The organism is Frigoribacterium sp. ME-P-080 (genome assembly GCF_030209595.1).
Classification (GTDB): domain Bacteria; phylum Actinomycetota; class Actinomycetes; order Actinomycetales; family Microbacteriaceae; genus Frigoribacterium.
In genome coordinates, this window is record NZ_JARVRR010000004.1 from 1 (window position 1) to 229,605 (window position 229,605).

Here is a 229,605-nt window from a genome sequence, read left to right on the forward strand (position 1 = left end):
CTTGTGGGAGAGTAGGACACCGCCGGACTCCTTTTAGTGCGAACAGCACACGAAAGACCAGAAAAGCCGCCCCAGTTGGGGCGGCTTTTCTGCGTTACGGGACGATTCTCGCCCAGCCGAACCGCGCCTCCTGCAGTCGTGGTCGCTTTGGTAGAGTCGACCCTTCACAACTCGACAGCTGGCAGAGAACAACAGAGGAGCACTTCGGTGACTGATCGCGACGACGACGACCGCAAGGACGGCCCACGCCGTCCCTCCTCGGGCTCTGGCAGCGGGGGAGCGAACCGCGGTGGGGGCACAGGCCGGCCCTCGTTCGGTGACCGGAGTCGATCCTCGAGCGATCGCCCGGCTGGCGGGCGTCCCCCGCGCGGCGACCGTCCTTCGGAGGGGCGACCCACCAACGGACGTCCCAGCGGGGGACGACCCTCGAGCGGCGGCCCACAGCGCGGGGATCGTCCGTCCTACGGTGATCGGCCGCAGCGCGGGGATCGTCCCTCGCATGGTGACCGGCCTCAGCGGGGAGATCGTCCGTCGTCCGGCGACCGTCCGCAGCGCGGTGGTCGCCCGGGTGGCGACGATCGTCGCGGAGCAGGGCCTCGTGCCGGTTCGACGGGACGTGGCGATCGTCGAGAGGGCTGGACGCCCCGCGAGACCCCGGAAGACCGTGACCCGTTCGGCATCAAGTCGGTCCGTCCGGCGCAAGAGGTCGCGCACGTCCCGGATGACGTCGAGCCCCGTGATCTCGACAAGGTCGCCCGTGGTGAGCTCAAGACGCTCAGCAAGGAGAACGCGGACTGGGTGGCCAAGCACCTGGTCATGGCTGGTCGTTTGATCGACGAGGACCCGGAGGAGGCCCACAAGCACGCCCTGTCGGCAGGACGTCGGGCCGGGCGCATCTCCGTCGTCCGCGAGACGATCGCCATCACGGCCTACCAGGTGGGGGACTACGCCCTCACCCTCCGCGAACTACGCACCTACCGTCGCATCTCGGGCCGTGATGACCAGTTGCCTCTCATGGTCGACAGTGAACGGGGTCTGGGTCGTCCCGAGCGGGCGCTCGAGCTCGGGCGGTCCGTCGACGTGTCGACACTCGACGTCCAGGTGCGCGTCTCACTGGCCATCGCGATGTCGGGTGCACGTCTCGACCTCGGCCAACCCCAAGCTGCTCTGGGCGAGCTCGAGATCCCCCAACTCGACCGGACGAAGGCGTTCAGCTACAGCCCGGCCCTCTTCGCCGCCTACGGCACGGTCCTCGAGGATCTGGGTCGCCCCGACGAGGGCGAGAAGTGGCTCGAACTCGCCGACCGGGCCGAGGACGCTCTCGCGGCTCTCGAACACGGTGGCGCCGACGGCGAGACCGTGGAGATCGTCGAGGAGGACGTCGAATTCTCCGACGAACGACCCGTCGTCCTCGACGATCCCGCTGAGCTGACCACCGAAGAGTCCGATGAACCCACGTCTGACGAGTCCGGTGAGCCGGCACTCGGCGAGCCCGTCGAGGTGTCAGCGGAGCCTCAGGGCGGCACCGACGACCTGGATGGACCCGAGCAGCGTCCGGACGACCAGACGGACGAGCAGCACGATGAAGAGCAGGGCCAGCACGATGAGACTGCCGATCCCGAGACGGCCCCGCAGGGCACGGACCACGCCGACGACGACCGTGCCTGACGCGATCACGCCCCTCGACGGCGTCGACACCGTCCTCGCCGACCTCGACGGGGTCGTCTACCGGGGGCGGCACGCCATCGAGCACGCGGTCGAGAGCCTGACGGACCTGGCTCGCACCCGTCGGGTCGGGTACGTCACGAACAACGCGTCGCGGACCGCCGAGACGGTGGCCGGCCAACTGGCCGGCTACGGACTCGAGGTGGGCGCGGACGACGTGGTGACGTCCCCGCAGGCCGCGGTGCGCCTCCTCGTCGATGCCGTGCCGGCCGGCTCGACGGTGCTGGTGGTCGGCGGCGAGGGCCTGACGTCGGTGCTCGAGGCCGAGGGCTTCGTCGTCACCCGTTCGGCCGACGACGCGCCCGCGGCGGTCGTGCAGGGTTTCAGCCCCGACGTCGGATGGGCGCAGCTCGCCGAGGCGTCCTTCGCCTTGCACACGGGCATCCCGTGGATCGCGACGAACACGGACTGGACGATCCCGCAGGAGCGTGGTGTCGCGCCCGGCAACGGAACGCTGGTGTCCGCGGTCCACACGGCCGTCGGGCGCCTGCCCGTGACCGCCGGCAAGCCCGAGACCCCGATCTTCACCGCGGCCGTCGAGAGGTTCGGGGCGACGAAGGCCGCGTTCATCGGGGACCGGCTCGACACCGACATCGTCGGCGCGAACGCCGCGGGACTCGTCTCGATCCTGGTGCTGACCGGCATCGACGGCGCGAAGCAGGTGCTCGCCGCCGACGCGAAGTCCCGGCCGGACTTCATCGTCGGCGACCTCCGTGAGTTGGACCAGCCGTACCCCGACACCGTCGAACACGACGAAGAGGACGTGCACGTCGTCACGGTCCGCGGCGCGAGCGTCGCCGTCCGCGGTCACGTGGTGCGGGTGTTGTCCGACGGAGGCGACCCCGTCGACCTGCTGCGCGCGGGGGCCGCCGCGGTGTGGGGGACAGGCAAGGCCATCTACGGGCTCGACGTCGACCCGAAGCTGCACGCCGACGGCTGATCGCTCCCGACCCGACCGTCAGGGGCGGCGGCTAGTCTGGACGGCACCATGAGCGACCATCCCGACGCGACCGTCCGCGGCGACACCGACCTCGACGTCGTGGACGCCGCAGACCGTCAGGAGGCGCAGGTGGCGTCCGCCGAGCAGCTGTCGGGCATCGAGTCCCTTCCCTTGGCCTCGCGGGCCGAGGCCTTCGCCGCGATCCACGACGAGCTCCGCGCCGTGCTCGAGGGCACCACCGACGACATCGGTCAGGGCGGTCGATGACGGCCGCCGAAGCGCCGGGGGATCGACTCGACTCGGTCCTTGCCCGGCGTGGTCTCGCCCGGTCACGGACGCATGCCGCCCGCTTGTTGTCGGACGGATTGGTGACCGTCAACGGCGTGGGAGTGGTCAAGGCGTCCGCTCGGGTGGGCGAGTCGGACGACGTCGCCGTCGCCGGCCTCGACCACTACGTGAGTCGTGCGGCACACAAACTCCTGGGTGCGCTCGACGCGTTCCGGGTCGACCCCACGGGCCGGACGGCCCTCGACGTCGGAGCGTCCACGGGCGGGTTCACGCAGGTCCTCCTCGAGCGCGGGGCCGAGCACGTGGTCGCCCTCGACGTCGGCCACGGTCAGTTGGCCAACCCGGTTCGTTTCGACCCGCGGGTCACGATCGTCGAGGGCGAGAACGCGCGGTACCTGACGGCCGAGCGGTTCGCGGCGTTGACGACCCGTGCCTCCTCGGTGTCGCTCGTGGTGGCCGACGTGTCGTTCATCTCGCTGACGATGGTGCTCCCCGCACTCGTGGCGAGCGTGGGTGTGGACAACGACTTCGTCCTGCTGATCAAGCCGCAGTTCGAGGTCGGCCGACAGGGCGTCCGTGAAGGCCTCGTGCTCGACCCCGTGCTGCGGAACGAGGCCGTCACCACGGTGTTGTGGGCCGCCCACGACCTGGGGCTCGGCACGGCCGGGCTCATCTCGTCCCCGATCGTCGGCGGCTCGGGCAACCGCGAGTACTGTGTGCACTTCTCGGCCTCGGTCGGGACGAATCCGACAGAATGGCTCAGCACGGCCGACAGCTTGACGAGAGGGTGAACGACATCTCTTCGACCCGACACATCCTGGTCGTCTCGCACACGGGGCGTCCCGACTCCATCGACGCCGCCCTCGAGGTCTGCGGGCTGTTGGGCGACGCCGGTGTGGTTCCCGTCCTTCCCCGCGACGAGTGGGACGACATCCGTCGGGCACAGCCCACGGCCGCCATCGACGACGTCGAGATCCTGTTCGACGGCGTGGCCTGTGACGACCTCGAATGCGTCATCGTCCTGGGTGGCGACGGCACGATCCTCCGTGCCGCCGAGTTGATCCGCGGTACCCGCGCTCCCATCGTCGGCGTCAACCTCGGCCACGTCGGGTTCCTGGCCGAGAGCGAGCGCGACGAGATGGCCGACACCGTCGCCCGCGTCCTTGCGGCCGACTACGAGGTCGAAGAGCGGTTCGCGCTCGACGTCAAGGTCACCAACGGTGACGAGGTCGTCTACGAGACCTGGGCCATGAACGAGGCCACGGTCGAGAAGGCCTCACGCGAGCGCATGCTCGAGGTCGTCATCGAGGTCGACGGTCGTCCCCTGTCGTCGTTTGGCTGCGACGGCGTGGTCATGTCCACGCCGACCGGCTCGACGGCCTACTCGTTCTCGGCCGGCGGCCCGGTGGTGTGGCCTGCCGTGCAGGCCTTGCTGCTCGTGCCGCTCAGCGCCCACGCGCTCTTCGCCCGACCACTCGTCGTCGGGCCCGACTCGGTGCTCGCCGTCGAGGTGCTGAGCCGCACGGACGCTCGCGGCATCCTGTGGTGTGACGGTCGCCGCGAGCACGACCTGCCCCCGGGGGCCCGGGTCGAGTGCAGCCGCTCCGACCAGCCCGTGCGACTGGCCCGCCTGCGGACGGGCCCGTTCACCGATCGCCTCGTGGCCAAGTTCCAGCTCCCCGTCACGGGCTGGCGCGGACCGGCCACCGTCGAGGACGTCGCCGTCGGGGCCTCCATCACCCCGACCACGTCCGATCCGGCCCGCGAGGGCGACCGATGATCGAAGAGATCTCGATCCGCGACCTCGGCGTGATCGGTCGCGCGACCCTGCCGCTCGGCCCCGGATTCACGGCCGTCACCGGCGAGACGGGGGCGGGCAAGACCATGGTCGTCTCGGCGCTCGGCCTGCTGCTCGGTCAGCGTGCCGAGAGCGGCGTCGTCCGCTCGGGCAGCCCCCAGGCCGTCGTGGACGGCCGCTGGCTGGTCCCTGCCGAGGGGGCCATCGTCGAGCGCGTCCGGGACGCGGGCGGCGACGTCGACGACGGCGAGCTCTTCCTCAGTCGTGTGGTCTCGGCCGAGGGACGTAGCCGTGCGGTGGTCGGCGGACGCACGGCCCCGATCGGCGTGCTCGGCGACCTCGCCGACCACCTCGTGGTGGTCCACGGCCAGTCCGAGCAGATCCGACTGAAGTCCGCTGCCGCCCAACGCGCGGCCGTCGACGCGCACGGCGGGGCCGCCCTCGCCGAGGCCGCCGCACACTACCGTGGCGCGTACGACGCCTGGCTGGCCGCCCGAGCAGAACTCGACGAGATCACCCGCGACCGCGACGCCCGACGTGACGAGGCCGACACCCTGCGGGCCGCGATCGACGAGATCGAAGGCCTCGCCCCCGTGGCCGGCGAACTCGACGAGCTCGATGCCGCGGCCGAGCGACTCAGCAACGCCGAAGACCTCAGGCTGGCAGCCGGCCTCGCCCACGAGGTGCTCTCGACCGACGCGGTCGACGGGACCCGCGACGTCGTCTCCCTCGTGGAGGAGGCACGCCGTCAGATCGAACGCGTCGCCCCGCACGACCCGGCGCTCGAGCCCATCGCCGACCTGCTGGCCGAGGTCAGCGTGCAGGTCGGCGAATCCGCCTCCCGCCTGTCGAGCTACCTCGGCACCCTCGACGCCGACGTGGCCGTCGAACTCGAGTCGGTGCAGACCCGGCGCGCGGACCTCGCCGGGCTCGTCCGCAAGTACGGCCCCACCCTCGACGACGTCATCCGCCTCCTCGACGACGGCAGCCGACGCCTGGTCGAGCTCGACGGCGACGACGACCGCCTCGCGCACCTCGACGACGAGGTCGCCGAGCTGCGGGCCGAGGCCGAACGACGGGCGGGCGTCCTCGGGGACCTGCGCCGCGCCTCCGGGGCCGACCTCTCGACGCGGGTCAGCGCCGAGCTGAGCGCCCTCGCCATGACCGGTGCCGAGATCGTCGTCGAGGTCTCACCTCGGGACGAGCTCGGGACGAGCGGCGGCGACGTCGTGTCGCTCCTGCTGAGGCCGCACCCCGGCAGCGAACCCCGCCCCCTCGGCAAGGGCGCGTCCGGCGGCGAACTCTCGCGCGTCATGCTCGCGCTCGAGGTCGTCATGGCCGGGTCGAGCGACGTGCCCACCTTCGTCTTCGACGAGGTCGACGCCGGCGTCGGCGGTTCGGCCGCGATCGAGATCGGCCGACGCCTGGCGGCGCTCGCCGAACGGGCACAGGTCATCGTGGTGACGCACCTGGCCCAGGTCGCCGCGTTCGCCACCAACCACCTCCGCGTCGTGAAGGACGCCTCGGGCGAGGTGACGGCAAGCAGCGTGCACCAGCTCGAGGGCGACGAGCGCGTCGCCGAGATGGCCCGTCTGCTCTCAGGGCTGCCCGACAGCTCCAGCGGTCTCGAACACGCCCGTGAACTGCTCGAACTCGCCTCGTCGGCCCGACGACCGGCCACGGCCGACACACGTTCGTAACAGGCGTGGTCTGTCGGAACGGCTCGGTGTGACATAGGATGGAATCCCGTGGTGAACGTTGAGAACTCGGGTCCAGATGCCAGCACGACGAAGCACATCTTCGTCACCGGAGGCGTCGTCTCCTCCCTCGGAAAAGGCCTGACGGCCGCCAGCCTGGGCAATTTGCTCACGGCCCGTGGGTTGCGGGTCGTCATGCAGAAGCTCGATCCGTACCTGAACGTCGATCCGGGCACCATGAACCCGTTCCAGCACGGTGAGGTCTTCGTCACCGACGACGGCGCCGAGACCGACCTCGACATCGGCCACTACGAGCGGTTCCTCGACATCGACCTCGGCCAGTCGGCGAACGTCACGACGGGGCAGATCTACTCGACCGTCATCGCGAAGGAACGACGCGGCGAGTACCTCGGTGACACCGTGCAGGTCATCCCGCACATCACCGACGAGATCAAGCGGCGCATGCGCCAGCAGGCCGACGACGACCCCAAGCCCGACGTGATCATCACCGAGGTCGGCGGCACGGTCGGCGACATCGAGAGCCAGCCGTTCATCGAGGCCGCCCGTCAGGTGCGCCACGAGCTCGGTCGCAAGAACGTCTTCTTCGTGCACGTCTCCCTCGTGCCCTACATGGGCGCGTCGGGGGAGCAGAAGACCAAGCCGACCCAGCACAGCGTCGCGGCCCTGCGCTCGATCGGCATCCAGCCCGACGCCCTCGTGCTGCGCAGCGACCGTCCGGTCAGCGAGAGCAACAAGAAGAAGATCGCCCTGATGTGCGACGTCGACGAGGACGCCGTGGTCAACGCGAAGGACGTCGCGAGCATCTACGACATCCCGGCCATGCTCAACGACCAGGGGCTCGACGCGTACATCATCGACCACCTGGGCCTCGACGAGAAGGCCGGCGAGGTCGACTGGTCGGGCTGGCAGCCCGTCTTGACCGCCGTCCACGAGCCGAAGCACGAGGTCACGATCGGCCTGGTCGGCAAGTACATCGACCTGCCCGACGCCTACCTCTCGGTCACCGAGGCCCTCAAGGCCGGCGGGTTCGCACACCAGACCAAGGTGTCGCTGACCTGGATTCCCTCCGACGACTGCGAGACCGCCGAGGGCGCCGCGAAGGCCCTCAGCCAGGTGGACGGCATCTGCGTGCCCGGTGGCTTCGGCATCCGCGGCATCGAGGGCAAGCTCGGTGCGCTGCGCTTCGCCCGCGAGAACGGCCTGCCGGCACTCGGCCTGTGCCTCGGCCTGCAGTGCATGGTCATCGAGTACGCGCGCAACGAGGCCGGCCTGACCGGCGCCTCCTCGTCCGAGTTCGACCCCGACACCGAGTACGCGGTGGTCGCGACCATGGCCGAGCAGGTCGACATCATCGCCGACGGTGACCTGGGCGGCACCATGCGCCTCGGCCTCTACCCGGCCGCGTTGACGCCGGGTTCGCTCGCCGCCGACCTCTACGGGTCCGAGCTGGTGTCCGAGCGTCACCGCCACCGCTACGAGGTCTCGAACCAGTACCGTCAGCAGATCGCCGACGCGGGCCTGCGCTTCTCGGGCACCTCACCCGACGGCACGCTCGTCGAGTACGTCGAACTCGACCGCGACGTCCACCCGTTCTACATCGGGACGCAGGCCCACCCCGAACTGCGGTCCCGCCCCAACGACGCGCACCCGCTGTTCGCCGGGCTCGTGGCGGCGTCGCTCGAGCGCCACGATGCGAGCAAGCTGTTCGCCGACGAAGCCGACGCCGCCGAGGTCGTGGCGTGACCGACGTCACCGGCGAGCCGCTCGCCGACGAACCGGCGTCGCCGACGATTACGAAGTCCGAGGTCGTCTTCGAAGGCGCGGTCTGGAACGTCAAGCGCGACACCGTCGACTACAACGGCTCGCCTATGGTGCGCGAGTACGTCGCGCACACCGGTGCCGTGGCGGTGCTGGCCGTCGACGACCAGCAGCGCGTGCTCGTCATCAAGCAGTACCGGCACCCGATCCGCTCCCGCGACTGGGAACTGCCCGCCGGCCTGCTCGACGCCGAGGGTGAGAGCAAGCTCGACGCCGCAAAGCGCGAGCTCGCCGAAGAGGCCGACCTGCAGGCGACGAACTGGGACGAGCTCGTCTCGTTCCACACCACACCCGGCGGCAACGACGAGATGGTCACGGTCTTCCGGGCGACCGGCGTCGGCGCCACGGCGGACGCGTTCGAGCGGAGCGACGAAGAAGCCGACATCGAGAAGCGCTGGGTCTCGCTCGACGAGATCGTCGACGGAGTGCTGGCCGGCCGGCTGCACAACTCGATCCTCAGCATCGCGGCGCTCGCCGCGGTCGCGTCCCGCTGAGGCGTGCGTCGCCGAGGTGGCACGGCGGTCCCGGCCGTAGCCTGACCTCGTGACGATCGAGGAGGCGCTGGACAGGTACCTGAGACACGTCTCGGTCGAGCGTGGTCTCAGCCCGAACACGACCGCCGCGTACCGCCGCGACCTCGTCCTCTGGCGAGCGCACCTGGCGGAGGCCGGACGGCGCACCCTGGACGAGGTCGAGGCCGCGGACGTCGCGACGTTCCCCGCGGCTCTGGCGACCCGCGCCGAGAAGCCGCTCGGCGCCTCCTCGGTGGCCCGGGTGTTGTCGTCGGTGCGCGGTTTCCACCGCTTCGCGCTCGAGGAGGGGCTGGTCGCGGTGGACGTGGCAGCCACCACCCGGCCGCCCAAGTTGCCGAGTCGTCTGCCCAAGGCGATCTCGGTGGGTCAGGTCGAGGCGCTGCTCGCCGCGACGGACGGTGACGAACCGACCCGACTGCGCGACAAGGCCCTGCTCGAGCTGCTCTACGCGACGGGGGCACGCGTGAGCGAGGCCGTGTCGCTCAACGTCGACGACGTGATCGAGGGCGACGTCGTGCGCCTGTTCGGCAAGGGGAACAAGCAGCGCGTCGTCCCGCTCGGCAGCTACGCGCGCCGGGCTCTCGACGCCTACCTGGTGAGGGCCCGACCGGTGTTCTCGCCGCGGGGAGACCCGACGCCCGCGCTGTTCCTCGGCACGCGCGGGGCCCGGGTGTCCCGGCAGAACGCGTGGCTGATCATCCAGGCGGCGGCCGACCGGGCGCAGCTCGGCGTCGAGGTGTCGCCGCACACGTTGCGGCACTCGTTCGCGACGCATCTGCTCGAGGGCGGGGCCGACGTCCGGGTCGTGCAGGAGTTGCTCGGGCACTCGTCGGTCGCGACGACGCAGATCTACACGCTGGTGACGGCGGACGCGCTGCGGGACGTCTACTCGACGGCGCACCCGCGCGCCCGGTGGGCGTCGTCACCCGCGTGACGACCCGGCGACGACCCGACGACGACCCGGCGCCCACCAGGCGGGGACCCGAGGCCGACCCGGCCCCGACCAGGCGCTGACCAGGCAAAACCCTCAAGCAAGGCATGAGGCTTCCTGGTGACGGGCCGGGCGCGGCAGCCCGTCGGCATCGGGGGGCGCCGGTACTCTCGTACCCGTGAGCACCAAGCCGACCTCGAGCACCCCCGCCCTCTTCGAGAGCGCTCCGGCGACCGTCCCCGCGAACGGCCCCACCGGGCGCCCGCGCACCGAGTTCCCGACTCCCGCGCCCCTGTCGAGCCACGGCCCGGCCCGCATCATCACCCTCTGCAACCAGAAGGGCGGCGTCGGCAAGACCACCACGACGATTAACCTCGGTGCCGCGTTCGCCGAGTACGGCCGTCGCGTGCTGGCCATCGACTTCGACCCGCAGGGTGCGCTGACGGCCGGCCTCGGCGTGCAGTCGCACGACCAGGCCACGATCTACGACCTGATGATCGGTGCCGTGAAGGACGCGCACGACGTCATCGTGCCCACCCGCGTCGACAACCTCGACGTCATGCCGGCCAACATCGACCTCTCCGCCGCCGAGGTGCACCTCGTCAACGAGGTCGCCCGCGAGCAGATCCTCGCGCGCATCCTGCGCCAGGTCAGCGACGAGTACGACGTCGTCCTGATCGACTGCCAGCCCTCGCTCGGCCTGCTGACCGTCAACGCCCTCACCGCGGCGCACGGCGTGCTCATCCCGCTCGAGTGCGAGTTCTTCGCCCTCCGCGGCGTCGCCCTGCTCGTCGAGACCATCGAGAAGGTGCGCGACCGGCTCAACCCCGCGATCACCCTCGACGGCATCCTGCCGACCATGTTCGACTCGCGCACGCTGCACAGCCGCGAGGTGCTCGAACGCGTCGTCGAGGCGTTCGACGACCAGGTGCTCGAGACCGTCATCGGCCGCACCGTGAAGTTCCCCGACGCCTCGGTCGCCGGCACCCCGATCACCAAGTTCGCCCCCGAGCACCCGGCGGCGCAGGCCTACCGCCAGCTGGCCCGAGAGCTGATCGCGCGTGGTGCCGCGGCCTGAGTCGGCGACCGCCGAGGCCGGCACCGACGAGACCGCCCTCGCGGGCCCGGAGGTCTCGCCGGGCTTCGAGGTGCGGCTCGAGAACTTCAGCGGGCCGTTCGACCTGCTGCTCTCGCTGATCAGCAGGCGCGAGATGGACATCACCGAGGTCGCCCTCAGCGCCGTGACCGACGAGTTCCTGTCGTTCCTCCGTCGCATCGACACCGACGAGAACCTCGACCAGGCCAGCGAGTTCATCGTCGTCGCGGCGACGCTGCTCGACCTCAAGGTGGCGGGGCTGCTGCCCCAGGGCGAGCTCGTCGACGCCGAGGACGTCGCCCTGCTCGAGGCGCGCGACCTGCTCTTCGCCCGGCTGCTGCAGTACCGGGCCTTCAAGCAGGCCGCCGAGTGGTTCGCCCAGCACGGCGCTGCCGAGGCGGCGCGTCACGCCCGCTCGGTGCGGCTCGAACAGAAGTACCGCGTCACGACCCCGGAGCTCGTCTGGACGCTCTCGCCCGACGACTTCGCGGCGCTCGCCACCCTCGCGCTGGCGCCGCGCGAGACACCCACGGTCGGCCTGGACCACCTCCACGCCCCCCTGGTCAGCATCCGCGAGCAGGCGGCCGTCGTCGTGGCGCTGCTCCGTCGTGGGACGGTCCTCACCTTTCGCCAGCTCATCGCGGGAATCGACGAGAGGGGCGTCGTCGTCGCCCGGTTCCTCGCGCTGCTCGAGCTGTACCGCCACGCGTCCATCTCGTTCGAGCAGGTCGAGCCGCTCGGTGAACTCAGCGTGCGCTGGGTGGCCGAGACCTGGACCGAAGAGAACCTCGCGGCGCTGGGGGCCGACTATGAGGGCTGACGCGACCCGCGCCTCCTCGTCCGTGGGCACGGCCGACGACGACGTCGTCCAGGCCGTCGACGAATCGCCGTCGTCACCCGATGCCGTCGCACGTCGTCTCGAGGCGGTGTTGATGGTCGCCGACGAGCCGCAGTCGCTCGTCGACCTGGCGACCGCCGTCGGCGCCCCCGTCGCCGTGGTGCAGCAGGCGATCACGACGCTCGTGGCCGATTTCGACGGTGTCGACGGCACGATCCGACGGGGTTTCGAGCTGCGTGAGGTCGGTGGCGGCTGGCGATTCTACGTCCGTGACGAGCACGATCCGGTCGTGCGCGATTTCGTGCTGACGCAGAACCCGACGAAACTGTCCTCAGCGGCTCTCGAGACGCTGGCGGTCATCGCCTACAAGCAACCCATCACCCGCAGCAGCATCGCCCAGATCCGGGCGGTCAACGTCGACTCGGTCGTCCGTACGCTGCTGGGTCGCGGTCTGATCACGGAGTCGTCCACCGACCCCGAGACAGGCGCCATCAACTACGAAACGACAGGCCTCCTCTTGACCCATCTCGGCATCAACTCGCTCGATGAGCTGCCGCTCATCTCGCCCCTGCTCTCGGACGGCCAGGGGGGGTTCGACGATGTCGCGTAGTCAGTTCTCCTCCGACGACTCCGAGCTGGCCTCGGGCGAGCGCCTGCAGAAGGTCATGGCGGCCGCGGGCGTGGCCTCGCGCCGGGTCAGCGAAGACATGATCGCCGCCGGGCGGGTGACGGTGAACGGCAAGGTCGTCACCGAACCCGGCCGCCGCATCGACCCGACCAAAGACAAGATCGTCGTCGACGGCAGCGCCGTGCAGCTCGACGCCACGCGTCGTTACGTCATGCTCAACAAGCCGGTCGGCATCGTCAGCACCCTGAGCGACGAGAACGGCCGGCCCGACCTGCGTCAGTTCACCGAGCAGTACGAAGAGCGCCTCTTCAACGTCGGCCGCCTCGACGTCGAGACGAGCGGCCTCCTCGTGTTGACAAACGACGGCGAGCTCGCGCACGTTCTCGCGCACCCGTCGTTCGGCGTCACCAAGACGTACATCGCGAAGGTCAAGGGCGTCGTCACGCCCGCCGTGCTCAACGAGCTCATGACCGGCGTCGAACTCGACGATGGCCCGATCGCGGCGGACAAGGCGACGCTCGTCGCCGGTGGCGCGGGTCTCTCGCGTTCGTCCGACTCGTCGCTGATCGAGATCACCCTGCACTCCGGGCGCAACCGCATCGTCCGTCGCATGCTCGAGGCCGTCGGCCACCCGGTCATCGACCTCGTGCGCCGGTCGTTCGGCCCGCTGCACCTCGGCACGCTCAAGGTCGGCCACATGCGCTCGCTGACCAAGGTCGAGCTCGGGGCCATCCTCACCATCTCGCGCGACGCCACGGCCGACTCGACGGTCGACGCCGCCCCGATCACCGAGAGCCCCGACGCCCCCGTCGACGAGGCCGACGTCGTCGAGCTGGCCCTCGCCGACGACGAGGTCGAGAAGGACTACTACGACGAGGACGACGAAGAGTACGACCCCGCGACCGATGCCCGTGCCGAGCGTCGCCGTGCCGCGGCCCGCGACCAGGCCGAGTCGACCTCGCGCCGGGCGCAGGTCCGGCGAGAGCAGGAGGCGCGCCGCGGTCAACGCGACGAGAGCCCGACCCGAGGTGGGTACCAGGGCAACCGGCACGACGGACGCTCGGGCGACGAGCGTCCCGTGCGCGGCTACCAGGGCAACAACGACGACGGTCGCGGACGCGAGGGACGACCGGCTCGCACCGGTTACCACGGCAGTGACGAGCGTCCCGCTCGCGGCGGGTACCAGGGACGCGACGACCGCGGTGGATCTCGTGGTGGCTACCAGGGCCGCAACGATGACGGCCGCGGCGAGTCTCGTGGTGGCTACCAAGGTCGCAACGACGACGGTCGCGGACGCGACGAGCGTCCGGCCCGTGGCGGGTACCAGGGACGTGACGACCGCGGTGGAGCACGACCGGGGTACCAGGGGCGGAACGACGACGGCCGCGGTCGTGACGATCGCGGTGGGTTCGTGTCACGCGACGATCGCGGCTCGCGAGGCGGGTTCGTCTCGCGCGACGACCGTGCACCTCGAGGTGGCGGAGACCGTCCGCTGAGCCCTGGTGAAGAGCGCGCGGCGGGGTACCCGAACCGCGACGCCAACCGCGACCCGCGCACCGGACGCCCCTCGGGCATCCGTGCCGGCGGCAAGGCGACCAACCGCGGATGGGTCGACCGCGGCGCAGCGGAGCGAGGCGAAGACGACCGTGGCGCTCGTGACGACCGTCGTGCCGGTGCCGGTGCCGGTGGCTACACGGGTGGGCGCGATTCGCGCGACGACCGTGGGGGCTCGCGTGGCGGGTACCAGGGCCGCGACGACCGAGGCGGACGTGACGATCGTGCCGGTCGTGACGACCGTGGTGGTTCGCGCGGTGGGTACCAGGGTCGCGACGACCGTGGTGCGTCGCGTGGCGGCTACCAGGGACGAGAACAGCGTGACGACCGCGGAGACTCGCGCGGTGGCTTCCAGGGTCGTGACGACCGCGGTGGCTCGCGCGGTGCCGGCTACCAAGGTCGTGACGACCGCGGAGACTCGCGCGGTGGCTACCAGGGTCGCGACGACCGCGGAGGCCGCGACGGGGCGCGCAGCGGCGGCTACCAGGGCCGTGAGCAACGCGACGACCGCGGGGGTTCGCGTGGCGGACCCGCCCGTGGCCCGCGCGACGACCGCGGAGGCCGCGACGACCGTGGCGGTCGCGACGACCGTGGCGGCGACCGTCCGTACCGTGGCCGACCCGACGCCGGGGGACGTGGTCCCCGAGGGGGCGGACGGTCGTGACCGACGCGCACCGCGCCTCCTCGTCCGACGACGCCCTCGGGTCTGACGCGCTCCTCGCTCACGCGCCGTCGGCCGACCCTTCGACGGTCGGCGTGCTGACGGCGGGCAGCCGCCGGCTGGCAGGCCAGGTGCGCATCGTCGGTTCGGGTCTGCTCGGTGCCAGCATCGGTCTGCGTCTGCGTCAGCACGGCGTGGACGTGATCCTCGACGACGTGTCACCGGCGGCGCGCAGCCTCGCCGTCGACTACGGCGCCGGGCGGCCCCCGGCCGACGGCGACGCCCCCGGGCTCGTCGTCGTCGCCGTGCCGCCCGACGTCACCAGCGACATCGTCGCGCGCGAACTCGACGCCTGGCCCCAGGCGCTCGTGACCGACGTCGCATCGGTCAAGGTCGCCCCGCTCGCCGAGTTGCGTGCGCGCGGCGCCGACGTGTCGCGGTACATCGGCTCGCATCCCATGGCCGGCCGCGAACGCGGGGGAGCCGTCTCGGCTCGCGCCGACCTCTTCGTCGGCCGCCCCTGGGTCATCGCGGGGCACGACGACATCACGTACCGTCGGGCGGCCGCCGTCGAAGACCTGGCGCTCGACCTCGGAGCGACCCCGATCGAGATGACGCCGGAGGAACACGACGCCGGCGTCGCCCTCGTCAGCCACGCGCCGCAGGTCGTCGCCTCCCTCATGGCGACGCGTCTGCGCGACGCACCCGACGCCTCGCTCGGCCTCGCCGGTCAGGGCGTCCGGGACGTCACGCGGGTCGCGAGCAGCGACCCGGCGCTCTGGACGCAGATCCTGGGGGCGAACGCCTCCCGCGTGGCCGTCGTGTTGCGCGACCTGCGCGCCGACCTCGACCGCGTCGTCGAGGCCCTCGAGGCACCCGACGCGCCGGGCAGTCGCCGCGCCGTCGCCGAGAGCATCGGCGCCGGCAACGTCGGCGTCGCCCGTCTGCCCGGCAAGCACGGGCAACAGACCCAGTTCAGCTCGGTGATCGTCATGGTCGACGACACTCCCGGGCAACTGGCCCGCCTGCTCACCGAGATCGGTGAGATCGGCGTCAACCTGGAAGATCTGCGGCTCGAGCACTCGCCGGGCGCGCAGGTAGGACTCGCGGAGGTATCGATCGTGCCCGAACAAGAAGACCGACTCGTTACCGAACTCGAGACCCGGGGTTGGACCGTCGTGGGGGCGTTCGCGTGAGCGGCGACCAGGGCGGCACGAGCCCCGTCGGCTCGTCGGACGTCGACCCCGAGCGCTCGCCGGGTGAGCACGGCGTCGGAGGTCCCGCCGGCGAGGCCCACGTCGAAGAGTTGCGGGCCGAGACCGCCGAGGCCGTGCACCGCCACGTGGTCGTGGCCGTCGACGGGCCGGCCGGAAGCGGCAAGTCGAGCGTCAGCCGCGCCTCCGCAGCTTCCCTCGGCTTCGACTACCAGGACACCGGGGCGGCCTACCGGGCCTTCGCCCTGCACGCGCTCGACAGCGGCGTCGACCTCGACGACGCCGAGGCCGTCATCGCGACGCTGCCGACGTTCCACTACGCGATCGGGATCGACCCGGCCCGCGCCTCCTCGGTGACGATCGGTGGTCGCGACGTCACCGACGAGATCCGCACGCCACGCGTGACGACCGCCGTCAGCCACGTGGCCAAGCTGCCCGAGGTCCGCCGCTTCATGGTCGACCTGTTCCGCCGCATCATCGCGTCGACCGACAAGCCGGGCATCGTCACCGAGGGGCGCGACATCACGACCGTCGTCGCACCGGATGCCCAGGTCAGAATCCTGTTGACCGCGAGCGAAGCCGCTAGAATGGCCAGGCGTTCGGCCGAGGTGACCGGGCAGAGTGCCGAAGAGACAGCTCGGCAGCTCTCGACCCGCGACCGGCTCGACAGCAAGGTCGTCGACTTCATGACCGCCGCACCCGGCGTCTCCACCGTCGACTCCACCCAACTCGACTTCGACCAGACCGTGCAGGCCGTGGTCGAGCTCGTGCGAGCGAGCACCCCCATTTCTTAAGGAAGCCCCATGGCAGACGACGACAAGTACCCCGAGCTCGACGAGCAGATGGTTGACCGCATCCAGACGATGCCCGACGAGGACGCCGACCAGCGCGCCCGAGCCCTCCGCGCCGGCCTGACCGACTACGACCTCGACGAGGGCGACATCGACGTCCTCGAGGGGGCCGACTGGGACCCCGACGCACTCACCTACGCCCCGGCCCTGCCGGTGCTGGCGATCGTCGGCCGACCGAACGTCGGCAAGAGCGCCATGGTCAACCGCATCCTCGGGAGGCGCGAGGCCGTCGTCGAGGACAAGCCCGGCGTCACGCGCGACCGCGTCTCGTACAAGGCCGAATGGGGCGGACGCCGCTTCACGCTCGTCGACACCGGCGGATGGGAGCCCGACGCGATCGGCATCGACCGCTCGGTCGCGATGCAGGCCGAGATCGCGGTCGACCTGGCCGACGCCGTGCTGTTCGTCGTCGACGTCAACGTCGGGGCGACCGCCACCGACGAGGCCGTCGTGCGGATGCTCCGTGCCTCGCACAAGCCGGTCATCCTCGTCGCCAACAAGAGCGACGACGCCCGGAAGGACCTCGAAGCCGCGTCACTGTGGTCGCTGGGGCTGGGCGAGCCCTTCCCCGCGTCGGCGCTGCACGGTCGCAACGTCGCCGACCTGCTCGACCTGTGCATGACCAAGCTGCCCGCGGTCTCGACCGTGGCCAAGCAAGAGATCGGCGGCCCTCGTCGCGTCGCGATCCTCGGTCGACCGAACGTCGGCAAGAGCTCGCTGCTGAACAAGGCCGCGGGCGAAGAGCGCGTCGTCGTCAACGAGCTCGCCGGCACGACCCGTGACCCCGTCGACGAGCAGGTCGAGATCGCCGGTCGCGTGTGGACCTTCGTCGACACCGCCGGCATCCGCAAGCGCGTCCACCTGCAGCAGGGCGCCGACTTCTACGCGTCGCTGCGCACCTCGGCCGCGCTCGAGAAGGCCGAGGTCGCGGTCGTCGTGATCGACGTAACGGAGCAGATCTCGACGCAGGACCTGCGCATCATCGACCTCGTGCTCGAGTCGGGTCGCGCGCTCGTGCTCGCCTTCAACAAGTGGGACCTGCTGGACGACGACCGTCGCCGCTACCTCGAGCGCGAGATCGAGCAGGACCTCGACCACGTGTCGTGGGCCCCGCGCGTGAACATCTCGGCCCGCACGGGTCGTCACCTCGAGAAGCTCGTGCCCGCCCTCGAGCTCGCGCTCGAGTCGTGGGACACCCGCATCCCGACCGGCAAGTTCAACGCCCTGCTCGCCGAGCTCGTCGCCGAGCACCCGCACCCGCTGCGGTCCGGCAAGCAGCCGCGCATCCTGTTCGGGACCCAGGCCGCGAACCGCCCGCCGACCTTCGTGCTCTTCACGACCGGGTTCCTCGACCCGCAGTACCGTCGCTTCATCACGCGACGCCTGCGCGAGATCTTCGGCTTCGAGGGGACGCCCATCACAGTCAACATGCGCGTCCGCGAGAAGCGCAAGCGCCCGTAGTCCTTCTCCCGTGCCCGTCCCGTCGACGGAACGGCACCGCCCGCAGGCCCGCCTGTGGACTGAACGCCCGGTTGTGGATCGTTTCCACACCGGGCGTTCTGCATTGCTAGGGTGGCTCCCATCGGCAGCGATATGTGAATGTCGCATGATGGAGGGCGAGGGTGCATGGCAGACCTGGTGGTGGACGAGAAGACGCTGACGTCGGTTGCGTGGCGGGTGTCGACGGCGGCCGTCGACGCCGAGGTGTCGGCGACGCTGACGCTCGGGTCGGCGGCCGACGTCGGCTCACCGAGCGTGGCGGGGGTCCTCGACGAGGCGACGGGGCAGCTGGTGAGACGGGCGGGGTTGGCCGTCGAGGCGATCCAGGCGGTGGGCGACTTCACGACGACGTTCGTGCGCGAGTTCGAGCAGGTGGAGTCGCGGCTCGCCGCCGGCTTGTCGGTGGACGACCTGGCCGCTGACGTGCCGGTGGACGACCTGGCCGGGGTGGGGTCCAAATGAGTGCCGACGCCGGCCCGGGGGTCGGGTCGGTCGAGGGCATCCGGCAGCTCGCGACGACGAGGCGGACCGAGGTCGACGATCTCGAGGTGGCGGCCTACCGGTTGGCCGAGGCGGCGAGCTGGGGTGCCGAGTGCTGGCGGGGACGCTCGGGCGAGCAGTTCGTCGCGTCCATGACGGACGTGTCCGCCGAGGTGACTGCTGTGGCTCGGGGCCTCGAGCACCACGCGGCGGCGCTCGAGGCGTACGCGGTCGACGTGTCGTTGATCCAGGGGTCTCAGCAGACCCTGGAGGCGCGGCGCGCGATGGCCGAGCAGAACATCCTCTCGACGGGGGTCGCCTTGAAGACGATCATGCGTGAGGCGCAGGACGCGGCGCGGGACGACCTGATCGGCATCGTCGTGGAGTCCGAGTACCGCTCGGGTGAACGGTCGACCTTGCAGCGTCGCATCGACGACGAGCAACGCGAGCTCGAGGTCGTCGCGGGCTTGTGGGCCGACCTGGTCGAAGAGCGGGCTGCGGCCGATCGTCGGTGCATCGCCGCGCTGCAGAGCCCCGAGGCGATGGGGTCCCTGCCGCAGGTCACCGGGGAGGCCCTGGCCGCGGGGTCGTCCGAAGAATTGTTGGCGCTGCTGGCAGGGCTCTCGGCCACCGAGCTGACGATGTTGCTCGAGCAGCACCCCGAACTGGTCGACGAGGCGTTCCTGGCCGATCCCGAGCGGGTGCGGGCCTGGTGGGACGAGCTCGGCCAGCAGGGTGCGCGGAACGCTGATGGGCTGACCGCGGTGCAGGTGGCACTGGTGCGAGGGGCTCCGGCGATCATCGGGGCCCTCGACGGTCTGCCGCCGTCGGTACGGGTCGCGGCGAACGTGTTCAACGCGAAGCGGCGGATGGCCGAGATCGACGAGATGGTGGGGCCGATCGGGCGGCGGGGGCTGCAAGGCGACGATGAGCTGCTGGCCGCACTGGCGCGCGAGCGCGCGTACCTCGGGCGAGCGGTGGCGGAGCCTCCGACGGTTCAGCTGTACCTCTTCGATCCGTCGAAGAGTCGCATCATCGAGATGATCGGGGACTGGAACCAATCGACCAGGACGGTGCTGACCTACGTGCCGGGGACGCTGACGAACATGGACTCGTTCTACGGGAAGAACGGAAGTCTGCAGCAGATGGCGAAGTGGCTGGAGGCAAACGATCCGGATGGAACGTCTGTGGCGTTCGTCTTCAAGGACGGAGTCTTCCCGGGTGGCGCCGAAGGCAGCAAGAACCCGGCCGAATTCGTCGGGGCTTTCGCGCAGGCCAACGACCCCGAATTCGCGCGCGGGACGAGCAAGGCGCTGTACGACTTCCAGCGGGGGCTGGCCGTGGATCCGATCAGAACGGAACCCGGATACCGCGACGTGGCCATCGGGCACAGTTGGGGGTTGGCGAACATAACGTCCGCCGAGGTCCACGGGGCCACGTACAACAAGGTGATCTCCCTCGCGGGGGCCGGGATGCCCCCGGAGTGGGAGCCGCGAGCGGGCACGACCTACACCGACTACAGCTACTGGGACTTCCTGATGGAGGCCCAGTCAACCGGTGGTGTCTGGGGCGGGCGGAACCCGAACCGGTCCGACGACTTCGACTCGCGTGGGTACTACCAGAGTCCGCATGACGTGGAACTCGAGCAGACCGGGGCAAGCTACACCCCGGTCTGGAAACTGGACGACAACCATGCGCTCGTCGCTCGATCGAGTGACGACAATGCACCGGTGCGTGATGCGCTCACGGACGAGATCTATGAGGAACAGCATGACTAGGCGACGCGGAGTGTGTGTGGCAGCTGCCCTCGTCTTTGGATTGATCGGCCTATCGGGCTGCAACAGCGAAATGCATGACAACGCGAAAAGGACGCTCTACATGGACGAAGAGACCGATCGAGTCGACCTGCCGGCCCTGAGACGGGACATCATGGATGTCCAGCGACGTTTCGCGTCGATGGGTCCTGAGGATCAGATAGTCGGAATCCTCGAACCGCCGGACGGCGTCCTGATGTCGTGTTCGGACGGTCGATTCCAGTGGACGGGCTCGACCACTGTCGAGTACTCGACCGTTCCGGAGGAACAGGGCTACTTCGAGGGACTGGAGGCGGAGCTTGCTGACGACGAGGCGTTCAGTACCAATCGCCAACTTTCCCCCGATGGCGAGAGCGAGCGCCTCATTGTCATGAGCGAGGACGGCACTCGTTACTCGGTCAGGGTATGGACGGGCCGCTCGAAGGTCCAGGTGTCGTCGAGTTCGTGGTGCTTCACGCTGCAGCCCGGGCAGGCAGAGGGTGGTCAGTTCTGAGGGCGGAGTAGGGCACCATTGGTGTTCGTGAGACGAGCGGACGGGGTGCGAGGGTGACGGGCGCTGGGCTGTGGCACCGCGCCTCCTCGGGGGCGGGGTTGTCGGCCGCGGCCGACCGGGTGTGGCAGAGGCTGCAGCTCGACCGGCTGGCCGGGGGTCGACACTCGGGCTACGTCATCCACGAGGACATGCAGCGGCACCCGCGCACGGTCCGTAGCTTCGGCGGCATCCGGTGGCTCCTGTTCGGCGAGACCGTCGTCGGGCTCACCGCCATCTTCATCGCCGCCGTCCTCACCAGCCGAGGCGAACACGTCCCGTGGGCCGTGTGGTTCCGCTCCACGGTCGTCCTGTTCATCACCGCCTCGCTGTACGTCTTCGCCTGGCGCGCCCAGCTCGGCTACTACTGGGCCTACTCGCGCCTCCGCCTGTTCAGCCGCATCTTCCCGATCGTGACGCTGATCATCGCGACCATCCCCGGGCTCTACCCCGGGTGGATGGTCGTCGAACAGATCGTCTTCTCGCTGCTGATGATCGGCATCGGTGACCTCCTCACGAGCGACCACATGCGAGCGGCCTTCCCGCGACCGGCGAAGCCCGACGCGGTCGACAGCACGGGCTGAGAGTCCGGACTCCTGTCACCACGCCACGCCACGAGATAAACACCCCGCCATTCGATTCTGTGGCGGGGTGTTTAGTTCGTGGCGGGCAGGCGGGCTCGCAGGCGGGGCTGCGGGGTTGGCGGGTGGACCGACAGCCGGGCGAAGGCAGGCAGGTGGGCCGGCGGCAACGGCCGCAGACCCGAGGAGGCGGGGCCTAGTCGCTCGCGCTCAGCACCATCTCGACGTCGGCGGGTTCGACCTCGCGGCCGTCGCCCGTGACGAACGCGACCCGCACGGGCTCGCCCGAGCCGGCGACGCTGAACCGTCGTGCGGCGCCGTCGGGGTGCGGATCGTGCTCGTCGCCCCAGACGGCGAGGGCGGCCAGCACGGGGGAGAGGTCGCGGCCGGCGTCGGTCAGCAGGTACTCGACGCGCTCTCGGGCCCCGTCCTCCCGGTAGGTCGAGCGCTCGAGCACGCCGGCGGCGACGAGCGACTCGAGCCGGGCCGTCAGCACGTCGGGCGACAGGCCGAGCCGTGCCCGGAACTGCGAGAACCGGGTGTGCCCGAGCAGTGCCTCCCGCACCACGAGCAGGGCCCAGCGCTCGCCGAGCAGGTCGAGGCTGCGCGCGATGCCGCAGCGCGGGTCCAGGGGTCCACGAGAAGCCATGCCGACACCCTACCTCGATAGGCTTTTCGTATCCAGGGTGCTAGCGTCGCCGTCATGCCCCGTGACCTCGCTGCCTCCGTCCGTCCCGACGGGCCGGACCGGCTCGCGTTCTGGACCTGCGCCTCCGTCCTCGCCCTCGCCTTGTGGACGAGCGGCGCCGCGACGCCGGTCTACCCGCTCTACGCGACCGACTGGCAGCTGACGCCGTTCGTCACGACCGCGATCTTCGCCGTCTACCCGCTCGTCCTCGTCGTCGTGCTGCTCGTCTTCGGCAGCCTCAGCGACACGATCGGTCGGCGGGCGAGCATCCTGCTCGGCGTGAGTGCGTCGATCGTCGGCGTGCTGCTGTTCGCGCTGGCGCCGGACGTCGGTTGGGTGCTGGTCGGCCGCGCGTTCATGGGCCTCGGCGTCGGCCTGTCGCTCAGCCCCGCCACCGCCGCGATGATCGACATCGCCGGTCCCGTCAACTCGGCGCGCACCGGAGCCATCAGCACCGCCTCCACCGCCGTGGGCCTCGTCTTCGCGACGCTGCTCGGCGGAGCGCTCGTCCAGTACGCGCCCGAACCGCTGCACCTCACGTACTGGGTTCTCCTCGTCGTCGAGGTGGGCGTGCTCGTCCTCGTCTGGCGGCTGCCGCGGGACCGGGACGCGCTGGCCGGGCGCTGGAGGCCACGGTGGCCGAGCGTGCCGCGCGCCCTCCTCGGGGCGGTGGGCGCCGCGGCCGTCTGTGTCAGCGCCTCCTACGCTCTCGGGGCCGTGGTGCTCTCGCTCGGTGCCGAGATCGGCGTGACGCTGATCGGCAGTGACAACGCGTTCGTCACCGGCGCGGTGATCGCCCTGTCGATGGTGGTCATCGCGGTCGTGGCGCTGGCGTCACGACGCGTCCCGGTGGTCGTCGCCGTCGTCGTGGCCGCGGGGGCGACGGCGCTCAGCTTCACGGCACTGGTGCTGGCCGCGGCACAGCAGTCGTTGGGGCTGTTCCTGGCGTTCTGCGTGCTGTCGGGAGTCGGCTACAGCCTCTTCTTCGCGTCGGGGCTGGGGATCGTGTCGCGGTTCGCTCCGGAGCACCACCGGGCGGGGACGCTGTCGGCCGTGTACCTCGTCGCCTACCTGGTGCAGGGGGCGACTGCCCTGTGGCTCGGCGCGCAGGCGACCCGCGGAGGGCTCGAGAGCGCCGTCGACGTCGGGGCCCCGGCGATCGTGGGGCTGGCGCTCGCGGCGATGGTCGCGGTCGTGGTGGTGATGCGCGGGCGGGAGCGGCGGCGGCGGGTCGCGGCGTAGGGGCAACGTGCGGCCGGCAAGGGGCGGCGGGCGGCCGGCGGCACAGCTTGCAGCGGGCAGCACAGCCGCGGCTCGCGGCCCGCGGTCGGCGTTCAGCACAGCTTGCGGCTGTCGGCACAGCCTGCCCGCGTAGGTCCCGCTACAGGGCGGCAGGGAGCGGAGTGCAGGAGGCGCGGGCCGGGCAGGACGCGCGGCGTGCGGACGGTGCGAGTGCAGGAGGCGCGGGGCGGGCAGGATGCGCGGCGTGCGGACGGGGCGAACGTAGGAGGCGCGGGCAGGGCAGCGCGCGCGGCGTGCGGACGAGGGTGGTCGGCTTGCATCCCGCCACGAGGTAAACACGCCGCCACGCGATGTCGTGGCGGCGTGTGTACCTCGTGGCGGGGTGGGGTGGGCCACGACGCCAGGACGTGGTCACCGCGCCAGGCTTAGTCCTGGCGCAGTGACCACCGCTTGGCGTCATACGCGGACGGCGCGGCAGACCGCCCGCCGCCCGCGGCCTACCGCCAGCGCCGCAGCGCCACGCGCTGCACGACGTTCAGCACGGTGTCGCTCAGCGTCCCGAGCAGCGCCAGCAGGACGATTGCGAGGAAGATCCGGTCGACGCGTCCGTTCGACTGCGACTCGGTCAGCAGGAAGCCGAGGCCCATCGACGACGCGATCAGCTCGGCCGCGACCAAGAACAGCCACGCCTGCGCCAGCGCCAGCCGCAGCCCCGACACGAGCGACGGCAGCACGGCCGGCAGCTGCACCCGGGTGAAGAGCGACACCCGCCGCAGGCCGTAGGCGCGTCCCGCCTCGACGAGCTGCGGGTCGACGTGCCGCAGCGACCCCGCGACCGTGGTGAAGACGGGGAACGCCGCACCGATCGCGATCAACGTCACCTTGGAGTCCTCGCCGATGCCGAGGTACAGGATCAGCAACGGCACCCAGGCCAGCGACGGCACCGCCCGCACGGCCGCGATCGACGGTGCGAGCAACGCCTCGCCCACCCGTGACAACCCGACGACGGCGCCGACGACCAGCCCGATCACGGACCCGACCACGAACCCGATCAGCACCCGCTGCACCGAGATGGCGACGTAGAGGCCGAGCTGACCCGTGGCGGCGAGGTCGACTCCTGCCCGCGCCACGTCCGCAGGGGACGGCAGGCGGTACGAGGGCACTCCGCCGACGGTGGTGGCGAGCACCCAGGCGGCGAGCACGGCGGCCGGCACGAGCACCCCGAGCAGGGCCAGGCGGTGGGGAGGGGTCGCGCCCGGAGTGCCCGGGCGTCGCGGGGCGGGCGACCCGGACGAGGAGGCGCGGCGTCCGTCGTCGGCGACCCGCGCCTCCTCGGCTCGGGGGGTGACGGTCAGGGTGCTGCTCACGAGGTGGACGTGGCTTTCGCGTACGAGTCGTCGAAGAGCGAGTCGAGGGCGGCGTCGACGTCGTCCTGCGAGGGGACGTCGCCCGACTCGACCAGGATCGGGCCGACCTTCTCGAGGACGGCGCGCTGGTCGGCTCCGGGGGCGGGGTCGATGTCGAGGTGGGTGCGGTCGATCACCGTGGTGGCGACGGCGGGATCGATGGCGGCGGCCTTCGCCAGGATGGCGGCGGTCTCGTCCGGGTTGTCGAGTGCCCAGGCGCGGGCCTTCTCGTACGAGTCGACGACGACCTGCGCGACGTCCGGCGACGCCTCGAGGAACGACTCGGTGGCATTGAGGAACCCGTAGCTGAGGAAGTCCACGTTGCGGTAGAGCAGCTTCGTGCCCGACTCGGCCTCGCTCGCGGCCATGATCGGGTCGAGGCCGGACCAGGCGTCGACGCTGCCGTTCTCGAGGGCGGCACGTCCGTCGGCGTGCTGCAGGTTCTGGATCGTCACGTCGGAGGCGCTGAGCCCGGCCTGGTCGAGCGCCTGCAGCAGGAAGAAGTACGGGTCGGTGCCGGTGGTCGCGGCGATCGTCTTGCCGCGGAGGCCCTCGACGTCGGTGATGGTCGAGTCGCCCGGGACGACGAGCGCCGACCACTCGGGCTGCGAGTACACGTCGATGGTCTTGATGGGGGAGCCGTTCGAGCGGGCGAGCAGTGCAGCCGAGCCGGCGGTCGAGCCGACGTCGACCGCTCCGGCGCGCAGCAGCTCGTTGGCCTTGTTCGAGCCGGCCGACTGGGTCCAGTTGACGGTGACTCCGTCGCCGAGGGCGTCCTCGAGGTAGCCCTGGTCCTTCACGACGAGGCTGAGCGGGTTGTAGGTCGCGAAGTCGATGTCGAGGGTGTCGGTCGACCACTCGCCGTCGCTCGCCCCGGCGCCGCCTGCCGCGTCGGCCGCGCCGGTGCCGGCGTCCTCACCCGCGACGCAGCCGGTGAGGAGGAGGGCGCTCGCCGCGGCGAGGGCGAGACCGCCGGCCCAGGAGGCGCGGGTGCGGGTGGTGGGGAGGGTGCGGAAGGTCATCGGTTCGTGTCCGTGCTGTCGGGGGCGGTGCGGTGGTCTGTGGGTGCGGGTGCGGTCGGGATGCCGGTGAGGTCGCCGGCGGCGGTCGGGGTGCCGGTGTGGCCGCTCGGTGCGGTCGTGGTGGTCGCGGCGCTCGCGGTCAGCGTGCTGGTGGTCGTGTTGCCGGCGTGGACGCGGTGGACGCCGAGGTCAGCGAGCAGCTGGAGGCGCAGCTCGGCCAGCGCGGGGTCATCGCGGTCGCGGGGGCGGTCGCCGGGCACGGTGACGATGCGCTGGATGCTGGGGGCGCCTCCTGCGGTGGGGGCGTGCACCGCGCCTCCTGCGGTGGGGGCGCCCGTGCCCGTGTCGGCCGCGCCGCTGGCGCCGGCGGGCCGCTGCTGCGAGAGGTCGGCGAGGACGACGATGCGGTCGGCGAGGTAGAGGGCTTCGTCGACGTCGTGGGTGACGAGCAGGACGGTGGTGGGTTCGGCGCGGTGGATGTCGAGCAGCAGGTCGTGCATGCGGAGGCGGGTGAGGGCGTCGAGGGCTCCGAACGGTTCGTCGAGCAGCAGCACCTTGGGGGCACGGGCGAGGGCGCGGGCGAGGGAGGTGCGTTGGGCCATGCCTCCGGACACCTGGCGGGGGCGGAGGCCGGCCGAGCTGCCGAGTCCGACGAGGTCGAGCAGTTCGGTGATGCGGGCGCTGCCGGCGGCCTTGTCTGGGTGGCTGCCCGTGGTGCCCTTGCCGGCCTCGGCGCGCTCGCTGCGCTTGCGGGCCTTCGGCAGGCCGAGTTCGACGTTCTGGCGGAGGGTGCGCCAGGGCAGGAGGCGCGGCTCCTGGAACGCGATGGCGCAGCGTTGGTCGGTGGGCCGGGTGGGGGAGTCGTCGATGTCGACGGTGCCGGTGTCGGGCTGGTCGAGGCCGCCCACCTGGCGCAGCAGCGTGGACTTGCCGCAGCCGGAGGGGCCGACGATGGCGATGATCTCGCCGGCTGTCACGTCCAGGTCGAGGGCGTGGAGCACGGGGCGCTCGCCGAAGCGCCTCCCGACGCCGCGCAGGCGGATCGGCAGGGCCGAGGAGGCGCGGGTCGTCGAGGTGGGCATGTCACGAAGGTAGGTGGGTGGGGTGCCTGCCGTCCCGTGGGGTGTAACGGGGCGAAACACTCCGTTCGGTCCGCCCTGCCCTGGTTCGGTCTCAGGCACGCCCATTCATCGGCTATAGTTGTGGGGTTGCCTCGGTCGGGGCAACACCAAGACCTGGGTTGCAACTCGAACCCGGATCTCGGGCTGTGGCGCAGCTTGGTAGCGCACTTGACTGGGGGTCAAGGGGTCGCAGGTTCAAATCCTGTCAGCCCGACCACGGGTGCGAGATAGCAATCGGCCTGAGAACTGTTCACAACGAAGAAGCCCACCGAGAATATCGGTGGGCTTCTTCGTTCTGCTCGGGCTCGTTCCGGGGAGGCTCAATCGGTTGATTGCTAGCTCCAAGATTGTCCTTATCTCCGGCGCTGCAGGTACCGGCAACACTCGAAAGGTCGGGCACGTCGCGTCGTTCTCATTAGAAGCTCGCCAGTGTGTCCTCGTCAAGACCAATACCGCCGTCAAGAGCCTTTGGAGCTGAATCGCGACCAGCGATGCTTACTTCAGCACCGTCGTCAGCCACCTCAGTTCGAATGCCTCAGGCTCATCGCACTATGACCTACTCGCCATTGACGAGTGCAACACCGTCAGCAACTCGGAGCCGCTCAAGGTGCTCGATAAGACGACGCTCGACCTTCTCGTACTCGTCGGTGACGTTTACCAGATTGAATTCATCGAGTTCGGCGACTGGTTCCTAACCATCCGTTCCTACTTCACACCGGACCAAGTCTTCGAGCTCACCAAGCCGTATCGGACCAGGGGCCATATGCTCATGGTGCTCTTGAACCGGGTCCGCGCCCTCGACGACAGGATTGACGAGTCCATGTCCGGTCGCGAGTACGCCCGCCCGCTAGACGCATGCCTCTTCACCGGCACTGACCGGGACGACGTTGTGCTCTGCCTGAATTGCGACGGCCTCTACGGCATCATCAATATCGACGGCTTCTCGCAGACCAGCAACCCGGCAACCGCTGTGGTGCGGGGCAATTCAACCTTGAATGTCGGCGACCCCGTGCCGTCTAATTTTTAGCGAGATGGACCGCCTTCGCCCAGTAATTTCCACAACTTGAAATTCACGATCACCAAGCGCGACCACAAACCAATTCAAATCTCCCTCGATGTCTGGTTAAACCTCGGTGGCAGCGAGCGCATTGACCGCATTTATTTTTGGGGGGTGTTTAGCGGCACATAGGGTTGTTGTGCGCCCATAGGGTGTGGGGTGTGAGCGTATTCGACCGAGGCCCGCTAGAGTCCGAGACCATTGCATCGCTCGTGCGACCGGCGCTAAAGGCCGCGGGGTGGCGGGAAGACCAGATCTTGCCGGAATACGCCATTAAGGCGTCACGGCAGGTTGCGCTGGGCACCTCCGTCCGTGCATTACATCGGGAGTTCGCCGACTTCGTGCTCGAGGCGACCCCCGGCACGCCGGTTGCGGTCGTCGAAGCGAAGCGCGAGTATCGAACCGCAGATGATGCAATGCAGCAGGCCATTAAGTACGCCGTGAAGGTCGATGCTCTGCTTGCCTACGGCACAAACGGCACCGACATCATCCAACACAACCTCCGGACAGGGCAGGAGCGACGCGTCGACGGATATCTGCCGCCTGCGGCAACGTGGGCCGAGTACATCGCGGCCAACGAGCTTGATGACGCGGGTGCCGAACTCATTGCGATGCCCTTCAACCGTGGCCGAACGACTATCACCGGTGACATCGTCAGGCCGCGGCCATACCAGGTTCAGGCAATAAATCGCGTGCTCTCCGCGATCGCTCGCGGCGATGATCGGGCGCTGCTGCTCATGGCGACCGGTACCGGCAAGACATTCACGGCTATGCAGATCGTCGCGAAGCTGCGTGCGTACGCGGCGGTGGCAAAGGCTAACGCCAACTTCCGAGTGCTCTACCTTGCCGATCGGGACGCACTGCTGACGCAGCCGATGCGCAAGGACTTCCGGCCGGCGTTCGGCCCCGACCCTGTTCACCGGGTGCTTGGCGGTACCGACCTGTCCCGCGAGCTGTATTTCGCCTCTTACCAGTCTTTGACCGGGCAGAGCGAAGGTGCGGTGCTGCTCGGGTTCCCGCAGGATTTCTTCGATCTGGTCATAGTCGACGAGTGCCATCGCGGGAGCGCCGAGGAGAACTCGCGGTGGCGGGCCGTGCTTGACCGTTTCGCCGGCGCAGTGCAACTCGGCCTGACAGCGACACCGCGCGACGACCGGGTGCAGAGCTACGAATACTTCGGCAATCCCTTGTTTGAGTACTCGCTGCGCGACGGCATCGAGGACGGCTACCTGGCGCCCTACCGAGTGCGGCGGGTCGCCTTAACGCCGGACGCCGAGGGTTGGCAGCCTACGCCGGGCGAACGCGACCGCTTCGCCCGTGAGATCCCCGATGACATGTATGAGACGCGCGACTTCGAACGTCTCGTCTCCCTGCTGCCGCGGACAAGGCTGGCCGCGCGTCACCTGTCACGCCTGCTGCGGGCACACCCGTATCCACGGGCGATCGTGTTCTGCGTCGACACGGAGCACGCGTCTGAGATGCGTAGGGCCCTCATCGCAGCGAACGCCGATCGCATGACAGTCGACCCTGAGTGGGTGGTACGCATCGTTGGGAGTGAGGGCGAGAAGGCGCGGCTGCTTGACGACTTGTGCGACCCAACCCGCAGTAGTCCCGCGATCGCGACGACATCGCGGCTGCTGGCAACTGGAGTCGACGTCGAAGACCTCACTCATGTCGTACTGTTCCGCCCAGTCGGTTCGATGATCGAGTTCAAGCAGATCATCGGTCGAGGGACGCGGCTCTACCCCGAGAAGGGCAAGACCGAATTCGAGATTATCGACTACGTCGGCGCCTCGGTGAAGTTCAATGATTCGAAGTTCGACGGCTTCCCGGTGCACATCACGGTCGAGTACATCGATGACGAAGGGGAGGTCATCGATTCGACGGACGAGCCCGTTGGAGCTGAACAGATCGACGGTTGGAACGAGCTTCCGACCGGCGATCCGTACGTGCATGTACCCAGCCCTGGTTTCGACGTTGAGCCGGGGCCCGGTGTCGTCTCTCGGATGCGTGAAAAGTACTACGTCGACAATGCCGATTTCGACGTTGAATCCGAGACAGTCCTGGTCCCGGATGTGTCGTCCGGCGAGCTGCGGCTGACGGACTACGGCGCGTACGTGCGCGATCGAGTCCGCGCACTCGGCGATGCCGAGACCGTGCGAAGCGAATGGGCACACGCGGAATCGCGCGAGCGGCTGCGGGCTGGGCTAGTCGACAGCGGGGTCGATCTTGACGAAATCGTCGTGACGACCGGTGTGCCGGGCATCGACCCGCTCGATGCGCTGCACCATCTCGCGTGGAACCTGCCGACCCGAACGCGTTCGGAACGTGCGCGCAGAGTGCGGGAGGCGCATGACACTGAGTTGCGCGGGCTTGAAGCGACGGCGAGGGCTTTGCTCGAGGGGCTGTTGCAGCGCTATGAGGAGCACGGGATTGCCGACCTTGAGACGACGCAGGTGTTCAAGCTTGAGCCACTCAGCGCCTTCAGCGTCGGCGAGCTCGCGCAGGCAGTCGGGGGCGCGGCAGGACTCCGCGACCAGCTCCGCCTGGTTCAGGAGTGGTTGTACGCAGCATAAACTTGAGTTTGGTGGAGTGTCGGCGCGCGGAACTCAAGTTACTATTGAGTTGATCAGCCGCTAGACTAGGTTCATGATGCAGCGCAGAACGGATCAGCGCCGTCTCCTCGAGGCTTTGGCCTACCGGCAGGCGGGGTACTTTTCGGCTGCACAGGCAAAGGATGCCGGGTACAGCTATCAGGCGCAGAAACATCACGTCGACGTCGGCAACTGGGTGCGCGTCGATCGTGCCCTGTTCCGGCTGCAGTCGTGGCCATCTGGCTCCGAAGACCAGTACGTGCGCTGGTCTCTCTGGGGTGCAGGACGCGGAGTCGTCTCGCACGAGTCGGCACTGCAAGTACACAGGCTTTCCGACGTCGATCCGGCGAGGATTCACCTCACCGTGCCGCCGGGTTTCCGCGCAGAAGACCCGCTCGTAGTGCAGCATCGCGAGCCGCTGTCCGAAGCGGACATCGAGGAGCGCGAAGGCTGGCGGGTCACCACACCGATGCGCACCCTGGCCGACATCGCGAGCGGCGACGCCTCGCAGGAGATCGTCGACAGCGCAGTCGCGGACGCGATCGAGCACGGAATGCTGACACGCCGAACGCTCCGGCGATGCACCGCTGACCTGTCTGACAGGGCCGCGCTCCGCCTCGAACGTGCCCTTGCCGCGGTCGAGGCGGCAATGCGCTCGGTTGACGATGTCGGGCTCGGCGCGTGACGCGGGGCGATGCCGAGAGCCTCACCCAGCGCATCCGGAATGCCGCCGCCGAAGAGGGCATCGCCATTCCGCGTTTGCGGAGCCGCATCGCTTTCCAGCGCATGCTAGCCCGACTCGCCGCTGATGGCGGCTGGGTGCTCAAGGGCGGGTTTAGCCTCGAAACTCGGCTCGGGCTACGCGCGCGGGCGACCAAGGATCTGGACCTGCTGCTGCGCAGCCCGGGTCTCTCGAATCCGATCGACCTGCAGGATGCCCTTGACGAGGCGCTCGAGGCTGACCTCGGCGACGGGTTTACCTTTCGCGTTCGCCTGCCCAGGCAGATGCGCATGGAAGAAGCCGAACCGTCGACGTGGCGCGTTGTTGTCGAGGTGCGCTACGCGGACGCTGAGTTCGGCGTCGTAACGGTCGACGTCGTGACGGCGGCGGACGATCGCGCGGGCGTCGATGGCGCGGCGCCACTGCAAATTGAGCCCGTCGTGGTCGGTGAACCTTTCTGGGTCCCGGCGCTCGATCCGCACCGGCACGCGGCAGAGAAGTTCCATGCGTACGCCCGCCTTTACGCGTACGAGCGACCGTCGTCGCGGGTGAAGGACCTGATCGACCTTGCCCTTTTCGATGAAAGCGCCATGCTCGACGGCGAACGCCTCTACGCCGCCTTGGTCGAGGTCTTCGCCGAGCGCAACACAGAGTTGCCGTCTCGGCTCCCGGATCCGCCCAGCGAGTGGGCTGTACCGTTCGCGTCGCTTGCCGCCGAAACTGGCTTGAAAGTTGTAGCGCTCGACGCAGCACGCGACCTTGCCCACAACCTCTACGAACGCGTTCGCGCGCACCGCACCCCCACACCGGAAGGCACCATCCCATGAGCCCGATCGCCCATCCGGAGATCGCCCTGACCCAGTCGCGGTTGCAGGCCGTCATCAAAGAGGCGCGAAACATTATGCGCAAAGACGCGGGGCTTAACGGCGAGCTCGATCGCTTGCCGCAGCTCGCGTGGTTACTGTTTCTGAAGGCGTTTGACGACCTCGAAGACGAGCGGAAGATCCTCGACCCCGGGTACCGGCCCGCGCTGCCCACCGAGTACCGGTGGCTCACCTGGGCCGGCGAATCGAACCTCACCGGCGATCCGCTGTTGAATTTCGTCAATGAAAAGCTGCTCCCTCACATCCGAGGGCTCCAGGGCACAGGAGACGCGGGAGATCCGCGCGACACGCTCGCGCGGGTGTTCACGGATGTTTCTAATCGGATGCGCTCAGGTCACCTGTTGCGCGCCCTGATCGATCAGCTTGACTCCATACAGTTCTCGAAGTCCGATGAGATGCATGCGATGGCCGTGTTCTATGAGTCGATGCTGCGCGAGATGCGCGACGCTGCCGGCGACTCGGGTGAGTTCTACACGCCGCGCCCGCTCATCAAGTTCGTCGTTGACCAGGTGGACCCAAAGCCGGGCGAGGCGATCATGGATCCTGCCGTCGGCACGGCGGGCTTCCTCCTTGAGGCGTACCGGCACGCGACGAAAAATGCCTCGGCGGGGCAGGTTCAGCAGACGGCGGCGCAGTTGCGGGGCGTAGAGAAAAAGCCGATGCCGTTCCTGCTCGCAGAGATGAACCTGCTGCTGCACGGCGTCGATCGTCCGAACCTTCAGCTCGGCAATTCCCTCGCATTCGGGCTGAACGAAGTCGCGCGCGACGGCGTCGACGTCGTAGTCACAAATCCTCCGTTCGGCGGCGAAGAGGAAGCCCTAATTGCCACCAACTTTCCGACGCAGTACCGCACCCAGGAGACCGTCTGGTTGTTCCTGCAATCGATCATGGCGCGCATCAGCACGAGTCGGTCGGGTCGTGCCGGCGTCGTCGTGCCGAATTCGACGCTGTTCGACACGGGAGTTGGAGCCCGCATCAAGCGCGACCTCATGGAGCGATTTAACCTCCACACCGTCGTACGGCTGCCGAACGGCGTTTTCTCGCCGTACACGCTGATCCCGTCAAATGTGCTGTTTTTCGAGCGGGGCAAACAGGACACGGTTTGGTTCTACGAGATCGCGGCGCCCGATGGCCGCAAGAACTATACGAAGACGAAACCCATGCGAGTCGAGGAGTTTGCCGATTGCCAGGAGTGGTGGGGCGGGAACGATCGCGCCGGTCGTATCGAGACCGAGCATGCGTGGAAGGTGCCGCTGGAAGAGATCGTCGAGAGCGAGTACAACCTCGACCGGCACAGCCCGAACCGGGCAGCAAGCCTCGACCAGCGTTCTCCGAGAGAACTGGTCGCGGAGTTGCTCGATGCTGAGCGCGAACTGCTCGAAGTTTACGAGCAGTTGCTGCGGCAGATCGAGGGGTTCACGGCGTGAACGTTGAACGGAGGCAGATCGGTGAAATTTGTTCTCGCCGGCAGGTGCCCGTCGAGATTGACCCGGCCGCTCTGTACGTCAAGGCGGGAGTTCGGAGTTTCGGCAAGGGGGTGTTCAGTTATGAGGCTTCCCCGGGTGCCGAGATCGGCAAGCTAAAGTTCTTCGAACTTGAACCCGATCGGCTCGTGGTGAGCAATATCAAGGCCTGGGAGGGAGCTGTTGCTGTGACCCACCAGCCCGAGGCAGGCCGGGTCGTGTCGAATCGGTTTCTTACGTATTCGTCCGACTCGGTATCGCTGCAGTATTTGCGCCACTGGCTCCTTTCAGCAGTCGGCAACCATGCTTTGCAGGCCGCGTCACCCGGGTCAGCCGACCGAAATCGAACGCTCGCGGCAAGTCGCTTCGAGGCGATCTGGGTCCCGCTCCCACCTCGCCCGGAACAAGACCGTATCGCCGACCACCTTGACATCCTTTCCGCCCGGATCACGAAGGCCAAGTGGACTTCACCTTCAGATCCAGTGTTGGCGCGGTTGCCGCACCTTATCGGCGACCTACTCCGAAGTCTCGATCTTCCACTGGTGGCGGTGGGTGATCTCGCTGCAAACAAGCAGGAGATCATCCACCCGGGCGACGACTTGTTGGGCGCCGAAGCGTTCATCGGCCTCGAACACGTGGAGTCGCATACGGGTAGGGCTTCGCAGGGTCGCCCGATCGACAGTGAAAAAGGAAGGAAACTCCTGTTCCGATCAGGCCAAGTGACTTATGGATATCTCCGTCCGTATCTAAACAAGGCTTGGGTCGCCGAGTCAGTAGGGCTCTGCTCAGTTGAACAGTTTGTCTTGCAGCCGACGCACAACGTCGACCCACGGCTACTTTCCCTAGTGCTTCGCTCGGACTTCACGTGGAATGCAGCCAAGACAGCAACGAACGGCCTCCAGCTTCCTCGTCTTAGCCTCAAGAAGCTGCTCGCCTTCTCGGTACCTGACATCAGAGGAATTGCTGAGCCCGAGAGCGTCGTCGCTCTAGCGGAGCGCATGACCGATCTAGCGTCGCGTATCGATGCTAGGCGCTCGGATCGGCTCGCGCTCGCAGATGCGATTCTCCCTGCCGCCCGCAATGAGATCTTTAACTCGATGCTCTGATCTCGCGGTGGTGCGCCACTACCCACCCGCAACGAGGGCCTGACTTAGGGTGCTAAGTGGAGTTACCTGGTCGTGGCGGCGCTGGCCGCGATCATCGGCAACGTGTTGTACTTGGGCGCAATCGTTTGGCTCGGGTCGTGGATGCGGTCGGGGGTCGTGGAGCGGTGCCGCGAGGGCGGGGCACCGGCTGGCGGTTCAGGCACGGGCCCGGGCACGAGTTCGGCCTCTGTCCACGGGGGAGACGGGTGCCGTCGTACGGGCCTGCGGACTCGACATCGTCGCTGAACGCTGCTGATGATACGGAGATTCCGGCTGCGACCCGGGTTGTGACCGGCGACGAGGTGCGCGAGTCAAAGCCCGAGGAGGAGGGGCAGCAGCGCCTCAATCGCTAGCTGGTGAAGTTCGGCGTGCCGGACCAAGCCTGCTGGCACCCTAGGTGCTGCCGACAATGTTCACCGCAGCGACGCTCGTCAACACCGGGGTGTCGAAGAGCGGGGTGATGCTAGGGCAAGTCAGGGCGACCGTGCTGTAGACGGTGACGGCGGTGACGGCGGTGGCCAAGGGGAGTGAGGCGTCACATCGGCCTGACGAGGCATTAAGTCCAGCCCCTTGGGAGCGAGGCGCCTAAAGGTCGGCGCTTTCATCGACGACATAAACCTTCCGAAGGGGAATTCTTGCCCGCCACGTCGGCGAGAGCTCCTCGTAGTTAGAGATGACGAGTTCGACGAGTTCTTCTCCCCCGACAAGTCGAAGTCCCCGCCGCTGTCTCTCTATTGACAGCGCCTCGCGCGAGTATGTGCCCAAGGTTACGAATAGTCCTAGCTCGTCGCTAGTGAGGGTTCCGATGAGCTGACCGACCTCAGGTGCCCCAACGGTTGACGTCCGTTGCTTGCATTGGACTTTGATCAGAGGAGGCTCGACGCCAAGGGGGTCTCTATGAGCAATCACATCTATTCCGCCGTCGGCGGAGTACTGAGTGACGCGAGCCTGATAACCGAGTGTGCGAAGGACAGCCGCCGTGAATTCCTCGAACTCTCGGGGGGAAATGGAGCGAGTCAGCTGCTCGAGCACGAAGTCCTTCGTTTGCCGGTGTACGCGCTCTGCCCGCGGTTCATCGATGACATCGTCTTCAGGTGAAGAGACCGCGTCGACCGTCCTCGCTATGACCACAGGGTCTGCAGTTGACGATGTCAGGGCTGCAAGAAACTCGGAGTGGTGGCGCTTGACGCCAAAGACGGTCAGTACGGAACCGATTTCGTAGAGCGCGCTTTGCGAGAAAACAGTCCGAGACAGACCCACTTTTTTCCACTCAATTCGGCGCCGATGACGGTGTGTGTCTGCTTGCGACTCGAAGTAGTAATCGCTTGTGATGGTCCCGATATTGAGCGTGGAATCCGGCTTAAACGGCGCGACAACGATGTCGCCCGCCTGCATGCCGTCACGAAAGCGGAGAAGGGTACCTGCCCATACGGGGACCGCTCCCGGTTTGATGTCCGGATAAGCCGAGGACACGGACGCCTTAATGTCGTCGCGGCTGTTGCCTATGTTGCGCAGATCACCGATCTCGTCCCAGCCGATGCTGATGAATCCTTGATCGAGGAGTTCGTAGGTCATCGTGTCGTTATGAATCGCCCACATCTTCGTCACGGAGCTGACCTTAGCGGCACCAAAGCGTCTGCCAGCGCCCGAATCCTTGCCGACACGGTCGTGCTTGCTGGTGAAAACCGCCACGACGCATCCCATAAGGTCCATGTATGGGCACAAAGCGAGGGCTACTCGAGCAACACATAGCTGTCTTCGGCGAAAGCGGTAGCGGGAAGACCGTCTTGCTGTCGTCCTTTTACGGCGGCGCGCAAGAGCCCTCATTTCGGGAAGAAAGCCTTTTCGGCATCGTGGCCGACGACTCTGGGCAGGGCACGCGCTTGCATCAAAATTACCTTGGCATGAGAGACGCCGCACGAAGGCCTTCTACTACCCGATTTTCTTCGACGAGCTATGCGTTCTCTCTTCGTAGGCGCGATAAGCCTTCAGCAGTTGCCAAGAAAAGAAAGCCGTCAGGTGACCTGAGGCTCGTTTGGCATGACTATCCAGGTGATTGGTTCAGTGAGGAGCCCAGCAGCGCAGAAGAAGCCGAGCGTCGAGTCGAGACTTTTCGCTCACTCCTCACCTCGGACGTTGCCCTGATGCTCGTAGACGGTCAACGTCTCGCGGAGAACGTGGGCGAAGAAGAGCGGTACCTCAAGGCACTTTTTACAAACGTTCGTAATGGCATTAGTAAATTGGAAGATGATCTGCTCTCCGGCCGCAAGCCCTTCGCGCGATTCCCGCGAATATGGATCGTGGCCTTGTCGAAAGCTGATCTGCTGCCGGACCTCAATGTTGTGCAGTTCCGAGATCTTGTCATCGGCAAGGCTGGTGGCGAGCTAAGTGATCTCCGACTGGTTCTTCAGGGGCTAATTCAGATGCCTGAAGCTCTTTCTATTGGGGAAGATTTTGTTCTCCTGTCCTCTGCCAAATTCCAGCCGCAACGTATTCGGTTGGATGAACGTGTCGGACTTGACTTGGTGCTGCCCATAGCCGCGGTGCTGCCCTTCATGAGACACGAGCGCTGGGCCAGGGGCCTAGAAAAAGGCGGGGAGGTCGCGACCATTCTGTCGCGCCGAGCGAATGACTTCGCGGCCTTCATTGGCGGCCGATCGAACTTGCCAGGTCCCTTCGGCGCAGTCGTCAACATGTTGGCCCAACCTGCTGCTGAGATCGCCGCAAAACTCGCTGCTGAGACTGTTGACGAGTTGCATCGTTCAGCCGTTGCGAGACGTGATTTCATGACTGCAGTCCTGACGGGTCTCAAGATGGATCTCGATCGGGGTGAGCGAGAGCGAATTCTGATGCAGAGCCTCCGATGAGATTTATCTGGGCTTCGAGAGGCGAACAGTGGGGGTTTCGGTTTCTCATTGACGGTGGGATGTCAGACCCGCTGGCGGTGTACGAAGCAGCCTTTAGCGCAGTTGGTGACGACCATGAAGTCTTGAAAAGGTCCAAGGACTTCGTGGCATTGCGTTTTGATGACCCACTAAATAGACGTGACCATGCTGGCCGAGTCATTCCTCACGACTTCGTGCTTTTCATCAACCCGAAACTTGTCAGTTCAGTTGGGGAAGCACGTCAGATGGTTTGGCCTGAGGTATCCGAGCGTTTCGCCAGTATTTGGACGAGCCGAGAACCGCCACGCCCATAAGTCGTCGGGGGCCTGTCAATCGTGCATCACTGATGATGCGGACAGGGAATACGGCAAATGACACCTTCATGTTGCTCAGCCGCGTCCGCGCCTCCTCGTTTTCCCCCACCGAAGCTGAATACTGTCCTATGCCCGAGGCTCGTATGTCGTCGCGACGGCGCCGGAGGCGAGGTCGTGGCGGGCGGTCGGGGTGAGGTCGAGGGGGTGGGGGAGGCCGGCAAGCAGGTGCGGGCCATGGCCGGCGACCCAGGGGTAGACGGTGAACTCGTACTCGTCGACCAGGCCCCAACCGACGACGTCGGTGGCGAAGGTGGAACCTCCGAGACGGAGCGGGCCGCCGGGCCGGCTCTTCAGCTCGCGCACCGCCTCACGCACGTCACCGCCGAGCAGCTCGGCGTTCCAGTCGACGCTCTCGAGCGTCGTCGACGCCACGTACTTCGGGATGTCGTGGATGGTCCGGGCGAAGGGCTGCATCCAGTCGGGGAACCCGTCGGAGGCGGGCGGACGCCAGGACTGCTCCATCAGCTCGTAGGTGACCCTCCCCAGCAGCAGACCGTCGGCCTGCGCGAGAGCCTCCGTCGCGAGCTGGTGGACCTCGGCATCCGGCCGGCCCTCGCGGTGGTCGATGCAGCCGTCGAGCGTGACGTTGATGGAGTACGTGAGCGTCCTCATGCCGGGGAGGCTAGCCCCACGACGCAGACGCCACCAGAGGCGCGGGCCCTACCGCCCGACAGCCCAGTGCGTCGGCCGCGCGAAGCCCTCGGGCAGGCGCGTCGCCGCATCACCCCGGGAGCTGTTCACCTGCATCTGCGTGAGGTAGATCGCCCCCGACAGGTCTGCCCCGGCGAGCTCGGCGTCCCGCAGGTCGACACCGAGCAGGTCGCAGCGGTCCAGGTCGGCCCCCCGCAGGTGCGCCGCGATCGCGATGCTGCCGCGGAGCGTCCGACCCCGCAGATCCGCCCCGGCCATGGCCGCACCCATCAGGTCGCTCCCCGGCTCGAGCGTCGGTCCCTTGCCCCTCGACCGCCGAGGAGGCGCGGGTACGGACGCCCGGGCGACCTCGCTCGCCTGCACCAACAGCGGGCGCGCCACGTCGTACTCGGCGTCGACGTCGAGGGCGGCGAGCTCGTCGGGGGTGCCGTCGGTGAGGCTCCGGACGTGCTCGAAGGCGGCGAGCCACGGGGCCGGGTCGGGGGTGGTGGCGGTGCGGGCGCGGCCGTGCTTGGTCGCCTGGGCGCGCTCGCCTTCGCGTGCGCGCTCGCGCTCGACCAGCGTGATCGCCTCGTCGAGGTACCAGAGCAGCTCGTGCAGCCGCCTCACGAGCGGGAACGTCGAGAACATCGCCTCACGCGTCGCGGGATCGTCGCGCCACGACCGCCCGGCGAACGTCTGCTGGCTGACCTTCTGCCCCGCCCCGAAACAGTCGAACACCGTGCAGCCCTTGAACCCACTCTCACGCAACTGCGGGTGGATGCGGCAGCCGTCGTGCTCGTCGAGGTTCGTGCACGGGTCACCGGCCGGCTTGTCGAACGGGAAGTCCGCGCTCTTCGTGAACGCCAGCGCGACGCAGCAGAGGCCGAAGCAGTTGGCGCAGTCGGCTCCGAGGTCGGCGCGGCGGCCCAGCTCGATCCGGGTGCGGGTGCTCATCGCGTCAACGCTAACGGGTGCGACTGGCCGGGGCGATCGAACAGGAGCGGGTCACTTGTCCCACACCGTCACCGTAGGGAGCCCCCGAGCCACCCGCTCCTCGGTGACGAGTTCGGTGATGAGCGCGGTCTTGGCGGCTGTGTAAGCGCGTCCGTCGTCGAGGCCGGCCAGCGCCTCCTTCAGGGTCGCGTAGCGCTGTCGCGCGACCGGGTCGCGCAGCAGGCGGTCGCGGAACAGTCGCTGGTGGCAGGCGTCCCACTGGTCGGGGCGGAAGACGTGGAGGATGTGCGTCCGTCGCGCCCCGACCCGCCGGACGTAGACCGCATGGGTCTTCGGGCCCGCTGCGTGTCGTTCGTAGCCGAGGTCGACCAGGTCCGCACCCAGGGCGAACGGGGCGGTGCCGGGAGACGTGCGGGCGGCGACGTCGATGATCGGCTTCGCCAGGAGGCCGGGGACGGCCGTGCTTCCGATGTGCTCGAGAGTGTCGACCTGGGTGACGAGGGCGACCGCGAGACGCTCGGCCTCACGGCGGTAGTCGTCGGCCCAGGCGGGGGAGTGCGGCTGCAGATCGACCATCGGGGCGAGCGTACGGGCTGTCGCTCTCGGCGGGGTGGGGTCGAGTGGTCCCGGATCGTCGTTCGCGGGGAGGGGAAGGACGATTCGGGACCACTCGATGACCGGAGGGGCGGGCGTGGACCGACCCGCGCCTCCTAGGGGGTCGTCGGGCGGAGGTCGTCGAGGGGGCGCGACCAGGCGACCTCGCGGGCGAGCTGGCCGGAGGCGCGGAAGAGCTGTACCTGGTGCGTGTCGGGGAGGGCCGCGGCGAGGGCGTCGCGGTCGGCGGGGGTGAAGCCGAGCTTCTGCCAGAACGGTCCGGAGCGGCGGGAGAAGAGCCAGGCGTGGTGGGCTCCGTGAGTGGCGGCGTCGGCCAGGGCGTGGCGTGCGAGCCTGGAGCCCGCGCCGCGCGTGCGAGCGGCGGGGGCGACGGCGACGCTGCGGATGAGGGCGTGCTCGCCGTCGGCGCTCAGCTCGTAGCCGGTGCTGCCGACCACCGTGCCGGTGGCGTCACGGTCGACCCAGAGCCGGAGGCGCGGCGAGGGGGAGTCGAGACCGGCGAGTGTGAGGTCGGCGGCGGCGAGGAAGGCGCGGAGGTCGGCTCGGGCGTCGGCATCGGTCGGGGCGATGGGGACGAGGGACATGGGGCCATTCTTCCTGGGGCTCGTCGGGCTCGTCGGGCTCGTCGGGCTCGCCGGGCTCGCCCGGTTCGAGTGTGCCCGGTGGGCCCGGCAGGCTCGAGTGGGCAGAAAGTGTCCTTCGGGGGGCGGCGGAAGGACACTTTCTGCCCGCTCGTTCATGCCGGGGTGGGCCACGGCGGCTCAGAACGGGCCGCGCGGGGGAGTCGCGTCCGGAGGCGGCGACCTAGCCTGGCGGGATGCTCGTCGTCGTTCCGCTCATCGTGTTCGTCGGGTGCGCTGTCGTCTTCGGAACGACGCTCGCCGCCGCCCGGGGATGGCTCGGGGTCAACCACCTCGCCGGCATCCGGTTCCGGCACGTGGTGGCGTCGCCCGAGGCGTGGCGGGCCGGGCACCGGGCAGCACTCGTGCCGGTGACGGTGGGGTGCGCGCTCGCCGTGGGGTCGATCGTGGTGCCGCTCCTCATGGGCTCGTCGGAGGACGCGATGGCCATCTGGGCGATCGGGAGCATGGTCGCGCTGCTGTTCGGCACGCTCGTCGGGGCGTGGCGGGCGGATCAGGCGGCGACGGACGTGCTCGGTTCGCCGTAGGCGCCCGTGATCCGGTGCCGCTGCTGCTGATCGGGTCGTCGAGTGGTCAGAAAGTGTCCTTCCCACGCGGCGGAAGGACGTTTTCTGACCACTCGATCGGGCCCGCCGGCCCGGGCGCGGGCTGACCTCCCCAACGGGGGCTCGTCTGCGCATCACGTGTCGCCCTACCGTGTGGGCAAGGGGGAAACATGAGCGAGACCGTGGCGCGCGGAAGCGTGGCGATGACGTTGAAGGCCCGGCGGCCGGCCTACTCGGTGATGCAGGAGTGCCTGCGCGTCCAGGCCGAGGCGCCCGCACTGACCCGGCGGCAGCGCCTCTTCGGGCACACGCCCCTGAGCGCCGACGCCCGCAGCTGGTACCAGGGAGCCCTCGGCGAGATCGAGGTCGCTCGCGTGCTCGCCGAGCTCGGGCCCGAGTGGACCGTGCTGCACTCCGTCCCGGTCGGCTCGGGCGAGTCCGACATCGACCACGTCGTCATCGGGCCGACGGGCGTCTTCACCGTCAACACGAAGCACCACGCCGGCAAGAAGGTCTGGGTCGGCGGCGGCTTGGTGACGGTCGGCGGACACCGGACCGACCACTCTCGCAACTCCCTTCACGAGGCGGCCCGCGCCTCCCGGTTGATGTCGAGGGCGGCCGACTTCGAGGTCGTCGTCACGCCCGTCATCGTGCTCGTGGGCGAGGCCTCGCTGTCAGTCGGCAAGAAGGCGCCGACGGTCTCGGTGGTCGTGGCCGCCCGCCTGCGCAAGTGGCTGATGAACGGGCCGCGGGTGCACTCGCCCGAGGCGCTGGCCTACCTGGCCATGGTCGCCGAAGAACGCGGTACCTGGCACACGGAGGCGCTGGTGCTGACGGACACGCTCCGTCACGAACACCGCTTCGAGCGCCTGCGCCGCGACATCGACGACGCGGCTCGGCGGCGTCGGCGGTGGCGGGTGGGCACGGCGCTCGGCGTTCTCGGGACGAGCGGGGGAGTCGCGATCGCGGTGGTGGCGACGGTCACGAGCACGGTCGTCTCGACCTTCGGGTAGGTGCCCTGCGCCGTGGGCCCTGAGCCGCGGGCCCTGAGGCCTTGGCCCAGAGACGGCAAGGCCGCCCGTGGCGATCCGGTAAGTGCCGGATCACCGCACGAGCGATGACACCACGCGGGCGGCCGCCGCGGTCACGGCGGCAAGAGCTGCAGCGATCAGTGCGAACGCCGACCAGACGGCGAGGTCGGCGTGCTGCAGGTGCAGGCCGACGAGGAACGCGGCGAGCGCGACCACGGCGACGGCTGCCCAGCCCGCCAGAGCGCGGGCACTCCACCGGCGCGCCCGGGTCGTCGTTCCGCCCGATGCCGACCAGGCCACTGCGAGAGCGGCCACGGTGAACAATGCGGGGATGAGGGCGACGAGGTTGATCACGGGAATCCGATCAGGAGGGTCGAGGCGGTCAGTCGACGAACATCCACCGCACGAGAACGATGAGCCCGAGCACGAGCGCCGTCGGCAGGGCGATGACTGAGAGCCCCCACAGCAGACCGCCGACGGTCAGCATGATCGTGAACCAGTCGATCGCCGGGGCGGTGGAATAGCGGGCGGCACCGCTCATGCCGGGCGCCACCTCGTTGATGACCATCAACCCGACGGCGGCGGCGACGCCCACGATGCCGAAGACGAGGGCGAGACGGCCGAGGCGGCGACGACGCCTGGCGGGTGACGACGCATCCATCTGCTGAGGCTAGGTGCTCGGCCGTGTCACCACCAGACCGGACGATCAGGAGGCGCGACCACCGCGGCCGGGACGCTCGCGGACCAGCCGGTGCACGAGCATCACCACCAGCAGCGCGACCGCGAACCCGATCGAGAGGACCGCGATGAGCAGCAACGGGCCGCCGACCGTCTGCACCCCGTCGAACCCGTCGAAGCCGTCTGCCGACGAGACCGCGACGTACCTGACCGGCGCGGACGGACGGGTGAACGTCCACCACGTGAAGGCCGTGTCCGACAGGAAGGCGAACACCCCGAGAAGCCCGAAGGCGAGAGCGGGTCGACCCAGCGCGAGGCGGGGCGTGGTCGGGGTGGCCATCAGCCGAGACTAGGGCGCGGCCCGGCTCCGGACGGAGTCCCGCTTCGAGGGGCACGCCGGTCCTCCGGGGCCGATCGAGCCGGGCGAGTGGGCAGAAGATGCTGCCGGGCGGTCCTCGACGAGCAGGTTCTGCCCACTCGAGCCGCCGCGAGGGTGACGGGCGCGGGCGAGCCGACCCGCGCCTCCTGCTCGGACGTCGCCCCGGCGAGTCGATCGAGTGGTCCGACAACGTTCTTCGTCGGGCGGGGAGGGACGTTTGGGGACCACTCGACCGAGACGAGCGGGCGAGCTCGCGGAGGCGCGGGTCGCGTCGGCGAGGCGCGCTCGTGTAACGAGTGGGTGAAGACTGCAGCCCGTGCACGCTGCCGCACGGGCACGCCCGCATCCGCGACGGGGCGCGGAGAACGGGGGCTGCGGGGGAGCGCCGAGCCGCGCCTCCGGGGCTCCGGCGAGCTGGCCGCCGCCGCGAACCTCCCTTATCGTTCACCCGAACGATAAACGGAAGGCCATCCCCGCATGACACCGATCGTCCCCGAACACCGACACGCGCTCCGCCCGGCGCGAGGCGCCGACCGAAGCGCCGGAACGAGCAGCGCAGACCTCAGCGCCGACGGCAGCACGGGCCCGAGCCGCCGCACCGTCCTCGCCGGCGCCGCAGGGCTCGCCGGCCTCGGCCTGCTCACCCTCGCCGGCTGCACGCCCGCCCGCAGCACCCCGACCATCCCCGAGGCCGCCGCCACCGGCACCCCCGCCCGCGGCGGACGCCTGCGCATCGCGCGCCCGGCCGCCTCCGCCGCCGAGACCCTCGACTCCGCCAGCTCGCTCTCGGCCTACGAGTACCTCGGTGCCCTGTACAACCGGCTCGTCAAGCTCGACGACGCCGGCGTCACCGTGCCCGACCTCGCCGACGACTGGTCCGCGAACGCCGACGGCACGAGCTGGACCTTCCGCCTCCGCGAGGGCGTCCGCTTCCACGACGGCCGCCGCTTCACCGCCGCCGACGCGATCTACTCGATCCAGCACATCCTCGACCCCGACACCGCCTCACCCCAGGGCGAGGTGCTCGCCGCGATGATCGGCCCCGGCGGCCTGACCGCCGTCGACCCGCTCACCCTGCGCTTCGACCTGCTGACGCCGAACGCCGAGTTCCCCTCGCTGCTCACCGCGTACCAGTGCTACATCGTCCCCGAGGGCAGCGCCGACCCGAGCCAGGGCGGCGGCATCGGCCGCACCGGCATCGGCACCGGACCGTTCCGCCTGTCGAGCTTCGAGCCCGCGGGCACCGGCAGCGTCGAGGCCTTCGAGGACCACTTCGCCGGCCGCCCGGTGCTCGACGGCATCGACTTCTTCTCGATCCAGGACACCACCGCCCGCGTCAACGCCCTGCTCGCCGGCCAGATCGACCTCATCAGCCAGACCAACCTCGATTTCGCCACCGCCCAGGTCGTCAGCGCCTCGGCCGGCGCCACCGTCGCCCGCGCCCCCGACGCCCAGTGGTACACGATCCCGATGCTCGCCACGAGCGCCGAGTTCAGCGACCCGCTCGTACGCCAGGCCATGAAGCTCGCCTACGACCCGCAGGCGATCGTCGCCACCGCCCTGCAGGGCACCGGTTCGCCCGGCTGGGACAACCCCGTGCCTCCCTCGCAGGCCGTCTGGCTCGACGACCAACGCGCCTACGACCCCGACCAGGCCCGCGCCCTGCTCAAGCAGGCCGGCCGCGAGGGGCTGAAGACCGAGATCTACACCTCCAGCTACGAATCCGTCTTCACGCCCATGGCGGTCGCCTACCGCGACGCCGTCCGCGACGCGGGCATCGACCTGACCGTGCGCAACGCCTCGTCCGACTCGTACTACACGCAGATCTGGATGCAGAAGCCGCTCATGGTCAGCTACTGGTTCACCGGACGCCCGATCGACCAGCTGCTCAACCAGATCTTCCGCACCGGCTCGTCGTACAACGAGAGCGCCTGGTCGAACCCGACCTTCGACGGCCTGCTCGACGACGCCCGCGCCGAGATGGACGACACCCGCCGCATGACGCTCTACCAGGACGCCCAGCGCATCGTCGTCGAGGACTCCGCCGACATGACCCCCATGTTCGGCGACCGCCTCGTCGGCCTGTCCCGGAACGTCCTGAACTACCGCGAGTTCGGCTTCGAGTTCGACTACCTGCAGATCGGACTCCGCGCATGAGCCCCACACCGACCGCCAGCCGCCCGAGCGCCAGCGGCCCGGCCGCCGGCGGCAAGACCGCCAGCCGCCCGGGCGCCGGCGGCCCACACCCCACGTCCCCGCACCCCACGTCCCCGCTCGCCGCGACCCTGATCGTCGTCGCCCGCCGCGTCGGCACCGCCCTGCTCACCGTGCTGCTCGCCTCGTTCTTCGTGTTCTTCGCGGTGCAGGCCCTGCCCGGCGACGTCGCGCAGCAACTGCTCGGCCAGGACGCCACCCCCGACGCCGTCGCCGCCCTGCGCGAGACGCTCGGCCTCGACCAGAACGTCTGGGTCCGCTACGGCCAGTGGTTGCTCGGTGCGGCGCACGGCGACTTCGGCGTCTCGCTGGTCAGCGGCCTGCCGGTCGGTCCCGACCTGCTGATCGCGTTCCGCAACAGCATGCTGATCGCGCTGCCCGCCATGATCGTCGGCGTCACCCTGTCGCTGACCCTCGGCGTCATCGCCGGCGTCCGCCGCGGCCGTCCGAGCGACCACGCGATCTCGCTGATCAGCCTGGTCGTCATGAGCGTCCCCGAGTTCATGGTCGCCACGGTGCTCGTGCTGCTGTTCGCCATCGCGCTGCCGATCTTCCCGGCGGTCGTCCTGCGCGGTCAGGACGCCACCGTCGCCGAACTGCTGCCCAGCATCTGGCTGCCCGTCATCGTGCTGACCCTCGCCATGGCCGCGTACATCGTGCGCACCGCCCGCTCGTCGACGATCGACGTGATGGCGAGCGAGTTCGTCACGACGGCCGAGCTCAAGGGCCTGTCGACGCGCCAGGTCGTCTGGCGCCACGCCGTGCCGAGCGCCCTGCTGCCGACGCTCAACGTCGTCGCGCTGAACGTCGCCTGGCTGCTCGGCGGCGTCGTGGTCGTCGAGAACGTCTTCAACTACCCGGGCATGGGCAAGCTCATGCTCGAGTCCGTCTTCAACCGCGACCTGCCGACGATCCAGTCGATCGCGGTCGTCAGCGCCCTCGTCTACGTGGTGTGCAACCTCGCCGCCGACCTCATCGCGCTCGCCCTCGACCCGAGGCTGCGCACCCGACGGAAGGCCCGCTCATGAGCCCCGCACGCGACCGGACCCCGCCCGCCGACAGCGGCGAGGGCGGCACCGGACACCGCACCGCCGAGGAGGCGCGGGTCGCCACGAGCGCGGACCCCGCCACCCCGGGCGCGCAGGTCGGCGGCCCGGCATCGGCCGGACCGCAGGCCGCGGGCGGCTGGCCGAGGCGACTGCGCGGGAGCGCGACGTCCCTGACCAGCAGCCTCAGCGCCTCCTCGGCCCTGAGCATCGGGCTCGGCCTGATCGCGCTGCACGTCCTGCTGGCGCTGCTCGCCCCGGTGCTGACCGGCCACGACCCGGTCGCCACCGACTCGGGAGCCGCCCTGACCGGCACCAGCTGGGCCCACTGGCTCGGCACCGACCAGTACGGCCGCGACATCCTGTCGCGCACGCTGAACGGCGGCCGGTACGCGCTCGTCGTCACCTTCCTCGCCACGACGATCGCGGTCGGCATCGGCACCGTGCTCGGTTGCGTCACCGCCTACGCCGACAACTGGTTCGACGAGGTCGTCATGCGCGTCGTCGACGCGCTGCTCAGCGTGCCGTCGATCCTGGCGCTGCTCGTCGTCGTGACCGTGTTCGACTCGGGCCTCTGGGTGATCGTGCTCGCCGTCACCGTGATCTACGCGCCGGCCGTGACCCGCGTCGTCCGCGGTGCCGCCCGCACCGTGATCACGCAGGACTACGTGACCGCCGCCCGCGCCCGCGGCGAGAAGCCGCTGAGCATCGTGTTCCGCGAGATCGTGCCCAACGTCACCGACGTGGTGCTCGTCGAGTACGCGATGCGCGCCTCCTGGATCGTGCTGCTCATCTCGACCCTGTCGTTCCTCGGGTTCGGCGCCAACCCGCCGACGCCCGACTGGGGCCTCATGGTGCAGGAGAACCGCACCGCCCTCACCGTCGTCCCGTGGGGCACGCTCGCCCCCGTCGTCGCCCTCGCCACGCTCGTCATCGGGCTCAACCTCAGCGCGGACGGGCTCAGCAAGTCGCTGGGCGTCGACCGCGCACGGAAGGGGGCGGTCTCGTGAACGAGCCCCTCAGCACCACCACCGCTACCACCGCAGGAGGCGCGGGTCGCCTCGTCGACGTCGCCCCCGATCCCGTCGTCAGCGTCGACGACCTCTCCATCTCGTACGCCGCCGGTCGCCGCGAGGTGCCGGTCGTGCGGGGCGTGAGCTTCGACGTCGCCGCCGGACGCGCGCTCGGCCTGGTCGGCGAGAGCGGCAGCGGCAAGTCCACCGTCGCCCGCACCCTGCTCGCGCACCTGCGGCGCGGGTCGCGGGTCGTGTCGGGCAGCGTCCGCGTCGCCGGGGACGACGTCTTCGCCCTCGACGAGCGGGCGCGCCGGGCCCTGCGCGGTGGCACGGCGGCCCTGGTCGCCCAGAACGCCGGCCAGGCGCTCACCCCGTCGATGCGCGTCGGACGCCAGCTGCGCGAGGCGCTCGAGAGCCACGGCCTGCCCGGAGGCGACGACCGCGTGCTCGAACTCGTGCGCCACGTCCGCCTGCCCGACCCCGAGACGATCGTGCGGCGCTACCCGCACCAGCTGTCCGGCGGGCAGCAGCAGCGCGTCGCGATCGCCATGGCCATCGCCGCGCGGCCGAAGCTGCTGGTGCTCGACGAGCCGACCACCGCTCTCGACGTCGTGACGCAGTCGGCCGTCCTCGAGCTGATCCGAGACCTGGCCGTCGAACTCGGCATGGCCATCGTGCTGGTCAGCCACGACCTCGGCGTCGTGTCGACCATGGCCGACGAGATCGCCGTCATGCACGAGGGCCGGATCGTCGAGCACGCGCCGACCGCGTCGCTCTTCGCGGACCCGCAGCACGAGTACACCCGCGAGCTGCTCGCGAGCATCCCGCGCGTGCACGCCGACGCCAGCGCACCGCGTTCCGTGCACGGCACCGCGACCAGTCGGGGTGTGCAGCACGAAACGCGGCGCGACGGGCGTGCGGCACCGGCGGCACCCGACGCACCCAGCGCACCGCGTTCCGTGCACGGCACCGCGACTAGTCACGGTGTGCAGCACGAAACGCGGCGCGAAGCGGACGACGCACCCGCAGGAGGCGCGGCGCAGGACCCGAGGACGGCACCCGGCACCGCGCTCGGCGAGGTGGTGACCGACGTCACCGCACCGCGTTTCGTGCACGGCACCGCGACTAGTCGAGGTGTGCAGCACGAAACGCGGCGCGACGATTTCGCGGCACCCGCGGCATCCGCCACGGGGCCGGTCGTCACGGCGAGCGACCTCGTCGTCCGGTACGGGCGTGGCCTGCCCGCCGCGGTCGACGGCGTCTCGTTCTCCATCGGCCGCCGCGAGACCCTCGCCGTCGTGGGGGAGTCCGGCAGCGGCAAGTCCACGCTCGCCACGGCCCTCGCTGGGCTGATCCCCGCCGAGTCCGGTCGGTTCGCCTTCCACGGAGCCGGCGGGGTCGAGAGCGACCTCACCCGGCCCGTCGCCGGGCGCACGGCGACGCTGCGTCGGTCGATCCAGCTGATCTTCCAGAACGCCGACACCTCGCTCAACCCCCGCCGCACGGTCGGCGCCGCGATCGCCCGACCGTTGAAGCTCTTCACGGGCGAGTCGAGCCCCGAGCGCGTCGCCGAGCTGCTCGTCGAGGTCGGCCTGCCGCCTGAGTTCGCCTCGCGCCTGCCCGCCCAGCTCTCGGGCGGCCAGCGCCAGCGCGTCGGCATCGCCCGGGCGCTCGCCGCCGGCCCCGAGCTGATCATCGCCGACGAGATCACGACGGCGCTCGACGTCCGCGTGCAGGCCGGGGTGCTCGACCTGCTCGCGGGGCTCCGCGACGAGAAGGGGCTCAGCTGCCTCTTCATCAGCCACGACCTCGCGGTCGTCCGCGGCGTCGCCGACCGGGTCGCCGTCATGACCGGCGGCCGCATCGTCGAGGTCGGCCCGACCGAACGCGTCTTCCAGGGGCCGAACCACCCGTACACGCGCACCCTGCTCGACGCGACGCTCGACCCGGGCACGACCGAGCTGCCCGACGTCGGCGACGCACGGCCCCGCTGGCGGGACGCCGACGGCTGGGACGACCACGACGGCGGACACCACGTGAAGCGCTGGGAGGCGATGTGAGCACGAGTGGCCGACCCGACCCGGGCCCCCGAGGCGACGAGCGGGGGGACGGCGCACGCGACCCGCGCCTCCTGGGCGACCCGCGCCTCCTGCAGGAGCCCGCGTGGGCCGGGGGAGTCCGCACCCTCGGAGCCCCGCGCGCCGACCTCGCCGACGCCCCCGGGCGGCAGGATTCCGACCGCCCGCACGGCAGCGGCCCGCTCGAGGTCGAGGTGCGCGACGAATGGGTGCCGATGCCCGACGGGACGCGACTGCACGCCCGCATCTGGGCCCCCGTGGTCGACGAGCCCGTGCCGGTGCTGCTCGAGTACCTGCCCTACCGGCTCGACGACTGGACGGCTCCGCGCGACAGCGAGCGGCACCCCTGGTACGCCGCGCACGGCTACGCGTCGGTGCGGGTCGACATCCGCGGCACGGGGTCGAGCGACGGCCTCTTCGACGACGAGTACTCGGTGCAGGAGCTCGACGACGGCATCGCCCTGATCGAGTGGCTCGCCGCCCGGCCCTGGTCGACCGGCGCGGTCGGCGCGTTCGGCATCTCGTGGGGCGGGTTCAACGCGCTGCAGCTCGCCGGGCGGGCTCCGGCGGCGCTCAAGGCGATCGTCACCGTCTGCTCGACCGACGACCGCTACGACAACGACGTGCACTACATGGGCGGCGCCATGCTCGGCATCGACATGGCGTCGTGGGGCGGCACGATGTTCGCGTTCAACTCGCGCCCGCCGAGGCCCGAGGTCGTCGGCGCCGACTGGGTCGCCCGCTGGCGCGAGCGGCTCGAACACAACCGACCGATGACGACGACCTGGCTCTCGCACCAGGAACGCGACGACTACTGGCGGCACGGCAGCGTCTGCGAGGACTACTCGTCGATCACGGCCGCCGTCCTCGCCGTGGGCGGCTGGGCCGACCCGTACCGCAACGCCGTGCTGCGGCTGGTCGAGAACGTCGACGCCCCGGTCAAGGGCATCATCGGGCCGTGGTCGCACCAGTACCCGGATCGCGGCCTGGCGCCCGGCCCGGGCATCGGGTTCCTGCAGGAGACCCTGCTCTGGTGGGACCGCTGGCTGCTCGACTGCCCCAACGGCGTCGACGCGGAGCCCGCGCTGCGCGCCTGGATCAACGACTCCGAGCCGCCGGCGACGTACTACGCCGAGCGGACCGGGCGCTGGGTCGCGGCCTCGACCTGGCCCGCTCGCGAGACCGAGGACCGTGTCGTGCCGCTGGACTCGCTGCGTGGCGGGGCGGACGGCCCCGTCGTCGTGCGCTCGCCGCAGAGCACCGGCCTCGACGCCGGACGCTTCTTCCCGTTCGGCAACGCGACCGACCTGCCGCCCGACCAGCGTGCCGAGGACGGCCGCTCGGTCTGCTTCGAACTGCCGGTCGACTCCACGCTCGACGTGCTGGGCAGCGTCGTGGTCGAGCTCGCCCTGACGAGCGACGTGCCCGACGGTACCGTCGTCGTGCGCCTCTGCGACGTCGCCCCCGACGGTTCGTCGACCCTCGTCACCCGCGGCGTGCTCAACCTCAACAAGCGGAACGGACGCGAGCGCGCCGACGACCCGATGGAGGCGCGGGTCGAGCAGGTCGTGCGCGTCGCCCTGGTCTCGACCGGGCACTCCTTCCCGGCCGGCCACCGCCTCCGGATCGCCGTGTCGAGCGCCTACTGGCCGTGGGTCTGGCCGCACCCGGTCGAGGCGACCCTCACGCTCGACCCGACGCGCAGCAGCGTGACGCTGCCCCTGTGGACGCGCGGGCCCGGCGACGGGTCGGCGGAGCACCCGGTCGACGACGGCGTCGCGTTCGAGGCGCCCGAGCGGGCCGAGCCCCTGGCCATCCGCGCCCTGCCGCCGGCCACGGACCTGCCGCAGCGCAGCGTCTCGCACGACGTCGGGACGGGGGAGTGGGTGCTCGACGTCGACCCCGGCTACGGCGGCGGACGCGAGTACCCCGACGGCCTGGTCTTCACCGAGGACAGCCGCGAGACCTACCGCATCGTCGACGGCGACCCGCTGTCGGCGTCGGCCGAGTCGCGCTGGGCGATCGGACTCGAGAAGCCGACCTGGAAGGCGTGGCTCGAGACCACGTCGCGCGTCACGGCCTCGGCCGAGGCGTTCCGGGTCGAGAACACCGTTCGCGCCTGGGCCCGGGACGGCGGGCCCGGGGCCGAGACGGTGCTCGTCGCCGACCGGACCTTCGACGAGCTCGTGCCCCGGACGTCGGCGTGAGCGGCCCGAGCGGCGGCGGCGTGAGCGGCGTGGCCACCGGCGGCGCGGGCGTGCGGCGGAAGCCGGTCGTCCGGCGGGCGTCGATCGTCGAGGCCGCCCGTGAGGTGATCGTCCGCGAGGGCATGGGCGCGACCCGGCTGCGCGACATCGCCGCGGCGGCCGGGGTCTCGGTCGGCACCGTGACCTACCACTTCGACGGCGTCGCCGAGATCCTCAACGAGGTCGTCGTGCTCGAGACCGCCCGGTTCTACTCGTCGATCATCGAGGCGGTCGACGTCGAGCCCGACCCGGTCGTGGGGGTGCGGATGCTCGTCGAGCCCCTGTTCGCCGACACCGACGCGACCGACGAGCACTGGCGGCTCTGGTCCGACTACTGGACGGCCGTGGCGCGCAAGCCCGCGGTCGCCGCCGAGTACGTCGAGCGCATCCGCGTGTGGGAGGCCTGCCTGACCCGCACGCTCCGCCGCGGGGTCGAGCAGGGCCGGTTCGCGACGGCCGACCCGTCGGCGCTCGCCCTCAAGCTCGCGGCCTACAGCGACGGCCTCGCGACCCAGCTCGCCCAGAAGGCCCCGGGCCTCACGCCCGGCCTCGCGCTCGACTGGATGTGGACGCTGCTGGAGCACGAGACCGGGGCGTCGTTCCGGGGCTGACCCGCGCCTCCTCGGCCTCACTCGTAGCGCAGCGACTCCACCGGGTCGGCCTTCGCGGCGCGCGCGGCGGGCAGCGTGCCGGCCAGGAACGCGATCACCATCACCACGACGATGATCAGCGCGATCGACACGGGGTCGAACGCGATCAGCGTCAGCCCGGGCAGGTTCGACAGCAGCGACCCGGCCAGGGTGGCGCTGACGACGCTGCCCGCGATCATCGCGACGCCCACGCCGATCGCGCTGCCGAGGAACCCGATGAACGCGGCTTCGAGGCTGAACAGGCCGAACACCTTGCCGCTGCCCATGCCCATGGCCTTCATCAGGCCGATCTCGCGGGTGCGCTCCTGCACGCTCATCAGCAGCGTGTTGACGATGCCGAAGCTCGCCGCGAGCAGGGCGATGATCGCGAAGGCGTTGAGCACGAGCACGATGCCGTCGATCACCGTCGTGAAGGTGCCCAGCTGGTCGGCGACGGTGGTGCCGGTGTAGCCGGCGGAGGCGAGACGGTCCTCGAGGTCGCTCACCTGCCCGTCGGACGCGTCCGCGGCGAACCGCACCGTGGCCTGCGCGTAGCGGTCGACCTGGTCGGCGGGCAGCCCGACGTTCTGCGCGTCGAACAGGGCCGTGCCGAGGGCCGCGTTCGGGGTGACCGCCGCTCCAGCGGGCGAGGCGATGCTCTCCTCCGCGACGCCGACGACGGTCGCGGTGACCGTGTGCTGCGTGCGCGTGGCGTCGGTCACGGCGAGCGTGACGGACCGACCCACGGCCGCCTCGTCGTCCGCGAACCCCAGGGGACCGACGTACGACGTCGGGACGACCACCTGCAGGTCGGTCGCGTCGTCGTCGGGCTGGGCGCCCGCCGTCAGGGTGAGCTGCTGCCCGGGCACGAGGGCGCTCGCCGAGACGACGTACTTCGTGCCGCTCTCGCCCTCGACGTAGTCGGTCGCGAGCGACTCGGTCGGCTGCACGGCCAGCACGCCGTCGACGCCCTCGAGGGTCGTCACGTCGTCCGGGGTCAGGGCGACGACGGTCGCCCCGGGGGCGCCGAACCCGCCCGCGGCGACGGTGTCGGGGTCGTACTCGGTCGGGCCCGAGTTCGCCCCGCCGAGACCCTGCGCGTCGTCGGAGGCCTTCGTGACCGTCATCGTGTCGGACGAGCCCACGGCCGAGACCGTGTCGTCGATGTAGGCGTTGATGCCGGTGCCCAGCCCGCTCGTCAGCGTCAGCGTGAAGGCGCCGACGAAGATCGCCAGGACGGTCAGGATCGTCCGCGTCTTCGACCGGAACGTGTTCGAGACGGCGGTCAGCAGCAGGTCGAGGGTCGTCATGCGGCCACCTCGGCCTCGTCGTCGACGATCAACCCGTCGCGGATCACGATGCGCCGGTCGCAGCGCGCCGCGAGCTCCTCGTCGTGCGTCACCACGATCAGCGTGATGCCGTTCTCGCGGTTCAACGAGAACATGATGTCCTCGACGACCGCCCCGGTCGCCGTGTCGAGGTTGCCGGTGGGCTCGTCGGCGAAGATGATGCGCGGGTCGTTGACCAGCGCGCGCGCGATCACCGTGCGCTGCTTCTGACCACCCGACAGGTTCAGGGCCTTGTTCTTCGCCTTGTCGGCGAGCTCGAGCTGCTCGAGGGCCGCCAGGCCGCGACGACGGCGCTCGCCGCGGGGCACGCCCGCGATCTTCATGGGCAGCACGACGTTCTCGAGCACCGACGAGCTCGACGTCAGGAAGAACTGCTGGAACACGAAGCCGAACGTCTTGTTGCGCGTCCGGTTGAGGCGCCCTCCCTTGAGCGTGCTCGTGTCGACCCCCTCGAGCTCGACGGTGCCGGTCGTCGGGGCGTCGAGCAGGGCGAGCACGTGCATCAGGGTCGACTTGCCCGAGCCGCTCTTGCCGACGATCGCGACGCTCTCGCCCTCGGCGACGTCGAAGCTCACCCCCTTGAGGGCCTCGAACCGGTTCGGGCCGCGCCCGTACGAACGGTGGACGTCTCGGACCGAGATGATCGGCGCCATGGTGCTCCTGTCGCTGACGGCCCGGTGTCTCCGGGGCCGAGGTCCACCCTCGCGGGCCGCGCCGACCGGGTCGTCCCCCCACCGCGGACACCTGCCAGCCGTCGAGTACCGCACCCGCGGTACGCGACGTCGGGCCAGAGGGGGACTCGGCCGTGGGCGTTCCAGGGCACGATGGGGTCATGACGACGACGGACGGCAGGAGGCGCGAGCCGCCCTACCCGCGACCTCGCGTCCCCTGGTGGCTGGGCGACACGCTCGCCGCGGCGCTCGTCGTCGGTGCGGCCTTCGCCCCCTTCCCCGTCGCGGGGTTCCGGCCGACCGGCGTGCTGGCCGTCGCGGTCGTCCTCGCCCCCGTCGTGCTGCTGCCGTTCCGTCGTCGACGCCCCGTCCCGGTGCTCGCCGCGATCGTCGGCCTGTTCGGCATCGCCGCCCTGCTCGGCACGCTCGCACCGGGCGTCGTCCTCGCCACCGGCATCGCCGTCTTCGCCGTGGCCGCGCGGACCCCGCGCCGCCGCACCATCGTCGTGACGGTCGCCACGGTCCTGGCCGTCGCCCTGCTCGGCCTGCTGGGCGTGGGGGGACGCGTCGTCGACCTGCCCGTGGTCCAGTTCACGCTCCTGGTCGCCTTCGCCGCCGCGGCGGGCGACGCCAGCCGCTCCCGACGGGAGTACATCGAGGCCGTCACCGAACGCGCCGAACGAGCCGAACGCACCCGTGAGGCCGAGGCCTCGCGCCGGGTGGCCGAGGAGCGGTTGCGCATCGCCCGCGATCTGCACGACGCCGTCGCCCACCAGATCTCGGTGATCAGCCTCAATGCGGGCGTCGCGTCGTCGGCGATCGAGACGCGACCCGAGAAGGCGGTGACGGCCCTCGCGACCATCCGCCGCGCCTCCCGGACCGTCCTCGGCGAGATCGGCGACCTGCTCGAGGTGCTGCGCGCCGGGGACTCCGAGCGGGTCCTGTCGCCGCAACCGGGCCTCGCACGACTCGACGAGCTCGTGGCCGGGTTCGCCGACGCGGGCCTCGTCGTGAGCACGCGGGTCGAGGGCCCGCTCGCCGCGGTCACGGGCGCGGTCGACCTCGTCGCGTACCGGGTCGTGCAGGAGGGGCTGACGAACGCCGGCAAGCACGGTGCCGAACACCGTGCGCACGTGCTCGTCGCGGTCGACGAGCACGAGGTGTCGGTCGTGGTGACGAACCCCGTGCCGGCGTCGAAGGACGCGCCCGAAGCGGTGGACGTCCGTGGCGGGTACGGGCTGCTCGGTCTGCGCGAACGCGTCGCCTCGGTTCGGGGCGTCGTCGAGACCGGGCCGACGCCGGGCGGCTACCGGTTGGCGACCGTGCTGCCGGTGACGCGTGGGGTCGACGTGGCCGGTTCGTCGGGCTCGTCGGGCTCGGCCGGCTCGTCCGGCTCGTCCGGTGGGAGCGGGGGAGCCTCGTGACGACCGTGCTCGTCGTCGACGACCAGCCGCTGATCCGTCAGGCCGTGACCGACATCCTCGACGGTGAGGACGGGGTCGAGGTCGTGGGCGACGCCGTGAACGGCCGGGAGGCGGTGATGCGGGCGTCGGCCCTGCGTCCGGACGTGGTCGTGATGGACATCCGCATGCCCGAACTCGACGGCATCGGCGCGACGGCCGAGATCTGCGCCGACCCGCTGCTCGCCGGGACGAAGGTGCTGATCCTCACCACGTTCGAGGCGGACGAGTACCTCGTCGCGGCCCTGCGCGCCGGGGCGAGCGGGTTCATCGGCAAGGGCGCGGAGCCCGACGAGATCGTCCGGGCGGTGCGGGCCGTCCACGCGGGGGAGTCGCTGCTGTCGCCCGTCGCGACCCGCAGCCTCATCGAGAAGTACGTCCTGCCGGGTGGTGGCGGGGCGGGATCGGTCTCGGGGACGACGTCGTCAGGGGAGTCGTCGTCGGGGGAGTCGTCGCCGGCCGTGCCGGCCGGGCTCGCGCACCTCACCGACCGTGAGCGCGAGGTGTTGCTGCTCGTCGCCCGGGGTCGCGCCAACGCCGAGATCGCCACCGACCTGGTCATCTCGCCGCACACCGCGAAGACCCACGTCAACCGCATCATGACCAAGCTCGACGCCCACGATCGGGCGCAGCTGGTGATCCTGGCCTACGAGACGGGCTTCCTCGCGCCGGGCGCCGCGTAGCGGCCTTCCCTGCGTCCGAGTGGGCCGAACATGTCCTTCCCCGGTGTGCGGAGGACATCTTCTGCCCACTCGGACGGAGGGGGACGAGGAGGCGCGGGTCAGGCGAGCGCGGCGGGGTCGAGTCCGTGCTGCTCGACCTGGATCGCCTGCCGGATGGTCAGGGGGTAGATGCGCGACAGCTCGGGGTTCGACGGATCGCTCGAGATGTACGCCACGCTCTCGACGTGCTGCTCGAAGGCGTTGACCTTGTCGCGCGGCGCGCCCACCACGAGCTGGAAGCCCAGGGAGGTCAGTGCCGCCAGGGCCCGGCCGGTGTACTCGGCGTCGGCCTTGACGAAGCCCTCGTCGAGGACGATCGGCGCGTAGGTCGGCACCCGGTCGGTGCCGTCTCCCAGCCGGAACCGCAGGGCGGCCCCCAGCACGAACGCGATGAGCTCCTGCCCCTCGCCGCCGGACTTGCCGGCCACGCCCTCGTGCACGATCTGCGTTCCGTCGGCGCGGGTCTCGATCGCCCGGAACTGGTAGTGCTCCCGCGCGTCCAGCACCCGCCGGCGCCAGGCGTCACCGACCTTCGACTTCTCCTCGAGGTGGGCGAGGTCGCGGCGGAGCCTCAGGAACCGGCGCTCGACCTCGGACGCGTCCCGCGCCTCCGGGGCCCGTCCGTCCGAGGAGCGTCCCTCGGACGTGCCCCCGCTCCCGGCCCCGCCCGTGTGCTCGCGCAGCGTCCGCTTGAACTCGAGCAGGTCGCCGTTCGACACCGGCCGCGGCTCGATGTCGAGCGTCGAACCCTGCCGGAACTCGATCGACCGCAGGGCCTGCGAGATGGGGCGGACGCCGCGGCGGATGACGTGGCCGTCCTCCTCGATCTGGACGAGCAGCGCCCGCAGGCTGTCGCCCACGTCGCTGCCGGCCCTCTCGAGCCAGCGCTGTCTCGCGTGGGGCAGGTCGTCCTCGACGAGCTGCCGGTGGATCGCCCGGACCGCCGGCAGGCTCTCGATCGTGGCGTCGATGCCCGCGGTGCGGTCGAGTTCGAGGTACCGCTCGAAGACGACGACGAGCGTCGACTCGGCGTTCGCCCGGTCGCGGTCGTGCGCGTCGACCTGGGCCCGCAGCTGAGACGCCGCGTCCCGGTACAGCCGCACGACGTCGGTCGCCTCGCGCGGTGCCGCGAACGGCAGCGGGGCGAGGAGTGCCCGCTCGTCGTCGGTCAGGGGATCGGCGTCGGCAGCGTCCGCGAACTCGTCCTCGATGTCGACGAGCGTCGCGTGCTTCTCGTCGAGCTGCGCGAGCACCTGGTCGATCTCGGCCAGGCGGCGCGTCGCGGCCGAGCGGTCGTCGTCGTGCTGCGCGGCCTCGGCCTGCAACGTGGCCAGTTCGGGACGCTCGACGGCGATGCGGTCCAGCTGGGCGCGCAGGTCGTCGAGCCTCGCCTGCGCGGGGGCGGTGTCGAGCTCGTCCCAGGTGAACTCCTTCGCGCGGGCGACGGCGTCGGCGACGCGGCGGCGCTCGACCGCCTCGGCCTCGATCGCGTCGTACTCGCCGCGGACCCGGGCCAGCACGGCCTCGAGGTCGACGATCTCGTCGCCGAGCTCGGCGATCCGGGCCGCGTTGTCGAGCCCGATCCACGAACGCGTCGACCGGTCGTCCTTGATCACGCGGTCCCGCGAGCCGGTGCGGAGGCCCCGCCGGGTCACGGCACCGCGGGTGCCGGCCGGGCGGGGGCCGCCGAGGTCGTCGGGCCCCTCGACGCAGAGCACGCTGCGGTCGGCGACGAGCTCGTCGTGCAGCCAGCCACGGAACGGGCTCGCCGGGTCGAGCCGCACCATGGCGGGCACGGTGCGGTCGACCGGGGTGAGCGTCGGATCGGCCATGGTGGTCGCCGGCACGAGCGTGACGCGTCCCCGCACGTCGTTCTCGTCCACCCAGCGGCGCACGGCGTCGAAATGCGCGCGGTCCACGAGGAGGTGCGTGGCGAGGTCGCCGAGCACGCGCTCGATCGCGACGGCCCACCCGGCGTGCTCGGGCGCGACCTCGAACAGCTCGCCGGCGTAGGGCAGCTCCGACACCGGCACGCCCGCCCCCTCGGCGATGCGCCGACGTCGCTCGATCGCGTCGTCGGGCACGTTGCTGCGGCGCTGTTCGAACGACCGCTTCTGCTTCTCGAGGGCGGCCAGCGAGCGCTTCGTCTCGCCGATGCGGGCGGCGAGGTCGCTGCGGGCGTCGGCGGTCGCGGCCCGGGCGGCCGCGTCGTCGGCCGCGAGGCGGTCGGCACGCTGCCTGAGCGCGGCGAGTTGTTCGTCGTCGCGGGGGAGGGACGCGCCGGTCCCGTCGAGCGCGGTGGCGAGCCGGCCGCGGGTGCGCTCGACGGCGGCGAGCTCGGCCTCGGCGGCGGCCACGTGCTCGCGGAGCGACTGCGTGGGGTCGCCCCCGAGCTCGCTGATCCGCGCCAGGGCCTGTTCACGGGACCGGAACGCGAGCTGCTCGTCCGCCTGGGCGCGCCTCCGGCGTTCGCCCTGCTCGCGCTTCTCGGTCGTGACGCGGTCGACCTCGCCGCTGACCCAGCTGCCGACGCGTTCGGCCAACCAGACGCGGAGGCGGCTGGGCCCGTCGTCGTCGACCAGCAGGCGGCGCTTGGCCGAGCCGTCGCGTCCGGCGAGCTCGTACCGGTCGGCGAGCGTCGGCACGGCCTCGAGCACGTCGAGCTTCTTGCGGGTCGTCTCGAACACGTCGTAGAGCGCCGAGGCCTCGCGGTAGGTGGCGAGCGTGGTCTCCCAGCGGCTGAGCGCCTGCGGCTGCACGAGAACGAACTGCTTGAACAGGTCGTCGATCGAGAACACGCCCTTGGACGCCTGCGCCCGACGCAGCAGGGTCAGGGCCTTGAGCTGCGACTCGTCGCTGCCGCCGATGCCGAGCTGACCGCACAACCGCACCCGCAGCTCGGGCTGCGACGAGGTCGCGAGGTCGTGGGCGGGGTCGAGCAGGCGGGCGAGGGAGCCACGGGTCAGGGGGTTCTGGCTCGTGCCCTCGCGCGTCACCTCGGCCAGGCGGCTGAGGTCGAAGCGACCCTGCACGAGGAGGTAGACGCTCGCCTGGGTGACGTCGTCCTGGCTGGCGGTGTCCTCGCCGATCCAGGCGACGCGGACGGCCGTGACCGTCTGACCGAGCTCGGTCGACCAGGTGATGGCCGCACCGCTCGGGAACGCCTGGCCGAGCGGACGCAGGAACCGCGTCGTCGTGCGGTCGGAGGCGGCGTCGCGGACCTCGTCGGTCTTGCCGCGCGCGTAGCTGTAGACCGTGCGCTCGGACCGCTGCCGGCTGTCGTCGCGGGCGGCGCGGTTGAACTCCTGCGGGTTGGGCATGATGACCGCGGCCATCGCGTCGAGCACGGTCGACTTGCCGCGGCCGGTCGGGCCGAGGATGGCGATGCCGCCGCGACCCACGGGCATGCGGTGCAGGCCGGCGTAGCTGCCCCAGTTGAGCAGCTGCACCTGCTCGATGCGGTACTGGCCCGAGTGGAACATGCCGAGGTCGGGCGGGGTGTCGGCGATGCTCATGCCTGGGGTGCTTCCGGGTCGGTGTCGGTGCCGGCGTCGTGCGCGGCCTCGGGCTCGGGCTCGAGGTCGAGGTCGAGCGGGACGGCGGTCGGGTCGGGTTCGGCGTCGGGGGTGTCCTCCACCGTGTCGGCGGGGCCGTCGTCGGCGTGATCGGGTTCGACCTCGACCTCGACCTCGACCTCGGGCTCGTCGGCGTCGGCGTCGGCGTCGGCGTCGACCTCCGCTTCGGCCGTGTCCGCGTCGGCGGGGGTGCCGACCTCGTCCTCGTCGGTCGGGTCGCCCTCGACGCCTGCCGCCTCGAGGTACACCCGCTCGAGGTGCGCGAGTCGGTCGGCGGTCATCAGCGGCACGATCGCGGGCGAGACCACGAACAGTTCGGGGTCGTCGGGCTCGGCCGTCAGCAGGTCGCGGGCGACGAGCGCGGCGATCGCGGCGTCGACCCGGCGGCGGGCGCGCACCTCGTCGGAGCCCGAGTCGTCGTGGTACCGACCGAGGAACTCGGCCACGGCGTCCTTCGAGATCACGACCGCCTCGTCTTGCCCGTCCGTGAAGGCGTGCTCCCGGCGGGCGAAGACCATCAGCAGCGAGGCGTCCCGCGACAGCGGCTTCTCGCGGCGCAGCAGCACGGGCACGTCGTCCTCGCCGCCCTGTCGCTTGAAGGCGACCTCGTGGTCGTGGTCGACGACCAGCACCAGGAACAGCTCCTCGAGCCGCGCCCGGATCTCGGGTTCGTGCGCGAGTAGGCCCGCCCAGGCCTCCTGCTGCCGCGCGCGGGACACGAACCGGTGGGTCAGCAGCGTGACGAGCGCCTTGCGTCCGGCCAGCGGTAGCGCGTCCGGGACGCCACCGGCCGCCGCGTCGTCGGCGTCGCCGTCGTCGAAGGCATCGCGGGAGGCGCGCGCCGACTCGTCGGGGGAGGTGGCGGTCGCCTCGGCCGAGGAGGCGCGGGTCGCCTCGTCGACGCCGGTCTCGTCCGAGGGGGCTGCGGGGCTCATGCGAGGTCCTTCGTGCTGGTCGTGCCGGTCGTGAGGTCGGGGGCGTCGGGCTCGACGCCCGGCTCGGCCCCGGGCGGACCCGCGGGGTCGCGCCGGAACACGAGGCGGGGCAGCGTGACCTGCCGACCCGCGCCTCCTGACGTCGTGGGGTCGGCGGGATCGCCGACGAGCTCGACGGTCTCGGTGTCGTCGCCGACGACGCCGCGCTCGAGCGCGAGGTCGAGCATGCTGAGGACGAGCGCGAGGCGGCGGAACCCGGGCTCGGTCGCCTGGTAGACGTCGACGCTCGTGACCTCGTCGCGGTCGACGAGGAGCCGGTCGATCGTCGCCGACACGGCCGCGGTGCTCGTGCCCGAGGTGAGGCGGAGGGCGGCCCGGTCGGCCTCCGGCAGGGTCGCGTCGCCGATGGTCACCTGCACGTCGACCGTCGGCCGCGCGCGGTCGGTGTGCAGCTGCACCTGGCTGACGTCACGGACGTCGAGCGCCCCGAGGCCGAGCCCGTCGCCGTGCTCGACGGGCAGCATGGCGTGGCCCGGCCGGCGCTCGGCCCAGACCCCACCCGCGTGCAGCGCCCGGTCGGCGAGGGTGAGCAGGCGCTGCTGCTGGTCGGAGCCCGACCGGCTGAGGAAGCGCCGCAGCGAGGACGTCCACCGGCCGTACGTCTCTTGCACGCTCTGCTCTTCGGCGAGCAGCGACGAGATGAGCGACTCGAGCTGCGTGCGCTGGCGCTCGGTGAGCTGTGCGGCCGCGTCGGGCTGGGCGAGGACCTTCTCGATGTCAGCGCGCATGACGTCGATGCCGCGCGACGACAGCATCTGGGCGAAGCCGCGGTAGGCGCGTCCCTCGGGGGTCTGCTCGAGCAGGTCGTTGTCGCGCAGGTACTGGTCGACGAGCGCGCCTTTGCCGACGTGCTCGGACGAGGCCCGGCGCGCGACCTCGCGGTGCCGCTGCTCGACCATGGCGCCGAGCTGGCGGAAGTCCTCGGGCAGCGACGCGGTCAGACGCACCACTTCGCGGACCTGACGGCGCAGCACGTCGGGAGCGGTGGGTTCGGTGCCGTGCCGCTCGATCTCGGCCTTGCGGCGCTCGAGCTCGGCGATCTGCTCGTCGAGCCGGGTGAGCTGCGACTCGCGACTGGGGTCGGCGAGGCCCGCGAGCTGCCCGACGGCGTGGGCGATGCTGCCGAGGCGGGCCTCGCTGACGGCGTTGTCGCGCTCGACGAGGTCGCGCACGAGGCGCAGCGCCTTGAGCGCGTGCGGTGACAGGCGGTACTCGGCGCGGGCGTCCGGTCCGGAGGCGCGGGTGCGGACGAGCCAGCGGCTCTCGACCCAGCTGCGGCAGTACTCGGCCGGGGTGGTCTTCTGCTCGGTGGGGGCCGGCGTGGCGGCGGGCGTCGGGGACGCGGGCCGCGCCTCCTCGGAGTCCCGCTCGGTCGTCGCCCGCACGGACGTCGGGTGCTCGGGGGCGGCCTGCTCGGACGCCGCCTGCTCGAGTGCGGCCTGCTCGGACGCCGCCTGCTCGGCCGTGTTCTGCTCGAGGGCGTCGGCGACCTGCCGGTGGAACCAGTCGGCCGACACCGGACCCTCGGCGTGCTCGAGGTGGCGGGAGAAGAGCGGCAGCATCCAGCGGGCGTTGTAGCCGCGGAGCAGGGCCCAGGTGGGGTCGTCTTCGTACGCCGCGCGCACGTCGTCGCGGCTCAGGGCGTCGTCGTGCCCCGACGGGTGGTTCACCAAGCAAGACCTCCGGCAATCGTCGGACGACGATACCAACTGGTGACGCTCCGCTCGGCGACGGTGTCGCTCGTCGTCCGCAGCGGCCAGGATGGGGGGATGGGGATGGGGATGGGGATGGGAATGGGGATGGGCATCAGGTCGAGGCGGGGCGTCGTGGCGACCGTCGTCGTGGCCGTCCTCGCGCTCGCCGCCGGATGTGCCAGCTCGAGTGACCTGCTCCAACGATTCGAGTCGCTCATGGACGGTGTCGGCGGCGTGGTCGAGATCGAGACGGCCGGGACCGACTCTCCCCTCGGCGTCGCGGAGGCCCAGGCCACGGTCGTGGTCGAGGACGACCTCTCCGACGACGACCTCGAAGCCGTCGCCGAGCGCATCAGGCCGTTCGTGGCCCGCAACGTCGGTGACTCCTCCGACTGGCGGTTCGTCGACGTCCGGCGAGGCACCGTCTCGTTCGAGGTGCTCGCCGACGAGGGCGACACGGCGGCCCAGCTCGACCTCGCGCGTCGCGTCGCGGACGACGCGGTCTTCGCCGAGGTGTCCCTCGCCACGCACGCGTTCGGCGAGGACGGGGCGACCGGGGACGACTCGCCTCGGCGAGGGTTCGGGATCACGGTGGTCCCGTCGGAGTCGTCGGACGTCCTCTCGGCCTGGCAGCGGGCACGCTCCCTTCGGGACGCCGCGGCCCAGCTGACCGACGTCGACGTGACGGCGTGGAGTCCGGACACCCGCCGGTTCGTGACCGAGAACGTCTCCGGGTTCCCCTCGGTCCTCGACGATCCCGCGACGTCCGACGTCGTCCTCGACGCCGCCGACCAGGCCCGTCTGTTCGACGCCGTGGGGGCTGCGGATCTCGGGGCCGGGCGGGTCGAGGTCCTGCCGGAGGGCATCCGGGTCGACCTCGACACACCGAGCGTCACGGGTCACCACTCGCGCGACGAGGTGGCGGAGGCGTCCCCGCGAGCGGCACGGATCGCCGGCGTCCTCGTCGGGATGTCCGAGGTGCCCGGCACCTCGATCGGCTTCGTCTCGTCACCGGACGAACGGCGAGAGCTCGACGGCGACCTGTCCGCCGCCGAGTCGCTGGTGGACGTCGTCGCGTCCGACACGGTCACCTACTCGGCGATCAGCGCCCGGTCGGTCGAGGTATGGACGTCGGGGCTCGAGGGCGTCGTGCCCGCGATGCAGGCCATCGGTGGTTCCGCGGCCGTGTCCGGGATGGACGAGATCCGCGTCTCGTCCGGTGCAGCCGACCGCAGGGGTCTCTCGTTCTCGGGCCGGCCCGAGGCACTCGCCGTGCTCGCCACCGTCACGGGCGCCATCGTGGCCGCACCCCGGATCGAAGGCATGGCCGTGACCGCCACGGAAGGCCGCCTCAGCATCGAGCTCGACGACGACCACGACGCCGCCGCCACCGACGCCGCCCTGGCGGACGTCGTCGGCGCGGTTCGGACGGCACCGGCCGGGACCGTCGTGACGTTCCGGCGAGACGTGCGCGGGGCGGCCGACCTCGCCACCGAGACGGTCGGCCAGGCCGCGACGGGCGAGTGCTCGGCGCTCGCCGACGACGATGCAGCACTGTGCGCGATCGTCCGGTCCGCATGGGGCGCGTGATGGTCGGTGCTGGCACCCCGGGCCCGAAGGGTGCACGATCGAACGATGACCTCGCCGATCGACCACGCCGACCCGTCACCCGTCGTGCACGTGTTGCACGACAACGCCGAGTGGCTGCCGCCGCTCGTCGCCGCGCTCGACGCCGCGGGGGTGCCCCACCGCGAGCACCTGCTCGACGGGACGTCCTTCGACCTCGCGGCCGCGCCTCCTGAAGGGGTGTTCTGGTCGCGGCTGAGCGGCTCGGCCCACACGCGCGGCCGGGGGACGGCCAAGGAGGTCGCGCGAGCGACCCTGCGCTGGGCCGAACGGCACGGGCGCCGGACCATCAACGGCAGCGGTGTCGTCGAACTCGAGGTGAGCAAGGTGGCGCAGTACCTGGCGCTGGCGTCCGCCGGGTTCGACGTGCCCGCGACGACCGCCGTGTTCGGCACCGCCGACCTCAAGGCCCGGGCACGCGAGCAGAGACTGCCGTTCATCACGAAGCACAACCAGGGCGGCAAGGGCCTCGGTGTGCGGCGCTTCGACGATCTCGACTCGTTCGACGCGTACGTCGACGGCCCCGACTTCGAGGTGCCGGTCGACGGGATCACCTTGCTGCAGGAGTTCCTGCAGGCCGAGGAGCCCTTCAACACGCGCGTCGAGTTCGTCGGCGGGCGCTTCGTCTACGCGGTGCGCGTCGACACCTCGGCCGGCAGCTTCGAGTTGTGCCCCGCCGACGCGTGCGTCGTGCCCGACGGTGCCGACCCGGCCACGTTCGCGCCGTTCGCGGTGCGCCCGTCGGTCACCGCGGAGCACCCGCTCGTACGGCGACTCGAGGCTTTCGTCGCCGAGCACGGCATCGAGGTCGCCGGCATCGAGTTCATCGAGACCGTCGACGGCCGCTCCGTGCCCTACGACGTCAACACGAACACCAACTACAACCCGGACGTCGAGCGGTCGTCGTCGGTGTCGGCCGCCGCGACGCTCGCCGCGTGGCTGGGCGAGGTGTTGGCGGCGGAGTACGCCGCGACCCCGGCCTAGCGCCGGTCACGTCGACACCGCCGAGCTCCGTCGACGACGTCATCCAGCCACGGTACCGACCCGGGGCCGCGCGTCACCCCGGGCCGTGGGTGAGCCGTCCCTGGCGCCCGCCCGGGGTGAGCACCGAACGAGTGGGCAGAAAGGGTCCTTCGTCGGGCCGGGAAGGACCGTTTCTGCCCACTCGGCGAGCACGCACCCGCGCCGACGCGGAACGGGGTCAGCGGCGTTCAGGAGGCGCGGGCGGCGCCGGCGACGTCGCGAACGCGACGGCCGCGAGGCCGGTCAGCACGATCGCACCGATCGTCACGGGTGCGAGCGGCCCGGCGAACGCCGCCGCGCGGCCCTGCGTCGTGCCGAGGCCGACGACGAGCTGGCCGATCACCAGCAGCACGAGGCCGAACGCGGCACCCAGCAGGCTCACCCGGGCCAGGTCGTGCAGTCGGCGGGAGTCGTCGGCGAGGCGGCGCGTGCCCGGCGTTCCCGGCAGGCCGGCCGAGAGCCGACGTTTCATCCGGACGAAGAGCACGAGCGCGACGACCGACAGCACCAACGGGATGGCACTGCCGATCGTGAGGGCGGTCTGCACGACGCCGAACAGCGCGTCGGTGCCACCGGGGGAGGGCGGGGTGCTCATCGGACTCCGTTCAGCGGGGACGGTGGGTTCACGGGCGAGTTCGTGGTGGACGGGCGACTCAGGCGGACCGGGGACGACGAACTCGCCCGTGCGCGACCGCTGGTCGCCGACGAACCGCCAGGACACGACGACGCCGACCAGGCGGGAGCCGGGTCGGCGTCGTGGGCCGTGCGGCCGGGTGTCTAGTAGCGGGGCTTGCGGGCGGGCCGCTCTCCACCCTGCGACCGGTCGGGGCGGTCGTCGCGGCGGGGCGCGCCTCCTCGGCGGTCGGGCTTGATCTCGATGAGCTTGCCGCTGATGCGGGTGTCGCTCAGACGGTCGAGCATGTCGCTCGAGACGTCCGAGGCGAGCTCGACGACCGAGAAGTCGGGGCGGATCTGGATCGCCCCGAAGTCGTCGCGGCTGAGACCGCCCTCGTTCGCCAGGGCACCCACGATCTGACGCGGCTCGACACGGTGACGGCGACCGACCTCGATGCGGTAGGCGGTCATCGGCTTCGACGTCCGCGGGCCACGCTCACGGCGCTCACCCCGGTCGTCGTCGCGACCAGCGCGCGGGGCGCGGTCGTCGCGCTCGCGCAGCGGACGCTCGTCGCGCTGGGGACGCTCGTCCTTCGGATCGAGCAGCAGGGGCGTCTCGCCCTGGGCGACCACCGCGAGTGCGGCGGCGACGTCGGCCTCGGGCACGTCGTGGTGCTCGACGTAGTGGCTGATGATGTCGCGGAACGCCGAGATGCGGCTGTCCTGCGACAGGGCCTCGGTGATCGCGTCGTCGAAGCGGGTGAGGCGCGTGCTGTTGACGTCCTCGACGGTCGGCAGCTGCATCTGCGTGAGGGGCTGGCGGGTGGCCTTCTCGATCGCACCCAGCAGACGACGCTCGCGCGGCGTGACGAAGCTGATCGCGGCACCGCTCCGGCCGGCACGCCCGGTGCGGCCGATGCGGTGCACGTACGACTCGGTGTCGATCGGGATGTCGTAGTTGACGACGTGGCTGATGCGGTCGACGTCGAGGCCGCGGGCCGCGACGTCGGTCGCCACGAGGATGTCGAGCTTGCCGCTCTTCAGCTGGTTGACCGTGCGCTCGCGCTGGGCCTGGGCGACGTCACCGCTGATCGCCGCGGCCGAGTAGCCGCGGGCACGCAGCTTCTCGGCGAGGGTCTCGGTCTCGCTCTTCGTGCGGACGAAGATGATCATGCCCTCGAAGTTCTCGACCTCGAGGATGCGCGTCAGGGCGTCGACCTTCTGCGGGTACGACACCATCAGGTAGCGCTGGGTCGTGTTGACCGAGGTCGTGGTCTTGGCCTTGACCGTGATCTCTTCGGCGTCGTTCAGGTACTGCTTCGAGATGCGACGGATCTGCGGCGGCATGGTGGCCGAGAACAGGGCCACCTGCTTGTCGTCGGGGGTGTCGGCGAGGATCGTCTCGACGTCCTCCGCGAAGCCCATCTTCAGCATCTCGTCGGCCTCGTCGAGCACGAGGTACTTGAGTTCGCTGAGGTCGAGGGTGCCCTTGGCGAGGTGGTCCATGATGCGGCCGGGCGTGCCGACGACGACGTGGACGCCGCGGCGGAGCGCGCTCAGCTGGACGCCGTACGCCTGGCCGCCGTAGACGGGCAGGACGTGGACGCCGCGCATGCCGGAGGCGAACTGCTCGAACGCCTCGCAGACCTGCAACGCGAGTTCGCGCGTCGGCGACAGGACGAGGGCCTGCGGCTTCTTGGCCGACACGTCGAGGCGCGAGAGGATGGGCAGGGCGAAGGCCGCGGTCTTGCCGGTGCCGGTCTGCGCGAGCCCGACGACGTCGCGGCCGTCGAGCAGGGTGGGGATCGTGGCGGCCTGGATGGCCGAAGGGGTCTCGTAGCCGATCTCGCGGATGGCCTTCAGGACCTGGTCGCTCAAGCCCAGATCGGCGAACGTCGGCGTCGTGTCGGCTTGCTCTGTGGCGTCGCTCGGGGCTTGCTCGGTGGTGTCACTCATGGTGCAACGGTAGCTTGTCCGGGCGCTCTGCTGTTGCTCCCGCCCGCGAGGCGGGCCGAGTCAGGTCGGTGCGAGGGGCAGCACCGTCGCGACGAGCGTGGTCACGACGACCACCGTGGTCAGCGCGGAGGTCGCGACGGCGAGTAGGCGCAGGGCCCGGGACCGGCCCGGCCGTCGTCCGACCGTGGCCGACACGAGGGCCGTCACGGCGAAGGCCGCCGAGGTCAGGCCGACCACGGGCGTCGACGCCCGGCGACCTCGAGCGAGGCCGAACGGGAACCCGGTGGCTCCCTCGTCCAGCTCGCCCCAGCCCCACGCGACGTACCCGGCGGCGGCGACCGCCGACAGGGCCAGCGCGAGCGCGGGCTGGTGGGGGATCGGCTCGCGGTGGACGGAGACGCTCGGTGGGCCTCGTCGAGGGGGACGCCGGGGGCGGAGGATCGGGTCGCCGGGGTCGAGGGTGTCGTCGAGCAGGAGTCGGCCCCGACGGCGGAGCACGATCACCTCGTCGACCGGACGGGGTTGCCACGAGTCCGGCTTCTGCTCCTTCGCAGGGGGTGACACGGTCGTTAGCCTACCGGTCGTCAGCTGAACGGACGGGCCTCCGTGTCGGCGGCCCGAAGTAGTCTTCTCGACGACCGATCCCGCCCCGCGACACCCCGAAGGACGATGTGCAACCGACGTACCGCACCGCCAGCGGTCGACTCTTCCAGGCCGACTGCCTCGAGGTCCTCGCCGAGCTCGACGACGAGTCCGTCGACCTCGTGTTCGCCGATCCGCCGTTCAACCTGGGCAAGGTCTACGGCGCGGGCATCGACGACTCGCTCGACGAAGACGCCTACCTGGCCTGGTGCGGTCGGTGGATCGCCGAATGCGTCCGCGTGCTCCGGCCGGGCGGTTCCTTCTACCTGTTCAACCTCCCTCGCTGGAACATCGAGCTGGGCCACGTGCTGAACGGCGAGGGCATGACCTTCCGTCACTGGGTCGCGGTCGACATCAAGTACGGTCTGCCGATCCCCAACAAGCTCTACCCGTCGCACTACTCGCTGCTCTACTACAGCAAGGGCAAGCCGTCGCGCTTCGTCCGTCCCCGCCTGCCGATCCAGGTCTGCCGGCACTGCGGCCGGGACATCAAGGACTACGGCGGCCACCGCAGCAAGCTGCACCCGGACGGCATCAACCTGACCGACGTCTGGCTCGACATCCCGCCGGTGCGACACCGCGCGACGAAGACCCGCGGGGCGAACGAGCTCAGCGAGAAGCTGCTCGAGCGCGTGTTGACCATCAGTTCCGAGCCCGGCGACCTCGTCCTCGACCCCTTCGGCGGGTCGGGCACCACCTACGCCGTGGCCGAGAAGATGCACCGACACTGGATCGGCGCCGAGATCGGCGACGTCCAGCCGATCATCCGCCGCCTCGAGGGCGAGGACGCCCAGGTCGAGCTGCCGGGGCGCGGCGACACGGGGCGCGGCGACACGGGCCGCGGGGACGCCGGGCGCGGGGTCACTGCCGGGGCCGAGCGCTAGCCGTTCGAGGTCGCCGCGTCTGCCGGGGGCTCCGCGGATCGGACCGGAGTCGAGAGGGCGACCCCGGGCAGGCGGGGTGCCGTGGGGTCCGCGAGGCGCGGGCGTTCAGGGGTGGGGCTCGGCTTCGAGACCGTCTCGGTGGCCGACGGCACCACGGGGATCGGTGCGGTGGGCGTGGGCGCGGGCGACGCGACTCACGGCTCCGCGACGCGGGGCGACGCGACCGACGGCTCCGCGACGGGTGCCTCCGCGGCGACCGTCGGGACGATGATGCTGATCGGCGTCGTGTCCGTGTGGACCGACTGCACCCGCACGCGCTTGGCCCGGCGCAACCACCGGCGCGCGCCCGGGGTCGCGAGCAGGCTGCCGAGCACGAGTCCCGCGCCGATCGCGAGGGTCGTCAGCATCGAGAACACGAAGTCGACCTCGGCGCCGTCGTTGCCGGCCATGAAGTTGAGCAGCGACGACGCGACGGCCAGCGACGGCAGCAGCGACCCGCAGAAGGCCGGCACGGCGATGACCGTCGCCGCCGTCCGCAGACGAGCCGCGGCCACGGTCGAGAGCGCTCCGAGCAGGGTCGCCGCGACGAACGTGGCCCCCATGAGCGGCAGGCCGAGCTGGCGCAGGGTGAAGAGCGAGAGGTTGCCGACCAGGGCGACCCCGATCGTGATCGGGATCATGCGGGCGGTCGACCCCTGCGCGATCGAGTTGGCCGACGCGGCGGCGAAGCTCGAGATGAGCGAGAGCCAGAGCGGCAGGGCCTGCAGGGTGATGTTCGTCGGGTCGACCTCGATGTCCGCGAACCGTGCGGTCACGGCGAGTCCGGCCGGGATGCCGCACACGACCCCGGCGACGATCAGCCCGATCACCAGGGCGCGGCCGACCGCCATCGACCGGAAGCCCGAGATCGCGTCCTGGGCCCAGGTGACGATCGTGGGGTGCGGCAGGACGAGGACGACCACGGCCGCGACCAACGCCGCCGCGCCTCCCGGGGTCAGCAGCCCCGCCCAGATGCCGAGCGTGCCGAGTGCGGCGGTGGACGCGGCCTGCAGGCCGATGACGAAGAACTGGGGGATGCCGCGGGCGGTCAGCCCTCGGCCGGACGTCATGATGCCGATCATCACCACGAAGGCGCCGACGGCGGCCTGCCACGTGCCGCCGGCCTGCAGCGTCACGGAGACGCCCAGCAGGCCCATCGCCAGGTCGGTCATCCATGAGGGCCACCGGGGCGGGGACTTCAACACCTCGACGAGGCCGGCCACCGCCTCGGTCATGTCGCGGTCGTCGTGCAGCAGGTCGTCGACGATCTGGTAGACCCTCGACAGCCGGTGCAGGTTCGAGCCCTCGGCGTAGATGACCCGGGTCTTGACCAACGGGTTGACGCCGGCTGGGGCGTACTGGATGGTGATCGCCGTGCCCGTGATGTCGAGCTCGAGCGGGGCCAGGTTCCACTTGGTGCTCACGGCCACGATCGCGACCTCGGTGCTGCGGACGTCGGCACCCGACGACAGCATGACGTCGCCCAGGTCGAGGCAGAAGTCGACGATCTGACGGGGCGAGTAGAGGTCGCCGCCGATGCCGTGCTCGGGCGTCGTGCCCTCGTAGATGGTGCCGCGCAGTCGCGCCCGGACGTCGCGCAGTTCGTGCTGGTTGACCAGTCGTGACTGGGCGGGCCCCTTCGGCCTGCCCTTCGGGGCCTTGGGCACCCGCGGCGGTCGGGGCTTGACCGGGGTGGGCCGCTCAGGGCGCCTGGTGTCCGACACGCTGACCTCTTCCTCGCTCACGACCGTCGGGCCGGGGCACCGCCGAGGCGGTCCCCGCGGACCCGTCCGTCGAGTCTAGGAGGCGCGGTGCCGGACGTCCGATCCCGTCGCGTCGAGCAGGTCGTCGCCCCTAGGACGCGTGGTCGGCGTCGTCGTCGTCGCCGCGCTCGGCCCGCGCCTCGCCCGCGTCGCCCCGCTCGCGTCCGGCGTCGGCCATGTCGCGGCGACCGTGGTCCGCACGCGTGGGGGCGTCGTCGCCGTCCCGCTCGGCGGCGTGCGCCCGGGCGTCGCGTTCGGCCTGCGCGACGAGCTCGGGGTCGTCGTCCATGTCGTCCTGCCCGCCGGCGAACGGCGACTGCGTCTGGGCCACGATGGCCTGCGAGGTCGAGCCGAGGATCACTCCCGGGTCGACTCCCTTCTCGTGGGCGAGGGCGGCGGTGAGGCCGGCCGCGAGGCTGCCGCCGGCGGTGCCGAGGGTCGCCATGACGTCCTCCTGTCGAGGCGTCAGCGGTTCGTCGGTCAGCTCGGCGACGACCTCGCGGAGGTTCTCGTCGCTGGCCTCGACGGCCTCGGGGTCGCCCTGCGTGATGGCCGCGGCCTGGGACACGATGGCGAGCGCGAGGGCCGCCGCCTCGTCTTCGGGCGTGCGACCGGTGGGCTCGTTCGTGTCCTGATCCATGGGCCGACCGTACGCCCGGGCCTCGTGCGGCCTGTCAGGCGGGAGGGGCGGGGTACGTCGGTGTGGACGCGCCGGCCGGGAATGCCGGGAGGCGCGATCGGCTTGGACCACGGATGAGCACCACCGAGACCCCCCAGACCGACAGCACCCGGCCCGCCGCCCCGACGGTTCCGGGCACCGCCCTCGTGGTGGGCGCCAGCGGCATCACCGGCACCGCCCTCGTCGAGCAGTTGACGCGCGAGGGGTGGGACGTCCTGGCCCTCTCGCGCCGCGCCTCCTCGTCCGACGGGGTGACGGGCATCGCCGCCGACCTGACGAGTGCCGAGAGCCTGCGCACGGCGCTGGCGGACGCGAAGCCGACCCACGTGTTCTTCGCCGCCTGGCAGAAGCGCGACACCGAGGCGGAGAACATCGCGGTGAACGGCGCCATGGTCCGCGACCTGCTGGCCGCCCTCGACCACGCCCCCGTGCGACACGTGTCGCTCGTCACCGGGCTGAAGCACTACCTCGGCCCGTTCGAGGCCTACGGCACGGGCGACATGCCCGACACGCCCTTCCACGAGGACGAGGAGCGCCTGCCCTACCCGAACTTCTACTACGCGCAGGAGGACGAGCTCTTCGCCGCCGCCGAGCGCCAGGGGTTCACCTGGTCGGTGCACCGCTCGCACACCGTCATCGGGTTCGCCGTCGGCAACGCCATGAACATGGGGCTGACCATCGCCGTGCAGGCCGCGCTGAGCAAGCGCCTCGGCCGCCCGTTCACGTTCCCGGGCAGCGAGACGCAGTGGAACTCGCTCGTCGACGTCACCGACGCGGGCGTCCTCGCCGAGCAGATGATCTGGGCCGCGACCGACCCCGCCGGTGCCGACGAGCCGTTCAACATCGTCAACGGCGACGTGTTCCGCTGGCGCTGGCTGTGGCCCCGCCTGGCCGGCCACCTCGGCATCGACCCCGCGCTCGTCGAGGGCTTCGAGGGCGAGCCGCGTCCGCTCGAGCAGCAGATGGTCGGCCTCGAGCAGGAGTGGCGCGACCTCGTCGCCGAGCACGACCTCGCCGAGCCCGACCTGTCGCGCGTCGCCTCGTGGTGGCACACCGACGGCGACCTCGGTCGCGACATCGAGGTCGTCACCGACATGGGCAAGGCCCGCGACGCCGGGTTCACCCGGTACCGCCGCACCGAGCAGGCGTTCGTCGACCTGTTCGAGCGCTATCGCGCCGCCCGCCTGATCCCGTAGGCCCCGATCCGCCGAGGAGGCGCGGTGCCGGTGGCGAGACCGGCGCCGCGCCTCCTGCCGTCTATGCCCGGGGGTCGGCGCGCTCGGCGTCGGCGATCGCGTCGCTCGGCACGGGCTTCCCCCGCCGCGACACGAAGGTCGCGAGCCAGAGGACGACGCCGATCGCGAGCAGGCCGCCGGCGATCGTGTACTGCTCGGCGCCGCGACCGGAGGACACCGGCAGCACCAGCCAGAGGCAGGCCACGACGCCGACGATCGGCAGGACCGTCCCCGCGCGGAAGTGCCCGTGCGACACGGTGTCGCGACGCAACACGAGGACGACGACGTTGACCAGGGCGAACACCGTCAGCAGCAGCAGGGACGTCGTGCCTCCGAGCACGGCCACGATCGGGGACTCGGGCGAGAGCGAGACGTAGCCGATCAGCACCAGGCTGAGCGCCGTTGTGAAGACGATCGACGCCCAGGGGGTCTGCCGCTTCCGGTGCACCCTGCCGAGGAAGCCGGGCAGCACGCCCTGCTTGCTCATGCCGTAGAGCAACCGGCTCGCCATCATCATGTTGATCAGGGCGCTGTTGGCGACGGCGAACATCGAGATGTACGGCAGCAGCCCGCCGATCGGGAAGTCCGGGGCGGCGGTGTTCACCACGGTGACCAGGGGGGTCTCGTTGTCGGCCAGGTCGCCGATCGGCACGATCGCCACGGCGCAGATCGAGACGAGCACGTAGATCACGGCGGTGATGCCGAGGCCGGTCAGCATGACCTTGGGGAAGATGCGGCTCGGGTCCTTGGTCTCCTCCGCCATGTTGACCGAGTCCTCGAAGCCGACCATGGCGAAGAAGGCGAGCGACGTCGCGGTGCTGACGCTCAGCAGCAGCGACTTGTCGCCCGGCGTCTCGAAGAGCACCACCTGGCCCCAGTCCGCGTTGCCGCCGGCGATGAACCAGAACCCGATCAGGATCACCATGACGAGGCCCGACAGCTCGATCAGGGTGAGGACGACGTTCGCCTTGACGCTCTCGCTGACCCCGCGGAAGTTCACGGCCATCACGAGCAGCATGAAGGCCATCGCGATCAGCATCACCGCCGAGTTCGACAGCTCGACGCCGATGCCCGCCGCCAGGTTGGCCGCGAACGCCCGTGAGGCCGTCGACGCGCTCGTGATGCCCGAACACATCACCACGAAGCACACGATGAACGTCACGAAGTGGATGCCGAACGCCTTGTGCACGTAGAGGGCCGCGCCGGCGGTCTGCGGGTACTTCGTCACGAGCTCGAGGTACGAGAACGCCGTCACGAGGGCCACGGCGAAGGCGACCAGGAACGGCAACCACGCCGCACCGCCGACCTCGGCCGCCACCTGCCCGGTCAGGGCGTAGACGCCCGTGCCGAGGATGTCGCCGACGATGAACAGCAGCAGCAGCTTCGGACCGATCGCCCGCTTCAGCTCGGTGGGGCTCTCGCCCGTGTCGGTCGTGGGCGGCTGCGCCTGGTTCGCGGACCGGGGGTTCGGGGGCTGCTGGTTCGTCGTCGACATGCTGACCTCCGGGGCGCATCGGTGTGTCTCGGGCGTTCCGGTCATCCTGCTCCCGCCGGAGCGGCAGCGGAAGAGGCGGCCGGACATCGTCACACCCCCGACACAGAGGCGGCGTCCGCCCGACACCAGGAGGCGCGTCCCCGGTCCCCGGGACGCAGGCGGTTCCCGAGCCACGCGTCGTACCCTGAGCCCATGTCGGTCCGCCTGTCCCCACCCGAGTCGTCGACGTCCGGCCCCGCACTGACGCCCGGCCCCACCGACCCGATGACCCCCCGCGCCGCCGGGCTGTGGGCCGCCCTCGCCGGCATCGTGTCGATGGCCGCGTTCCTCGCCGCCGCCGAGGTCGTCGCCCTCGTCACGGGACCCACCGGCAGCCCGCTCTTCGCCGTCGGCTCGGCCGTCGTCGACCTCGCCCCCGCCGGCGTGAAGGACGCCATGGTGTCCCTGTTCGGCACCGGCGACAAGGCCGCCCTCTTCGTGCTGATGGGCGTGCTGCTCGTCGTCATCACCGGCGCGGCCGGCTACGGCGAGTACCGCCGCCAGCCGATCGGCAAGATCGCCTTCGTGGCGGGCGGGGCGCTCGCCGTGATCGCGGTCCTGACCCGCGCGGACGCCGGCCAGGTCGACGCCATCCCGAGCCTCGTCGGCACCTTCGCCGCCGTGCTGCTGGTCGACAAGCTGGCCTCGCGCCTCCGTCGGTGGGTCCGTTCGACGTCGGCCGGGTGGGCGGAGCAGACCCAGCCCGTCCCGCCGTTGCGCGGGCCCGGTCTCGAACGCCGGTCGTTCCTCACGTACACGGTCGTGACCGGCGTGGCCGCCGTCGTCGTCGGCACGGGGGCCCGCGTCGTGAACGCCGGCCGGGCGAACGCCGCGGCCCTGCGGCGCGCCCTGACGCTGCCCCGCGCGAGCGTGACCGAGGCCGCGGTCCCGGCCGGCGCCTCCTTGGACGTCGAGGGCATCACGCCCTACGTCACGCCCGCCGCTGACTTCTACCGCATCGACACGGCCCTGCAGGTGCCGTCGATCGACCCGGCCGACTGGAGTCTGCGCATCCACGGCCTGGTCGATCGCGAGGTGACGATCTCGTTCGACGAGCTGCTCGCCCTGCCGCTCGAGGAGCACATGGCGACCCTCAGCTGCGTCTCGAACGACGTCGGCGGCGACCTCATCGGCAACGCGCTCTGGCTCGGCTACCCGATCCGCTCGCTGCTCGAGCGCGCGGGCCCGAACGGCGGCGCCGACATGGTCCTGTCGCGCAGCATCGACGGCTTCTCGGCCGGTACGCCACTCGACGTGCTGCAGGACGACGGCACGGACGCGCTGCTCGCGGTCGGCATGAACGGCCAGCCGCTGCCGATCGAGCACGGCTTCCCGGTGCGGATGGTCGTGCCCGGCCTGTTCGGCTACGTGTCGGCGACCAAGTGGGTCGTCGAGATGGAGGTCACGCGGTTCTCCGACGCCCAGGGCTACTGGACGCCTCGCGGCTGGGACGCCCTGGGGCCGGTCAAGCTCGAGTCGCGCATCGACGTGCCCCGCGACGGGGCCTCCGTCGACGCCGGGACGGTCTCGATCGCGGGGGTGGCCTGGCAGCCGCACACGGGCGTCGAGGCGGTCCAGGTGCGGATCGACGGCGGCTCGTGGCTCGACGCGACCCTGGCCGACTCGGTCTCGGCCGACACGTGGCGCCAGTGGGTCCATCGCTGGGACGCCGGGGCCGCGGGCTCGGGGTCGCACACGATCGACGTGCGGGCGCAGGGTGCGGACGGCACCTGGCAGCGCGAGCAGTACGTCCAGCCGGCTCCGAACGGGGCCGAGGGCTGGCACCGCGTGACCGTCGAGGTCGCCTGATCCGGCGGACGAGGAGGCGCGGGTGCCAGGGTGGGAGGTCGCGGCCCGTCCGCCGCGCGGCCCGCTCCCGGGGCCGCCGCCCGATCGAAGGGACCACCATGTCCACCACCGTCCACCTCGAACTGCACGTCGACCCCGCCCGGCTCGACCTCGCCCACGAGATCGCCCGCGAGACCCTCGTCGCCACGCGCGCCTGGCCCGGCTGCGAGGGGCTCGAGGTGCTGATCGACGACGCCGACCCGTCGGTCATGATCGTCGTCGAGACGTGGGCCTCGTCGGCCGACCACGACGCCTACGTCGCGTGGCGCGCCACGCCCGAGGGGGCCAACCGTCTGCCCGAGGTCTTGCTCGCGCCGCCGACCACGCGGACCTTCGCCGAGACGGTGTCGCTGGCCTGACGCCGGCCTCGGCCCGGCCCGGCTCGGGTCAGGCGTCGAGCAGGCCGCGGATGTCGTCGGCGGTGAGCGCCGCGCTGAACACGGCGTCGTCGTCCATCACGGCGTCGAAGAGCTGCGACTTCTGGGCCTGGAGGGCGAGGACCTTCTCCTCGATGGTGTCGTTCGCGATCATCCGGTAGACCATCACGTTGTCGGTCTGCCCGATGCGGTGCGTACGGTCGACCGCCTGGGCCTCGGTGGCCGGGTTCCACCACGGGTCGAGGATGAACACGTAGTCCGCCTCGGTCAGGTTGAGCCCGAACCCGCCCGCCTTCAGGCTGATGAGGAACGCGGGTGCGTCGCCGGTCTTGAACCGGTCGATCACCTCGGCCCGACGTCGGGTCGACCCGTCGAGGTACTCGAACGCGACGCCACGCTGGTCGAGCCGGGCGGCGACCTTGTGCAAGAACGTCGTGAACTGGCTGAAGATCAAGGCGCGGTGCCCCTCGGCGACCACGTCCTCGAGTTCGTCGAGCAACTGGTCGAGCTTCGCCGAGGGGATGTCGGCGTAGGCCTCGTCCACGAGCGAGGCGTCGAGCGAGAGCAGGCGCAGCAGGGTGAGCGACCGGAAGACGATGAACCGGTTGCGGTCGAGGTCGTCCATCAGGCCGAGCAGCTTCTGTCGTTCACGCTGCAGGAAGGCGTCGTAGAGGTCGCGGTGCGCGGGGTCGAGGTCGACGCGGAGGACCTGCTCCTGCTTGGCGGGCAGATCGGACGCGACCTGTTCTTTCGTCCGGCGCATCATCAGCGGTCGGATGCGCCGGCGGAGCTTCTGGAGCAGGTCGGGCGCCTCGCCCGTGGCGATGGGCTTGACGTAGTCGTCGGCGAAGCGGACGCTGCTGCCGAGCAGTCCGGGCGCCACCACGTGCAGCAAGGACCACAGGTCGGTCAGGCTGTTCTCGAGCGGCGTGCCGGTGATGGCGAGCTTGAACGGCACGTCGAGGTCGACCGCGCACCGGTGGGCCTGCGAGGCACGGTTCTTGACGAACTGTGCCTCGTCGAGGATCAGCCCCGCCCACCCTTCGGCCTGGTAGGCGGCGAAGTCGAGGCGGAAGAGAGCGTACGAGGTGACGACGACGTCGGCACCCCGGGCGAGGTCGTGCACCGAACCGCGTCCGCCCTTCGCCTGCGTGGCGGTCACGGCGCGGACGGTCAGCCCTGGTGTGAAGCGGGCGGCCTCGGCCACCCAGTTCGACACGACCGACGTCGGGGCCACGACGAGGAAGGGCGCGGGAGGAGCGCCGGGACCGTCGGCCGCGGCCGGGGCCGCCTCGGCCGTGGCCTCTGCCGGGTCCGTGGCCGCTGCCGGGTCCGCGGCGGCTGCCGGGCCGCCTGCCCGCATCCGTTCGGTCTCGCGCACGTGTGCGACGAGGGCGAGCGTCTGCAGGGTCTTGCCGAGGCCCATGTCGTCGGCCAGCACCCCGCCGAGCCCCTGCTCGTGGAGGAAGGCGAGCCAGGCGAACCCCTCGTGCTGGTACGGGCGGAGGGTCGCGTCGACCGTGGCCGGCACGGGGGTCGCCGTGGAGGCCGCGAGGCCGCCGGCGTCGGCCAGGGCCAGCAGCCCGCCGACCGACCGCTGCCACTCGGCGGCGGGCACCGTCTCGTCGGCGAGTTCGTCGAGCTCGGACCAGAGGCTGGCCTGGTAGCGGTTGATGCGGGGCGCGACCTCCCATTCGTCGAGTGCCGACGCCTCGTCGATGAGCCTCTTGAGCTCGTCGAAGGCCGGGTGGTCGAGGGACAGGTACGAGTGGTCGACCAGCAGCAGCTTCTTGCGCCCCTTCGCGAGGGCGGTGATGAGCGGCGTGAAGGGCACGGTCCGTCCCTCGACGGTGACCAGCACGCCGAGGTCGAACCAGTCGCGCTTGTCGGTCGGCATCGTGGTGATGGTCAGTCGGGGCTCGTCGGTCAGCTCGTGGTAGTCGGGCCGCGTGCCGACGAGGTCGACCTGCACGTCGGGTCGCGCCTCGAGTGCCGGCAGCGTGCCGGTTGCGAACTCGGCTGCCGTCACCCCCTTCAGCACCTGGTCGCGGGGGACGACGTCGAGCTCGGCCAGGTCGGGGACGGGGGAGTGGGCCGTCAGCGGTCGGGGTACCCCGTCGATCGTCCACCGCCAGGTCAGGCGGATCGTCTGCCCCTTCTCGAACCCGACGGTGAGCGTCAGCACGGGCGGCACGATCGTCGGGAACTCGATCGACGCGTCCGAGCTGACGACGTCGACGCGCCGGCGGAGGGTGGGGTAGTAGTCGCGGAGGAATTCGTCGGAGTCGGCGGCCGGGACCACGACCTCGGGCGTGATGGTCAGGAACCGCCGTTGCTCGTCGTCGAGCGGCCCCGCGGTCGGCGCGAGCGTGAAGGTCGGGGCGGGTTCGTGGGCGACGCACCACACCCCGTGGTCGGCGATGACGCCGGTCGACTCCGCGCGACGGGCCACGCCGTCGACGGTGACCCCGGCGGTCAGCAGCATCGAGCCGTCGTCGCCCCGCACCGCGTCGACCGTGACGCGGGCCTCGTCGCCGACGACGACGTCGGTCGCGCGCTTGCCCGTCACGAGCGAGATGCCCAGGCGACCGGCCTCGGCCAGCAGCGGCCACAGCAACGGGCTGGCGAAGTCGTCGACGAACAACCAGTCGGCGTCGCCCGGCGTGTAGGTCGAGACCGCCGACCGGTGGAGCGCCGCGAACTGGCCGAACCAGGCGTGCTGATCGGGCTCGATGGCCAGCCGGTTGAGTTGGTACGGCAGCGACGTCCAGGTCAGGTTGCCGCGCACCCAGTTGCCCGCGCCGCTCAGGGTGACCGGCCGTACGCCGAGTCGCTGCACCGTCGGTCCGCCCTGCCGCCGGGCCGAGGGCGCGACCGCGCGCCCCCGGGTCGAGTGCGCCCGGTCGCGCAGTTCGAAGAGCAGACCCATGCGCGTCGTCCGGACCGAGGAGGCGCGGGTCGGCTGCCCGATCGCCCCCACCGTCGACCGCCAGTCGCTCGCTCCCGTGCCGGACCGGGCCGCCCCGAGCGCGGTCACACCCCCGGTCGTCAGTTCGTCGACGGTGGGGGCCGGGGCGCTGCGATCGGCCACGGCCCGGGAGTTGCTCTGCAACAGCGTCGCCGCGACGTGCTTGCAGTCGCTGCCGATCGGGCAGGTGCAGCGGCTGCGGACCGGGCGGCTGTACTCGCCGCGGGTCGCCCGCAGGTCGACGACGACCTGGTAGGGCGTCGACTCGGCCCCTCGGACGGTGCCCTCGAGGCGCTCGTCCGCGGGGTGCCAGGCGATGTCGAGCACGGCTCCGTCGCGGACGTCTTCTTTCGCCCGGTTGAAGGCACGCGGCCCGACGAGCCGGATGACGTCGACGGCGTCGACCATCGGCACGGCCGTCGAGTGGACGGGGCCGTCGGCGTCGCCGTCACCGGCCGGGAAGCCGTCGTGCACGTCGCCCAGGTCCATGCCGCCCATGATGTCAGCCGCCGCCGACACCTCCGGCTCCCTCCCCAGGTGTCGTGGTCCTCCCCGGGATCGTCCGCCGGCCCCCGTCGTCCCGCCCCCAGGGCGTGCGTCGTCCACACCCCCGGACGCGTGGCTAGGTGTCGGGGCGCAGCGGTGCCACACTTGACCCGTGGGGCCCACCCCGCACCACCCCGTCGGCACAGCAGCTGGCCCGCACCACCCGCTCGTCCCGTCGCCCCGCGTCATCGTCCTGCCCGAAACGTTCCCGCCTCACCGGCACCGAGCCGTCGTCGCCCCGGTGCCTCTCACCCTGCCCGCACGCTCGAAGGGATCGGCACCCCGTGTCCATCGCCACGCCCCGCGACGCCTCGCGCCTCTCGCACCTCCGCGCCCTGCTCTTCGACCTGGACGGCGTCCTGACGCCGACCGCCGAGGTCCACATGCGCGCGTGGGCCCGCCTCTTCGGCGACTACTTCGCCGCGCACGACCTCGCGCCCTACACCGAGGCCGACTACTTCGAGCACGTCGACGGTCGGCCCCGTTACGACGGCGTCCGGGCGATGCTCGCGGCCCGCGACGTCGTCCTGCCCGAGGGGTCACCCGACGACGACCCCGAGGCCGAGACGGTGTGCGGTCTCGGCAACCGCAAGAACGCGGCCTTCGCCGCCGAGCTCGCCGAGAACGGCGTCACGCCGTACCCGGGGTCGGTGGCCTTCCTCGACCGGGCCCTCGCCGAGGGCGTCCGGGTCGCCGTGGTCTCCAGCTCGCGCAACGCCGTGCGGGTGCTCGAGGCCGCGGGCCTCCGCGACCGCTTCGACGTGATCGTCGACGGCGTCGTGGCCGCGGCCGAGGGCATCGCCGGCAAGCCCGCCCCCGACACGTACCTCGAAGGCGCCCGCCGCCTCGGCTTCACCGCCGACGACTGCGTCGTCGTCGAGGACGCGCAGTCCGGCGTCGAGGCCGGTCGCCGCGGTTCCTTCGGCCTCGTGCTCGGGGTCGACCGCGGCACGGGCGCGCAGACCCTGCTCGACTTCGGGGCCGACCTGGTGGTCGACGACCTCGGCGAGCTGGTCGAGGCGCTCGACCGAACCCGCGCCTCCTCGGCTCCGAATCCCGACCAGGCGACACCGGGCACCCCCTCGACCAGCAGCAGCACCACCGGCACCACGGAGGCACAGTCGTGAACCACATCACGTCCGACCCGCTCGACCGCTCGCGGTTCCCCGTCGACGAGTGGGCATTCGTCGAGGACGAGTACATCCAGGGCGACGAGGGCCTCACCGAGACCGTCTTCGCGGTCGGCAACGGGTACCTCGGCCTCCGCGGCAACCCCGACGAGGGGCGCGGCGGTCACTCGTTCGGCACCTTCGTCAACGGGTTCCACGAGACCTGGCCCATCCGGCACGCCGAAGAGGCCTTCGGGTTCGCCCGGGTCGGCCAGACGATCGTCAACGTGCCCGACGCGAAGGTCATCCGCCTCTACGTCGACGACGAACCGTTCGTGCTCTTCGAGGCCGACATCCTCCGCCACACGCGACGCCTCGACTTCCGCGACGGCGTCCTCACCCGCGAGATCGACTGGCGCACGCCCTCTGGCAAGCGCGTCCTGGTGACCAGCCGCCGTCTGGTGAGCTTCGAGGACCGCCACCTGGTCGTCATCGAGTACGAGGTCACGATGCTCGACTCGTCGGCGTCGCTGCTGATCTCGAGCCAGATCCTCAACCGTCAGGACATGGGCGACCAGTACCACGCCGGCATGCGGGCCGCGGCCGAGGCGTTCGACCCGCGCAAGGCCGAGTCGTTCGACGACCGGGTGCTGCAGCCCGTGCTCAACCGCAACGGCGGCACGCGGGCCGTGCTCGGCTACCGCACGACGAACTCGGGCATGACGATCGCGGTCGGCGCCGAGCACCGCATCGAGACCGACGCCGAGTGGGACCAGTCCTCGCAGATCGACGACGACATCGCCAAGCACGTCTACCGCGTGAAGGCGCAGGCCGGCCAGAAGGTCCGCCTGACCAAGACGATCACCTACCACACGAGTCGCGGCGTGCCGCCTCGCGAACTGGCCGACCGGTGCGACCGCACCCTCGACCGGGCCGCCGAGACGCCCACGGCCGAGATCTTCGAGCACCAGCGCGCCTGGCTCGACGACTTCTGGCAGCGCAGCGACGTCCAGGTCGCCGGCCAACCCGAGATCCAGCAGGCCGTCCGCTGGAACCTCTTCCAGCTCGCGCAGGCGACGGCCCGGACCGACGGTCAGGGGGTCGCGGCCAAGGGCGTGACGGGGTCGGGCTACGGCGGACACTACTTCTGGGACACAGAGATCTACGTCCTGCCGTTCCTGACGTACACCTCGCCCAACGTGGCCCGCAACGCCCTGCGGTTCCGTCTCGGCATGCTCGACGCCGCCCGTGACCGGGCCGTCGAGTTGAACCAGCGCGGCGCGCTGTTCCCGTGGCGCACCATCAACGGGCTCGAGTCGAGCGCGTACTACGCCGCCGGCACGGCCCAGTACCACATCGACGCCGACATCAGCCACGCCCTCAGCCAGTACGTCCAGGCGACCGGCGACGAGGACTTCCTGCAGAGAGGTGCCGTCGACATCCTCGTCGAGACGGCGCGACTGTGGGCCGACCTCGGCTTCTGGCGCTCGAACGGCGACCAGCGGTTCCACATCGACGGCGTCACCGGGCCCGACGAGTACACGACCGTCGTCGACGACAACCTCTACACGAACGTCATGGCGCGCGCGAACCTGCGGGCGGCCGTCCGGGCGGTCACCCGCCTGAAGGACGACTCTCCCGTCGCGTTCGACCGGATGGTCGACCGCCTCGGCCTCGAGGAGCACGAGATCACGGGGTGGCAGCTCGCCGCCGAGGCGATGCACATCCCGTACGACGACCACCGGGGCATCCACCCGCAGGACGCCCAGTTCCTCGACAAGGAGCTCTGGGACCTCGAGGCCACCCCGGCGAACAAGCGACCGCTGCTGTTGCACTACCACCCGCTGGTCATCTACCGCTTCCAGGTACTCAAGCAGGCGGACGTCGTGCTCGCGCTCTACCTGCAGGGCGACGAGTTCACGCCCGAGCAGAAGCTGCGCAACTTCGAGTACTACGACGCGCTGACGACGGGCGACTCGACCCTGTCCGGCGTCGTGCAGTCGATCATCGCGGCCGAGGTGGGCCACCACCAGCTGTCGCAGCAGTACTTCCTGTCGTCCCTCTACGTCGACCTGGCCGACCTGCACAAGAACACGTCCGACGGCGTCCACGTGGCGTCGACCGGCGGCATCTGGAGCGCGCTGGTCAACGGGTACGGCGGCATGCGCGACTGGCTCGGCTCGATCACCTTCGACCCGCGCCTGCCGGCCGACTGGGACGAGCTCTCGTTCCGCGTCGCGATCAAGGGCAGCCGGGTGCGCGTCGACCTCGCCCAGCACGAGATCGTCTTCACCGTCGAGACGGGCGATGCCGTGACGTTGTCCGTCCGCGGCGACGAGTTCCGGGTCACCCCCGAGGCTCCGGTGCGGGTGGCCCTCGAGGGCCAGGGGCCGCGCATCACCACGCGCGTCCCCACGACGAGCGACCTCCGCGGGCTGATGCGCGCCGACGGATCGGTCATCACGGCGTCGATCCCGACGATCAGCGTCGACCGCTACGACGAGGACGAAGCCGCGTCCTGACCGCCGCGACGTCCGTCGCCCGGACGACCCGCGCCTCCCCGGCCCCGAGGGCTGAGGAGGCGCGGGTCGTCCGGGCGAGGGGGTCGCGTCAGTGCACCGGGACCGGTGCGTCCACGGCGGGCGAGGCCGACGCGTCCACCTCGTCCGACTGCGGGACGCGGCGACGGAACAGCAGGGCCGCGATGACCGCGCCGACCGCGAAGAACCCTGCTCCCCACCAGTACGCCGTGGCGTAGCCGGTCACGGCGGCCTCGGCCGCGACGGCCCCGGTGGCGGGCAGGTGGTCGGCCACGTAGTTCGCGGCCGCGGTCGCCGCCAGGGTGTTGAGCAGTGCCGTGCCGATCGACCCGCCGACCTGCTGGCTCGTGTTGACCATGGCCGAGGCGACGCCCGCGTGTCCGCGGTCGACGCCGAGCGTGGCGGTCTGGATCGACGCGGGCATGATCGAGCCCATGCCGAAGCCCAGCACCATCAGGGCCGGCAGCACGTTGGCGGCGTACATGCTCTCGAGGTCGAGCCGGGTGAGCAGCAGCATGCCGACCACGCCGAGGGTCATGCCGAACGGCACCATGATCTTGGGCCCGAAGCGCGGCACGAAGATGTTCGTCGACAGCTGGGCCGCGAGGACGAGCATCGCGATCATGGGCAGGAAGGCCAGGCCGGTCTTGGTCGGCGTGTACCCGAGCGAGGTCTGCAGGTAGTACGTCACGAACAGGAAGATGCCGAACATGCCCGCACCCGCGATGGTCACCGACGCGTAGGCCGCACCCCGGTTGCGGTCGAGCACGATCGACAGGGGGAGCAGGGGGTGCTCGGCCCGGCGCTGCCACGCGACGAACGAGGTGAGCAGCACGACGGCCGCCGCCAGGAAGCCCCAGGTCAGCGGCGAGTCCCAGCCCTGCGTCTCGGCGTTCGAGAAGCCGTAGACGAGCGAGAAGAGCGCGCCGGAGACGAGCAGCGTGCCGGGCACGTCGAGCTTGGGTCGCGGTCCGGTGCGGGTGACGTGCGACACGAAGATCGCGGCCCCGACGATCGCGACGGCGGCGATGACGACGTTGATGTAGAGGTTCCAGCGCCACGAGGCGTACTGGGTCAGGAACCCGCCGAGCAGCAGGCCGATGGCCCCGCCGGCACCGGCGATCGCCCCGAAGACGCCGAACGCGCGGGCGCGCTCCTTCGGGATCGTGAAGGTCGTGGTCAAGACGGCGAGGGCGGTCGGGGCGAGCAGGGCGCCGAACGCGCCCTGCAGGGCGCGGGCGAAGACGAGCAGCCCGAAGGTGCCGGCCGCACCGCCGAGGGCCGAGGCGAGGGCGAAGCCGATCAGGCCGATGATGAACGTGCGCTTGCGGCCGATCAGGTCGCTGACGCGGCCGCCGACGAGCAGCAGGCTGCCGAAGGCGAGCGAGTAGGCGGTGATGATCCACTGCCGGTCGCCGTCCGAGAAGCCGAGGTCGGTCTGGGCGGCGGGCAGCGCGATGTTCACGACGGTCGAGTCGAGGACGACCATCAGTTGGGCGAGGGCGACGGTGGTGAGGGTCCACCAGCGCCGGGACGGCGGCGGGGTGGCAGAGGACGAGGAGGCGCGGGTCGCGCCGTCAGGGGAGGTGGAGGCCTGAGACATGAGCGCGAGCATATACGAGTCTCGCCAGTTTCGGATACAGGCAGTTTCGTAAACATCCGAGGTAGAGTCGCCCCCATGACCGACAGGGAAGGCGTGGCGACGACGCCCGCCGAGACCGACCCCGCGACCCCCTCGCGACCGGGTCGCAAGCGCGACCACAGCCGCGACCCCGAGATCCTCCGGTGCACCATCGACGTGCTCGCCGAGACCGGTTTCGAGGGCATGACCATCGAGATGGTGGCCGCGCGCGCCAAGGCCGGCAAGGCCACGCTCTACCGCCGCTGGGCCTCGAAGGGCGAGCTCGTCGTCGACGCGGTGGCCTGCCTCAAGCAGGGTGCCGTCGACCTCGACGGCCTGCCCGACACCGGCACGCTGCGCGGAGACCTCCTGGCGATGATCAAGCCGCACAGCATCGACGACGCCGAGAAGAAGATGCGGGTCATGGCGGGCGTCGTGACGATGCTCTCGACCACGCCCGAGCTGGCCGAGGCCGTCGACGCCGCGATCGTCCAGCCCCGTGCCGAGGCCAACCGCCTGCTGCTGCGTCGCGCCCTCGAGCGAGGCGAGATCGCAGCCGACACCGACATCGAGGCACTCGCCCTCGTCACCCCGTCGATGGTGTCGTACCGGGTGCTCGTCCTCCGGAAGCCCGTCGACCGCGACTATCTCGTCGGGCTCATCGACGGCGTGCTGCTGCCCGCCGCGGGGGTGCGCCAGACCGCTCGGGTCTGACTCCGCGGCCGACGGGCGGCGCCTCCTCGTGACCCGTTCATGTGAAATCCTCATGAAGAGGCGGGCAGAACCGGGCCACGCCCGTACTGTGCAGGCATGAGCGCAGAGCTGACGCTGGGGGCGGAAGAAGAACTGCACCTGATCGACCTCGAGACGGGGCGTCTGTCGGCCAGGGCGCCGCACCTCCTCGCCAGGCTGCCTGCCGACCGCTACGGGGCCGAACTGCAGCGCACCACGATCGAGACCAACGTCCCGGTCGTGACCACGCTCGACGACCTGCGGCGTGAGATCCTGACCCTCCGTCGGGACCTCGTCGAGGTGACGACCGCCGAGGGGCTCGCCATCGGCGCCGTCGGCACGGCCCCGCGCAGCGAGGTCGCCGACTTCGAACTGACCACGACCGGGCGCTACGGGCGCATGCACGAGCAGTACCGCCTGCTCGTCGACGAGCAGCTGATCTGCGGCCTGCAGATCCACGTGGGCGTCGCCGACCGCGACCTCGCCGTGGACGTCGCCGGGCGGATCGCCCCGGTGCTGCCCGCCCTGCTCGCCCTGAGCGCCAGCTCGCCCTACCTCAACGGGCAGGACACCGGTTACGCGAGCATCCGCTCGCTCATCTGGCAACGGTGGCCGAGCGCCGGGGCGACCGGCCCGATGGCCGACGCCGCCGAGTACGACCAGCTGCTCGCCGACCTCATCGGGTCGGGCGTGATCGCCGACAGCGGCATGGCCTACTTCGACGTCCGGCCCTCGAGCCACGCGCCCACCCTCGAGCTGCGCACCTGCGACGCCTGCCCGCTGGTCGACGACGCGGTGCTGATCGCCGGCCTCTACCGCGCCGCGGTGCGCCGGGCCGAGACGGACGTCGAGGCCGGCCGCCCCGCCCGGCACCGGGCGGCGCCGCTGCACCGGGCCGCGATGTGGCAGGCGGCGCGCAGCGGGCTCGCCGGCGAGCTGCTGGACCTCGAGCAGCACCCCTCGCGGTTGCCCGCGGCCGAGGCCGTCCGGCAGCTCGTGACCCGGCTGCGACCACAACTCGAGGAGTTCGGCGACTGGCAGACCGTGTCCGACCTCGCCGAGGCCACGCTCGCCCGGGGCAACTCCGCCGACCGGCAGCGCGCCGCCTTCGCCGAGAGGGGACGGCTCGACGACGTGGTCGACCTGGTCGTCCGCGAGACGCACGGCCCCGCCGCCGGGCTCGACGACCCGGCGCCGACCCTCGTGGGGTACCGGTTCCGTGCCGGCGACGAGGCGATCGGCCCGGGACTCCACCCCCGCCCGGCCTACCGGGACGTCGCCGGCTTCTTCCAGCAGCTCGGCGCGACGGAGGCCCGCGCCCGCGCCGTCGCGCGGGACGCCTGGTGCGAGCGGGCCGGTCTCGGGTTCGGCGTCGGCGGCGACCACCGGGCGTTCCACTGCGACCTCGTGCCCCGCATCGTCACGCGGCACGAGTGGAGCCGCCTCGAGGCCGGCCTGACCCAGCGCGCCCGGGCGATCGAGGCGTTCCTCCGCGACGCCTACGGTGAGCGCCGGGTCGTCGCGGACGGCGTGCTGACCCACGAGCAGGTCGTCGGCGCGGCGGGGTGGCGGACCGAGGCCACCCGGCTGCCCGCGGACGCCGTGCGCGCCGCGGTGCAGGGTTTCGACCTCGTGCGCGACGAGCTCGGTGGCTGGCGCGTGCTCGAGGACAACGTCCGCGCACCGAGCGGGGCCGCGTTCTCGATCGCCGTGCGACGGCTGCTCGACGAGGTGGTGCCGGACGCTCCGCGCCCGGCCGGGCTGCTCGACCCGACGAGCGTGTTCTCGGTGCTGAGGGCGACGTTGCTGGCGCACGCCGCGCCTCCTCGGGGCGGAGGCGAGCCGGTCGGCGCGCTCCTCAGCGAGGGCCCCGCGAGCCCGGCCTGGTACGAGCACCGCACCCTCGCCGAGGGCGCGGGGCTGCTGCTTCTGCAGGCCGACGACGTCGAGGTGCAGGAGGCGCGGGTCGTCGACCGCAGGACCGGCACCGTCGTCGACGCGCTCTACCTGCGGCTCGACCGCGAGCTGGTCGACGTGCACGCGCCGCACGACCCGTTGCTCGGCGAGCACCTGATGGACGTGGCGGCGGCGGGCGACGTCGTGCTCGCCAACGCCCCCGGCAACGGGCTCGTCGACGACAAGGCGATGTACTGCGCGGTACCCGACCTCATCTGGTACTACCTGGGCGAGCGTCCGCTGCTCGAGTCGGTGCCGACCTACCGGACGGGCGACCCGGCCGAGCGGCTCGCGGTGCTCGACCGGGTGGGCGAGCTCGTCACGAAGCCGGTCGACGGCGAGGGGGGTCGCGGCGTCCTGATCGGACCCTCGGCCAGCACGGCGGTCGTGGCCGAGCGTCGGGCCGAGATCGCCCGGGACCCGTCCGGCTGGGTCGCGCAGGAGGTGGTGACGTTGTCGTCGCACCCGACCCTGACCCCGACCGGGCTGCAGCCCCGGCACGTCGACCTCCGCTGCTTCGTGTACCTCACCGGCACCGGGGCGGGCGAGAGCGTGCTCGCCGACCTGGCGCTCACCCGCGTGGCGCCCGAGGGCAGCATGATCGTGAACTCGTCGCAGGGCGGGGGCGCGAAGGACACCTGGATCGTGGGCGTCTGACCCGTCGGCGTCCCCGAGGGAGGCGCGGTGTCGGCCCGTGCCCCGTCACCGGTCAGAAGGGCCCGGCGGCCTTCGCGATCGCCTCGAACAGGGCGGTCGTGTCGTCGTCGCGGCGCTTGACCGACGTGCCGATCGTGCCGCCGGGGGAGTGGACCTCGGCCGAGACCCGGCTGCCCTTGTCGGACGCGGCGAAGTCGAGCCTCACGGTGTCCGTGCCGCTGGCCGACGCCGATCGACGCAGAAGCGTGGCCCCCGTCTCGTCGGCGTCGCCCAACGAGAACGTGGGGCTCGCCTGCAGTGCTCGACGCACGAGGCCGGGCAGCATCGCCACCGGCAGCTTCAGGTCGAGCGTCGCCCGGGTCACCTCGGGGTCGCCTCGGACGATCTGGGGTCCACGCGTGTCGGCCATGGTCGGAGCGTAGTGCCGACGGACGGCTCCGTCGATCACCCGGGGCGCGCGACGCCGTCGCTGCCACCGCGGAGCCGCGTCGGGGTCGCAGCGGGCACCGCCGCCGCACCCGGGCCTCACCCGGCCGGCCGCCCTACGCTGGACCGATGCCGAGCCCCGACCCGTCCGACCCCCGCCGTCCGTCGAGCCGTCGCGGCCCGTCGGGCACCGCAGCGCTCACCTGGGGGATCGTGCTGCTCGCGATCGCCGTCGTCGGGTCGCCGATCGGCGCGTCGGTGCTGCTCGTCGGGCTCGTGGCGCCCGGTCGGCAGTCGTCCGTCGACGTCGTGGTCGCCCTCGCCGTGGTCGCCGTCCTCGTCGCCGGCGGCATCGTGCTCGTGAGGATCGGTCTGGGACAGCGCCGTCGAGCCCGGCTCGAGAAGGTCGTCGACCGGGCGGCCCCGCCGGCGGGACCGACGCCGGTGACGCGGCCCGCGCCTCCTCGGGTGGCTCCCGGCAGCGCGGCACCGGTCGTCGTGCCGCCCCCTGTGGTCGACGCGACGGCGGTGCGGACCGCGGCCGTCGTGGTCGACGACCCGGTCGCCCTGTGGCGCTCGGCGTTCCGACTCGAGGCCTGGTGGTTCGTGGACCGCGGCACGGCCGGGGCCTCGAGGCCCTTCGCCGTCGTGGACGAGGGCACCCCGACCCTGCTCGCCTTCACCTCGCCCGAGCGCGCTCGGGACGCCGCCCTCGCCCGCGGCCTCGACGCGTCGTCGGCCGACCGGCTGGTCTGGCGCGCGCCCGCCGACTTCGTGGCCGACGTCGGCACCTACACGCGTGCCGGGTTGAGGCGTCTCGCCCTCGACCCCGACCAGCACGGGGCATCCGGCACCCTCGCGGCGCTGCCCGAGATCGCACGGCTCGTCCGGCGCTGACCCGCAGGACAGGCCGTCCGCTCAGTTCCAGCGGTAGCCGTGCTCGGGTCGGCCCGGGCTGCCGTACCGGGGCTCGCGGGTCGCCGCCCCCGTGTCGGCGAGGTGCTCGAGGTACCGGCGGGCGGTCACCCGCGACACCCCGGCGGCGTCCGCCACCTCGCCCGCCGACGGTGACCCGCCGCGACGCAGCACCGACACGACCTGCTCGAGCGTGGCCGCCGCGAGGCCCTTGGCCAGCGTCGGTGCCGGTGCCCGGCGCAGGGTGGCGAACCCCGAGTCGACGTCCGACTGGGTCACCTGTCCCTGCCCGGTCGCCAGCGACACGCGGAACGCCCGGTAGGCCCCGAGCCGGTCGGCGAACGTCGCGAAGGTGAACGGCTTGATCAGGTACTGGACGATGCCGAGCGACACCGCGGTCCGCACCACGGAGGCGTCCCGCACGGCCGTGATCGCGATGACGTCGACGCTCGACCCCGCCGCCCGCAGAGCCCGGCAGAGCTGCAGACCGTGCGTGTCGGGCAGGTTCATGTCGAGCAGCACGAGGTCGAGACCCCGCCCGTGGGGGCCGCCGAGCGCGCGGACCGCGTCGAGGGTCTCGCGTCCGTCCCGCGCCCGGCCGACCACCTCGAAGCCGTCCAGCCGGTCGAGGTACGCGACGTGCGCCTCCGCGGTCAGGGGCTCGTCCTCGACGACGAGCACGCGGACCCGGTCGACGGACGAGGAGGCGCCGGTCACGACCGCACCCCACCCCGACGTCGGGCGGCGGTGTCGACGTCGTCCGGCCGCCGGTCGGACAGCAGCACCGAGAAGGTGGTCCCGTCGGGTCCCGTGGCGACGTCGAGCCGACCTCCGACCCGACCCACGGCCTGACGGACGAGCGCGAGGCCGATGCCGCGTCCGCCCGCCGACGTCGGCTTGGTGCTGAACCCCCGCCGGAAGGCGAGCTCGACGTCGTCGAGCCCCGGACCGTCGTCCTCGACGTCGAGCTGGACGCCGCCCTCGACCCGGGCGACGGTCACCTCGACCCGGGGCGGGCGGGCCGGGCGGCCGGTGGGATCGGGGGAGGGGGCCGGGGCGTCGAGGGTCGGGGCGACCGCGTCGAAGGCGTTGTCGACGAGGTTGCCCAGGATCGTGACGAGGTCCCCGGGCTCGACGTCGATCGTCCCGAGGTCGGGCTCGACGTCGACGCGCAGGTCGATCGACCGTTCGCGGGCCTGCGCCGCCTTGCCGAGCAGCAGGGCGGCGAGCGTCGGCTCGTCGATCGAGGCCACGACCCGGTCGGCGAGCCGCTGGCCGAGGTCGAGCTCGTCGGCCGCGAACCGGAGGGCCTCGTCGCCACGCCCGAGCTCGATCAGCGACACGATCGTGTGCAACCGGTTCGAGAACTCGTGGGTCTGCGAGCGCAGCGCGTCCGAGAGGGTGCGCATGGTCTCGACCTCGCCGGTGAGGTGGGTGAGCTCGGTGTGGTCGCGCAGGGTCGTCACGGTCCCGAGCGTGCGGCGGGAGCGCGGGCGGGCGGTGCCGGTGACCGGTGCCGCGCCTCCTGACGGTGTCGCGCCTCCTCGTCCGGTCCAGGGCGTCGGGTGGGTCGGGCCCTCGGTGGGTTCGGTGACCTCCTGGTTCACGACCAGCACGCGGTCGTCGGTCACGTGCACCTCGTCGGAGGCGCGGCGTCCGGAGGCGAGCAGCTCGCGCAGCGAGTCGGGCAGCTGCAGGTCGGTCAGCGGGACGGGAGCGGCGATGCCCCCGGGCGGCAGGTCGAGCAGTTCGGCCGCCTGGTCGTTGTAGAGCGTCAGTCGGCCGCGGTCGTCGACGAGCACGAGACCCTCGCGCACGGAGTGCAGCACGCCCTCGTAGTACGCGAACATCCGGGCGAGTTCCTCCGGGCCGCGGCCCCAGGTCACCCGCCGCAGGTACCGGCTGAGCAGCCACGAGACGACGCCGCCGAGCACCACGGTCGCCCCGGCGGCCGCGAACACGAGCGGCAGCCGCTCACCGACCGACTGCGTGATGGTGTCGACCGTGACCCCGGCCGACACGAGGGCGACGACCTCGCCGTCGCCCTCGATCGGCACGACCGCGCGCACCGACGGGCCGAGGGTGCCGGCGTAGGTCTCGGTGAACGACTTCCCGCGGAGGGCCGGGGCGATCGTGCCGACGAACGGGCGGCCGATCTCGTCGGGGTCGGGGTGCGTCAGGCGCGTGCGGTCGGGCCGCATGATCGTGACGAAGTCGGTCGACGTGTCGCTCATCAGGGCCACGGCGTAGGGCTGCAGACGGGCGCTCGGGTCGGACGTCCCCAGCGCGTCGACGACGTAGGGGTTGTCGGCGATCGAGGTGGCGAGTGCCAGGCAGGCCCGTGCCGCCGAACGATCGGCGTCGTCGCGGGCCGACCGGATCGTCCAGGCCGTCGCCAGCAGGGTCACGGCGACGACGAAGACCACGAGCAGGGCGAACAACCGGGTGGCGATGCTCCACCGGGTGGGGTCGACGGTCATCTCGGGCGGGCTCCTCGCTGCGCTGCGGCCGGGGTCCATCATGACGCACCACCGGCGCGACCAGTATGACCACAACGTCGACGCCCACCCGGCGACCGGCGAGAGTCGCGGCGACGAACCCCGCACGACCGTCGACGACGACGCCGCCGGTCACGAGCTCGAGGAAGACCCCCATGGCAAAGACGCACAAGGGCCCGCAGACCCCCACCCCCGGCGGAACGACGACGACGGGCGGCGTCCGCGCCCGGCGCCGGATCGACCGCTCGCACTGGCTCTACATCGCGGTGATCGTGGCCGTCGCGGCCGGCATCGTCGTCGGCCTCACGGCACCCGAGGTCGCCGTGCAGCTGAAACCGATCGGCACCGCCTTCGTGTCGCTCATCTCGATGATGATCGCGCCGGTGATCTTCTGCACGATCGTGCTCGGCGTCGGCTCCATCGCCAAGGCCGCGACCGTCGGCAAGGTGGGCGGGCTCGCGCTCGGCTACTTCATCGCGATGTCGACCTTCGCCCTGGCCATCGGCCTCGTGGTCGGCAACCTGATCCACCCGGGCGAGGGCCTGATGATCGGCTCGACCGGATACGAGGCGCCCGCCGCCGAGGAGGCCGGTGGCACGGCGGGCTTCCTGCTCGGCATCATCCCCGAGACGCTGGTGTCGTCGCTGACCAGCGGCTCCATCCTGCAGACGCTGTTCGTGGCCCTGCTCGTCGGCTTCGCCCTGCAGCGCATGGGCGATCGGGGCGCGACGATCCTCGAGGGCGTCCGCAACCTGCAGGTGCTGGTGTTCCGCATCCTCGCGATGATCATGTGGGTCGCCCCGATCGGCGCGTTCGGTGCGATCGCCGCGGTGGTCGGCGAGACCGGCGTCGCCGCCATCGTGGCGCTCGGCACCCTGATGGTCGCCTTCTACATCACGTGCATCCTCTTCGTCGCCGTCGTGCTCGGCACGATCCTCAAGCTCGTCACGGGCGTCAACATCTTCCGGGTGATGAAGTACCTCGGACGCGAGTACCTGCTGATCGTCTCGACCTCGTCGAGCGAGGTCGCGCTGCCGCGCCTCATCGCCAAGATGGAGCACCTCGGCGTCTCGAAGCCCGTCGTCGGCATCACCGTGCCGACCGGCTACTCGTTCAACCTCGACGGCACGGCGATCTACCTGACCATGGCGTCGCTCTTCATCGCCAACGCCATGGGCACGCCGCTCGACGTCGGCGAGCAGGTCTCCTTGCTGCTGTTCATGATGATCGCCTCGAAGGGTGCCGCCGGCGTCACGGGTGCCGGCATCGCCACCCTCGCGGGAGGCCTGCAGGCACACCGGCCCGACCTGGTCGACGGCGTCGGCGTCATCGTCGGCATCGACCGGTTCATGTCCGAGGCGCGCGCCCTGACCAACTTCACGGGCAACGCCGTCGCGACGATCCTCGTCGGCACCTGGACGAAGCAGATCGACAAGGACCGCGTCGAGACCGTGCTGTCGGGTCGTGCGCCCTTCGACGAGGCGACCATGAACGCGGACGGTCACGGCGCCTCCTCCGGGTCGGACTCGGACTCGGGGTCGGACTCCGCTTCGGCCGGCCCGGCCGCCGCGCGCCTGCTCGACGGTCGCGCGGGTGGGCTGGGCTCGCTCGAGGGCACCTCGCCCGACCGCATCTCGACCGGCTCGCTGCACGCCATGGTCGGCACCGACGGTCGGCGGGCCGACGAGCACCTCGCCGAGGCCGCCGCGGACGACGAGCCCCGTCGCGGCTAGGACCCGCCTCGGACCCCAGATCGTCGCCGAGACCCCCGTGCGTGCGCGGGGGTCTCGCCGACGTCCCGGGGTCTCGGCGACGTCCCGGGGTCTCGCCGTCGGCCCGCCGACCCGCGGCGGGTGCAGCGTGCAACATCCGTGTCGGAGGCGTACCGTCGCACCCGATGTGCGGTCACGCCCCGCGGTCAGAGCCGACCGACCGGGCCCCGCAGGACGGAGCCACCATGCTCGCCGGACGCCTCGACGTCAGCACCCGCCACTTCTCGGTCACCGAGGTGCCCACCCCCGACGCCGGCCCGGGGCAGGTGCGCATCGCCGTCGCCGCCGCCGGCGTCTGCCTGAGCGACGTGCACCTGATCCAGGGGTCGCTCACGCCGCTGCACCTGCCGGGCGACACCGTCACCCTCGGCCACGAGGTGGCCGGCACGGTCGACCAGGTGGGCGACGGCGTCACGCACGTCGCCGTCGGCGACCGCGTCCTGCTGCAGGCCGGCGAGGAGCGCCACGGCCAGGTCTTCACCCGCGGCGTCGACTACGACGGCGGGTGGGCCGAGTTCGCCGTGGCCCGCGCCGACACGGTGGTGCCGATCCCGGACTCCCTCCCGTTCGAGCAGGCCTGCTTCATCCCCGACGCCGTGTCGACTCCCTGGGCTGCGCTGACCACGACCGCCGACACCCGGCCCGGCACGGCGGTCGGCGTCTGGGGCGTCGGCGGCCTCGGCGCCCACGCCGTCCAGCTGCTCTCCCTGCTCGGCGCCGCGCCGATCGTCGCGGTCGACCCCCTGCCCGGTGCCCGGGCCCGGGCGCTCGAGTTCGGTGCGGACCTCGCGCTCGATCCCGCCGACCCGGACTTCGCCGCGGCACTCGGCCGGGCGACCGGTGGCCGCGGACTCGCCCGGGCCTTCGACTTCGCGGGGGTGCCCGCCGTGCGCGAGCAGGCCATCGCCTGCCTCGGATACCGGGGACGGTTGACGCTCGTCGGCCTGTCGGACCAGCCGATCACGATCACCGACGGCACGAAGTTCAGCTTCCTGCAGCAGCAGGTCCTCGGCCACTACGGCTCCGAACCCGCCGACGTCACGACGCTCGTCGCGCTGACGGCCCGGGGGAGGCTCGAGTTCTCCCGGTCGGTGAGCGCCACCGTGCCGTTGGCCGAGGCCGAACGGGCGGTGCAGATGCTCGAACGCAAGGAAGGCGACCCGATCCGGATCGTGCTGGTCCCGTGAGCGACGCGACCCGCGCCTCCTCGGTCCCGGGCGAGGGCGACGACCGCCCCGCTGGTGGCGACGACCGCCCCGCCGGTGGTGACGACCGCCCCGCAGGTGGGGACGACCGACCCGTCGTGGGAGGCGTCGAGCACGTCGACCTGCTCGTCGTCGGCGCCGGCCTGTCCGGGGTCGGCGTGGCGGCCCAGCTCCGCCGGGACTTCCCCCGTCGCAGCCTGGCCGTCGTCGAGGCCCGCGCGGCGATCGGCGGCACCTGGGACCTCTTCCGCTACCCGGGGGTCCGATCGGACAGCGACATGTTCACCCTCGGCTACGGGTTCCGACCCTGGCGCGACGCGCGGGCGATCGCTCCGGGCGAGGCGATCAGGGAGTACGTCCGTGACACGGCCGACGAGACGGGCGTCGCCGGGCTGATCCGGTTCGGGCATCGCGTGGTCGCGGCCGACTGGGTTTCCGCCGAGGCCCGGTGGACCGTCACGATCGAGGTCGCGAGCACGTCGGCAGCGGACGCGTCGTCCGCCGCCGGCGAGGAGTCGAGCGCAGGAGGCACGGGTGCCGTCCCGACGTCCCGGCGCGTCACGATCACGTGCTCGTTCTTGTTCGTCTGCTCGGGGTACTACCGCTACGACGAGGGCTGGTCGCCCGCATTCCCGGGGCAGGACTCGTTCGCCGGACGCGTCGTGCACCCCCAGCACTGGCCGGAGGACCTCGACGTGAGCGGCAAGCGCGTCGTCGTGATCGGATCGGGGGCGACGGCGGTGACCCTGGTGCCCGCCCTCGCCGAGAGCGCCGAGCAGGTCACCATGCTGCAACGTTCGCCGACCTACGTGCTGTCCCTTCCCTCGCGACGGAAGGAGCCCCGCGCCTGGCGTCGGCTGCTGCCGCAGGCCGTCGACGACCGGCTGATCCGGTGGCGCAGCATCGGCATGGCGCTGCTCAGCTTCCAGACGAGCCGGCGCTCTCCCGAGAAGATGAAGGCGTTCCTCCGGGCGCAGGTGGCCCAGCGCCTGCCGGACGACTTCGACGTCGACCGGCACTTCCAGCCGAGCTACGACCCGTGGGACCAGCGCCTCTGCATCACCCCGGACGGCGCGCTGTTCCGGGCGTTGCGCTCGGGGTCGGCGTCGATCGTGACCGACGACATCGACTCGTTCACGGCCGGTGGCGTCCGGGTCAAGGGTCGCGACGGCCAGCGGGCGCACGAGCTGCCCGCGGACGTCGTCGTCACGGCGACGGGGCTCAACCTGCTGCTGTTCGGCGGCATGCGGTTGTCGGTCGACGGGGTGGAGGTCGACCCGGCGACCCGGCTGACCTACAAGGGGTTCATGCTCTCGGGGGTGCCGAACCTGGCGTTCGCCATCGGGTACACGAACGCGTCGTGGACGCTGAAGATCGACCTCGTCGTGCACTACGTCGCCCGGCTGCTGCGTCACGCCGACCGTCACGGGTACCGGTCGGCCGTGCCAATCGCGCCGGAGCGGCCGGGACCGACGAGCCCGCTGATCGACCTGACGAGCGGGTACGTGTCGCGCGGGGTGCACCTGATGCCCCGGCAGGGATCGCGGTCACCCTGGCGGATGCACCAGAACTACCCTCGCGACGTCTGGTTGATGCGGCACAGCACCCTGACCCGGGACGGCGTGCGGTTCGAGCGCTGAGCGAGCCCCGGCGGTCTCGCGTCGGACGACGCGGCGGCCCGCCGGGGACGACTCAGCCGACCACCGCGAGGGCGAAGGGCAACACGGCGGGGGCCCCTGCGCGGCGCAGGTCGCGTCCGGCCACCGTGAGCGTCCAGCGGCTGTCGACCAGGTCGTCGACGAGCAGCACCGGCCCGGACACGTCGGCGAGGGCCGCGGCCAACTCGGGGCCGACCTCGAAGGACTGCCAGACGTCGGCCAGACGGTAGACGCTGTTGCCGCCCTGGCCGCGGCCGGCCGAGGGGCGGGCGCTGCCGAGCGTGCCGAGCAGCGGCAACCGCCCGACGGTGCTGATCGCCTCGGCGAGCGACCCGACGAGCTGCGGCCGTGACGTCGACGGCATCGCCACGACCCCCACCGGCCGTTCGGCCCACGGCCACTCCTTCAGGACGCGCACGACCCCGTCGAGCAGGTGCTTCGACAGGGGCGCGTCGGGAGCGGTCGCCGCGAAGACCTCGCGGAGGGTGTTGCCCCACCCGAGGTCGGTCAGTCGGGCGAGCGCCCGCCCCGGCTCGACCCGTTCGCCCTCGGGGATCTTGCCCTTGACGGCGACCCCGGCCCGGTCGGCGCCCGTGGGCCACTGGGCCCGGGGGTCGATCTCGACGCCGACCCGGTCGAGGGTGCTCGCGGCCGAGGTCGCCGCCTCGCCGGCGATGTCGGTCGGGTACCAGGTGCCCGCGCAGACGTCGCACCGCCCGCAGGGCTCGGCGGCCGGATCGTCGAGGTCGACCTGCAACATCTGCATGCGGCAGGTCTCGCCGCGCTCGAACGCGAGCATCGACTCTTGCTCGGCGACCCGGGCCGCGGCGATGCGGTCGTAGCGTTCGGCGTCGTAGACCCAGGGCTCGCCCGTGCTCACCCAGCCGCCCTGGACCCGGCGGACGGCACCGTCGACGTCGAGCACCTTGAGCATCAGTTCGAGCGGGGTGCGCTTGACGTCGACCCGCGCCTCGAGGGCGGGCGTCGACAGCGGTGTCTCGCCCAGCTCGGCCAGCACGGCCGCCGCCCGCGCCTCAGAGGGCATCGAGGCCGTGGCGAAGTACTGCCAGATCTCGGCGTCCTCGGTGCCGGGCAGCAGCAGCACGTCGGCGTTGTCGGTGGCGCGACCCGCTCGGCCGATCTGCTGGTAGTACGCGACGGGCGACGACGGCGCGCCGAGGTGGATCACGAAGCCGAGGTCGGGTTTGTCGAAGCCCATGCCGAGGGCGCTCGTGGCGACCAGTGCCTTGAGGTCGTTGCCCTTGAGGCGCTGTTCGAGCTGTTCGCGTTCTTCGGGGTCGGTGCGGCCCGAGTACGACCGCACGTCGTGCCCGGCCTCGCGCAGCAGGCGGGCGGTGTCGTCGGCGGCCGAGATCGTGAGCGTGTAGATGATGCCGCTGCCGGGCAGGTCGGCGAGGTGGCTGAGCAGCCAGCCGAGTCGATCGCGCGAGGTCGGCAGCTGCAGCACCCCGAGACGCAGGGAGGCGCGCGCCAGCGACCCCCGGATCGTCAGCACCTCGTCGCCCGGCCCCACGGCGAGTTGCTCGGCGACGTCGGCCACGACGCGAGCGTTGGCCGTGGCCGTCGTCGCCAGGACGGGCACGCCCGTGGGCAGGGTGCGGATGAGGTCGGCGAGGCGACGGTAGTCGGGCCGGAAGTCGTGGCCCCAGTCGGAGATGCAGTGCGCCTCGTCGACGACGAGCATGCCGAGCCGGGCGATGAGGACGGGCAGCTGCTCGTCGCGGAACCGCGGGTTGTTGAGTCGTTCGGGGGAGACGAGCAGCACGTCGATCTCGTCGTCGACGAGCTGCTGCTGGACGTCGGACCACTCGTGGGCGTTCGCCGAGTTGACCGCGACGGCCCGGACCCCGGCCCGGGCGGCGGCGGCGACCTGGTCGCGCATCAGGGCGAGCAGGGGGGAGACGAGCAGCGTCGGGCCGGTGCCGCGTCGACGAAGAAGCAGGGTGGCGATGAAGTACACCGCCGACTTGCCCCAGCCGGTGCGCTGGACGACGAGGGCTCGACGACGATCGGCGACGAGCGCCCGGATGGCCTCGAGCTGCCCGTCGTGGAAGACGGCATCGTCGCGCCCGGTGAGCGCCCGCAGCAGGTCGAGTGCCTCGGCGTCGATGTCGGTCGCGGTGCTCGTCGGTGTCATGGCCCCATGCTCGCAGAGGCCACCGTCACCCGCCGGACGGACGGAGGGCGCGACCACCCGACGTCGGGGGTCGCGCCCTGGGGACGAGACGAGGGAGGCGGGTCAGCCCGCCGAGGAGTCCGAGCCCGGCTCGGCCGGGGGAGTGGCCCGCTTGCCGAGCTCGACCGCCACGAACGAGGCGACGACGCCGGCGACGAGCGCGAAGACCGTTCCGCCGGCACCCCACGACTTCTTGCCGAAGAGCTGGTCGACCGAGGGCCCGCCGGGGCCCGAGGCCAGGGCGGCGGCGGCGGCGATCAGGACGGCGTTGTACTCGTAGCCGCCCTCGGTCACCCACGGGCCCTTGGAGAGGTGCACCTTGCGGACGGCGGTGACCATCGTCCCGACGATGCCGGCGGCGGCGAGCGGGGTCGCCGCGCCGAGGGCGAGGGCGGCACCGCCGGCGGTCTCGGTGACCGCGACCAGACGGGCGTTGCGGGCGGCGGGGTGCATCCCCGTGCCGGCCATCACCTGCTCGGTGCCGGCGAGTCCGGGACCGTCGAAGGCGCCGGTCAGCTTCTGGAGTCCGTGGCCGACGAAGAAGCCGCCGACGGTCAGGCGGAGGAGGGTGGATGCGAGGCTCATGCACCGTTCCTACCCGGTGTGGGCCGTCGCCGTCCGCGGCGGGGAGCGTCCGGTCCGCCCGCTCGTGTCAGGATCGGGGGATGCGCGCCGTCCAGTACGACCAGTTCGGGTCGATCCCGACCATCGTCGACCTCCCGGCACCCGTGCCGCCCGCCCACGGCGTCGTGGTCCGCGTCGCGGCCACGGGGGTGTGCCGGAGCGACTGGCACGCCTGGAGGGGTCACGACGACTCGGTGCGCCTTCCCCACGTGCCGGGCCACGAGTTCGCGGGCGTGGTGACGGCGGTGGGTGCCGACGTCGCCCGGGTCGCCGTCGGCACCCGCGTGACCGCCCCGTTCGTCTTCGCCTGCGGCACGTGCGACGAGTGCCGTGCCGGTGCCACCCAGGTCTGCTCGCGTCAGCAGCAGCCCGGATTCACCCTTCCCGGCTCGTACGCCGAGTCGCTGGTCGTCCCGCACGCCGACGTGAACGTCATCGCCCTGCCGGACGAGGTCGGCTTCGTCGAGGCGGCGGCGCTCGGCTGCCGCTTCGGCACGGCGTACCACGCCCTGCACGCCCGGGCCCGCGTCCGGGCGGGTGAGTGGGTCGCCGTCTTCGGCTGCGGCGGAGTGGGTCTCTCGGCGGTCGCCGTGGCGGTGGCCGCCGGTGCTCGCGTCGTCGCGTCGGACATCTCGCCCGCCGCCCTCGAACGGGCCGCCGACCTGGGTGCCGAGACCGTCCCCATGGACGACCTCGCCGTCGACCGGGTCCGAGCCCTCACCGGCGGAGGCGCCGACGTCGCCCTCGACGCGTTCGGCAGCCGGGTGACGTCCGCGGCATCCGTCGCGTCCCTCCGTCCGCGGGGTCGACACGTCCAGGTGGGCCTGCTGCTCGACGACGAGGCCGCCCCGGTGATCCCGATGGGTCGGGTGATCGCCGACGAACTCGAACTGTTGGGCAGTCACGGCATCTCGGTGGGCGAGTACGCCGCGATGCTCGACGACGTCGTCGCGGGCCGACTGCGTCCGCAGGAGTCCATCGGTCGGATCATCGCCTTCGACGACCTGCCCGACGCCGTGGCCGCCATGGACCGACCGGCGACCACCGCCGGCATGACGGTGGCCGTGTTCTGACCCGATCTACCGCAGTCGTCGAAGGTTGGTGACGCTCAGCCAGATCAGGCAGAGCATGCCGATCAGCGTGAAGTACGACCCCGACTTCCCCGGATCGAGGACGATCAGGACGATCGAGGCCGCCGCGATCGTCACGGCGACGGCGAGGAGGACGCGCCACGTGGTGCGGCCCGTCGGGGGCGGGGGATTCGAGGTCATCCTCCATGCTGTCATCCCTCCCCGGCGTCCGCGAGGGGCCCGGTACGGGGAGGATGGCCCCATGACTGCACTCCAGGGAATCGACGTCGCGGCCGAACTCCGACAGGTGACCGAGCACTGGACGCCGCGGGTCGTCGGGCAGGTGAACGACCAGTACGTGAAGGTCGCGAAGCTGCTCGGCGAGCTCGTCTGGCACGCGCACGACGCCGAGGACGAGATGTTCCTCGTCGTCTCGGGCACCTTACGCATCCAGCTCCCCGACGACCACGAGGTGCTGCTCACCCCCGGGCAGTTCCACGTCGTGCCTCGGGGAGTGCCGCACAACCCCGTCGCCGACGACGAGGTCGAGATCGTGCTGATCGAGACCACCACGACGGCCCACACCGGTGACGTCGTCGTCGACCGCACCGTGCCCGTCGACCGTCAGGTCGGCGACTTCCGCTGACGACGACCGGCCTGGCATCCGCCCTCGCACCCGCTCGGGCACTCGGCCTCGGGACCGCACCCGGCAGGCCGCCCCGGCGTCGCCAGCGGGCGGCGACTCAGGTGAGATCGCGGGAGAAGCTCGCGATGTCGGCCGCGAGCAGCTCGGGTTCTTCGTGCGGTGCGAAGTGTCCACCCCGCGGCATCTCGGTGAAGCGGACGACGTCGTGGGTCCGTTCCGCCCAGCGGCGCGGGGGATGCACCAGGTCGCGGGGGAACACCGCGACCGCCGTCGGGACGCTCACCCGGATCACCGGGGTCGTGTGCCCGGCAGCGTGCTCCCAGTACGGGCGCAGGGCCGTGGACGCCGCGCCGGTGAACCAGTACAGCGAGGCGAGCTCGAGGAGGTAGTCGTCGCTGAAGCGCGTCGAGACGTCACCGACGCAGTCGCTCCAGGCGCGGTGCTTCTCCAACAGCCACGAGAGCAGGCCGACCGGTGAGTCCGACAGGGCGGGTGCCAGGGTGAGCGGGCGCGTCCGTTGCTGGTGTTCGTAGGCGCCCTCGGTCGCCGACCACGAGGCGACCTCGTCGAGGTGTGCGCGTTCGTCGGATGCGAGACCGGCAGGGTCGTACTCCGGGGGACCGCCCACGGCGAGCAGGTGGATGCCGGCCACCTCCTCGGGGTGGCTCTGAGCGAGTCGGGAGGTGATGCCCGCCCCGAGATCGCCGCCGTGGGCGACGTAGCGGGAGAACCTGAGCTCGTCGGTCATGAGACGGTGCCACAGCTCGTGCGTCTGGTCGCCGAGCGTGGGTCGGGGCGGCGAGAACGGGAACCCCGGCAGCGCGGGGACGATGACCGTCATCGCGTCGTCGGGGTCGCCTCCGTGCTCGGACGGCCGTGACAACCGCCGGGCGAGCTCGACCAGTTCGAGTGCCGTGCTCGGCCAGCCGTTCGTGAGCACCACGGGCAGTCGCTTCGAGTCCTCGCCCTCGAACCGGAGGTACGACAGCGCGGTGCCGTCGAGGTCCACCGAGCCCCACGGCAGCGACGCCATGCGGCTCTCCCGGGCTCGCCAGTCGAAGCCGGTGACCCAGTGCCGCGCAAGGCGGCGCAGGACGGCTTCGTCGGTCCCCGCCTGCCAGGCGTCCACGGGCCAGCCGGTCGCCCATCGGGTCGATCCGACACGGTCGAGGAGGTCGGTCAGGTCGGCGTCCGACACGGAGAGGTCCATGGCCTCATCTTCCCGTGATCAGGCCGTCGACCCCGAGGAGGCGCGGGGCGCGTTCCCGAGGACGGCGCGAGCCACCGTGTCGACGGCGTCCTCGACGAGCGCGTCCCGGGCGTCGGCGTCGTCTCGCTCGGACTCGTGCACGACGATCGTCGCGCCTCGCCGGGCGCCGACGTAGTCCACGATCCCGTGCTCGATCTGCGTCCGCATCGCCGTCTCGTAGCCGTGCCGTTCGTACGTCCCGGCCGAGTCGCCGGCCACGGCGAGGAGGTGCACGGTCAACCTGCCGAGCCGGCGGCGCGTACCGCCCTCGGGGTCGATCTCGAACGCCCACCCGTTGACGAAGACCCTGTCGATCCAGCCCTTCATCAGGGCGGGCATCGACCACCAGTAGACGGGGAACGCCAGGACGAGGTGGTCCGCCCGGTCGATCCGCTCCTGTTCGCGCACGACGTCGGCGGGAACGGTCCGGTGGCCACGGTAGGCCGCGCGGTCCGCCGTGCCGAAACGTGGGTCGAACCCTTCCGCCGCGAGGTCGGCCAGCTCGACCGTGCCCGGCGGCAGGGCCTGCACGAGCCGTCGGGCGACACCGGAGGTCAGTGAGGCGTGATCGGGATGGGCGGTGACGATGAGCGTGTTCACGGCGACCAGTCAATCCGGTCCCGCTGGGCACCCGTCGACTGGGCAGGGCAGGGCAGGACCGGACCGGACAGGACAGGACAGGACAGGACAGGACAGGGCAGGGCAGGGCAGGGCAGGTCAGCCGCCGCGGGTCCACTCCGCGACGAGCGAGACGGTGTGGGCGTACTCGGCCAGCCGGGGCCGGTTCAGGAAGGCATGGCGGGTGCCCGTCAGGACGTGGTGCCGCACGTCGACCCCCGCGTCGGCGAGCTCCCCGGCGAACACGTCGCCCGAGGCGCGCATGTTGTCGCGCTCGGCGGCCACCACGAGCGTCCGGGGGAATCCCGAGAGGTCGTGACCTCCGGGGAAGGCGAGACGGTCGGCCAGTGCCGTCCGCGAGCCGGCGTAGTTGCGGTTCATCACGTCGAGCGCCCACCTCGCGTGGCTGAGTCCCCGGTGTCCGCCCGACCGGTGGCGTGCCTCCGCCATCGGGGGATGCGCCGGGTGGAAGAAGCCGTAGGCGAAGACGGCGCCCACCGGAGGGCGACCCTCGTCGATCGTGCGGAGGGTGGCCGCGGCGGCGAGGCACGCCCCCGCGCTCGCGCCTCCGACGACGACGCCCTCGGGCGACCGGTCGGCCACCTCGCCGTAGGCCGTCACCACGTCGTCGAGTGCCCCCGGGTACCGGCTGCGCGACGGCATCAGCCCGGCCACGAGACCGAGACCCGGAGGAGGCGCGAGGCGGTAGTCCACCGTGGCGACCCTCACCCCGCGTGCGGCGAGCGACCGCGCCACGTCGTGCGCCTCCGGCTGGTCGAGCCCTCCGCGGAAGAACCCACCGCCGTGCAGCCACAGCAGCGTCGGCCCGGGCGATCTCGTCGACACCGGCCACGGCTCGTACCAGCGGACGGGCACGGGGACCCGGTCGGTCCCGCCACCCGGGGCTTCGAGTAGTCGGCTCATGCCCCGTCGACCGTGTCGTCGGGCAGGACCAGCAGGTCGAGGTGGTCCTGCAACTGCTGCACCACGTCGATGCGGTCCGGGTCGAGCAGCCACTGCAGCTGGATGCCGTCCCACAGGGCCACGAGCCCGGACGCCGCCCGGTCGGGGTCGACCCCGGGGCGCAATCGACCCCGCGCCTCCAGCGCTCGCAGGGCGTCGCCGTACTCGGCACGCAGACGCTCGAAGCGCTCACGCACGTAGTCGCTGCCGGGGTTGCCGGTCGTGACCGCCTCGCCCGCCAGCACCGCGTAGAGCGCGATGAGTCCGGGCACCGTCTCGTTGTGTCGCGCCTGCCCGAGGACGGTCCCGATCAGGTCACCCCGGTCGGGAGGCTCGGCCGAACGGTCCGAGACCGTGTCGCGACGTTCGAGCACCGCGAGCAGCAGCGCGCTCTTCGACGGGAAGTAGTGCAGCAGGCTCGTCTGACTCATGCCGACGACGTCCGCCACGTCACGGAGCGACCCGCCGACGTAGCCCTTGGTGGAGAACACCTCGAAGGCCGCCTCGACGATCGCGAGCCGGCGTTCGGCCGACTTCGCGTACGGGCCGCGACGCGTGGGACGAGAACCGTCGGCACCACCCGCGGGCGCGCCTCCTGGGTCGCTCGTCGTCGAGCCGGTCGTCGTCATGATCGGCCACTCTACGACCTCCCGGACACCTCGCCCGTGAAATTCGAGCGACCACTCGAATTTGTGTTAGCGTCGCTGACGCCACGGCCCCACGACGAAGTGAGATGAACATGAGCCCGATTTCCCGACGGCAGTTGCTCGGCCTGGGGGTGACCGCCGGCGCCACTGCCATGCTCGCCGGCTGCGCCACGCCCGGGACGACCTCCGTGAACTCCCTGCCGACCATCCCCGCGGCCGACGGCCCGGTCAAGCTCCAGTACTGGGCCTGGCTCAAGGGCCTCGACCAGGTCACCGCCTTGTACAACAAGAGCCAGTCGCGCGTCCAGGTCGAGACCGTCTTCATCCCCGGCGGCAACGCGGGCGGCTACCAGAAGCTGTACTCGGCGCTCGCCGCGGGGGCCGGGCCCGACATCGCCCAGGTCGAGCTGCGCTCGCTGCCCGAGTTCCTCCTCGCCAACGGCGTCGTCGACCTGAAGCGCTACGGCGCCGACCAGTACGCCGACCTCTACGACCCCACGCTGTGGAACCAGGTCAGCTACACCGACGGCGTCTACGCGATCCCGCAGGACAGCGGCCCGATGGGCATGTTCTACCAGCCCGCCGTCTTCGACACCGTCGGCGCCGGCGTCCCCGCCACGTGGGACGAATGGGCCGCGGTCGGCACCGAACTCAAGGGGGCCGGCGTGCTGATGGACTCCTTCCCGCTCGCCGACGCCTCGCTGTTCGCCGCCTACGCCACCCAGGCCGGTGCCTCGTGGCTGCGCGCCGAGGACGACGGCTGGGTCATCGACATGACCGACGAGGCGACCCTGACCGTCGCCCGGTTCTTCGACAAGGCGATCGACGACGGCATCGTCACGACCGCCTACGGCGCCTACACGCCGGCCTGGTTCTCGGCCGCCAGCGCGGGCACGATCGCCTCCGTCGCGACCGGCTCGTGGGGTGACGCCCTGATCGAGGGCGTCAGCGGCGCCGAGGGCAAGTGGAAGTGCGCCCCGCTGCCCACCTGGCAGACCGGCTACGCGTCGAGCTTCCTCGGCGGCTCGACCGCCGCGATCCTCGCGAACAGCCAGCACCCCCAGGAGGCGCTGGACTTCGCCGTCTGGATGACCACGACCCCCGAGGGCATCAACGCCCTCATCGAGTTCTGCGGCATCGGTTGGTCGCCGGCCCGCGACGTCGTCGGCTCGCTGCGCGAGCAGCCCAGCCCGTTCTTCAGCGGTCAGAACTACAACCAGGAGGTCTTCGTGCCCGCCACGAAGGAGTCCTCGCAGAACCAGGACTGGAGCTGGTGGCCCATCACCCAGCAGTCCTTCAACATCCTGAGCGACGGGTTCCGGGGCAAGGCGTCGGGCGGCACGCTCGTCGACGCCGTGGCCCAGGCCGAGAAGGACATCATGGCCGTCTTCCAGAACAAGGGCCTCACCATCCGGAAGGCGAACGCATGAGCGCCGCGACCGACACCAGGCCCGACGCGGCGACCGACTCGACCCGCACCTCCTCGGGGCCCCGCCGCAGCAGCTCGAAGGGCGCCGTCAAGCGGGCGCCCTGGGTGCTGCTCGCGCCGTTCCTGGCGCTCTTCGCCCTGACCTTCGTGATCCCGATCGTCATCGCCCTCTTCTCGAGCTTCACGAAGGTCACCCGCAGCGGCCTGTTCGGCGAGGGCGGCGTGACCAGCGGCTTCGCCGGCTTCGACAACTACGCCCAGGTCATCGGCGACCCCAACTTCGTCGCCTCGATCGGCCGCATGTTCCTGTTCGGCATCGTCCAGGTGCCGGTCATGCTCATCCTCTGCACGGTGCTCGCGCTGCTGCTCGAGTCGGCGTCGGCGAAGTGGCCGGGCGTGTTCCGCGCCGCGTACTTCCTGCCGTACGGCGTGCCCGGCGTCATCGCGACCATCCTCTGGTCGTTCCTGTACGTACCCGGTCTCAGCCCGATCATCGACATCGGCGAGGTCTTCGGCGTCACCCCCGACTTCCTCGGCGCGAACACCGTGCTCTGGTCGATCGCGAACATCGTGACCTGGAGCTACACCGGCTACAACATGCTGATCATCATCGCCCAGCTCAAGTCGATCCCGGTCGAGCTGTACGAGGCCGCCAAGGTCGACGGTGCGTCGTCGTTGCGCGTCGCGTTCAGCATCCAGCTGCCGCTGATCCGTCCGGCCCTGCTGCTCACCGCCGTCTTCTCCATCATCGGCACCCTGCAGCTGTTCGCCGAGGCCCAGGTGCTGCAACGCGTCTCGCCGGCGATCGACAGCCAGTACACGCCCAACCTCAGCGCGTACACCACGGCCTTCGCCTACAACGACTACAACGTCGCGGCCGCCCAGTCCGTGCTGATCGCCCTCGTCGCGTTCGCGCTGTCGATCACGTTCCTCAGCATCACGAACAGGAAGCAGAAATGAGCCTCTCGACGAAGGGCGCCGAGCACGCCACCGAGACCGAGTCCATCGTGACGGCACAGGGTCGCGGCCGCGGCGCCGAGAAGCCCGCCCGCCGCCGTGCCCGGAGCGCCGGCCCCGACCGCACGGCCGGACGCTCGAAGGCGTCCACCATCATCGTCACGGCCGTCCTGGTCGTGGTGGCGCTGTACTTCCTGGTGCCGGTCTACTGGGTCGTCGTCGCGGCGACCAAGACCACGCCCGACCTGTTCGGCACGTTCGGCTTCTGGTTCGCCCCGACCTTCTCGCTCTGGGACAACCTCGGCCAGGTGCTGACCTACGGCGACGGCATCTTCGTGCGGTGGGTGCTCAACTCGGTGCTCTACGCCGGCGTCGGAGCCCTGATCGCGACGTACTTCGCCGCGGCCGGCGGCTACGCGCTCGCCAAGTACGAGTTCCGCGGACGCAACGTCGTCTTCGGCACGATCCTCGGCGGCGTGCTCGTGCCCGGCACCGCCACGGCCCTGCCCCTCTTCCTGCTGTTCAGCCAGATGGGCATCGCCAACACCTACTGGAGCGTGCTGCTGCCGTCGCTCGTGTCGCCGTTCGGCCTGTTCCTCTGCCGCATCTACGCGCAGGCCACGGTCGACACGTCGCTCATGGAGGCCGCCCGCCTCGACGGCGCCAGCGAGCTGCGCATCTTCCACACCCTGGGACTGCGCATCCTCACCCCGGCGCTCGTCACGGTGTTCCTGTTCCAGCTCGTGGGCATCTGGAACAACTACTTCCTGCCCCTGGTCATGCTGAGCGACGTGGACAAGTTCCCCGTCACGCTCGGCCTCAACAACTGGCTCAGCCAGACCGACCGCCTGCCCGAGTTCTACCAGCTGACGACCGGCGGCGTGCTGCTGTCGATCATCCCGCTGGTCATCGCCATGGTCGTCCTCCAGCGCTTCTGGCGCGGCGGCCTCACCGAAGGAAGCGTCAAGTGACCCCCAGCACCACACCGTCCACCGTCTCCGCCGACTACCTCACCGACACCGGCCCGGGTCAGGGTGCCCGCACACCGGCGCGGTCGTGGCTGCACACCGACGCCCCGACGCTGTCCCTCGACGGCACCTGGTCGTTCCGTCTACTGCCCGGCGCCCCCGGCACGCTGGGCGGCCGCGGCGTGCTGCCCGGGGGCGAGCCCGTCGACGGCGTCGGCGCGGTCGACCTCGACGAGTCGTCCTGGGGCGAGATCGAGGTGCCGTCGCACTGGGTGCTCGGCGGTGACGGTTCGCGCGGCGCCCCGATCTACACCAACGTGCAGTTCCCGTTCCCGACCGAGCCGCCCTTCGTGCCCGACGCGAACCCGACCGGCGACCACCGCCGGACGTTCGAGCTGCCGTCGTCCTTCGACGGCGCCGAGCGCGTGCTGCTGCGGTTCGACGGCGTCGAGTCGCGCTACGTGGTGTGGCTGAACGGCGTCGAGATCGGCATGGGCGTCGGCAGCCGCCTCGCCCAGGAGTTCGACGTCACCGACGCCCTGCACCCGGGCGAGAACGTGATCGCGGTGCGCGTGCACCAGTGGTCGGCGTCGAGCTACGTCGAAGATCAGGACCAGTGGTGGCTGCCCGGCATCTTCCGCAGCGTCACGCTGCAGGCCCGCCCGGTGGGCGGCCTCGACGACGTCTGGCTTCGGACGCCGTTCCACGGCACGGCCGGTCAGGGCGAAGGAGGCGCGGCGATCGTCCCCGAGATCACCGCCGGCGAGGCCGCCTACCCGGTCACCCTCTCGGTGTCCCAGCTCGGCGTCGAGGTGACCTGGGCCACCCCGGCCGACGTCGCGCCCGTCGCGCTCGACGCGGTCGAGCCGTGGTCCGCCGAGACCCCGCGCCTCTACGACGCGACCGTCACGAGCGCAGGCGGCGCCGAGACCGTCTCGCTGCGCCTCGGCTTCCGCACGGTCCGCATCGTGGGCGACCAGTTCGAGGTCAACGGCCGCCGCGTGGTGTTCCACGGCGTCAACCGCCACGAGACCCACCCCGACCGTGGCCGCGTCTTCGACGAGGAGTGGTCGCGCCGCGACCTCGCCCAGATGAAGCGGTTTAACGTGAACGCGATCCGCACGTCGCACTACCCGCCGCACCCGCGCCTCCTCGACCTCGCCGACGAGCTGGGCTTCTGGGTCGTCCTCGAGTGCGACCTCGAGACCCACGCCTTCGAACGCCAGGAGTGGATCGGCAACCCCAGCGACGACCCGGACTGGCACGACGCCTACGTCGACCGCATGGTGCGCACCGTCGAGCGCGACAAGAACCACCCGAGCATCGTCCTCTGGTCGCTCGGCAACGAGGCGGGAACGGGTCACAACCTCGCGGCGATGGCGGCGTGGACCCACGCCCGTGACGGGGGCCGTCCCGTGCACTACGAGGGCGACTACACGGGCGCCTACACCGACGTCTACTCGCGCATGTACTCGTGGATCGACGAGACGCGCGCCATCGGGTCGGGCGACGAGTCCGTCCCGCTGCTGGGCTGCACGCCGGCCGAGGCCGCGCGCCAGCGCTCCAAGCCGTTCCTGCTCTGCGAGTACGTCCACGCGATGGGCAACGGCCCCGGCGCGATCGACGAGTACGAGGACCTGGTCGACGCCTACCCGCGCCTGCACGGCGGCTTCGTCTGGGAGTGGCGCGACCACGGCCTGCGCACGCACACGGCCGACGGCGTCGAGTACTTCGGCTACGGCGGCGACTTCGGCGAGGTCGTCCACGACGGCAACTTCGTCATGGACGGCATGGTGCTGAGCGACGACACCCCGTCACCGGGCCTGTACGAGTGGGCGCAGGTCGTGGCCCCGATCCGCCTGCGCTTCGAGACGCCCACCGTCGACGGTCGACCGGGGCTCGTCGTGTCGAACCTGCGGCATTCGGCGAGCGCCTCCGACGTCGTCTTCCGGTGGGTCGCGTCACACGACGGCGAGGAGGTGCGCTCGGGCACGCTCGACGTGGTCGGCCTCGACGGCGGCGCCCTGGCCGCCCACGAGACGGTCGTCGTCCCGCTGCCCGAGGTGCCCGTGTCGGGCACCGGCGAGACGTGGTTCACGGTCACCGCCGAGCTCGCCGACGCCACCGTGTGGGCGGACGCGGGTCACGTGCTCTCGACCCAGCAGCTCGACCTCACGCCGGCACCGGTGCGGGTCGCGACACCGCGCCCCGCAGTCGTGGGTGACGTGCGCGACCACGTGGCCCGCGCCTCCTCGGGGCGCGTCGAGCTCGGTCCGGCCGTCTTCGACGACGGGCGGCTGGTCTCGCTGGCCGGGCGCCCGGTCGACGGCGCCCGTCTCGAGCTGTGGCGCGCGCCGACCGACAACGACCGCGGCGAGTGGCTGACGCCGAAGGACCGCGACCGCGACGTGATGCGCAACCGCCACCGCGTCGACCTGTACGAGGTCGGCGTGCTGCCCAGCTCACAGGACACCTGGCTGCTCGCCGGGCTCGACCGGCTCACCGCGCGCGTCGAGTCGGTGAGCGTCGCGCCGGACTCGGTCCGGGTGCGGACGCGCTACGCCGCGGCCGACACGCGCAACGCCGTGACGACCGACGAGCAGTGGCAGCTCGTCGGTGACGACCTCTGGCTGTCGGTCGACATCGTCCCGACGGGGTGGTGGGACATGGTCTGGCCCCGAGTCGGCGTGCGCTTCGACCTGCCGGGCGACGTCGACCACGCCTCGTGGTTCGGCACCGGTCCGCGCGAGTCCTACCCCGACAGCCGTCACTCGGCGTTCGTCGGACGCTACGAATCGGGCATCGACGACCTGTCGGCCGGGTACGCCCGCCCACAGGAGACGGGGCACCGCAGCGACCTGCGCACGCTCGACCTCGGCCCCGCCGGTCGGCCGTGGCTGCGCGTGGAGGCGGTGCCGAGCGCCACGGGTGGACGACCCGGCTTCACGCTGAGCCGCCACACGGCCCAGCAGATCGGCGTGGCCGAGCACCCGCACGAGCTGCCCGCGAGTGACCGCACCCACCTGTACCTCGACGCCGCCCAGCACGGCGTCGGGTCGCGGGCGTGCGGGCCGGACGTCGCGTCGCGGCACGTGCTGCGTCCGGGCGCCCACCAGCTGCGCCTGAAGTTCAGCGCGCTGTAGCGGGCCGACCCCGCCGAGGACGGGCGGGTCCGTGCCGGGCGGGCGTCTCAGGACGCCCGTGCCGGACGGACCCGCCCGTCCTGCGTGCGGCCGCGTCCGCGTGCCGCCCGGGCGGCGCCGACCTCAGCCGTCCCGGCGCGTCGCGCGGACGACCACGTCGGCCACGTGCCAGACCTCACCGTCGGGGCCCGTCATGTCACGCGGGCGCACCTCGGCGACGTCGACCCGCCACGAGTCGGGGGAGAGCCTGCCGACCACCTCGCCGACGGTGAAGAGCATGCCCGGGTCGCCGTGCTTCCCGGCGCCGCCCGGCAGGGCGTCGACGTCGTGGCCGACGATCAGCAGGGTGCCGCCCGGTGCCACGCCGTCGGCCAGTGCCGGGAACAGCCGCTCGCGGTCGGTGGGCGGCAGGTGCATGAAGTGCGCCGTGACGAGGTCGAAGGAGGCGCGGGTCGGGCTCCACTCCGTCAGGTCCGCCTGCTGCCAGGTGAGGTGGGCCGGGTCGACGTCCTCCTGCTCGCGGGCCAGCGCGGCCGCCTTGTCGAGGGCGTTCTGCGAGATGTCGACGCCCGTGACCCGCCAGCCCCGCGAGGCGAGCCAGAGGGCGTCGCCGCCCTCGCCGCTGCCGACGTCGAGTGCGCGACCGGGGGCCAGCTGGGCGACCTCGGCGACGAGGGCGGCGTTGGGGCGTCCGCTCCAGGCGCGGCCGGGCTGCCCGTAGCGGTCCTCCCAGTAGTCGCGGTCGAAGACGGGGTGGGCGTGCCCGTTCCCATGTCGCTCCTTCTCCTGCTCGTGCTCGTGGTGCTGCTGCTGCCCTCGCTCCGCCTCGCTCATGCGTCGATCCTCTCCCCGGTGCGCAGGGCGGCGACGGCCGCCGCGACCTCGTCCGTCACCAGGTCCATGTTGATCGCTGCGCCGGCCATCGTGCCCGCCGCGGCCGCCGCGACGACCTGCGCCATCGGCTCGGTGACGTTGCCGGCGAGCCAGACCCCCGGCACGGCCGATCGGCCGGTGAGCGGCTCGATCGTGGCGAGGTGGGTGCCGACGCCGGCGGGGTGCTCGGTCGCCTCGAGTCCGAGGTCGGCGAGGAAGTCCGCCCGCGAGCGCACCCGGGCCATGACGGCCAGGGCGCCGACGTCGACCTTGCGACCGTCGTCGAGCGTCACGCCGGTGAGGGCGTCGTCCTCGACCCGGAGGCGCGCGACCGGGCCGTCGACCACGGTGACCCCGCGGGCCCGCAACTGCTCGGCCTGCTCGTCGTCGGGGGTGAACGAGGCGTTGGTGAACAGGACGATCTCGCGGCTCCACTGCCCGAAGAGCAGGGCCTGGTGCATCGCGAACGGGCTCGTGGCCAGCACGCCGATCACGCGGTCCTGCACCTCCCAGCCGTGGCAGTACGGGCAGTGCACGGCGTCGCGGCCCCAGCGCTCGGCGAGGCCGTCGACGGCGGGCAGCTCGTCGACGAGGCCGGACGTCACCAGGAGGCGCCGGGCGCGCACCTCGGACGCGTCACCGCCCCTGCCGGTGACGGTCACGACGAAGGGGGCGACGGGGTCGTCGTCGCGGCGGACGCGGGTCACGGTGCCCGACGTGATCGCGCCTCCGTACGCCCCGACCTCGGCGCGACCGAGGCGGGTGAGCTCGCGCGGGGCGACGCCGTCGCGGGTGAGGAACGCGTGGACGCCCTCGGCGGGAGCGTTGCGGGGCCGGTCGTCGTCGACGACGAGCACGGTGCGGCGGGCGCGGACGAGCGACAGGGCGCCGCTGAGTCCGGCGGGACCGCCGCCGATCACGACGACGTCGTGGACGACGTCGTGGACGGCGCCGACCGGGTGGGTGTTCTGGTTCATGGTGTGACCTCCTGACCCGATCCTGCGACCTGGATCGTCGGGCTGGCAAGCTGTGTTGCCGAAGTGGCAAGATGACCGGCATGGACCACCCCACGAACGCCCCCGGTGCCGACGCCCCGAGCACCGACGACGTCCTCGCCGCGGTCGGCCCGCGCCTCCGTGCCCTGCGCGCGCGGCGCGGCGTGACCCTCGCCGAACTGGGGGAGCGGACCGGCATCTCGGTCAGCACCCTGTCCCGGCTCGAGTCCGGGCTTCGACGGCCCACCCTCGAACAGCTGTTGCCGCTCGCCCGCGAGCACGGGGTTCCGCTCGACGACCTCGTCGGCGCGCCCGAGACCGGCGACCCCCGCGTGCACCTCACGCCGCGGCAACAGCACGGCATGACGGTCGTGCCGCTCTCGCGCGGGGGCGGCGCGATCCAGGCCTTCAAGATGGTGATTCCTGCGGACTCGCCTCGGAGCGAACCCGTGCTCCGCACGCACGAGGGCTACGACTGGCTGTACGTGCTGCGCGGACGCATCCGGCTCGTGCTGGGCGACCTCGACCTCGTGCTGCCGGCAGGCGAGGCGGCCGAGTTCGACACGCGCACGCCGCACTGGTTCGGCCGGGCCGACGACCGGGCCGTCGAGGTGCTGAGCCTGTTCGGTCGGCAGGGCGAGCGGCTGCACCTGCGGACCGCGCCCGGCTCGCCCGCGTGAGGCGTCCCGGGGTGTCGGTGGCGCCTCCTAGGCTCGGGGCGGGCGTCCAGGCCGCGTCCCGACAGAAGGAGTCCGCGTGTACCTCGACGACGACCGGGTGGTCACCAGCCCGTCCGACCTGACGACCTGGGCCGCGTGCGAGTGGTCGTTCCTCCGACGGCTCGACGCGAAGCTCGGCCGGGTCGATGCCGTCGCCGACGCGTCCGACGACATGCTCGACCGCACGGCCCGGCTCGGCGACGCGCACGAGCTGCGGTACCTCGAGGCGCTGCGGGCGACCCGTGACGTCGTCGGGTTCGACCGTCCGGCCCCGTCGGGCTACGCGGCGGCCGCCGAGGAGGCGCGGCTCGCCATGGCCTCCGGGGCCGACGTGCTCTTCCAGGCGACGTTCTTCGACGGATCGTTCATCGGCTTCAGCGACTTCGTGGTGCGCACCGACGACGGCACCTACGAGGTCTACGACACCAAGCTCGCCCGCCACGCGAAGATCCCCGCGCTGCTGCAGGTCGCGGCCTACACGGACCAGATCCGGGCGCTCGGGCTGCCGTCGGCCGACACCGTGCGCCTCGTGCTCGGCGACGGCAGCGAGAGCGTGCACGACGTCGCCGACGTGCTGCCGGTCTACCGGGTCCAGCGTGACCGGCTGCGGGCCGCCCTGGCCGAGCGGCTCGCCGCCGAGGGGCCGCTCACCTGGGGCGACCCGGGCGTCACCGCCTGCGGGCGCTGCACGGCCTGCCAGGCCCAGGTCGACGAGCACCGCGACCTCGTGCTCGTCGCCGGCCTGCGCGGCGAGCAACGTCAGCGGCTGCACCTGGCCGGCGTCGCCACGATCGACGAGCTCGCCGGGTCGGACGGGCCCGTCGCCGGCATCGGGGCGACGGCCCTCGCCCGGCTGCGGGGCCAGGCCCGGGTGCAGCTCGCCACCGAGCGCGACCACACCGGCGCGCCCGCGGTCGAGGTCGTCGACGCCGACGCCCTGCGGACGATCCCTCGGCCCGACGCCGGCGACGTCTTCTTCGACTTCGAGGGTGACCCGCTCTACACCGAGGGCGACGGGCGGGCCTGGGGCCTCGACTACCTCTTCGGGCTGGTCGAGGCCGACGGCACCTTCCGGGCCTTCTGGGCGCACGACTTCGCGGGCGAGCGGCAGGCGCTGATCGACTTCCTCGACTACCTCGCCGAGCGCCGCCGGCGATTCCCCGACCTGCACGTGTACCACTACGCCTCGTACGAGCGCAGCCACCTGCTCTCGCTGGCGGCCCGCCACGGCGTCGGCGAGGACGCGGTCGACGACCTGCTCCGTGACGGCGTGCTCGTCGACCTGTACCCGGTCGTGCGGCAGGCGTTGCTCGTCGGGTCGCACAGCTACTCGCTCAAGAAGCTCGAGCCGCTGTACATGGGTGACGACCTCCGGCAGAGCGACGTCAAGACGGCCACCGCCAGCATCACGATGTACGTCGACGCCATCGCCGAACGCACCACCGGCGACGCGGCGCGGGGTGACCAGATGCTCGACGAGGTCCGCGACTACAACGAGTACGACTGCCGGTCGACCCTGCGGCTGCGCGACTGGTTGCTCGAGCTGGCCGACCGGCACGGCACCCGGGGCGACGACCCCGACGGCCCGACCGCGCCCGACCCGCTCGAACTCGCCCGCGTGCCCCGCGAGCCGAACCCGGTCGCCGTGGGCCTCGCGGCGCACGTGGCCGACGTCGACCCGCTCGACCGCACCCCCGACCAGACGGCCATCGCCCTCGCGGCGTCGGCCATCGACTACCACCGCCGCGAGGCCAAGACGTTCTGGCAAGAGCACTTCGACCGCCTCCGCAATCCGGTCGACGACTGGGCCGACACCCGCGACGTGTTCGTGGTCGAGACGGCGTCGGTCGAGCGCGAGTGGCAGAAGCTGCCCCGGGCCCGCAAGCTCAGCCGCGAGGTGCGGCTGCGCGGCCGCCTCGCACCCGGCAGTCGCCTCACCGAAGGAGGCGCGCCCTACGCCGTCTACGACGCCCCCGTCCCGCCCGGGGTCGCCTCGCTCGGCCCCGGGCTGCGGGGTGCCGTCGGGTCGACGGTGGTCGAGGCCGGCCCGAACGGCGACCGGCACGAGGTCGTGCTGCTCGAGCGCGTCACCGGCGACGACGACCGGCACGACGCTTTCCCGGTCGCGCTGACGCCCGCCGCGCCTCCCCGGGCCACTCCGCAGCCCGAGGCGATCGCCGAATGGGGTGGGCACGTGCTCGACGCCCTGCCCGAGATGCTGCCCGACCCGGCGTTCGACCTGCTGCGGCGGCAGCCGCCGCGTCGGCGGTCGGGTGGCGGGCCCGCACCCGTGGTCGGGAACGACACCGTCTCGGCCGTCGTCGAGACCCTGCTCGACCTCGACCGCTCGTACCTCGCCGTCCAGGGCCCTCCCGGCACGGGCAAGACCTACGTCGGTTCGCGGGTCGTCGCTCGGCTGGTGCGTGAGCACGGCTGGCGTGTCGGGGTCGTCGGGCAGTCGCACGCCGTGGTCGAGAACGTCCTGCGGGCGGCCATCACGGCCGGGGTCGATCCTGAGCGCGTGGGCAAGGTGCCGAAGTCGGGCACGACCGCCGAGCAGGCCGACGAGCAGCCCTGGCGTGCCCTGAAGTCCGGCGGCGAGGCCGCGTTCCTCGCCGAGGCCGACGGTGGGGCGGGCGGTGCCGCGGTCGACGGCGGCGGGCAGGCCGTGGGGGCCGTGTTCGGGGCCACCGCCTGGGGGTTCGCCAACGCCGACAAGGTGGCCCGCGCCTCCCTCGACCTGCTGGTCGTCGACGAGGCCGGGCAGTTCTCCCTCGCCTCGACCGTGGCGACCTCGGTCGCCGCGACGCGGTTGCTGCTGCTCGGCGACCCGCAGCAATTGCCGCAGGTCAGCCAGGGCAGCCACCCCGAGCCGGTCGACGAGTCGGCCCTCGGCTGGTTGGCCGACGGCCACGACGTGCTGCCGGCCGAGTACGGCTACTTCCTCGCGACCACCTGGCGCATGCATCCGGCGCTGTGCGCCCCGGTCAGCGAGCTGTCCTACGGCGGGGCACTGACCGCCCATGCCTCCGACCGCCGGCTCGAGGGCGTCGCACCCGGCCTGCACGTCGAACCGGTGACGCACGTCGGCAACACGACCTCGTCGGTCGAGGAGGCCCGGGCGGTCGTCGAGATCGTGCGGTCGGTCGTCGGGCTCGACTGGTCGGACGCCGACGGCACCCGGCCCCTGACCGCGGCCGACGTCATCGTCGTCGCGCCGTACAACGCCCACGGCGCCGTGCTGCGCGAACACCTCGACGCGGCCGGCTTCGACGAGACGCCCGTCGGCACGGTCGACCTGTTCCAGGGGCAGGAGGCCGTCGTGGCCGTCGTCTCGCTGGCGGCGTCGAGTGCCGCCGACATCCCGCGCGGGCTGGATTTCCTGCTGATGCCGAACCGGTTGAACGTGGCCTTGTCGCGGGCGAAGTGGGCGGCGTTCCTGGTGCACTCCCCGCTGCTCGCGACGGGCTTGCCCACCTCGATCGCGGGGCTCGGGCTGCTGAGCGGGTTCCTGCGCCTGACCGGGCAGGGCCAGCCGGCCGTCAAGGGCTGAGCCGGTCCGTGCGGTCGGACTAGCGGACGGGGCGCCGCGTCAGCACCTCGGCGCCGTCCTCGGTGATGGCGATCGTGTGCTCGCTGTGGGCCGTCCGGCAGCCCGTCGCGCTGCGCAGCGTCCAGCCGTCGGCGTCCGTGACGAGCTCGTCGGTGTCGGTCATCACCCACGGTTCGAGCGCGAGCAACAACCCGGGCCGCAGGCGGTAGCCCCGCCCCGGGCGCCCGGTGTTCGACACGTGCGGGTCCTGGTGCATGGTCGAGCCGATGCCGTGGCCGCCGAACTCGACGTTGATCGGGTACCCCGCGTCCGACAGCACCGAGCCGATCGCGTGCGACAGGTCGCCGATGCGGGCCCCGGGCCCGGCCGCCGCGATGCCGGCCTCGAGCGCCCGCTCGGTCGTCTCGATCAGACGGACGCTCTCGGCCGGACGCGAGTCGCCCACGACGAAGCTCACGGCCGAGTCGGCCGCCACCCCGTCGAGTACGACGGCGAGGTCGAGCGTCAGCAGGTCGCCGTCGACGAGTCGTCGGTCGTGCGGCAGCCCGTGCAGCACCGCGTCGTTCACGGCCGTGCAGACGTAGTGGCCGAAGGGGCCGCGGCCGAATGACGGCGCGTAGTCGACGTAGCACGAGACCGCCCCGGCCTCGTCGATCATCGTCTTGGTCCACGAGTCGACGTCGAGCAGGTTCGTGCCCACCGTCACCCGGTCGCGCAGCGTCTGCAGGATGGTGCCGACGAGTGCGCCGGTCGCCCGGGCCCGTTCGATCTCGGAGGGGTTCAAGATCTCGATCATGGGTGTCCTGCCGTTCGCGCGCCGAAGATCATCCCGGTAAAGGTATCCCACTCGGGCCGCCGTCGCACTACGCTCGGGGCATGGTCCGTCTGCCGCTCACTCCCGCCGAGATCGAACGCGGTCGCCGCCTCGGGGTGCTGCTGAGGCGGGCCCGTGGCTCCCGGCCGATGTTGCAGGTCGCCCTGGACGCCGGGCTGTCGCCCGAGACCCTGCGCAAGATCGAGACCGGTCGCGTGGCGACGCCGGCCTTCTCGACGATCGCCGCGATCGCCGCCGTCGTCGGATTGTCGCTCGACGACGTCTGGGCCGAGATCACGCGCGACGGAGCCGGGGGAGCAGCGGACGCACCGTCCATCGTCGACGCTGCCCGCGCCTCCTGACCCCGTCGGGGTGTCGCCCACGTGTCGGGGCGACAGGCACGTCGTGACGGCCCGGTCACCCGAGGAGGCGCGGTGTCAGCTCTGCGGACGCGCCAGCGACCCGAGGTCGAGCCGGGTCGAGACCTCGTGCCAGACGGCGTCGGCGAGTTCGTCGGTCGAGCGGTCGGCGTCGACCGTGACGACGACCTCGTCGGCCTTCTCGATGGCCTCGGCGTAGCGTTCGCGGGCTGCCCGGAGTCGCTCGTCGACCTCGAACCGGTCGGTGGTCGTGCGTCCACTGGCGAGGCGCTCGAGGGCGACCTCGGGCGAGACGTCGAGGTAGATCGTCACGTCGGGCAGCATCAGGTCGGTGCTGATGGAGTTCGACGAGGCGATCCAGTCGCTGCCCACGTCGGACGCCTGGTAGGCCTGTGACGACAGGTGGTACCGGTCGCAGAGGACGGTCGTGCCCCGCTCGACGATGCCGAGCATGCCGTCGTGGGCGTTGGTGATGTGGTCGAGGCGGTCGGCGACGAAGAGCGACGCGATGACGCGGTCGTCCAGGTCGACCCGGCGGTTGAAGCCGTTGCGGATCAACGTGCCGACGGGGCCGTTCGTCGGCTCGGCCGTCTGGTGCACCGGCACCGCCGCGTCCTGGAGGCGGGCGGCGAGCAGACGCGCCTGCGTCGACTTGCCCGACCCGTCGATGCCCTCGAACACGATGAACGCCCCACGGGCTGCCTGATCCGTCACCCGGCGAGCCTACCGATCGTCGCACCCGCCGCGGGACGGACCGCGACGCGGACGTCTGCCGACGGAGGCAGCCCCAGGAGGCGCGGTGAGGTCCCCGATCCCGCCCTCGACGTCTCCGGTCAGCACACGGTGGTGAACGATGCAGGGTGCGCGGTCACCGGTGATCGGTGCGGGGCTGAGTGGTGACGACGTGAGTCGTGGCGCTGCCCTCCGCGCCTGCAGGGTGACCGGGATGACCGCCGGTCTCGGTTCGTGCTCGCCCCGGTGACGTCTACCGACTCACCGCGCAGGTCAGTTCTGCAGCTCGGCCTCCCAGTTGGTCTTCTGGATCTCGACGTCGAGTTCGCGGAGGTCCTTGGCGACGGCGTCGGCACGGTCCCGCAGCTCGGCGACCGGCAGGGCCGAGAACATCCGTAGCTCGCTACGTAGCTGGCGGTAGCCGCCGGAGGCACCGCGGGCCGCGTCGGAGGCGGTCACGAGCAGGGCGTGGGTGGCGCGCAGGGTCTCGCGGCGGGCCAGGGCGGCGGTCATGGTGCTGCCGTCGGCGAGGGTCGTACGAGCGTTGGTGAGGTTGATGCGCACGACGAGCGACTCGAGGACGGCGAGGGTGTCGACCGCCTGGCGCAGCAGCTCGGCGGCGTCCTCGGTGGGCTCTTCGCCCTCCTGGTAGCGGGCGTTCGCGGTGACGCGATCACGCAGCTGGTCGACCCGGCGCTGGGCGTCGGACCGTTGCAGGAGGGCTTCGGCGAGCTTCATGATGAGAAATCCTACGCACGTCGGGTGCGCCACGTGTCGTGCGTGTCGCCGGCGCCCGGTCGCCGGTCGTTCATCGGGACACCTTCTCGAGCCGTTCTCGGTCGCGTGAGGTCAAGTGGCGTCTGGCCTGCGGATTCGCGTATGCCTGTCCCGCAAAAATGCCCGGTGACGGGGGTTTAAACGCTACAGTCATTCGATGCTCATCGGATACGCCCGCGTCTCGACCTCGGGACAAGATCTTGCAGCACAACGTGACGGTCTTGCAGCACTGGGTGTCGACGATCAACACGTCTATGTTGACCATGGTTTGTCGGGGACGACTCGAGCCCGCCCGGGCCTTCGCGAGGCATTGGCCGCGTGCCGCGCCGGCGACGTTCTCGTCGTGACGAAGCTCGACCGTCTCGCCCGCTCGCTGCGTGACGCGACTGACATCGCGGACGAGCTGACGAAGAAGGGCGTTGCCCTGAACCTCGGGGGAGCGGTCCACGACCCCACCGACCCTGTGGGCCGGCTCCTCTTCAACGTGCTCGGCATGGTGGCCGAGTTCGAGGCCGACCTGATCCGGGCCCGCACCCGGGAGGGCATGGCGATCGCGAAGGCCTCCGGCAAGCTCCGCGGCCGCAAGCCGAAGCTCACCGCCTCGCAGGAGAAGCACCTTGTCCAGCTGCACCGCACCGGCGCCCACACGACGAGCGACATCGCGGAACTGTTCGGGGTCGCTCGGTCAACGGTCTACAGGGCTATCCAACGAGCCGAGCAGCAGTGACCTAGACAACAGAGCGGCGAGCCCTAAGGGCCGAATGATTATTGGTGATCGGTGCTTTTGGATGAGCTGGCTCTCCGCGCCGCCACGAGGGAGCCGATTGCGAGGACGAGCATGGCTATGGCGAGGGCTCCAAACAGAATCTGTCCGGTTACGTCCTGTGCGCGAATCAGAAGGACAACGGCAAGGACCACGCCTACGCCAGCAATAACGGCAAGGAACTTCACGGTTACTCCCTCTTCGGACCCACTGTCACTGGAAAACTACCCGCCTTGGCCTGTCGCCATAGGGGATCCCCCACTGGATCACTTGCTGTGGGGCGAGCGCACTCGGAGAGGACGCCGTCGTGGTCGTTCCGTGTCGTCGGTGAGCGTGGGCGGAAACGGTCCCTAACGTCGTAGCGTCTAGGGATGCAGCAGCCCAGGGGCCTCGATCAGCTCGTATCGGAATGGCGGAGCTCCGGACCAGGACGTGCGCGCTTCGTGCCGGGCTTCGACCCATCAGGTGGAGGAGCAGCGGCGACAGTTCTCGTGCTGATGGAATCACCCGGTCCTGCCACGATCAAGCAGGGCGAGGACGCGATCAGCAGTGAGGACAACCCGGGGCCGACGGCGTCTGCGTTCAGGCGAGCACGGATCGAGTCGGGTCTGGGCAGGAACGTCTACCTGCGATGGAACATCGTCCCGTGGGCCCTTGGTCGGGCGCCGACCGTCACCGATCTCGACGAGGCACGCCCTGCCCTGGCTCAGCTGCTCGTTTCTCTGCCGCAGCTGCGGGCGATCGTGACCTTCGGCACTCCGGCCCTGACGGGCGTGATGAGGTACTTCACCCTGGAACCGCGTGCGAGGGTCGTGCCCGTGCTCGCGGCACCCCATCTGTCGCCGGCGAACGCCACCCGCGCCGGCGAGAAGCACCTGCGGTCCGTCACGGCCCTACGGCACGCTTCGCTTCTCTGATCATCTCGGCGAGGAGTCGGGGCTGTGCTGCGACGCGGCGATCACGGCCAGGAGCTCCTGCGCCCCGGCGCTCAGACCGGCCGACCACACGGCGCGGAACGGGCGCCTCAGGTCGACGGCTGCCGGGACGGTGACGAGGCGCCCGGCACGGAGGTCGTCCTCGACCAGCAACGAGCTGATGACTCCCGGACCCACACCGCCGGCGATGGCCGCCCGGATGGCGCCCGTCGACGACAACTGCGCAGCGGGTTCTGCCATCAGGGCAGGGTCGATCCCCAGGGCGAGCTCGAGGGTCCGGCGGGTGCCCGAGCCCGACTCCCGAGACACGAGCGGTGTGGATGCGAGATCCGCTGCCGTCACGGGTTCGGACTTCGATGCCCATGCGTGCCTCGGCGAGACGACGACGAGCAGTTCGTCGACACCCAGGACGGTCGTGGCGAGCCCGTCGGCCTCATCAGGGGTCTCCGTGAACCCGAGGTGCGCGCGCCCCGAACGGACCTCGTCGACGACCCAGTCGCTGTTGCCCGATTCCAGGCGCACCCGGACACGATCCGCTGCCGCTGTCATCCAGCGGGGCATCAGCGCCTCTGACACCGTCTGACTCGCCGCGACGAGGAGAGCGTCGGAGGCGCCGGTCATCAGGGTGTGCAGCGATCGTTCGAAGGTGGTCGCCGCCTCGAGCAGGGGTCGGCCCCACTCGCACACCAGGAGTCCGTGCTCGGTCAGCGCCGAGCCCGCCCGAGAGCGGACGAGCAACGTACGACCCAGCCGCCGCTCGGCGCCCGTGATGCGAGACGACGCCGCCTGCTGGCTGATGCCCACCGATGTCGCGGCACGGCCAAGACTGCCCGATCTCGAGATCGCCTCCAGCAGTCGGAGCGTCTCGAGATCAACAGGGAGTCCGGTCACAAGGATCGATTGTGACACCACAAGCATCCGCCCGTATCGGCAGCCGGACGCACGTACGAAGATCGAGGCATGCCTGCCACGATCACACCGGATGTCGCCCCACCCCGCACACGCGGTCTGTTCCGCCAGCTCGAGCACCGCGGGCAGATCGTGTCGAACCTGACCCCGAACTGGTTCGCGTCGATCATGGGGACGGGCATCGTCGCCAACGCCGCGGCGACCCTGCCGTTGCAGTTCCCGGGGCTGCGCCCCGCCGCGACCATCGTCTGGGCACTGGCCAGCGTGTTGTTGGTCGCTCTCAGCACGGCGACCGTCCTGCACTGGGTGCGTTACCGGGCCACCGCGCGGGGGCATCGACTCAATCCGGTGATGGCGCACTTCTACGGGGCACCGCCCATGGCGCTGCTGACCGTCGGCGCGGGCACCCTGCTCTTGGGGAAAGACGTCCTCGGTACGCCCCTGGCGGTCGGCATCGACTGGGTGTTGTGGACCATCGGTACGGTGCTCGGCCTCGTCAGCGCGATCGCGGTCCCGTACCTGACGTTCACCCGGCACGACACGGCCCCCGACAGTGCGTTCGGCGGCTGGCTCATGCCCGTGGTTCCTCCGATGGTGTCTGCCTCGACCGGTGCGCTGCTGCTGCCCTTCCTGCCCGCGGGGCAGGCAAGGCAGAACATGCTCTGGGGGTGCTACGCGATGTTCGGCTTGTCATTGCTGGCGTCGATCGTGATCATCACGCTGATCTGGTCACGCCTGGCCCAGCACAAGATCGGCCCGGCCGGCATGGTCCCGACCCTCTGGATCGTCCTCGGCCCCCTGGGGCAGTCGATCACCGCGGCCAACCTTCTCGGTGGCAACGCCCACCTCGCCGTCGACCAGGAAACCTCGCACGCCCTGTTCGTCTTCGGGCTCGTCTACGGTGTGCCCACCCTGGGATTCGCCCTGATGTGGGCGGCACTGGCATCGGCCATCACCCTCCACACCATCCGCCAGGGGCTCCCGTTCTCACTCACCTGGTGGTCGTTCACCTTCCCCGTCGGCACCTGCGTGACAGGCCTGAACGGTCTGGCCCTGCACACGGGACTCGTCACGCTGCAGGTACTGGCGGTCGTGTTCTACATCGGGCTCGTCGGGGCCTGGATCACGGTCGCCGCGCGCACCTTCCACGGCAGCGTCATCCGCGGAACGCTCCTCGCGCCTCCCCGTCCCCTGCCCTGACCACGGACGACGAGGGTGCGTGGGGGGAGCGACTCAGATCGAACAGGCGTCGTTCCAGTCACGGCGATAGGCCTCGGGGTCACTGACGTCGACGATGGCCGAGGCGGCGCCCTTGGGCTCGTCACGCGACCGGTAGCTCTCGAACGCCACCGCACTGCGGTCGTTGCTCGCCGGATCACGCACCCCGGAGGCCTCGACCCACAGAGTCCAGTTCCACCGCGTCCGGACGCCAGGCTGCAACGCGCCTTCGCCGACGACCAACAGCACGTCCGTGCCGGCGGGTGAAGACTCGAAGTCTGCGCCCGTGAATGATCGGACCGACGACGTGAGGCCTCTCGCGCTGATCTCCCGAGCTAACTGACTGCCCATGTCCGAGAGTTGCTCGCCAGCATCGCCATCCACAGCCACGATGCCTCCACCGGACGGAAGCTGACTCAGCATCTCGGAAACCAAGTCATGGATGACGGTGTTGCTCATGATGCTTTCTCCTGCGCACTTGTATGTCGAAACGGAAAGGGGAGTCGGCGGCCGCCGACTGGTGCGGCTGCACGAAGCGGTCGCGAACCTGATGCAACCACGAGCATGCGCCGACGTTCAGCCCTGTAGAAGCGCGTGCTTGGAGCGCCCGATAGGGGATCGGCCACCGGCCGCGTTGCTTAGTTGGATACCTCTGGTGGGGTTGGATCTTCGTAGGCCTCGTAAGGGAGGGCTCGCAGGTAAAAAGTGACCTTGAGGAGCATGGCGCCGGAGATGGCGCCTGCCCCTACGCCGAGCCAGAAGATCCACATGCCCGTGACCAACGCAGCGAAGACGAGCAATCCGGTGCAGAGGCCGGCCGCGGTCGCACCCAGGTATGTGATCTCACGAGGTATGACCCCCCAAATCTTTCGATCTTCGAGAATCGTGAGGCTCATGGTCGTCTCCTTCTGGGGCGTTCTTAGATGCAACCCTCTCTCAGCCAACCGAATTTGCATCCCGTCTGACCTTTTCGTCACACCGGTCGGTGCCCGATAGACGGTCGGCTACCGGGAGGCCGACGGGCTGCCGCGGCGCAAGCCGCAGCGGCCTACGTGAAAAGCGCCAGGGGAAGCGACACCACGAAACACACGGGCGGTACGATCGCGATGCCACCACAGACGCCGGCCCATCGGCCAGTGCGGCCGCCTAGCGCGCCGGCGATGAGCGCGAGCACAATCGAGGCGACCAGCAGGAATGGCACGGCGAACCAGACCATTGAGGTCCACTCTGCGGCGGAGAACCAGAGCCACGAACCCTCGGCGCAGGCCGTGACGAAGCAGACGATGAGGGTCAGCGGGGCGAGCAATCGAGCCCGACCGGTCGGCTCGGACTCGGCGTCGCGGCCGCCTTCCGACCAGGCAGACGAGTCAGCGAGGGAGTGACGGTGGGGGAGCGCTGCCACCTCCGCCTCAGCCCGGCGGAGCAATTCGCGGTCGGCGTCGTTCATGCCCTGACCCTAGCGCCGGCGTGGCCACCGGCCGCGTTAGCACCCTCGAATTTGCCTCGCATCCTCGATGACTCGACTCCAGAGCGTGTCCGATAGGGGATCGGTCAGCGGTCGGCATCGGGTTTCTTTTTGCGCCAGACCTGCCGGCGCAAGATGAAGCCGGACACGATGTTCGTGGCGCCGGCGACGCGCCTTTCGGTACGTCGTCTACCTGGAATAGGTGTCTGTAGCATCGGACGACCTCAGTTGGATAGGTCATCAGTTGCTTCGGCATGGGCTCTACGTTGAGGGAGTTGGCTCCGCCCATGATGGCGGAGCCAACGCCGTTTGGCGGCATGCCGGGATTGGCTGTCGACGTTGTGCGCCCGAACCTTGAAATCATTTGCCCGACAGGGGATCGTTTTACGGGCCGGACGAGGCCGGGCTAGAGGTCCCGAACCGATAGCAGTGAACGAAGCGTGAGGGATCGACGAAGAGATGTCCTTTCGAGGCCGTCTACGACAATCGCTGCCCCGACCCACGACGCGCCGCTCATCTTGACCAGGCGGTGGCAGGCTTGGGCCTGTGCCCCCGTCGCGATCCAGTCGTCGACGAAGAGCACCCTGTCGCCGGCTTTCAGAAGGGCCCGGCGCACTCCGAGGTGGAGGTTCCGATCTTGGTAGTCGGGGCCCGTGACGGTCTCCCACCAGGCGTCGCTGTCCGCTGCTCTTTCAGGATTCTTTCGCACCTCGGCGAAGCCGGTGTGAAGGTGCTGTGCAGTGAGGACCCCGAGCAGACTGCCTCTTGATTCGGTCCCCATGACGACGGTCGGTGAAGCGTCAGGGAAGAGCTGTGCCAGACCTGGCCCCAGTTCGTTGAGCGTGTCGGCATCGCGCCACCACCGCGTGACATCGGCCCGAGAAACAGAGTCTGTTCGATCACCTCGCCACAAGAAAGCGTGCTTGAGTCGCTCAATGACAGGGGGTTCGGCATGCACACAACGATCATGCCAGTGAGCTGTGGCGACCTCGCTCGAGCCGTCCCGATAGATGATCGGTGGCTGTAACGAGAGTCGACTTTAAGAACGAGGCAGCAACACCATGCCGACGAAAAACGTTGCGATCACCGCCAGGGCAGACAGGGCTAGGACGATCCTGCTGTCTTGAACGAACTTCTTGTCTGGCGTTTGGCCGGCTGCTCGGGACCTGCGAACTTGAACCATTCGAACAATGGACCACACGAAAAAGCCCAACGACACGATGGCAACACTGCCCAGCACCTGCTGAGAATGGCAGGCGCAGAGATGAGCAGCCGCAGAATGCCCGTCGGGTAATCCGATAGGGGATCGCTCTGTGGGTCTTAGGTCGCGGGTCGGTTGATGGTGTCGCCGTCCCAGGAGAGGTCGGAGTCCTGGTCGACGGGGTAGGCCTCGAAACGGCCCTCGGTGAGGACCGCATCGACGAGCGCTTTTGAGCCGGCGACGATCGTGGAGTCCCAGTCGATCTCGGTGGCGAGCACCCAGGCGTGGTCCTCGGGCCAGAGCAGCTGCAGCGGCTCATCGGAGCGGTGACCTATTGCCCGGCCCCAGCCGGGTTCGGCGAGCTCTGCCGTGCTCGTCTGGGCGAGGACGTAGTCGTAGCGGTCGATGAACGCTGTCGCACCGGCCCTAAGGCCGTGGCCCGAGCCGCCTGCCCAGTACGCGGCAACGGCGTCGTCGGGCGTGGTGGTCGCGGCGCCGAGCAGCGGCGCAAGGGCGGCGAGGATCTGAGGGTCGAGGAACCCGACGTCACTTGTCCCACCGCGAGGTTCGTCGTGGCCGAGCAGTCGTTCCCATTGCACGAGCGGGTGCATGACCTTGCCGGCGGCGGACGCGACGTCAGCCCAGCGGCGGCGTTCCCAGGCGCCATTCCCGGTTGGTCGGGGGTGGAGGATGCGCGCGTAGGCCTCGAAGTCGTATCCGGCGACCCCACCGACCCGTGCCCAGCTGTGCTCCCGTTGCATTCGGCGCCCCAGCCACGCGGCCCGCTCAACGTCGTCGATGATCTCCATGGTCGCGACCATGCCATGTCGAGGGAGCCACGCCAAGGAACAAAGCCGGCTACCCGTATCGTGGCGGAGTCTCAAAAGGGGATCGCCTGCCGGGCTATGCGCCGATGAGGTGAGCTAGAAGCAGATGGAACGAGGACGGACACGCGAGGTCACGCGAGGTAGGAGGGCACGATGAGTGCCATGGCACCCGCAGGCCTCCTCCTTGCGATCGGGCTCGTATGCGTCGTAATCGCCGTGGGGATGAACGTGGTCACGGCCGCTCAGGTCAGTGGTGGCAAGGCGATGTCGAAAGAGCGTCGCATCCGCTCTGCTGTGCTCACGGTCTTTATCGCTGTTGTGGGGCTGGTTTGCATGGTTGCTTGGTTCGTGCAGTCATAGTTGCTCTGCCGGGCAAGCACGGGGCCGTCGTGTGCCCGATGGACGATCGGTCTCCGGCACGGTGGGGACGATTCAGGGCCACGTCGCTTGGACGCCGCGATCGGTTCCGAACTGAGTCGCGATGTCGTTGTGCACGGCGAGCAACTCCGCCATGGGCACGGCCCGCTTGCTGGCGCTGCTGACGTCCTTTCCCTCTGCCGTGAACGGTTGAGGGTAGAGAGACAAGCCTTGTCTCGGCTGCAGTGTGGCGATGTCGTCCTGCCACCCCGGCCACCGGAGGGACTCGTAGAAGCTCGTGGTCGCACCGGCGAGCATCCTGGTCACAAAGGCCGCGTGGCCCAACTCGAGGTCCTCCCAACTCAAGGAGTCGATCGAGAAGTGGTGGACGGAGCCGTTGCCTGTGCCGAGGGCACCGCCGTCCAGGGCGAAGACGCCGCCCAATACGTCGAACGCAACCACCAGCAGCCCCGTGGTGCCGGCACTGGCCTGGTCGAGACCAGGCAGGCCATCGGCGCTGGAACTACCTCCGAGGAGGCGCAGCCACCCGTCGTCCACCATGACGCCAGAAGTGTTGCGAGCGAACGCGCCGAGAAAGGAGCCTGTGCCAAGTCCCAGTGTTGCCGCGGTGGCTGAGGCGTCGTCTGGTGGGCACACCATGACATTCAGGGGCGAGGTGGCGATGAGTCTCGACAACTCGGACCAGGCGTCACCTCGAGAATCGACCATGCCTCGATTGTGGTCCACCGTCGGGTCTTCTCGCGGTCGGGGCGTGAGCTTCTGCCCATACAAGGGTGACCTACCGGTCACGTCGGCGTCGTGTCCTCTCCGACATGGCCCTCTTGCTCGTTCCCGTCTTCGTCGTCGAAGTCGACGACACCCAAGCCTTGACGCATCTCGCGCGTTGTCGCGCTTCGGCTCCATGAGTATGCGCCCGGCCAGCCGTTGGGAGGAAGCCAGGGTGCAAGCCAATCGGCGAGGGTCGCAGCGTCGTCTGGGTCGCACAAGACGACGTCGACGCCGCCGTCGTAAGCACTGATCGCCCAGCTCAGGTCCTCGGCCAAGAGAATGAGGTCGTCGTCTTGTTCGTGGACGAGCATGACCAAGGCGTCGAGGAGGCGATCCTCGACTGGGCCTGTCGTGAACGAGTGCGTCGGCAGCGGCCACTCCTTCCCGTCCTCGTCTTCCCCGTCCTCATCCCGGTCGGAGTCTTGCCAGTCCACGTCGGTCCCGAAATCCAAGGGCGGGTCGGTGACCCATGATTCGAGGTGGGGAAGAACTGACAGCGCCCGATCGCGCAAGGGCCCGGGCCGAGGGTCGTCGGCAAACACGATCACCATGGCGGGCAGATCCGTCAGTTGCTCGACAGCGCGGACGATTCGTCGAAAGCGACGGCGGACCGCCCGGGCATCACGACGGTGACGAATCTGTTGCCTGCCCTCTGTCAGCGTGTGGAAGCGCACCCATGCCTCCGGCCGCGCTTCTCGGGGTGCCCACCGCCAGGGCAGCACACCCTGCCATTGGACATTCCACCGGTCGAGGAGGGCCTGCGCTCGAGGGGACCCGCCGGGTGTCAGCGTGAGCGGTGGCGTCGAGTCGGTGTCGGTCACGGGGCGATCCTTCCATGGGGCGGCAGGCGGTCGGCGAGGTGGCTGCCGGTAAGTGGCCCGCGCACAGGAGTTGGTCGTATGGGCCATCCTCATCACATGCAGTTCTCGTGGTGGACCTGGTCGGGGCTCGTGATCGTCGCCCTCGGGGGACTCGGGCTGATCGGACGCGCCTGTGTGATGGCCGTTCGCCGAGACGGCCTCGCGGGGGCCAGGGCGGAACGCGGTCCGAGCGCTCCGTGGTTCTGGTCCGGAATCGGGTTGCTCGTAGTGACCGGTGTCGTACTGGCCCTCTGGGTCCTCGCGCTCGACAGCTGACTGGCTCACGTGCAGCTCTGACCGGGCGGCCAGCCGTCCGGATGGACGATCGTTCATCGGACCCCATCTGAGACCGAGGTCTGCTGCGGTGGAGGTGATGATCGGGACTGGCCCCGAGGTGTTCTGTCGTGAGGGTGTCGGCTGTTTGTCGGGTCCGTGTCGTGGACCTCGGGGCTGGTCGTTCTTAGTGTGAGGTGCATGAACGAGACACGGATCGTCGATCTCCGGACCCAGATGGGTTGGACCCAGGAACGCCTCGCAGACGCGAGCGGCGTGACCGTCCGCACCGTCCAGAGGCTCGAGGCGGGCAATGACGGGAGCCTCGACACGCTGTCGCGGGTGGCGAAGGCCTTCGGCGTACCAGTCCGTGACCTCTTCGTCACCGTCACCGAGGACGACTACGGCCGCTCGGTCACCGCCCTCGACGAGCGGACGACTCGCCAGCAGGATCGGCGAGGCCGGGTCGAGGACGGCTTCCGAGCCCTGTACTACGGCGTGGGCGTGCTCTTCACGATCGCCGTGGTCGTCGCAGTCGCCACCGACGTCGTGCCGAACGTCGTGATCTTCTCGATTCCCGCCTACTGGATCGCCGGGTGGTTGCTGTCGATGTTCTTGTTCCTCGTCGTCCTCAGCCCCCGCCTGGACCGCGCCTATCCCCTCTCCCGTGCCGCCACGGATGAGGCGACGAGCGGGTAGCCACCGCGTGTCGATGAAAGACGACCGTCCGGTCGACCTGCGAAGCTCGGGTCATGTCGTGGCCTCGGGCTGATGCCCTTCGAACGGATCGTCTCTCTCTCGAGCCGCTCGCCGTGGAGCACGCGAGCGAGATGGTGGTCGCTCTGGCGCCACAGGATCTGTACCGGTTCACGGGTGGGGAGCCTCCGACGCTCGAGGAACTCGAAGCGCGTTACCGCCGTCAGTCGACGGGTCAGTCCGGAGAGGGACGTGCCGGGTGGCTGAACTGGATCATGCGATCTACTGGCGGTGGGCCGGCCGTCGGATTCGTCCAGGCGACGCTCACACGCGAGGCCGCTGACCTCGTCGCTGATCTCGCGTGGCTGGTCACGGCCTCGGAACAGGGTCGCGGTCTCGCCAGGGAGGCGGCGTCAGCCGTCGCGACGTGGCTGACCTCGCTGGGTGTCGGGCGCCTGCAGGCCTACGTCCACCCCGACCACGAGGCGTCAGCCCGGGTGGCCCGTCGGCTCGGGCTCGTACCCACGTCGACGGTCGTCGACGACGAGATCCTCTGGGAAGCCGTCGTCGCTCCCGTGGCACAGCGGCACGAGGACGTCCGTTAGTCGATCGTCCAGCGGGGGTAGGTGCGGTTTGGCTGTCGGGTATCAGCCTCGTGGTGGGGTCGGCGCTCGTCCGACCATCGCAACCGGCCACGGGGGTGACGGCTGCGGGCGACCCGGTGCGGCGTCCCAGCCCCGCGGCGCATCATGAGGCCATGCCCGCCTTCCGCCGCCCCTCCCGTCCGTCCCACCCCGTCCGCGTCGAGCCCGGCCCCGGGCAGGAGTCCGTCTGGGACTACCCCCGCCCGCCACGCGTCGAGCCCCGCACCGAGCGCGTCGTCGTCCGTCTCGGCGGCGTCGTGGTGGCCGACACGACGGCCGCGATCCGCGTGCTCGAGACGAGCCACCCGCCCGTCTACTACCTGCCCCGCTCGGACTTCGCCGCAGGTGCCCTGTCGCGCGCCGAAGGGCGAAGCCTCTGCGAGTTCAAGGGCCAGGCCGGCTACCTCGACGTGACCGGCGGGGGAGTCGTCGCGCGCCGCGCCGGCTGGTCCTACGCCGAGCCCTGGCCCGGCTACGAGTCCCTCGTCGACCACGTCGCGCTGTACCCGGGCGCCATGGACTCCTGCGAGATCGACGGCGAGGTGGTCCAGGCGCAGGAGGGCGACTTCTACGGCGGCTGGATCACCTCGAACCTGGTCGGTCCGTTCAAGGGCGCACCGGGCACGATGGGCTGGTAGGGACGAGGGCCCCGACAGGAGGAGACTGGACGGATGTCCAGACGACCCCGCCCCCGCCCCACGTCCCTCGCCCGCACCCTGGGCCGCATCGCCCTCGGTGGCGCCCTGGTCTTCGCCGGCACGAGCCACCTCACGTTCGCCCGCGAGCCGTTCCAGGCCCAGGTACCGGAGTGGCTGCCGCTCGACGACGACTTCGTCGTGCTCGCCTCCGGCGTCGTCGAGATCGGCATCGGCGCGGCCCTCGTCGTCGCCCCCAAGCACCGCGTGACCGTCGGATGGGTCGCCGCGGCGTTCTTCACCGCGATCTTCCCCGGCAACATCTCGCAGCTCGTCACGCACACCGACGCGTTCGGCCTCGACACCGACGGCAAGCGCGCCTTCCGCCTGATCTTCCAGCCGCTGCTCGTCCTGCTGTCGCTCTGGTCGACGGGCGCCTGGCGCGACCGTCGCAGCATCGGCCGTCGCGCCAAGTAGTCACGGTCGGGCCCGACACGACCGGCCCCGACCCGAGGAGGCGCGGCTCAGCTCGACAGCGCCGCCACGACCACCTCGGCGTCGGGGAACCACTTCGTGTAGTGGTCGGGGTCGGCGTTGACCTGGACGGCGTGCGCCGCCTGGGTCGGGGTCAGGTCCTTCCAGCCCGGGATGGCCACGAGCTTCGTGAAGAAGCTGGTGGCCGCCGTGTAGGGGTCCATCCGCTGCTCGTAGGTGCCCCACTGGCCGTTGTCCCGTTGCTGGAAGAGCCCGCGGCTGTCGGGCCCGACGGCGTCGCCGTAGTCGATGTTGCGGAGGCTCGACTCACCCATGGCGGTCATCACCCCGATGGCCTGGGTGTGCTCCCCGATGCCCTGCGCCCGGGCGGCCAGCATGATGTACGCGGCGTTCACCAGCCGGTCCTGGCAGTACCCGGCGACCGGCCCGGCCGGCACCTCGATGTCGCCGACCATCACCGGGTCGACCTCGGGGCAGGCCGGCACGGGCGTCGACGTGATCGCCGTGACGTCCTCGTCGCGGGGCGCCGTGAGCGCCGAGACGACCATCGCGACGGCGACGACGAAGGCGACGAGCCCCACGCCGAACACGACGGAGACGGCGATCAGCACGCGGCGCACGGCGGGCCTCCTAGGGTCGGGTGGGGTGGCGATCAACGGGCGGCGACCGGCACGGAAGTCGTCGTCGAGGATAGGCGATCCGCTCGGCAGTTCGTCCCGCGTCGGCTGGGCGGTGGGTGTGCCTCCCTCCGAATGCCCTGGCAATCCACCGCCGACATGCCGGTAACGTTGCCCGCCGTCGACCCGACCACTCGGGCCGCGGCAGCCGGGCACCGCCCCTCCGCAGCTCGATCGCCGCGGCGCCCGTCCCTGCGACCGGCGCCCGAGATCCAGAGGAACGTCGTTCATGGGAACCCCACCCACCCCTGCCCGCGAGACCCGTCCCGACCGCCCGACCCGCGCCTCCGGACGGAGGCGCCCGCGGCGTCTGCGCGTCGACGACGTCACCGTCGTCGACCCGGCCATGATGAAGCGCGCCATCGGCGGCACCGTCGTCGGCAACACCATGGAGTGGTACGACGTCGGCGTCTACGGCTACCTCGCCGTCACGATGGGCCGGGTCTTCCTGCCCGAGGCCGACCCGTCGCTGCAGATCCTCTTCAGCCTCGGCGTCTTCGCCTCGACCTACGTCGCGCGTCCGCTCGGCGGGGTCGTCTTCGGCCGCCTCGGCGACCGGGTCGGACGTCAGAAGGTGCTCGCGACCACGCTCATCCTGATGGCGGGCGCGACCTTCCTGATCGGCGTGCTGCCCGACTTCGCCGCGATCGGCGCCATCGCCCCGATCGCCCTCGTCGTGCTCAAGCTGCTGCAGGGCTTCTCGACCGGTGGTGAGTACGCCGGGGCGACGACGTTCGTCAGCGAGTACGCACCCGACAAACGGCGCGGGTTCTTCGCGAGCATCCTCGACCTCGGCAGCTACCTGGGCTTCGCGCTCGGCGCCGCGGTCGTGTCGGTGCTGCAGCTGCTGACCACCGAGCAGCAGATGCTCGACTGGGCCTGGCGCCTGCCCTTCCTGCTGGCCGGCGTGCTCGGCGTCGTCGCCATCTACTTCCGCCTGAAGATCGAGGAGTCGCCCGCGTTCCAGGCGACGCAGGACGCTCAAGAGAACAAGGTCGGCGAGATCGCCGACGCGCAGGGCCGTCCGCGCAACACCCTCGCCCTCGTCCGGCAGCACTGGCGTCCGATCGTCATCGCGATCGGCCTCGTCGCCGCCTCCAACACCGTCGGCTACGCGCTGACCAGCTACATGCCGACCTACCTGACCGACTCGCTCGGCTACGACCCGCTGCACGGCACGCTGCTGACCATCCCGGTGCTCGTGCTGCTCGCCCTGCTGCTGCCCGTCGCCGGGCGCCTCAGCGACCGCATCGGCCGACGTCCCGTCATGTGGCTCGGTGCCGCATCGGTGCTGCTGCTCGCCCTGCCCGCGTTCCTCCTGATCGGCGTCGGCAGCATCGCGACGACCCTCGCCGGGCTGTCGCTGCTCGCCATGAGCGTCGCGCTCTGGGTGTCGAGCCAGGCGTCGTCGCTGCCCGCGCTCTTCCCGACCGCGAGCCGCTACGGCGCGATGGGCGTGTCGTACAACGTCGCGATCGCCGTGTTCGGCGGGACGACGCCCCTGATCATCCAGGCGCTGCTGCAGGCGACCGGCAACGAGCTCGTGCCGGCGTTCTTCCTGATGGCGACCTCGCTGGTCGGAGCCGTCGCGGTGTGGTTCATGAAGGAGTCGTCGCAGCGCCCGCTGCCCGGCTCGATGCCGAGCGTGGCCACCGAGGCCGAGGCGCACGAGCTCGTCGAGACGCAGGACGCCAACCCGAACATCGACCTCGGCGACCTGCCCTTCCTCGACGCCGAGCCCGCCCAGATCGTCGACCCCGCCGAGCCTGACGAGCGCGCGGCGACGACCGCCTCCGCTGCGTCGCCCTCGCGGGGGACCGTGCGCTAGAGCAGTTCGGTCCGATCGGCGAGGTACGCGGCGAGATCGCGGACCTCGCCGGTCGCCGTGCCCCACCGCACGAGGGCGTGCCCGTCGCGGACGAGGAGGCGCTGCTCGCCGCCCTGCAACGCCGCGGTCGACAGGTCCACCGGCTCGTACCCGTAGTTGACGACCTCGCCCTCGGCGAAGTGGCCGCGCACGGCCGCCCGCCGTTCGGCCTTGCGCTGCTCGACCTGGGCGGACAGGTGCTGGGAACGGGTCGGCGTGACCGCCCGGGTGATGCGTCCGGTCTCGAAGACGCGGCCGTCGGTGCCGAGCAGCAGCACGCCGAGTCGCCAGGCGCGCCCGGCGGGCTCGAGCGACTCGGCGGTCTTCACCACGACGATGCGCCGGGCGGGCTTGTGGCGGGCGAGGGCCTCGGTGCGCGCCCCGCGCGCGGCCAGGTCGGCGGCCGCCTGCTCGACGAGGGTGCGGAGCGAGACGGCCGCCTCGTCGTCGGACGGGGACTCGGGGGCCGGCACCGCGCCTCCTGCGGTCGGGTCGTCCACGTGGTGCTCGGGCGGTGGGCTCAGGCGTCGTAGCCGTGGTCGAGGAAGTCCTCGATCACGTCGACGACGAACGCGTGGTCGTCGGCCTGCGGCAGGCCGGAGACGCCGGCCGAGCCGACGACGCCGACGCCCGTGACCCGCACGGGGAACAGCCCGCCGTGCGCCGCGTAGAGGCCGGTGTCGAGGCGCGACTTCTCGTCGAACGTGCCGCCCTGCACCCGGAACGACTCGCCCACCCGGTACGAACTCTGCCCGTAGCGCTCGACCACGCGGGCCTTGCGGTCGAGCCACTCGTCGTTGTCGAGGCTGCTGCCGGGCAGGGCCGCGTGGAACGCCCGCTGTCGACCGTGCCGCACGGTGACGGCGACGGCGAGGTCGCGGCGTCGGGCCTCGGCCAGGAGGTGCGCGCCCAGGTCGAGGGCGACGTCGAGGGTGAACCGCCGGAAGACGAGGCGCTCTTCTTGTTCGATGAGGGTCTGGAGCAGGGTGTCGTCGGTCATCGGTGGCCTCCTGGGGTGGTCGGGCGAGCTGGTGGGTCGGCACGGGCGCGCGGCGGCGCGCCGTCGCGGGACGACCCGAGCCTAGGCCCGGCCCCCGTCAACGGGCTGGTGGCGCCGGGAGGGGTCAGGCCGAGGCCGCGGCGCAGGGCGACCCCTGGCGGGCGAGCGACCCGCAGTAGACGCCTACGAGGTCGTCCGCCGAACGCGACCACGGGTGTTCGAGGGCGTGGGACCGGGAGGCGCGCGAGAGCCGGTCGCGCAGCCCGGCGTCCGCGAGCACCTGCGTCATCGCCCGGGCCCAGGCCTGCGGGTCGCGCTGCGGCAGCACGATGCCCGTGACGCCGTCGACCACCGACTCGCGGAGGCCGCCCGACGCCGCGGCGATCACCGGGACCCCGCTGGCCGCGGCCTCGAGCGCGATGAGCCCGTAGGTCTCGGAGTGGGAGGGCACGAGCACGAGGGCAGCGTCCCGCAGCAGTGCGGCGAGGCCGGGCCGCGATCGCGGGCCCAGGAAGTGCACGGTGAGGTCGAGGTCGTCGCTCAGGGCGCTCAACTCGGACTCGTACCCGGCGAACTCGGTCGAGGCGCCTCCGGCGATGACGAGGTCGGGGCGCACCTCGGCGGGGACCGCCGCCACCGCGCGCAGGGCGAGGTCGGGTGCCTTGAGCGGTTCGAGTCGCCCCGCCACGACGACGTACGGGCGGCCCGGGGCGGTCCGGCCCGCCTCGGCCGGGTGGAAGAGCTCGCCGTCGACGCCCGGCAGGACGACGCGGACGCGGTCGGGCGAGCCGCCGAGACGGGAGGTGACGGTCCCGGCCTCGGCGTGGCTGATCGCGACCACGGCGTCGGACTCGCGGGCGAGCCGTTCTTCGCCGGCGATCCTGCCGGGGGACTCGGCGCGTTCGCCGTGCGAGAGGGGGGTGGAGTCGTGGGCGGCGATCGAGTGGAAGCTCTGCAGGTGGGGCACGCCGAGGGCACGGGCGACGGGAAGCGCGGCCATGCCCGAGAACCAGTGGTGCGAGTGGACGACGTCCCACGGGCCGAGCTCGGCGAGCCGGTCGCGGAACTCGTCGACGTAGAGCTCGTTGCGCCCCTTCGTGACCGGTTCGGCCGGGCCGGCCTCGAGGAACCGCAGCGTGACGCCGGGGGCGAGGGCGAGGCTCGCGGGCTCGTCGGGCGAGGACCGGCGGGTCAGGATCTCGACCTCGTGGCCCGCGGCGCCGAGCGCCTCGGCCTGGTTGCGGACGACGACGTTCATGCCGCCGACGTCGCCCGACCCGGGCTCGGCACCGGGGGACGTGTGCAACGACACGAGGGCGATGCGGAGCGGGGAGGAGGCGGTGGTCACTTCCCGAGGGTACCGGCCCACCGCCCCCGCGGTCTGCGCGTCGCCGGTCAGGCGACCCCGCCCGCCCAGAAGGCCCGGACGTCGTCGAGTACGGCCTCGGCCTGTCGGCGACCGGCCTCCGCCGCGGGGCGACGGGTGGTCGTCGCGAGGACGTCGGTGCCGAACGCCTGCAGGGACTCGGCGTCCGCCTGGACGACCAGGACGTCCCGGCCGGCGGTGCGGCGCGCCTCGACGACCTGCGGCAGCGTCGGGCCGAGCGGCGAGACGTCGAGCTCGGGTCCGCACGACAGCACGAGCACCCGGTCGTAGTCCTCGGCGAGGTCGGCGTTGGTGCCCGAGCGCACGCCGCCGTCCATGGTCGGGCGACCGTCGACGTCGACGGTGGGCCAGACGACGGGCACCGAGCAGCTCGCGGCCACGGCCCGGTACAGGTCGACGCCCGAGCCGGCGTCCAGCGGACGGAACGAGCCGTCGGTGGCGTCCACGGTGCAGACGGTCAGGGCGGCGTCGGGCCAGGCCGCGCCTCCGAAGCGCTCCCGCATGGCCGTGACGAGTTCGGGTTCGTCCGCGACCACGGGCGTCTCGCGCGCCAGGGCGCCGATGCGGGCCCGCGCCTCCTGCTGGTCGGTCGCCCCGGCGAGGGCCTGCCCGAGGGTCTGCTGGAACACCTCGGGGTCGATCGAGCCCGACGGCAGCTCGGTCACGGCCTCGAACTGCTCCCGCAGGCCCTCGTCGACGCGGCCGAGCCGCACCATCGTCCCGACGACGGATCCGGCCGAGGTGCCGACGACGAGGTCGGCCTCGTCCACGGGCACGCCCGCCTCGAGCAACCTCGACAGCACGCCGAGCTCCCAGGCGATGCCGGTGATGCCGCCACCGCCCAGGACGAGGGCGGTGCGGGTGGGGGTCGTGGTCGTGCTCATGTCTCTCCTCGGTCGTGGTGGCGGTCCGGGCAGGAGGCGCGGTGCGTCACCCGGGGCCGCGCTCGACACTAGGCCGGTCACCTCGCCACGTCCTCGGGCGGGTGTCAGGCGGAGCGCAGCTCGTCGGCGCGGCCGAGGTCCTGCACGTGCCACTCGGTCTGTGCGAGGGCCGAGCCGAGCCGGTAGCCGTGCAACGAGGCGATGCCGCCGCTCCACGACATCCGCTCGGCGACCTGCCACACCGTCGGCCGGTCGAGCGCGTCCAGGGCGGCGGCCGCGTCACGGCTGCGGTCGGCGCGGTGCGCGATCAGGGCCTCGGCCCGTGCGCGGAGGCCGACGAAGCGGTACTCGTGGCCGGGGCACACCTCGAGGGCGTCGGGGCCGGCGACGTCGAGCGCCACCATGCGGTCGAGCGAGGCGAGGTAGTCGGTCAGCGGGTTCTCTCCCGTGCGCCCGCCGAGGCCGATGCCGGGGTTGATCCGCGGCAGCACGTGGTCGCCCGTGAAGACGAGTCGCTGCTCGGGCTCGACGAAGCAGAGGTGGCCCGCCGTGTGGCCCGGGGTGTGCACCGCACGCAGCAGCCGTCCCGCGACGGGCAGCACGTCGCCGTCGCCGAGCAGCAGGTCGGCGGTGAGCGCGGGCAGGTGGCGACCCGACCCCCACGACGCGACCAGCGCCTCCTGGTCGTCCCGGGGCGCGCCCCACCGGGCGATGTCGGCGTCGGCGGCCGCGGCGTCGGACGGCCGTTCGCCCAGCGCGCGCTGCTCGGCGGCGTGCAGGGCGATCCGGGCGCCGGAGGCCCGACGCAGTGCCTCGGCTCCGCCCAGGTGGTCGGCGTGCAGGTGGGTCACGGCGATCAGGTCGACGTCGGCCAGCGAGTGGTCGACGTCGGCGAGGGCGCTCTCGAGGCGGTCGAGGTTGGCCTCGACTCCCCACCCGGGGTCGATGACCGTCAGGGCGCCGTCGGAGCCCTCGACGACGTAGCCCAACGAGTGGTCGTCGATGCCGTCGCCGAACTCGAACGCGACCGACCAGACGCCGTGCCGGACCTCCTCCACGGGCGGCAGCGCGCTGCGACGGACGGCGTCGGCCTGCACGGGGCTGAGCGGGGCGGGAGGGGCAGGAGGCGCGGGTCGGCTGGTGGCGTCGGTCACCCCGCGAGCCTAGCCAGCGCCGACCGCGCCGCTCCGCGTCCGTCGAGGCGGCGCCGGGCCATGCGCAGCCCGTCGTCGACGCGGCGCCGGACTATGCGGCGCCCGTCGTCTACTCGGCGGAGACCTCGATCAGCACCTTGCCGACCACGTCGCCCTCGACGGCCTCGTGGGCGGCGGCCGTGTCGGCGAGCGGGAAGGTGTGCAGCGGCAGGCCGGCGGCCTCGCCGACCGGCAGCACGCCGTCGCGCAGGGCCGCGGTGACGTCCTCGACGGCGGCCTGCAGCGCCTCCTCGCCCACGGTGTAGAGCAGGACGAACTGGAACCGGGTGTTCGTGATCATGTTCGCCCGGATCGGGATGGTCGTCGTGTCGCCGCCGTTGTCGGCGTAGATCGCCACGGAGGCGCGGTGGGCGACGACGTCGGCCAGCAGGTCGGCGTTCTGCGAGATCGCGACCTCGACGACGACGTCGACGCCGGCGGGGGCGATCTCGCGGATGCGGGCGGCGGCGTCGTCCGAGCGGTAGTTGACGACGTGGTGGGCGCCGGCGGCCGTGGCCAGGGCGGCCTTCTCGTCGCTGCTGATGGTCGTGACGACGGTGGCCCCGGCCCAGCGGGCGAGCTGGATGGCGGCGTGACCGACCGCACCCGCGCCTCCGGCGACGAGGACGACGGCGCCGTCGAGGCTGCCGGGGGTCAGGCGGCTCGGGCCGTCCTCCCACACGGTGAGCGCGCGGTGGGCGGTCATGGCGGGGACGCCGAGGCTCGCACCGACGTCCAGGCCGACGCCGTCGGGCAGCGGGACGACGCGGGACGCGGGCAGGACGGTGAACTCCTGCGCGGTGCCGGTGGGGCGCTGGTGGGCCGAGAGGTAGGTCCAGACGCGGTCGCCGACCGAGAGGCCGGTGACGCCCTCACCGACGGCGTCGACGACGCCCGAGCCGTCCTGGTTGGGCGTGACCTCGGGGAACGGCAGCGATTCGCCGGGCCCGCCGCCCGCACGGGACTTCCAGTCGGTGGGGTTGACGCCCGAGAACACGACGCGCACCCGCACCTCGCCGGCGGCGGGTTCGGGCAGGTCGCGGTCGACGAGCTGCAGCACGGTGGGGGCGGGTCCGGTCTCGGAGTACACGATCGACTTCATGCCCGGAGCCAACCAGACCCGGCCCCGCCGTGTTCCCTCCCGGGACGCCACCGAGTGGACACGGCACCGCTGCACGTCACGGTGTCGTGCCCCCTCGACGGCGTCGTGTGGTGCGCGGGCCGGCTCAGGCCCCGGCGCCGCGGAACAGGGCGAGCGCCAGCAGGTCGTCCTCGAACCCGCCGCCCTCGTGCCCGTTGTACGGCCAGACCGTGACGTCGGCGGCCCCGGCGTACGCGTGGAACGCGCCGAACACCGTCGACGGCGGGCAGGTCGGGTCCATCAGCGCCGTCGTGAACAGAGCCGGGGCCGTGGCCCGCCTCGCGAAGTTGACGCCGTCGAAGTACGCGAGGACGTCGTGCACCGAGGAGGCGCGGTGCCGGTGGACCGCCAGGTAGCGTCCGATCTCCTTGTACGGGTCGGCGTCGGTGATGACGGTCGCGCGCCGGAAGTCGCAGAGGAACGGCACGTACGCCGCGACGGCGGCGAGGTCGGGGACGAGTCCCGCGACGGCGAGGGCGATGCCGCCGCCCTGGCTGCCGCCGACGACGGACACCCGGGAGGCGTCGACGACGTCGAGCCCGCGCGCGGCCTCGACGGCGCGGACGGCGTCGGCGAACACCCGGCGGTAGTAGTAGGTCTCGCGCGAGTCGATACCCCGCGTCATGACGCCGGGGTGAGCGGGACCCGAGCCGTCCGGGTCGGGGGTGGCGCCGAGGCTCCACCCCGAGCCCTGGCCGCGGGTGTCCATCTGCAGGTGAGCGAAACCGGCCGACGACCAGAAGAGGTTCTCGACGGCGGCGCCGCGACCGCCGCCGTAGCCGACGAACTGCACGACCGCCGGCAACGGTCCCTCCGCCCCGGCGGGCACGCGCAACCAGGCCCGCACGGGCTGACCCGCCCATCCGGCGAACGTCACGTCGTACACGTCGACCGTCGTCAGCCCCGTGTCGACCCGATCCACCCGCAGGTCGAGTGGGTGCGCCCGCGTCTCGGCGAGCGTCGTCGCCCAGAACTCGTCGAAGTCGTCGGGGTCGGTCTGGGTGCTGCGGTACTCCCGCAGGGCGGGTTCGGGCAGGTCGGTGAACATGCCCCCTTGTCTACCGCAGCCCGCGACGACAGCCGAGGAGGCGCGGTACAGGAGGCACGGCTCAGCTCGCGCGGGCCAGGTTCGGCACCCAGCCGAACGCGGGCGCGACGTGGTCGGCGACCGTCTGCAGCAGACGGGCGTTGTAGGCGACCCCCAACTGGTTGGGCACCGTCAGCAGGATCGTGTCGGCGTCGCGGACCGCGGCGTCGGCGGCCAACTGCGCGGCGATGACGTCGGGTTCGCCCACGTAGCTCTTGCCGAAGCGTGACTGCACGCCGTCGAGCAGGCCGACCTGGTCCTGCGAGTCGGCCTGGGCGCGGACGCCGAAGTAGCGACGGTCCTCGTCGGTGGTGATCGGGATCACGCTGCGGCTGACGGACACCCTCGGCTCACGGGCATGCCCGGCGGCGCGGTAGGCCTCCCGGTACAGCGCGATCTGCTCGGCCTGCAGTTCGTCGAACGGCACCCCCGTGACCTCCGTCAAGAGGGTGCTGCTCATCAGGTTCATGCCCTGCTCGCCGGTCCAGACGGCCGTCGACCGGCTCCCGGAACCCCACCAGATGCGCTCGCCGAGGCCGGGGGAGTGCGGCTCGACCGAGAGCCCGTGCGACCAGCCGGTCATCTTGGGGTCCGACTCGGCGACGTCGGCGCCGTCGATCGCCGCCCGGAACGCCTCGGTGTGTCGACGGGCGAGGTCGGCGTCGCTCTCGCCCTCGAGGGGGACGTGGCCGAAGGCCTCCCAGCCGCGCAGGGCGGGCTCGGGTGATCCGCGGCTGACGCCGAGCTGCAGGCGCCCCGCGCTGATCAGGTCGGCGGCCGCCGCCTGCTCGGCCATCGAGAGCGGGTTCTCGTAGCGCATGTCGATCACGCCGGTGCCGAGATCGATGCGGGTCGTCCGCGCGGCCATCGCCGCGAGCAGCGGGAACGGGTTGGCGGCCTGGCGCACGTAGTGGTGCACGCGCACGGCGGCCACGTCGACGCCGATCTCCTCCGCGGCCTCGGCCAGCTCGATCGACTGGACCAGCGCCTCCCGGGCGGTCGGCGTCGCCGAGCCCCGCACGTCCTGGTAATGGCCGAACGACAGGAACCCGATGCGCTTCTTCATGTCCGGGCGAACCCCCGACGTCGCCCGGCCATTCCGTCGGGCGGCCGTGCTGGGTAGCGTGGTGCCGTGGAGAACCGCTTTCGCATCGACGGTGACGACCTCGGCATCGACCTGCGCGCCTCCTCGGTCACGCTCGGAGACGACGGCGTCGTGGACGCCCGCATCGTCGCGGGTCGGGTGCCCGAGGTCGCGGACTGGTCCGACGAGCCGCCGTCGCTGGTGTTCCGTGACGTGCCCGTGAAGTTCGACGGTGCCACCTTCGGCGCCACGGTCGACGACGACCTGCTCGACGAGCACGAGATCGTCTTCCGGCTCGGCGAGAACCTCGACGTGCACGGGGTGCTCAGCCTCGGTGCCGGCGACCGGCTGCGCTTCGTGGGCACCACGCACGTCTCGGGCGAGCCGAAGGCCTGGCGCCTCGACGTCTCGATCGGCTTCGGCGGATCGGCGCGGCGCACCGCGATCTGACGCGGCTCGCGGTCGACGCCGGGAGGCGCGGGTCGGGCCCCTTCGACGGCCCCCGACGACGGGTGGGGTGCGGGGTGCGCGACCGGCCTGGGGACGTGGTGAGGGTCGGACGGTCGCGCACCCGCGCGTTCTCCTGATGCTTCGGGTTCACCAGGCGATCACGATGGTAGCGCCTGGATACCCGTCGGTATGCGCCTTCTCCGGGGGCGGCGCGGGTGACTTCTGAGGATCACCCGCACCCGTTAGGGTCGCAGCATGGCCACCACCTCCGGGGCTCCGATTCCCCGCATCCCACGAGCCGAGGTCAAGCAGCGGCTGCTCGACGCGGCGGCCGAGCTGTTCTCCCGACGCGGGGTGCACGCGACCACCCTGGACGACGTCGCGCGGACCGCCGGGTTCAGCAAGGGTGCGGTCTACTCGAACTTCTCGTCCAAGGACGACCTGGTCCGCAGCCTCATGCGTCGCGAGACCGACGGCGCGCTCGGCGCCCTCGAGGGCATGTTCTTCCCGGGCACCTCGCTCGACCAACTTCCCGAGAAGATCGGCACGGCGTTCGCGCCCTACGGCCCCGGGCAGGTCGAGGACTTCGCGTTGATGAGCGAGTTCCGCGCGCACGCCCTCTCGCATCCCGAGGTGATGGCCGACTTCGTCCGTCAGCGCCGCGAGGTGCTCGACGCCCTGCACGGCCTCGTCGAGGAGGTCTTCCAAGGGCAGACCGTCCTCGTGACCGGGCTCGAACCGCGGACGCTCGCCCGCGTCCTCATCTGCATCACGCTGGGCGTCGCCTTCGACTGGCCCGCCACGGGTGAGCAGGCGGCCGGCGACCTCATGGGCGACGTCGTCGCCGCCCTCACCCGCGGCGTGACGGCCTGACGCCCGCCCGGCCTAGCGCTGCTCGATCGTGACGACGGGCACGTGCCAGCGGGTCCGCACCTGCAGGGTCAGCTGACCCCGCCGGGCGAGCACCAGCGCCGTCACGGCGGCGGCGACGGCCGGCACGCCGCCCGAGACGATCATGCCGACGTGCGTGCCGAAGGTCTCGACGATCACGCCCATCAGCGGTCCGCCGATCGCCTGGCCGCCGAGCAGCACGAGGATGTACAGCGACATCACGCGCCCCCGGATCGCGATGTTGCTCGACATCTGCACCAGCTGGTTCGCGGCCGTCAAGAACAGCAACGACGCGAGCCCGACGCCGACGAGGACGACGGCGAACGGCACGAGCGAGGGCATCGAGCCGGCGACGGCCTGCAGCACGCCGGTGACGAGCACGCCCAGCACGATGGTGCGCAGCCGGATCGTCGCGCGCCGCGTCGACAGCAGGGCGCCGGTCAGGGCCCCGACGGCGATCATCGAGTTGAAGAGGCCGTACCCGCCGGGCCCCACGTCGTAGACGTCCGCCGCGAACGACGCGAGCAGCACGGGCATCGTGAGGCCGAACACGGCGTAGACGCCGACGAGCAGCACCGGCACGACGATGGTCGGCTTCGAGCGGGCGTAGGCGAGGCCCTGTCGCAGCTGGCCGCGGCCTCGTGCCGACGAGGCGACCCGGGTCATCTGCGCGGTCCGCAGCATCGTCAGCATCACGACGACCACGAGGCAGGCGACGCCGTTGACGACGAACGCCCACCCCGCGCCGACCGCCAGCAGCAGCACGCCGGCGATCGCGGGGCCCACCATGCCGCCCAGCTGGAACACGCTCGAGTTGACGCTGATGGCGTTGCGGAGGTGGGTGTGACCGACGAGCTCGGTGACGATCACCTGTCGGGCCGGGTTGTCGACCACGGTGACGAGGCCCGTGGCGAAGGCGATGGCGAAGACGTGCCAGGCCTCGACGACGCCCGCCAGGGTCAGGGCGGCGAGCCCCAGGCTGAGCACGGCGAAGACGCTCTGCGTGACGAGCATGAGGGCGCGCTTCGAGAAGCGGTCGACGATGACCCCGCCGAGCAGGCCGAAGAACAGCATCGGGGCGAACTGCATCGCCACCGTGATGCCCACGGCCGTCGCGCTGCCGGTCAGTTCGAGCACGAGCCAGTCCTGGGCGATGCGCTGCATCCACCCGGCGGTCATCGCGACGACGTTGCCGGCCGTCCAGAGACGGAAGTTCGGCACGCTGAGGGCGATGAAGGTGTGCCGCCACGGCGGGCGGGTCGTGCTGATCGGGAGCGGGGCGGTCGGGGGGAAGTCGGTGCGGGGCGGGGCGGACATCACGTTCCTGCGCTGGTGGTTCGGTTCACGGTCTGCACCAACGGTAGGGCCGGCCTGGTCATTCGGACCCCGGTGGGGGATGATCAATCACATTGGCTTCGTGAATGACGAGGCCCGAGACCCTTCGACGGAGGAGGCGCGGTGTACGACCCCACGCTGCTCGCGACGTTCCTCGTCGTGGCCGAGACGCGCAGCTTCACCCGGGCCGCCCAGCGTCTCGGCATCAGCCAGCCGACGGTCAGCCAGCAGGTCGGCCGGCTCGAGAAGGCCGCGGGCCGCACGCTCGTCGCCCGCGACACCCGGGACGTCCGACTGACCGACAACGGCGACGCCATGGCCGGCTTCGCGCGCACGATCCTCGCCGCGCACGCCGCGGCCGAGAGCTACTTCAGCGGCTCGGCCATGCGGGGCCGCCTGCGCTTCGGCGCCGCTGACGACCTCGCCATCACCCAGCTGCCGCGCATCCTGCGCCACTTCCGCCAGCTCTACCCGCAGATCAACCTCGAGCTGACCGTCAACCAGTCCGCGCCGCTGCGCCGTCGTCTGGCCGCGGGGCACCTCGACCTGATCTTCGTGAAGCAGACCGCGGGCGAGTCCGACGAGGGCACGCGGGTCGCGGGCGACGCCATGGTCTGGATCGGCCAGGAGAAGCTGGTCGTCGAACCCGGTCAGCCCGTGCCGCTCATCGCGTACCAGGCGCCCAGCCTGAGCCGGCAGATGGCCATCGACGCCCTCGAGCGCGCCGGCCGCACCTGGCGGATCACCTGCAACACCCGTGACGTCAACGGCGTCCTCGCCGCCGTGCGGGCCGGCATGGGGGTCGCCGTGTTCCCGTTCTCGCTGATCCCGACCGACCTCGTCAAGGTCAGCGACCGGTTCTCGCTGCCCACCCTCGGCGACGTCGACTACGTGCTCGTCGCCAACCCGGGTGCCGCCCGTGAGCCCGTCGACGCCCTCATGTCGGCCATCACCAGCCGGGGCGTCAGCCGCGCCGTCTGACCCGGTCCGACGGGACGCACCGGTCAGCTACTCCGGCGCGCCGCCCCCGCCCGACCCCGGGAGGCGCGCGCAAGATGGTCGCATGAGTCACCGCCCCACACGCCGTCAGAAGTCCGCCGCCCGTCGGGACGCCCGCGTCCTCGCCGCGATCCTGGGCGGTTCCGGCCTCCTGCACCTGGCCACACCCGCGGTCTACGACGCGGTCGTCCCGAGGAGCGTCCCGGGCCCCGCGCGGTTCTGGACGATCGGCTCGGGTCTCGCCGAGGTCGGCATCGCCGCCGCCCTCCTCGCCCCGCGCACGCGTCCGGCCGGTGGCCTCGCCGCCGCCGCGCTCTTCGTGGCCGTCTTCCCGGCCAACGTCTCGATGGCCCTCCGCGCCCTGACGAGCGAGCGGGCCACGACGGCTCGCCGGGCCGTCACCCTCGTGCGGCTGCCGATGCAGGTGCCCCTGGTGACGCGCGCGCTCGGCGTGCACCGCGCCTCCTAGGCGTCCGGGCGCGTCGGCGGTCGCGGAGCGGGGTCGTTGCTGGGTGCACCCTGGGCACGCCCTATCCTGTTCTCTTCCCCCTCGACATCCGATCTCACCGGAGACGCATCGCCATGGCCACGAACGCCCCCGTCACCACCCCGCCGAGACCCGGAGTCGGGGGCACCCTCGACCGGTTCTTCGAGATCACCCATCGCGGCTCGACCTGGGCCCGCGAGATCCGGGGCGGCGTCGTCACCTTCGTCACGATGGCGTACATCGTCATCCTGAACCCGTTGATCCTCGGCGGCTTCAGCGCCGACCAGGCCGCCAAGGACGTCGCCGGCAACTGGCTGCAGAACGGTCAGGTGGGCGCGGTCACGGCCCTCACCGCGGGCGTCATGACGATCCTCTTCGGAACCGTCGCGCGCCTCCCGTTCGCGTTCGCCGCCGGACTCGGCATCAACTCGTTCCTGGCCGTCAACGTCGTGCAGGACGTCACCTGGCCCGAGGCCATGGGTCTCGTGGTGATCAACGGGCTCGTCATCACGATCCTCGCCGTGACCGGTCTGCGCAGCATGATCTTCACCGCGGTGCCCGCAGCGCTCAAGACCGCGATCACGGTCGGCATCGGCCTGTTCATCGCGTTCATCGGCCTGGTCGACTCGGGCTTCGTGCGCACCAGCGGGACGTCGTCGCCGCCGCTGCAGCTCGGTGACTCCGGCTCGGTGGCGACCCTCCCGACCATCACCTTCGTCATCGGCCTGCTCGTCATCGGCGTGCTGATGGCCCGCAAGGTGCGGGGGGCGATCTTCATCGGCATCGTCGCGTCCACCGTCATCGCCATCGCCCTGCAGGCGATCTTCCAGGTGCCGCCGTCGAACGGCCAGAACCTCGACGACTGGAACCTCAACGCCCCCGTGCTGCCCACCCAGATCGTGGCCCTGCCCGACCTCTCGCTGGTCGGCCAGTTCAGCTTCGGGGCCTTCGCCCGCATCGGCGTGCTGTCGGCGGTCATGCTGGTCTTCACGCTCGTCTTCACCAACTTCTTCGACGCCATGGGCACGATGACCGGCCTGGCCAAGGCCGGCGACGTCGCGGACGCCGACGGCACCTTCCCCCGCCTCCGCTCGGCCCTGATCGTCGAGGGCGTCGGCGCGGTCGCGGGCGGTGCGACGAGTTCGTCGTCCAACACCGTGTTCGTCGAGTCGGCCTCGGGCATCGGTGAGGGCGCCCGGACGGGCTTCGCCTCGGTCGTCACCGGTGCGCTGTTCCTGCTCGCCATGTTCTTCACGCCGCTGACCCAGGTCGTCCCGCTCGAGGTCGCCGCCTCGGCGCTCGTGATCGTCGGCGCGCTCATGGTGTCTCAGATCAGCCAGATCGACTGGACCGACTTCTCGGTCGCCCTGCCGGTGTTCCTGACGATCATCACCATGCCGCTGACCTACTCGATCGCGAACGGCATCGGCGTCGGCTTCGTCAGCTGGGTTGTCGTGCGGGCGTTCGCGGGCAGGGCGCGCACGATCAGCCCGCTGCTCTGGATCGTCGCGGCGGGGTTCCTCGTCTACTTCGTGCGCGGCCCGATCGAGGCGATGATCGGCTAGGCGTCCACCGGGACGTCACGACGTGCCGCTCGGCGTTCCGGGCGCGCGGCACGTCGTGAGGCCTCGTGCGGCGATCCGCTCCGCAGTACGCTGACCGGCAGCAGGCGGCGACGGCGCCGCCTGCCCACCCCGAGGAGGCGCGTCATGCCCCGCATCACCCCCACGCTCTGGTTCGGTCGTGACGTCGAGACCGCAGCGGACTTCTACGTCACCCTGTTCCCGTCGTCGCGCGTCACCGACGTGTCGCGCTATCCCGACGACTTCCCCGACGAAGCGATGGCCGGTCAGGCCCTCGTCGTCGACCTCGAACTCGACGGCCAGCCCTACCGCCTGCTGAACGGCGGCGACGGAGGGCCGAGGCCGACCGAGGCCACGTCGTTCTCGATCTCGGTCGAGTCCCAGGACGAGCTCGACCACTACTGGGACGCCTTCGCGGCCGACGGCGGACAGGAGGGGCGGTGCGGCTGGGTGACGGACCGCTGGGGCTTCTCCTGGCAGGTCGTCCCGTCGGTGATGGACCGCTACCTCGGCGGGCCCGACCCCGAGGGCGCCGCCCGGGCCATGACCGCGATGATGGGCATGACGCGGTTGGTCATCGCCGAGCTGGCGGCGGCCTACGAGGGGTGACCGACGCGCTCGCCCGCGCCGCGCCTCCTCGTCACCAGTCGTGGACGGTCCCGTCCGCGAGGCGGTTGTAGGGCAGGTAGGCCTGCGCGTAGGGGTACGCCGCGGCGGCCCGCTCGTCCAGCTCGACCCCGATGCCGGGCTGCTCACCCGGGTGCAGCATGCCGTCCTCGAACGTGAAGCTCTGCTCGAAGACCTCGTCCGTCCTCGCGCCGTGCTTCATGTACTCCTGGATGCCGAAGTTGTGGATCGCGAGTCCGAGGTGCATCGCGGCCGCCATGCCGACCGGTGAGATGTCGGTCGGACCGTGCATGCCGGACTTGATCTGGTACTGCGAGGCGTACTCGAGCACCTTCTTGAGGTGGGTGATGCCGCCCGTGTGCGTGACGGCGCTGCGGACGTAGTCGATCAACTGCTCGCGGATGATCTGCTGGTAGTCCCACACGGTGTTGAAGATCTCGCCGATGGCCAGCGGGGTCGTCGTGTGCTGCCGGACGAGTCGCAGGGCCTCGGGGTTCTCGGCCGGGGTGACGTCCTCGAGCCAGAAGAGGTCGAAGGGCTCCAGGCTCTTGCCGAGCCTCGCCGCCTGGATCGGCGTCATGCGGTGGTGACCGTCGTGCAGCAGGGGGATCTCGGGGCCGAACTCGTTCCGCACCGCCTCGAACACGGTGGGCACGTGCCGCAGGTACGAGCGGGTGTCCCAGTCCTCCTCGTTCGGCAGGGCCCCGCGTTGGGCGGGCTCGTGGTCGTAGCGCACGCCGCTGTTGGCGTCGAAGGTGGCGTTCGAGGCGATGCCGTAGATCGACTTCAGGCCGGGCACCCCGGTCTGCACGCGGATGGCCTTGTAGCCCTGTTCCTGGTGGTCTCGGACGCTGTCGAAGAGCTCCTCGAGGTCCTTCCCCGAGGCGTGGCCGTAGGTCAGCAACCCCGTGCGCGAGGCTCCGCCGAGCAGCTGGTAGAGGGGCAGGCCGGCGACCTTGGCCTTGATGTCCCAGAGGGCGACGTCGACCGCGGCGATGGCGGCCATCGTGACCGGCCCTCGCCGCCAGTACGCGCTGCGGTAGAGGAACTGCCAGGTGTCCTCGATGCGGGCCGGGTCGCGCCCGATCAGCAGGGGCACGACGTGTTCGGTCAGGTAGGCGACGACGGCGAGTTCGCGCCCGTTCAGGGTGGCGTCGCCGAGGCCGGTCACGCCGTCGGAGGTCGTGATCTTCAGCGTCACGAAGTTGCGGTCGGGGCTGGTGACGATCACGTCGGCTCTGTCGATGATCATGCGGTGTCCTCTGGAGCTCGCGTCCGGGTGACGTCGATGTCACCCGGGCTGGTCCCTCCACTCTGGCGCATGCGCGAGCGCGAGGCGAGCCCGTCGGGCGCATGCGCGGGCGCGAGGCGAGCCCGGGAGGCGCGGGTCAGCGCATCTCGAGCGGCACCCTGGTCGTCGGCGCGGGGAACGCGCGCTCGAGCTGCACGAACGCCTGGTCGTCGAGGTCGACGGCCAGTGCGGCCGCGTTCTCGAGGGTGTGCCCGGCCGTGCCCGCCTTGACGGCGACCATGAGGTCGGGCACGAGGCGCAGCACCCAGGCGAGGGCGAGCTGCGCCGACGAGACGCCGAGATCGGTCGCGACCTGCTCGAGCACGGGGTGACCGAGCAGCTCGCCGCCGTCGACGGGGGAGTACGAGGTGAGCGGCACGCCGTGCTCGCGCGCCCAGGGCAGCAGGTCGAACTCGGGTCCGCGACGGGCCAGGTTGTACAGGACCTGGTTCGTCTGGACGTTCTGGCCACCGGGCACCGAGAGCAGCTCGTGCAGGTCGTCGACGTCGAAGTTGCTGACGCCCCAGCCGCCGATCGCGCCCTCGGCGACCAGCGCCTCCAGGGCCTCGACGGTCTCGGCGAGCGGGTGGCGCCCCCGCCAGTGCAGCAGGTAGAGGTCGAGGCGGTCGGTGCCCAGGCGCTCGAGGCTGGCGTGGCAGGCCTCGACCGTGCCCCGGCGCGAGGCGTTGCCCGGCAGCACCTTGCTCACCAGGAACACCTCGTCGCGCCGGCCCGCGATCGCCTCGCCGACCAGCTGTTCGGACCGCCCGCCGCCGTACATCTCGGCGGTGTCGATCATGGTCAGGCCGGCGTCGAGGCCGGCCCGCAGGGCGGCGACCTCGTCGGCGCGGCGCCGTGGGTCGTCGCCGATGTTCCAGGTGCCCTGGCCGAGGGCCGGGACGACGCGCCCGTCGGGCAGGGCGACGGCGGGATTGGTCGGTGTCGCGGGGGTGGTCATGCCGGGGGATGGTAGTCGTCGCGCGGGGAGGGTGTGACCAGGCCCGCCGTGCTCGGGCCCGCCGTGCTCGGTCCCGTCGTGGTCGGGCCCGCCGTGGTCGGGCCCGCCGTGGTCGGGCCCGCCGTGGTCGGGCCCGTCGTGACCTCGCGGGCCAGCAGGGTGGCCGCGGCGACGGCGGCCGGCATCACGAGCACGGCCCCGAGAGGGACGAAGAACAGGAGGTAGGTGGCGGTGCCCAGCCCCAGGGTGCGCGCCCGGTTGACGGCGAGTCCACGGCGGCGCTCGGCGAGCGAGCGGCCCCGGGCGTCGAAGGCGTACCCGGTGAGCTCGACCGCCAGGAACCATCCGCCGGTCAGGGCGCCGAGCACGGGGACGACCGTCTGGCCGAGCACCGGGACGAACCCGCCGACGAACAGGAGGACGCCCACGCCGGCCGTGGCCAGCAGCAGTCGGAGCGAGTCGCCGGCACTCCGGGCGAGCCCGCGCCAGAAGCCCCGGTCGACGTCGGCCGGCGGGTCGCCCTCTCGCTCCTCGACGCGACGCCAGATGCGCTCGTAGAAGGGATCGCCGACGAGGAGCGTGACGGCGGTGAACGCGACGACCGCGAGCAGCACGGCCAGGGCCGCGACGGCCAGAGCTCCGCCGAGACGCACGAGGGTGCGGGACCACTCGGGCCACCCGTCGGCGAACGGCGTCAGGGTGCGGGCCAGGTCGTCGGCGGCGAGCCCCACGCCCACGAGGGCCGCGGCGAAGACCGCACCCACGACGAGGGCGGGCACCGCGCCCAGCAGCATGAGCCGCGGGGACGTCGCCCAGAGGCGCAGGCCCCGGCCGAGCAGGCCCACCCCGCCGAAGAACTCCCCGATCACCGACACGGGGCGAGCGTACCGAGTGCCGGAGGCGTGGGTGCGGTCGGACGACGCGTCACGGCGCGGGGGCGGCGCGTAGCGTCGACGGCGTGCCGCATCGAGGCGGCACCACCGAGAAAGGTCGTCCATGAAGTTCAGGTACCTCGGCAACAGCGGGCTCAAGGTCAGCGAGCTCACCTACGGCAACTGGCTCACCCACGGGTCCCAGGTGGAGAACGACACGGCGACGCGCTGCGTCCGAGCGGCTCTCGACGTCGGCATCAGCTCGTTCGACACGGCCGACGTCTACGCGAACACGCAGGCCGAGACGGTGCTCGGTGAGGCGCTGAAGGGCGAGCGGCGCGAGTCGCTCGAGATCTTCACCAAGGTCTACGGTCCCACCGGGCCCAAGGGCCACAACGACAGGGGCCTCAGCCGCAAGCACGTCACCGAGTCGATCAACGGGTCGCTGAAGCGCTTGCAGACCGACTACGTCGACCTCTACCAGGCCCACCGGTACGACGTCGAGACGCCCCTCGAGGAGACGATGGAGACCTTCGCCGACCTGGTCCGCCAGGGCAAGGTGCTCTACATCGGGGTCTCGGAGTGGAACGCCGAGCAGCTGCGCGAGGCGCACGCCCTGGCTCGCGAGCTGAAGATCCAGCTCGTCTCGAACCAGCCCGAGTACTCCCTGCTCTGGCGCGTCATCGAGGACGAGGTCGTCCCGGCCTCGGCCGAACTCGGCATCTCGCAGATCGTCTGGTCTCCCGTCGCCCAGGGCGTCCTGACCGGCAAGTACACCGTCGGTGCCGAGCTGCCCGCGGGCAGCCGGGCCACCGACCAGAAGGGCGGAGCGGGCATGATCGAACGCTGGATGCGCGACGACGTCCTCGACGCCGTGGCCCAGCTCGAGCCGATCGCGTCCGACCTGGGGCTGACCCAGGCGCAGCTGTCGCTGGCTTGGGTGCTGTCGAACGAGAACGTCGCCTCGGCGATCATCGGGGCGTCGCGTCCCGAACAGGTCGAGTCGAACGCGAAGGCGTCGGGCGTCACCCTCGAGGCGGACGTCCTGTCGCGCATCGAGTCGATCTTCGACGGCCTCGCCGAGACGGACCCGCGCAAGACGCAGATGCCGGCCGGCCGCGAAGCCTGATCGGCCGTCGCCCGACGCGACGACGCCCCGCCACGAGATCGTGGCGGGGCGTCGTCGTGCGTCGGCTCGGCGTGCGACCGCCCAGGCCCCGGGCTCAGGCCCCGGGGACCTCGAACGTCGCGGAGATCACCGCGCGGGCCAGCGTGTGGAAGTGCAGGTTGAAGCCGAGGTAGGCCGGGCTGGCGGTCTCGTCCACCCCGATCTTCTCGACGTCGAGGGCGTGCACCGCGACGAAGTACGTGTGCGGTCCGTGGCCCTCGGGCGGTGCCGCACCGACGTAGCGGGCGAGCCCGCCGTCGTTCTTCAGCTGGAGGGCCCCCTCGGGCAGGCCCGAGCCCTGGTCGTCACCCGCACCGGAGGGCAACGACGTCGTGTCGGCGGGGAGGTCGGCCACGGCCCAGTGCCAGAAGCCCGAGCCCGTCGGGGCGTAGGGGTCGTAGACCGTCACGGCGTAGCTCTTGGTGCCCTCGGGGGCGCCGGACCAGCTCAGCTGGGGGCTGGCGTCGTCTCCGCCCGGGCCCATGATGCCGCTCACCTGCGCGCGCTGCAGCTCACCCCCGTCGGTGAGGTCCGTGCTCGAGAGCTCGAACCCGGGCACGATGCCGATGATGTCGTAGGGGTGGGTCAGGTTGGCGTCGGCCATGGCTGTCTCCTGTTCGTCGGGGATGGTCGTGACGGTGCGCCCGCCCCGAGGGGCGGGCGCACCGGGTGTGCGATCAGGCGGCGTCGAGCCGCTGGATCTCGTCGGTCGAGAGCTTGATCGACGTCGCCGTCGCCGAGTTCATGATCGTCTGCGGTCGGGTCGACCCCGGGATCGGGATGACGAGTTCGGACTTGGCGAGCTCCCAGGCGAGCGTCAGCACCTGCGGCGTGACCCGCCGGGCGTTGGCGATCTCGGCGAACACGGCGTGCTTCGCTCCGAGCTCACCGGCGTTCGTGATGCCGCCGAGGGGGCTCCACGGCAGGAACGCGATGCCCATCTCGTCGCACAGCGCGAGTTCCACCTCGCTCGACCGGAACGCGGGCGAGTACTGGTTCTGCACCGACACGAGTCGGTCGTCCAGCACCTCGTTCGCTTCGCGGATCTGGTCGGGCGTGGCGTTCGAGATGCCCGCCATGCGGATGACGCCCTCGTCGAGCAGCTCCACCAGGGCGCCGATCGAGTCGGCGTAGGGCACCGCCGGGTCCGGCCGGTGGAACTGGTACAGCCCGATCGTCTCGACGCCCAGCCGTTTCGCCGAGGCCTTGGCGGCCTCCTTGAGGTAGGCCGGGTCGCCGTTCTGCGCCCACGCCCCCGCCTCGGGGCGGAGGTGTCCACCCTTCGTGGCGACGAGCACCTGGTCGGTGTCGGCGTGGTAGCTCTTCAGCGCCTTGGCGATGAGCAATTCGTTGTGCCCGACCTCGTCCTTGCCCGCCTGGTGGTAGGCGTCGGCCGTGTCGATCAGGGTGATGCCCTGCTCGAGTGCGGCGTGGATGGTCGCGATGCCCTGCTTCTCGTCGGGTCGGCCCTCGATCGACAGGGGCATGCCGCCCAGGCCGATCGCACTGACCGTCACGTCTCCGATTGTCCTGGTCTTCATGTCGTCCTCCGGTTCACCACGCGTAGTCCTCGGGCGACGTCTCGTGCCCGGGGAAGATCTCGTCCAGCCGCGCCAGCGCGGCCTCGTCCAGCTCGACGTCGACGGCGGCGACCGCCGACTCCAGTTGTGCCATGGTCCGCGGGCCCGTGATCGGCCCCGTGACGCCCGGCTGGTGCAGCAGCCAGGCGAGGGCGACCTCGCCGGGCGCGTGGCCCAACTCGCGGGCGAACGCCTCGTAGGCCTCGAGCTGGTCGCGGTGTTCGGCGACGTACTCCGCGCTCCGCCCCTCGAGTCGTCGTGAGCCCTCTTCGGTCTTCTCGATGACGCCGCCGAGCAGACCGCCGTTGAGCGGCGACCACGGGATCATCCCGAGACCGTAGTGACGGGCGGCGGGCAGGGTCTCGCGTTCGACGTCCCGCACGATCAGGTTGTAGATCGACTGTTCGCTCACGAGGCCGCTGAAGTGACGCGTCTTGGCGGCTTCCTGGGCCTGCGCGATGTGCCAGCCGGCGAAGTTGCTGCTGCCGACGTAGAGGACCTTGCCCTGCTGGACCGCGACCTCCATCGCCTGCCAGATCTCGTCCCACGGCGTCTCGCGATCGACGTGGTGGAACTGGTAGAGGTCGATGTGGTCGGTCTGCAGACGCGTCAGGCTCGCGTCGAGCGCCCGACGGATGTTCAGGGCGCTGAGCTTGCCGTCGTTGGGCCAGTCGCCCATGTCGCCGTACAGCTTCGTGGCGAGGACGGTCTTCTCCCGTCGCCCGCCCCCACGGGCGAACCACCGACCGATGATCTGCTCGGTGATGCCTTCGCCCTTCTCCCAGCCGTAGACGTTGGCCGTGTCGAAGAAGTTGACGCCGAGCTCGTGGGCCCGGTCCATGATCGCGTGGGAGTCGTCTTCCGTGGTCTGGGGCCCGAAGTTCATCGTGCCGAGGACGGCCCGTGAGACGGACAACCCTGTGCGTCCGAGGTGTGTGTAATCCATGTTCCCTGGCTACCCCCTCCCGGGCCGTGCTGCTCACAGGAACGCCCCCTAACGTCGCCGTCATGGACGAGCAGCCCGAGAGCCCGGACGGCGTGCCCCTCGACGAGCGTCGCGGGGCCGGTCCGCACCGCGGTGCTCGGCGCCGTGCCCTGCGCGACGGTCACGCGAGGATGCGCCTGAGGCTCGACGCGCACCCTCGGCTCCGGTTGCTCTACAAGATCGGCGTCGGGGTGCTCGGAGCCCTGATCGTCGTCGTCGGTCTCGTCCTGGTCCCGCTGCCCGGTCCCGGTTGGCTCGTCGTCTTCCTCGGGGTCGCCGTGCTGGGCACGGAGTTCCCGGCCGCCCATCGCATCACCCTGTGGGTGCGTCGACTCGTCGGCCGCGCCCGTCTCCGGTGGCGGGCGTGGCGGGTCGCCCGGTCGGCGCGGCGGGCGTCGAGCGTCAAGCCCTCGGCCGCCCCGTCGCGGTGAAGCACAGGGCCCACACGGTCCCGGCGGCCGTCGGTCGGACGTCCAGCGCACGTTCGGTAAAGTCGCCGTCGTGACGCCCAGCCCCGCCTCCGCCACGCCCTACGAGGTGCTCGGCGTGCCGTCGACGGCGTCGACCGATGACCTCCGTCGCGCCTATCGACGCCTGGCCCGCCAGACCCACCCCGACCTCGGCGGCACCGCGCAGGCGTTCCGCGACGTGCAGCACGCGTGGCAGCAGGTGGGCACGCCCGAGGCCCGCGCCTCCTACGACCAGGGGTCGGCATCCCGGAGCACCGCCCCCTCGGGCAGCGCGCGGTCCGCGGGTTCGAGCGCCCCCGGTTGGTCACCGCCGCCCCGGGAGCCGGCTCGTACCGATTCGAAGCCCAAGGCCCGGGTGCACGGCCACCCCGGTGGTGCGAACCGCGAGCGCTACCTAGGCCTGATGCGCGAGTGGGTCGGTCGGGGAGTCCCGCTCGACGATCCGTACGACGAGCGCCTCGTCCGGAGCGCGCCTCCCGAGATCCGTCACGTGCTCGCCGACGCGATGGCCGAAGAGGCCACCGTCGCGGCCGTCACCGAACTCGGCATCGGCTTCACCATCTGGAGCGACGTCGACGCCGGGGGCGAGGGCAAGCTCGACCACGTCGTGTTGGGGCCGTCGGGCCTCTTCGCCATCCAGTCCTCCGACTGGGGCAGCGAGGTGCAGGTGTCGCGCGGCGAGCTCGTCGGTCGGGGCATCCCTGCCGACGAGGAGCCCGTCCGCGACCTCACGCGTCAGGCCCGCGCCGTGCGACGGGAGACCCGCGTGTCGTTCACGGCCCAGTTGATCGTGGTGCCCGACGACGACTTCGGGCCCGCCCTCGAGAAGGTCGGGCGTCGTGCCGGGGGCACCTGGGTCGTGCGCCGCTCGCTGCTGCCGCAGGTCCTGCGTCACGGTCCCGAGCTCGGCGACCGCACGAGCATCTCGGACGTCTTCGAGGTCCGGGCCCGGCTGCAGCAGGCCATCCGGTTCATCTGACCGGGGCTGGCGCCCGGGCCCGGCAGGGTCCACGCTGGGGGCGAGACGCCGGCGTCCGTCGGCCGTCCCGCGTCAGAGAGGGGCCACCCGTGTTCCGTCCTCGGTCCGGCTACTCCGGGTTCAGCGTCGACGACGTGGCGGCCGCCACGTCCTTCTACCGCGACGTCCTCGGCCTCGAGATCGAGGTCCTCGTCGACGGTCAGATGTTCCGCCTCCGCCTCCCGGGAGGCGCGGCGTGGGTGTTCGTGTACGGCAAGCCCGACCACGTCCCCGCGTCGTACACCGTCCTCAACCTCGTCGTCGACGACGTCGACGCCGCCCTCGACGAGCTGGCCGAGCGGGGCCTCGAACCGCTCCACCTCGGCGGGTACTCCGACGAGCGGGGCGTCATGCGGGGGCGCAGCGTCGACCTGGGCCCCGACATCGCCTGGTTCACCGACCCGGCGGGCAACGTCTTCTCCGTCCAGCAGCCCTGATCGCCCGGTCCGACGCGCGAGCCGGGGAGGCGCGGTGCCGGACCCGGGGGAGGGCTGGCCCGACATCGGGTTCCGGGCCAGCCCCAGGTGTGCCTTCGGAACTGCCGCACCCATCGGTTTGGTCGCCCGCCACCGGGTCGACCCGTCGACGTGACGTCCTGCGCACGACGCGGCCACCGCCTCCCCGTCCCTGTGGCAAGCTCGACCGTGTGAACACGCACGAGCCCGCGGACGGCTGGGTCGAGGCCCCCGACGGGCGTCGGTTCTGGGGCCGTGCCGGTGCCGCGGGCCTGCTCGTCCTCGACCAGGACGACCGGGTGCTGTTGCAGCACCGGGCCGACTGGAGCCACTTCGGCGGCACCTGGGGGCTCCCCGGCGGAGCCCGCCACCACGACGAGAGCGCGGTCCAGGGCGCTCTGCGCGAGAGCGGCGAAGAGGCGGCCGTGCCGGCCGACGCGCTGCGCCTGCTGTTCGCCGCCGAGCTCGACCTCGGCTTCTGGTCGTACACGACCGTCGTGGCCCGGGCCGTGCGCCCGTTCGAGCCCGTCGTCTCGGACGCCGAGAGTATCGCCCTGAGCTGGGTGCCCGTCGACGAGGTGGCCGACCTCCCGCTCCATCCCGGATTCGCCGCGTCGTGGCCGAGGCTCCGATCCGAACTCGGGGGCCGGGTGCACGTCGTCGTCGACGTTGCGAACGTCCTCGGCTCACGTCCCGACGGATGGTGGCGCGATCGGGTCGGTGCCACGACCCGATTCCTGGAGTCCCTCTCGCGGGGTGCCCGGGACGGAGTGGCCGAGGCGCTCGTCGCACCCGGTGGCGGCGGGACCCCCGCGGCGACGGGTCGGCCGGACGCCGACGACTCGCCGACGGACGCCGCGGCGTTCGCGGACGGCTCCACCGGCGAGCCTCCCGGCGCGCCCACCTGGCGGTGGCCGGACGTGACGGCCGTGGTCGAGGGCGAGGCCCGTGCCCTCGGTGGATCGTTCCCCGGCCTGACCGTCGTCCGGGCCGAGGCCGACGGCGACTCGGCGATCGTGGCCCGCGTGCACGACCTGCGGGACGTGTCCGGCGTGCCGCCGCGCGTCGTCGTCGTCACCGCCGACCGGGGCCTCGCCGACCGGGTCCAAGCCCTCGGGGCCACCCTCGTGCGTCCAGGCGCCCTCCGCCGCGCGGTCGGCCTCGACTGACACGGGCGAACGGCCCGCTCCACCGGTCGGTGGAGCGGGCCGTTCGCGTCCGGTCCCGGGTCAGGCGGCGGGGCCGTCGCCCAGCGTGACGGTCGCGGTGTGGGACGCGCCCGTCGTGTCGGTCCAGGTGACCGAGACCTGGTCACCCGAGTCGTGCGCCTGGATCGCGGCGGTGAGTGCGGACGCGTCCGCCACGGCCGTGCCGTCGATCGCGGTGATCACGTCCCCGGCGACCAGGCCGGCCGACGCCGCCGCGCTGCCCTCGACCGTGCCGGCGATCGTGACGCCGCCCGCGGTGCCGGTCGCCGTGCTCGAGATCTGCGCGCCGAGGAAGGCGGGCAGGCCGATCTGCACGGTCGGGCTCCCCGTGCCCGACTGGATCTGCTTGGCGATGGCCAGGGCGTGGTCGATCGGGATGGCGTAGCCGGTCACCGTCGACGATCCCTGCGAGGCGGCCGTCACGATGCCGACGACGTCGCCGTCACCGTCGCGGAGGGGACCGCCGGAGTCGCCCGACACCACGTCCGCATCGACCTCGATGAGACCGGACAGCGACTCGGTCCCCGATCCGGACTTGCTCTGCACCGTGATCGACTGGTCCGTGGCGAGGACGGTGCCCTGGGCGGTGACGAGGTCGCCCGTGCCCTCGGCGTTGCCCGTCGAGTGGACGACGTCCCCTGTTGCGACGTCGCCGGACGCGTCGAAGCTCACCGGGGTGAGGCCCGTCGCGTCCTGCAGCTTCAGCACGGCCACGTCGTTCGTGGCATCCGTGCCGACGACGTCGGCCGTGTAGGTCGTACCGGTCGACTCGACGGTCACCTGGATGCTGGTCGCGCCCTGCACGACGTGGTTGTTCGTCAGGATGAGCCCTCCGGAGGTCAGGATGATGCCCGTGCCGGCGGATTTGTACGAGGCGTCGTAGTTCAGCGTCGACACGATGGTCACGACGCCGGCCGTCTCCTCGGCGGTGGCCGCGGTGGCGCTGGTCTGGGTCGAGGTGCCCTGCGACGAACCGTCCTGCGACGACCCGTCCTGGGGGCTCGAACCCCCGAAGGGCGATGCCGGGTCGCTCGATCCACCTCCCGGCCGCGTGAGCTGGGGGAGCAGCTCGAGCGCCTGGCGTTCGCTCGCCGCCTGGGCCGCCGCGGTGCCGGCGGAGCGACCGGCGGCGTAGGCGCCGCCGCCCGCCGTACCCGCGACGATGACGACGGCGGCGGCCGCGCCGGTGATGGCGAGCCACTTCTTCGAGCGGCGCGGCTTCGGGGCGCCGCCGAAGGCCGGGGGCACCGTGCCGTCAGCGCCGTCGCCACCCCGCACCGTCGACGCGCCGGCCGCCGCGTCGTAGGCCTGGTGGGCGTCGTCGCGGGCCATCCAGGTGGGAGCCGCCGACGCGTAGCGTGCGTCCGACGCGCCGGTGACGTGGGGGAGCGTGTCGGCCTCGGCGGGCTGCTCGACGCCCTCGCCGGCAGGCGGGGCGGTCGACGGGGAGGGCGTCACGGGCGTGGCGTCGTTCGGGGTGCCGGTCGTGTTGTCGCCGTCTCGGTCGTTCATGGTGTGCCTCCTGTGGCGGTGGTGGTGACGTGGGGTCCATGGAACGGCGTGACCCCAAGAGATCCCTATGACCGGACCGTGAGGCGGTGGGGAGTCCCATGAGGAGGCGCGGTGAAGGGAGCCGAGATCGCCTCACCATCGCGCGCACCGCCGTCCGCGGGGTCGGTCCCCGAAATCGGTTCCCGACGAGGGTCGGAGTTCCGATACGCTGGGACGCCAAAGGAGGTCCACGATGGCAGAGCCCGCCAACCCGGCACCCGGCGAGCAGGACCGCGCTCCCGGCGCCCCTCGCGAGGTCGACACGACCCTCAGCTTCAACGAAGAGTTCCAGGCGCAACTGGCCGCTCTCGAGAGCGGCGTGTCCACCGACGAGCGTGACGCCGTCGCCGCACTGCCTTCGGGCTCCGCGCTGCTCGTGGTCCGTCGTGGCCCCAACATCGGCGCCCGGTTCCTCCTCGACTCGGACGTCACGGTCGCCGGACGTCACCCCGAGGCCGGCATCTTCCTCGACGACGTCACGGTCAGCCGCAAGCACGCCGAGTTCCGTCGCGAGGGCAGCACCTTCAGCGTGCGCGATCTCGGGTCGCTGAACGGCACCTACTTCGACGGCGTCCGCATCGACGAGGCCCGGCTCTCCGACGGAGCCGAGGTCCAGGTCGGCAAGTTCCGCCTCACGTTCTACGCATCGCGGGTCGACCTCGCGAACCTGGCGATCAAGTAGTCGTGCCCCGCACCGCCACCGCCCGGTCGTCGCAGACCGGGCCGTCCGACCTGCTGACGATCGGGCAGGTCCTCTCACGGCTCAAGCCCGAGTTCCCCGACCTGTCGAACAGCAAGCTGCGCTTCCTCGAAGAGCGCGAGTTGGTCACCCCGGTGCGCACCCCGTCCGGCTACCGCAAGTTCTCCCCGGCGGACGTCGAGCGACTCCGCTTCATCCTCGGTCTGCAGCGCGACCACTACCTGCCGCTCAAGGTCATCAGACAACACCTCGCCGACCTCGACGCGGGCCGGCCTGCGTCCCTCCCGTCCGGGGCGGCGCCCGTCTCGATCCTGACCCACGGTCGGCGACTCGGTCGCGACGAGTTGCTCCGCGAGACCGGCGCCACGCCTGCCCTGCTCGACGAGGCCGTCTCCGCGTCTCTCCTCCCGTCGGCGGGGCACTACGGCGACGAGTCGATCTCGGTGTTGTCGGCCCTGGTCGAGCTGGGCAGGTCGGGCATCGAGCCTCGTCACCTCCGGACGGTCCGGGCCTCGGTCGACCGCGAGCTCGGCCTCATCGAGACGGCCCTCGCGCCACTCGCCCGGAAGCACGACGCGGCCTCCCGGGCGCGGGTCGCCGAGCTCTCGCGTGAGCTCGCGGCGCAGGTCGACGTCGTCCGGTCGGGGCTCGTCCGCTCGGCTCTCGGGCGACTCGACGCCTAGACGTCTGCCCTCCGGGCGAATATCCTCGACACGCCGACCCGTCGATGCGAATGTCGCCCAGGCAGCTCCCCGTTGTGGGTACCGTGAGTCCTGTACAACCATCAACCCGATGTTGAACGTTGAGCTCCGGAAGTAGAACGTGGAAGGCAACAGCATGAGTGAGTCAGGTTCCTCCGAGGAATCCCGCTACGAGCTGGGTCTGCTCTTCACCGACGGCCTGCCCGAGCACGACGCCGACAGCGGCTACCGCGGTACGGTCGCGGCCAAGGCCGCCGGCATCAGCTACCGCCAGCTCGACTACTGGGCCCGCACCGAACTCGTCGAGCCGACCATCCGCGGCGCGGCCGGCTCCGGTTCGCAACGCCTCTACGGGTTCCGCGACATCCTCGTCCTCAAACTCGTCAAGCGCCTCCTCGACACGGGCATCTCGCTCCAGCAGATCCGCACGGCCGTCAACCAGCTCCGTGAGGCCGGGGTGAACGACCTCGCCCAGACGACCCTGATGAGCGACGGTGCGAGCGTCTACCTGTGCACGTCGGACGACGAGGTCATCGACCTCGTCAGCCGCGGTCAGGGCGTGTTCGGCATCGCCGTGGGCAAGGTCCTCCGCGAGGTCGAGTCGAGTCTCGTCGAGATCGACAGCACCCCCGCCGCCGATCCCTCCGACGAGCTCGCGGCGCGACGCGGCACCCGAGCCAGCTGACCACACCTCGACCGCGAGTGGCGGTCGAGCACGACGAAGGCCCCGCACGAGATCGTGCGGGGCCTTCGTCGTGTGCAGCTGGGACCGGAGGTCAGCGGGCGGCAGGCTCGGCGTAGTCGCCGATCTTGGCCGTCCGCATGATGCGTTCGAGGAGCTGGTCGAAGTTGCGGGCCATCTCCTGGGCGCTCTCACCGGGCCAGGCGTGCAGCGGCTTGGCGGCACCCTGTGCCTGTTGCAGCGACGTACGCTCGGGCAGCTGGGGTGACAGGACGAGGGGGCCGAACATGTCACGCAGCTCCTTGATGCGGAACTGGTGCTCGAGGGACTGCACCCGGGCCCGGTTGACGATGATGCCGAGGGGCTGGAGGCGCGGTGACAGGCCTCGACGGATCTCCTCGATCGCCCGGAGGGCCCGGTCGGCGGCGGCCACGCTGAACAGACCCGGTTCGGTGACGACCGTCACGCGGTCGGATGCGGCCCAGGCCGTGCGCGTGAGGGCGTTGAGCGACGGGGCGCAGTCGATCAGGACGAGGTCGTAGTCGGCCTCGACGTTGGCGAGGGCCTCTTCGAGCTTCCAGATGTCTCGGATCGACGGGTGCGGACCGTCGAAGTTGATGGCCGAGGGGCTGCCGATCATGACGTCGACCTTGCCCTGGCGGCCCTTGGTCCACCCGCTGGGGGCGATCGCCGCCCGGACCGTCTTCTCTTTGGGCGACGCGAGGACGTCCGCGACGTTGAGGTGGCCCGAGACCGTGATGTCGAGGCCGGTCGAGACGTCGGACTGGGGATCGAGGTCGACGACGAGGGTCCTGAGACCTTTGGCGAAGGCGGCCGACGTGAGTCCGAGCGTCACCGTCGTCTTGCCGACGCCCCCTTTGAGAGAGCTGACGCTGAGTACATGCACGACACAGACGATACCTTCACTACTGTTGAATCACCCAACAGCCACGTCGATGCGGCGTGCGTCGACTTCTGCGAAGCGACAGCACCAGCCCACCCGTCGTCGTCACGGTGTCGCGACCCGTCGTCCGCACCACACCCCGACCCACCCCAGGAGGCGCGCCGTGAGCGTGAGACCCATCCGCCTGTTCGGCGATCCCGTCCTTCGATCGGCGTCCGACCCCGTGACGGTCGGCGATCCTCGGCTCGCGTCCCTGGTCGAGGACCTCCTCGACACCGTTCGCGAGCCGGGACGAGCCGGGGTCGCGGCCGCCCAGATCGGCGTGTCGCTCCGAGCCTTCAGCTACAACGTCGACGGTGAGGTCGGATACGTCCTCAACCCCGTCGTCGTCGAGGTGTCCGGAGAGAGGACCCTCGTCGACGAGGGGTGCCTCTCCGTGCCGGGGTTCTGGTTCCCCACCCCCCGCTACGAGTACGCCCGTGTCGAAGGGGTCGACCTCGACGGCCAGGAGGTCGTGCTCGAGGGCACCGGACTCATGGCCCAGGCCCTCCAGCACGAGACGGACCACCTCGACGGCACGCTCTACGTGCTCACCCTCGAACCCGAGACGAAGCGCGAGGCCATGCGAGAGATCCGCGCCGCCGACTGGTGGCGCGCCTGATCACCGTCCCCGTGCGGTGACCGTGCGCACCGACTCGGTGTCGGGGTGGGCGGTGTAGATGTCGGCGATCTGCTGGGCGAAGTCGTTCAGGACGACGGCACGCTTGACGCTCATCTTGGGCGTGAGATGCCCGCCGGCCTCGGTGAACTCGACCGGCAGGATCTCGAACTTGCGGATCGACTCGGCGCGCGACACGGCGGCGTTCGCACCGTCGACTGCTCGTTGGACCTCGGCGCGGACCTTGGGATGCCGGGCGGCCTCGGCCAACGGCATGTCGGCTGCCTCACCGGCGTTGTTCAGCCACACCGGCAGCATCTCCGTGTCGAGGGTGACGAGGGCCGCGACGAACGGCCGCTGGTCGCCCACGACGACGACCTGGCCGACCAGGGGATTGGCCCTGATCGGGTCCTCGAGGGCGGCAGGGGAGACGTTCTTGCCTCCCGCGGTGACGATGATCTCCTTCTTGCGACCGGTGATCGTCAGGTAACCGTCGGCGTCGAGCGAGCCGAGATCGCCGGTGCGGAACCAGCCGTCGTCGAGGACCTCGGCCGTGGCCTCGTCGGCCTTCCAGTACCCCGCGAAGACGTTGACGCCCTTGACGAGCACTTCTCCGTCGGCGGCGATCGTGATGCCGACGCCGGGGAGCGCCGGGCCCACCGTTCCGATCTTGAACTTGGAGACGAGGTTGACGGCCGCAGGCGCCGTGGTCTCGGTCAGTCCGTACCCCTCGAGGATGCGGATGTCGAGACTCCGGAAGAAATGACCGAGTCGTGTGCCGAGCGGAGCCGAACCCGAGACGGCGTAGCGGATGTTGCCGCCCATGGCCTTCTTGAGCTTGCTGTAGACCAGGCGGTCGAAAAGTGCGAAGCGGAGCTTGAGCCCCAGGGGCACGGTGCCCTCGTCGAGCGCGCGACTGTGCGCGATCGCGACGGCCACGGCCTGCCGGAAGATGCCGCCCTTGCCCCCTGCCTCGGCTTTCTGCTCCGCCGAGTTGTAGACCTTCTCGAAGACGCGGGGGACCGCGAGCAGGAAGCTCGGCTTGAACGAGGCCAGCGACGGCAGCAACTGCTTGGTGTCCGCCTGGTGCCCGACCTTCACGCCGGCGTGGACCGACATCACGGCGATGAAGCGCGCGAAGACGTGCGCGGTCGTCACGAACAAGAGGGTGGAGGAGCCGGGCGCCACGACGTCGCTCATGGCGACGGCGGCGTTCCGGCTCGTCTCGACGAAGTTGGCGTGGGTGAGCACGCAGCCCTTGGGGCGGCCGGTGGTGCCCGACGTGTAGATGATCGTCGCGACGTCCCCGGCGACGGCCGCGCTCCGGCGGCGTTCGAGTTCGTCGTCGGAGACGTCGACACCGGACGCGGCCAGCTTGTCGAGGTCTCCGAGGTCGACCTGCCAGACCCGTGTCACGGCGGGCAACTCGGGGTGCACCTCGTCGAACCGCGAGAAGTGGTCCGCGGTCTCGACGATGACGGCCACGGCCTCGGAGTCGCTGAGGTTCCAGTGGACCTGTGCCGGCGACGACGTCTCGTAGACGGGGACGAGCAGGGCGCCCGCGAACCAGGTCGCGAAGTCGATGAGCGTCCACTCGTAGCGCGTGCGGCACATCAGGCCGATCTTGTCGCCCGGTTCGACGCCCGCGGCGATCAGGCCCTTCGCGAGTGCGCGCACCTGCTCGAGGAACCGAGCCGCCGTGATGTCGCGCCATCCGCCTCGTCCGTCCGGCACGGAGAAGAGTGGTTCGTCGGGCGTGGCCGCCGCCCGCGCGAGCAACAGGTCGGTGGCGTTCGCGGACGGGTCGGCGGGGACGGCGGGGGGGACGATGTGTTCGTTCACGGCAGCTCCTTCGGTACCGAACGATGGTCCGACCACCCTAACGCGGCCTCGCAGGAGCGGGTGCCCGAGGTGGAGGGTCGTCGAGGATAGACTCGATCCTCGTGCAGGCAATCGGAATCGACATCGGTGGGACGAAGATCGCGGGCGGGGTGGTCACCGAGTTCGGCGAGATCGTCGACGAAGAGCGCGTGGCGACGCCCGCGGGCGACGCGGGTGCGATCGTCGACGCGGTCGTCGAGATGGTCACCTCCTTGCAGGCACGCCATCCCGACGTCGCCGCCGCCGGTGTCGCGGCGCCCGGCTTCATCGACGCCGCACAGTCGACCGTGTACTACACGCCCAACATCGCGTGGCGCAACGAGCCCCTCCGGGCGCGGCTGTCCGAACGTCTCGACCTGCACATCACCATCGACAACGACGCCAACGCCGCCGGCTGGGCCGAGTTCCGGTTCGGGGCCGGTCGTCTCGCCAGCGACATGATCATGCTCACCATCGGTACGGGGGTGGGCGGTGCCATCGTGGCGCAGGACCGCCTCCTGCGCGGAGGATTCGGCACGGGTGGCGAACTCGGCCACATGCGCATCGTGCCCGACGGTCTGCCCTGCGGCTGCGGGGCCCGTGGGTGCATCGAGCAGTACGGCTCGGGGCGCGCACTGCTGCGCATCGCCGGTGAGGTGGCCGACGAGGGCGGCCTCGGCCGCGGTCTCGCGGACGTCCGCACGGCGAACGGCGGCGAGCTCTCCGGTCACGACGTCAGCTTGTTGCTGCAGTCCGGTGACGACGGTGCCGTCGAGGCCCTGCGCCGCCTCGGGACCTGGCTCGGACAAGCCGCCGCGTCGCTGAGTGCGATCCTCGATCCGCAGGTGTTCGTCTTCGGCGGCGGGGTCGCGCAATCGGGCGAACTGCTGCTGGCACCCGTCCGCGCGGCCTACCTCGAGCACCTGCCTGCTCGCGGTTACCACCCCGAGCCCGAGTTCGTGATCGCCGAGCTGGTGAACGACGCGGGGGTCGTGGGCGCCGCCGACCTCGCCCGCCTCCACGCCGGCGACCGCTAGACTCCCGACGCCCCGACGAGAGGAGCACCGATGCTCTACTGGTTCCTGAAGACGATGGTCGCGAGTCCGCTCGTCCTGTCGATCTTCCGACCATGGGTCAGCGGTCGTGAGCACGTCCCGGCGTCGGGTGCCGTCATCTTCGCGAGCAACCACCTCTCGTTCGTCGACTCGATCTTCCTGCCGCTCGCCCTCGATCGGCGCATCTCCTTCCTCGCCAAGAGCGACTACTTCACCGGCAAGGGCATCAAGGGGTGGGCCATCCGACTGTTCTTCACGGCCACGGGTCAGCTCTCCATCGACCGGTCCGGGGGCAAGGCCTCCGAGGCGTCGCTGGCGACGGGCCTGTCCGTCCTCCGTCGCGGCGAGCAACTCGGCATCTACCCCGAGGGCACCCGCAGCCCCGACGGCAAGCTGTACCGCGGTCGGACGGGCGTGGCGCGCATGATCCTCGAGGGGCACGTGCCCGTGATCCCCGTCGCCATGATCGGAACCGAGAAGGTGATGAAGACCGGTACCAAGATCCCTCGCCTGCACCGGGTCGGGATCGTGTTCGGTGAACCCCTCGACTTCAGCCGCTTCGAGGGCATGGAAGGCGACCGGTTCATCCTGCGGTCCATCACCGACGAGATCATGTACGAGCTCAACGCCCTCAGTGGCCAGCAGTACAGCGACGTCTACGCGACCAGCGTCAAAGAGAAGCGCCCGACCCTTTCACGGTAGGCTCGCCTGTCGAGGTCGTTCGGCCTCGAGACCGTCAAGTGGCAAGGAAGACCGTGGCCCAGCTCACCGAACCGTTCGTCGTCACCGATCCCGACGTGATCGACGGTCTCGACCATTGGCGCACGCTCCCCATCAAGCAGCAGCCCACCTGGCACGACGGTGCAGCCGTCGAGGCCGCCTCGGCCGAGCTGTCCACCCTGCCTCCGCTCGTCTTCGCCGGCGAGGTCGACACGTTGCGTACCAGGCTGGCGTCGGCGGCCCGGGGCGAGGCGTTCCTGCTGCAGGGTGGTGACTGCGCCGAGACCTTCGCGGGAGCGACCGCGGACCAGATCCGCGACCGCGTCAAGACCATCCTGCAGATGGCCGTCGTCCTCACGTACGGCGCGTCCGTCCCCGTGATCAAGATGGGCCGCATGGCCGGCCAGTTCGCCAAGCCGCGCTCGAGCGACACCGAGACCCGGGACGGCGTCACCCTGCCGGCCTACCGCGGTGACATCGTGAACGGCTACGACTTCACCCCCGAGTCCCGACGTGCGGATGCCTCGCGGCTCGTGAAGGGCTACCACACCTCCGCCTCGACCATCAATCTGATCCGGGCCTTCACGCAAGGCGGGTTCGCCGACCTCCGCCAGGTGCACAGCTGGAACCAGGGCTTCGCCCGCAACCCGGCCAACGCCGAGTACGAGCACCTCGCCCGTGAGATCGACAAGGCGATCCGGTTCATGGAGGCGGCGGGGGCCGACTTCGACGAACTCAAGCGCGTCGAGTTCTACACGAGCCACGAGGGCTTGCTCATGGACTACGAGCGCCCCCTGACCCGCATCGACTCGCGCACGGGTACGCCGTACGTGCTGTCGTCGCACTTCGTGTGGATCGGCGAGCGGACCCGCGACCTCGACGGTGCCCACGTCGACTTCCTCTCCCGGGTGCGCAACCCGATCGGCGTCAAGCTCGGCCCGACGACGACGGCCGACGACATGTTGCGCCTCATCGACAAGCTCGATCCCGAGCGTGAGCCCGGGCGCCTGACCTTCATCACCCGCATGGGGGCAGGCACCATCCGGGATGCCCTGCCTCCCCTCCTCGAGGCCATCAAGAAGGCCGACGCGACGCCCCTGTGGGTCAGCGATCCGATGCACGGCAACGGTCTGACGACGCCCACGGGCTACAAGACCCGGCGCTTCGAAGAGATCATGGACGAGGTCAAGGGGTTCTTCGAGGCACACCGTGCCGCGGGCACCCACCCGGGCGGAATCCACATCGAGCTGACCGGCGACGACGTCACCGAGTGCCTGGGTGGTTCCGAGCACATCGACGAGGCGACGCTCGCCACCCGCTACGAGTCGCTCTGCGACCCCCGCCTCAACCACATGCAGTCGCTCGAACTGGCCTTCCTGGTGGCCGAGGAACTCGCGGCCGACTGAGCCCGGTCGACACGGCGACGGCCCCGGGACCCTCGGTCCCGGGGCCGTCGCCCTGTCGGTGCCCTCGACCTCAGAGCTCGTCGGTGCCCTCGGCCTCAGGGGAGGCCGGGACTCATTCCACCCGGTACGTGAGCGTGATCGTCGCACCCTTGGTCGCGGTCAGGCCGGCGACGGGGTTCGTCTCGGTGACCGGCAGGCGGGCCTCCCAGTCGTAGAACGCACACGTGAAGGCCGTGCAGGTCGGGTAGCTCACCCGGAAGCCGAGACCCTGCAACTGGGACGTGGCCGCGTCGATGGTCTTGCCTCGGACGTCCGGGATGGTGATGGGCGGCGGGCCCTTCGACACGACGAGGTTGACCGTGTCGCCGTGTCGGAGCGGCCCCTCGGCCTGCTGTTCGTATCGGATGACCTCCCCGGAGGCGACCGCATCGCTGAATTCCGTTCCGCTCTCCACACCCGTCAACTGTGCCCCCGCGAGAGCGCCCTGCGCGTCCGCCACCGAGAGGCCCGCCACGTCCGGGACGGGGCCGAGCGAGACGGTGAGCGTCACGGGTCGTCGTTCTCCGTACTGGGCTGCTCCGGCGAGATCGACCGGCGTGTCCGCGTCGTCCACGCCGCTGATCCCGAGGACGGTGCCGGCGGCCGACTCGTCGAACTGGCTCGACGTCGGCTGCAGCGTGAAGTCCGAGAGCGCTTCGGTGGCCGCGGTCTCGGTGTCGCCGACGACGGTCGGGACCGGGAGTTGCCGGGGCCCCTGGGAGACGACCAGGGTGATCGTGGACCCCTTCTGCACACGGGTCGTGGCGTCGGGGTCCGTGCGCGCGACCTGGCCCGAGGGCACCACCGGGGAGAAGTCCGTCTGGGGATCGGGGGCTACCACGAAGCCGGCCGACGTGAGGGCGGCCGTCGCCGCGTCCGGTGCCCGTCCTGACACGTCGGGGACGGACGCCTGCGCCCCGGGACCCGAGCCGAACCACCAGCCGGTCCCTCCGGCGAGCAGCGCGACCGCGACGACGACGGCCATGAGCACCCGTCCCCGCCGCCGACGACGGTCGGCGACGGCCGCGAGCGTCGTGGCGGCGTCGTCGGGTGCGGCCTGGACCGGCCCGGTCCGGTGTCGCGCCTTGGGCAGGATCTGCGTCTCGCCCGTGCCGCCGGACGGCAGGACGGAGGTCGCGCCCGCGGCAGGGAGCACCATCGTCCGGTTCGCGGGTGGTCCCGAGGGATCGGCCAGCACCCGTTGCACGTCGAGCAGTTGGTCGAGCAGGGCCCGGGCGTCCCTCGGTCGCTGTTCGGGGTCGCGAGCGGTCGCCCAGAGGACGAGCTCGTCCAACTCGACCGGCACGCGGGGGTTGGCGGAGCTCGGGGTGGGGACCGTGTCGTTGGCGTGCTGGTAGGCGATCTGCATGGGCTGGTCGCCCTTGTAGGGCTGCTCGCCCGTGAGCATCTCGTACATCATGATGCCGAGCGCGTAGATGTCGCTGCGGGTGTCGGCGATGCCGCGGGTCACGAGCTCGGGGGAGAGGTACGCGATCGTCCCCAACAGCGCGGCACCCGTGGCGGTGTTGGCCGTCGCGGCCCGCGCCAGGCCGAAGTCGCCGATCTTGATGCGTCCGTCGTCGGCGAGGAGGACGTTCTCGGGCTTGAGGTCGCGGTGCACGATGCCCGCGCGGTGGGCGGCGGCGAGACCGGCGAGGACGGCTTCGAGGATGTCCATCGCCTGCTCGGGCGTCAGCACCTTGTGGTCCTGCAGGAGTTCGCGCAACGTGATGCCGGGCAGGTACTCCATCACCAGATACGCCGACTCGTCGTCCTGGCCCTGGTCGAAGACGTTGACGACGTTGGGGTGGGCCAGGCGGGCGGCCGAGCGCGCCTCCTGGATGAAGCGCTCCTTGAACGACGCGTCGTCGGCCAGGTGGCCGTGCATGATCTTGATCGCCACGCGGCGTTCGAGTCGCAGGTCGGTGGCCAGGTACACGGTGGCCATGCCACCTCGGGCGATGCGCGAACGGACCTCGTACCGGCCCTCGATGAGACGGCCGATCATCGGGTCAGTCTGGTTCACGCTCACCTTCGTGATTTTACGGACCGAGGGCCGTGCGGGTGTCCCAACTCACCGCACGGCGGGAAACCGCCCGGCAGGTGGGTCGTCCGGGGTTCAGCGCAGGGTCGCGAGCCAGGTGGTGGCCGGAGCTTCCCACTTGGCGTAGGCATCCGGGAACGCCGAGTACTGGACGGCCTGGGCCGCCTTCGTCAGGGACATCGACTGCCACCCCTTGACGTCCAGGAGGCCGCGCGTCTTGCCGGTGTTGGGGTTGCTCGCGCCACCGAAGAAGAGCTTGGTCGCGTGCACCGGGTCGCGTAGCTGCGCGGGGGTGCCCCAACCCGTGCTCGGACGCTGTTGGAAGAGGCCGAGGGAGTCACGGTCGCCGTGGTCGAGGTTGCGCAGGCTGCTCTCCTGGGCGGCCGCGGCCAGGGCGATCACGATCGCACGGTCTCCGACCCCGAGCTGGCGTCCGACCGAGATGATGACCCGGGCGTTGGCGGCCTGCTCGGCGGTCAACGTCGCGCTGACGCCCAGCGGTGCGGCCGACGTCGACGCGACGACGGTCGTGGCGGTCGGCGCGGAGGCGCCGGGGAGGGTGAGGGTCTTGCCGGCGTAGATGGTGCTGGTGAACGAGAGGCCGTTCGCGGCGAGGAGGGCCTTGACGCTCGTCCCCGACTTCGAGGCGATCGAGGCGATGGTGTCGCCCCGCTGGATGACGTAGCTGCCCACCGCGGGCCCCCCGGCGGGGGCCGGTGTCGGGGCGGCGGCGGAGGCGCCCGTCGGGACGGTCAGGGTCTGGCCCGGGTAGATGATGCTCGACAGTCCCAGCGCGTTCGCCTGGATGAGCGCGCTGGTCGTGACGCCGTGCGCACGCGCGATGGAACTCAGCGTGTCCCCACGGACGATGACGTACCGGCCGCCCGTCGCCTTGGCCGGGGCGGGCGCGGCGGACGGCTTGGCTGCGGCGCTCGTGGCGGCGCTCAGGCTCAGGGTCTGGCCCGGGAAGATGGTGGACTTCCAGCTGAGGCCGTTGAGGGCGAGCACCGACGCGGTGCTCAGGCCGAACGAGCCGGCGATGCTCGCGACCGTGTCGCCCGACTTGACGGTGTACGTGGCGGGGGCCGCGCCGAAGACCGTGGCGGAGGTCGCGGCCGTCTGGACCGTGGCCGCGGTCTTCTGCTCGGGCGCGGACAGTCGAGGAGGCAGCACGGGACGCGGTGACGCGTCGGGCTTCTTCGTCGGGTTCTGGTCGAGGGCGAACACGGGGCCCGTGACGCCCATGCTGAGGGCCATCGAGCCAGCCAGGACGATCGGGACGGTGTTGAGCATCGACCGGGCCATGCGGGAGAGGGGCTTGCGCCCGTCTCCGCCACCGAGGGGGCCGAAGGCGCTGGTCGACCGGGCGTCCTGGGTCGTCACGGACTCGGAGTCGGGGCGGGCGGAACTGACGTCGTTCATGGGCTGATCCTCGGTTCGGGGGCGGGGACACGGTCGCTGGGTGATCGGTGAGCCGCGGTGCCACGTCGTCCAAAGTTGGCACACGTGGATATCCAAGTCAATCAGCGTGACGGATGTTGCGCATGTGACTCGACCCACGTGAGGGAGACGAGGAGGCGCAGCGAGGGCCACGAACCCGTGGCAAGGTTGTGGCGTGACCGATCTCTCTCAACGCCCCTGGTTCGCCGACACCGAATGGCTCACCGTGCCCGACCTCGTCGAGCGGCTCGGCCTCGGCGTCAGCCGTGTCCGGCGCCTCCTCGAGGAGCACGTCCTCGTCGGGACCCGCGTGGACGGCGTCACGAAGGTGCCATCCGTCTTCCTCGACGGCTCGGAGCCGAGGCACGACCTCCGGGGCACCCTGACGGTCCTGTCGGACAACGGGTTCGACGACGACGAGGCCCTCGACTGGATGCTGTCCCACGACGAGGCCCTCGGCACGAGCCCCGTCGCCGCCCTCCAGGCCGGACGCAAAGCCGAGGTCCGGCGCATCGCGCAGAGCCTCCTCTAGCCCCGATCCGCGCCTCTGGCGGCTGCCGGTCCTCGGCCGCCCTGGCGCAGAGGGCGTCAGGAGGCGCGGCGCGTGACGGTCTCGGCGAGTCGCGTCAACTGCGTCCGGGCCGACGGCGCGAGTCCCGACCTCTCGAGTGCGTGGACGGCACGCTCCACCTGATCGGTGATCGTCTGCTCGACGGCGTCGACGGCACCGCTGTCGCGGAGCGTCGCCTGGAGCATGCTGATCTGGTCGTCGTCGAGTTCGGGGTCACCGAGGAGTTCGTCCAGCAGGCGGACGGCCCCGGGGGGCAGGGCTCGGCGGGCCGTCGCCACGAGGACGGTGCGCTTGCCCTCTCGGAGGTCGTCGCCCGCGGGCTTTCCCGTGACCGAGGGATCGCCGAAGACACCGAGGAGGTCGTCACGCAGCTGGTAGGCGATGCCGAGGGGCAGCCCGAAGTGCCGCAGGGACTCGAGGGCTGGCCGGTCGGCCCCGGCCATGGCCGCGCCGACGGTCAGCGGGGCTTCGACGCTGTACTTCGCCGACTTGTAGACGATGACGCGCTGGGCACGCGGCAACAGCTGCACCTCGTCGACCGTCCGCCAGGCGTTCTCCTCGAGGATGTCGAGGTACTGGCCCACCGTGACCTCGGTCCGCATCCGGTTGAGCTCGAGGCGGGCCGCGCGGGCGGCGTCACGGGACGGGAGGGAGTCCAGGGCCTCGCTGAGGAGCTCGTCGCTCCACGCCAGGAGGAGGTCTCCCATGAGGAGGGCTCCCGAGCGACCGAACGCCTCAGGGGACCCGAGCCAGGCCCCCTCGCGGTGCAGGGACTCGAAGCGCCGATGCGCCGCCGGGAGTCCGCGGCGCGTGTCCGAGTTGTCCATGATGTCGTCGTGCACGAGCGCGGCGGCGTGGAAGAACTCGAGCCCCGCCGAAGCGGTCATGACGGCGTCGATCTCGCGTTCGTCGCGGGGCTCCCCGAGGGGATCGAATCCGGTGTCGAGCCCGGCGACGGACTGCCAGCCCCAGTAGCAGAAGAGAGCCCGGAAGCGTTTCCCACCGCGAAGCAGATCGCCCGAGTAGAGGGAGAAGGAATCGAGGTCGGGAGCGATGCCCATGAGGGCCGGTCGCTGACGCTCGAGGAACCGATCGATGCGCTCTTGAACGACGTCCACTAACCGCGTACTCTCAGCCACGCTGCCTAGCCTAGCGATAGCTGTCGGGCATACACTCGCAGCTACTCATCGCGTCGATCCCGAGGCTCCCGCCTCGCGCTTGAGAGCCCGTGCTCGAAGGGAACACCAAGATGCCACTTTCCGAACAGGAGCAGCGGCTCCTCGAAGAGATGGAGCGGAGTCTCTACAACAACGACTCCGACTTCGTGGCGACGGTCGGGACCCGCGGCGCCAGACCCAACTACACGCTGGTCGTGGTCGGGGTCCTCGGGGCGCTCGTCGGCATCGCCGTGATCGTCGCGGGCGTCATCTTCCGCCAGCCCTTGATCGGCGTGGCGGGGTTCGTGGTCATGCTCGCGGGCGTGCTGTTCGCCATCGCGCCTCCCAAGCGGAAGGGGTCCTCGACGGCCTCGATGCCGTCGGCTCCCCGTTCCTCCACCTCCCGCCCCGCGCATCCCGCCAAGGGGGGCCTGATGGATCGGCTCAACGACCGGTGGGACCGCCGCCAGGACGGCGACGAGCGCTCCTAGGCGCCACCAGCACCACGACCACAGGGGTCGGCCTTCGGGCCGGCCCCTTTTTCGTGCGCCCATCCATCCTGCAGGAGGCGCGCGACACGCAGGACGCGCCTCCTCGTGGTCCTTTCCCTCCACCGTCCTCCACCCGTGTGGCCCCCGAACTGGAGCGGATCGCAGGCCGGACACGCGGCGGAGGACCCGCCTTTTCATTGTCTGGTGGTGGGTTGTGGAGTAAAGTGGAGGTACGTGCCACAGACGGGGTGCGGGGCGAGGGGAGACGGGCGCATGTTCCTCGGCACCTATTCGCCCAAGCTCGACGAGAAAGGGCGCATCATCCTCCCCGCGAAATTCCGTGACGAACTGGCTTCCGGCCTCGTCATGACCCGTGGGCAAGAGCGGTGCGTCTACGTCTTCAGCCAGCGCGAGTTCGAAGACATGCACTCGCGCATCCGTCAGGCGCCCGTCACGAGCAAGCAGGCCCGCGACTACATGCGCCTCTTCCTCTCGGGCGCGAGCGACGAGATCCCCGACAAGCAGCACCGGGTCACCATCCCGGCGACACTGCGCGAGTACGCCGGCCTCGGCCGTGACCTCACCGTCATCGGCGCGGGAAACCGTGCCGAGATCTGGGCCACCGACGCCTGGAACACCTACTACGAGGCCCAGGAGGCCGAGTTCGCCAACACCACCGAGGAGGTGATCCCCGGGCTCTTCTAGCCCGTGGGCCCCGACCCTCAGCCGTCAGCCCTGGCGCACCTTCCCCGGTGCCAGGTCCCGACGGATGGGGATCAGGGCCGACGAGCACAGCCCGTGTCGTCATGGCCGATCAGATCCACACCCCCGTCCTCCTCGAGCGGACCCTCGAACTCCTCGCCCCGGCCGTCTCGCGTCCCGGCGCCGTCGTCGTCGACTGCACCCTCGGCATGGGTGGCCACAGCGAAGCGATGCTGCAGGCCTTCTCTGAGCTCACCGTCGTCGGCCTCGACCGCGACACGGAGGCACTCGCCCTCGCCGGCGAGCGGCTCGCACCCTTCGGCGACCGGGCTCGCCTCGTGCACACGACGTACGACGGCATCGCCGACGCGCTCGACGACCTCGATCTCGAGACCGTCGACGGGGTGCTCTTCGACCTCGGCGTGTCGTCCCTGCAGCTGGACCGGGTCGAGCGCGGTTTCTCGTACTCCAAGGACGCGCCCCTCGACATGCGCATGGACCCCACCTCGCCCGTCACGGCGGAGCGCGTCCTCGCCGAGTACCCCGAGAGCGAGCTCCGGCGCATCTTCTACCAGTACGGCGAAGAGAAGCTGGCTCCGCGCTACGCCCGGCGGATCGTCGAGCACCGGGCCGACTCCCCGCTCACCCGCAGCGGTGAGTTGGTCGACCTCCTGATCGCGGCGACGCCCATGGCCCTGCAACGTGCCGGTCACCCCGCCAAGCGCGTGTTCCAGGCGCTCCGCATCGAGGTGAACGGCGAGCTGGCCTCGCTCGAGGCGGCCGTCCCGGTCGCCCTCGACCGTCTCGCCGTCGACGGGCGGATCGTCGTCCTCGCCTATCAGTCCCTCGAAGACCGTTTCGTGAAGCGGGAACTCGCCGCTCGGACGACCTCAACGGCGCCGCAGGGCCTCCCGGTGGAGTTGCCGGAGCACCGTCCCGACTTCCGCCTCCTCGTCCGAGGGGCCGAGCTGGCTTCCGACGCCGAACGCGACCTCAACCCCCGAGCCAAGCCCGTGAGACTGCGCGCCGCCGAACGAATCCGGAGAAAAGCATGAGCAGCAACCTGGCCATCGCGACCCCGTCGAGCCGTCCGCAGCCGTCGTCGACCCCGACGGCGCGCCCGGTCGAGATCGTCACGAGTCGGTCGCAGCGACGGGCCCGTCCGAAGATCGCCTACGCGCTCATCGCGACGGCGGCGCTGTTCGTCCTCCTGTTGGCCCAGCTCGCCATCAGCATCGCCTTGAGCGACGGCGCCTACAAGATCTCCGACCTGCAGGCCGCGAAGACCGAGCTCGTCCGCGACCAGCAGAAGTTCAGCGAGCAGCGCGACGTGCTGTCCTCGCCGCAGAACCTCGCCGCCAACGCCGACGAACTCGGCATGGTGCGCAACTCGAACCCCGTCTACCTCGATCTGGCCACGGGTGCGGTCCACGGCTCGCCCGCCCCCGCGGCGGGGGCGGACGAGGCGACGTCCGGCAACCTGATCCCCAACACCCTGCTCGAGGGCGTCCCGCTGACGACCAAGGCCCCCGCGACCGCCGCCGACGGCACGGCGACCACCGACCCCTCCGCCTCGTCGGTCGGTGCTCCGACCACGGCGGGCGCCGCGGCCGTTCCGACCGACGCAGGCGCGGCGGACGGGGGATCGGCCGGCGAGTCGGTAGCGTCGGGCGCGAACGAGCTGGCGGCTCCGCAGACCCGCTAGCGGCGTGCCGTCACCGGTACATCGAACGACGACAGCGGGTCGGGCAGGCGCCCGGCCGCGGTGAGGAACCTCTCGTGAAAGCAGCTCCCCGAAGCCGCCGTCTCCGCGCCACGCTGGCGATGGCGCTGATCATCGCGCTCGTCGGCGTGTTCGTGGTGCGCCTGGCGGACATCCAGCTCGTGCAGGCGGCCGAGCTCAACGAGCAGTCCCAGAACAAGCGCGAGATCGTGCAGACGACCTACGGCGATCGTGGCGACATCACCGACGTCGACGGCACCGTGCTCGCCGGCAGCGTCACCCGGTACAACATCACGGCCGCTCCGGCCTTCGCCACGACGGCCAAGGTCAAGGGCGACGACGGCACGACCACCGAGCTGACGGTCGACCAGGTGGTCGAGCGCATCGCCGAGATCACCGGGGGTGACGCCGCGACCATGACGAAGGCGTTGACCACCGACCCCGAGGCGAACTTCGCGTACCTGGTCAAGGGCGTCGACGTCGACGCGTTCCGCGAGGTCCGCGAGATGGACGTGTCGTGGGTGTACTTCCAGCGCCAGGCCGCGCGCACCTACCCCAACGGCGCGGTGGCGGGCAACCTCACGGGCTTCATCGGCACCGACGGGCCGCAGGCCGGACTCGAGCTCAGCCAGGACGCGTGCCTGGCGGGCACCGACGGCTCGGAGACCTACGAGCGCGGAGCCGACGGGGTCCAGTTGCCCGGCAGCACCGTCACGACCAAGAAAGCGGTCGCCGGGGGCACGCTGCGTCTCACGGTCGACAGCGACCTCCAGTACATGACCCAGCAGGCGCTGGGCGAACAGGCCGAGGCCATCGGGGCCGAGTCGGCCACGGCCGTCGTCATGAAGGCGAGCGACGCCTCGCTGCTCGCGGTCGCCGACTACCCGGCCGTCGACCCCAACGACGTCAACGGCACCGCCGTCGACGACCTCGGCAGCAAGGCCTTCACCTACTCGTACGAGCCGGGTTCGACCTTCAAGGCGATGACCGCCGCCATGCTGCTCGACTCGGGCAAGGCCGATCCCGCGACGCGGGCGACGGTGCCGTACTCCCGCACGTTCCCCTGGGGCGGCGAGATCCACGACGCCACCTTCCACCCGACCGAGAACCTCACGCTGACGGGCATCCTGCGCGACTCGTCGAACGTCGGCATCTCCCTGCTCGGCCAGTCGCTCTCGGCCCAGCAACGTCACGACTACATGGTGAAGTTCGGTCTGAACGACCCGACCGGCGTGGCCTTCCTCGGTGAACCCACGACGGGCATCCGGCCGGCCTCCCAGTGGGACCAGCAGACGAGCATCAACACGATGTTCGGACAGGGCGTCTCGACGACCGCCATCCACATCGCGAGCATCTACCAGACGCTGGCCAACCACGGCACCCGGTTGCCGGTCAACCTCGTCGCCGGGTGCACCGCCCCCGACGGCACCGTCACCGACGCGCCCTCCGCCGAGGGCACGAGCGTCGTCTCGCCGTGGGCCGCCGACACGACCGTCAACATGCTCGAGAAGGTCGTCAGCGACGGCGACCTCAAGGACGTCCTGTCGATCCCCGGCTACCGCGTGGCGGCCAAGACCGGCACCGCCGAGGTCGCGCGCTCCGACGGAACCGGCTACGGTTCTGACCGCATCGTCTCGGTGGCGGGCATCGCTCCGGCCGAGAACCCGCAGTACGTCGTCGTCGTGACCTTCACCAAGCCCAGTACCATCAAGACGTCGGCCGCTGCGGCGCCGACCTTCAACAAGATCATGTCCCAGGTCCTCGAGATGTATCGGGTCCCTCCGTCGACGGAGCCGGCACCCAGCCTGCCCGAGACCTGGTGAGAGAAGAGGATTCTTTGAGCGCCCGGATCCCCCCGGTCCTTCGACCGGAACATCCGTCGGCGAGGTCACTCGCCCAACTGGTCAGCGAGTTCGGACTCGAGCACGAGGGTTCCCTCGACGGCATCGAGATCACCGGCATCACGCTGAGCACGGCGGACCTCCACCCCGGCGACCTGTACGTGGGCGTGCCCGGTGCGCACCGGCACGGAGCCGAGTTCGCCGACCAGGCACGTGACGGTGGCGCGGTCGCACTGCTGACCGACGCCGCGGGGGCCGAGCTGGCCCGGTCCAGCGGTCTCCCCGTCGTCCTCGTCGACTCGCCCCGGGCGGCCCTCGGCGAGCTCTCGGCATGGATCTACCGCACGGACAGCGACGACGCACCCCTCCTCCTCGCGGTCACCGGCACCAACGGCAAGACCAGCACCTCGTACCTGCTCGAAGGCGTCCTGCGACAGCTGGGCCTCGTCACCGGCCTCAGCAGCACGGCCGAGCGCCACATCGGCGACCTCACCGTCGTCAGCCGCCTCACCACCCCCGAGGCCAGCGAGATGCACGCCCTGCTGGCCCGCATGCGTGAGAGCGAGGTGCGCGCGGTGGCCGTCGAGGTCAGTGCCCAGGCACTCAGCCGCAACCGCGTCGACGGCCTCGTCTTCGACGTCGCCGCCTTCACGAACCTGAGCCACGACCACCTCGACGACTACGCCGACATGGAGGAGTACTTCCAGGCCAAGTTGCCGCTCTTCCAGCCCGACCGTGCCCGTCGTGCCGTGGTCTCGCTCGACTCGCCCTACGGACAACGCGTGGTGGACAACGCCCGCATCCCCCTGACGACGATCACGATCCTCCCCGACGTCGAGGCCGACTGGACGGTCCAGATCCTCGACGAGCAGGCCGCCTACACCGAGTTCCGTCTGTCGGGCCCCGAGCAGCGTTCGCTCGTGACGCGCGTCCCGCTGATCGGGTGGCACATGGTCGCGAACGCGGCCCTGGCGATCGTCATGCTGGTCGAGGCGGGCTTCGAGCTCGAGGCCATCGGCCAGGCGCTCGACGCCGACGGCGGCATCGTCGCGTACCTGCCCGGGCGTACCGAGCGGGTGTCCGGCGACACCGGCCCGAGCGTCTACGTCGACTTCGGCCACAGCCCCGACGCGTTCCTGACCACCCTGGCCGCGGTGCGCACCTTCACACCCGGCAAGGTCATCATGCTGTTCGGCGCGGACGGCGACCGCGACACGACGAAACGCGGCGAGATGGCCCGGGTGGCCGCGGCCGGTTCCGACATCCTCGTCGTGACCGACCACCACCCCCGTTTCGAAGACCCGGCCTCCATCCGCAAGACGCTCGTCGACGCCGCCCGCGAGGCGTACCCCGAGCACGAGATCCACGAGGTGAGCCCGCCCGAGGCGGCCATCCGGGCGGCCGTGGCCCTGGCCCGAGAAGGCGACTCGATCCTTTGGGCCGGTCCAGGCCACCAGGACTACCGCGACATCCGTGGTGAGCGCACCCCGTACTCCGCTCGCGACGAGGCCCGTGCCGCCCTGCGCGAGGCCGGGTGGTCCGAGTGATCGCGCTCACGCCTCGCCAGATCGCCGACATCACCGGCGGGCGCCTGGTCCACCCCGAGGAGGCGCGGGTCGCGACCCCGGTCGACGGCACGGTCGAGACCGACTCGCGTCTGGTCACCCCGGGGTCGATCTTCTTCGCCCTGCGCGGTGAGGTCACCGACGGGCACCTCTTCGTCGAGGCCGCCACGTCGAACGGCGCCGCCCTCGTGGTCGCCGAGCGCGAACTCGAGACGACCGCACCGCTCGTCGTCGTCGACGACGGGGTCGTCGCGCTGTCCCGACTCGCCGCCGCCGTCGTCGAGCACGTCCGGCGCCTCGGACGCCTGAAGGTCGTCGGCGTCACGGGTTCCAACGGCAAGACGAGCACCAAGAACATGCTCCGCGCGGTACTGGGCGACGTCGCGCCGACCGTCGCCCCCCAGGGGTCGTTCAACAACCACGTCGGTGCCCCGATCTCGATGCTGCGCATCGACGAGACCACCGAGTACCTCGTCGTCGAGATGGGTGCGAGCGGCCCGGGCGAGATCGCTCGGCTCGTCGACATCGCCCGTCCCGACACCGGGGTCGTGCTCAAGGTCGGCCTCGCCCACGCGGGCGGCTTCGGCGGCATCGAGGGCACCCGTGCGGCGAAGGCCGAGATGGTGACCGACCTGCCCGCCACGGGGACGGCCGTCCTCAACGCCGACGACGACCGCGTCGCCGGCATGGCGTCCGTGACGGCCGCACGGGTCGTCACCTTCGGTCAGGGTGCCTCGGCCGACTACCGGGCGTCCGACATCGACGTCTCGGCGTCGGGCACCTCCTTCACCTTCGAGCACGGCGACGCGAGCCGCCGGGTGTCGCTGCGCATCCTGGGCGAGCACCACGTGATGAACGCCTTGGCGGCCCTCAGCGTCGTCGGCGAATGGGGCGTCGACCTCGATCGGGCCGTGACGGTCCTCGAGGGCGTGACGCGGGCCGAGCGCTGGCGCATGGAGGTCCTGGACGCCCCCGGCGGCGTGACGGTCGTGAACGACGCGTACAACGCGAGTCCCGACTCGGTCGCCGCGGCGTTGAAGACCCTCGCCCAGATCACCGGCCCCGACCACCGGTCGGTGGCCGTGCTCGGCGAGATGGCCGAGCTCGGCGAGTACGCGCGTGACGAGCACGACCGCGTCGGCCGCCTGGTCGTCCGGCTCAACGTGGGCCAACTCGTGGTCGTCGGCCACGAGGCCCGACACATCCACATGGCGGCGGGCCTCGAAGGCTCGTGGGACGGAGAAAGCGTGCTGGTCGACACGATCGACGAGGCGTACGACTTCTTGCAGGGCACCCTGCGAGCCGGGGACGTCGTCCTCGTGAAGTCGTCCAAATCGGCCGGCCTGCGCCTCCTGGGTGACCGCCTGGCCGGGGTGACCGCATGATCGCGCTGCTGATCGGCGGCGGGTTCTCCCTCGCCTTCACGCTGCTGATGACGCCGGCGTTCATCAAGCTCTTCCACCGTCTCGGGTGGGGCCAGTTCATCCGTGACGACGGCCCGCAGTCGCACCACACCAAGCGCGGCACGGCGACCATGGGCGGCATCGTCCTGATCATCGGCACCGTGCTCGGCTACTTCATCGGTCACCTGGTCGGCGGGGACGAGCTCACCCTCAGCGGCATGCTCGTGCTGTTCATGATGGTCGGCCTCGGCGTGGTCGGGTTCCTCGACGACTTCCTCAAGGTGCGCAACCAGCGCAGCCTCGGGCTCGGCGGGTGGGCGAAGATCGCCGGGCAGGTCGTCGTGGGGGCGGTGTTCGCCGTCCTGGCGCTCTCGTTCACGAACGATCGCGGGCTCGCCCCCGCGTCGACGATGATCTCGGGCCTGCGCGACATCCCCTGGCTCGACTTCATGTTCTTCGGCACCATCGTCGGGGGCGGGCTGTTCCTGATCTGGGTCGTCCTGATCACCGTCAGCACCTCCAACGGCGTGAACGTCGCGGACGGCCTGGACGGTCTCGCCACGGGCGCCTCCATCCTCGCGATCGCGTCGTACATCTTCATCGGCTTCTGGCAGAACAACCAGCTCTGCACGAGCGTGCGCCTCGACGAGGCCACGCGGGCGGCCTGCTACCAGGTGGCCGACCCGCTCGACCTGGCCGTGGTCGCCGCCTGCATCTGCGGTGGCCTGATCGGGTTCCTCTGGTGGAACACCTCGCCTGCACAGATCTTCCTGGGCGACACCGGTTCGCTGGGACTCGGCGGGGCGCTGGCCGCCCTGGCCATCCTGAGCCGCACCGAACTCCTGCTCGTGCTGATCGGTGGTCTCTTCATCGTCGTCACCGGCTCGGTGATCCTGCAACGGGCGTACTTCAAGATCACGAAGGGCAAGCGCATCTTCCTGATGAGCCCCCTGCACCACCACTTCGAACTCAAGGGCTGGGCCGAGGTGACCGTCGTGGTCCGGTTCTGGATCATCGCCGGGCTCTTCGTCGCCGCCGGCGTCGGCACCTTCTACCTCGAATGGATTCTCCGCACCTCATGAGCGACGGCAGCACCGCCCCCCTCGCCGAACGGCTCGCCGGGCTCGACAGCTGGCACGCCGACTGGTCGGGCCTGCGCGTGGCCGTCCTCGGGCTCGGTGCGACCGGTTTCTCGGTGGCCGACACCCTGGCCGAACTGGGCGCCGACGTCCTCGTCGTGGCCCCCGCGGTCGACGCCGACAAGGCCGAGCTGCTGCAGCTGATCGGGGCCCGTCTCGACGAGGTCGAGTCCACCGACACACCGTCGGCCACGCTCACGGCCTTCGACGCGCACCTCGTCGTGGCCAGCCCGGGCTTCGCCCCGCACCACCCCCTGGTCCGCTGGGCCGTCGACTCGGGGAGGGCCGTGTGGGGTGACGTCGAGCTGGCCTGGCGCGTACGCGACAAGGTCGAGCGCGTGGCCGAGTGGGTGCTCGTCACCGGGACGAACGGCAAGACCACGACGACGCAGCTGGCGTCGGCGATGGCCGGCGCCGACGGTCGCCGCGTGGCGGCCTGCGGCAACATCGGCGTGCCCGTCCTCGACGCGGTGCGCGACCCCGACGGCTTCGACCTGTTCGTCGTCGAGCTCTCGAGCCACCAACTGCACTACCTGCCGACCGGGGGAGCCGGAGCCCTCCGGCCCCGAGCCTCCGTCTGTCTCAACCTCGAGGCGGACCACCTCGAGTGGCACGGCGGGGCGGACGCCTACCGTGCCGCGAAGGCCAAGGTGTACGAGAACACGGTCGTGGCCTGCGTCTACAACAAGGCGGACGAGGCGACCCTGCACATGGTCGAGGAAGCCGACGTCGAGGAGGGCTGCCGCGCCGTGGGCTTCGGCCTCGACGCCCCGGGGCCCAGCGAGGTCGGCATCGTGACCGGCGACGGGGTCTCCGTCCTGGCCGACCGCGCCTTCCTCGCGGAGCGCCACACGCGAGCGCTCGAACTGACCACCCGGGAGGCCCTCGAGGGCGTCGGCCTCGGCGCCGACCACCTCGTCGAGGACGTGCTCGCCGCCGCCGCGCTCGTGCGTGCCGTGGGCGTCGCTCCCGTCTCGATCCGCGACGCCCTCGCCGGTTTCGTGGTGGACCACCACCGCACCGAGGTCGTGGCCGAGTCCGGCGGCGTGACCTGGGTCGACGACTCCAAGGCGACGAACCCGCATGCCGCGCGCGCCTCCCTGACGTCCTTCCCGTCGGTCGTCTGGATCGTCGGAGGCCTGTTCAAGGGCGTCGACGTCGAGCCGCTCGTCCTCGAGTCCACGGACGCCGTCCGGGCGGCCGTGTTCGTCGGCGTCGACCGTGAGCCGCTCCGCCGGGCCTTCTCCCGACACGCGCCCGGCATCCCCGTCTTCGAGGTCGACGCCACCGACACTGGGCAGGTGATGCCGACGGCCGTGCGCCTCGCCGCGAGCGTGGCCCGTCCCGGGGACACCGTGCTCCTAGCCCCGGCGGCGGCGTCCATGGACCAGTTCACCGACTACACGGCCCGAGGGCGATCCTTCGCCCGGGCCGTACACGAACACTTGAGGGGTGACGTCGATGGCCAACCCGCCGTCCAGCCTCCCGCGCCGTCGGCCGACTGAGTCGAGCCGCACGCGCCGCGGGCCCGTCCGACCGACCGACGACGCCTCGAGCGGCCTGGGGTCCTCGAAGCGCACCGCCGGCGCCGTCGTCCGCGTCAAGAAGCTCTTCGCCGCCGAGACGGGCTCGTACTTCGTGATCCTCGGGACGACGTTGTTCATGGTCGTGCTCGGGCTGGTCATGGTGCTCTCGTCGTCCTCGGTCGAGCAGTACATCTCGTCACGACACACGTCGTTCTTCGGCGCGTTCATCCGACAGGGCACGTACGCGGCCGTGGGCATCCCGCTCATGCTCATCGTGTCCCGGCTGCCGGTGTCGTTCCTCAAGCGCTGGGCATGGCACGTCCTGGGCGCGACCATCGTCCTGCAACTGCTTGTCTTCTCGCCCCTCGGCTACGAGATCGGCGGCAACCGCAACTGGATCGACCTCGGCTCGTTCACGGCGCAGCCCTCCGAGGCCGTCAAGCTCGCGTTGGCGATCTGGCTCGGCATGATCCTCTCGGTCAAGCGCGATCTGCTCGACGACTGGAAGCACCTGGCGATCCCACTCGTGCCCGTGGCCGGAGTCGCGATCGGCCTCGTCGTGCTCGGTGGCGACCTCGGGACGACCATGATCATGCTCCTGCTCGTCTTCGCGGCCGTCTGGTTCGCCGGCGTCCGGCTGCGCTACCTGCTGGCGCCCCTCGCGTTCCTCGCGGTCGTCGTGCCCCTGATCGCCCAGGGGTCGAGTTCGCGCAACTCGCGCATCGCCGCGTGGCTGTCGGGCTGCTCGGACTCGAGCCAGTACCAGGCCGAGTGCTGGCAGACCCTGCACGGAACGTGGGCGCTGGCCTCGGGGGGACTCTTCGGCGTCGGTCTCGGCAACTCGAAGTCGAAGTGGTCCTGGCTGCCCGAGGCCGACAACGACTTCATCTTCGCCATCGTCGGCGAGGAGCTCGGCTTGATCGGAGCGATGGTCGTGTTAGCCCTCTTCATCGTCCTCGCCGTCGGTTTCGTCAAGATCATCCGCCGGACGAACGACCCCTTCGTCCGTGTGACGACCGGGGCCATCACGGCGTGGATCATCGGTCAGGCGCTCGTCAACATCGCGGTCGTCCTGGGGCTGCTGCCCGTCTTGGGCGTCCCCTTGCCGCTCATCTCGGCCGGTGGATCGGCGTTGATCGTCACGCTCGTGGCCATCGGCGTCGTGCTCTCGTTCGCCCGGGTGCCCGAAGAGACAGCGACGCCCCAGGGGCTCCCGCGACAGCGGGTAGGGTCTCTGCGGTGACGACGTATCTCCTCGCCGGCGGTGGCACCGCCGGGCACGTGAACCCCCTCCTCGCCGTGGCCGATCGGCTCCGCCGGCGCGAACCCGACGCGACCGTCCTCGTGCTCGGCACCGCCGAGGGGCTCGAGGCACGGCTCGTCCCGCAACGCGGGTACGAACTGCTCACCGTGCCGCGGCTGCCCTTCCCCCGCAAGCCCTCCGCGGCGGCGCTGCGATTCCCCGGCCGACTCGCCGGCGCGATCGACGGCATCCGGTCCTTGCTCGCACAGCACGACGTCGACGTCGTCGTCGGATTCGGCGGCTACGCAGCCGCCCCGGCCTACGTCGCGGCCTGGCGGTCGAAGGTGCCCGTGGTCGTCCACGAGGCCAACGCGAAACCCGGCATGGCGAACGTCCTCGGCTCGTTCCTCTCGTCCCACGTCGGCGTCGTCTTCCGCTCCACCCGACTCCGGGGCGGACGGCAGGTCGGCATGCCGTTGCGCGACGAGATCGAGTCCCTCGACCGACGGGCCCACCGCGACGAGGCCGTCGCGGCCTTCGGTCTCGACCCCGCGCGGCCGACCCTGCTCGTCACGGGTGGTTCGACCGGTGCGCGGCGGTTGAACGAGACCATGTCGAGGGCGGCCGTCAGCGTGCTCGGCGCCGGCTGGCAGATCCTGCACATCACGGGTGAGAAGTCCGATCTCACCTCGACCGACCTCGACGGCCACCACCTCCTCCGGTACTGCGACCGCATGGACCTCGCGCTCTCGGCGGCGGACTTCGTCGTCTCCCGGGCCGGCTCGGCCACGGTGAGCGAGCTCACCGCGCTCGGGTTGCCCTCGGTGCTCGTCCCGTACCCGGTGGGCAACGGCGAGCAGCGACACAACGCCACCGACGTCGTCGGTGCCGGGGGAGCACTGCTCGTCGCCGACGCCGACTTCACGCCCGCCTGGGTCGAGCGCACGCTCGTCCCCCTGCTGCTCGACCGGGCCGTCGTGGCGGACATGGCCGTCCGCGCCGCCTCGGTCGGGGTGCGCGACGGAACCGACCGCACGGTCGACCTCGTCCTCGACGCCGTGGGCCGCGCCTCCTCGTCTTCCCCGAACCCCGACCTCAGCGAGACATCATGATCAAACCCGACCTCGACCAGCCGATCCCCGCCGAACTCGGTGCCGTCCACTTCGTCGGCATCGGCGGTTCGGGGATGAGCGGCATCGCCCGGGTCTTCCTCGCCGCCGGCCACCGTGTCACCGGGTCGGACGCCCGCGACAGCGCGGCCGTCGAGTCGCTCCGGGCGGCAGGCGCCGAGATCGCGATCGGCCACGACGCGGCCAACGTCGGCGACGCCGACACGCTCGTGGTGACCGGCGCCCTCTGGCAGGACAACCCCGAGTACCAGCTCGCGCTGTCGAAGGGACTGCCCGTCCTGCACCGATCGCAGGCGCTCGCCTGGCTCGTCGGGCAGCAGCGGCTCGTCTCGGTCGCCGGGGCGCACGGGAAGACCACGTCCACCGGCATGATCGTCACCGCCCTGCTCGCCGCGGGGCACGACCCGAGCTTCGTGAACGGCGGGGTCATCCAGTCGTTGGGCGTCAGCGCCCGTGGCGGTGACGACGACCTGTTCGTCGTCGAGGCCGACGAGTCCGACGGCTCGTTCCTGCTCTACGACACCTCGGTCGCCCTGATCACGAACGTCGACGCCGACCACCTCGACCACTACGGCTCGCACGAGGCGTTCGACGACGCCTTCGTCCGGTTCGCGTCGGCGGCGCGCGAGTTCGTCGTCGTCTCGAGCGACGACGACGGTGCCGTCCGTGTCACCGAACGCCTCGACCACCCGCGCGTCGTGACCTTCGGCGAGGCCGCCGACGCCGACGTCCGCCTGAGCGACGTCGCCACGACCGGCCCGGTCTCGTTCACCCTGCACGCCGAGGGTCGTTCGTGGCCCGTGCAGTTGCGCGTGCCCGGGCGGCACAACGCCGTCAACGCCGCCGGTGCCTTCGCGGTCCTCGTCGGCCTGGGCGTCGACGCGGAGGCCGCCATCGCGGGTCTCGAGACCTTCGGCGGCACCGAGCGGCGGTTCGAACTGCACGGCGTCGTGCGGGGCGTCAGCGTGTACGACGACTACGCCCATCACCCCACCGAGGTCGCCGCCGCGCTGCAGGCGGCGCGTTCCGTGGTCGGCGACGGGCGCCTCATCGCCGTGCACCAACCCCACCTCTACAGCCGCACGCGGATGATGGCCGGCGAGTTCGCCGAGACCTACGAGCGACTCGCGGACCACACCATCGTGCTCGACGTGTACGGCGCGCGCGAGGACCCCGAGCCCGGCGTCACCGGCGCGCTGGTGTCCGAACGCTTCGCCGACCCCGACCGCGTCGACTTCGTGTCCGACTGGCAGGCCGCGGCGGACCGGACGGCCGAGGTCGCTCGAGAGGGCGACTTCGTCATCACGCTCGGCTGTGGCGACGTCTACCGCATCGTGCCGCAACTGCTCGGCTCACTCGACGCGGCCCACGAACCCGTCGTCGCCGTCGCGGAGGACTCCGCGGAGTGACTCGTCACGACAGGTCCGTGGTGTCGGGGGCCCTCCGATGAAGCGGCCCGACGGATTCGACGAACCAGAACCCACCCCGACTCCTCCGGCCGCGCCCAACCGACGCCGTCGGGGACGAGACCCGGAGGCCACCGGGCCCGTCCCCGTCGTCGGTGCCTCGCGGCCTCCCCGAGGTGCTGCCGGTGACTCGCGGGCGGCCGACGCCGACGCATCCGATCCGTCGTCCCCGTCGTCGCTCAGGGACCGCCTCGGGTCGATCACCGGAGCCCCCGCGGCCTGGCCTGACCGCCTGACGAAGCCCTCGACCTCCGACGCGAGGGATCACCCCGGGCGGGTCGCACCTCGGGGCTCGGAGCCTCCGCGCATCGTGGCACCCGACGGCACGGCCGCCGAGGCCAAGGCACGAGCCGTCGCAGCACGTCGGCAGGCGCGTCGGGCGTCGAGCGAACGGAGGCGCGTCGAACGCGTCGAGGTCCGTCGCTTCACGCGTCGCAGCCGACACCGTCGGGCGACCCTGGTGTCGCTCGGGGCCGTCGTGCTCCTCCTCGTCGCGTCCGTCGCGGTCGCCGTGTTCACGCCGCTCCTGTCGTTGCAGACCATCCGTGTCGAGGGGACGGACCGCGTCGACGCCGCGGCCGTGCAGACCGCCCTCGACGGGCAGCTCGGCACGCCCCTCGCCCTCATCGACTTCGACGAGGTCACCCGCGAGCTCGGGGCATTCCCCCTGATCGCCAGCTACGTGACCGAGACCGCTCCGCCCCACACGCTCGTCGTGCGCATCCAGGAGCGGCAGCCCGTCGCCACGGTCGCCGCGGGGGAGGGGTTCGACCTCGTCGACCCGGCCGGCGTCGTCGTCCAGACGCTCGACGCCCGGCAAGAGGGAGTACCCCTGGTCGACGTCGGGGGAGCAGCCCTCGACGGCCCCGCGTACCGTTCGGTGGCCGAGGTGCTGCTGGCCTTGCCAGTCACGTTGCGTTCGACCGTCGACACCCTGACGGCGTCGACGGCCGACGACGTGACCCTGCAACTCACCTCGGGTGAGCGGGTCGTGTGGGGCAGCGCCGACGAGTCGGCGAAGAAGGCCCAGGTGCTCACCGGACTCATCGCCGACCAGGCCCGGCGCGACCCGGGCGCGAGCGTCGAGTACGACGTGTCCGCGCCCGACAACGGGATCATCAGGACGAGATGAGAGGGTGTGTTCGCGACACGCTGGCCACCCTGGCGACAGCGCCTGCGGCGCACCCATACGTTGTGACTGCAGAACTTGCATACCATGTACAACTTTAACCTTCAACTGCAGAGTTAAGGTTCAAGCGGAGGCCCGGACGTGACAACGAACCATAACTACCTAGCCGTGATCAAGGTCGTCGGTGTCGGCGGCGGTGGCGTCAACGCCGTCAACCGCATGATCGAACTCGGGCTCCGCGGGGTGGAGTTCATCGCCATCAACACGGACGCCCAGGCGCTGCTGTTGAGCGATGCCGACGTCAAGCTCGACGTCGGTCGCGAACTTACCCGGGGCCTCGGCGCCGGTGCCGACCCAGAGGTCGGACGCCGCGCGGCGGAGGACCACGCCGAAGAGATCGAGGAAGCCCTCGCGGGTGCCGACATGGTCTTCGTCACGGCCGGCGAGGGCGGCGGCACCGGCACGGGCGGGGCCCCGGTCGTCGCCCGCATCGCGAAGTCGATCGGCGCACTGACCATCGGTGTCGTCACCAAGCCCTTCGGCTTCGAGGGCAAACGCCGTCAGGCCCAGGCCGAAGCCGGCGTGGCCGCCCTGAAGGACGAGGTCGACACCCTCATCGTCGTCCCCAACGACCGCCTGCTTGAGATCAGCGAACGCGGCATCAGCATGGTGGAGGCCTTCGGCACGGCCGACCAGGTGCTCCTCGCCGGTGTCCAGGGCATCACCGATCTGATCACCACGCCCGGTCTCATCAACCTCGACTTCGCCGACGTCAAGTCGGTCATGCAGGGCGCCGGTTCGGCCCTCATGGGCATCGGATCGTCGCGGGGCGCGGACCGCGCCATCAAGGCGGCCGAGCTGGCCGTGGCGTCTCCGCTCCTCGAGGCGAGCATCGACGGCGCACACGGGGTGTTGCTGTCCATCCAGGGCGGTTCCAACCTGGGCATCTTCGAGATCAACGACGCGGCGCGCCTGGTGCAGGAGGCCGTCCACGCCGAGGCCAACATCATCTTCGGTGCCGTGATCGACGACACCCTCGGTGACGAGGTCCGCGTGACGGTCATCGCGGCGGGGTTCGACGGTGGTGAGCCCTCGACGAAGGTGAAAGATCGCCGGTCGAGCTTCGTCGACTCCGACGGCCCCACGGCGACCTCGGTCGCCGGTGTGTCGGCCATCGCCGACAGCGGGGCGACGCACGAGCCCGCCGCGTGGAAGCGGCCCGAAGAGCCCGCGACCCAGGCCGTCGACCCGGCCTTCGACGACGGTGACGACGACCTCGACGTCCCGGACTTCCTCAAGTAACGACGAGTGACCGATCCGACGAGTGTCGACGGCGACCTGGGCGAGCGTCTCGCCCGGGTCGCCGCGGCCGTCGATGACGCATGCACCGCTTTGGGACGCTCTGCGGGCGAGCTCACGACGATCGTCGTCACGAAATTCCATCCGCCCGGCCTCATCAGGGCGTTGTACGCCCTCGGGGTCCGTGACGTCGGCGAGAACCGACACCAAGAGGCCCAGGCGAAGGCCGCCGAGCTGGACGACCTCGACGGACTCCGATGGCACTTCGTGGGCCAGTTGCAGTCGAAGAAGGCGCGGCAGGCCCGGCGCTACGCGGACGCCGTCCACTCGCTCGACCGTGACTCGGTCGTCGACGCGCTCTCGGACGACTCCGGGTCCTTGGTCGACGGATTCGTCCAGGTCAACCTGACCGACGACCCCGGCCGCGGGGGAGTGGCCGAGCACGAGGTCGAGCGGCTCGCCGAGCGGGTGCTCTCGACCCCGGGGCTGCGACTGCGCGGCGTCATGGCCGTCGCCCCCCTGGGTGAGGAGGCGCGTCCGGCCTTCGCGCGCCTCCGTGCGGTCTCCGAGAGGGTGCGGTCCCTCGAGACCACTGCCGACGCGATCTCGGCCGGCATGTCTCCCGACTTCGTCGAGGCCGTCGCCGAGGGCGCGACACACCTACGGATCGGCACGGCAATCACGGGTTCTCGCCCCGATGCTCGTTAATGTCGGTCCTGACGATCCACTGACTCGGAGGAACACCATGGCCAACCCGCTGCGCAAGACGATGGTCTATCTGGGCCTCGCCGACGAAGAGCTCGAGTACGACGAGCAGCCTCACGAACGAGCGCAGCCCCAGCAGTCGCCGCGACCGCAGGCGGCCGCCCAGGCTCCGGCTCCCGTCGCCCCGGTCCACTCGGCTCCCGCCGCCCCCGCGCCCACCCGCGCCCCCGTGACGCCGCTGCGTCGCTCCTCGACCCCGAAGAACACGGTGCCCCACGACATGAACGAGATCCTGACGGTCCACCCCCGCGAGTACAAGGACGCCCAGGCGATCGCCGAGAGCTTCCGTGACGGCATCCCGGTGATCATCAACCTGTCGCAGATGACCGAGGCGGACGCCCGTCGTCTGGTCGACTTCGCCAGCGGTCTCTCGCAGGGGTTGTACGGCAAGATCGAGCGCGTGACCAACAAGGTCTTCCTGTTGTCGCCGGCGCACATCGCGGTGAGCGGTGATCAGGCTGAGGTAGAATCCGACATCGAAGCGTCGTTCTTCGCCCAGTCGTGACGAGTCCGTCGTCGCGGCTCCTCTGCGTCGACGTGACGACCTGCCCGTCCGCGAGTCTCCTCGCGCCGACTCGTGTGAGCTGATGACCCCCCGATGATCACTTACCTGATCGCCACGATCGCGTACTACGCGTTGCTGATCTTCTTCCTGCTCATGTGGGCTCGCTTCGTGCTCGACCTCGCGCAGTCGTTCAGCCGCGGGTGGCGCCCCAAGGGGCCGGTGCTCGTCATCGCCGAAGTGGCCTACACGGTGACCGACCCGCCCATCCGCCGCGTGCGGAAGATCCTGCCCCCCGTGCGCCTCGGATCGGTCGCGCTCGACTTCGGCTGGAGCATCATCATGCTGGCCGTCATCATCCTGATGAGCGTCGCCTCCGGGCTCCGCACCTTCGGCTGACCACGTCGTCCGTGGACGACAGGGTAGGCTCACTGCAGCGCCCGAACGGCACGATCCCGGCCCGACCGGGCCCCGCTCCTCTACGGTGTAGAAGAACGACCCAGACCACGATCACACGATCCAACAGATGCACGAGGTGACGGCAATGGCTTTGACGCCGGAAGACGTAGTCAACAAGCGGTTCCAGCCGACGAAGTTCCGCGAGGGATACGACCAAGACGAGGTCGACGACTTCCTCGACGAGGTCGTCGCCGAGCTGCGACGTCTCAACCAGGAGAACGACGAGCTGCGTCAGCGCCTCTCGTCCGGCGACTCCGCCCCCGTGGCGCAGGCCGCTCCCGTCTCGGCTCCGGTGGCCAGCGCGCCGGCTCCTGCGTCGGCACCGGCTCCCGCGTCGGCCCCCGAGGCCGTCGAGCCCGAGCCGGTCGTCGAGTCCGAGCCCGTCGTCGCGGCCCCCGCCGCCGTCGCGTCCGCTCCGGCCTACTCCGCCCCCGCGGTGTCCGAGGCCGACGAGACCAGCAGCACCAACAGCCTGCTGCAGCTCGCTCGCCGTCTGCACGAAGAACACGTCCGCGAGGGCGTCGAGAAGCGCGACCAGCTCATCGCCGAAGGCCACGCGACCGCGGCTCGTCTGGTGTCCGAGGGCGAGGCCCGCCAGCGTGAGGTCGTCGCCGAGGCCGAGACGAAGTCCCGCGACATCATCGGTGCCGCCGAGACCCAGCAGCGCGAGATCCTCGACCGCCTCAACACCGAGCGGTCGAGCGTCGAGCGTCGCATCGACGACCTGCGCTCGTTCGAGCGTGACTACCGCTCCAAGCTCAAGAGCTACATCGAGGGTCAGCTGCACGAGCTCGACGGCGAGGGCACCGGCGAGGCCGGTCGGCCCACTCCGGCCAGCGCCCAGGGCTTCGGCTCGAACTAAGGACTTGTCGAGCGACAAGCCCGCCACGAAGGCCAGCGTCCGCGTTCTCGCGACGCTGGCCTTCGTCGCTGTCGTGGCCTACGGCCTCGACCAGGGCACCAAACTGCTGGTCACCCGGACTCTCGTCGAAGGAGGTTCCGTCGACGTCGTCGGCGAGTTCTTCCAGTTGCACTTCGTCAAGAACCCCGGTGCCGCCTTCTCGTTCGCGAGCGGGTCGACGTGGATCTTCTCGATCGCCGCCGCCGGCGTCGCCGTCGCGATCCTGGTCGTGGCCCGACGCATCCGATCGCTGGCCTGGTCGATCATGCTGGGCATGCTGCTCGGCGGCACCCTCGGCAACCTGACGGACCGCCTGCTCCGAGAGCCGTCGTTCGGCCAGGGGCACGTGGTCGACTTCATCTACTTCCCCTCCCTGCTGCCGGCCATCTTCAACGTCGCCGACGTCTTCATCGTGTCCAGCATGGGATTGCTCCTCCTGCTCACGCTGCTGGGCATCGGGCTCGACGGCACGCGCACGCCGAGCACAGGCAAGCCGGCTCGACCGGCGGGCGACGGTCGCGACGGCGACCCTCAGGTGGCCGGCTCCACGGCCGTCGGCGACCCGGGCACGTCCGGTGACGAGCCCGGCGGTCCCGTCGACACGACGCCTCCTGCCGATCACCGGAGCGCCTCGTGAGCGAGACCCGCGCCCTCCCGGTCCCCGACGGGCTCGCCGGCGAACGTGTCGACGCCGCCCTGGCCAAGCTTCTCGGCTTCAGCCGAACCTTCGCGGCCGAGGTCGCCGCCTCGGGCGGGGTGACGGTCGACGGGCGCACGGTCGGCAAATCGGACCGGCTCGAGGCCGGTGCGTGGCTCGACGTCACATGGTCACCGCGTGAGGCACCGGCCGTGGTCGCCGTCGAGGTGCCCGGCATGGCGGTCGTCCACGACGACGACGAGATCGTGGTCGTCGACAAGCCGGTCGGAGTCGCAGCACACCCGTCGGTGGGCTGGACGGGACCGACCGTGCTCGGCGGACTCGCCGCCGCGGGCTTCACCGTGTCGACCTCGGGCGCGTCCGAGCGTGCCGGCATCGTGCACCGCCTCGACGTCGGAACGAGCGGCCTCATGGTCGTCGCCAAGACCGAGCGGGCCTACACCCTGCTCAAACAGGCGTTCCGCGAACGCACCGTCGAGAAGATCTACAACGCGGTCGTCCAGGGCCACCCCGACCCGTTGACCGGGACGATCGACGCACCCATCGGGCGGCATCCGTCGTCCGACTGGAAGTTCGCCGTGGTCGTCGACGGCAAGCCGTCGGTCACCCACTACGAGACCGTCGAGGCGTTCCCGTCGGCGTCGTTGCTCGAGATCCACCTCGAGACGGGTCGGACCCACCAGATCCGCGTCCACATGGCCGCCCAGCGACACCCGTGCGTCGGTGACGCGACCTACGGAGCCGACCCGACGCTGTCGGCGACCCTCGGTCTCACGCGGCAGTGGCTGCATGCCGTCCAGCTCGGATTCCGACACCCCGGCACGGGTGAGCCGGTGGTCTACCGCTCGACCTACCCCAGCGACCTGCAGCACGCCCTCGACGTCCTCCGTCACGGTTAGGCTGTTCCCCTAGTCGCCAGATCCACCACCAGACGAGGAGCCCCGTGGCCTCGAGCAAAGACTCATTCGTCCATCTGCACGTGCACAGCGAGTACTCGATGCTCGACGGCGCCGCCCGGGTCAAACCGTTGGTCACCGAGGCCGCCGCCCAGGGCATGCCCGCGGTGGCGGTCACCGACCACGGCAACGTGTTCGGTGCGTACGACTTCTGGAAGACGGCGACCGAGGCGGGCGTCAAACCCATCATCGGCACGGAGGCCTACATCACGCCGGGCACGCACCGGGGCGACAAGACTCGCGTGCGCTGGGGCGACGGTGGACGAGACGACGTGTCGGGCTCCGGTGCCTACACGCACATGACGCTGTTGTCCGAGAACACCACGGGCATGCACAACCTGTTCCGGCTCTCGTCCCGGGCCTCGCTCGAGGGCTACTACTTCAAGCCGCGCATGGACCGCGAGCTGCTCTCCCAGTACTCCGAGGGCCTCATCGCGACGACCGGCTGCCCGAGCGGCGAGGTCCAGACCCGCCTGCGGCTCGGCCAGTACGACGAAGCGCTCAAGGCGGCCTCCGACTTCCGCGACATCTTCGGCCGCGAGAACTACTTCGCCGAGATCATGGACCACGGGCTCGGCATCGAGCGGCAGATCATGGGCGACCTGTTGCGCCTGGCGAAAGACCTCGACCTGCCCCTCGTCGCGACGAACGACCTCCACTACACGCACGAGCACGACGCGACCAGCCACGCTGCTCTCCTCTGCGTCCAGTCCGGCTCGACGCTGAACGACCCCAACCGGTTCAAGTTCGACGCCGACGAGTTCTACCTCAAGTCCGCCCAGCAGATGCGGCACCTCTTCCGCGACCACCCCGAGGCCTGCGACAACACGCTCCTCATCGCCGAGCGCTGCGACGTGCAGTTCAACACCTCGGCCAACTACATGCCGCGTTACCCGGTGCCCGAGGGCGAGACCGAAGAGACCTGGTTCATCAAAGAGGTCGAGAAGGGGCTCGTGTACCGCTATCCCGCGGGCATCCCGGACGACGTGCGCAAGCAGGCCGAATACGAGATCGGCGTCATCACCGGCATGGGCTTCCCCGGCTACTTCCTCGTGGTCGCCGACTTCATCAACTGGTCCAAGGAGAACGGCATCCGGGTCGGTCCGGGCCGTGGTTCGGGGGCCGGCTCGATGGCCGCCTACGCCATGCGCATCACCGATCTCGATCCTCTGCGCCACGGTCTGATCTTCGAGCGGTTCCTCAACCCCGATCGCGTGTCCATGCCCGACTTCGACGTCGACTTCGACGACCGTCGTCGCGGCGAGGTGATCCAGTACGTCACCGAGAAGTACGGAGACGAACGCGTCGCCCAGATCGTCACGTACGGCACCATCAAGGCCAAGCAGGCCTTGAAAGACAGTTCACGGGTGCTCGGGTTCCCCTTCGGCATGGGTGAGAAGCTCACCAAGGCCATGCCCCCCGCCGTGATGGGCAAGGACATCCCGCTCACCGGCATCTTCGACAAGCAGCACGAGCGCTACAAAGAGGCCGGCGACATCAGGACGGTCGTCGAGTCCGACCCCGAGGCCAAGACCGTCTTCGACACGGCGTTGGGGCTCGAGGGCCTGAAACGTCAGTGGGGCGTGCACGCGGCAGGCGTCATCATGTCGAGCGATCCGCTCATCGACATCATCCCGATCATGAAGCGCGAGCAGGACGGGCAGATCGTCACGCAGTTCGACTATCCGGCCTGCGAGTCGCTGGGCCTGATCAAGATGGACTTCCTGGGGCTGCGCAACCTCACGATCATCAACGACGCCCTCGACAACATCAAGACGAACCGCGGTTTCGACCTCGTGCTCGAAGACCTCGAGCTCGACGACCGGGGGGCCTACGAGTTGCTGGGTCGCGGCGACACGCTCGGGGTGTTCCAACTCGACGGCGGGCCCATGCGCGGGCTCCTCCGGCTGATGAAGCCCGACAACTTCGAAGACATCTCGGCCGTCATCGCGCTGTACCGCCCGGGGCCCATGGGCGCGAACTCGCACACGAACTACGCGCTCCGCAAGAACGGCGCGCAAGACATCACCCCGATCCACCCCGAGCTCGAAGAGCCGCTCAAAGAGATCCTGTCGACCAGCTACGGGCTGATCATCTACCAAGAGCAGGTCATGGCCATCGCGCAGAAGGTCGCCGGCTTCTCGCTCGGTCAGGCAGACATTCTCCGGCGGGCCATGGGCAAGAAGAAGAAGTCCGAGCTCGACAAGCAGTACGCCGGGTTCGAGCAGGGCATGTTCGACAACGGCTTCTCGCCCGATGCCGTCAAGATGCTCTGGGACATCCTGCTGCCCTTCTCGGACTACGCCTTCAACAAGGCGCACTCCGCGGCGTACGGCGTCGTCTCGTACTGGACGGCCTACCTCAAGGCCCACTACCCGGCCGAGTACATGGCCGCCCTGCTCACCAGCACGGGGGACTCCCGCGACAAGCTGGGTCTCTACCTCAACGAGTGTCGCCGCATGGGCATCAAGGTGCTGCCGCCCGACGTCAACGAATCAATCGGCTTCTTCGCGGCCGTCGGCGACGACATCCGCTTCGGCATGGGTGCCGTGCGCAACGTCGGCTTCAACGTCGTCGACCATGTCATCGCCGCGCGCAAGAAAGAAGGGGCGTTCACCTCGTTCCACGACTTCCTGCGCAAGGTGCCGCTCCCCGTGGCGAACAAGCGCACCGTCGAGTCGCTCGTCAAGGCCGGCGCATTCGACTCCCTGGGGTCGACACGGCGTGCCCTCGTCGAGATCCACGAGTCCGCCGTCGAGGCGGCGGTCAGCGAGAAGAGGGCCGAGGCGAACGGTCAGGTCGGCTTCGACTTCGACTCCCTGTGGGACGAGCCGCAGGACGTCCAGCACGTGCCCGAACGTCCCGAGTGGTCCAAGCGCGACAAGCTGGCCTTCGAGCGCGACATGCTGGGCCTCTACGTCTCGGACCACCCGCTCGCGGGCCTCGAGCTCCCCTTGGCCAAGCATGCCCAGACGACGGTCACCGACATCCTGGCGAGCGACCCCGCGACCATCGACGGCGAGACGGTCACGATAGCGGGGCTCATCACCAGCGTGCAGCACCGGGTCGCACGCAACTCGGGCAACCCCTACGGGATCATCACCGTCGAGGACTTCGGGGGCGAGATCTCCGCCATGTTCCTCGGCAAGACCTACCAAGAATTCGGGCCGTCGCTCGTCGGGGACTCGATCATCGTCCTGAAGGGTCGGGTCAGCGTCCGCGACGACGGCATGAACATGCACGCCGCGAGCATGTTCATGCCCGATCTCGGTGTCGGCGTGAACCACGGGCCGCTGCTCCTGCAGATGCCCGAGCACCGGGCGACGCACGACACGGTCACCGAGCTGGCAGCGGTGCTCGGGCGTCACGCCGGCGGCACCGAAGTCCGTCTCCGACTCGTCAAGGGCGAAGCCGCACGGGTCTTCGAGATCCCCATGCCGGTCGACGTCACGGCCGACCTGTTCGGCGAACTGAAGAGCCTGCTGGGCCCCGGCTGCCTCGTCTGAGGTGGCCGGTGCTCCGGCGGCTCCTGGTGCCCCGACCGGTTCCGGCGCCCGGCACCCGTTCGGCGTCAGTCCTCGAGGTGGACCGGTCTCAGGTACCGACGGTCGTGGTACAGCAGGGCGTCGTCGTCCTCGCCCACCCCGCCGGTTCCGATGCGCACGACCACGACGGCGTTGCCGTGGACGGGCACCCGCTCGACGATCGTCCCGGTCATCCACGCGGTCACGCCCGCGAGCAGAGGTATCCCGTTCGGACCGTCGGTCCAGTGGTCGCCCGCGAAGCGTGCGGCGGCGGGTCCCGCCATGCGGCGGGCGAGGTCGCGGTTGCGCAGGCCGAGCAGGTGCACGATGACCTGGTCCGTCTCCGAGACGGCGGGCCACGAGCTCGCCGTCCTGGCCATGTTGAACGTCGCGAGGGGCGGCACGGCGGCCAGCGACGCCAGCGACGTCGCCGTGAACCCGACCGGTGTGCCCTCGCCGTCACGCGCCGTGACGATGGCCACGCCCGCGGCGTGTCGTCGGAAGGCCTCCTTGAACACCTCGAGAGAGTCGTCGGGCCGCGGAGCAGCCGCGTTGTCGTCCGTCATGCTCCCGACCCTACTGACTAGGCTGGACGAGCCATGATCCAGACCACAGATCTGCGCGGTCTCGCGCCGACCCACGCCCAGCTGCTCGACCTCGTCCCCCGGTCCCACGCCGACGTGGGCGCCGCGACGGACGCCGCCCGGCGACTCGTCGACGACGTCCGCGAGCGGGGCGCGGCCGCACTGCGGGACCAGGCCGCGCGCTTCGACGGTGTCCGTCCCGATGCCCTGCGCGTCACGACGCAGACCATCGACGAGGCCGTCGCGGCCCTCGACCCGCTGGTCAAGGAGGCGCTGGTCGAGTCGATCGCGCGCGTCACCCAGGCCAGCCGCGCCCAGGTCCCGGCACCGACCACGACCCGCCCGGCGGCGGGGGCGACCATCGAGCAGCGGTGGCAGCCCGTCACGCGGGCCGGCGTGTACGTCCCCGGCGGCAAGGCCGTGTACCCCTCCAGCGTGGTGATGAACGTCGTCCCGGCGCAGGTCGCGGGGGTGTCGTCGATCGCCCTCGTCTCTCCGGCGCAGCGCGAACACGGCGGGGGAGTCCACCCCGTCATCCTCGGTGCCGCCGGCCTGCTCGGCATCGACGAGGTCTACGCGATCGGAGGTGCCGGAGCGATCGGCGCGCTCGCCTACGGCGTTCCCGAGCTCGAGCTCGAGCCGGTCCAGGTCATCACCGGTCCCGGCAACAACTTCGTCGCCGCGGCGAAGCAACTCGTGCGCGGTCGTGTCGGCATCGATTCGGTGGCCGGTGCGACCGAGATCCTCGTCATCGCGGACGACTCGGCCGACGCCACGTTGGTCGCCGTCGACCTCATCAGTCAGGCCGAGCACGACGAGGAGGCCTCGGCCGTCCTCGTGACGGACTCCGCCCCCTTCGCCGAGGCCGTCGTCGCCGAACTGACCAGGCTCGTGCCCCGCACCCTCAGCGCCGCCCGGGTCCGGACGGCCCTCTCCGGTCGGCAGTCGGCGGTGGTCCTCGTCGACGACCTCCGGCAGGCTGCTGCCTTCAGCAACGCCTACGGCCCCGAGCACCTCGAGGTCCAGACCCGTGACGACGACGTGGTCCTGGCCGACATCACCGACGCCGGAGCGATCTTCGTGGGGCCCGACACGCCCGTCAGCCTGGGTGACTACCTCGCCGGGTCGAACCACGTCCTGCCCACCAGTGGTCAGTCGCGCTTCTCGTCGGGGCTCGGGGCGTTCACGTTCCTCCGACCCCAGCAGATCGTCCGATACGACGCCGAGGCCCTGGGTGCCGTGGCCGAGCGGCTCGTGGCGTTGTCGAACGCCGAGCTGTTGCCCGCCCACGGCGAGGCCGTCGCGGCCCGGTTGTCGCGCCCCTGAGCCGGGCGGGGCCTCCGTGATCCGGTGCTCGGGTGGCCCTGGCGTCCGACGGCGCGCCCGCCGTCCGATAATCTGGCCGCACCATGTTCTGCCCCTTCTGCCGCCACCCCGACTCACGAGTCGTCGACTCCCGGACCAGCGACGACGGCACGTCGATCCGACGGCGGAGGCAATGCCCCAACTGCGGTCGTCGGTTCAGCACGACCGAGACCGCGAGCCTCAACGTCGTGAAGCGCAACGGCGTCCTCGAACCGTTCAGTCGCGACAAGATCATCTCGGGTGTCCGCAAGGCCTGCCAAGGGCGTCCGGTGACGGATGGCGATCTCGCCGTGCTGGCACAGAAGGTCGAAGAGGCCGTCCGGGCGAGCGGTGCGTCGCAGATCGAGGCGAACGACATCGGTCTGGCCATCCTCCCTCCGCTCCGCGACCTCGACGAGGTGGCCTACCTCCGGTTCGCGAGCGTCTACCAGGCCTTCGACTCGCTCGAGGACTTCGAGGCCTCGATCGGACAACTGCGCGAAGAGCACGCGTCCCGGCCGCTCTCCACCCGATCGGTCGACGAGTGAAGACCCCGTACCGCGTCCTCTTCGACGTCGTCTTCGCGAAGATGGACCCCGAGGACGCCCACCACCTCGCCTTCCGGGTCATCAAGGCGATCCCCAAGCTGGGCCTCGCCGGCCTCGTCGGGCGCTTCACGGCCCCGGCCCCGTCCCTGGCGGTCGACGCGCTCGGACTCCACTTCCCCTCGCCGTTCGGTGTCGCAGCCGGTTTCGACAAGGACGCCAAGGGCATCGCCGGCCTCGGCGCTCTCGGGTTCGGGCACGTCGAGGTGGGGACGGTGACCGCTCGACCGCAGCCCGGCAACGAACGACCTCGTCTCTTCCGACTCGTTCCCGACCTCGCGGTCGTGAACCGCATGGGGTTCAACAACTCCGGGGCCCACGCGGCGGCCCTCGAACTCAGCCGGGCTCGATCGGCTCCGTCGCGGCCGGTGATCGGCGTCAACATCGGGAAGAGCCGCGTCGTCGACGTCGACGACGCGATCGACGACTACCTGGCCAGCACGCGCCTCCTGGCTCCTCTGGCGGACTACCTCGCCGTGAACGTCAGCTCGCCGAACACCCCGGGGCTCCGCGGGTTGCAAGAGCTCGAGAGGCTCGCTCCACTCCTCGAGGCCGTGCGCGACGCCGCCGGGCACACTCCGGTGTTGGTCAAGATTGCTCCCGACCTCGACGACGACGGCGTTCGTCGGATCGGTGCCCTCGTCACCGAGCTCGGCCTCGCGGGCGTCATCGCGACCAACACGACGGTGTCGAGGGAAGGCCTCGCCACCAAGGGGGCGGTCGTCGAGGCGGCCGGAGCCGGCGGTCTGTCGGGTGCCCCGCTCGCCGTCCGGTCGTTGGAGGTCCTCAAGCTGGTCCGTGCGTCCGTCCCGAGTGGCATGTGCGTCATCTCGGTCGGTGGGGTCTCGAGCGCCGCCGACGTCGACGCGAGGCTCCGGGCCGGAGCCACGCTCGTGCAGGGCTACACGGCGTTCCTCTACCGAGGGCCCCTCTGGGCCCGACAGGTCAACCGGGGGCTCGTCGCCCTGGATCGGCGTCGACGCACCACCTGACGAACCACGCGGTCGGCGAGGTCGAGAACGCGAAACGGCGCCACCCACCGTGGGTGACGCCGTTCGTCGTACGGGGAGCCGCGTCGGCTACGCGGTCGGGTACTCGCCACGCTTGACCTGCGGCTTCGGCAGGCGCATGGGCTTGAGCTGCATCGCTCGCATCGCCGCGTACCAGCGGTTGCCCTTCCGGACGTTCTCCGCGCCGTACTTGGCAGCGAGCTTGCGGTTGACGCTCCGGCCGACGATCAGGCAGTCGACGACGGCGAGGGCGAAGAATCCCCACAGCACGAGCAGGGTGATGGACTGGATGGCCGCAGACTGCACGAGCGTCATCGCGATGACGACGACCATGATGGGGATCATGGCCTCGCCGACGCTGTAGCGGGCGTCGACGTGGTCGCGGATGAAGCGGCGCTGCGGCCCCTTGTCGCGGTCGGGCAGGAAGCGCTCCTCGCCGTTCGCCAAGCCGACGCGGGCGCGGTCACGCTGTTCGGCGAGACGGGCACGCTGGGCCTTCTGGGCTTCTTTGCCCGAGGCCACCAGGGGCCTCTGGTTGGCGGCTTCGCGCTCGCGTCGCGTGGGCGTCGGGCGACCCTTGCCGACCGCGGTCGACTCGGGCTCGGCGACGGTGGTCGTCTCGGTCGTCTTGCTGTCTGGCTTGGCCACGGGAGATCCTCAGGGTTGTCCGAGTTCCTAAGATTACCTGCATGAGCGACTCGCAGCATCCCGTCCGACCGACCGATCCCCGTACTGTCAGCGAACTCGCGGAGGCCGTGCACGCGGGTCTACCCGCGACGATCGCCGACCTGGGTGCCCTCGTGCGCATCCCTTCCGTCTCGTGGGACGCCTTCGACCCCGAGCACGTGAGACGTAGTGCCGAGGCCGTGGCCGCCCTGGTCGAGGGGACGGGCCTCTTCGACGAGGTGACCGTGAGCAGGGCGCCGATCGGCGAGGGCGGCCCCCTCGGCCAGCCCGCCGTACTCGCTCGACGCCCGGCCCGCGAGGGCAAGCCGACCGTCCTCCTGTACGCCCACCACGACGTGCAGCCGCAGGGTGACGACGCCGACTGGGACACCCCTCCGTTCGAACCGACCGTGAAGGGCGACCGGCTGTACGGGCGTGGGGCGTCCGACGACAAGGCCGGCGTGATGACGCACGTCGCGGCGCTGCGCGCGGTGCACGAGGTGCTCGGAGACGACCTCGGTGTCGGCGTCTCGTTGTTCATCGAGGGCGAGGAGGAGTTCGGTTCCCGCTCCTTCGCCGACTTCCTCGTGCAGCACGAAGACGAGCTCCGTGCCGACGTCATCGTCGTGGCCGACTCCGACAACTGGAGCACGACCGTCCCCGCCATCACCGTGGGCCTGCGCGGCAACGTGACCTTCCGCCTGACCGTCCGCACCTTGGCCCACGCCTCCCACTCCGGCATGCTCGGCGGCGCCGTCCCCGACGCCATGCTGGCCATGGTCAAGCTCCTCGCGACCCTGCACGACGACGACGGCAGCGTCGCCGTCGCCGGGCTGACGAGCCGCGAGGCCGACCACCCGGAGCAGAGCGAGCAGCAGCTGCGCGACGAGAGCGGCCTGCTCGAGGGGGTGACCCCCATCGGTCGGGGTCCGATCCTGAGCCGGGTGTGGTCGCAACCGTCGATCACCGTGACGGGCATCGACGCCCCGTCGGTCGCCAACGCGTCGAACACCCTGAGTCCCGAGGTGTCCGTCCGCATCAGCGCCCGCATCGCTCCCGGGCAGACCGCCGAGGACGCCTACGCCGCCCTGGACGCGCACCTGCGTGCGCACGCACCGTTCGGCGCCCACGTCCAGATCGACGACGTCGACCGGGGTGACCCCTTCCTGGTGGACACCACGGGCACGGCGATCGCCGACGCGACCGTCGCGATGACCGAGGGGTGGGGCGAGGCCCCGGTCCAGACGGGCATCGGCGGGTCGATCCCGTTCATCGCCGACCTCGTGCGCACGTTCCCCGAAGCCCAGATCCTCGTGACCGGCGTCGAGGACCCCGACACCCGAGCGCACAGCCCGAATGAGTCCCAGCACCTCGGAGTCCTCCACCGGGCCGTCCTCAGCGAGGCGATCCTGTTGGCGCGCCTCGACGCGAGGGGCTGACCGGTCCGCCCGCGCCTCCCCACCACCGGCGACGCCCCGGGAGGCGCGGGTCCGGAACAAAACGAGGCTTCGGCTGCTTACACTGGTCGACGACGAGTGCCCCGCACTCGACCCGGCCCGAAGGAGGCACCATGACCGACATCGCAACCGCTCCCGTCGACGCGAAGGCGCACGGCGTGACCATCACGTCCACCGCCGCGGACAAGGTGAAGAGCCTGCTCACGCAAGAGGGGCGCGACGACCTCCGCCTTCGCGTTGCCGTCCAGCCCGGTGGCTGCTCGGGGCTCATCTACCAGCTCTACTTCGACGAGCGCATGCTCGACGGGGACGCCACCGTCGACTTCGACGGCGTCGAGGTCATCGTCGACAAGATGAGCGTCCCCTACCTCGATGGCGCAGCCATCGACTTCGAGGACACCATCCAGAAGCAGGGATTCACCATCGACAACCCCAACGCTCAGGGCAGCTGCGCCTGCGGCGACAGCTTCCACTGAACGTCGAGGGGCGGCTCCGGTCGTCGAAGGACGACTCCGGACCGTCCGTCGCGGGGGAGCCGGCGTCACCGAGGGGACCATCCGACAGGGTGGTCCCCTCGGTCGTACCACGACGGTTCTCGCTCGACGTCGAGAGGCTTCCGGCGCGTGCCGTGCGTTGGGGGGGCGAACCTGCGAGTAAGCTAGGCAGGTCCCCGTCAACACTGGGAACACCCCCACTGTCGTGTCATCCGAGAGGTAACAGTGCGTTCTAACCGCCGTCTTCGTTGGGCTGCCGCCCCCATGGCAGTCGTCCTGGCTCTCGTGCTAGCGGGGTGCACCACCGACCAGCTCCAGGGGTGGCTGCCCACCACCGCGGGCACGACCAACCACGTGGACCGTGTGATCGGACTCTGGGTCACCTCGTGGATCGTCCTGCTGATCGTCGGCGTGATCGTGTGGGGCCTGATCATCTGGGTCTGCGTCGCCTACCGACGTCGCAAGGGCCAGACCGGCCTCCCGGTCCAGCTGCGGTACAACATGCCGATCGAGATCTTCTACACCGTCGTCCCCCTGATCCTCGTGCTGGGCTTCTTCGCCTTCACGGCGCGCGACCAGGCCGCCATCGAGGCGCCCACCGCGAGCCCCGACGTCAAGATCGACGTCTACGCCAAGCGCTGGGCGTGGGACTTCAACTACATCGACCAGCAGAACGAAGACGAGAGCGTCTACTACCAGGGCATCCAGGCGCAAGAACTGGGTGACGGCACGATCGACGAGAGCCAACTCCCCGAGCTCTACCTCCCCGTCGGCAAGACGGTGCAGATCGACCTCAAGTCCCGCGACGTGGCTCACTCCTTCTGGATCATCGACTTCCTCTACAAGAAGGACACGATCCCCGGCAAGACCAACTCGATGTACTTCACGCCCGAGAAAGAGGGCACGTTCAGCGGTAAGTGCGCCGAGCTGTGCGGCGAGTACCACTCGTTGATGCTGTTCAACGTCAAGGTCGTGTCGCAGTCCGAGTACGACCAGTACATCCAGACGCTCGATGCCGAGGGAAACACCGGCCTGCTGGGCGACCAGTACAACACCAACACCAACCAGCCCGGCACCGAGGCTCCCGCCAACGCCGCCGGCACCGAAGACTCCGAGAAGTAAGGCACGGTTCGATGAGCTCAGCCACCGCCACCCGTCCCACCACCGGCGGGACCTCGTCCGGTCAGAACTTCGGCGCCACGAAGGTCGGCCGCAAGGGCAACGTCGTCGTCAACTGGATCACGTCGACCGACCACAAGACGATCGGGTACATGTACCTGATCACGTCGTTCCTCTTCTTCTGCCTCGGTGGGGTGATGGCGCTCATCATCCGCGCCCAGCTCTTCGCACCGGGCCTCGAGATCGTGGCCACGAAAGAGCAGTACAACCAGCTCTTCACGATGCACGGCACGATCATGTTGCTCATGTTCGCGACCCCGCTCTTCTCGGGATTCGCCAACGTGCTCATGCCGCTGCAGATCGGTGCACCGGACGTCGCCTTCCCCCGCCTGAACGGCTTCGCGTTCTGGCTCTACTCGTTCGGCTCGATCATCGCCGTCGCCGGCTTCCTCACCCCGCAGGGTGCCGCATCGTTCGGCTGGTTCGCCTACGCGCCGCTGAGTGACACGACGTTCTCTCCAGGGCTCGGCGGCAACCTGTGGGTGTTCGGTCTCGGCCTCACCGGCTTCAGCACGATCCTCGGTTCGGTGAACTTCATCACGACCATCGTCTCGATGCGTGCTCCGGGCATGACCATGTGGCGCATGCCGATCTTCACCTGGAACACCCTCATCACCTCCATCCTGGTGATCATGGCGTTCCCCGTGCTGGCGGCCGCACTGTTCGGCCTCGGGTTCGACCGCGTCTTCGACGCCCAGGTCTTCAACCCCGCGAACGGTGGCGCCATCCTCTGGCAGCACCTGTTCTGGTTCTTCGGTCACCCCGAGGTCTACATCATCGCCTTGCCGTTCTTCGGCATCGTGTCCGAGGTGTTCCCGGTCTTCAGCCGCAAGCCGATCTTCGGGTACAAGACGCTCGTCTACGCCACCATCTCGATCGCCGCCCTGTCCGTCACCGTGTGGGCCCACCACATGTACGTCACCGGCTCGGTCCTGCTGCCCTTCTTCTCGCTGATGACCATGCTCATCGCGGTGCCCACCGGCGTGAAGATCTTCAACTGGATCGGCACCATGTGGCGCGGTTCGGTGACGTTCGAGACTCCCATGCTCTGGGCCATCGGATTCCTCATCACGTTCACCTTCGGTGGCCTCACCGGCGTCATCCTGGCCTCGCCCCCGCTCGACTTCCACGTGTCCGACACGTACTTCGTCGTGGCTCACTTCCACTACGTGGTCTTCGGTACCGTCGTCTTCGCGATGTTCTCCGGGTTCTACTTCTGGTGGCCGAAGTGGACCGGCAAGATGCTCAACGAGCGTCTGGGCAAGATCCACTTCTGGATGCTGTTCGTCGGTTTCCACACCACGTTCCTCGTGCAGCACTGGCTCGGCGTGATGGGCATGCCCCGTCGCTACGCCACCTACCAGCCCGAGGACCACTTCACGTGGATGAACCAGCTCTCGACCATCGGCGCCATGTTGCTCGGTGTTTCGATCCTGCCGTTCCTCTACAACGTCTACATCACGGCTCGGCGTGCGCCCAAGGTCGAGGTCAACGATCCCTGGGGTTACTCTCGCTCGCTCGAGTGGGCCACCTCGTGCCCGCCGCCGCGACACAACTTCACGTCGATCCCGCGCATCCGTTCGGAGTCGCCGGCATTCGACCTCAACCACCCCGAGGCCGGACTGCCCGTGGGCATCGGGCCGGTGAAGGATGCCCCTGACGCCCCCACGTACGACGCGTCCAGCGAGAAAGTGAAGTAGACCTGATGAAGACCAACGCGACGCTGTTCTGGATCCTCGCGATCTTCTTCTTCCTCATGTGTGCGGTCTACGTGCTCTGGAGCCTCCTCGACACCGGTCAGGTCGAATGGGCCGGTACGCTCGGCATCGGTCTGGCCGGCATGCTCGGAGCATTCCTGGCGTTCTACATGGGTCGCTCGCACGCGACCCAGGGAGGCGAGCTTCCCGAGGACCGTCTGGACGCCAACATCGACGACGGTGACCCCGAGATGGGCTTCTTCAGCCCCTGGTCGTGGTGGCCCATCATCTTGGCCGCCGGTTGCAGCCTGATCTTCCTGGCGCTGGCCGTCGGCATGTGGATCATCTACATCGGTGCGGCCCTGACGGCCGTGGCCTTGGTCGGCTGGGTCTACGAGTACTACCGCGGAAACTTCGCACACTGACATCACTGCTCCCTCGAGTGTGAAGGGCGTCGGTCTTCGGGCCGGCGCCCTTCTTCGTGTTCGCCACGGGTGTTGTGGCCAGAGGCGAGGAATGCAGATCTGAACTGATGAGTGGCCACTGGGCCTCTCGTTCCCACGTGCGGGACAGGCCGCCCTGGGCCGGCCCAGACGACCAGTTTGGTGATCGTGTGAGTCATGCGTCAGCCGCTGTCCGCTGTCCGCTGTCCGCTGTCCGCTGTCAGCTGGCCTCCGTCCGATGGCCGCCGCCGCCCGCCGCCCGCTGTCCGCCGTCCGCCGTCCGCTGGCCTCCGCCAGATGGCCGCCGCCCACGAGCCGCTGCCGCTGCCTACGGGCCACGGGTTGCTGCCTCTACGGGCCGCTGGCCGCTGCCTTCGGCCACTGGCCGCTGGTCGGTGCCGAGCGCGGGTGGACAAGCGCTGGTAGCCGTCGCCTTCCCGTGGCAGTGCCTGGGCCTGGCCCGGGCCTGCGCCTGTGCTGTCCACTCTGCCTCCGCATGCGTCCGTCCCGGTGGCGACAGCACCGGCGGTACCGGATTCCTTGCTCCACACGGCTGCTTTGGGTTCGGTCGCAGGGCCGGGTTTTGGTCGTCACGGTGTCCACCGGGGTCGCGGTCGCTCCTGGTGCTGGTCGACGCGCGGTCCTGAGGCGCGGGGATGCGGACAGGAGTGGGAGGTAAGCGCCATGGCCCTGAGGCTCCGGACGACGTGAGTGAGGCTGGGGGAGTGCTGCCCGAACCACGGTTGCCGTTCTCGCCGAGCCGGGTGTCGCTCTGGATCTCGTAAAGCGACCCATGCATCGTCGGCTGTCCGGGCCAGGGAGAGCCGGCTCAGGGACGTATACAGGCTTCCTCGGGGTGCCGTCCGGATGGGGAACGTGGGCCTTGTCGCTGGGGACGACAGCGCGTCTGTGGTCGATCGTGACGGACTCACGCGGTCGCCAGCTGGGGATGGTGAGCACGCCCCTCGACGGAGCTGACTTCGGTCCTCAGCGCCCGGAGCGAGTGGTGGGCGGAGCCAGAGTCATCCTGAGGGCTCGCGTGGAGTGGGCACAGGGAGCACACGAGGTCGAGAATCCGGGCGGTGATCGCCACTGCCGACCGTGACGTGCGCTCAACCGAGGGTGTGACGTCGTGGCTGAGAAGCTGGCCGCAGGCCGCGGTGATGTCCCGATCACCGTGGCCGGGATCACTGTTTCAACTCCGTGCAGGACTGGAGGAGTCATCATAGTCAGGTACCACGCAGCATCCTTCGGAGGAGGCCCGCTCGTGCGGTCGGCCGGGATGTCTCAGCCTCGACGGTTCTGAGGGAGATGCTGTCGCGGCGTCTCGACACTCGATCCGATGACGTCCAGAGGGTTGTCGCCGGAGATCCCATCTCACCCAACGGTTGGACTCGTCGGCTGCGCGAGCGTGGGCCGACTGAACTGCCGTTCGCCACCCCGGGAACGCCGAAGGCCCGGCCGCACACGATGTGCGACCGGGCCCAGGGGCTAACGAAGGTCAGTGTCCTTCGTCGTGGTGCGATGCCTCGATCTCGGAACGCTTCACCGGGGCGATGCGGTCCTCGAAGAAGAACGACGACGCTGATGCTCGGGCCCGCTGCAGAGCGGTGATCTTGCCGTTGGCGTTCGGTCGGACCATGAGGGGCTCGTACTCGTTGAAGTCGAGCAAGCGCCAGCGCTCGTACTCGTCGAGCTGCTCGTGCACCTCGATGTACTCACCACCCGGCAGGCGAACGATGCGTCCCGACTCGTAGCCGTGGAGGGCGATCTCACGGTCCTTCTTCTGAAGGGCGAGGCAGACCCGCTTCGTGACCCAGAAGGCGATGAAGGGCCCGATGATCAGGGCTGCCTGGCACGCGTGGATGACGTAGTTCAACGACAGGTGGAAGTGCGTCGCCATGATGTCGGAGCTCGCCGCTGCCCAGAGGCTGGCGTAGAACACGATGCCGGCGGCGCCGATCGCGGTGCGCGTCGGAGCGTTGCGAGGCCGGTCGAGGATGTGGTGCTCGCGCTTGTCGCCGGTCACCCAGGCCTCGAAGAACGGGTACAGCAGGACGACGACGATGAAGAGACCCAGGACCGTGATCGGCACGAGGATGTTCATGGAGACCGTGTAACCGAAGGCGACGAACTCCCAGCCCGGAGGAACGAGTCGGAGGGCGCCGTCGGCGAAACCGATGTACCAGTCGGGTTGCGTACCTGCCGACACGGGGGAGGGGTCGTACGGGCCGTAGTTCCAGATGGGGTTGATCGTGAACAGCGAGGCGATCAACACGATGACGCCGAAGACGATGAAGAAGAATCCACCGGCCTTCGCCGCGAACACGGGCATGACGGGCACGCCCACGACGTTCTGGTTCGTCTTGCCGGGGCCGGCGAACTGCGTGTGCTTGTTGATGATGAGCAACAGCAGGTGCACGCCCAGGAGGGCGATCAACAGTGCGGGGAGCAGCATGATGTGCAGCGAGTAGAACCGGCCGACCATGTCGGTACCCGGGAACTCTCCACCGAACACGAGGTACGAGATCCAGACGCCGATCACGGGGATGCCCTTGATCATGCCGTCGATGATGCGGGCACCGTTGCCGGAGAGGAGGTCGTCGGGAAGCGAGTACCCGGTGAAGCCCTCGGCCATCGCGAGGATCCAGAGCGTGAAGCCCACGACCCAGTTGATCTCGCGGGGCTTGCGGAACGCGCCGGTGAAGTAGACGCGCAGCATGTGCAGCATGATCGCGGCCACGAACAGCAGTGCGGCCCAGTGGTGGATCTGGCGGAACAGGAGGCCGCCACGGATGTCGAACGAGATGTCGAGCGTCGAGGCCATGGCCGCCGACATGTTGAGGCCCTTGAGCGGAACGTACGAACCGTTGTAGTTGACCTCAGCCATCGAGGGCTGGAAGAAGAACGTGAGGAACGTGCCCGAGAGCAGGATCACGACGAACGAGTAGAGAGCGACCTCGCCCAACATGAACGACCAGTGGTCAGGGAAGATCTTTCGACCCACCTCTTTGACCAAGCCGGACATGCTCGTGCGCTCGTCGATGTAGTTGGCCGTCGCGCCGAGGAATTTGTTCGTCTTCGTCGGTGCGAAGGCAGGGGCCTTGCCGATGTTCTCGGACGTGGCCGGTTCGGCACCGTGTGCCGGGGTGGTGGTGATCACTTTTCGCGCTCCCAGAAGCTCGGGCCCACAGGTTCGTGGAAGTCGCTCTGCGCGACGAGGTACCCGTCGGCGTCGACAGTGATGGGCAGCTGCGGCAGGGGGCGCTTGGCGGGCCCGAAGATGACTTCGCAGTTGTTCGTCACGTCGAACGTGGACTGGTGGCAGGGGCAGAGCAGGTGGTGTGTCTGCTGTTCGTAGAGGGCCACGGGGCACCCGACGTGCGTGCAGATCTTCGAGTAGGCGACGATTCCGTCGTACTGCCAGTCTTCGCGTCCCTCGGCCGGGTTGAGGTCTTCCGGCTTCAGGCGCATGAGAAGGACGGCCGCTTTGGCTTTCTCTTCGAGCAGGTGTTCTGATTCGTTGAGGTTCTCGGGGATGACGTGGAACACGGAACCGAGGGTGACGTCCGACGCCTTGATGCGGGTCCCGGAGGGGTCGGCGGCGAGGTGCATGCCTTCTTCCCACAAGGTGTGGCGGAGGACCGCGTTGGGGTCTTCCGCAGGTGCGAGGTCGCGGAACAGCACCACGGCGGGGAGGGGCGTCGCGACGAGAGCGCCGATCAGGCTGTTGCGGATCAGCGAACGACGACCGAAGCCGCTCTCGTGGTTGCCCAGTGCGAAGACCTCGACGGCCTTCTCACGCGTCGGCTCGGAGCCACGCGTGTCGTGGCGCATCTCGGTGATCTCTCGCGCCGGCATGAGGGTCTTGGACCAGTGCACCGCACCGATTCCGACGGACAACAGACCGAGGGCGATCCCGAGGCCCAGGAACAGGTTGTTCAGGCGGACCGAGCCGGAGTCACCTGACGTGATCGGGAAGGCCACGTACGCGCCGATGGCCGCGATGCTGCCGACGATCGACAGGAAGAAGAACAGGCTGACCTGACGCTCCGCACGCTTCTCGACCTTGGGGTCGATGTCGGTGACGCGGTCGCGGTGGGGCGGTTCACCCGGGTTCTGGAACACGTCGGACGTCACGACCGCCGTGCCGGCCGAGACCTGTCGAGGCTCGCGCTTCTCGACAGCCGAGCCCGCCGTGGGGGCCTCGTCGTCGTGCTCTGCCATTGATTCTGCCTTTCGTGAAGTACGGAGAGAACGCGGGTCAGTTCGACCGGGCGGTCAGCCAGATGGTGATCGCGACGATCGCACCGAGCCCGAAGATCCAGATGAAGAGACCTTCGGCGACGGGGCCGAGGCTCCCGAGCTCGAATCCACCCGGCGACGGGTTGTTCTCGACGTACTTGAGGTACGTGATGATGTCGGCCTTGTCTTGGGGCGACAGGTTGAGGTCGTTGAAGACCGGCATGTTCTGCGGGCCCGTCTGCATGGCCTCGTAGATGTGGTGGGCGGTGACGCCGTCGAGTGCGGGGGCGAACTTGCCCTGGGTGAGCGCGCCACCCGCACCGGCCACGTTGTGGCACATGGCGCAGTTGATGCGGAACAGCTCGGCGCCGTTGGTCGTGTCGCCGTCGGCCTGGAGCAGCGACTCGTCGGGGATGGCCGGACCCGGGGCGAGGGAGGCGACGTAGGCGGCCATGGCGGCGACCTGCTCGTCGGAGAACTGCGTGGGCTTCTGTTCGGCCTGGGGACCGTTCACGGCCATGGGCATGCGACCGGTGCCGACCTGGAAGTCGACCGAGGCCGCCCCGACGCCGATCAGGCTGGGACCGCTGTCGGTGCCGGCGGCGCTCAGACCGTGGCAGGTCGCACAGTTCGAGGCGAAGAGCTTCTGACCCTCGTCGATGCTCTGCTGCGACGTGGCGGTGGCGCTGCTCTCGTCTGCCGAGGCGGTCGAGGAGAAGAGCGCGTAGGCACCGCCCGTGGTGAGCAGACCGACGAGCAGGAGGGAGGCGGTGGCGACGGGGCCGCGACGGCCGGCCTTCTTGGTGCGTCGGGAGGACGAGGTTCTGGAGAACATGCTGTGCAGACGATCCAATGCCTATTTGAGGAGGTAGATGACGATGAAGAGGCCGATCCAGACGACGTCGACGAAGTGCCAGTAGTACGACACGACGATGGCCGTCGTGGCCTCTTTGTGCCCGAAGTTCTTGACTGCGTAGGCACGACCGATGGTGAGCAGGAAGGCGATGAGGCCACCGATGACATGCGCGCCGTGGAAGCCGGTCGTCATGTAGAACGCCGAGCCGTAGGCGCTCGAGCTGAGGGTGACGTGCTCGGAGATCAGCGTCGCGTACTCGAACACCTGGCCGCAGACGAAGACCGCGCCCATGGCGTAGGTGAGGAAGAACCACTCGACCATGCCCCAGCGGCCGACCTGGAACAGGCGGCCGGTACGGTGCGGCTGCATGCGCTCGGCCGCGAACACGCCGAACTGGCAGGCGACCGAGGACAGCACCAGGGTGATGGTGTTGGTCAGCGCGAACGGCACGTTGTGCAGCGCCGTCTGGTCGGCCCACAGGCCCGGAGACGTCGAGCGGAGCGTGAAGTAGATCGCGAAGAGGCCGGCGAAGAACATGACCTCGCTGCCGAGCCACACGATGGTGCCCACGGCAACCGTGCTGGGTCGATTGACGACGGGGCCGCCAGAAGGTCTCGAGAGAGAGGTACTTGTCACGAGGTCCATTATGCCTGGTAAGTCGCTTTGGGTTTGCGCTCGAAACCCCGGGTCGGGAATTTCCCTTGACGCCGAGACATCGGAGCCGCCCGTGCTCCGCCGGTAGCCTGGGCGCATGACCTCCGAGCTCACCTGGCCCCTGATCATCGACGCGCTCCTCGTCGGTCGCGACCTCTCGATCAGCGAGGCGACGTGGTCGATGGAGCAGGTCATGACCGGCGACGTCACCCCGGCCCAGCTCGGGGCGTTCCTCGTGGCCCTGCGGGCCAAGGGGGAGACGGTGGACGAGATCGTGGGATTCCGCGACGCCGTCCTCGCCCACGCCGTGGCCCTGCCGGTCGACAGCATGGCCGTCGACATCGTCGGCACGGGCGGAGACCGTTTCGGGACGGTCAACGTCTCGACCATGGCCTCCGTCGTCGTGGCGGCCACCGGCGTGCCCGTCATCAAGCACGGCAACCGGGCGGCGAGTTCGTCGTCCGGTTCCTCGGACGTCCTGTCGGCCCTCGGCATCGACCTGACCATCGGCGCCGACCGTGTGGCCGAGGTCCTGCGCGAAGCCGGGCTGACCTTCGCCTTCGCGGCCGCCTTCCACCCGGGCTTCGGCAACGCCGCCGCCGTGCGGCGTGAGATCGGCGTCCCGACGGTCTTCAACTTCCTGGGGCCCCTCGTGAACCCGGCACGACCCGAGGCGAGTGCGGTCGGCGTCGCGTCGCTCGACAAGGTGCCGCTGATCGTGGGCGTGTTCCAGACCCGGGGCGCCACGGCGCTCGTGTTCCGCGGCGACGACGGCCTCGACGAGTTGACCACCACCGGTCACAGCCACATCTGGGAGGTCACCGGAGGCTCGGTGACCGAGCACGACCTCGACCCGCTCGAGTTGGGCATCCCGCGGGCGCGCATCTCCGACCTCGTCGGCGGCGACGCGGCGTACAACGCGGCCGTCGCCCGCGAGGTGCTGGCGGGGGAGCGCGGCCCCGTCCGCGACATCGTGCTGCTCAACGCGGCGGCCGGACTGGTCTCGTACGGGCTGGCCGCGGACCCGGGCCAGCGCGAACGGCCGCTCCTCGCCCGCTTCCGGGAGCAGCTGGACGTCGCGGCCCGCGCCGTCGACTCGGGGGCGGCGATCGCGAAACTGGACCAGTGGGTGGCGGCGACCCGCGCCTCCTGAGACGAACCGTGCCTCCTCGTCCTCGGGCGGGCGGACGACGAAGGGCCCGTCCGATCGGACGGGCCCTTCGCGCGGAGGATCAGTTGACGTCGTCGTCGACCCAGTCGAAGGTCTTCGTGACGGCCTTCTTCCAGAGACGCAGCGTGCGGTCACGCTCGTCGGCGTCGATGTTCGGCGTCCAGCGCTTGTCCTCCTGCCAGTTGGCACGGAGGTCGTCGAGGGTCTCCCAGAAGCCGACCGCGAGACCGGCCGCGTAGGCCGCTCCGAGCGCGGTGGTCTCGGCGACCACGGGACGGACGACCGGGACGTCGAGGATGTCGGCCTGGAACTGCATGAGCGCGTCGTTGGCGGTCATGCCACCGTCGACCTTGAGCTCGGTCAGGTCGACACCGGAGTCGGCGTTGACCGCGTCGAGCACCTCGCGGGTCTGGAACGCGGTCGCCTCGAGGGCGGCGCGGGCGATGTGGCCCTTGTTGACGTAGCGGGTGAGGCCGACGAGGGCGCCACGCGCGTCGGACCGCCAGTAGGGCGCGAACAGACCCGAGAAGGCGGGCACGAAGTACACTCCGCCGTTGTCCTCGACGGTCTTGGCGAGCTCCTCGACCTCGGGGGCGGAGCCGATCATGCCCAGGTTGTCGCGCAGCCACTGGATCAGCGAACCCGTGACCGCGATGGACCCCTCGAGGGCGTAGTGGGGTGCGGCGTCGCCGAGCTTGTAACCGAGCGTCGTGAGCAACCCGTTCTTCGAGTGGACGATCTCTTCGCCCGTGTTGAAGATCAGGAAGTTGCCGGTACCGTACGTGTTCTTCGACTCGCCCTGGTCGAAGGCGGCCTGGCCGAAGGTGGCGGCCTGCTGGTCGCCGAGGATGCCGGCGATGGGCACCTCGCGCAGCAGGCTCGAGGCCTCGACCGTGCCGTAGACCTCGGACGAGCTCTTGATCTCGGGGAGCATCGACCTCGGCACGTCGAAGGCCTCGAGGATGTCGTCGCGCCACTCGAGTGTCTCGAGGTCCATGAAGAGGGTGCGCGAGGCGTTCGTCACGTCGGTGACGTGGACGCCGCCGTCGGTGCCGCCGGTGAGGTTCCAGAGGACCCAGGTGTCGGTCGTGCCGAAGAGCAGGTCGCCCGCCTCGGCCTTCTCGCGGGCGCCCTCGACGTTCTCGAGGATCCAGACGACCTTCGTGCCCGAGAAGTAGGTCGCGAGCGGCAGGCCGACGATCGGCTTGAAGCGCTCGACGCCACCGTCGGCGGCCAGGCGGTCGACGATGGACTGCGTGCGGGTGTCCTGCCAGACGATGGCGTTGTAGACGGCCTTGCCGGTGGTCTTGTCCCAGACCACGGCGGTCTCGCGCTGGTTGGTGATGCCGACGGCCTTGATGTTGTGGCGCGTGATGTCGGCCCGGGAAAGGGCCTGACCGATGACCTCGCGGGTGTTCTCCCAGATCTCGGCGGGGTCGTGCTCGACCCAGCCGGCACGGGGGAAGATCTGCTCGTGCTCTTTCTGGCCGGTGGCCACGATCGAGCCCGAGTGGTCGAAGATGATGGCGCGGGTGCTGGTCGTTCCCTGGTCGATGGCCAGGATGTAGTCGGTGTCGCTCACGGGTGGAACTCCTTCGTCGTTGATGGATGCGGCTCGCACGGAGGCCCGGGTCGGTCCAATGGAGCGGACGGGCCCGAGCCTCTGCGGGGAGCGGGTGGATCGATGGGCGTCGGACGGCGCGGGGGAGCCGGCCTCGGCCGATCAGCGGATCGCCGGGTCAGGCGGCCAGGGGGAGGAGCGGGAAGGACAGCAGTGCCGCGAGGGCGCCGCCGACGAGGGGGCCGACGACCGGCACCCAGGCGTAGGACCAGTCGCTGCCGCCCTTGCCCTTGATGGGCAGGAAGGCGTGGGCGATGCGCGGGCCGAGGTCGCGGGCCGGGTTGATGGCGTAGCCCGTGGGACCACCGAGCGAGGCGCCGATGCCGACCACGAGGAGTGCGACGGCCAGGCCGCCGAGCGGGCCGAGGTTCGCGGCGTTCGGGGAGGCGCCGTTGGTGATGGCGATGATCGTGAAGACCAGCACGAAGGTGCCGATGATCTCGGTGACGAGGTTCCAGCCGTAGTTGCGGATGGCCGGGCCGGTCGAGAACACGCCGAGCTTGGTGGCCGGGTCGGGCTCCTCGTCGAAGTGCTGCTTGTAGGCCAGCCAGACGACGACCGCACCGATGATCGCACCGACCATCTGCGCCGCGACGTAGACGAGGAATGCGGCGAACGTGATGTTGCCGAGGATCAGCTGGGCGATGCTGACGGCCGGGTTGAGGTGCGCCCCGGACGAGTACGAGGCCAGGATGCCGACGAAGACCGCGAGGCCCCAGCCGAAGTTGACCATGAGCGTGCCGCCGTTGAAGCCCTTCGTCTTCGTGAGGGCGACGTTGGCGACGACTCCGCCACCGAGGGTGAGCAGCAATGCGGTGCCCACCGTTTCTGAAAGAAAAATCAATCCCAGGTTCACGTCGACCTTCCTTGTCGTACGGCGGGGCGACAGTGCACCCGCGGTGAGCGTGTGTCAACACCTTAGTGCGGTGATCACACGTGATGAGAAGGAAAGATCCGGTGATTGCACATATGTGCATCAGGGGGTGCCGGGAGTAGGTTGAGCGGCAGCCTGGTGCACCAGAGCACCGTTCCCGGCGCCGAGAAAGGGACTTCGATGAAGAAGCTCATCAACGATCCGTCCGACGTCGTCGCCGAGGCCGTGGCCGGCTTCGGCGCGGCTCATGCGGACCTCGTGGTCGTCTCGCACGACCCGACGTTCGTCCGCCGATCGGCGGCTCCCGTGGCCGGCAAGGTCGCGATCGTGAGCGGCGGCGGCAGCGGTCACGAACCGTTGCACGCGGGGTTCGTCGGCTTCGGCATGCTCTCGGCCGCCGTGCCGGGTCCGATGTTCACGTCGCCCACGCCCGATCCGATCGTCGCCGCCACGCAGGCGGTGGACGCCGGAGCGGGCGTCCTCTACATCGTCAAGAACTACACGGGCGACGTCCTCAACTTCGAGACGGCTGCCGACCTCGTGGAGGCCGAGGGCATCCAGGTGCGCTCGGTGGTGGTCGACGACGACGTCGCGGTCAAGGACTCCCTCTACACCGCCGGTCGCCGAGGCGTCGCCGGCACGGTCGTGGTCGAGAAGACCGCCGGTGCCGCGGCCGAGCGGGGCGATTCGCTCGACGCCGTCGCCGAGGTGGCTCGACGCACGAACGCGGCGACCAGGTCGATGGGCGTCGCCCTCACGGCGGGCACCGTCCCCCATGCCGGTGAGCCGAGCTTCACGCTGGCCGACGACGAGGTCGAGATCGGGATCGGCATCCACGGCGAACCGGGGCGGGAGCGCATCCCGCTCGAACCGGTCGACGCCATCGTCGACCGGTTGCTCGACGCCGTCACCGACGATCTGGGACTCGCCTCTGGCGAACGGGTGCTGCTCTTCGTCAACGGCATGGGCGGTACGCCGCTCGTCGAGCTCTACATCGCCTACCGTCGTGCGGCCGAGGCCCTCGAAGCGCGAGGCGTCGAGGTGTACCGCAGCCTCGTCGGCTCGTACGTCACGTCGCTCGAGATGCAGGGCATGTCGATCACGGTGACCCGCCTCGACGACGAGCTGGCCGAGCTCTGGGACGCCCCGGTCGAGACCGCGGCCCTGCGCCGGGGCCGGTAGGCGTCCGCGTGGATGCCGAGAGCAGGGCACGCCGCGCCGCATCACCGAACCACCGCACGATGAGAGGAACGACCACCGCATGACACTCGACGCCACCTGGACCCGGGCCTGGATCGACCGGACGGCCGACGTCGTCGCCGCCCACCACACGGCCCTCAGTGAACTCGACCGCCAGATCGGCGACGGCGACCACGGCGAGAACCTGTCCCGCGGCTTCACCGCCGTGCGCGCCCGGCTCGCCGACCTCCCCGCCGACGCGACGCCCGGAGCAGCCCTCAAACTCGTCGCCACGACGCTCATCTCGACGGTCGGCGGCGCGTCGGGCCCCCTGCTGGGCACGGCGTACCTGAAAGGGTCGGCGGCCCTGGGCGACGCCACGGAGCTGGACGCGGAGGTTCTGGTCGCCTTCCTGACGGCGGCCCGCGACGGTGTCGTGCTGCGGGGCAAGGCCGAGGTCGGCGACAAGACCATGATCGACGCGTGGACCCCGGCCGTCGACGCAGCAGCCGCCGCAGCTGCGGACGGTGCCTCGCCCGCAGGCGTCCTCCGTGCCGCAGCGGACGCCGCGGCGACCGGTGCCGCCTCGACCGAACCCCTCGTCGCCCGCAAGGGCCGAGCCAGCTACCTCGGCGAGCGTGCCGTGGGTCATCGCGATCCCGGCGCGCAGTCGTCATCCCTCATCATCGCCGCCGCGGCCGACGCCGCGGACGGCTCGAGCAAGGAGTCCTGAGCATGCCCACCATCGGAATCGTCGTCGTCTCGCACAGTGTCAAGATCGCCGAGGGCGTGGTCGACCTCGCTCGCCAGATGGCCCCCACGACCACCCTCGTGGCCGCCGGAGGGACGGACGACGGGTCCATCGGCACCAGCTTCGACAAGATCTCCGCCGCCCTGGCCGAGGCCGGGCGGGACGGCGGTGCGGTCGTGCTCTGCGACCTCGGTTCCGCCATCCTGACGAGCGAGACGGCCGTCGACTTCCTCGACGACGCCGACAAGCGGCGGGTGCTCATCGCCGACGCGCCACTGGTCGAGGGAACGGTCGCCGCGGCCGTCTCCGCCGAGACCGGGGGAGACCTCGAGGCCGTGGCGGCGGCCGCTCGGACGGCCACCGGAGTCGCCGACGCGCACGCCGACGAGCGCGACCTCCGAGGTGGCGACGCCGTCGAGCGCTCGGCCGTCCTCGTCAACGCGTCGGGGCTGCACGCCCGTCCTGCCGCCGATCTCGTCACGCACGCGTCGCGGTTCCAGGCCGACGTCACGGTGAACGGTGTCGACGCCAAGAGCCTGCTCCGCATCATGGGGTTGAACGTGGGCGTCGGTTCGACGGTGGCCGTCATGGCGACCGGTCCCGACGCCGCGGCCGCCGTGGACGACCTCATCGCCTTGATCGAAGGCGGTTTCGGCGAGAAGGCGAGCTGATCGCCCGCGGAGCCCGCGCCTCCTGACCTCGCGTCGCGCGGCCGCGACCCAGCGCCGTCGCGACCCAGCGCCGTCGCGACCTAGCGCCGTCGCGACCATTTCGTGAGGAGCATGTCGCCCGACACCAGGACGTGGTCGAGGGCGAGGCCGCGCAGGGCCATCTCGTCGCGGGCCGCGACGATGCGCGGGCCGGCTCCGCCCTCGAGGTTGGGCGACACGGTGAGGCACAGCTCGTCGACGACGTCGGCGGCGACGAGGTCGCCGAGCAACGCCGGGCCTCCTTCGGTGTGGATCTGGGGAAGCCCTCGCTCGACCAGGACCCGGACGAGGAGGCGCGGGTCCACCCGGTCGCGACCGCACGACACGACGTCGGCGACCTCGTCGAGTCGGGCCCGAGCCGCGTGAGGTGCCGCGTCGTGGGTGAGCACCAAGGGGCGGACCGGGGCGTCCGCGAACACGCCGCTCGCCGGGTCGAGGCCGAGTCCGCTCGAGACCACGGCGAAGACGGGATGGTCGGACAGGCCCGCGGCTCGACGCCAGGCGACGGCCTCGTCGTCGAGTCGCATCGGGCCGTAGCCCTCGTCGCGGACCGTGCCCGCCCCGACCACGACCACGTCGCAGAGTCGGCGCAGCAGATCGAAGACGAGCAGGTCGGCCGGCCCGCCCAGGTCGCGCGTCCTGCCGGCCGCCGTCGCCGATCCGTCGACGCTGGCGACGAAGTTCGCCCGCACGGACGGCGTCGTCCGGTCGTGGGGCCGGTGGAGCTCGACGAGGTCGTCGATCGTCAGTGCGCCGCGGCCGACCGGGGGAGCGGGGTGCAGCTGCACGAGGGTGGTCAGGGTCACAGGGCGTCCTCGTCGAGGTTGTGGCGCTCGACGAGGGGGTCCCGCCAGCCGAGGATCGCCTCGATCATCCGGACGGCGTCGACGCTGGCCCGGACGTCGTGCATGCGGACGATGCGTGCGCCCTGCAGCACGCTCACCGTGGCCGCCGCGAGCGAGCCCGCCAGGCGGTCGGGCTTGTCGCGACCGAGCGACTCGCCGACGAAGTCCTTGTTGGACACCGCGGCGAGCGTCGGGTGACCCAGGGCCGCCACCTCGGACAGGCGCCGGGTGAGTTCGAGCGAGTGCCGGGTCGTCTTGTTCAGGTCGTGCCCCGGATCGACGACGAGTCTCTCGTCGGGCACGCCGTGGGCACGGGCGACGTCGACCCGTCGTGCGAGGAACTCGACGACCTCGGCCACGACGTCGCCGTAGTGCGGACGGGGGTGCGGACGCCGTGGTGCCGCCAGGCTGTGGGTGACGACGAGCGTGGCCTCGCTGTCGGCGACCACGTCGGCCAGGCGCGGATCGTGGAGCCCCGTGGTGTCGTTGACGACGTGCGCCCCGGCGCCGATGACGCGTTCGGCGACCTCGGGGCGGAAGGTGTCGACCGAGATGACGACGTCGGACCGGCTCGCGAGCGCCTCGACCACGGGCAGCACCCGGTCGAGTTCGACGGAGGCGGACAGCTCGGGCCCGGGCGCGAAGGGGACGCCCCCGATGTCGACCCAGTCGGCGCCCGCCTCGGCCGCGTCCACGGCGGCCTGCACGGCACGGTCGAGGGCGAAGGTCGCGCCACGGTCGAAGAACGAGTCGGGCGTGCGGTTGACGATCGCCATGACGGCGACCTGGTGCGAGAAGTCGAAGGTCCGCGACCCGATGCGACGGCGGGGGACGAGGAGGGGCGGCACGGCGAATCCGGCGGGGTCGGCCGCGGGGGAGGGAGCGGCCGCCTCAGCCACGGGAGGTGCCGATCAGGGCGACCGCCTCGGCCCGCGCCGACGGCGTGGACAGGACGCCCCGGCTCGCGAGCGTCACCGTCGTGCTGCCCGTCTGACGGGGGCCCCGGGTCGTGACGCATCCGTGCGAGGCGTCGAGCACCACGAGGACGCCGTCGGGGCGGGCGCCGGTCTCCACGGCCTCGGCGATCTCCTCGCCGAGCCGCTCCTGGAGCTGGGGGCGCGAGGCGACCGCGTCGACCACGCGGGGGAGCGCACCCAAGCCGACGATCGTCTCGCCCGGGACGTAGGCCACGTGAGCGACGCCGACGAAGGGCAGCAGGTGGTGCTCGCACACCGACCGGAACGAGATGTCGCGAACGATCACGACCTCGCCCAGCTGGTGCGCTTCGGCCGGGACGGTGGCCTGGCGGACGAGTTCGGCCGCGTCGACCGTGAGCCCCGAGAAGAACTCGGCGTAGGCGTCGGCCACGCGTCGGGGGGTCGACTCGAGCCCGGGCCGGTCGACGTCCTCGCCGATCGCGGCGAGCAGTTCGAGCACGGCGGCCTCGATGCGGGGCCCGTCGATCGGCGGAGGAGTCATCGCACCATCCTCTCAGGCGGAGGGGCCGACCGCGCCGTCCGTGCTGCTCCCGAGGTCGACGGCGGTCTCGCGGGGGAGCGCCTCGTGATGGCGCCGTCCGTGGCTGCGCCGCGCCTCCTTCATCTCGGCCTCGAAGAGGTGCTTCTTGCCGTCCGCCAAGGAATCACGTACGTTCTTCTCATGGTCGCGGAACGCGGCGTAGTAGCCGTCGTCGTAGTCCTCGACGAGTTGGTACGTCCAGCGTCCCTCGACGACGTTGCGACCGACGAGGTCCCGGTCCAGCAGGTCGGCCATCTCGTCGTGCCCGGCTCGGCGCAGGGACTCGACGGCATCGCCGAGGGCGAGGTCGGCCTTGCCGGTCAGTCGGTGGAATCCGTAGAGGAATCCACGGGCCTGCTCGACGATCTCGAGCGCGGCGGAGAGCTCGCCGAGCGCCGCGACGGTGTCGTCGTCGAGCCCGTGGGGTCGGCGATGCGCGTCGTCGGGCGGTGTGGGGGTCGTGTCGGTCGTCATGCGACCAGGAAACTCCGAGGAGGCGCGGCGTGCGTCAGCGGGGAGCGCTTCTGCCGCCCCTCTCGACGTTACTTGACATAATGTGCATTATCAGTCACGCGGTAGTGACGCCGGAAGGGGTGCACGGTGGCTCGGGTGGCGCCCCGCCCTCACGCCCCGGACGACTCGGCCAGCACCCGACGCAGCAGCTCGGCCAGGTCGCCGGGTTCGACCGGCTCGTCGGTGGTCGCCAGCTCGTCGAGGGCGAACCAGCGCGACTCGACGATGTCGACGCGCTCGTCGTCGGTCCAGTCGTCGTCGACGACCTCGAAGTGCGGCAGGCGGACGACGTAGAACTCGGCGTGACCGTGCGTGTGGTCGGCGTCGTCCCAGGACACCTCGAAGTCGTCCACACGCACGACGTCACCGACCTCGGTGACCACCTGGCCGGTCTCTTCGTGCAACTCGCGGATCGCCGCCTCGACATGGGTCTCGCCCGGGTCGACCCCGCCACCCGGCGTGATCCAGCGAGCGGAGCGACTCGTGTCGGGCGCCACCGTCTTCATCAGCAGCACGCGGTCGTCGTCGTCGAGGACGAGGAGGCGCGAGGTCGGTCGGACGATGCGCTCGGTCACGAAGGGGCCCGTCTCAGACGATCGGGGCGAAGTCGCTGGTGTCGCCCACCAGGCGGGTGTGGTCGGCCGGGACGGGGTCGACGGCGGCCGACGCGACCTCGGCGGCGAACTCGGCGACGTTGTACAGCTTGCCCGCGCTCTCTTTCCGCGACGAGATGGCACCGGGGTTCGAGCGTTCGAGCAGGGTCGCCGTGATCGTGCCCTCGATCATGTCCCCCGAGACCACGACGAACTCGACGCCCGCGGTCTCGAGCTGCGGCAGCATCTCGCGCAGGGCGTCCTCGCCGGCACGCTTGCTGAGGGCGACGGGGAGGTACTCGGGCATCGTCTCGGTCGTGCGGATGAAGTGCGCCTGGTGGCTCGTGACGAAGACGACGCGCGACCCCGGGGCGAGCAGCGGCAGGGCCGCCGTCAACAGCGCCACCTGGGCGTCGCGGTTGAGCTTGAGCGCGTAGTCCTCGGCCATGCCCGTCTCCATGCCGCCCGAGGCGTTCATCACGAGGACGTCGAGGCCGCCCCAGGCGTCACGCACCGTGTCGAACATCGCCGCCAGGCTGGCCTCGTCGGTGAGGTCGGCCCCGATGGCGATCGCCTCGCCGCCCGCCTGCTCGATGGTCGAGACGAGCTGCAGTGCGCGCTTCTCCTTGTTGCGGTAGTTCACGACGACCTTGGCTCCGGCCTCGGCGAAGTAGCGCACGGTGTCGGCACCGATACCCCGGGACGATCCGGTGACCAGGACTCGGGCTCCGGCGAGGGACTCTGCGGCGAGGGGGTTGGACAAGGCGTGCTCCAGACTGTGCGGGGATCGATCGGCCCGTGGACCGGACTCGACCCTACCAATCCCCCTCGTCATCGTCAGGGGCGGGTGATAGTTTTCATAACAGGGGAACGAGAGAAGGTCGACGTGGACGTCTTGAACGATTACGCATGGGTCGCGTGGATCGCGCTCATCCTGGTGTTCGTCATCGTCGAGGTGACGACGCTCGAATTCACCTTCCTCATGCTCGCCATCGGCAGCGTCGGCGGTCTGCTCGCCGGCCTCTTCGGTGCCCCGTGGTGGCTGCAGGCGATCATCGCGGCCGTCCTCGCGGTCCTGTTGCTGTTCACCGTGCGGCCGCCGTTGCTGCGGGCGCTCCGCCGCGGGGGCGATCCGACCCCCAGCAACGTCGAGGCGCTGCTCGGGCTGCGCGGCACGGTCGTCGTGCCCATCGGCTCCGACCCCGGCCAGGTCAAGCTGTCGAACGGCGAGACCTGGACGGCCCGCGTGCTGTCCTCCCCCGCGACGTCGGCAGGCGCCGACCTCGCACTCGACACCGGGGCCCCGGTCGTCGTGACCGCCATCGAGGGGTCGACCGCCATCGTCGCCCCCGCAGAGAGGTCCTGAAGCCATGGACACCATCAGTGCCGGAACCGTCGTCACGATCGTGGTCGTCGCGATCGTCGTCGTGCTCGTCCTCGTCATCCTCTTCCGCTCGGTCCGCATCATCCCGCAGGCGAGTGCCGGCGTGGTCGAACGTCTGGGGCGGTACCACAAGACCCTCTCCCCCGGGCTCAACCTGCTGGTGCCGTTCATCGACCGCGTGCGGCCGCTGATCGACATGCGCGAGCAGGTCGTCTCGTTCCCGCCGCAGCCCGTCATCACCGAGGACAACCTGGTCGTCTCGATCGACACGGTCGTGTACTTCCAGGTGACCGACGCCCGGGCGGCCACCTACGAGATCGCCAACTACCTCGGGGCCGTCGAACAGCTCACGACGACCACGCTGCGCAACGTGGTCGGTGGGTTGAACCTCGAGCAGGCCCTCACCAGTCGCGACAACATCAACGGCCAGTTGCGCATCGTGCTCGACGAGGCCACCGGCAAATGGGGCATCCGGGTCGGTCGCGTCGAGCTGAAGGCCATCGATCCGCCCCTGTCGATCCAGGACTCCATGGAGCAGCAGATGCGTGCCGAGCGCAACCGTCGCGCCGCCATCCTCACCGCCGAGGGCACCAAGCAGTCCCAGATCCTCGAGGCCGAGGGGTCGCGACAGTCGTCGATCCTCAAGGCCGAGGGCGACGCCAAGGCCCAGGTGCTGCGGGCACAGGGCGAAGCCGAGGCCATCGCGACGGTCTTCAACGCCATCCACGCCGGCGACCCCGACCCGAAGCTGCTCGCGTACCAGTACCTCCAGACCCTGCCGAAGATCGCGGACGGCTCGGCCAACACGATGTGGATCATCCCGAGCGAGTTGACCGAGGCCCTGAAGGGCATCGGGCAGGGCTTCTTCGCCCCGCGCGACCCGAACGCCCCGGGGTGGACCCCGACCGAGGCCCCCAAGGTCTCCGAGATGGACGTCACCCCCGACCTCGCATCGACCGTCGACCTCGAGGCCGAACCGGACCTCGGCTTCCCGACCGTCACCACGCCCGGTGAGACCGGCTCCGGGGTCGGTTCCGGAGGCGCGGGTGCGCCCGGCGCCGATCGGTCGGCTCCCGGGGCGGGCGCGTCGGACACCGGGCCGACCACTCCTCCGGCGACCTCGTAGTGCCGTCCGCTCCCCCGGTCTCGGCCGGCTGGTTCGCTCCGGCCGGCCCCCGGGTGTTGGCGCACCGGGGCCTGGCCGTCGACGCCCCGGAGAACACGATGCTGGCGTTCGCCCTCGCCGTGTCGGCCGGGGCGACGTACGTCGAGACCGACGTGCACGCCACGCGCGACGGCATCGCGGTGATCAGCCACGATCCCGACCTGACGCGGCTCGCGGGACGCGAGCAGCGCCTCCTCGACCTCGACCTCGCGGAGGTCAAGATGGTCCGGCTCGACGGTGAGCACGAGATCCCCACCCTCGACGAGGCGCTCGACGCCTTCCCCGAGACCCGGTTCAACATCGACCTCAAGTCGGACGAGGCCGTCGCGCCGGCCGTCCGAGCGATCGCCCGCGTCCGGGCGACGGATCGCGTCCTCGTGACCTCGTTCGACCACCGGAGGCGTCTGCGGGCGGTCCGGGCGCTGCCGGGAGTCGCGACGTCGGCCTCGTCCCGGGGCATCGTCGCGGCGGTGGCCGCAGGCCTCGTCCCGCTCCCCCGCCTCCGGCGATCGCTGGTGCGGCGCGCCCTCGTCGGGTGCCGGGCCGTCCAGGTCCCTGAGCGCAAAGGCCCGGTCCGCATCGTCACGACCGCGCGCGTGGCCGAGTGGGCGGCCCTGGGTGTCGAGACGCACGTGTGGACCGTCAACGAGCCTGCCGACATGGTGAGGCTGCTCGACCTGGGCGTGCACGGCATCGTCACCGATCGCACCGACCTGGCGCTCGACGAGGTGCGTCGGCGCGCCGTGTGACCCCGTCCCGAGACTGCCCGGGCACTGTGAAGGGACTGTGAAATCGCACGGCCCGGAACGGCGGAGGGCCAGAACGGGTTACAACGGGTGATTGCAACGCGAGAGGAGACCACACAATGGCAGATCGCAGTTTGCGCGGAATGAGGCTCGGCAGCCAGAGCCTGCAGAGCGAAGAGGGCGTGGAGTTCTCGCCCCGCAAGAAGGCCGTCTACCAGACGACCGACGGTCAGACGTTCGACATGGTGTTCGCTGCGGACGCCGAGATCCCGGACATCTGGCAGTCGCCCAAGAGCGGCCAAGAGGGTCGTCTGCTCTCGGCCGACGGCAAGCCCGTCGAGATCGACGCCGGAGACGTGAAGGTCCCCCGGAGCCACTGGGACATGTTGCTCGAGCGACGCAGCCGTGACGAGCTCGAGGAGCTCCTCCAAGAACGACTCGACTTCCTCAGGGCCCGAAAGGGTCAGCACAAGATCGGCGCCTGACGACCCGTCCGGCAGCGATCCGACGAGAAGGCCCGACCACCTCACGGTGGTCGGGCCTTCTCTCGTCCCGGCGGGGCCGGACCGTCAGTCGACGACCCGCCACCGCGGCAGGATCGGGTCGGGTGCCTCGTCGAGCCGGCGTCGACGAGTGGAACGCCGGGTCCCGATGAAGAGGCGCGACAGCAGCAGCATCGCGAGACCGAAGAACGACACGAGGAGTTCGATCGCCCGGCTCGCCACGACGGCGGGCGTCGTCCCGGTACCGAGGTCGACGACAGCCACCATCGTTCCGGGCTCGTAGTCGGGGATGCTCGCGGTCGTCCTGCCCGAGGCGTCGATGGCCCGCGTCGAGGCGACGGTCGAGACGTTGACGAGGGGACGTGCCGTCTCGATCGCCCGCAGGCGTGCGATGGCGAGCTGTTGCTCGTTCTCGTCGGTCTGCCCGGGACGGGTCCCGAAGTCGGCGTTGTTGGTCTGGCCGATGATGACCTGCGCGCCCTCGTCCATCATGTTGGTGATGAGCTGGTCGTCGACGATGTCGAAGCAGATCGAGATCCCGGCACGGAAGTCACCGAGGTCGAAGACCTCGTCCCGCGTGCCCGGCGTGTAGTCCCGCCCGATGAGGTCGATCAGGTCGGGAGCGAAGGGCCGCCAGAAGGCGCGATCGGGGACGTACTCCCCGAACGGGACCGGG

The 229,605-nt window shown here is 70.8% G+C and carries 212 protein-coding genes, 1 tRNA gene and 1 pseudogene (1 of these 214 only partly in view); 128 read left to right on the top strand and 86 right to left on the bottom strand.

Translation table 11 applies throughout. The annotated features are described in order from the left end of the window. Positions 1-816: 816 nt before the first annotated feature. The 20 genes and pseudogenes from QRN23_RS08600 (at position 817) to QRN23_RS08695 (ending at position 21,500) form a co-directional block, all read left to right on the top strand. Positions 817-1,668 (top strand): hypothetical protein, encoded by an 852-nt coding sequence (locus QRN23_RS08600; protein WP_285063261.1) that lies wholly within the window; start codon positions 817-819, stop codon positions 1,666-1,668. Beyond that, positions 1,661-2,665 (top strand): HAD-IIA family hydrolase, encoded by a 1,005-nt coding sequence (locus QRN23_RS08605; protein WP_233568298.1) that lies wholly within the window; start codon positions 1,661-1,663, stop codon positions 2,663-2,665. The genes QRN23_RS08600 and QRN23_RS08605 overlap by 8 nt, the downstream gene beginning before the upstream one ends. A gap of 48 nt (positions 2,666-2,713) precedes the next feature. Continuing rightward, a complete protein-coding gene (locus QRN23_RS08610; RefSeq protein WP_192124010.1) occupies positions 2,714-2,932 on the top strand; it encodes a hypothetical protein in 219 nt (72 codons plus the stop codon). After that, the gene (locus QRN23_RS08615; protein ID WP_200412902.1) at positions 2,929-3,744 is read left to right on the top strand and encodes a TlyA family RNA methyltransferase; all 816 of its coding nucleotides are present in this window, start codon (positions 2,929-2,931) and stop codon (positions 3,742-3,744) included. Before QRN23_RS08610 ends, QRN23_RS08615 begins: the two co-directional genes overlap by 4 nt. Before the next feature lie 5 nt (positions 3,745-3,749). Beyond that, positions 3,750-4,733 carry an NAD kinase gene (locus QRN23_RS08620; RefSeq protein ID WP_233568379.1) on the top strand — a complete coding sequence of 328 codons (984 nt, stop codon included), beginning with the start codon at positions 3,750-3,752 and terminating at the stop codon, positions 4,731-4,733. Further along, complete coding sequence (recN, locus tag QRN23_RS08625; protein WP_056044880.1) at positions 4,730-6,451, top strand: DNA repair protein RecN; 1,722 nt, start codon at positions 4,730-4,732, stop codon at positions 6,449-6,451. Before QRN23_RS08620 ends, recN begins: the two co-directional genes overlap by 4 nt. 51 nt (positions 6,452-6,502) lie before the next feature. Beyond that, positions 6,503-8,212: a CTP synthase gene (pyrG, locus tag QRN23_RS08630; protein WP_159825496.1), complete on the top strand. Its 1,710-nt coding sequence runs from the start codon at positions 6,503-6,505 to the stop codon at positions 8,210-8,212. Then, positions 8,209-8,781 (top strand): NUDIX domain-containing protein, encoded by a 573-nt coding sequence (locus QRN23_RS08635; protein WP_285063264.1) that lies wholly within the window; start codon positions 8,209-8,211, stop codon positions 8,779-8,781. The genes pyrG and QRN23_RS08635 overlap by 4 nt, the downstream gene beginning before the upstream one ends. Positions 8,782-8,830: 49 nt before the next feature. Continuing rightward, positions 8,831-9,754, top strand: a complete 924-nt coding sequence (gene xerD / locus QRN23_RS08640; protein WP_123569910.1) for a site-specific tyrosine recombinase XerD — start codon at positions 8,831-8,833, stop codon at positions 9,752-9,754. Between the two features lie 175 nt (positions 9,755-9,929). Continuing rightward, on the top strand, positions 9,930-10,829 hold the full coding sequence (locus tag QRN23_RS08645; protein ID WP_056044876.1) for a ParA family protein: 900 nt from the start codon (positions 9,930-9,932) through the stop codon (positions 10,827-10,829). Continuing rightward, positions 10,813-11,667 (top strand): segregation and condensation protein A, encoded by an 855-nt coding sequence (locus tag QRN23_RS08650; protein ID WP_277959003.1) that lies wholly within the window; start codon positions 10,813-10,815, stop codon positions 11,665-11,667. Before QRN23_RS08645 ends, QRN23_RS08650 begins: the two co-directional genes overlap by 17 nt. After that, positions 11,657-12,295, top strand: a complete 639-nt coding sequence (gene scpB / locus QRN23_RS08655) for an SMC-Scp complex subunit ScpB (protein WP_159825201.1) — start codon at positions 11,657-11,659, stop codon at positions 12,293-12,295. Before QRN23_RS08650 ends, scpB begins: the two co-directional genes overlap by 11 nt. After that, positions 12,285-13,079, top strand: a pseudogene (locus QRN23_RS08660) (pseudouridine synthase); the annotation flags it as partial. The gene scpB and the pseudogene QRN23_RS08660, both read left to right, overlap by 11 nt. A gap of 1,547 nt (positions 13,080-14,626) precedes the next feature. Further along, positions 14,627-15,724, top strand: coding sequence for a prephenate dehydrogenase (locus tag QRN23_RS08665; protein ID WP_056044918.1), 1,098 nt, complete (start codon positions 14,627-14,629; stop codon positions 15,722-15,724). A gap of 134 nt (positions 15,725-15,858) precedes the next feature. Next, a complete protein-coding gene (cmk, locus tag QRN23_RS08670) occupies positions 15,859-16,536 on the top strand; it encodes a (d)CMP kinase (RefSeq protein WP_056044916.1) in 678 nt (225 codons plus the stop codon). Positions 16,537-16,584: 48 nt separating this feature from the next. Continuing rightward, the gene (der, locus tag QRN23_RS08675) at positions 16,585-18,054 is read left to right on the top strand and encodes a ribosome biogenesis GTPase Der (protein ID WP_369794368.1); all 1,470 of its coding nucleotides are present in this window, start codon (positions 16,585-16,587) and stop codon (positions 18,052-18,054) included. 165 nt (positions 18,055-18,219) lie between these two features. Next, on the top strand, positions 18,220-18,555 hold the full coding sequence (locus tag QRN23_RS08680; RefSeq protein WP_200412898.1) for a hypothetical protein: 336 nt from the start codon (positions 18,220-18,222) through the stop codon (positions 18,553-18,555). After that, entirely contained in the window at positions 18,552-20,351 is a 1,800-nt protein-coding gene (locus QRN23_RS08685; RefSeq protein WP_285063265.1) for a hypothetical protein, read from the top strand. The genes QRN23_RS08680 and QRN23_RS08685 overlap by 4 nt, the downstream gene beginning before the upstream one ends. A gap of 100 nt (positions 20,352-20,451) precedes the next feature. Beyond that, the gene (locus tag QRN23_RS08690; protein WP_267659559.1) at positions 20,452-20,880 is read left to right on the top strand and encodes a hypothetical protein; all 429 of its coding nucleotides are present in this window, start codon (positions 20,452-20,454) and stop codon (positions 20,878-20,880) included. Positions 20,881-20,933: 53 nt separating this feature from the next. Further along, on the top strand, positions 20,934-21,500 hold the full coding sequence (locus QRN23_RS08695) for a hypothetical protein (RefSeq protein ID WP_285063266.1): 567 nt from the start codon (positions 20,934-20,936) through the stop codon (positions 21,498-21,500). Between the two features lie 193 nt (positions 21,501-21,693). Here the strand turns inward: QRN23_RS08695 and QRN23_RS08700 are convergent, their stop codons facing one another. Further along, positions 21,694-22,146, bottom strand: a complete 453-nt coding sequence (locus tag QRN23_RS08700) for a winged helix-turn-helix transcriptional regulator (RefSeq protein ID WP_159825209.1) — start codon at positions 22,144-22,146, stop codon at positions 21,694-21,696. A 54-nt stretch (positions 22,147-22,200) separates the two neighbouring features. Between QRN23_RS08700 and QRN23_RS08705 the strand changes: the two genes are divergently transcribed. Then, positions 22,201-23,427, top strand: a complete 1,227-nt coding sequence (locus tag QRN23_RS08705; protein ID WP_285063268.1) for an MFS transporter — start codon at positions 22,201-22,203, stop codon at positions 23,425-23,427. A 497-nt stretch (positions 23,428-23,924) separates the two neighbouring features. On the opposite strand, the gene QRN23_RS08710 is transcribed toward QRN23_RS08705, so the two are convergent. The 3 genes from QRN23_RS08710 to QRN23_RS08720 are packed head-to-tail and all read right to left on the bottom strand — an operon-like array spanning position 23,925 to position 26,937. Continuing rightward, positions 23,925-24,794: an ABC transporter permease gene (locus QRN23_RS08710; protein WP_285063269.1), complete on the bottom strand. Its 870-nt coding sequence runs from the start codon at positions 24,792-24,794 to the stop codon at positions 23,925-23,927. Further along, positions 24,791-25,855 (bottom strand): aliphatic sulfonate ABC transporter substrate-binding protein, encoded by a 1,065-nt coding sequence (locus QRN23_RS08715; RefSeq protein WP_285063270.1) that lies wholly within the window; start codon positions 25,853-25,855, stop codon positions 24,791-24,793. The genes QRN23_RS08710 and QRN23_RS08715 overlap by 4 nt, the downstream gene beginning before the upstream one ends. Continuing rightward, positions 25,852-26,937 carry an ABC transporter ATP-binding protein gene (locus QRN23_RS08720; RefSeq protein WP_285063271.1) on the bottom strand — a complete coding sequence of 362 codons (1,086 nt, stop codon included), beginning with the start codon at positions 26,935-26,937 and terminating at the stop codon, positions 25,852-25,854. Before QRN23_RS08720 ends, QRN23_RS08715 begins: the two co-directional genes overlap by 4 nt. A 179-nt stretch (positions 26,938-27,116) precedes the next feature. Between QRN23_RS08720 and QRN23_RS08725 the strand changes: the two genes are divergently transcribed. From QRN23_RS08725 to QRN23_RS08755, 7 genes are all read left to right on the top strand, one after another. Continuing rightward, positions 27,117-27,193, top strand: a tRNA-Pro gene (locus QRN23_RS08725). Positions 27,194-27,454: 261 nt separating this feature from the next. After that, positions 27,455-28,003: a DEAD/DEAH box helicase family protein gene (locus tag QRN23_RS08730; RefSeq protein ID WP_157489940.1), complete on the top strand. Its 549-nt coding sequence runs from the start codon at positions 27,455-27,457 to the stop codon at positions 28,001-28,003. A gap of 191 nt (positions 28,004-28,194) precedes the next feature. Next, complete coding sequence (gene hsdR, locus QRN23_RS08735) at positions 28,195-30,609, top strand: EcoAI/FtnUII family type I restriction enzme subunit R (RefSeq protein WP_285063272.1); 2,415 nt, start codon at positions 28,195-28,197, stop codon at positions 30,607-30,609. A 73-nt stretch (positions 30,610-30,682) separates the two neighbouring features. Beyond that, positions 30,683-31,312, top strand: coding sequence for a type IV toxin-antitoxin system AbiEi family antitoxin domain-containing protein (locus tag QRN23_RS08740; RefSeq protein ID WP_056230173.1), 630 nt, complete (start codon positions 30,683-30,685; stop codon positions 31,310-31,312). Beyond that, positions 31,309-32,175 (top strand): nucleotidyl transferase AbiEii/AbiGii toxin family protein, encoded by an 867-nt coding sequence (locus tag QRN23_RS08745; RefSeq protein WP_056230175.1) that lies wholly within the window; start codon positions 31,309-31,311, stop codon positions 32,173-32,175. Before QRN23_RS08740 ends, QRN23_RS08745 begins: the two co-directional genes overlap by 4 nt. Beyond that, positions 32,172-33,659: a class I SAM-dependent DNA methyltransferase gene (locus QRN23_RS08750; RefSeq protein ID WP_056230178.1), complete on the top strand. Its 1,488-nt coding sequence runs from the start codon at positions 32,172-32,174 to the stop codon at positions 33,657-33,659. Before QRN23_RS08745 ends, QRN23_RS08750 begins: the two co-directional genes overlap by 4 nt. Then, positions 33,656-34,801, top strand: a complete 1,146-nt coding sequence (locus tag QRN23_RS08755; protein WP_157489942.1) for a restriction endonuclease subunit S domain-containing protein — start codon at positions 33,656-33,658, stop codon at positions 34,799-34,801. Before QRN23_RS08750 ends, QRN23_RS08755 begins: the two co-directional genes overlap by 4 nt. 432 nt (positions 34,802-35,233) lie before the next feature. Here the strand turns inward: QRN23_RS08755 and QRN23_RS08760 are convergent, their stop codons facing one another. After that, positions 35,234-35,362: a hypothetical protein gene (locus QRN23_RS08760; protein ID WP_255350960.1), complete on the bottom strand. Its 129-nt coding sequence runs from the start codon at positions 35,360-35,362 to the stop codon at positions 35,234-35,236. Between the two features lie 63 nt (positions 35,363-35,425). Then, positions 35,426-36,532, bottom strand: coding sequence for a restriction endonuclease (locus tag QRN23_RS08765; protein ID WP_285063275.1), 1,107 nt, complete (start codon positions 36,530-36,532; stop codon positions 35,426-35,428). A 23-nt stretch (positions 36,533-36,555) separates the two neighbouring features. Here QRN23_RS08765 and QRN23_RS08770 point away from each other — a divergent pair, with 23 nt between their 5' ends. Continuing rightward, positions 36,556-37,707 (top strand): TRAFAC clade GTPase domain-containing protein, encoded by a 1,152-nt coding sequence (locus QRN23_RS08770; RefSeq protein ID WP_082452719.1) that lies wholly within the window; start codon positions 36,556-36,558, stop codon positions 37,705-37,707. Positions 37,708-38,165: 458 nt separating this feature from the next. Here QRN23_RS08770 and QRN23_RS08775 read toward each other — a convergent pair whose 3' ends face one another. From QRN23_RS08775 to QRN23_RS08790, 4 genes are all read right to left on the bottom strand, one after another. Then, positions 38,166-38,711 (bottom strand): dihydrofolate reductase family protein, encoded by a 546-nt coding sequence (locus QRN23_RS08775; protein ID WP_056230185.1) that lies wholly within the window; start codon positions 38,709-38,711, stop codon positions 38,166-38,168. Positions 38,712-38,759: 48 nt separating this feature from the next. Beyond that, the gene (locus tag QRN23_RS08780) at positions 38,760-39,686 is read right to left on the bottom strand and encodes a pentapeptide repeat-containing protein (protein ID WP_285063277.1); all 927 of its coding nucleotides are present in this window, start codon (positions 39,684-39,686) and stop codon (positions 38,760-38,762) included. Between the two features lie 51 nt (positions 39,687-39,737). After that, complete coding sequence (locus QRN23_RS08785; protein ID WP_285063278.1) at positions 39,738-40,262, bottom strand: GrpB family protein; 525 nt, start codon at positions 40,260-40,262, stop codon at positions 39,738-39,740. Between the two features lie 134 nt (positions 40,263-40,396). After that, the gene (locus QRN23_RS08790) at positions 40,397-40,885 is read right to left on the bottom strand and encodes a GNAT family N-acetyltransferase (RefSeq protein WP_285063279.1); all 489 of its coding nucleotides are present in this window, start codon (positions 40,883-40,885) and stop codon (positions 40,397-40,399) included. Between the two features lie 233 nt (positions 40,886-41,118). Here QRN23_RS08790 and QRN23_RS08795 point away from each other — a divergent pair, with 233 nt between their 5' ends. Then, complete coding sequence (locus QRN23_RS08795) at positions 41,119-41,469, top strand: hypothetical protein (protein WP_285063280.1); 351 nt, start codon at positions 41,119-41,121, stop codon at positions 41,467-41,469. A gap of 188 nt (positions 41,470-41,657) precedes the next feature. Continuing rightward, positions 41,658-42,500 carry a nuclease-related domain-containing protein gene (locus tag QRN23_RS08800; RefSeq protein ID WP_285063281.1) on the top strand — a complete coding sequence of 281 codons (843 nt, stop codon included), beginning with the start codon at positions 41,658-41,660 and terminating at the stop codon, positions 42,498-42,500. Between the two features lie 90 nt (positions 42,501-42,590). Here QRN23_RS08800 and QRN23_RS08805 read toward each other — a convergent pair whose 3' ends face one another. From QRN23_RS08805 to QRN23_RS08815, 3 genes are read right to left on the bottom strand one after another with little or no spacing between them, the layout of a single operon-like run. After that, on the bottom strand, positions 42,591-42,872 hold the full coding sequence (locus tag QRN23_RS08805; RefSeq protein ID WP_285063282.1) for a hypothetical protein: 282 nt from the start codon (positions 42,870-42,872) through the stop codon (positions 42,591-42,593). 28 nt (positions 42,873-42,900) lie between these two features. Next, positions 42,901-43,179: a hypothetical protein gene (locus QRN23_RS08810; RefSeq protein ID WP_157489944.1), complete on the bottom strand. Its 279-nt coding sequence runs from the start codon at positions 43,177-43,179 to the stop codon at positions 42,901-42,903. A 45-nt stretch (positions 43,180-43,224) separates the two neighbouring features. Then, complete coding sequence (locus tag QRN23_RS08815; RefSeq protein ID WP_285063283.1) at positions 43,225-43,536, bottom strand: hypothetical protein; 312 nt, start codon at positions 43,534-43,536, stop codon at positions 43,225-43,227. Positions 43,537-44,052: 516 nt separating this feature from the next. Between QRN23_RS08815 and QRN23_RS08820 the strand changes: the two genes are divergently transcribed. The 6 genes from QRN23_RS08820 to QRN23_RS08845 are packed head-to-tail and all read left to right on the top strand — an operon-like array spanning position 44,053 to position 52,786. Continuing rightward, on the top strand, positions 44,053-45,732 hold the full coding sequence (locus tag QRN23_RS08820) for an ABC transporter substrate-binding protein (protein WP_285063284.1): 1,680 nt from the start codon (positions 44,053-44,055) through the stop codon (positions 45,730-45,732). Then, positions 45,729-46,817, top strand: a complete 1,089-nt coding sequence (locus QRN23_RS08825; RefSeq protein WP_285063285.1) for an ABC transporter permease — start codon at positions 45,729-45,731, stop codon at positions 46,815-46,817. Before QRN23_RS08820 ends, QRN23_RS08825 begins: the two co-directional genes overlap by 4 nt. Next, positions 46,814-47,845 carry an ABC transporter permease gene (locus QRN23_RS08830; RefSeq protein ID WP_285063286.1) on the top strand — a complete coding sequence of 344 codons (1,032 nt, stop codon included), beginning with the start codon at positions 46,814-46,816 and terminating at the stop codon, positions 47,843-47,845. The genes QRN23_RS08825 and QRN23_RS08830 overlap by 4 nt, the downstream gene beginning before the upstream one ends. Continuing rightward, the gene (locus QRN23_RS08835) at positions 47,842-49,911 is read left to right on the top strand and encodes a dipeptide ABC transporter ATP-binding protein (RefSeq protein WP_285063288.1); all 2,070 of its coding nucleotides are present in this window, start codon (positions 47,842-47,844) and stop codon (positions 49,909-49,911) included. The genes QRN23_RS08830 and QRN23_RS08835 overlap by 4 nt, the downstream gene beginning before the upstream one ends. After that, on the top strand, positions 49,908-52,136 hold the full coding sequence (locus tag QRN23_RS08840; RefSeq protein WP_285063289.1) for a CocE/NonD family hydrolase: 2,229 nt from the start codon (positions 49,908-49,910) through the stop codon (positions 52,134-52,136). The genes QRN23_RS08835 and QRN23_RS08840 overlap by 4 nt, the downstream gene beginning before the upstream one ends. Further along, complete coding sequence (locus tag QRN23_RS08845) at positions 52,133-52,786, top strand: TetR/AcrR family transcriptional regulator (RefSeq protein ID WP_285063290.1); 654 nt, start codon at positions 52,133-52,135, stop codon at positions 52,784-52,786. Before QRN23_RS08840 ends, QRN23_RS08845 begins: the two co-directional genes overlap by 4 nt. 17 nt (positions 52,787-52,803) lie before the next feature. Here the strand turns inward: QRN23_RS08845 and QRN23_RS08850 are convergent, their stop codons facing one another. Then, positions 52,804-54,114: an ABC transporter permease gene (locus QRN23_RS08850; RefSeq protein ID WP_285063292.1), complete on the bottom strand. Its 1,311-nt coding sequence runs from the start codon at positions 54,112-54,114 to the stop codon at positions 52,804-52,806. Further along, on the bottom strand, positions 54,111-54,806 hold the full coding sequence (locus tag QRN23_RS08855) for an ABC transporter ATP-binding protein (RefSeq protein WP_285063293.1): 696 nt from the start codon (positions 54,804-54,806) through the stop codon (positions 54,111-54,113). Before QRN23_RS08855 ends, QRN23_RS08850 begins: the two co-directional genes overlap by 4 nt. Positions 54,807-54,985: 179 nt before the next feature. Between QRN23_RS08855 and QRN23_RS08860 the strand changes: the two genes are divergently transcribed. Both QRN23_RS08860 and QRN23_RS08865 read left to right on the top strand, forming a co-directional pair. After that, positions 54,986-56,248, top strand: a complete 1,263-nt coding sequence (locus QRN23_RS08860; RefSeq protein ID WP_285063295.1) for a sensor histidine kinase — start codon at positions 54,986-54,988, stop codon at positions 56,246-56,248. Continuing rightward, a complete protein-coding gene (locus QRN23_RS08865; protein ID WP_285063297.1) occupies positions 56,245-56,967 on the top strand; it encodes a response regulator transcription factor in 723 nt (240 codons plus the stop codon). The genes QRN23_RS08860 and QRN23_RS08865 overlap by 4 nt, the downstream gene beginning before the upstream one ends. A 98-nt stretch (positions 56,968-57,065) precedes the next feature. Here QRN23_RS08865 and QRN23_RS08870 read toward each other — a convergent pair whose 3' ends face one another. From QRN23_RS08870 to QRN23_RS08880, 3 genes are read right to left on the bottom strand one after another with little or no spacing between them, the layout of a single operon-like run. After that, complete coding sequence (locus QRN23_RS08870) at positions 57,066-60,521, bottom strand: ATP-binding protein (protein WP_285063299.1); 3,456 nt, start codon at positions 60,519-60,521, stop codon at positions 57,066-57,068. Further along, on the bottom strand, positions 60,518-61,516 hold the full coding sequence (locus tag QRN23_RS08875; protein WP_285063300.1) for a DUF4194 domain-containing protein: 999 nt from the start codon (positions 61,514-61,516) through the stop codon (positions 60,518-60,520). The genes QRN23_RS08870 and QRN23_RS08875 overlap by 4 nt, the downstream gene beginning before the upstream one ends. After that, positions 61,513-63,246 carry a DUF3375 family protein gene (locus QRN23_RS08880; RefSeq protein ID WP_285063301.1) on the bottom strand — a complete coding sequence of 578 codons (1,734 nt, stop codon included), beginning with the start codon at positions 63,244-63,246 and terminating at the stop codon, positions 61,513-61,515. Before QRN23_RS08880 ends, QRN23_RS08875 begins: the two co-directional genes overlap by 4 nt. 156 nt (positions 63,247-63,402) lie before the next feature. Between QRN23_RS08880 and QRN23_RS08885 the strand changes: the two genes are divergently transcribed. Further along, positions 63,403-64,860 (top strand): hypothetical protein, encoded by a 1,458-nt coding sequence (locus QRN23_RS08885; protein ID WP_056044823.1) that lies wholly within the window; start codon positions 63,403-63,405, stop codon positions 64,858-64,860. Positions 64,861-64,905: 45 nt separating this feature from the next. Continuing rightward, positions 64,906-65,880, top strand: a complete 975-nt coding sequence (locus tag QRN23_RS08890) for an ATP-grasp domain-containing protein (RefSeq protein WP_285063303.1) — start codon at positions 64,906-64,908, stop codon at positions 65,878-65,880. A gap of 217 nt (positions 65,881-66,097) precedes the next feature. Here QRN23_RS08890 and QRN23_RS08895 read toward each other — a convergent pair whose 3' ends face one another. The 3 genes from QRN23_RS08895 to QRN23_RS08905 all read right to left on the bottom strand — a co-directional run bounded on the left by QRN23_RS08895 (position 66,098) and on the right by QRN23_RS08905 (position 69,054). Further along, entirely contained in the window at positions 66,098-66,514 is a 417-nt protein-coding gene (locus tag QRN23_RS08895) for a hypothetical protein (RefSeq protein WP_285063305.1), read from the bottom strand. Between the two features lie 182 nt (positions 66,515-66,696). Next, positions 66,697-68,490 (bottom strand): DEAD/DEAH box helicase, encoded by a 1,794-nt coding sequence (locus QRN23_RS08900; protein WP_056044815.1) that lies wholly within the window; start codon positions 68,488-68,490, stop codon positions 66,697-66,699. Between the two features lie 60 nt (positions 68,491-68,550). Beyond that, positions 68,551-69,054: a hypothetical protein gene (locus QRN23_RS08905; protein WP_285063306.1), complete on the bottom strand. Its 504-nt coding sequence runs from the start codon at positions 69,052-69,054 to the stop codon at positions 68,551-68,553. A gap of 107 nt (positions 69,055-69,161) precedes the next feature. On the opposite strand from QRN23_RS08905, the gene QRN23_RS08910 reads away from it, so the two are divergent. Beyond that, the gene (locus QRN23_RS08910; RefSeq protein WP_123569944.1) at positions 69,162-70,016 is read left to right on the top strand and encodes a DNA-methyltransferase; all 855 of its coding nucleotides are present in this window, start codon (positions 69,162-69,164) and stop codon (positions 70,014-70,016) included. 194 nt (positions 70,017-70,210) lie between these two features. Here the strand turns inward: QRN23_RS08910 and QRN23_RS08915 are convergent, their stop codons facing one another. Further along, positions 70,211-71,779 carry a threonine/serine exporter family protein gene (locus tag QRN23_RS08915; protein ID WP_285063307.1) on the bottom strand — a complete coding sequence of 523 codons (1,569 nt, stop codon included), beginning with the start codon at positions 71,777-71,779 and terminating at the stop codon, positions 70,211-70,213. A 130-nt stretch (positions 71,780-71,909) separates the two neighbouring features. Next, on the bottom strand, positions 71,910-72,458 hold the full coding sequence (locus QRN23_RS08920) for a hypothetical protein (RefSeq protein ID WP_056044812.1): 549 nt from the start codon (positions 72,456-72,458) through the stop codon (positions 71,910-71,912). Positions 72,459-72,571: 113 nt separating this feature from the next. On the opposite strand from QRN23_RS08920, the gene QRN23_RS08925 reads away from it, so the two are divergent. Next, complete coding sequence (locus QRN23_RS08925) at positions 72,572-73,693, top strand: SDR family oxidoreductase (RefSeq protein WP_056044810.1); 1,122 nt, start codon at positions 72,572-72,574, stop codon at positions 73,691-73,693. A gap of 61 nt (positions 73,694-73,754) precedes the next feature. Here the strand turns inward: QRN23_RS08925 and QRN23_RS08930 are convergent, their stop codons facing one another. Then, positions 73,755-75,227, bottom strand: coding sequence for an APC family permease (locus tag QRN23_RS08930; protein WP_285063308.1), 1,473 nt, complete (start codon positions 75,225-75,227; stop codon positions 73,755-73,757). A gap of 192 nt (positions 75,228-75,419) precedes the next feature. Between QRN23_RS08930 and QRN23_RS08935 the strand changes: the two genes are divergently transcribed. Together QRN23_RS08935 and QRN23_RS08940 are read left to right on the top strand one after the other, a co-directional pair. After that, positions 75,420-77,075, top strand: a complete 1,656-nt coding sequence (locus tag QRN23_RS08935; protein WP_350224699.1) for a molybdopterin-dependent oxidoreductase — start codon at positions 75,420-75,422, stop codon at positions 77,073-77,075. A 98-nt stretch (positions 77,076-77,173) separates the two neighbouring features. After that, positions 77,174-77,473 (top strand): putative quinol monooxygenase, encoded by a 300-nt coding sequence (locus QRN23_RS08940; RefSeq protein WP_192123839.1) that lies wholly within the window; start codon positions 77,174-77,176, stop codon positions 77,471-77,473. A gap of 28 nt (positions 77,474-77,501) precedes the next feature. Here QRN23_RS08940 and QRN23_RS08945 read toward each other — a convergent pair whose 3' ends face one another. Next, positions 77,502-80,948, bottom strand: coding sequence for a DEAD/DEAH box helicase (locus QRN23_RS08945; protein ID WP_285063310.1), 3,447 nt, complete (start codon positions 80,946-80,948; stop codon positions 77,502-77,504). Positions 80,949-81,289: 341 nt separating this feature from the next. On the opposite strand from QRN23_RS08945, the gene QRN23_RS08950 reads away from it, so the two are divergent. Continuing rightward, a complete protein-coding gene (locus tag QRN23_RS08950; protein WP_285063312.1) occupies positions 81,290-82,132 on the top strand; it encodes an HAD family hydrolase in 843 nt (280 codons plus the stop codon). Next, positions 82,129-84,636 carry a glycoside hydrolase family 65 protein gene (locus tag QRN23_RS08955; protein WP_056044802.1) on the top strand — a complete coding sequence of 836 codons (2,508 nt, stop codon included), beginning with the start codon at positions 82,129-82,131 and terminating at the stop codon, positions 84,634-84,636. The genes QRN23_RS08950 and QRN23_RS08955 overlap by 4 nt, the downstream gene beginning before the upstream one ends. Before the next feature lie 88 nt (positions 84,637-84,724). Here the strand turns inward: QRN23_RS08955 and QRN23_RS08960 are convergent, their stop codons facing one another. Continuing rightward, positions 84,725-86,257 carry an MFS transporter gene (locus QRN23_RS08960; protein WP_285063313.1) on the bottom strand — a complete coding sequence of 511 codons (1,533 nt, stop codon included), beginning with the start codon at positions 86,255-86,257 and terminating at the stop codon, positions 84,725-84,727. A 75-nt stretch (positions 86,258-86,332) separates the two neighbouring features. Between QRN23_RS08960 and QRN23_RS08965 the strand changes: the two genes are divergently transcribed. Together QRN23_RS08965 and QRN23_RS08970 are read left to right on the top strand one after the other, a co-directional pair. Further along, positions 86,333-86,989, top strand: a complete 657-nt coding sequence (locus tag QRN23_RS08965; protein WP_056044801.1) for a TetR/AcrR family transcriptional regulator — start codon at positions 86,333-86,335, stop codon at positions 86,987-86,989. A gap of 96 nt (positions 86,990-87,085) precedes the next feature. Continuing rightward, positions 87,086-89,620 (top strand): carboxylate--amine ligase/circularly permuted type 2 ATP-grasp protein, encoded by a 2,535-nt coding sequence (locus tag QRN23_RS08970; RefSeq protein WP_285063316.1) that lies wholly within the window; start codon positions 87,086-87,088, stop codon positions 89,618-89,620. Positions 89,621-89,672: 52 nt separating this feature from the next. On the opposite strand, the gene QRN23_RS08975 is transcribed toward QRN23_RS08970, so the two are convergent. Further along, positions 89,673-90,029, bottom strand: a complete 357-nt coding sequence (locus QRN23_RS08975) for a hypothetical protein (RefSeq protein WP_157485264.1) — start codon at positions 90,027-90,029, stop codon at positions 89,673-89,675. Between the two features lie 146 nt (positions 90,030-90,175). On the opposite strand from QRN23_RS08975, the gene QRN23_RS08980 reads away from it, so the two are divergent. Further along, complete coding sequence (locus tag QRN23_RS08980) at positions 90,176-90,943, top strand: hypothetical protein (RefSeq protein ID WP_285063318.1); 768 nt, start codon at positions 90,176-90,178, stop codon at positions 90,941-90,943. Between the two features lie 21 nt (positions 90,944-90,964). Here QRN23_RS08980 and QRN23_RS08985 read toward each other — a convergent pair whose 3' ends face one another. Then, complete coding sequence (locus QRN23_RS08985; protein WP_285063319.1) at positions 90,965-91,678, bottom strand: response regulator; 714 nt, start codon at positions 91,676-91,678, stop codon at positions 90,965-90,967. Continuing rightward, a complete protein-coding gene (locus QRN23_RS08990) occupies positions 91,675-93,441 on the bottom strand; it encodes a sensor histidine kinase (protein WP_285063320.1) in 1,767 nt (588 codons plus the stop codon). Before QRN23_RS08990 ends, QRN23_RS08985 begins: the two co-directional genes overlap by 4 nt. Before the next feature lie 173 nt (positions 93,442-93,614). Between QRN23_RS08990 and QRN23_RS08995 the strand changes: the two genes are divergently transcribed. The 3 genes from QRN23_RS08995 to QRN23_RS09005 all read left to right on the top strand — a co-directional run bounded on the left by QRN23_RS08995 (position 93,615) and on the right by QRN23_RS09005 (position 98,076). After that, positions 93,615-95,192 carry a cation:dicarboxylate symporter family transporter gene (locus QRN23_RS08995; RefSeq protein ID WP_285063321.1) on the top strand — a complete coding sequence of 526 codons (1,578 nt, stop codon included), beginning with the start codon at positions 93,615-93,617 and terminating at the stop codon, positions 95,190-95,192. 224 nt (positions 95,193-95,416) lie between these two features. Then, positions 95,417-96,418, top strand: coding sequence for a zinc-binding dehydrogenase (locus QRN23_RS09000; protein WP_285063322.1), 1,002 nt, complete (start codon positions 95,417-95,419; stop codon positions 96,416-96,418). Beyond that, positions 96,415-98,076 carry a flavin-containing monooxygenase gene (locus tag QRN23_RS09005; protein WP_285063324.1) on the top strand — a complete coding sequence of 554 codons (1,662 nt, stop codon included), beginning with the start codon at positions 96,415-96,417 and terminating at the stop codon, positions 98,074-98,076. Before QRN23_RS09000 ends, QRN23_RS09005 begins: the two co-directional genes overlap by 4 nt. Positions 98,077-98,128: 52 nt before the next feature. On the opposite strand, the gene QRN23_RS09010 is transcribed toward QRN23_RS09005, so the two are convergent. After that, complete coding sequence (locus QRN23_RS09010) at positions 98,129-100,252, bottom strand: RecQ family ATP-dependent DNA helicase (protein WP_159825185.1); 2,124 nt, start codon at positions 100,250-100,252, stop codon at positions 98,129-98,131. Positions 100,253-100,354: 102 nt separating this feature from the next. Beyond that, positions 100,355-100,876: a DoxX family protein gene (locus tag QRN23_RS09015; protein WP_285063326.1), complete on the bottom strand. Its 522-nt coding sequence runs from the start codon at positions 100,874-100,876 to the stop codon at positions 100,355-100,357. An 80-nt stretch (positions 100,877-100,956) separates the two neighbouring features. On the opposite strand from QRN23_RS09015, the gene QRN23_RS09020 reads away from it, so the two are divergent. After that, entirely contained in the window at positions 100,957-101,988 is a 1,032-nt protein-coding gene (locus tag QRN23_RS09020) for an alcohol dehydrogenase catalytic domain-containing protein (RefSeq protein ID WP_285063328.1), read from the top strand. A gap of 6 nt (positions 101,989-101,994) precedes the next feature. Here QRN23_RS09020 and QRN23_RS09025 read toward each other — a convergent pair whose 3' ends face one another. Continuing rightward, the gene (locus QRN23_RS09025) at positions 101,995-102,186 is read right to left on the bottom strand and encodes a hypothetical protein (RefSeq protein ID WP_173150752.1); all 192 of its coding nucleotides are present in this window, start codon (positions 102,184-102,186) and stop codon (positions 101,995-101,997) included. Between the two features lie 61 nt (positions 102,187-102,247). Between QRN23_RS09025 and QRN23_RS09030 the strand changes: the two genes are divergently transcribed. Beyond that, the gene (locus QRN23_RS09030; RefSeq protein ID WP_159825181.1) at positions 102,248-102,631 is read left to right on the top strand and encodes a cupin domain-containing protein; all 384 of its coding nucleotides are present in this window, start codon (positions 102,248-102,250) and stop codon (positions 102,629-102,631) included. Between the two features lie 97 nt (positions 102,632-102,728). On the opposite strand, the gene QRN23_RS09035 is transcribed toward QRN23_RS09030, so the two are convergent. The 4 genes from QRN23_RS09035 to QRN23_RS09050 all read right to left on the bottom strand — a co-directional run bounded on the left by QRN23_RS09035 (position 102,729) and on the right by QRN23_RS09050 (position 106,090). Then, positions 102,729-103,841 carry an epoxide hydrolase family protein gene (locus QRN23_RS09035; RefSeq protein WP_285063330.1) on the bottom strand — a complete coding sequence of 371 codons (1,113 nt, stop codon included), beginning with the start codon at positions 103,839-103,841 and terminating at the stop codon, positions 102,729-102,731. A gap of 18 nt (positions 103,842-103,859) precedes the next feature. Next, positions 103,860-104,480 (bottom strand): NAD(P)H-dependent oxidoreductase, encoded by a 621-nt coding sequence (locus QRN23_RS09040; protein WP_056044774.1) that lies wholly within the window; start codon positions 104,478-104,480, stop codon positions 103,860-103,862. Between the two features lie 117 nt (positions 104,481-104,597). Continuing rightward, positions 104,598-105,422, bottom strand: coding sequence for an alpha/beta hydrolase fold domain-containing protein (locus QRN23_RS09045; RefSeq protein ID WP_285063331.1), 825 nt, complete (start codon positions 105,420-105,422; stop codon positions 104,598-104,600). Further along, positions 105,419-106,090: a TetR/AcrR family transcriptional regulator gene (locus tag QRN23_RS09050; RefSeq protein WP_159825177.1), complete on the bottom strand. Its 672-nt coding sequence runs from the start codon at positions 106,088-106,090 to the stop codon at positions 105,419-105,421. Before QRN23_RS09050 ends, QRN23_RS09045 begins: the two co-directional genes overlap by 4 nt. Before the next feature lie 110 nt (positions 106,091-106,200). Here QRN23_RS09050 and QRN23_RS09055 point away from each other — a divergent pair, with 110 nt between their 5' ends. The 4 genes from QRN23_RS09055 to QRN23_RS09070 are packed head-to-tail and all read left to right on the top strand — an operon-like array spanning position 106,201 to position 112,605. Further along, positions 106,201-107,538, top strand: coding sequence for an extracellular solute-binding protein (locus QRN23_RS09055; protein WP_056044890.1), 1,338 nt, complete (start codon positions 106,201-106,203; stop codon positions 107,536-107,538). After that, the gene (locus QRN23_RS09060) at positions 107,535-108,497 is read left to right on the top strand and encodes a carbohydrate ABC transporter permease (RefSeq protein WP_285063333.1); all 963 of its coding nucleotides are present in this window, start codon (positions 107,535-107,537) and stop codon (positions 108,495-108,497) included. Before QRN23_RS09055 ends, QRN23_RS09060 begins: the two co-directional genes overlap by 4 nt. Continuing rightward, entirely contained in the window at positions 108,494-109,465 is a 972-nt protein-coding gene (locus tag QRN23_RS09065) for a carbohydrate ABC transporter permease (RefSeq protein WP_082059946.1), read from the top strand. Before QRN23_RS09060 ends, QRN23_RS09065 begins: the two co-directional genes overlap by 4 nt. Continuing rightward, positions 109,462-112,605 carry a glycoside hydrolase family 2 TIM barrel-domain containing protein gene (locus QRN23_RS09070; protein WP_285063335.1) on the top strand — a complete coding sequence of 1,048 codons (3,144 nt, stop codon included), beginning with the start codon at positions 109,462-109,464 and terminating at the stop codon, positions 112,603-112,605. Before QRN23_RS09065 ends, QRN23_RS09070 begins: the two co-directional genes overlap by 4 nt. A gap of 123 nt (positions 112,606-112,728) precedes the next feature. On the opposite strand, the gene QRN23_RS09075 is transcribed toward QRN23_RS09070, so the two are convergent. Continuing rightward, complete coding sequence (locus QRN23_RS09075) at positions 112,729-113,439, bottom strand: class I SAM-dependent methyltransferase (RefSeq protein WP_285063336.1); 711 nt, start codon at positions 113,437-113,439, stop codon at positions 112,729-112,731. Next, positions 113,436-114,455 (bottom strand): NAD(P)/FAD-dependent oxidoreductase, encoded by a 1,020-nt coding sequence (locus tag QRN23_RS09080; RefSeq protein ID WP_285063339.1) that lies wholly within the window; start codon positions 114,453-114,455, stop codon positions 113,436-113,438. Before QRN23_RS09080 ends, QRN23_RS09075 begins: the two co-directional genes overlap by 4 nt. Before the next feature lie 80 nt (positions 114,456-114,535). On the opposite strand from QRN23_RS09080, the gene QRN23_RS09085 reads away from it, so the two are divergent. Both QRN23_RS09085 and QRN23_RS09090 read left to right on the top strand, forming a co-directional pair. Then, a complete protein-coding gene (locus QRN23_RS09085; protein ID WP_056044888.1) occupies positions 114,536-115,153 on the top strand; it encodes a helix-turn-helix domain-containing protein in 618 nt (205 codons plus the stop codon). 76 nt (positions 115,154-115,229) lie between these two features. After that, entirely contained in the window at positions 115,230-118,745 is a 3,516-nt protein-coding gene (locus QRN23_RS09090) for a TM0106 family RecB-like putative nuclease (RefSeq protein WP_285063340.1), read from the top strand. Positions 118,746-118,764: 19 nt separating this feature from the next. On the opposite strand, the gene map is transcribed toward QRN23_RS09090, so the two are convergent. Continuing rightward, entirely contained in the window at positions 118,765-119,541 is a 777-nt protein-coding gene (gene map / locus QRN23_RS09095) for a type I methionyl aminopeptidase (RefSeq protein WP_043594844.1), read from the bottom strand. Between the two features lie 80 nt (positions 119,542-119,621). Between map and QRN23_RS09100 the strand changes: the two genes are divergently transcribed. Continuing rightward, a complete protein-coding gene (locus QRN23_RS09100) occupies positions 119,622-119,921 on the top strand; it encodes a helix-turn-helix transcriptional regulator (protein WP_285063341.1) in 300 nt (99 codons plus the stop codon). A gap of 75 nt (positions 119,922-119,996) precedes the next feature. Here the strand turns inward: QRN23_RS09100 and tmk are convergent, their stop codons facing one another. Together tmk and QRN23_RS09110 are read right to left on the bottom strand one after the other, a co-directional pair. Further along, the gene (tmk, locus tag QRN23_RS09105) at positions 119,997-120,653 is read right to left on the bottom strand and encodes a dTMP kinase (protein WP_285063343.1); all 657 of its coding nucleotides are present in this window, start codon (positions 120,651-120,653) and stop codon (positions 119,997-119,999) included. A gap of 291 nt (positions 120,654-120,944) precedes the next feature. Next, positions 120,945-121,409, bottom strand: coding sequence for a DIP1984 family protein (locus tag QRN23_RS09110; protein WP_056044753.1), 465 nt, complete (start codon positions 121,407-121,409; stop codon positions 120,945-120,947). Between the two features lie 196 nt (positions 121,410-121,605). Here QRN23_RS09110 and QRN23_RS09115 point away from each other — a divergent pair, with 196 nt between their 5' ends. Both QRN23_RS09115 and QRN23_RS09120 read left to right on the top strand, forming a co-directional pair. Continuing rightward, positions 121,606-122,175 carry a recombinase family protein gene (locus tag QRN23_RS09115; RefSeq protein ID WP_285063344.1) on the top strand — a complete coding sequence of 190 codons (570 nt, stop codon included), beginning with the start codon at positions 121,606-121,608 and terminating at the stop codon, positions 122,173-122,175. A gap of 533 nt (positions 122,176-122,708) precedes the next feature. Further along, entirely contained in the window at positions 122,709-123,128 is a 420-nt protein-coding gene (locus QRN23_RS09120) for a uracil-DNA glycosylase family protein (RefSeq protein ID WP_285063345.1), read from the top strand. Here the strand turns inward: QRN23_RS09120 and QRN23_RS09125 are convergent, their stop codons facing one another. Further along, positions 123,129-124,064 (bottom strand): LysR family transcriptional regulator, encoded by a 936-nt coding sequence (locus QRN23_RS09125; protein WP_285063346.1) that lies wholly within the window; start codon positions 124,062-124,064, stop codon positions 123,129-123,131. It lies immediately after the preceding gene. 42 nt (positions 124,065-124,106) lie between these two features. Between QRN23_RS09125 and QRN23_RS09130 the strand changes: the two genes are divergently transcribed. Next, the gene (locus tag QRN23_RS09130) at positions 124,107-125,255 is read left to right on the top strand and encodes a TDT family transporter (protein ID WP_123570949.1); all 1,149 of its coding nucleotides are present in this window, start codon (positions 124,107-124,109) and stop codon (positions 125,253-125,255) included. A gap of 33 nt (positions 125,256-125,288) precedes the next feature. Here the strand turns inward: QRN23_RS09130 and QRN23_RS09135 are convergent, their stop codons facing one another. From QRN23_RS09135 to QRN23_RS09155, 5 genes are all read right to left on the bottom strand, one after another. After that, the gene (locus QRN23_RS09135; protein ID WP_285063347.1) at positions 125,289-125,732 is read right to left on the bottom strand and encodes a nucleoside/nucleotide kinase family protein; all 444 of its coding nucleotides are present in this window, start codon (positions 125,730-125,732) and stop codon (positions 125,289-125,291) included. Positions 125,733-125,911: 179 nt separating this feature from the next. Continuing rightward, positions 125,912-126,169, bottom strand: coding sequence for a hypothetical protein (locus QRN23_RS09140; protein ID WP_285063348.1), 258 nt, complete (start codon positions 126,167-126,169; stop codon positions 125,912-125,914). A gap of 152 nt (positions 126,170-126,321) precedes the next feature. Next, positions 126,322-126,720: a hypothetical protein gene (locus QRN23_RS09145; protein WP_056044940.1), complete on the bottom strand. Its 399-nt coding sequence runs from the start codon at positions 126,718-126,720 to the stop codon at positions 126,322-126,324. Positions 126,721-127,144: 424 nt separating this feature from the next. Then, the gene (locus QRN23_RS09150) at positions 127,145-127,696 is read right to left on the bottom strand and encodes a phosphoribosyltransferase family protein (RefSeq protein ID WP_267659628.1); all 552 of its coding nucleotides are present in this window, start codon (positions 127,694-127,696) and stop codon (positions 127,145-127,147) included. 362 nt (positions 127,697-128,058) lie between these two features. Next, complete coding sequence (locus tag QRN23_RS09155; protein ID WP_157485298.1) at positions 128,059-128,748, bottom strand: hypothetical protein; 690 nt, start codon at positions 128,746-128,748, stop codon at positions 128,059-128,061. A gap of 171 nt (positions 128,749-128,919) precedes the next feature. Between QRN23_RS09155 and QRN23_RS09160 the strand changes: the two genes are divergently transcribed. After that, positions 128,920-129,126 (top strand): hypothetical protein, encoded by a 207-nt coding sequence (locus tag QRN23_RS09160; protein ID WP_159825127.1) that lies wholly within the window; start codon positions 128,920-128,922, stop codon positions 129,124-129,126. Positions 129,127-129,198: 72 nt separating this feature from the next. Here the strand turns inward: QRN23_RS09160 and QRN23_RS09165 are convergent, their stop codons facing one another. Both QRN23_RS09165 and QRN23_RS09170 read right to left on the bottom strand, forming a co-directional pair. Beyond that, positions 129,199-129,852, bottom strand: a complete 654-nt coding sequence (locus QRN23_RS09165; protein ID WP_285063351.1) for a DUF2625 family protein — start codon at positions 129,850-129,852, stop codon at positions 129,199-129,201. 77 nt (positions 129,853-129,929) lie between these two features. Next, positions 129,930-130,733, bottom strand: coding sequence for a DUF3885 domain-containing protein (locus QRN23_RS09170; RefSeq protein ID WP_159825123.1), 804 nt, complete (start codon positions 130,731-130,733; stop codon positions 129,930-129,932). Between the two features lie 96 nt (positions 130,734-130,829). Between QRN23_RS09170 and QRN23_RS09175 the strand changes: the two genes are divergently transcribed. The 5 genes from QRN23_RS09175 (at position 130,830) to QRN23_RS09195 (ending at position 133,497) form a co-directional block, all read left to right on the top strand. Beyond that, a complete protein-coding gene (locus QRN23_RS09175; protein WP_285063354.1) occupies positions 130,830-131,048 on the top strand; it encodes a hypothetical protein in 219 nt (72 codons plus the stop codon). A 198-nt stretch (positions 131,049-131,246) separates the two neighbouring features. Then, entirely contained in the window at positions 131,247-131,744 is a 498-nt protein-coding gene (locus tag QRN23_RS09180; protein WP_285063356.1) for a helix-turn-helix transcriptional regulator, read from the top strand. A gap of 53 nt (positions 131,745-131,797) precedes the next feature. After that, a complete protein-coding gene (locus QRN23_RS09185; RefSeq protein ID WP_285063358.1) occupies positions 131,798-132,346 on the top strand; it encodes a GNAT family N-acetyltransferase in 549 nt (182 codons plus the stop codon). A gap of 152 nt (positions 132,347-132,498) precedes the next feature. Continuing rightward, on the top strand, positions 132,499-133,023 hold the full coding sequence (locus QRN23_RS09190) for a DUF427 domain-containing protein (protein ID WP_285063360.1): 525 nt from the start codon (positions 132,499-132,501) through the stop codon (positions 133,021-133,023). 33 nt (positions 133,024-133,056) lie between these two features. Then, complete coding sequence (locus tag QRN23_RS09195) at positions 133,057-133,497, top strand: DoxX family protein (protein WP_043594883.1); 441 nt, start codon at positions 133,057-133,059, stop codon at positions 133,495-133,497. Positions 133,498-133,544: 47 nt separating this feature from the next. Here the strand turns inward: QRN23_RS09195 and QRN23_RS09200 are convergent, their stop codons facing one another. Beyond that, complete coding sequence (locus QRN23_RS09200; protein ID WP_056044955.1) at positions 133,545-134,135, bottom strand: hypothetical protein; 591 nt, start codon at positions 134,133-134,135, stop codon at positions 133,545-133,547. 286 nt (positions 134,136-134,421) lie between these two features. Between QRN23_RS09200 and QRN23_RS09205 the strand changes: the two genes are divergently transcribed. Beyond that, positions 134,422-136,020: an MFS transporter gene (locus tag QRN23_RS09205; RefSeq protein ID WP_285063361.1), complete on the top strand. Its 1,599-nt coding sequence runs from the start codon at positions 134,422-134,424 to the stop codon at positions 136,018-136,020. Here QRN23_RS09205 and QRN23_RS09210 read toward each other — a convergent pair. The 8 genes from QRN23_RS09210 to QRN23_RS09245 all read right to left on the bottom strand — a co-directional run bounded on the left by QRN23_RS09210 (position 136,017) and on the right by QRN23_RS09245 (position 143,817). Further along, positions 136,017-136,559 carry a hypothetical protein gene (locus QRN23_RS09210; RefSeq protein WP_285063363.1) on the bottom strand — a complete coding sequence of 181 codons (543 nt, stop codon included), beginning with the start codon at positions 136,557-136,559 and terminating at the stop codon, positions 136,017-136,019. The genes QRN23_RS09205 and QRN23_RS09210 overlap by 4 nt on opposite strands. A gap of 20 nt (positions 136,560-136,579) precedes the next feature. Continuing rightward, positions 136,580-137,059, bottom strand: a complete 480-nt coding sequence (locus QRN23_RS09215; RefSeq protein WP_123569985.1) for a heme-degrading domain-containing protein — start codon at positions 137,057-137,059, stop codon at positions 136,580-136,582. Between the two features lie 124 nt (positions 137,060-137,183). Further along, positions 137,184-138,407, bottom strand: coding sequence for a glycosyltransferase (locus QRN23_RS09220; protein ID WP_285063364.1), 1,224 nt, complete (start codon positions 138,405-138,407; stop codon positions 137,184-137,186). A 47-nt stretch (positions 138,408-138,454) separates the two neighbouring features. Continuing rightward, a complete protein-coding gene (locus QRN23_RS09225) occupies positions 138,455-139,330 on the bottom strand; it encodes a patatin-like phospholipase family protein (RefSeq protein ID WP_159828863.1) in 876 nt (291 codons plus the stop codon). 104 nt (positions 139,331-139,434) lie between these two features. Then, positions 139,435-140,484, bottom strand: coding sequence for an MBL fold metallo-hydrolase (locus QRN23_RS09230; RefSeq protein ID WP_159828860.1), 1,050 nt, complete (start codon positions 140,482-140,484; stop codon positions 139,435-139,437). Positions 140,485-140,593: 109 nt separating this feature from the next. Continuing rightward, the gene (locus QRN23_RS09235; RefSeq protein ID WP_159828857.1) at positions 140,594-141,625 is read right to left on the bottom strand and encodes an NADPH:quinone reductase; all 1,032 of its coding nucleotides are present in this window, start codon (positions 141,623-141,625) and stop codon (positions 140,594-140,596) included. 124 nt (positions 141,626-141,749) lie between these two features. After that, complete coding sequence (locus tag QRN23_RS09240; protein ID WP_123569990.1) at positions 141,750-142,712, bottom strand: acetylxylan esterase; 963 nt, start codon at positions 142,710-142,712, stop codon at positions 141,750-141,752. 61 nt (positions 142,713-142,773) lie between these two features. After that, positions 142,774-143,817, bottom strand: a complete 1,044-nt coding sequence (locus QRN23_RS09245; protein WP_285063367.1) for an LLM class flavin-dependent oxidoreductase — start codon at positions 143,815-143,817, stop codon at positions 142,774-142,776. Between the two features lie 66 nt (positions 143,818-143,883). Between QRN23_RS09245 and QRN23_RS09250 the strand changes: the two genes are divergently transcribed. Together QRN23_RS09250 and QRN23_RS09255 are read left to right on the top strand one after the other, a co-directional pair. Next, entirely contained in the window at positions 143,884-144,285 is a 402-nt protein-coding gene (locus QRN23_RS09250) for a hypothetical protein (protein WP_056044973.1), read from the top strand. A gap of 255 nt (positions 144,286-144,540) precedes the next feature. Beyond that, positions 144,541-145,158 carry a TetR/AcrR family transcriptional regulator gene (locus QRN23_RS09255; RefSeq protein WP_285063369.1) on the top strand — a complete coding sequence of 206 codons (618 nt, stop codon included), beginning with the start codon at positions 144,541-144,543 and terminating at the stop codon, positions 145,156-145,158. Positions 145,159-145,170: 12 nt separating this feature from the next. Here QRN23_RS09255 and QRN23_RS09260 read toward each other — a convergent pair whose 3' ends face one another. Then, positions 145,171-146,493, bottom strand: a complete 1,323-nt coding sequence (locus tag QRN23_RS09260) for an MFS transporter (RefSeq protein ID WP_123569994.1) — start codon at positions 146,491-146,493, stop codon at positions 145,171-145,173. Positions 146,494-146,634: 141 nt separating this feature from the next. Between QRN23_RS09260 and QRN23_RS09265 the strand changes: the two genes are divergently transcribed. The 4 genes from QRN23_RS09265 (at position 146,635) to QRN23_RS09280 (ending at position 150,189) form a co-directional block, all read left to right on the top strand. Continuing rightward, positions 146,635-147,492, top strand: coding sequence for a LysR substrate-binding domain-containing protein (locus tag QRN23_RS09265; protein ID WP_043594893.1), 858 nt, complete (start codon positions 146,635-146,637; stop codon positions 147,490-147,492). Between the two features lie 82 nt (positions 147,493-147,574). Next, positions 147,575-147,979 (top strand): DoxX family protein, encoded by a 405-nt coding sequence (locus tag QRN23_RS09270; protein WP_285063371.1) that lies wholly within the window; start codon positions 147,575-147,577, stop codon positions 147,977-147,979. A gap of 113 nt (positions 147,980-148,092) precedes the next feature. Then, positions 148,093-149,562 (top strand): NCS2 family permease, encoded by a 1,470-nt coding sequence (locus QRN23_RS09275; protein ID WP_285063372.1) that lies wholly within the window; start codon positions 148,093-148,095, stop codon positions 149,560-149,562. Between the two features lie 144 nt (positions 149,563-149,706). Continuing rightward, the gene (locus QRN23_RS09280; RefSeq protein ID WP_056044983.1) at positions 149,707-150,189 is read left to right on the top strand and encodes a VOC family protein; all 483 of its coding nucleotides are present in this window, start codon (positions 149,707-149,709) and stop codon (positions 150,187-150,189) included. A gap of 31 nt (positions 150,190-150,220) precedes the next feature. Here the strand turns inward: QRN23_RS09280 and manD are convergent, their stop codons facing one another. The 3 genes from manD to QRN23_RS09295 form a co-directional block, all read right to left on the bottom strand. Beyond that, on the bottom strand, positions 150,221-151,459 hold the full coding sequence (manD, locus tag QRN23_RS09285) for a D-mannonate dehydratase ManD (RefSeq protein ID WP_056044985.1): 1,239 nt from the start codon (positions 151,457-151,459) through the stop codon (positions 150,221-150,223). Between the two features lie 136 nt (positions 151,460-151,595). Then, positions 151,596-152,456: an aldo/keto reductase gene (locus QRN23_RS09290; RefSeq protein ID WP_285063375.1), complete on the bottom strand. Its 861-nt coding sequence runs from the start codon at positions 152,454-152,456 to the stop codon at positions 151,596-151,598. Further along, entirely contained in the window at positions 152,453-153,331 is an 879-nt protein-coding gene (locus QRN23_RS09295) for an EI24 domain-containing protein (RefSeq protein WP_285063376.1), read from the bottom strand. The genes QRN23_RS09290 and QRN23_RS09295 overlap by 4 nt, the downstream gene beginning before the upstream one ends. Before the next feature lie 121 nt (positions 153,332-153,452). Between QRN23_RS09295 and QRN23_RS09300 the strand changes: the two genes are divergently transcribed. Beyond that, a complete protein-coding gene (locus tag QRN23_RS09300) occupies positions 153,453-154,457 on the top strand; it encodes an aldo/keto reductase family protein (protein WP_285063377.1) in 1,005 nt (334 codons plus the stop codon). A 94-nt stretch (positions 154,458-154,551) separates the two neighbouring features. Here the strand turns inward: QRN23_RS09300 and QRN23_RS09305 are convergent, their stop codons facing one another. The 3 genes from QRN23_RS09305 to QRN23_RS09315 all read right to left on the bottom strand — a co-directional run bounded on the left by QRN23_RS09305 (position 154,552) and on the right by QRN23_RS09315 (position 157,022). After that, complete coding sequence (locus tag QRN23_RS09305) at positions 154,552-155,100, bottom strand: YbhB/YbcL family Raf kinase inhibitor-like protein (protein WP_123570000.1); 549 nt, start codon at positions 155,098-155,100, stop codon at positions 154,552-154,554. Between the two features lie 73 nt (positions 155,101-155,173). After that, on the bottom strand, positions 155,174-156,037 hold the full coding sequence (locus QRN23_RS09310) for an aldo/keto reductase (RefSeq protein WP_056044995.1): 864 nt from the start codon (positions 156,035-156,037) through the stop codon (positions 155,174-155,176). 13 nt (positions 156,038-156,050) lie between these two features. After that, positions 156,051-157,022: an aldo/keto reductase gene (locus QRN23_RS09315; protein ID WP_285063378.1), complete on the bottom strand. Its 972-nt coding sequence runs from the start codon at positions 157,020-157,022 to the stop codon at positions 156,051-156,053. 62 nt (positions 157,023-157,084) lie between these two features. On the opposite strand from QRN23_RS09315, the gene QRN23_RS09320 reads away from it, so the two are divergent. From QRN23_RS09320 to QRN23_RS09335, 4 genes are all read left to right on the top strand, one after another. Further along, the gene (locus tag QRN23_RS09320) at positions 157,085-157,492 is read left to right on the top strand and encodes a TIGR02611 family protein (RefSeq protein ID WP_285063379.1); all 408 of its coding nucleotides are present in this window, start codon (positions 157,085-157,087) and stop codon (positions 157,490-157,492) included. A 70-nt stretch (positions 157,493-157,562) separates the two neighbouring features. After that, positions 157,563-158,510: a J domain-containing protein gene (locus tag QRN23_RS09325; protein ID WP_285063380.1), complete on the top strand. Its 948-nt coding sequence runs from the start codon at positions 157,563-157,565 to the stop codon at positions 158,508-158,510. 89 nt (positions 158,511-158,599) lie between these two features. Next, a complete protein-coding gene (locus QRN23_RS09330) occupies positions 158,600-158,986 on the top strand; it encodes a VOC family protein (RefSeq protein WP_285063381.1) in 387 nt (128 codons plus the stop codon). Between the two features lie 209 nt (positions 158,987-159,195). Continuing rightward, positions 159,196-160,173 (top strand): NUDIX hydrolase, encoded by a 978-nt coding sequence (locus tag QRN23_RS09335; protein WP_285063382.1) that lies wholly within the window; start codon positions 159,196-159,198, stop codon positions 160,171-160,173. A gap of 60 nt (positions 160,174-160,233) precedes the next feature. Here QRN23_RS09335 and QRN23_RS09340 read toward each other — a convergent pair whose 3' ends face one another. After that, positions 160,234-161,724 carry a S1C family serine protease gene (locus QRN23_RS09340; protein WP_285063383.1) on the bottom strand — a complete coding sequence of 497 codons (1,491 nt, stop codon included), beginning with the start codon at positions 161,722-161,724 and terminating at the stop codon, positions 160,234-160,236. A 232-nt stretch (positions 161,725-161,956) separates the two neighbouring features. On the opposite strand from QRN23_RS09340, the gene QRN23_RS09345 reads away from it, so the two are divergent. From QRN23_RS09345 to QRN23_RS09355, 3 genes are all read left to right on the top strand, one after another. Further along, positions 161,957-162,445 (top strand): FHA domain-containing protein, encoded by a 489-nt coding sequence (locus tag QRN23_RS09345; protein ID WP_056045006.1) that lies wholly within the window; start codon positions 161,957-161,959, stop codon positions 162,443-162,445. Positions 162,446-162,447: 2 nt separating this feature from the next. Further along, positions 162,448-163,146 carry a transcriptional regulator FtsR gene (gene ftsR, locus QRN23_RS09350; RefSeq protein WP_056045008.1) on the top strand — a complete coding sequence of 233 codons (699 nt, stop codon included), beginning with the start codon at positions 162,448-162,450 and terminating at the stop codon, positions 163,144-163,146. Between the two features lie 154 nt (positions 163,147-163,300). Continuing rightward, on the top strand, positions 163,301-163,849 hold the full coding sequence (locus QRN23_RS09355) for a MerR family transcriptional regulator (protein WP_056047373.1): 549 nt from the start codon (positions 163,301-163,303) through the stop codon (positions 163,847-163,849). A gap of 91 nt (positions 163,850-163,940) precedes the next feature. Here QRN23_RS09355 and QRN23_RS09360 read toward each other — a convergent pair whose 3' ends face one another. Further along, entirely contained in the window at positions 163,941-164,753 is an 813-nt protein-coding gene (locus tag QRN23_RS09360; protein ID WP_054146774.1) for a ParA family protein, read from the bottom strand. A 160-nt stretch (positions 164,754-164,913) separates the two neighbouring features. On the opposite strand from QRN23_RS09360, the gene def reads away from it, so the two are divergent. Next, positions 164,914-165,411 (top strand): peptide deformylase, encoded by a 498-nt coding sequence (gene def / locus QRN23_RS09365; protein ID WP_159826733.1) that lies wholly within the window; start codon positions 164,914-164,916, stop codon positions 165,409-165,411. Here def and QRN23_RS09370 read toward each other — a convergent pair whose 3' ends face one another. Continuing rightward, positions 165,412-167,250, bottom strand: coding sequence for an AMP-dependent synthetase/ligase (locus tag QRN23_RS09370; RefSeq protein WP_159826731.1), 1,839 nt, complete (start codon positions 167,248-167,250; stop codon positions 165,412-165,414). A gap of 101 nt (positions 167,251-167,351) precedes the next feature. Between QRN23_RS09370 and QRN23_RS09375 the strand changes: the two genes are divergently transcribed. The 3 genes from QRN23_RS09375 (at position 167,352) to QRN23_RS09385 (ending at position 170,449) form a co-directional block, all read left to right on the top strand. Further along, positions 167,352-168,305: an ROK family glucokinase gene (locus tag QRN23_RS09375; RefSeq protein ID WP_285063384.1), complete on the top strand. Its 954-nt coding sequence runs from the start codon at positions 167,352-167,354 to the stop codon at positions 168,303-168,305. 30 nt (positions 168,306-168,335) lie between these two features. Next, on the top strand, positions 168,336-169,025 hold the full coding sequence (locus QRN23_RS09380) for a lysophospholipid acyltransferase family protein (RefSeq protein WP_056045016.1): 690 nt from the start codon (positions 168,336-168,338) through the stop codon (positions 169,023-169,025). 95 nt (positions 169,026-169,120) lie between these two features. After that, positions 169,121-170,449 (top strand): class II 3-deoxy-7-phosphoheptulonate synthase, encoded by a 1,329-nt coding sequence (locus QRN23_RS09385; RefSeq protein WP_056047376.1) that lies wholly within the window; start codon positions 169,121-169,123, stop codon positions 170,447-170,449. Between the two features lie 112 nt (positions 170,450-170,561). Here the strand turns inward: QRN23_RS09385 and pknB are convergent, their stop codons facing one another. Next, positions 170,562-172,520 (bottom strand): Stk1 family PASTA domain-containing Ser/Thr kinase, encoded by a 1,959-nt coding sequence (pknB, locus tag QRN23_RS09390; RefSeq protein ID WP_123570012.1) that lies wholly within the window; start codon positions 172,518-172,520, stop codon positions 170,562-170,564. A gap of 87 nt (positions 172,521-172,607) precedes the next feature. After that, complete coding sequence (locus QRN23_RS09395) at positions 172,608-173,954, bottom strand: LysM peptidoglycan-binding domain-containing protein (RefSeq protein WP_285063385.1); 1,347 nt, start codon at positions 173,952-173,954, stop codon at positions 172,608-172,610. Between the two features lie 193 nt (positions 173,955-174,147). On the opposite strand from QRN23_RS09395, the gene QRN23_RS09400 reads away from it, so the two are divergent. Beyond that, entirely contained in the window at positions 174,148-174,504 is a 357-nt protein-coding gene (locus tag QRN23_RS09400; protein WP_123570013.1) for an Rv2175c family DNA-binding protein, read from the top strand. A gap of 56 nt (positions 174,505-174,560) precedes the next feature. Here QRN23_RS09400 and QRN23_RS09405 read toward each other — a convergent pair whose 3' ends face one another. Further along, positions 174,561-175,682, bottom strand: a complete 1,122-nt coding sequence (locus QRN23_RS09405; RefSeq protein ID WP_173150808.1) for a polyprenyl synthetase family protein — start codon at positions 175,680-175,682, stop codon at positions 174,561-174,563. A 110-nt stretch (positions 175,683-175,792) separates the two neighbouring features. Here QRN23_RS09405 and QRN23_RS09410 point away from each other — a divergent pair, with 110 nt between their 5' ends. From QRN23_RS09410 to dnaE, 21 genes are all read left to right on the top strand, one after another. After that, on the top strand, positions 175,793-176,191 hold the full coding sequence (locus tag QRN23_RS09410) for an SCO2097 family morphological protein (protein WP_123570752.1): 399 nt from the start codon (positions 175,793-175,795) through the stop codon (positions 176,189-176,191). Positions 176,192-176,464: 273 nt separating this feature from the next. Further along, a complete protein-coding gene (gene mraZ, locus QRN23_RS09415; protein WP_055973040.1) occupies positions 176,465-176,896 on the top strand; it encodes a division/cell wall cluster transcriptional repressor MraZ in 432 nt (143 codons plus the stop codon). 101 nt (positions 176,897-176,997) lie between these two features. Then, positions 176,998-177,948 (top strand): 16S rRNA (cytosine(1402)-N(4))-methyltransferase RsmH, encoded by a 951-nt coding sequence (gene rsmH, locus QRN23_RS09420; RefSeq protein ID WP_285063386.1) that lies wholly within the window; start codon positions 176,998-177,000, stop codon positions 177,946-177,948. Further along, complete coding sequence (gene ftsL, locus QRN23_RS09425; protein WP_285063387.1) at positions 177,945-178,598, top strand: cell division protein FtsL; 654 nt, start codon at positions 177,945-177,947, stop codon at positions 178,596-178,598. The genes rsmH and ftsL overlap by 4 nt, the downstream gene beginning before the upstream one ends. 74 nt (positions 178,599-178,672) lie before the next feature. After that, on the top strand, positions 178,673-180,439 hold the full coding sequence (locus QRN23_RS09430; protein ID WP_233568309.1) for a peptidoglycan D,D-transpeptidase FtsI family protein: 1,767 nt from the start codon (positions 178,673-178,675) through the stop codon (positions 180,437-180,439). A 14-nt stretch (positions 180,440-180,453) separates the two neighbouring features. Continuing rightward, positions 180,454-182,004 carry a Mur ligase family protein gene (locus tag QRN23_RS09435; RefSeq protein ID WP_056045031.1) on the top strand — a complete coding sequence of 517 codons (1,551 nt, stop codon included), beginning with the start codon at positions 180,454-180,456 and terminating at the stop codon, positions 182,002-182,004. After that, entirely contained in the window at positions 182,001-183,407 is a 1,407-nt protein-coding gene (locus QRN23_RS09440) for a UDP-N-acetylmuramoyl-tripeptide--D-alanyl-D-alanine ligase (protein ID WP_173150811.1), read from the top strand. Before QRN23_RS09435 ends, QRN23_RS09440 begins: the two co-directional genes overlap by 4 nt. Continuing rightward, positions 183,404-184,507, top strand: a complete 1,104-nt coding sequence (mraY, locus tag QRN23_RS09445) for a phospho-N-acetylmuramoyl-pentapeptide-transferase (protein WP_043594922.1) — start codon at positions 183,404-183,406, stop codon at positions 184,505-184,507. The genes QRN23_RS09440 and mraY overlap by 4 nt, the downstream gene beginning before the upstream one ends. Further along, positions 184,504-186,069 (top strand): UDP-N-acetylmuramoyl-L-alanine--D-glutamate ligase, encoded by a 1,566-nt coding sequence (murD, locus tag QRN23_RS09450; protein ID WP_285063388.1) that lies wholly within the window; start codon positions 184,504-184,506, stop codon positions 186,067-186,069. Before mraY ends, murD begins: the two co-directional genes overlap by 4 nt. Further along, positions 186,026-187,333: a putative lipid II flippase FtsW gene (ftsW, locus tag QRN23_RS09455; RefSeq protein ID WP_285063390.1), complete on the top strand. Its 1,308-nt coding sequence runs from the start codon at positions 186,026-186,028 to the stop codon at positions 187,331-187,333. The genes murD and ftsW overlap by 44 nt, the downstream gene beginning before the upstream one ends. Continuing rightward, positions 187,330-188,445: a UDP-N-acetylglucosamine--N-acetylmuramyl-(pentapeptide) pyrophosphoryl-undecaprenol N-acetylglucosamine transferase gene (locus tag QRN23_RS09460; RefSeq protein ID WP_123570017.1), complete on the top strand. Its 1,116-nt coding sequence runs from the start codon at positions 187,330-187,332 to the stop codon at positions 188,443-188,445. The genes ftsW and QRN23_RS09460 overlap by 4 nt, the downstream gene beginning before the upstream one ends. After that, positions 188,442-189,872 carry a UDP-N-acetylmuramate--L-alanine ligase gene (gene murC / locus QRN23_RS09465; protein ID WP_056045036.1) on the top strand — a complete coding sequence of 477 codons (1,431 nt, stop codon included), beginning with the start codon at positions 188,442-188,444 and terminating at the stop codon, positions 189,870-189,872. The genes QRN23_RS09460 and murC overlap by 4 nt, the downstream gene beginning before the upstream one ends. Positions 189,873-190,239: 367 nt before the next feature. After that, positions 190,240-191,061, top strand: coding sequence for a cell division protein FtsQ/DivIB (locus tag QRN23_RS09470; RefSeq protein ID WP_285063391.1), 822 nt, complete (start codon positions 190,240-190,242; stop codon positions 191,059-191,061). Between the two features lie 138 nt (positions 191,062-191,199). Beyond that, positions 191,200-192,360 (top strand): cell division protein FtsZ, encoded by a 1,161-nt coding sequence (gene ftsZ / locus QRN23_RS09475; RefSeq protein ID WP_043594926.1) that lies wholly within the window; start codon positions 191,200-191,202, stop codon positions 192,358-192,360. 6 nt (positions 192,361-192,366) lie between these two features. Further along, positions 192,367-193,065, top strand: a complete 699-nt coding sequence (locus QRN23_RS09480; RefSeq protein ID WP_285063392.1) for a YggS family pyridoxal phosphate-dependent enzyme — start codon at positions 192,367-192,369, stop codon at positions 193,063-193,065. Between the two features lie 37 nt (positions 193,066-193,102). After that, complete coding sequence (locus QRN23_RS09485; protein ID WP_123570020.1) at positions 193,103-193,627, top strand: cell division protein SepF; 525 nt, start codon at positions 193,103-193,105, stop codon at positions 193,625-193,627. Between the two features lie 93 nt (positions 193,628-193,720). Further along, positions 193,721-194,023, top strand: a complete 303-nt coding sequence (locus QRN23_RS09490; protein ID WP_056045042.1) for a YggT family protein — start codon at positions 193,721-193,723, stop codon at positions 194,021-194,023. 145 nt (positions 194,024-194,168) lie between these two features. Continuing rightward, a complete protein-coding gene (locus QRN23_RS09495) occupies positions 194,169-194,945 on the top strand; it encodes a DivIVA domain-containing protein (RefSeq protein ID WP_056045044.1) in 777 nt (258 codons plus the stop codon). A gap of 4 nt (positions 194,946-194,949) precedes the next feature. After that, on the top strand, positions 194,950-195,621 hold the full coding sequence (lspA, locus tag QRN23_RS09500; protein WP_285063394.1) for a signal peptidase II: 672 nt from the start codon (positions 194,950-194,952) through the stop codon (positions 195,619-195,621). Next, positions 195,618-196,541 (top strand): RluA family pseudouridine synthase, encoded by a 924-nt coding sequence (locus QRN23_RS09505; RefSeq protein ID WP_173150818.1) that lies wholly within the window; start codon positions 195,618-195,620, stop codon positions 196,539-196,541. Before lspA ends, QRN23_RS09505 begins: the two co-directional genes overlap by 4 nt. A 98-nt stretch (positions 196,542-196,639) precedes the next feature. Then, positions 196,640-200,104 (top strand): DNA polymerase III subunit alpha, encoded by a 3,465-nt coding sequence (gene dnaE / locus QRN23_RS09510; protein ID WP_056047386.1) that lies wholly within the window; start codon positions 196,640-196,642, stop codon positions 200,102-200,104. A 65-nt stretch (positions 200,105-200,169) separates the two neighbouring features. Here the strand turns inward: dnaE and QRN23_RS09515 are convergent, their stop codons facing one another. Continuing rightward, on the bottom strand, positions 200,170-200,688 hold the full coding sequence (locus QRN23_RS09515; RefSeq protein ID WP_159826706.1) for a flavin reductase family protein: 519 nt from the start codon (positions 200,686-200,688) through the stop codon (positions 200,170-200,172). A 33-nt stretch (positions 200,689-200,721) separates the two neighbouring features. On the opposite strand from QRN23_RS09515, the gene hisD reads away from it, so the two are divergent. The 3 genes from hisD to QRN23_RS09530 all read left to right on the top strand — a co-directional run bounded on the left by hisD (position 200,722) and on the right by QRN23_RS09530 (position 203,647). Then, the gene (gene hisD / locus QRN23_RS09520; protein WP_285063400.1) at positions 200,722-202,032 is read left to right on the top strand and encodes a histidinol dehydrogenase; all 1,311 of its coding nucleotides are present in this window, start codon (positions 200,722-200,724) and stop codon (positions 202,030-202,032) included. Between the two features lie 83 nt (positions 202,033-202,115). Further along, entirely contained in the window at positions 202,116-202,598 is a 483-nt protein-coding gene (gene nrdR, locus QRN23_RS09525; protein ID WP_054146163.1) for a transcriptional regulator NrdR, read from the top strand. Next, entirely contained in the window at positions 202,595-203,647 is a 1,053-nt protein-coding gene (locus QRN23_RS09530) for a quinone-dependent dihydroorotate dehydrogenase (protein WP_285063402.1), read from the top strand. The genes nrdR and QRN23_RS09530 overlap by 4 nt, the downstream gene beginning before the upstream one ends. An 87-nt stretch (positions 203,648-203,734) precedes the next feature. Here the strand turns inward: QRN23_RS09530 and QRN23_RS09535 are convergent, their stop codons facing one another. Beyond that, entirely contained in the window at positions 203,735-204,313 is a 579-nt protein-coding gene (locus tag QRN23_RS09535; RefSeq protein WP_056045052.1) for a DUF3043 domain-containing protein, read from the bottom strand. A gap of 41 nt (positions 204,314-204,354) precedes the next feature. Here QRN23_RS09535 and QRN23_RS09540 point away from each other — a divergent pair, with 41 nt between their 5' ends. From QRN23_RS09540 to QRN23_RS09560, 5 genes are all read left to right on the top strand, one after another. Next, positions 204,355-205,770 (top strand): dipeptidase, encoded by a 1,416-nt coding sequence (locus tag QRN23_RS09540; protein ID WP_159826702.1) that lies wholly within the window; start codon positions 204,355-204,357, stop codon positions 205,768-205,770. 131 nt (positions 205,771-205,901) lie between these two features. Beyond that, on the top strand, positions 205,902-206,264 hold the full coding sequence (gene erpA / locus QRN23_RS09545; RefSeq protein WP_043594936.1) for an iron-sulfur cluster insertion protein ErpA: 363 nt from the start codon (positions 205,902-205,904) through the stop codon (positions 206,262-206,264). 243 nt (positions 206,265-206,507) lie between these two features. Further along, positions 206,508-207,404 carry an aa3-type cytochrome oxidase subunit II gene (gene ctaC, locus QRN23_RS09550; protein WP_431521884.1) on the top strand — a complete coding sequence of 299 codons (897 nt, stop codon included), beginning with the start codon at positions 206,508-206,510 and terminating at the stop codon, positions 207,402-207,404. Between the two features lie 11 nt (positions 207,405-207,415). Beyond that, on the top strand, positions 207,416-209,161 hold the full coding sequence (gene ctaD, locus QRN23_RS09555) for an aa3-type cytochrome oxidase subunit I (RefSeq protein WP_082460211.1): 1,746 nt from the start codon (positions 207,416-207,418) through the stop codon (positions 209,159-209,161). A gap of 5 nt (positions 209,162-209,166) precedes the next feature. After that, a complete protein-coding gene (locus QRN23_RS09560) occupies positions 209,167-209,583 on the top strand; it encodes a cytochrome c oxidase subunit 4 (RefSeq protein ID WP_054146161.1) in 417 nt (138 codons plus the stop codon). 1,519 nt (positions 209,584-211,102) lie between these two features. On the opposite strand, the gene qcrB is transcribed toward QRN23_RS09560, so the two are convergent. From qcrB to ctaE, 4 genes are read right to left on the bottom strand one after another with little or no spacing between them, the layout of a single operon-like run. Then, complete coding sequence (gene qcrB, locus QRN23_RS09565) at positions 211,103-212,713, bottom strand: cytochrome bc1 complex cytochrome b subunit (protein WP_043595069.1); 1,611 nt, start codon at positions 212,711-212,713, stop codon at positions 211,103-211,105. Positions 212,714-212,760: 47 nt separating this feature from the next. Continuing rightward, entirely contained in the window at positions 212,761-213,828 is a 1,068-nt protein-coding gene (qcrA, locus tag QRN23_RS09570; RefSeq protein WP_043594939.1) for a cytochrome bc1 complex Rieske iron-sulfur subunit, read from the bottom strand. 37 nt (positions 213,829-213,865) lie between these two features. Then, on the bottom strand, positions 213,866-214,681 hold the full coding sequence (gene qcrC, locus QRN23_RS09575) for a cytochrome bc1 complex diheme cytochrome c subunit (protein WP_056045057.1): 816 nt from the start codon (positions 214,679-214,681) through the stop codon (positions 213,866-213,868). A 21-nt stretch (positions 214,682-214,702) separates the two neighbouring features. Continuing rightward, the gene (gene ctaE, locus QRN23_RS09580) at positions 214,703-215,347 is read right to left on the bottom strand and encodes an aa3-type cytochrome oxidase subunit III (RefSeq protein ID WP_082460212.1); all 645 of its coding nucleotides are present in this window, start codon (positions 215,345-215,347) and stop codon (positions 214,703-214,705) included. A 106-nt stretch (positions 215,348-215,453) separates the two neighbouring features. Here ctaE and trpD point away from each other — a divergent pair, with 106 nt between their 5' ends. Then, positions 215,454-216,509: an anthranilate phosphoribosyltransferase gene (gene trpD / locus QRN23_RS09585; RefSeq protein ID WP_123570026.1), complete on the top strand. Its 1,056-nt coding sequence runs from the start codon at positions 215,454-215,456 to the stop codon at positions 216,507-216,509. A 79-nt stretch (positions 216,510-216,588) separates the two neighbouring features. On the opposite strand, the gene glpK is transcribed toward trpD, so the two are convergent. Further along, positions 216,589-218,109 carry a glycerol kinase GlpK gene (gene glpK, locus QRN23_RS09590; RefSeq protein WP_056045060.1) on the bottom strand — a complete coding sequence of 507 codons (1,521 nt, stop codon included), beginning with the start codon at positions 218,107-218,109 and terminating at the stop codon, positions 216,589-216,591. A gap of 157 nt (positions 218,110-218,266) precedes the next feature. Further along, complete coding sequence (locus QRN23_RS09595) at positions 218,267-219,004, bottom strand: MIP/aquaporin family protein (protein ID WP_123517649.1); 738 nt, start codon at positions 219,002-219,004, stop codon at positions 218,267-218,269. A gap of 198 nt (positions 219,005-219,202) precedes the next feature. Here QRN23_RS09595 and dhaK point away from each other — a divergent pair, with 198 nt between their 5' ends. The 3 genes from dhaK to dhaM all read left to right on the top strand — a co-directional run bounded on the left by dhaK (position 219,203) and on the right by dhaM (position 221,623). Beyond that, a complete protein-coding gene (dhaK, locus tag QRN23_RS09600; RefSeq protein ID WP_056045061.1) occupies positions 219,203-220,204 on the top strand; it encodes a dihydroxyacetone kinase subunit DhaK in 1,002 nt (333 codons plus the stop codon). 79 nt (positions 220,205-220,283) lie between these two features. Then, positions 220,284-220,934, top strand: coding sequence for a dihydroxyacetone kinase subunit DhaL (gene dhaL / locus QRN23_RS09605; RefSeq protein WP_285063404.1), 651 nt, complete (start codon positions 220,284-220,286; stop codon positions 220,932-220,934). 2 nt (positions 220,935-220,936) lie between these two features. Next, a complete protein-coding gene (dhaM, locus tag QRN23_RS09610) occupies positions 220,937-221,623 on the top strand; it encodes a dihydroxyacetone kinase phosphoryl donor subunit DhaM (RefSeq protein WP_285063407.1) in 687 nt (228 codons plus the stop codon). An 80-nt stretch (positions 221,624-221,703) separates the two neighbouring features. On the opposite strand, the gene QRN23_RS09615 is transcribed toward dhaM, so the two are convergent. The 6 genes from QRN23_RS09615 to QRN23_RS09640 all read right to left on the bottom strand — a co-directional run bounded on the left by QRN23_RS09615 (position 221,704) and on the right by QRN23_RS09640 (position 225,894). Next, positions 221,704-222,468 carry a pyrimidine reductase family protein gene (locus QRN23_RS09615; RefSeq protein ID WP_285063410.1) on the bottom strand — a complete coding sequence of 255 codons (765 nt, stop codon included), beginning with the start codon at positions 222,466-222,468 and terminating at the stop codon, positions 221,704-221,706. Continuing rightward, entirely contained in the window at positions 222,465-223,406 is a 942-nt protein-coding gene (gene folP / locus QRN23_RS09620) for a dihydropteroate synthase (RefSeq protein WP_285063411.1), read from the bottom strand. The genes QRN23_RS09615 and folP overlap by 4 nt, the downstream gene beginning before the upstream one ends. Continuing rightward, entirely contained in the window at positions 223,399-223,986 is a 588-nt protein-coding gene (folE, locus tag QRN23_RS09625) for a GTP cyclohydrolase I (RefSeq protein WP_123570028.1), read from the bottom strand. The genes folP and folE overlap by 8 nt, the downstream gene beginning before the upstream one ends. A gap of 12 nt (positions 223,987-223,998) precedes the next feature. After that, positions 223,999-224,499: a hypothetical protein gene (locus QRN23_RS09630; protein ID WP_200412196.1), complete on the bottom strand. Its 501-nt coding sequence runs from the start codon at positions 224,497-224,499 to the stop codon at positions 223,999-224,001. 149 nt (positions 224,500-224,648) lie between these two features. After that, positions 224,649-225,113, bottom strand: a complete 465-nt coding sequence (locus tag QRN23_RS09635; RefSeq protein WP_233568313.1) for an NUDIX hydrolase — start codon at positions 225,111-225,113, stop codon at positions 224,649-224,651. Between the two features lie 13 nt (positions 225,114-225,126). Next, positions 225,127-225,894: an SDR family oxidoreductase gene (locus QRN23_RS09640; protein WP_056045077.1), complete on the bottom strand. Its 768-nt coding sequence runs from the start codon at positions 225,892-225,894 to the stop codon at positions 225,127-225,129. 123 nt (positions 225,895-226,017) lie between these two features. Between QRN23_RS09640 and QRN23_RS09645 the strand changes: the two genes are divergently transcribed. The 4 genes from QRN23_RS09645 (at position 226,018) to QRN23_RS09660 (ending at position 228,911) form a co-directional block, all read left to right on the top strand. After that, the gene (locus QRN23_RS09645; protein ID WP_285063414.1) at positions 226,018-226,497 is read left to right on the top strand and encodes an NfeD family protein; all 480 of its coding nucleotides are present in this window, start codon (positions 226,018-226,020) and stop codon (positions 226,495-226,497) included. A 4-nt stretch (positions 226,498-226,501) separates the two neighbouring features. Then, the gene (locus tag QRN23_RS09650) at positions 226,502-227,641 is read left to right on the top strand and encodes an SPFH domain-containing protein (protein ID WP_285063415.1); all 1,140 of its coding nucleotides are present in this window, start codon (positions 226,502-226,504) and stop codon (positions 227,639-227,641) included. Continuing rightward, entirely contained in the window at positions 227,641-228,429 is a 789-nt protein-coding gene (locus QRN23_RS09655; RefSeq protein WP_285063417.1) for a glycerophosphodiester phosphodiesterase family protein, read from the top strand. The genes QRN23_RS09650 and QRN23_RS09655 overlap by 1 nt, the downstream gene beginning before the upstream one ends. Before the next feature lie 116 nt (positions 228,430-228,545). Continuing rightward, a complete protein-coding gene (locus tag QRN23_RS09660) occupies positions 228,546-228,911 on the top strand; it encodes an RNA polymerase-binding protein RbpA (RefSeq protein WP_043594952.1) in 366 nt (121 codons plus the stop codon). Positions 228,912-228,995: 84 nt separating this feature from the next. Here the strand turns inward: QRN23_RS09660 and lnt are convergent, their stop codons facing one another. Next, on the bottom strand, positions 228,996-229,605 hold the final stretch of the coding sequence (gene lnt / locus QRN23_RS09665; protein ID WP_082460215.1) for an apolipoprotein N-acyltransferase. The gene runs 1,019 nt beyond the window's last position; only the last 610 of its 1,629 coding nucleotides appear in the window; its start codon lies beyond the right edge, outside the window — the gene reads right to left on this strand; its stop codon occupies positions 228,996-228,998.

Excerpts from the sequence above, each read along its gene's own strand:
- QRN23_RS08960 (WP_285063313.1), bottom strand. The coding sequence starts at position 86,257 with ATGTCTCAGGCCTCCACCTCCCCTGACGGCGCGACCCGCGCCTCCTCG.
- QRN23_RS08780 (WP_285063277.1), bottom strand. The coding sequence starts at position 39,686 with ATGAGCACCCGCACCCGGATCGAGCTGGGCCGCCGCGCCGACCTCGGA.
- QRN23_RS09045 (WP_285063331.1), bottom strand. The coding sequence starts at position 105,422 with ATGAGCCGACTACTCGAAGCCCCGGGTGGCGGGACCGACCGGGTCCCC.
- QRN23_RS09355 (WP_056047373.1), top strand. The coding sequence starts at position 163,301 with ATGAGTGAGTCAGGTTCCTCCGAGGAATCCCGCTACGAGCTGGGTCTG.
- QRN23_RS09245 (WP_285063367.1), bottom strand. The coding sequence starts at position 143,817 with ATGAAGAAGCGCATCGGGTTCCTGTCGTTCGGCCATTACCAGGACGTG.
- QRN23_RS09300 (WP_285063377.1), top strand. The coding sequence starts at position 153,453 with ATGAAGTTCAGGTACCTCGGCAACAGCGGGCTCAAGGTCAGCGAGCTC.
- QRN23_RS09310 (WP_056044995.1), bottom strand. The coding sequence starts at position 156,037 with ATGAAGACCAGGACAATCGGAGACGTGACGGTCAGTGCGATCGGCCTG.
- QRN23_RS08810 (WP_157489944.1), bottom strand. The coding sequence starts at position 43,179 with ATGGATGCGTCGTCACCCGCCAGGCGTCGTCGCCGCCTCGGCCGTCTC.
- nrdR (WP_054146163.1), top strand. The coding sequence starts at position 202,116 with ATGTTCTGCCCCTTCTGCCGCCACCCCGACTCACGAGTCGTCGACTCC.
- QRN23_RS09270 (WP_285063371.1), top strand. The coding sequence starts at position 147,575 with ATGAGTCACCGCCCCACACGCCGTCAGAAGTCCGCCGCCCGTCGGGAC.
- mraY (WP_043594922.1), top strand. The coding sequence starts at position 183,404 with ATGATCGCGCTGCTGATCGGCGGCGGGTTCTCCCTCGCCTTCACGCTG.
- QRN23_RS09000 (WP_285063322.1), top strand. The coding sequence starts at position 95,417 with ATGCTCGCCGGACGCCTCGACGTCAGCACCCGCCACTTCTCGGTCACC.
- QRN23_RS08720 (WP_285063271.1), bottom strand. The coding sequence starts at position 26,937 with ATGCCCACCTCGACGACCCGCGCCTCCTCGGCCCTGCCGATCCGCCTG.
- QRN23_RS08740 (WP_056230173.1), top strand. The coding sequence starts at position 30,683 with ATGATGCAGCGCAGAACGGATCAGCGCCGTCTCCTCGAGGCTTTGGCC.
- QRN23_RS08935 (WP_350224699.1), top strand. The coding sequence starts at position 75,420 with ATGTCGGTCCGCCTGTCCCCACCCGAGTCGTCGACGTCCGGCCCCGCA.
- QRN23_RS08850 (WP_285063292.1), bottom strand. The coding sequence starts at position 54,114 with ATGACGACCCTCGACCTGCTGCTGACCGCCGTCTCGAACACGTTCCGG.
- QRN23_RS09215 (WP_123569985.1), bottom strand. The coding sequence starts at position 137,059 with ATGACCGACGACACCCTGCTCCAGACCCTCATCGAACAAGAAGAGCGC.
- QRN23_RS09175 (WP_285063354.1), top strand. The coding sequence starts at position 130,830 with ATGCAGTTCTCGTGGTGGACCTGGTCGGGGCTCGTGATCGTCGCCCTC.
- QRN23_RS08830 (WP_285063286.1), top strand. The coding sequence starts at position 46,814 with ATGAGCCCCGCACGCGACCGGACCCCGCCCGCCGACAGCGGCGAGGGC.
- QRN23_RS09060 (WP_285063333.1), top strand. The coding sequence starts at position 107,535 with ATGAGCGCCGCGACCGACACCAGGCCCGACGCGGCGACCGACTCGACC.
- QRN23_RS09320 (WP_285063379.1), top strand. The coding sequence starts at position 157,085 with ATGGACGAGCAGCCCGAGAGCCCGGACGGCGTGCCCCTCGACGAGCGT.
- QRN23_RS09225 (WP_159828863.1), bottom strand. The coding sequence starts at position 139,330 with ATGAGCACGACCACGACCCCCACCCGCACCGCCCTCGTCCTGGGCGGT.
- QRN23_RS09190 (WP_285063360.1), top strand. The coding sequence starts at position 132,499 with ATGCCCGCCTTCCGCCGCCCCTCCCGTCCGTCCCACCCCGTCCGCGTC.
- QRN23_RS08770 (WP_082452719.1), top strand. The coding sequence starts at position 36,556 with ATGGGCACAAAGCGAGGGCTACTCGAGCAACACATAGCTGTCTTCGGC.
- QRN23_RS08715 (WP_285063270.1), bottom strand. The coding sequence starts at position 25,855 with ATGACCTTCCGCACCCTCCCCACCACCCGCACCCGCGCCTCCTGGGCC.
- QRN23_RS08975 (WP_157485264.1), bottom strand. The coding sequence starts at position 90,029 with ATGGCCGACACGCGTGGACCCCAGATCGTCCGAGGCGACCCCGAGGTG.
- QRN23_RS09235 (WP_159828857.1), bottom strand. The coding sequence starts at position 141,625 with ATGAAGTCGATCGTGTACTCCGAGACCGGACCCGCCCCCACCGTGCTG.
- QRN23_RS08940 (WP_192123839.1), top strand. The coding sequence starts at position 77,174 with ATGTCCACCACCGTCCACCTCGAACTGCACGTCGACCCCGCCCGGCTC.
- QRN23_RS08795 (WP_285063280.1), top strand. The coding sequence starts at position 41,119 with ATGCTCGTCGTCGTTCCGCTCATCGTGTTCGTCGGGTGCGCTGTCGTC.
- QRN23_RS09025 (WP_173150752.1), bottom strand. The coding sequence starts at position 102,186 with ATGACCTCGAATCCCCCGCCCCCGACGGGCCGCACCACGTGGCGCGTC.
- QRN23_RS09485 (WP_123570020.1), top strand. The coding sequence starts at position 193,103 with ATGGCCAACCCGCTGCGCAAGACGATGGTCTATCTGGGCCTCGCCGAC.
- map (WP_043594844.1), bottom strand. The coding sequence starts at position 119,541 with ATGATCGAGATCTTGAACCCCTCCGAGATCGAACGGGCCCGGGCGACC.
- QRN23_RS09035 (WP_285063330.1), bottom strand. The coding sequence starts at position 103,841 with ATGGACCTCTCCGTGTCGGACGCCGACCTGACCGACCTCCTCGACCGT.
- QRN23_RS08800 (WP_285063281.1), top strand. The coding sequence starts at position 41,658 with ATGAGCGAGACCGTGGCGCGCGGAAGCGTGGCGATGACGTTGAAGGCC.
- QRN23_RS09305 (WP_123570000.1), bottom strand. The coding sequence starts at position 155,100 with ATGGCCGACGCCAACCTGACCCACCCCTACGACATCATCGGCATCGTG.
- QRN23_RS08790 (WP_285063279.1), bottom strand. The coding sequence starts at position 40,885 with ATGTCCCTCGTCCCCATCGCCCCGACCGATGCCGACGCCCGAGCCGAC.
- QRN23_RS09125 (WP_285063346.1), bottom strand. The coding sequence starts at position 124,064 with ATGCTTGTGGTGTCACAATCGATCCTTGTGACCGGACTCCCTGTTGAT.
- scpB (WP_159825201.1), top strand. The coding sequence starts at position 11,657 with ATGAGGGCTGACGCGACCCGCGCCTCCTCGTCCGTGGGCACGGCCGAC.
- QRN23_RS08855 (WP_285063293.1), bottom strand. The coding sequence starts at position 54,806 with ATGGCGCCGATCATCTCGGTCCGAGACGTCCACCGTTCGTACGGGCGC.
- QRN23_RS09345 (WP_056045006.1), top strand. The coding sequence starts at position 161,957 with ATGGCAGAGCCCGCCAACCCGGCACCCGGCGAGCAGGACCGCGCTCCC.
- QRN23_RS09560 (WP_054146161.1), top strand. The coding sequence starts at position 209,167 with ATGAAGACCAACGCGACGCTGTTCTGGATCCTCGCGATCTTCTTCTTC.
- recN (WP_056044880.1), top strand. The coding sequence starts at position 4,730 with ATGATCGAAGAGATCTCGATCCGCGACCTCGGCGTGATCGGTCGCGCG.
- QRN23_RS09240 (WP_123569990.1), bottom strand. The coding sequence starts at position 142,712 with ATGTTCACCGACCTGCCCGAACCCGCCCTGCGGGAGTACCGCAGCACC.
- QRN23_RS09340 (WP_285063383.1), bottom strand. The coding sequence starts at position 161,724 with ATGAACGACCGAGACGGCGACAACACGACCGGCACCCCGAACGACGCC.
- ftsW (WP_285063390.1), top strand. The coding sequence starts at position 186,026 with ATGGCCAACCCGCCGTCCAGCCTCCCGCGCCGTCGGCCGACTGAGTCG.
- ctaE (WP_082460212.1), bottom strand. The coding sequence starts at position 215,347 with ATGGACCTCGTGACAAGTACCTCTCTCTCGAGACCTTCTGGCGGCCCC.
- QRN23_RS09650 (WP_285063415.1), top strand. The coding sequence starts at position 226,502 with ATGGACACCATCAGTGCCGGAACCGTCGTCACGATCGTGGTCGTCGCG.
- QRN23_RS08775 (WP_056230185.1), bottom strand. The coding sequence starts at position 38,711 with ATGAGGACGCTCACGTACTCCATCAACGTCACGCTCGACGGCTGCATC.
- dnaE (WP_056047386.1), top strand. The coding sequence starts at position 196,640 with ATGCTCGACGGCGCCGCCCGGGTCAAACCGTTGGTCACCGAGGCCGCC.
- QRN23_RS09065 (WP_082059946.1), top strand. The coding sequence starts at position 108,494 with ATGAGCCTCTCGACGAAGGGCGCCGAGCACGCCACCGAGACCGAGTCC.
- QRN23_RS09315 (WP_285063378.1), bottom strand. The coding sequence starts at position 157,022 with ATGGATTACACACACCTCGGACGCACAGGGTTGTCCGTCTCACGGGCC.
- QRN23_RS09135 (WP_285063347.1), bottom strand. The coding sequence starts at position 125,732 with ATGAGCAACACCGTCATCCATGACTTGGTTTCCGAGATGCTGAGTCAG.
- QRN23_RS09495 (WP_056045044.1), top strand. The coding sequence starts at position 194,169 with ATGGCTTTGACGCCGGAAGACGTAGTCAACAAGCGGTTCCAGCCGACG.
- QRN23_RS09165 (WP_285063351.1), bottom strand. The coding sequence starts at position 129,852 with ATGGTCGATTCTCGAGGTGACGCCTGGTCCGAGTTGTCGAGACTCATC.
- trpD (WP_123570026.1), top strand. The coding sequence starts at position 215,454 with ATGACCTCCGAGCTCACCTGGCCCCTGATCATCGACGCGCTCCTCGTC.
- QRN23_RS08785 (WP_285063278.1), bottom strand. The coding sequence starts at position 40,262 with ATGGTCGATCTGCAGCCGCACTCCCCCGCCTGGGCCGACGACTACCGC.
- QRN23_RS08690 (WP_267659559.1), top strand. The coding sequence starts at position 20,452 with ATGGACGAAGAGACCGATCGAGTCGACCTGCCGGCCCTGAGACGGGAC.
- QRN23_RS09100 (WP_285063341.1), top strand. The coding sequence starts at position 119,622 with ATGGTCCGTCTGCCGCTCACTCCCGCCGAGATCGAACGCGGTCGCCGC.
- dhaM (WP_285063407.1), top strand. The coding sequence starts at position 220,937 with ATGCCCACCATCGGAATCGTCGTCGTCTCGCACAGTGTCAAGATCGCC.
- QRN23_RS09015 (WP_285063326.1), bottom strand. The coding sequence starts at position 100,876 with ATGAGCCTCGCATCCACCCTCCTCCGCCTGACCGTCGGCGGCTTCTTC.
- QRN23_RS08820 (WP_285063284.1), top strand. The coding sequence starts at position 44,053 with ATGACACCGATCGTCCCCGAACACCGACACGCGCTCCGCCCGGCGCGA.
- QRN23_RS09515 (WP_159826706.1), bottom strand. The coding sequence starts at position 200,688 with ATGACGGACGACAACGCGGCTGCTCCGCGGCCCGACGACTCTCTCGAG.
- QRN23_RS09275 (WP_285063372.1), top strand. The coding sequence starts at position 148,093 with ATGGCCACGAACGCCCCCGTCACCACCCCGCCGAGACCCGGAGTCGGG.
- QRN23_RS09205 (WP_285063361.1), top strand. The coding sequence starts at position 134,422 with ATGGGAACCCCACCCACCCCTGCCCGCGAGACCCGTCCCGACCGCCCG.
- QRN23_RS09145 (WP_056044940.1), bottom strand. The coding sequence starts at position 126,720 with ATGAACGACGCCGACCGCGAATTGCTCCGCCGGGCTGAGGCGGAGGTG.
- QRN23_RS08825 (WP_285063285.1), top strand. The coding sequence starts at position 45,729 with ATGAGCCCCACACCGACCGCCAGCCGCCCGAGCGCCAGCGGCCCGGCC.
- QRN23_RS09255 (WP_285063369.1), top strand. The coding sequence starts at position 144,541 with ATGGCCACCACCTCCGGGGCTCCGATTCCCCGCATCCCACGAGCCGAG.
- QRN23_RS09130 (WP_123570949.1), top strand. The coding sequence starts at position 124,107 with ATGCCTGCCACGATCACACCGGATGTCGCCCCACCCCGCACACGCGGT.
- rsmH (WP_285063386.1), top strand. The coding sequence starts at position 176,998 with ATGGCCGATCAGATCCACACCCCCGTCCTCCTCGAGCGGACCCTCGAA.
- erpA (WP_043594936.1), top strand. The coding sequence starts at position 205,902 with ATGACCGACATCGCAACCGCTCCCGTCGACGCGAAGGCGCACGGCGTG.
- QRN23_RS09110 (WP_056044753.1), bottom strand. The coding sequence starts at position 121,409 with ATGAAGCTCGCCGAAGCCCTCCTGCAACGGTCCGACGCCCAGCGCCGG.
- QRN23_RS08680 (WP_200412898.1), top strand. The coding sequence starts at position 18,220 with ATGGCAGACCTGGTGGTGGACGAGAAGACGCTGACGTCGGTTGCGTGG.
- folE (WP_123570028.1), bottom strand. The coding sequence starts at position 223,986 with ATGACTCCTCCGCCGATCGACGGGCCCCGCATCGAGGCCGCCGTGCTC.
- QRN23_RS09180 (WP_285063356.1), top strand. The coding sequence starts at position 131,247 with ATGAACGAGACACGGATCGTCGATCTCCGGACCCAGATGGGTTGGACC.
- dhaK (WP_056045061.1), top strand. The coding sequence starts at position 219,203 with ATGAAGAAGCTCATCAACGATCCGTCCGACGTCGTCGCCGAGGCCGTG.
- QRN23_RS09140 (WP_285063348.1), bottom strand. The coding sequence starts at position 126,169 with ATGAGCCTCACGATTCTCGAAGATCGAAAGATTTGGGGGGTCATACCT.
- QRN23_RS09660 (WP_043594952.1), top strand. The coding sequence starts at position 228,546 with ATGGCAGATCGCAGTTTGCGCGGAATGAGGCTCGGCAGCCAGAGCCTG.
- QRN23_RS08890 (WP_285063303.1), top strand. The coding sequence starts at position 64,906 with ATGACCTCGCCGATCGACCACGCCGACCCGTCACCCGTCGTGCACGTG.
- manD (WP_056044985.1), bottom strand. The coding sequence starts at position 151,459 with ATGATCATCGACAGAGCCGACGTGATCGTCACCAGCCCCGACCGCAAC.
- QRN23_RS09010 (WP_159825185.1), bottom strand. The coding sequence starts at position 100,252 with ATGACACCGACGAGCACCGCGACCGACATCGACGCCGAGGCACTCGAC.
- qcrA (WP_043594939.1), bottom strand. The coding sequence starts at position 213,828 with ATGGCAGAGCACGACGACGAGGCCCCCACGGCGGGCTCGGCTGTCGAG.
- QRN23_RS09260 (WP_123569994.1), bottom strand. The coding sequence starts at position 146,493 with ATGTCCGCCCCGCCCCGCACCGACTTCCCCCCGACCGCCCCGCTCCCG.
- ctaD (WP_082460211.1), top strand. The coding sequence starts at position 207,416 with ATGAGCTCAGCCACCGCCACCCGTCCCACCACCGGCGGGACCTCGTCC.
- QRN23_RS08930 (WP_285063308.1), bottom strand. The coding sequence starts at position 75,227 with ATGTCGACGACGAACCAGCAGCCCCCGAACCCCCGGTCCGCGAACCAG.
- QRN23_RS09155 (WP_157485298.1), bottom strand. The coding sequence starts at position 128,748 with ATGGAGATCATCGACGACGTTGAGCGGGCCGCGTGGCTGGGGCGCCGA.
- QRN23_RS08700 (WP_159825209.1), bottom strand. The coding sequence starts at position 22,146 with ATGGCTTCTCGTGGACCCCTGGACCCGCGCTGCGGCATCGCGCGCAGC.
- QRN23_RS08895 (WP_285063305.1), bottom strand. The coding sequence starts at position 66,514 with ATGAGCACCCCGCCCTCCCCCGGTGGCACCGACGCGCTGTTCGGCGTC.
- QRN23_RS08970 (WP_285063316.1), top strand. The coding sequence starts at position 87,086 with ATGAGCGCAGAGCTGACGCTGGGGGCGGAAGAAGAACTGCACCTGATC.
- QRN23_RS09120 (WP_285063345.1), top strand. The coding sequence starts at position 122,709 with ATGGAATCACCCGGTCCTGCCACGATCAAGCAGGGCGAGGACGCGATC.
- QRN23_RS08990 (WP_285063320.1), bottom strand. The coding sequence starts at position 93,441 with ATGACCGTCGACCCCACCCGGTGGAGCATCGCCACCCGGTTGTTCGCC.
- QRN23_RS09490 (WP_056045042.1), top strand. The coding sequence starts at position 193,721 with ATGATCACTTACCTGATCGCCACGATCGCGTACTACGCGTTGCTGATC.
- QRN23_RS09160 (WP_159825127.1), top strand. The coding sequence starts at position 128,920 with ATGAGTGCCATGGCACCCGCAGGCCTCCTCCTTGCGATCGGGCTCGTA.
- QRN23_RS09075 (WP_285063336.1), bottom strand. The coding sequence starts at position 113,439 with ATGAGCGAGGCGGAGCGAGGGCAGCAGCAGCACCACGAGCACGAGCAG.
- QRN23_RS08995 (WP_285063321.1), top strand. The coding sequence starts at position 93,615 with ATGGCAAAGACGCACAAGGGCCCGCAGACCCCCACCCCCGGCGGAACG.
- QRN23_RS09020 (WP_285063328.1), top strand. The coding sequence starts at position 100,957 with ATGCGCGCCGTCCAGTACGACCAGTTCGGGTCGATCCCGACCATCGTC.
- QRN23_RS08860 (WP_285063295.1), top strand. The coding sequence starts at position 54,986 with ATGACGACGACGGACGGCAGGAGGCGCGAGCCGCCCTACCCGCGACCT.
- QRN23_RS09030 (WP_159825181.1), top strand. The coding sequence starts at position 102,248 with ATGACTGCACTCCAGGGAATCGACGTCGCGGCCGAACTCCGACAGGTG.
- QRN23_RS08705 (WP_285063268.1), top strand. The coding sequence starts at position 22,201 with ATGCCCCGTGACCTCGCTGCCTCCGTCCGTCCCGACGGGCCGGACCGG.
- QRN23_RS09085 (WP_056044888.1), top strand. The coding sequence starts at position 114,536 with ATGGACCACCCCACGAACGCCCCCGGTGCCGACGCCCCGAGCACCGAC.
- QRN23_RS08875 (WP_285063300.1), bottom strand. The coding sequence starts at position 61,516 with ATGAGCCCCGCAGCCCCCTCGGACGAGACCGGCGTCGACGAGGCGACC.
- QRN23_RS09380 (WP_056045016.1), top strand. The coding sequence starts at position 168,336 with ATGCTCTACTGGTTCCTGAAGACGATGGTCGCGAGTCCGCTCGTCCTG.
- QRN23_RS08945 (WP_285063310.1), bottom strand. The coding sequence starts at position 80,948 with ATGGACCTGGGCGACGTGCACGACGGCTTCCCGGCCGGTGACGGCGAC.
- QRN23_RS08685 (WP_285063265.1), top strand. The coding sequence starts at position 18,552 with ATGAGTGCCGACGCCGGCCCGGGGGTCGGGTCGGTCGAGGGCATCCGG.
- QRN23_RS08615 (WP_200412902.1), top strand. The coding sequence starts at position 2,929 with ATGACGGCCGCCGAAGCGCCGGGGGATCGACTCGACTCGGTCCTTGCC.
- QRN23_RS08925 (WP_056044810.1), top strand. The coding sequence starts at position 72,572 with ATGAGCACCACCGAGACCCCCCAGACCGACAGCACCCGGCCCGCCGCC.
- QRN23_RS09115 (WP_285063344.1), top strand. The coding sequence starts at position 121,606 with ATGCTCATCGGATACGCCCGCGTCTCGACCTCGGGACAAGATCTTGCA.
- QRN23_RS09185 (WP_285063358.1), top strand. The coding sequence starts at position 131,798 with ATGTCGTGGCCTCGGGCTGATGCCCTTCGAACGGATCGTCTCTCTCTC.
- QRN23_RS08750 (WP_056230178.1), top strand. The coding sequence starts at position 32,172 with ATGAGCCCGATCGCCCATCCGGAGATCGCCCTGACCCAGTCGCGGTTG.
- qcrC (WP_056045057.1), bottom strand. The coding sequence starts at position 214,681 with ATGTTCTCCAGAACCTCGTCCTCCCGACGCACCAAGAAGGCCGGCCGT.
- QRN23_RS08600 (WP_285063261.1), top strand. The coding sequence starts at position 817 with ATGGCTGGTCGTTTGATCGACGAGGACCCGGAGGAGGCCCACAAGCAC.
- QRN23_RS09195 (WP_043594883.1), top strand. The coding sequence starts at position 133,057 with ATGTCCAGACGACCCCGCCCCCGCCCCACGTCCCTCGCCCGCACCCTG.
- murD (WP_285063388.1), top strand. The coding sequence starts at position 184,504 with ATGAGCGACGGCAGCACCGCCCCCCTCGCCGAACGGCTCGCCGGGCTC.
- QRN23_RS09055 (WP_056044890.1), top strand. The coding sequence starts at position 106,201 with ATGAGCCCGATTTCCCGACGGCAGTTGCTCGGCCTGGGGGTGACCGCC.
- QRN23_RS09540 (WP_159826702.1), top strand. The coding sequence starts at position 204,355 with ATGAGCGACTCGCAGCATCCCGTCCGACCGACCGATCCCCGTACTGTC.
- QRN23_RS09395 (WP_285063385.1), bottom strand. The coding sequence starts at position 173,954 with ATGAACGACGTCAGTTCCGCCCGCCCCGACTCCGAGTCCGTGACGACC.
- QRN23_RS08815 (WP_285063283.1), bottom strand. The coding sequence starts at position 43,536 with ATGGCCACCCCGACCACGCCCCGCCTCGCGCTGGGTCGACCCGCTCTC.
- QRN23_RS09410 (WP_123570752.1), top strand. The coding sequence starts at position 175,793 with ATGCCACTTTCCGAACAGGAGCAGCGGCTCCTCGAAGAGATGGAGCGG.
- murC (WP_056045036.1), top strand. The coding sequence starts at position 188,442 with ATGATCAAACCCGACCTCGACCAGCCGATCCCCGCCGAACTCGGTGCC.
- QRN23_RS08610 (WP_192124010.1), top strand. The coding sequence starts at position 2,714 with ATGAGCGACCATCCCGACGCGACCGTCCGCGGCGACACCGACCTCGAC.
- der (WP_369794368.1), top strand. The coding sequence starts at position 16,585 with ATGGTTGACCGCATCCAGACGATGCCCGACGAGGACGCCGACCAGCGC.
- QRN23_RS08965 (WP_056044801.1), top strand. The coding sequence starts at position 86,333 with ATGACCGACAGGGAAGGCGTGGCGACGACGCCCGCCGAGACCGACCCC.
- QRN23_RS09050 (WP_159825177.1), bottom strand. The coding sequence starts at position 106,090 with ATGACGACGACCGGCTCGACGACGAGCGACCCAGGAGGCGCGCCCGCG.
- ftsL (WP_285063387.1), top strand. The coding sequence starts at position 177,945 with ATGAGCAGCAACCTGGCCATCGCGACCCCGTCGAGCCGTCCGCAGCCG.
- QRN23_RS08900 (WP_056044815.1), bottom strand. The coding sequence starts at position 68,490 with ATGAGTGACACCACCGAGCAAGCCCCGAGCGACGCCACAGAGCAAGCC.
- hisD (WP_285063400.1), top strand. The coding sequence starts at position 200,722 with ATGATCCAGACCACAGATCTGCGCGGTCTCGCGCCGACCCACGCCCAG.
- mraZ (WP_055973040.1), top strand. The coding sequence starts at position 176,465 with ATGTTCCTCGGCACCTATTCGCCCAAGCTCGACGAGAAAGGGCGCATC.
- QRN23_RS08870 (WP_285063299.1), bottom strand. The coding sequence starts at position 60,521 with ATGAGCATCGCCGACACCCCGCCCGACCTCGGCATGTTCCACTCGGGC.
- QRN23_RS09280 (WP_056044983.1), top strand. The coding sequence starts at position 149,707 with ATGCCCCGCATCACCCCCACGCTCTGGTTCGGTCGTGACGTCGAGACC.
- dhaL (WP_285063404.1), top strand. The coding sequence starts at position 220,284 with ATGACACTCGACGCCACCTGGACCCGGGCCTGGATCGACCGGACGGCC.
- QRN23_RS09080 (WP_285063339.1), bottom strand. The coding sequence starts at position 114,455 with ATGAACCAGAACACCCACCCGGTCGGCGCCGTCCACGACGTCGTCCAC.
- QRN23_RS09630 (WP_200412196.1), bottom strand. The coding sequence starts at position 224,499 with ATGACGACCGACACGACCCCCACACCGCCCGACGACGCGCATCGCCGA.
- QRN23_RS09290 (WP_285063375.1), bottom strand. The coding sequence starts at position 152,456 with ATGACCACCCCCGCGACACCGACCAATCCCGCCGTCGCCCTGCCCGAC.
- QRN23_RS08980 (WP_285063318.1), top strand. The coding sequence starts at position 90,176 with ATGCCGAGCCCCGACCCGTCCGACCCCCGCCGTCCGTCGAGCCGTCGC.
- QRN23_RS08920 (WP_056044812.1), bottom strand. The coding sequence starts at position 72,458 with ATGGATCAGGACACGAACGAGCCCACCGGTCGCACGCCCGAAGACGAG.